General features: G+C 39.2%; 130 protein-coding genes and 2 riboswitches. Of the genes, 77 read left to right on the forward strand and 53 right to left on the reverse strand.

Going from position 1 to position 163,226, the window contains the following annotated elements:
• Window positions 1–14 precede the first annotated feature (14 nt).
• A complete protein-coding gene (locus tag L659_RS0112895) occupies window positions 15–1,346 on the reverse strand; it encodes an IS4 family transposase (RefSeq protein WP_024589925.1) in 1,332 nt (443 codons plus the stop codon).
• A 484-nt stretch (window positions 1,347–1,830) separates the two neighbouring features.
• On the opposite strand from L659_RS0112895, the gene L659_RS0112900 reads away from it, so the two are divergent.
• The 4 genes from L659_RS0112900 (at window position 1,831) to L659_RS0112920 (ending at window position 7,981) form a co-directional block, all read left to right on the forward strand.
• Window positions 1,831–2,871, forward strand: a complete 1,041-nt coding sequence (locus L659_RS0112900) for a Leu/Phe/Val dehydrogenase (RefSeq protein ID WP_024590806.1) — start codon at window positions 1,831–1,833, stop codon at window positions 2,869–2,871.
• A gap of 185 nt (window positions 2,872–3,056) precedes the next feature.
• On the forward strand, window positions 3,057–3,695 hold the full coding sequence (locus tag L659_RS0112905; protein WP_024590807.1) for a CatA-like O-acetyltransferase: 639 nt from the start codon (window positions 3,057–3,059) through the stop codon (window positions 3,693–3,695).
• A 176-nt stretch (window positions 3,696–3,871) separates the two neighbouring features.
• Window positions 3,872–4,696, forward strand: coding sequence for a M90 family metallopeptidase (locus tag L659_RS0112910; RefSeq protein WP_002961680.1), 825 nt, complete (start codon window positions 3,872–3,874; stop codon window positions 4,694–4,696).
• A gap of 105 nt (window positions 4,697–4,801) precedes the next feature.
• Complete coding sequence (locus L659_RS0112920; RefSeq protein WP_024590808.1) at window positions 4,802–7,981, forward strand: amidohydrolase family protein; 3,180 nt, start codon at window positions 4,802–4,804, stop codon at window positions 7,979–7,981.
• 198 nt (window positions 7,982–8,179) lie between these two features.
• Here L659_RS0112920 and L659_RS0112925 read toward each other — a convergent pair whose 3' ends face one another.
• Window positions 8,180–8,521, reverse strand: a complete 342-nt coding sequence (locus L659_RS0112925) for a hypothetical protein (RefSeq protein WP_002961684.1) — start codon at window positions 8,519–8,521, stop codon at window positions 8,180–8,182.
• A 150-nt stretch (window positions 8,522–8,671) separates the two neighbouring features.
• Here L659_RS0112925 and L659_RS0112930 point away from each other — a divergent pair, with 150 nt between their 5' ends.
• On the forward strand, window positions 8,672–9,424 hold the full coding sequence (locus L659_RS0112930; RefSeq protein WP_010555099.1) for a Nif3-like dinuclear metal center hexameric protein: 753 nt from the start codon (window positions 8,672–8,674) through the stop codon (window positions 9,422–9,424).
• An 80-nt stretch (window positions 9,425–9,504) separates the two neighbouring features.
• Here the strand turns inward: L659_RS0112930 and L659_RS0112935 are convergent, their stop codons facing one another.
• The 3 genes from L659_RS0112935 to L659_RS0112945 all read right to left on the reverse strand — a co-directional run bounded on the left by L659_RS0112935 (window position 9,505) and on the right by L659_RS0112945 (window position 14,015).
• Window positions 9,505–10,269, reverse strand: coding sequence for a YdcF family protein (locus tag L659_RS0112935; protein ID WP_024590809.1), 765 nt, complete (start codon window positions 10,267–10,269; stop codon window positions 9,505–9,507).
• Window positions 10,270–10,323: 54 nt separating this feature from the next.
• Complete coding sequence (locus tag L659_RS0112940; RefSeq protein WP_002961689.1) at window positions 10,324–11,211, reverse strand: LysR family transcriptional regulator; 888 nt, start codon at window positions 11,209–11,211, stop codon at window positions 10,324–10,326.
• 434 nt (window positions 11,212–11,645) lie between these two features.
• Complete coding sequence (locus tag L659_RS0112945) at window positions 11,646–14,015, reverse strand: EAL domain-containing protein (protein ID WP_024590810.1); 2,370 nt, start codon at window positions 14,013–14,015, stop codon at window positions 11,646–11,648.
• Between the two features lie 290 nt (window positions 14,016–14,305).
• Here L659_RS0112945 and pyrC point away from each other — a divergent pair, with 290 nt between their 5' ends.
• From pyrC to L659_RS0112990, 9 genes are all read left to right on the forward strand, one after another.
• The gene (gene pyrC, locus L659_RS0112950) at window positions 14,306–15,358 is read left to right on the forward strand and encodes a dihydroorotase (RefSeq protein WP_024590811.1); all 1,053 of its coding nucleotides are present in this window, start codon (window positions 14,306–14,308) and stop codon (window positions 15,356–15,358) included.
• 440 nt (window positions 15,359–15,798) lie between these two features.
• Window positions 15,799–16,002, forward strand: a complete 204-nt coding sequence (locus L659_RS0112955) for a cold-shock protein (RefSeq protein ID WP_002961702.1) — start codon at window positions 15,799–15,801, stop codon at window positions 16,000–16,002.
• 1,097 nt (window positions 16,003–17,099) lie between these two features.
• Window positions 17,100–17,870, forward strand: a complete 771-nt coding sequence (locus L659_RS0112960) for a DUF3450 domain-containing protein (protein WP_024590812.1) — start codon at window positions 17,100–17,102, stop codon at window positions 17,868–17,870.
• A gap of 6 nt (window positions 17,871–17,876) precedes the next feature.
• Window positions 17,877–19,241 (forward strand): MotA/TolQ/ExbB proton channel family protein, encoded by a 1,365-nt coding sequence (locus tag L659_RS0112965; protein ID WP_007583865.1) that lies wholly within the window; start codon window positions 17,877–17,879, stop codon window positions 19,239–19,241.
• A complete protein-coding gene (locus L659_RS0112970) occupies window positions 19,241–19,765 on the forward strand; it encodes a MotA/TolQ/ExbB proton channel family protein (protein ID WP_002961709.1) in 525 nt (174 codons plus the stop codon). The genes L659_RS0112965 and L659_RS0112970 overlap by 1 nt, the downstream gene beginning before the upstream one ends.
• Window positions 19,766–19,779: 14 nt before the next feature.
• Window positions 19,780–20,184, forward strand: coding sequence for an ExbD/TolR family protein (locus L659_RS0112975; protein WP_007583867.1), 405 nt, complete (start codon window positions 19,780–19,782; stop codon window positions 20,182–20,184).
• On the forward strand, window positions 20,184–20,801 hold the full coding sequence (locus L659_RS0112980; RefSeq protein ID WP_024590813.1) for an energy transducer TonB: 618 nt from the start codon (window positions 20,184–20,186) through the stop codon (window positions 20,799–20,801). The genes L659_RS0112975 and L659_RS0112980 overlap by 1 nt, the downstream gene beginning before the upstream one ends.
• A gap of 11 nt (window positions 20,802–20,812) precedes the next feature.
• Complete coding sequence (locus L659_RS0112985) at window positions 20,813–22,072, forward strand: tetratricopeptide repeat protein (protein WP_024590814.1); 1,260 nt, start codon at window positions 20,813–20,815, stop codon at window positions 22,070–22,072.
• A gap of 61 nt (window positions 22,073–22,133) precedes the next feature.
• Window positions 22,134–23,177, forward strand: coding sequence for a hypothetical protein (locus tag L659_RS0112990; protein ID WP_024590815.1), 1,044 nt, complete (start codon window positions 22,134–22,136; stop codon window positions 23,175–23,177).
• Window positions 23,178–23,193: 16 nt separating this feature from the next.
• Here the strand turns inward: L659_RS0112990 and L659_RS0112995 are convergent, their stop codons facing one another.
• Together L659_RS0112995 and L659_RS0113000 are read right to left on the reverse strand one after the other, a co-directional pair.
• Window positions 23,194–23,520: a TraR/DksA C4-type zinc finger protein gene (locus L659_RS0112995; protein ID WP_024590816.1), complete on the reverse strand. Its 327-nt coding sequence runs from the start codon at window positions 23,518–23,520 to the stop codon at window positions 23,194–23,196.
• 61 nt (window positions 23,521–23,581) lie between these two features.
• Window positions 23,582–24,562 (reverse strand): tRNA-dihydrouridine synthase, encoded by a 981-nt coding sequence (locus L659_RS0113000; protein ID WP_024590817.1) that lies wholly within the window; start codon window positions 24,560–24,562, stop codon window positions 23,582–23,584.
• Between the two features lie 225 nt (window positions 24,563–24,787).
• Here L659_RS0113000 and L659_RS0113005 point away from each other — a divergent pair, with 225 nt between their 5' ends.
• The 12 genes from L659_RS0113005 (at window position 24,788) to adk (ending at window position 37,283) form a co-directional block, all read left to right on the forward strand.
• A complete protein-coding gene (locus tag L659_RS0113005) occupies window positions 24,788–25,321 on the forward strand; it encodes an HvfA family oxazolone/thioamide-modified RiPP metallophore (protein WP_010553389.1) in 534 nt (177 codons plus the stop codon).
• Between the two features lie 67 nt (window positions 25,322–25,388).
• Window positions 25,389–26,246, forward strand: a complete 858-nt coding sequence (locus L659_RS0113010; protein ID WP_024590818.1) for an HvfB family MNIO-type RiPP peptide maturase — start codon at window positions 25,389–25,391, stop codon at window positions 26,244–26,246.
• Window positions 26,247–26,282: 36 nt separating this feature from the next.
• Window positions 26,283–27,035, forward strand: a complete 753-nt coding sequence (locus tag L659_RS0113015; protein WP_024590819.1) for an HvfC family RiPP maturation protein — start codon at window positions 26,283–26,285, stop codon at window positions 27,033–27,035.
• A 72-nt stretch (window positions 27,036–27,107) separates the two neighbouring features.
• Window positions 27,108–27,230, forward strand: a complete 123-nt coding sequence (locus tag L659_RS1000000124050) for a hypothetical protein (protein ID WP_002962301.1) — start codon at window positions 27,108–27,110, stop codon at window positions 27,228–27,230.
• 170 nt (window positions 27,231–27,400) lie between these two features.
• Window positions 27,401–27,946 carry an adenine phosphoribosyltransferase gene (apt, locus tag L659_RS0113025; protein WP_007584093.1) on the forward strand — a complete coding sequence of 182 codons (546 nt, stop codon included), beginning with the start codon at window positions 27,401–27,403 and terminating at the stop codon, window positions 27,944–27,946.
• Window positions 27,947–27,949: 3 nt separating this feature from the next.
• On the forward strand, window positions 27,950–30,475 hold the full coding sequence (dnaX, locus tag L659_RS0113030) for a DNA polymerase III subunit gamma/tau (RefSeq protein WP_024590820.1): 2,526 nt from the start codon (window positions 27,950–27,952) through the stop codon (window positions 30,473–30,475).
• Window positions 30,476–30,535: 60 nt separating this feature from the next.
• Window positions 30,536–30,862, forward strand: a complete 327-nt coding sequence (locus tag L659_RS0113035) for a YbaB/EbfC family nucleoid-associated protein (RefSeq protein WP_002962306.1) — start codon at window positions 30,536–30,538, stop codon at window positions 30,860–30,862.
• Window positions 30,863–30,869: 7 nt separating this feature from the next.
• Complete coding sequence (gene recR, locus L659_RS0113040) at window positions 30,870–31,478, forward strand: recombination mediator RecR (protein WP_008165968.1); 609 nt, start codon at window positions 30,870–30,872, stop codon at window positions 31,476–31,478.
• A 296-nt stretch (window positions 31,479–31,774) separates the two neighbouring features.
• Complete coding sequence (locus L659_RS0113045) at window positions 31,775–33,676, forward strand: MFS transporter (protein ID WP_024590821.1); 1,902 nt, start codon at window positions 31,775–31,777, stop codon at window positions 33,674–33,676.
• A 4-nt stretch (window positions 33,677–33,680) separates the two neighbouring features.
• The gene (locus tag L659_RS0113050) at window positions 33,681–34,418 is read left to right on the forward strand and encodes an RluA family pseudouridine synthase (RefSeq protein ID WP_024590822.1); all 738 of its coding nucleotides are present in this window, start codon (window positions 33,681–33,683) and stop codon (window positions 34,416–34,418) included.
• Between the two features lie 118 nt (window positions 34,419–34,536).
• Window positions 34,537–36,450 (forward strand): molecular chaperone HtpG, encoded by a 1,914-nt coding sequence (htpG, locus tag L659_RS0113055; protein WP_024590823.1) that lies wholly within the window; start codon window positions 34,537–34,539, stop codon window positions 36,448–36,450.
• A 188-nt stretch (window positions 36,451–36,638) separates the two neighbouring features.
• Window positions 36,639–37,283, forward strand: a complete 645-nt coding sequence (gene adk, locus L659_RS0113060) for an adenylate kinase (protein WP_010553395.1) — start codon at window positions 36,639–36,641, stop codon at window positions 37,281–37,283.
• Between the two features lie 88 nt (window positions 37,284–37,371).
• On the opposite strand, the gene tpx is transcribed toward adk, so the two are convergent.
• On the reverse strand, window positions 37,372–37,953 hold the full coding sequence (gene tpx, locus L659_RS0113065) for a thiol peroxidase (protein ID WP_024590824.1): 582 nt from the start codon (window positions 37,951–37,953) through the stop codon (window positions 37,372–37,374).
• 233 nt (window positions 37,954–38,186) lie between these two features.
• Here tpx and L659_RS0113070 point away from each other — a divergent pair, with 233 nt between their 5' ends.
• Together L659_RS0113070 and L659_RS0113075 are read left to right on the forward strand one after the other, a co-directional pair.
• The gene (locus L659_RS0113070) at window positions 38,187–39,191 is read left to right on the forward strand and encodes a response regulator (RefSeq protein ID WP_024590825.1); all 1,005 of its coding nucleotides are present in this window, start codon (window positions 38,187–38,189) and stop codon (window positions 39,189–39,191) included.
• A 3-nt stretch (window positions 39,192–39,194) separates the two neighbouring features.
• Window positions 39,195–40,166, forward strand: a complete 972-nt coding sequence (locus L659_RS0113075) for a sensor domain-containing diguanylate cyclase (RefSeq protein ID WP_024590826.1) — start codon at window positions 39,195–39,197, stop codon at window positions 40,164–40,166.
• 100 nt (window positions 40,167–40,266) lie between these two features.
• Here the strand turns inward: L659_RS0113075 and L659_RS0113080 are convergent, their stop codons facing one another.
• From L659_RS0113080 to L659_RS0113095, 4 genes are all read right to left on the reverse strand, one after another.
• Complete coding sequence (locus tag L659_RS0113080) at window positions 40,267–41,781, reverse strand: SpoVR family protein (protein WP_024590827.1); 1,515 nt, start codon at window positions 41,779–41,781, stop codon at window positions 40,267–40,269.
• Window positions 41,782–41,800: 19 nt separating this feature from the next.
• A complete protein-coding gene (locus tag L659_RS0113085) occupies window positions 41,801–43,084 on the reverse strand; it encodes a YeaH/YhbH family protein (protein WP_024590828.1) in 1,284 nt (427 codons plus the stop codon).
• A 31-nt stretch (window positions 43,085–43,115) separates the two neighbouring features.
• Window positions 43,116–45,038, reverse strand: a complete 1,923-nt coding sequence (locus L659_RS0113090) for a PrkA family serine protein kinase (protein WP_024590829.1) — start codon at window positions 45,036–45,038, stop codon at window positions 43,116–43,118.
• A 210-nt stretch (window positions 45,039–45,248) separates the two neighbouring features.
• On the reverse strand, window positions 45,249–45,830 hold the full coding sequence (locus L659_RS0113095) for a superoxide dismutase (RefSeq protein ID WP_002960323.1): 582 nt from the start codon (window positions 45,828–45,830) through the stop codon (window positions 45,249–45,251).
• A 266-nt stretch (window positions 45,831–46,096) separates the two neighbouring features.
• Between L659_RS0113095 and L659_RS0113100 the strand changes: the two genes are divergently transcribed.
• A complete protein-coding gene (locus L659_RS0113100) occupies window positions 46,097–46,435 on the forward strand; it encodes a Grx4 family monothiol glutaredoxin (protein ID WP_004335359.1) in 339 nt (112 codons plus the stop codon).
• Between the two features lie 90 nt (window positions 46,436–46,525).
• Here L659_RS0113100 and L659_RS0113105 read toward each other — a convergent pair whose 3' ends face one another.
• The 6 genes from L659_RS0113105 to L659_RS0113130 form a co-directional block, all read right to left on the reverse strand.
• The gene (locus L659_RS0113105; RefSeq protein ID WP_024590830.1) at window positions 46,526–47,839 is read right to left on the reverse strand and encodes a sensor histidine kinase; all 1,314 of its coding nucleotides are present in this window, start codon (window positions 47,837–47,839) and stop codon (window positions 46,526–46,528) included.
• Complete coding sequence (locus L659_RS0113110) at window positions 47,839–49,170, reverse strand: sigma-54-dependent transcriptional regulator (protein WP_024590831.1); 1,332 nt, start codon at window positions 49,168–49,170, stop codon at window positions 47,839–47,841. Before L659_RS0113110 ends, L659_RS0113105 begins: the two co-directional genes overlap by 1 nt.
• 71 nt (window positions 49,171–49,241) lie before the next feature.
• Window positions 49,242–50,450 carry an ABC transporter permease gene (locus L659_RS0113115; RefSeq protein ID WP_024590832.1) on the reverse strand — a complete coding sequence of 403 codons (1,209 nt, stop codon included), beginning with the start codon at window positions 50,448–50,450 and terminating at the stop codon, window positions 49,242–49,244.
• 11 nt (window positions 50,451–50,461) lie between these two features.
• The gene (locus tag L659_RS0113120; protein WP_024590833.1) at window positions 50,462–51,775 is read right to left on the reverse strand and encodes an ABC transporter permease; all 1,314 of its coding nucleotides are present in this window, start codon (window positions 51,773–51,775) and stop codon (window positions 50,462–50,464) included.
• 3 nt (window positions 51,776–51,778) lie between these two features.
• Window positions 51,779–52,489: an ABC transporter ATP-binding protein gene (locus L659_RS0113125; RefSeq protein WP_004335374.1), complete on the reverse strand. Its 711-nt coding sequence runs from the start codon at window positions 52,487–52,489 to the stop codon at window positions 51,779–51,781.
• Window positions 52,490–52,531: 42 nt separating this feature from the next.
• On the reverse strand, window positions 52,532–53,785 hold the full coding sequence (locus tag L659_RS0113130; RefSeq protein ID WP_024590834.1) for an efflux RND transporter periplasmic adaptor subunit: 1,254 nt from the start codon (window positions 53,783–53,785) through the stop codon (window positions 52,532–52,534).
• A gap of 698 nt (window positions 53,786–54,483) precedes the next feature.
• On the opposite strand from L659_RS0113130, the gene gltB reads away from it, so the two are divergent.
• From gltB to L659_RS0113150, 3 genes are all read left to right on the forward strand, one after another.
• Window positions 54,484–58,941 carry a glutamate synthase large subunit gene (gltB, locus tag L659_RS0113135; protein ID WP_024590835.1) on the forward strand — a complete coding sequence of 1,486 codons (4,458 nt, stop codon included), beginning with the start codon at window positions 54,484–54,486 and terminating at the stop codon, window positions 58,939–58,941.
• Window positions 58,942–58,950: 9 nt separating this feature from the next.
• A complete protein-coding gene (locus tag L659_RS0113140; RefSeq protein ID WP_007584567.1) occupies window positions 58,951–60,366 on the forward strand; it encodes an FAD-dependent oxidoreductase in 1,416 nt (471 codons plus the stop codon).
• Between the two features lie 923 nt (window positions 60,367–61,289).
• Complete coding sequence (locus tag L659_RS0113150) at window positions 61,290–62,312, forward strand: GGDEF domain-containing protein (protein WP_225913189.1); 1,023 nt, start codon at window positions 61,290–61,292, stop codon at window positions 62,310–62,312.
• Between the two features lie 371 nt (window positions 62,313–62,683).
• Here the strand turns inward: L659_RS0113150 and recN are convergent, their stop codons facing one another.
• From recN to nadK, 3 genes are all read right to left on the reverse strand, one after another.
• Complete coding sequence (gene recN, locus L659_RS0113160; RefSeq protein WP_007584560.1) at window positions 62,684–64,357, reverse strand: DNA repair protein RecN; 1,674 nt, start codon at window positions 64,355–64,357, stop codon at window positions 62,684–62,686.
• Window positions 64,358–64,432: 75 nt separating this feature from the next.
• Complete coding sequence (locus L659_RS0113165; protein ID WP_024590837.1) at window positions 64,433–64,990, reverse strand: hypothetical protein; 558 nt, start codon at window positions 64,988–64,990, stop codon at window positions 64,433–64,435.
• A gap of 77 nt (window positions 64,991–65,067) precedes the next feature.
• A complete protein-coding gene (nadK, locus tag L659_RS0113170) occupies window positions 65,068–65,952 on the reverse strand; it encodes an NAD(+) kinase (RefSeq protein WP_004335384.1) in 885 nt (294 codons plus the stop codon).
• Window positions 65,953–66,106: 154 nt separating this feature from the next.
• Here nadK and L659_RS0113175 point away from each other — a divergent pair, with 154 nt between their 5' ends.
• Together L659_RS0113175 and grpE are read left to right on the forward strand one after the other, a co-directional pair.
• On the forward strand, window positions 66,107–67,072 hold the full coding sequence (locus L659_RS0113175) for an HrcA family transcriptional regulator (protein WP_024590838.1): 966 nt from the start codon (window positions 66,107–66,109) through the stop codon (window positions 67,070–67,072).
• 58 nt (window positions 67,073–67,130) lie between these two features.
• Window positions 67,131–67,742: a nucleotide exchange factor GrpE gene (grpE, locus tag L659_RS0113180; protein WP_007375833.1), complete on the forward strand. Its 612-nt coding sequence runs from the start codon at window positions 67,131–67,133 to the stop codon at window positions 67,740–67,742.
• Window positions 67,743–67,776: 34 nt separating this feature from the next.
• Here the strand turns inward: grpE and L659_RS0113185 are convergent, their stop codons facing one another.
• A complete protein-coding gene (locus L659_RS0113185; RefSeq protein WP_024590839.1) occupies window positions 67,777–68,979 on the reverse strand; it encodes a Bcr/CflA family efflux MFS transporter in 1,203 nt (400 codons plus the stop codon).
• Window positions 68,980–69,176: 197 nt separating this feature from the next.
• On the opposite strand from L659_RS0113185, the gene L659_RS0113190 reads away from it, so the two are divergent.
• Window positions 69,177–69,974, forward strand: a complete 798-nt coding sequence (locus L659_RS0113190) for a M48 family metallopeptidase (protein ID WP_024590840.1) — start codon at window positions 69,177–69,179, stop codon at window positions 69,972–69,974.
• Window positions 69,975–70,208: 234 nt separating this feature from the next.
• Here L659_RS0113190 and L659_RS0113195 read toward each other — a convergent pair whose 3' ends face one another.
• From L659_RS0113195 to L659_RS0113205, 3 genes are all read right to left on the reverse strand, one after another.
• Window positions 70,209–71,225 (reverse strand): alpha/beta fold hydrolase, encoded by a 1,017-nt coding sequence (locus L659_RS0113195; protein WP_024590841.1) that lies wholly within the window; start codon window positions 71,223–71,225, stop codon window positions 70,209–70,211.
• Between the two features lie 161 nt (window positions 71,226–71,386).
• Window positions 71,387–72,175: a nucleoside-binding outer membrane protein gene (locus L659_RS0113200; RefSeq protein WP_024590842.1), complete on the reverse strand. Its 789-nt coding sequence runs from the start codon at window positions 72,173–72,175 to the stop codon at window positions 71,387–71,389.
• A gap of 133 nt (window positions 72,176–72,308) precedes the next feature.
• Window positions 72,309–73,622 carry a Na+/H+ antiporter NhaC family protein gene (locus L659_RS0113205; RefSeq protein WP_024590843.1) on the reverse strand — a complete coding sequence of 438 codons (1,314 nt, stop codon included), beginning with the start codon at window positions 73,620–73,622 and terminating at the stop codon, window positions 72,309–72,311.
• 372 nt (window positions 73,623–73,994) lie between these two features.
• On the opposite strand from L659_RS0113205, the gene dapB reads away from it, so the two are divergent.
• The 6 genes from dapB to ribB all read left to right on the forward strand — a co-directional run bounded on the left by dapB (window position 73,995) and on the right by ribB (window position 82,513).
• Window positions 73,995–74,798, forward strand: coding sequence for a 4-hydroxy-tetrahydrodipicolinate reductase (dapB, locus tag L659_RS0113210; protein WP_024590844.1), 804 nt, complete (start codon window positions 73,995–73,997; stop codon window positions 74,796–74,798).
• A gap of 362 nt (window positions 74,799–75,160) precedes the next feature.
• Window positions 75,161–76,306: a glutamine-hydrolyzing carbamoyl-phosphate synthase small subunit gene (gene carA / locus L659_RS0113215; RefSeq protein ID WP_024590845.1), complete on the forward strand. Its 1,146-nt coding sequence runs from the start codon at window positions 75,161–75,163 to the stop codon at window positions 76,304–76,306.
• Between the two features lie 16 nt (window positions 76,307–76,322).
• Window positions 76,323–79,541 (forward strand): carbamoyl-phosphate synthase large subunit, encoded by a 3,219-nt coding sequence (gene carB, locus L659_RS0113220; protein WP_010553418.1) that lies wholly within the window; start codon window positions 76,323–76,325, stop codon window positions 79,539–79,541.
• A gap of 48 nt (window positions 79,542–79,589) precedes the next feature.
• Entirely contained in the window at window positions 79,590–80,066 is a 477-nt protein-coding gene (greA, locus tag L659_RS0113225) for a transcription elongation factor GreA (protein WP_024590846.1), read from the forward strand.
• A gap of 241 nt (window positions 80,067–80,307) precedes the next feature.
• The gene (locus L659_RS0113230; RefSeq protein WP_024590847.1) at window positions 80,308–81,366 is read left to right on the forward strand and encodes a S66 family peptidase; all 1,059 of its coding nucleotides are present in this window, start codon (window positions 80,308–80,310) and stop codon (window positions 81,364–81,366) included.
• Window positions 81,367–81,446: 80 nt separating this feature from the next.
• Window positions 81,447–81,612: riboswitch (FMN riboswitch) on the forward strand.
• A gap of 247 nt (window positions 81,613–81,859) precedes the next feature.
• On the forward strand, window positions 81,860–82,513 hold the full coding sequence (gene ribB, locus L659_RS0113235; RefSeq protein WP_024590848.1) for a 3,4-dihydroxy-2-butanone-4-phosphate synthase: 654 nt from the start codon (window positions 81,860–81,862) through the stop codon (window positions 82,511–82,513).
• A 79-nt stretch (window positions 82,514–82,592) separates the two neighbouring features.
• Here ribB and L659_RS0113240 read toward each other — a convergent pair whose 3' ends face one another.
• Entirely contained in the window at window positions 82,593–83,249 is a 657-nt protein-coding gene (locus L659_RS0113240; RefSeq protein ID WP_024590849.1) for a nitroreductase family protein, read from the reverse strand.
• A 133-nt stretch (window positions 83,250–83,382) separates the two neighbouring features.
• Between L659_RS0113240 and L659_RS0113245 the strand changes: the two genes are divergently transcribed.
• From L659_RS0113245 to rhlP, 3 genes are read left to right on the forward strand one after another with little or no spacing between them, the layout of a single operon-like run.
• Complete coding sequence (locus L659_RS0113245) at window positions 83,383–84,318, forward strand: LysR family transcriptional regulator (protein ID WP_024590850.1); 936 nt, start codon at window positions 83,383–83,385, stop codon at window positions 84,316–84,318.
• Window positions 84,319–84,331: 13 nt separating this feature from the next.
• Window positions 84,332–84,676: a lactoylglutathione lyase gene (locus L659_RS0113250; RefSeq protein ID WP_024590851.1), complete on the forward strand. Its 345-nt coding sequence runs from the start codon at window positions 84,332–84,334 to the stop codon at window positions 84,674–84,676.
• A 48-nt stretch (window positions 84,677–84,724) separates the two neighbouring features.
• On the forward strand, window positions 84,725–85,519 hold the full coding sequence (gene rhlP / locus L659_RS0113255; protein ID WP_050581775.1) for a rhombotarget lipoprotein: 795 nt from the start codon (window positions 84,725–84,727) through the stop codon (window positions 85,517–85,519).
• Between the two features lie 70 nt (window positions 85,520–85,589).
• On the opposite strand, the gene L659_RS0113260 is transcribed toward rhlP, so the two are convergent.
• The 3 genes from L659_RS0113260 to L659_RS0113270 form a co-directional block, all read right to left on the reverse strand.
• Entirely contained in the window at window positions 85,590–86,480 is an 891-nt protein-coding gene (locus tag L659_RS0113260; protein WP_024590852.1) for a dienelactone hydrolase family protein, read from the reverse strand.
• A 232-nt stretch (window positions 86,481–86,712) separates the two neighbouring features.
• Window positions 86,713–89,862 carry an efflux RND transporter permease subunit gene (locus tag L659_RS0113265; protein ID WP_024590853.1) on the reverse strand — a complete coding sequence of 1,050 codons (3,150 nt, stop codon included), beginning with the start codon at window positions 89,860–89,862 and terminating at the stop codon, window positions 86,713–86,715.
• A gap of 2 nt (window positions 89,863–89,864) precedes the next feature.
• Entirely contained in the window at window positions 89,865–91,043 is a 1,179-nt protein-coding gene (locus tag L659_RS0113270; RefSeq protein ID WP_024590854.1) for an efflux RND transporter periplasmic adaptor subunit, read from the reverse strand.
• A 169-nt stretch (window positions 91,044–91,212) separates the two neighbouring features.
• Between L659_RS0113270 and L659_RS0113275 the strand changes: the two genes are divergently transcribed.
• Both L659_RS0113275 and L659_RS0113280 read left to right on the forward strand, forming a co-directional pair.
• On the forward strand, window positions 91,213–91,476 hold the full coding sequence (locus L659_RS0113275; protein WP_008134548.1) for a YkgJ family cysteine cluster protein: 264 nt from the start codon (window positions 91,213–91,215) through the stop codon (window positions 91,474–91,476).
• Between the two features lie 204 nt (window positions 91,477–91,680).
• The gene (locus tag L659_RS0113280) at window positions 91,681–92,151 is read left to right on the forward strand and encodes a hypothetical protein (RefSeq protein WP_024590855.1); all 471 of its coding nucleotides are present in this window, start codon (window positions 91,681–91,683) and stop codon (window positions 92,149–92,151) included.
• Window positions 92,152–92,259: 108 nt separating this feature from the next.
• On the opposite strand, the gene L659_RS0113285 is transcribed toward L659_RS0113280, so the two are convergent.
• Window positions 92,260–94,125, reverse strand: a complete 1,866-nt coding sequence (locus tag L659_RS0113285; protein WP_024590856.1) for a TonB-dependent receptor plug domain-containing protein — start codon at window positions 94,123–94,125, stop codon at window positions 92,260–92,262.
• Window positions 94,126–94,312: 187 nt separating this feature from the next.
• Between L659_RS0113285 and L659_RS0113290 the strand changes: the two genes are divergently transcribed.
• On the forward strand, window positions 94,313–94,801 hold the full coding sequence (locus L659_RS0113290) for a peptide-methionine (S)-S-oxide reductase (RefSeq protein ID WP_024590857.1): 489 nt from the start codon (window positions 94,313–94,315) through the stop codon (window positions 94,799–94,801).
• 586 nt (window positions 94,802–95,387) lie between these two features.
• On the opposite strand, the gene L659_RS0113295 is transcribed toward L659_RS0113290, so the two are convergent.
• The 4 genes from L659_RS0113295 to L659_RS0113310 form a co-directional block, all read right to left on the reverse strand.
• Window positions 95,388–95,939: a DUF4136 domain-containing protein gene (locus tag L659_RS0113295; RefSeq protein WP_007581899.1), complete on the reverse strand. Its 552-nt coding sequence runs from the start codon at window positions 95,937–95,939 to the stop codon at window positions 95,388–95,390.
• Window positions 95,940–96,047: 108 nt separating this feature from the next.
• Window positions 96,048–98,825 (reverse strand): hypothetical protein, encoded by a 2,778-nt coding sequence (locus L659_RS0113300; RefSeq protein ID WP_024590858.1) that lies wholly within the window; start codon window positions 98,823–98,825, stop codon window positions 96,048–96,050.
• Window positions 98,822–99,370: a condensin complex protein MksE gene (locus L659_RS0113305; RefSeq protein WP_024590859.1), complete on the reverse strand. Its 549-nt coding sequence runs from the start codon at window positions 99,368–99,370 to the stop codon at window positions 98,822–98,824. Before L659_RS0113305 ends, L659_RS0113300 begins: the two co-directional genes overlap by 4 nt.
• A 3-nt stretch (window positions 99,371–99,373) precedes the next feature.
• Window positions 99,374–100,645, reverse strand: coding sequence for a hypothetical protein (locus tag L659_RS0113310; protein WP_007581902.1), 1,272 nt, complete (start codon window positions 100,643–100,645; stop codon window positions 99,374–99,376).
• A 222-nt stretch (window positions 100,646–100,867) separates the two neighbouring features.
• Between L659_RS0113310 and nhaD the strand changes: the two genes are divergently transcribed.
• A complete protein-coding gene (gene nhaD / locus L659_RS0113315) occupies window positions 100,868–102,115 on the forward strand; it encodes a sodium:proton antiporter NhaD (protein WP_007375803.1) in 1,248 nt (415 codons plus the stop codon).
• A gap of 101 nt (window positions 102,116–102,216) precedes the next feature.
• Window positions 102,217–102,389, forward strand: a riboswitch (Lysine riboswitch).
• A 75-nt stretch (window positions 102,390–102,464) separates the two neighbouring features.
• Window positions 102,465–103,868: a lysine-sensitive aspartokinase 3 gene (gene lysC / locus L659_RS0113320; RefSeq protein WP_024590860.1), complete on the forward strand. Its 1,404-nt coding sequence runs from the start codon at window positions 102,465–102,467 to the stop codon at window positions 103,866–103,868.
• Window positions 103,869–103,953: 85 nt separating this feature from the next.
• Here the strand turns inward: lysC and L659_RS0113325 are convergent, their stop codons facing one another.
• Complete coding sequence (locus L659_RS0113325; protein ID WP_024590861.1) at window positions 103,954–104,712, reverse strand: 4'-phosphopantetheinyl transferase family protein; 759 nt, start codon at window positions 104,710–104,712, stop codon at window positions 103,954–103,956.
• A gap of 141 nt (window positions 104,713–104,853) precedes the next feature.
• Between L659_RS0113325 and L659_RS0113330 the strand changes: the two genes are divergently transcribed.
• Window positions 104,854–106,176 carry a sodium-dependent transporter gene (locus L659_RS0113330; RefSeq protein WP_024590862.1) on the forward strand — a complete coding sequence of 441 codons (1,323 nt, stop codon included), beginning with the start codon at window positions 104,854–104,856 and terminating at the stop codon, window positions 106,174–106,176.
• Between the two features lie 95 nt (window positions 106,177–106,271).
• On the opposite strand, the gene L659_RS0113335 is transcribed toward L659_RS0113330, so the two are convergent.
• Window positions 106,272–107,252, reverse strand: coding sequence for a 2-hydroxyacid dehydrogenase (locus tag L659_RS0113335; RefSeq protein ID WP_024590863.1), 981 nt, complete (start codon window positions 107,250–107,252; stop codon window positions 106,272–106,274).
• Window positions 107,253–107,350: 98 nt separating this feature from the next.
• Window positions 107,351–107,923 carry a glutathione peroxidase gene (locus tag L659_RS0113340; protein ID WP_024590864.1) on the reverse strand — a complete coding sequence of 191 codons (573 nt, stop codon included), beginning with the start codon at window positions 107,921–107,923 and terminating at the stop codon, window positions 107,351–107,353.
• A 121-nt stretch (window positions 107,924–108,044) separates the two neighbouring features.
• On the opposite strand from L659_RS0113340, the gene L659_RS0113345 reads away from it, so the two are divergent.
• On the forward strand, window positions 108,045–108,926 hold the full coding sequence (locus L659_RS0113345; RefSeq protein ID WP_024590865.1) for an NAD(P)-dependent oxidoreductase: 882 nt from the start codon (window positions 108,045–108,047) through the stop codon (window positions 108,924–108,926).
• A gap of 485 nt (window positions 108,927–109,411) precedes the next feature.
• Here the strand turns inward: L659_RS0113345 and sbcB are convergent, their stop codons facing one another.
• Window positions 109,412–110,857, reverse strand: coding sequence for an exodeoxyribonuclease I (sbcB, locus tag L659_RS0113350; RefSeq protein WP_002963201.1), 1,446 nt, complete (start codon window positions 110,855–110,857; stop codon window positions 109,412–109,414).
• Between the two features lie 245 nt (window positions 110,858–111,102).
• Window positions 111,103–114,312 (reverse strand): phosphoribosyltransferase-like protein, encoded by a 3,210-nt coding sequence (locus tag L659_RS0113355; RefSeq protein WP_024590866.1) that lies wholly within the window; start codon window positions 114,310–114,312, stop codon window positions 111,103–111,105.
• Between the two features lie 259 nt (window positions 114,313–114,571).
• Between L659_RS0113355 and L659_RS0113360 the strand changes: the two genes are divergently transcribed.
• Both L659_RS0113360 and L659_RS0113365 read left to right on the forward strand, forming a co-directional pair.
• Entirely contained in the window at window positions 114,572–114,979 is a 408-nt protein-coding gene (locus L659_RS0113360) for a hypothetical protein (RefSeq protein WP_024590867.1), read from the forward strand.
• A 293-nt stretch (window positions 114,980–115,272) separates the two neighbouring features.
• On the forward strand, window positions 115,273–116,523 hold the full coding sequence (locus L659_RS0113365) for a cation:proton antiporter (protein WP_024590868.1): 1,251 nt from the start codon (window positions 115,273–115,275) through the stop codon (window positions 116,521–116,523).
• 122 nt (window positions 116,524–116,645) lie between these two features.
• On the opposite strand, the gene L659_RS0113370 is transcribed toward L659_RS0113365, so the two are convergent.
• Window positions 116,646–117,176, reverse strand: coding sequence for a hypothetical protein (locus tag L659_RS0113370; protein ID WP_029769897.1), 531 nt, complete (start codon window positions 117,174–117,176; stop codon window positions 116,646–116,648).
• Window positions 117,177–117,555: 379 nt separating this feature from the next.
• Between L659_RS0113370 and L659_RS0113375 the strand changes: the two genes are divergently transcribed.
• From L659_RS0113375 to L659_RS0113385, 3 genes are all read left to right on the forward strand, one after another.
• The gene (locus tag L659_RS0113375; RefSeq protein ID WP_024590869.1) at window positions 117,556–117,963 is read left to right on the forward strand and encodes a hypothetical protein; all 408 of its coding nucleotides are present in this window, start codon (window positions 117,556–117,558) and stop codon (window positions 117,961–117,963) included.
• Between the two features lie 558 nt (window positions 117,964–118,521).
• Window positions 118,522–119,820, forward strand: a complete 1,299-nt coding sequence (locus L659_RS0113380) for a porin (protein ID WP_010553489.1) — start codon at window positions 118,522–118,524, stop codon at window positions 119,818–119,820.
• A 257-nt stretch (window positions 119,821–120,077) separates the two neighbouring features.
• On the forward strand, window positions 120,078–121,004 hold the full coding sequence (locus tag L659_RS0113385; protein ID WP_010553490.1) for a LysR substrate-binding domain-containing protein: 927 nt from the start codon (window positions 120,078–120,080) through the stop codon (window positions 121,002–121,004).
• A gap of 116 nt (window positions 121,005–121,120) precedes the next feature.
• Here L659_RS0113385 and L659_RS0113390 read toward each other — a convergent pair whose 3' ends face one another.
• The gene (locus L659_RS0113390; protein ID WP_196812472.1) at window positions 121,121–122,806 is read right to left on the reverse strand and encodes a BCCT family transporter; all 1,686 of its coding nucleotides are present in this window, start codon (window positions 122,804–122,806) and stop codon (window positions 121,121–121,123) included.
• Between the two features lie 371 nt (window positions 122,807–123,177).
• Between L659_RS0113390 and L659_RS0113395 the strand changes: the two genes are divergently transcribed.
• From L659_RS0113395 to L659_RS0113455, 12 genes are all read left to right on the forward strand, one after another.
• Window positions 123,178–124,368, forward strand: a complete 1,191-nt coding sequence (locus L659_RS0113395; RefSeq protein ID WP_010553492.1) for an aromatic ring-hydroxylating oxygenase subunit alpha — start codon at window positions 123,178–123,180, stop codon at window positions 124,366–124,368.
• Entirely contained in the window at window positions 124,368–125,792 is a 1,425-nt protein-coding gene (locus tag L659_RS0113400; protein ID WP_024590871.1) for an aldehyde dehydrogenase family protein, read from the forward strand. Before L659_RS0113395 ends, L659_RS0113400 begins: the two co-directional genes overlap by 1 nt.
• A gap of 99 nt (window positions 125,793–125,891) precedes the next feature.
• A complete protein-coding gene (locus L659_RS0113405) occupies window positions 125,892–127,304 on the forward strand; it encodes an FAD-dependent oxidoreductase (RefSeq protein ID WP_024590872.1) in 1,413 nt (470 codons plus the stop codon).
• 3 nt (window positions 127,305–127,307) lie between these two features.
• Window positions 127,308–128,630: an NAD(P)/FAD-dependent oxidoreductase gene (locus tag L659_RS0113410; RefSeq protein ID WP_010553495.1), complete on the forward strand. Its 1,323-nt coding sequence runs from the start codon at window positions 127,308–127,310 to the stop codon at window positions 128,628–128,630.
• Window positions 128,627–128,977, forward strand: coding sequence for an ethanolamine utilization protein EutQ (locus L659_RS0113415; RefSeq protein WP_024590873.1), 351 nt, complete (start codon window positions 128,627–128,629; stop codon window positions 128,975–128,977). The genes L659_RS0113410 and L659_RS0113415 overlap by 4 nt, the downstream gene beginning before the upstream one ends.
• 241 nt (window positions 128,978–129,218) lie before the next feature.
• The gene (locus L659_RS0113420; RefSeq protein ID WP_010553497.1) at window positions 129,219–129,629 is read left to right on the forward strand and encodes a hypothetical protein; all 411 of its coding nucleotides are present in this window, start codon (window positions 129,219–129,221) and stop codon (window positions 129,627–129,629) included.
• 555 nt (window positions 129,630–130,184) lie between these two features.
• Window positions 130,185–133,298: a pilus assembly protein gene (locus tag L659_RS0113425; protein ID WP_024590874.1), complete on the forward strand. Its 3,114-nt coding sequence runs from the start codon at window positions 130,185–130,187 to the stop codon at window positions 133,296–133,298.
• Between the two features lie 592 nt (window positions 133,299–133,890).
• The gene (locus tag L659_RS0113430) at window positions 133,891–135,384 is read left to right on the forward strand and encodes a hypothetical protein (RefSeq protein WP_024590875.1); all 1,494 of its coding nucleotides are present in this window, start codon (window positions 133,891–133,893) and stop codon (window positions 135,382–135,384) included.
• A 235-nt stretch (window positions 135,385–135,619) separates the two neighbouring features.
• Entirely contained in the window at window positions 135,620–135,958 is a 339-nt protein-coding gene (locus L659_RS0113440; protein WP_008137861.1) for a hypothetical protein, read from the forward strand.
• Window positions 135,951–137,291 (forward strand): SPFH domain-containing protein, encoded by a 1,341-nt coding sequence (locus L659_RS0113445; RefSeq protein WP_010553499.1) that lies wholly within the window; start codon window positions 135,951–135,953, stop codon window positions 137,289–137,291. Before L659_RS0113440 ends, L659_RS0113445 begins: the two co-directional genes overlap by 8 nt.
• Window positions 137,292–137,443: 152 nt before the next feature.
• The gene (locus tag L659_RS0113450; protein WP_024590876.1) at window positions 137,444–137,710 is read left to right on the forward strand and encodes a YrhK family protein; all 267 of its coding nucleotides are present in this window, start codon (window positions 137,444–137,446) and stop codon (window positions 137,708–137,710) included.
• Window positions 137,711–137,799: 89 nt separating this feature from the next.
• Window positions 137,800–138,315, forward strand: a complete 516-nt coding sequence (locus L659_RS0113455) for a M23 family metallopeptidase (RefSeq protein WP_024590877.1) — start codon at window positions 137,800–137,802, stop codon at window positions 138,313–138,315.
• 111 nt (window positions 138,316–138,426) lie between these two features.
• Here L659_RS0113455 and L659_RS0113460 read toward each other — a convergent pair whose 3' ends face one another.
• Together L659_RS0113460 and L659_RS0113465 are read right to left on the reverse strand one after the other, a co-directional pair.
• Window positions 138,427–139,596 (reverse strand): MFS transporter, encoded by a 1,170-nt coding sequence (locus L659_RS0113460; protein WP_024590878.1) that lies wholly within the window; start codon window positions 139,594–139,596, stop codon window positions 138,427–138,429.
• Window positions 139,597–140,161: 565 nt separating this feature from the next.
• Window positions 140,162–141,109 carry a sodium-dependent bicarbonate transport family permease gene (locus L659_RS0113465; RefSeq protein ID WP_024590879.1) on the reverse strand — a complete coding sequence of 316 codons (948 nt, stop codon included), beginning with the start codon at window positions 141,107–141,109 and terminating at the stop codon, window positions 140,162–140,164.
• Window positions 141,110–141,260: 151 nt separating this feature from the next.
• Between L659_RS0113465 and L659_RS0113470 the strand changes: the two genes are divergently transcribed.
• Entirely contained in the window at window positions 141,261–142,205 is a 945-nt protein-coding gene (locus tag L659_RS0113470) for a LysR family transcriptional regulator (protein ID WP_024590880.1), read from the forward strand.
• 19 nt (window positions 142,206–142,224) lie between these two features.
• Here the strand turns inward: L659_RS0113470 and L659_RS0113475 are convergent, their stop codons facing one another.
• From L659_RS0113475 to L659_RS0113485, 3 genes are all read right to left on the reverse strand, one after another.
• Window positions 142,225–143,226 carry a LacI family DNA-binding transcriptional regulator gene (locus tag L659_RS0113475; RefSeq protein ID WP_010553502.1) on the reverse strand — a complete coding sequence of 334 codons (1,002 nt, stop codon included), beginning with the start codon at window positions 143,224–143,226 and terminating at the stop codon, window positions 142,225–142,227.
• 75 nt (window positions 143,227–143,301) lie between these two features.
• A complete protein-coding gene (locus tag L659_RS0113480; protein WP_024590881.1) occupies window positions 143,302–144,828 on the reverse strand; it encodes an MFS transporter in 1,527 nt (508 codons plus the stop codon).
• A 32-nt stretch (window positions 144,829–144,860) separates the two neighbouring features.
• Entirely contained in the window at window positions 144,861–146,189 is a 1,329-nt protein-coding gene (locus L659_RS0113485; protein ID WP_024590882.1) for a GH1 family beta-glucosidase, read from the reverse strand.
• 180 nt (window positions 146,190–146,369) lie between these two features.
• On the opposite strand from L659_RS0113485, the gene L659_RS0113490 reads away from it, so the two are divergent.
• A complete protein-coding gene (locus L659_RS0113490) occupies window positions 146,370–148,946 on the forward strand; it encodes a glycoside hydrolase family 3 protein (protein WP_024590883.1) in 2,577 nt (858 codons plus the stop codon).
• 340 nt (window positions 148,947–149,286) lie between these two features.
• Here L659_RS0113490 and L659_RS0113495 read toward each other — a convergent pair whose 3' ends face one another.
• From L659_RS0113495 to L659_RS0113505, 3 genes are all read right to left on the reverse strand, one after another.
• A complete protein-coding gene (locus L659_RS0113495) occupies window positions 149,287–150,774 on the reverse strand; it encodes a tryptophan halogenase family protein (protein ID WP_024590884.1) in 1,488 nt (495 codons plus the stop codon).
• On the reverse strand, window positions 150,767–152,317 hold the full coding sequence (locus L659_RS0113500) for a tryptophan halogenase family protein (RefSeq protein WP_024590885.1): 1,551 nt from the start codon (window positions 152,315–152,317) through the stop codon (window positions 150,767–150,769). Before L659_RS0113500 ends, L659_RS0113495 begins: the two co-directional genes overlap by 8 nt.
• A gap of 102 nt (window positions 152,318–152,419) precedes the next feature.
• Window positions 152,420–155,386 (reverse strand): TonB-dependent receptor, encoded by a 2,967-nt coding sequence (locus tag L659_RS0113505; protein WP_024590886.1) that lies wholly within the window; start codon window positions 155,384–155,386, stop codon window positions 152,420–152,422.
• Window positions 155,387–156,064: 678 nt separating this feature from the next.
• On the opposite strand from L659_RS0113505, the gene L659_RS0113515 reads away from it, so the two are divergent.
• The 7 genes from L659_RS0113515 to L659_RS0113545 all read left to right on the forward strand — a co-directional run bounded on the left by L659_RS0113515 (window position 156,065) and on the right by L659_RS0113545 (window position 160,501).
• Complete coding sequence (locus tag L659_RS0113515) at window positions 156,065–156,736, forward strand: hypothetical protein (RefSeq protein ID WP_024590887.1); 672 nt, start codon at window positions 156,065–156,067, stop codon at window positions 156,734–156,736.
• Window positions 156,737–156,739: 3 nt separating this feature from the next.
• On the forward strand, window positions 156,740–157,414 hold the full coding sequence (locus L659_RS0113520) for a Crp/Fnr family transcriptional regulator (RefSeq protein WP_010553509.1): 675 nt from the start codon (window positions 156,740–156,742) through the stop codon (window positions 157,412–157,414).
• Between the two features lie 71 nt (window positions 157,415–157,485).
• The gene (locus L659_RS0113525) at window positions 157,486–157,893 is read left to right on the forward strand and encodes a hypothetical protein (protein WP_024590888.1); all 408 of its coding nucleotides are present in this window, start codon (window positions 157,486–157,488) and stop codon (window positions 157,891–157,893) included.
• A gap of 84 nt (window positions 157,894–157,977) precedes the next feature.
• On the forward strand, window positions 157,978–158,481 hold the full coding sequence (locus L659_RS0113530; protein WP_010553511.1) for an Mpo1 family 2-hydroxy fatty acid dioxygenase: 504 nt from the start codon (window positions 157,978–157,980) through the stop codon (window positions 158,479–158,481).
• A gap of 60 nt (window positions 158,482–158,541) precedes the next feature.
• The gene (locus L659_RS0113535; protein WP_024590889.1) at window positions 158,542–159,333 is read left to right on the forward strand and encodes an SDR family oxidoreductase; all 792 of its coding nucleotides are present in this window, start codon (window positions 158,542–158,544) and stop codon (window positions 159,331–159,333) included.
• 61 nt (window positions 159,334–159,394) lie between these two features.
• A complete protein-coding gene (locus L659_RS0113540) occupies window positions 159,395–159,988 on the forward strand; it encodes a DUF2238 domain-containing protein (protein ID WP_024590890.1) in 594 nt (197 codons plus the stop codon).
• Window positions 159,989–160,048: 60 nt separating this feature from the next.
• Window positions 160,049–160,501 carry a GNAT family N-acetyltransferase gene (locus tag L659_RS0113545; RefSeq protein WP_024590891.1) on the forward strand — a complete coding sequence of 151 codons (453 nt, stop codon included), beginning with the start codon at window positions 160,049–160,051 and terminating at the stop codon, window positions 160,499–160,501.
• A gap of 39 nt (window positions 160,502–160,540) precedes the next feature.
• Here the strand turns inward: L659_RS0113545 and L659_RS0113550 are convergent, their stop codons facing one another.
• From L659_RS0113550 to L659_RS1000000124120, 4 genes are all read right to left on the reverse strand, one after another.
• Window positions 160,541–160,903, reverse strand: coding sequence for a hypothetical protein (locus tag L659_RS0113550; RefSeq protein WP_024590892.1), 363 nt, complete (start codon window positions 160,901–160,903; stop codon window positions 160,541–160,543).
• Window positions 160,904–161,153: 250 nt separating this feature from the next.
• Window positions 161,154–161,702 (reverse strand): hypothetical protein, encoded by a 549-nt coding sequence (locus tag L659_RS0113555; protein WP_024590893.1) that lies wholly within the window; start codon window positions 161,700–161,702, stop codon window positions 161,154–161,156.
• Window positions 161,703–162,291: 589 nt separating this feature from the next.
• Window positions 162,292–162,471 (reverse strand): DUF6435 family protein, encoded by a 180-nt coding sequence (locus tag L659_RS0113560; RefSeq protein ID WP_024590894.1) that lies wholly within the window; start codon window positions 162,469–162,471, stop codon window positions 162,292–162,294.
• A gap of 153 nt (window positions 162,472–162,624) precedes the next feature.
• On the reverse strand, window positions 162,625–163,226 hold a 602-nt coding region (locus L659_RS1000000124120), incomplete at its 5' end, for a PQQ-dependent sugar dehydrogenase (protein ID WP_442960113.1).

Below are 163,226 nucleotides of genomic sequence, written 5' to 3' on the forward strand. Positions count from 1 at the left end.
TTAACACCACTCGTTTAAGAACGAGTGGTGTTTTTTCGTTTATACCTAACTGGATATTTTTGTGTCTTTGCGAGCACCGTTCGCGGATAAGCTTTTCGCTTTCTTTTCTCCGGTAATATTAGCCGTTTACCGTTTTCACGTAGTTCTTTTAGCTTTTTAGGGATTGTCCCGGGGCTTCGACCTGAGCACCATAAAAACTCGTCTTGTATTAGGTATAATGCGTTTATGAAACTGATGCGTAATGGCTCCACTTTATGGGCTTTAGCCATCTCTGCCATTTCAAGTCTCACGATATTGTATGACGTCAGAATACCCCAGAGCTCTTGATAAATACCTTCCTGTTTCAAGCTCCGTAGCGCTGGCTTATTAGATAATTGATATTGCTTGAGCTCACCATATCCTCGCTCTATTTCCCATCGTTGCCAATAAACATCGAGTAGCGCTTTCAGCGGGTACTTTTCTGGACAGGCGCATGAGGTGATGAATCCTTTTATTTCACCTTTAGGTGTCGGAATTTGAATAAGCCTTGCTTGCCATGTATCACCTAGGTAAGGGGCTGATTTTTTAGCTTGTGGCGAAATAGGCATTGTTATTAAGTGGTCGTAATCGCTAAATGATTCCGTTATTTCATAGCGCATTTTACTTTTGATGGGCGTAAGCCAATGATGATTTTCGCTAACACCTTGCCAGCTCGTGAATAGTTCAGCCGAAAAGAAACCTCTATCAAATAGAGTTAGTGAATGTTCAGGTGCTGAGCCAACAAGCTGTTGAGCATAATGAATTTCACTTTGAGTAATGGGGCCAAACGCTGCATCGGATATTAAATGCGTTCTTGTCGACATCAAGGTTACAGCAAGTACTGAGGGGAAGTTCGTTGTCGATTGAGCATAGCCAAAATGACGGTTACTCGGCGTATCTTGGGTTTTAAATTGTGTACCGTCAACGCTTAGCAGCTTTAAACCACACACGTCATCAAAAGTTTGCGACTGCTCCCACTGCGTTGCTGTATGTTTAAAAAGGTGTTTCATAGGCGCTGCGCCTAGCTTTTCTTTCCCTTTTATAATACTGCTGGTCGCCAATGGTGGAAGCTCTCCTTTAGCGTCAGGAAAAGCGAGCTCTAGTTTGTCACAGACTTCAGATATTGAGCGGTTTCTTAATAAACCAATTCCTAACACAAGCCAAGCGGCTTGTTCGGCGGGGAAGCGTCGTTTGCGTACAGAGGCTCTTCCTGTTTGGGTAACAGCTTCTTCAATCCACTCAAGGGGAATGTGCTTAGTGAACGAATCAATATCACGATCTTGGCAAAACTCAGTCGTAAGGTGTAATTCTTTAATAAATTCAGACATAAAAATAGGCCACAACTTCTGTTGTAGCCTATTATGAGCCCTTTGAAAGATCGTTCAATTAGCTTAAACGATCTGCATTAAGCCTAGTGCTCGCTTTTTTGTTTTTTTAAATAGAGTCATTACCAAGTTTACAGCTCTGACCAGTTTACGAAAAAGCTCACTTTTTACTGGAAACCTATAGGCAGCAGTACGTGGCGGGCAAGCAGCACTTGTATATTAAACTTTACACACAATAGTTGTGTTACGTTCACGTAAACGTAAGTTGGTGTGGTTGTTCTATTTATAGTTTTTAAAACTTACAAACAACGATTTTGTGAATTTTTTATCTATATAAAAGTTTTAATCCGGTTATTTAATTTAAGCTTGATGTTTTCATTGGTTTTATCTTCTGTGAGTATAGCGAACTCGAATATGAAGTGATAAAGTCTCGGCAATTTCCAGCGCGCATACCCTCTCACGGGTTAACTATTTCGGAGTATTTTAAGTGGCTGTGTTTAATCGAGTTGAATTTGATAACCATGAACAAGTGGTTTTTTGTTCTGATGAAGAGTCGGGTTTAAAAGCAATTATTGCTGTACATAATACCAACCTAGGTCCTGCAGTTGGCGGATGTAGAATGTGGGATTATGCGAACGACGAAGATGCTGTTTACGACGTGCTACGTTTATCAAAGGGCATGACTTATAAAAATGCAGTTGCGCGCTTACCATTTGGTGGTGGTAAATCTGTAATTATAGGTAATGCGAAAGAAATTAAATCTGAGCAATTATTTCGTGCATTTGGTCGCCAGTTAGAGCGATTAAATGGCAGCTATTACTCAGCAGAAGATGTAAACATCACATGTGCTGATGTAGCTATCATGAATAAAGAAACTAATTACGTACTGGGTCTTGAAGGTAAAAGTGGTAACCCATCGCCATTTACAGCATACGGTACGTTTTTAGGAATTAAAGCAGCGCTACAGCATCAACGTGGTCATCAAAATTTTGCAGGTGTGAAAGTGGCTGTTCAAGGTTTAGGTGCTGTTGCTTATGGTTTATGTAAGCATTTAGCTGATGCGGGCGCTGAGTTGTTTGTAACTGACATTAACCAAGCTGCAATTGATCGCGTAGTTAATGATTTTGGCGCGACTGCGGTTGGCATTGATGAAATTTACGACTTAGATGTTGATGTTTATGCACCGTGTGCATTAGGTGCGACTATTAACGATTTAACGATACCGCGTTTAAAAGCGACTATTATTGCAGGCTGTGCTAATAATCAGTTAGCAGAGTCTCGCCACGGTGAAGTTATTCGTGAAAAAGGCATTTTATATGCACCAGATTACGTAATTAACGCTGGTGGTATTATTAATGTTTATTACGAAACAGCGCCAGAAGGTTACAGTGCAGCAGCGTCTAATAAACATGTTGAAGGTATTTTTAATACGTTAACTGAAATCTTTGCCCGTAGCGAAAAAGAGCAAAAATCAACGCATTTAATTGCTGACGAATTAGCGCAAGAGATCATTAAAAACGGTCTATAAATTTAAGCTAAAATGCAATAAAGGTGTGCAATTGCACACCTTTTGTTTATCTGTAAGTTAAGGGGTGTTGATCTTTGCGGATTTAACCTTGAAAGATCAACAGACCCTAATGCAATTATTACTGAACAGCGGTACACTTTATTTTTAATTTTGTGCGGCAAATTATGACTCCCTCAACTTCTCTCATGCAGCCTATCGATTTAGATAATTGGCCTAGAAAGCAACACTTTGAATTATTTAAACACTTTTCTCAGCCTTATTTTAATGTGTGTGTACGTTTAGATATTCAAACACTTTACGACTATTGCAAAACCAATCAATTTTCTTTTTTTCAAGCGTATGTATATTGCACCTTAAAAGCGTGCCATGAGTACGATTCAATAATGCTACGTATAATAGATAATCAACCATGGTTACTTAATAGTGTTCGCGCAAGTGTGGTTGAGTTGTCTGAAAACGATACGTTTGTTTTTAGTTATTTTAACAGCACAGGCGAGTTTAAAGAGTTTGCAAATCATGCAAGTGACGTAAGTAAAAAAGCGAAATTACAGCCGTTATTTTCTGATGCATTTGCTCAAACAGAAGGGCAGGCAGATTTAATTCATATATCTGTTTTGCCGTGGCTGAATTTTAGTGCGTTTTCGCATGCATTTAGTGAAGGGCAGAGTTTAGGCATTCCTAAATTTGTATTTGGTCAGTTTGATAAACACACAGGCACAATGCCTTTAGCTATCGATGTACACCATTCATTAATGGATGGTTTGCACGTAGCGAAATTTATAAACACATTGCAGGGTACATTTGATACCTTTTGCAAAAATTAACTTTAAACACATCAGTAACGGCAGTGCAAAGCAGTAAACAATTTATAAGTAATCTATAAGTAATCTATAAGCAATGCGATGTGAGTTACTTTATATTCAAATACATAACCTTGTATGCTTGAAAAGCACGTGTGCTGGACATATTTATATACCATACCTTAGCTCAGGAAATCCCCATGATAAATGGACTGTTAATTGTTGTTTTAATTCTTTTTGTGGTGATTTTCTGGCGTTGGCCATCAATTCAAAACCGATTATGGCGCAGTAAATATAAAGACTTTGCTTTAAATTCGCAGCAAAAAGATATTTTACTGCGTTGCATGCCCATCTATAAAAAAATGACCGACGCCGACAGAGAAAAATTAGAGCGACATATTACGTGGTTTTTAAACGAAAAACGCTTTGTCGGTTGTGATGGCTTAAGGCTAACGTCTGCAATGAAGTTAATTGTTGCCGCCGATGCGTGTGTATTAGTACTTAATAAACCGTGGCCGTTATATAGAAATGTAAAAGAAATTTTATTATATCCAAGTGCTTATTATGCTCCGCAATCAACTCGCGATAGTGCAGGACTTGTGAGTTACCATAATACGGTAAGACTAGGCGAGTCATGGCCTGGCGGCACGCTCGTTTTAAGCTGGCATGATGTACTTGAGGGTAATCGTTTACCAAGCGATGGACATAACTTGGTATTTCATGAGTTTGCGCATCAACTCGATCAAGAAACAGGTAAAACAACGGGCACACCCATTTTAAAAAGCTCAGCAGATTACAAAGAGTGGGGCAGAGTATTTAGTCGCGCTTTCACCCAGTTAAAAAGCCATGTTGCCTATAGCATGCCGCATGTTATTCACAGCTATGGTGCGACTAACGAAGCTGAGTTTTTTGCTGTACTCACCGAAACCTTCCTCGAAAAACCCGCAGAGCTTCGCCGATACGATCCTGAAATTTACAGTATGCTAGTTAATTACTATCAATTTGACCCTATTGTTTGGCATTAAACCTACATAAACCGCGCTTTATCATATAACGCTGGCAAGTTGCGTTTGTTTTTGTTGCAATCATGTGAAATAGTTTTTACTGCAACAATAACAAGCGAGAAACGCATGAAAAAAATGCTTCATACAGTATTGGCGCTGTCGGTGTCATTAGCGATAGGGCAGGTAAATGCCGCTGAAAAAGACGAACAAAAATGGCAAGTAGATTCACCTAAGGGGCAATTTGTTGACGCTGCAATTAGCGTTGATCAGGGCACATGGATGAATATAGATATTAGCCCTGATGGTAAAACCGTGGTGTTTGACTTACTTGGCGATATTTATACTATGCCAATGAGTGGTGGTACAGCCACAAAGCTCACCTCTGATATTGCATGGCAAATGCAACCACGCTTTAGTCCTAACGGCAAAAGTATTGCGTTTACCTCCGATCAAGGTGGTGGCGATAACATTTGGATAATGGACTTAAATGGTGAAAATCAACACGCTGTTACCGATGAAACCTTTAGATTACTAAATAGTCCTGCATGGAGTCCTGATGGCGACTACTTAGTTGCGCGTAAACACTTTACAGCTAGCCGCTCATTGGGAGCAGGTGAAGTGTGGTTGTATCATAAAGCGGGTGGCAAGGGCGTGCAGCTTACAAAACGCGAGAACGATCAAAAAGATTTAGGTGAGCCAATGTTTTCACCAGATGGTCGTTATGTATACTTTTCGCATGATGCAACACCCGGTAAAACATTTCATTATTCAAAAGATTCTGTAGCGGGCATTTATAAAATTAAGCGCTACGACCGTGAAACGGGTGAAATTGAAACCATAATCGATACGATGGGCGGTGCTATTAGGCCTACACCATCACCAGATGGTAAAAAGCTTGCTTATATAAAGCGTGATGACTTTCAAACTAGCTTGTATTTATATGACTTAACTAGCGGTGAGCACACTAAGCTTTACGATAAGCTTGAGCGAGATATGCAAGAAACATGGGCTATTCATGGTGTATACCCAACTATTGCATGGACACCCGATAACGAAGAGTTAGTATTTTGGGCTGGTGGTACAATTCACAAGCTAGATGTTGCAGACAAATCTGTAAAAACCATTCCTTTTAAAGTGCAAACCACTAAAAAAATTCAAAAAGCAGTGCGCTTTACACAAAACTTAGATACTGATGAATTTGATGTAAAAATGCTGCGTAATGTGCAAGTAAGCCCCGATGGAGAAACGGCAATTTTTGAAGCGCTTGGGCATATTTATAAACGTGATTTAGAGTCGGGTAAAATTAAGCGTTTAACAAAGCAAACTGATCATTACGAATTATTTCCACAGTACTCTCGCGATGGTAAAAAAATAGTTTACACCACATGGGATGATAACAAACAAGGGTCTGTAAGAGTGGTTTCTGCGCGCAGTGGTCGTGGCGATACAATTACTAAAGAGCCCGGGAAATATGTAGAGCCTACGTTTAGTCCAGATGGGAAAACGGTTGTTTATCGAAAAGCCACGGGGGGCAGTATTTTAAACCCTAAATGGTCACTTAACCCTGGTATATATAGCGTAAGCGCAAAAGGCGGTAAAAGTGAGCTTATTTCAAAAAGTGGTTATCAACCACAATTTGGAGATGCAAACGATCGCGTTTTTATAATGAGTCCTTGGCCAAAACCAACGCTTAGCGTAGTAGAACTTGAAAGTAAAAAAGTTCGCAAACTATATGAGTCAGAGCATGCTACAGAATTTAGAGTATCACCAGATGGGCAATATCTGGCTTTTGCTGAGCGATTTAAAGTATTTGTAACACCGTTTGTTCAAAGTGGTAAAACAATTAATATTGGGCCTAAAGACAGTCAATTTCCAATAGAGCAGTTATCGGTACGTGCTGGTGAAAACATTAGTTGGAGTGCTAAGAGCAACAAACTTTACTGGACATTAGGGCCTGAGCTTTATCATGCAAGCCTTGAGGGGATGTTTGCCATTAACAAAGCCGAAGATGCCGACTTTAAAGTGAAAAGTGGCGATAATATCGGTTTCAGTAAAAAAATGGCAGAGCCTAAAGGTATGATTGCGCTCACTGGTGCAAAAATTATAACTATGGACGGCGAAAAGATTATTGAAAATGGTGTAATTATCACTGATGGCAAGCATATTAAAGCAATTGGTACAGCCAGCGATATAAGCATTCCTAAAGGTGCTGAGGTTATTGATGTAACAGGTAAAACTATTATGCCTGGTATTGTTGATGCTCATGCACATGGCTCGCAAGCAAGTGACGAAATTATACCTGAGCAAAACTGGAAAAACTTTGCAGGTTTAGCGCTAGGTGTTACTACAATTCACGATCCATCAAACGATACCTCTGAAATATTTACCGCAAGCGAAATGCAAAAGGCAGGCATGATTGTTGGCCCGCGTATTTTCTCAACCGGTACTATTTTATATGGCGCAAATATGCCAGGTTATACGTCGCATATTGACTCGTTAGACGATGCTAAATTTCATTTAGAGCGCCTTAAAAAAGTAGGGGCGTTTAGTGTTAAATCGTATAACCAGCCACGTCGTGAGCAGCGCCAACAAGTTATTGAAGCAGGCCGTGAACTTGAAATGATGGTAGTACCAGAAGGTGGCTCATTATTACAACATAACTTAAGTATGATTGTAGATGGACACACAGGTATTGAGCATTCAATCCCTGTAGAGAACATATACGACGATATAAAGCAGTTATGGTCGCAAAGTGATGTTGGCTATACACCAACACTTGTAGTGGCTTATGGTGGCATTTGGGGTGAGAACTACTGGTACGATAAAACTGATGTGTGGAATCACCCGCGTTTAAGTAAATTTGTGCCAAAAAATCAATTATTACCACGCTCTATGCGCCGCATTAAAGCGCCCGATCATCACTATAATCACTTTAATAACGCACGCGTTGCTGCTGAGCTACAAGACCTAGGTGTATTAGTTAACTTAGGTGCTCACGGTCAGCGTGAAGGCTTAGGTGCACACTGGGAGATGTGGATGTTTGCACAAGGCGGAATGACACCGCTTGAGGCTATACGTGCTTCAACACTCGATCCGGCTAAGTATTTAGGGCTTGATAAAAACGTAGGCTCGCTTGAAGTGGGCAAACTGGCAGATTTAATGGTTATAGATGGCGATCCGCTTAAAAATATTCGAGATTCGGATAAAGTAGATTACACCATGATCAATGGTCGATTATTCAATGCAGAGACAATGAGTGAAGTGGGTAAAAAAGAGCGCGAACCACTTTACTTCGAAAAGTTATAATTTATTTTGATCTTTTGAAAGCGGCTACATAGCCGCTTTTTTTAGTCTTACTCAACTTATAAGGCTCTATTTTTTTGATTAAATGGTGCAATTAAGGTTGGAAGACGATAATTAATATAATTTTTAGATATTTTTTAGCAAATCGCGCACATAAAAAAACCGCTTAACGCGGTTTCTTTTAAAAATCATAAATGTTGATTAAACAACACCGCGCGGTAAGCGACAGTCATGATCTTTACGAGCTAAAATTACAATCCAAAGTTCTTCCGCTGTGTAACCTTCTTCGTTTTCGGTAACAACAGTGAATGGCGCTTTTTTCTGTGCTTTAACAGGCGCAGCTGCTTTTGGTTTTTTCGTTTTAGTTGTTTTACCAGAGTTTAACTTTTTAGTAAGCTCTGCTACGTCAGCTAGGCGTAAATTTTTACCGCCATCAATGCTGTACCAACCAGGTTTAGTTGTGATTTCAGGTTTTTTACCATTGGCAGTTTCGTACGCTGCTTCAAAGGCAGATAACACTTCTGTTTTGTCTAGTTTGCTCATCAGAGACCCTATACGTTGTGAACACAGATAAAGAAGAGGTATTTATACCTATTTTAAAACAGTTTTTCAATTTTTTGCGATTTTCCTTCCATTTTAAGGCTATAAACGCCAAAATTTGCACAAAATTCAGTGCTAAGTAAGGTAAGTTATATGCAACGTAGAGAATTTAACCAACTCCTAAATGACATTTTAAAACCTCAATTAATTAAAGATTTTTGCCCAAATGGCTTACAGGTCGAAGGTAAAAACGAAATTAAAAAAATTGTGACGGGTGTAACCGCAAGTCAAGCTTTAATAGATGCTGCCATTGAGCAACAAGCAGATGCTATTTTAGTTCATCATGGATTTTTTTGGAAAGGGGAATCCCAACCAATAACGGGAATGAAAAAGCGTCGTATAGGTGCGTTATTAGCACACGATATTAATTTATTTGGCTATCACTTACCACTTGATATTCATCCAGCAGTTGGCAATAACGCGCAACTTGCAAAGTTATTGGATATTGAAATTGAAACAGGGCTAGAGCCAACTTCAAATAGCGTAGCAATGAAAGGGCGTTTAAAAACACCATTAAGTGGTGAGGATTTTGCAGATAAAATTGCAAAAGTGCTAAATCGAACCCCGCTCACAAGCTTAGTACGTTCAACAAAAATTGAAACCATTGCACTGTGCACCGGTGGTGGGCAAGGGTATATTGATTTAGCTGCAGAGCAAGGCATTGATGCTTATTTAACGGGTGAGGCATCGGAGCAAACAATTCATAGTTCTCGTGAGCAAAACATTGATTTTTTTGCCGCAGGGCATCATGCCACAGAGCGCTATGGTGTAAAAGCTCTGGGTGAGTTACTTGCTCAAGAGCATGGTTTTGATGTGACATTTATAGATATAGATAACCCAGTTTAACTAGGCTATCTATTAGTTAACCTGAACTCTACTTGAGATAGATTTATTATCTAGAGTTCAGGTTAGTTAGACGAAATGAGCTACAGTGCCTCTGGATCTATCCAGCGGCGCAAACTTATCCATGTGTTTCCTACTACTTCGTGACTGTATTGCGTAACCACAAGTAAGGCATGAGCATTGGGAATAAACTGTTTGCTCCATGGAAGTGCAGCAAAATTATGATAATCAGTGGCTGCGGTTATGACTTCAATACCTTGAGCATTAAATAAGTCTTTTGCGCGTGGCATGTGCAGTACAGATGTTACTAGTGCAACCTTAAAGTCGACTAATTTTGATGCCAGTAACTTAGCTTCTTCACCTGTATCCATTGCTTTTGGGTTTTGGAATATACGACTCTTATTAACACCTAAACTAATTGCCGTTTGATACATAAGCCCGCTATTAGTGGTATTTTGATAACCCCCGCCTGAAACTATAAGCTCTGCATTAGGGTAGTGCTTTGCTAGTTTTACACCTTCTACTAAGCGCGTTAGCGCACAATTACCTAATTGATTATTAGCACTGAGTGCAGGATTTGGGTTTATATCGCAACCTAGTACAACTATTTTGTCTATTTTTGGATGCTTTAGGGTATTAAATGCAAGCGACGCAGGTTCATTATTTTGGATAATTAAATTGGCGATAAAGGGTGTGCTCAATGCAAGTAATACAATTAAGCTTAAAGTAGATAAGAAGAGAGCTGATTTGCGGCCTTTAAATGCGAGTAGGAGCATCAGGCACGCAAATAAACCAAATAGAGGCAGTGGCATAAGTAAGCCACCAATCATTTTTTTAATAACAAACATAAGAGTTAAACGCTGTAGAGTTAATTACAGCGATATTACTCATTATATTGATGATTATCGACCGTTATTTAGCTTACACGTATTTAAAAAGTGACGATAAACAGGGTTATCTTTCATGTCTTTTTTCATCGCTAAATACATAGGACGAGTAAGGCCAAGAGCGCCCAAAGGAATTGATTTAATTAAGCCTTGGCTTTCATAAGGTGTAACTAGCCAATCAGGTAAAGCGGCAACGCCCATGCCGGCACTTACTAGTTGAAAAATAAGTAATCCTTGGTCAACCGTTTTTAACGTACCGTCGAAACGTGCATTTTGAATGAAATGCTTAAATATATCTTGGCGTTCACGCGGGATAGGGTATGAAATAATAGTTTCGTTTTTTAAATCAAGCGCTGTTACATACGCTTTTTTAGCAAGTTCATGATCCGGTGCCACAATAAGCTTCAATTTAAAATCAAATAAGTGCGCGTATTCTAATGTGTCGGGTTCACGTATGTCAGATGTTAAAACTAAATCGAGCTCATCGCTTAGTAAGTCAGGAATAGCGTCGTAACTAAAGCCGCGCTCGTAATCAATTTTTATATCAGGCCAAAAGTTATTAAATTCTTTAATAGTAGGCAATAACCAATGAAAACATGCATGGCATTCCACACTTAAACGCAGTTGAGAAATAGGCTGATTTAAGCTTTCTTTCAAACGGCATTTAGTCGCTTCCATTTTTGGTAATATTTCGTGAGCCAACTCAAGTAATAGCATTCCCTGAGGGGTAAAGCGGACTGGTTGAGTTTTACGCTCAAATAATTGGCAATCTAATTTATTCTCTAAATCTTTGATTTGATGAGATAAAGCAGACTGTGTCAAAAATAACTCTCGTGCCGTATTAACCAAAGATCCTGTTTCTTTTAGGGTTGCTATGGTTTTTAAATGTTTAATACCAATCATCTTTAAAAATTCTCATGGGAAAAGTGAGTTCAGCTCAGATTAACCACATACTACGCCTATATAAAAAACGTTTCAACGTCTAGATGGCTAAAAGCTTGCGATTTATTGTGGTTTATTGCAGTTTATTGCTATGAATCGCGAAAATATTAGAATTAGTAACGATAAAAGTCATTCAAAAACTGGTTTGATGAGTTTTAGATGAGTTTGCTTCATGTTGTATTTTAAGTATATCGATTGCGGTGTGCTTCACCTCAGTGTGAATTTTGACTATATAGATAACTGTGTGGGGTGGGGGGTTGTTGAATGGTTACTTTAGGTTGTGGTTTAAAAACTAAAGTCGTTTTGCGTTTTGCGTTTTGCTTTTTAGCTTTAGTTTAGGTCAATGAATGAGTATATACGTAATACCTAAGCCAGCGACCTACTCGCTGGCTTTTTTATAAGGGCTTATTAATAAGTAATATGGCTTCTTTGGCTGTGACCGGTTTTGACTTTAAAAAACCTTGGCCATAGTCGCACGCGGTGGATTGTAAAATGGCTAATTGTTCAAGTGTTTCTATCCCTTCAGCAACAACCTCAAGTTTTAATGATTGCGCAAGTGATAAAATGGCTTCAACAAGTGGATTGGTGGAATCTTGTAGGTGGTCAATAAAACTTTTATCTATTTTTAAAATATGAATAGGCAGTTGGTGCAAGTAGCCGAGTGCCGAGTAACCCGTTCCAAAATCGTCAAGGCACAATTTTACTTTTAAAGGTGAAAGACCTTCTATTATTTGAGTGGCGAGTTCTAGATTTTCTATTAAGCCTGATTCGGTAATTTCTAAACATAAAGAACCCAGAGGTAATTGGTATTTATTATAAATAGAATGTATTTGCGCTACAAAATCGAGGCTTGCAAAATGCCGTGACGATACATTAACCGTTACTTTCAAAAAGCGATGACCTTGCTGGTGCCAATTAGAAATCTGCTGAGCGGCTAAATCAAGTAAATGTAAATCAAGATTTATAATTTGCCCTGTAGTTTCAGCTATCGGTATAAAGTCATTAGGTGGTACAAATCCTTTTTTAGGATGATGCCAGCGCACAAGTGCTTCAAAACCAATAACCTCACTTGTGGTAATTGTAAAAATTGGCTGAAAATAGAGTTCAAATTCGTTGTGTTCTATACCGTGTTGCAAGTCGTTTTCGATATCCGCATGGGTTTTAAGTTTTTTACGCATCGTGTTATTAAAAAACTTAACTTGTCCACGCCCGGTGGATTTTGCTTCATACATAGCAGCATCAGCTTGTTGCAGTAATATATAAGCTTGATCGTTTATGTTGTCGGTATAGGCAATACCAATACTAGTAGAGGCTTGAAGTAAGTGGCTATCTACATTTAGAGGTTTTGCTAATGCGCTTTTAATTCTGTTTAAAGCTTCATTAACTTGGTTTTTATGTGTGATATTTTCCATGAAAATAGCAAATTCATCACCGCCTAAACGAGCAAATGTATCGGTGCTTCGTACTGTACTTTTAATTAAGCCGCATATTTTTATAAGAAAATGGTCTCCGACCTCATGCCCCAGCGAATCATTAATACTTTTAAAACGGTCAAAATCTAGATACAGCAGGGCATGGCTAGTACTTTTTTTAGCGCGCGTTAAACGTAAAATAGCATGCTTTATTCTCTCAATGAGTAATGAGCGGTTAGCAAGGCCGGTAAGCTCGTCATGCAATGCTTTATGCTCGAGCTCTTGTCGGGCTAGTTGTCTATCAATTGCCATACTTATTTGACGACTTACGTAAGTTAGAAGAGCGCTGTCGTGTTCGTTGTATTGCAGTGTTTTATCGTAGCTTTGTACAACAATAACACCGCTTATACGATCACTTGTTTTAAATGGAACACCCAACCAAGACTCTGATTGTCGACCTACCATTTTAAAATCACCGTTATCAATATGACTTTGAAAGGCATCTTTATTGAGTAATAAGGTTTGCTCTGTTTGCAGTAGGTAATATGAAGCAGTGTCTTTTAGCTGTTCTTTAGATATTTTTTGATGTGTTTTAGTGTTTATGCCTTCTTCGACTATATAAACAAGGTCAAGTATATCTACTTTTTTGTCATATAAAGCGATAAAAAAGTTATCAGCACGAAGTAAGTTATTGATAATTGAATGCAAGGCTTCAAAGAAGGTATCTAAGTCGTTAGCTTTGTAGGTTAGGTTAGCTATTTGTAATAAGCTATTTTCTAATTTTTGTGCGTTGTTAAGTTGCTCAACTGTTTTTTGTAAGTTATTTACCGTATTTACCTGGTTAATTTTAGCACTGAGTAAGTGGGCAACTGTTGTAAGAATTTCAAGGTGTGCGTTTGTAAAGTAGCCTTTAATAGGGTGCTCACAATCAATAACACCTAAAACTTGTTCTTTATATATAAGAGGGACGCATAGTTCTGATTGGGCAGGGCGCTCATCTGCGATATAACGGCTATCTTTTGTTACATCATCGATAACTACGGCTTTACCAGTAGTTGCAACAGCTCCAGTAATTCCTTCACTAAAACGTATTACTTTACGTTCGGCTTGATATTTGTCTCGGGCGTGAGCAATACCCATCGATGCAACTTGATTTAATGTATAAGCATTGTTATCGGCAAGGTAAATAACGCAATCAACAAATCCTAAACGGTTAACAACGTGCGTTGTAACATACTCAAATAGCTCGTCTAGTGTGTCTAGTTGCAATAAGCTTGATGAAAATTGATTAATTATACTCAGTTGATCAGTTTTTATCTCAAGTGCTCTTGAGGCATTATTTTTGTAAGACATAGGCAATTTATATTATTCTTTTTATTTTTAAATACGTAGCTAAGTTAACCTAATCTTGGATTTTGTACAAAATAAAGCGATGAGTGGTTTTAATTGGCTGTAAATTATTATGACGAATGACTTTAATTAATTGTAAGTAATAACAATAGCTAATCCCAATTGAATTGGAGTATTAAGCTTTAATTACACAACTCGGTAATGTCATCAACATATGCATTATTTTTAATAAAATCTTTACTCGAAAACATCATATGCCTATGATCGGATAAATTCAGCCTTGGAACAAAGTAATGACAAGCAATAATACAAACTCTGTAACAACCCTTACTATCACTCGCCCAGATGACTGGCATGTACATTTACGTGATGGCGACCAGCTAAAGGATACTGTACGAGACATTAGCAGATACATGGGTCGCGCTATTATTATGCCAAACCTTGTTCCGCCGGCAACATGTACTGATACCGCTCTTTCTTATCGAGAACGTATTATGGCAGCAGGCCCACAAGGTGCCTTTGAGCCATTAATGGTACTTTACCTTACTGATAAAACGACACCAGATGAAATAGAGAAAGCAAAAGCAACGGGCAAAATAGTAGCTGCAAAGCTTTATCCTGCTGGCGCTACAACCAATTCTGATTCGGGTGTTACATCAGTCAAAAATATTTACCCGGTTTTAAAAGCAATGCAAGAAGTAGGTATGTTGCTGTTAGTACACGGAGAAGTTACTGATTCATCAATTGATATTTTTGACCGTGAAAAAGTATTTTTAGAGACGATTTTAGGGGATGTGGTAAGTGACTTTCCTGAACTTAAAATTGTACTAGAGCATATTACAACTAAAGATGCAGTAGAGTTTGTAGTTAATGCACCTAGCAATGTAGCAGCAACAATTACAGCTCATCATTTACTTTATAATCGTAATCATATGTTAGCGGGTGGAATTCGCCCACATTATTACTGTTTGCCAATCCTCAAACGTAACATTCACCAGCAAGCATTAATGGCCGCAGCTATAAGTGGAAATAAAAAGTTTTTCTTAGGAACTGATTCTGCACCACATTATAAAGATAAAAAAGAAGCTGCTTGTGGTTGTGCTGGTGCATATACGGCCCATGCCGCTATTGAGTTATACGCTGAAGCATTCGAAGACGCAGGAGCTTTGGACATGCTTGAAGGATTTGCAAGCCACTTTGGTCCTGACTTTTATGAGTTGCCGCGTAATGCCGATACAATAACATTACAAAGAAAACCATGGGACGTACCTGCAAGTTATACCCTAGGCGACTCTGAAGTTGTGCCTATAAAAGCAGAAGATACTATTGATTGGTCTGTTAAATAGTTAATATTTTATATTTAAACCAAAAGCCGCTTAATTTTTAAAGCGGCTTTTTTGTTTGTATTTTTGATGTTATTGAAGCGTTGTTTGACAGTATTGCTGTTGTAGAGGGCTTTTATACGCGTTTATAGCAATATATATTACAATAATACTTTATAGTTTTTGCTTGGAAATTAGTCAGTTAAAGGCGATTTAAAACAAATTTATATTTTTAATAAATAATTCCCAATTAATAGAGCGAAAAAAAATATAATGTGTTAATCTTACCTTGCTTTGAGTTTTTATGTATTGAATTTACGGATATTGTGCTGCGTTTAAGGTTACCGGTTAGGTTATTACTTGTTCCTGTACTGTACCTCCATATTTTTGAGCATTGACTCAGGGAGGATATTGCCATAATAATATGGCTGAATTTTAATTATTGACTTACAGGAAAATTTAGTATGTCGGTTACTGGTAAAGTAAAGTTTTTCAACGAAGCTAAAGGCTTTGGTTTCATTGAACAAGAAAATGGTCCTGACGTGTTTGTACATTTCAGCGCAATCACTGGTTCTGGTTTTCGCACTCTTAGCGAAGGTCAAGCAGTGACATTCAGCATCAAACAAGGTCAAAAAGGCCCTGAAGCTGAGAACGTAGAAGCAGCATAATTTATTATGTGAACTCTAGTTCATCTTGGTGAAGCAGGTCTCTGTTTCACCATAATTCCTCTCTATGTACATAATTAATAAAATCCTTCTTTTTAAATCCTTGAACACAAATTTCATATATTCTTAAATCTTCTATTTTAATACAAACCCAAAATTCAATTATCTGAATAACTTATACAATCGAACCACTTTCTATCGCATTTAAAACATCCCTTACAATTTATCCAACTGATCCGATACTTATATACATAAAAATGATGCCAAATAACAATCTGTGTAAATTTTAGTGTAAGTCTTGCTAGTGCAATCAGGTTGAAGTTTTGTACTTTAACTATAAATGGGCAAGGGAACCTCTATAGGCCTCTGATAGCTTATTATGGAAGCGTTAGGCATCATTTATAGTCCATTATTATTAAAGTTGAGCAACTTTTTGTGATTAACTTTGTTACTAAATAAATTTAACTGTTAAATAGTATTAATGAGCACTCTAAAGCGGTAAATGTAACTCGTCTAATTATCGAAAGCTATTTGGCTATTTCAGGCCTTGCTAAAAGAAACTTATTATTACTATTTATGGGAAACGCGTTTTATAAATGGCTTTAGGTATTGCGTGCATAAAGCAAGGTGGGCGGTATTAGAGATTATCCAGTGTTGTTTTTTTGTGCGACAAATGGTTTGTTTTTTCAGATGAAGTGTTATTGGGGAGATAAAATGTGCTGAAATCGTTTAAAAAATAACTTTTGTTATATCTATCTATATTTTTTTTTGTTTTTTTTCAGTGCGAATTCAGCTTTGGCTAAATGTTGCAATAATGTTGTTTTATGTCAGTACAATGCGAATAAATACACCCCTCAAAAGGCTTTAATCGAAATATTAAGCAAAAGCTTGGTTGCAATAATGTTAACAGTTGTGTGCTAGTACTTTTGTTTAAGCATTAACTTAGCTATTTATTTGCAGAGATTAGTAAACATCAAGTTGACAGCGCTAATTGCATTTAGCATTATTGGAAGGTTGATATCTATTAAAAGATATCAGGGTTGTTCTCTTCGGAGGATAATTAAATTATAAAAGTAACATTACTTAATTGGTTGGGAACTATGTCTGTTAAAATCAGAAAGAGTCTTGTAGCAACTGCGTTGGTTGGCGCATTTGCATTTGCAAGCAGCAATGTGATTGCAGATCCTTTGAATGACGTGCAAAAAGCAGGTCAACAAATTCAAAAGGCTGCGGTTAAGTCTCAAACTAAAATTGACAATGTATATGGTCAAACTCAGGAGCTAATCGCTGAGTACCGTAGCGTTGTTGATGAGACTGAACTTATGAAAGTGTATAACGATCACGTGTCGCGCTTGGTTGATAGCCAAAACGCGTCTATTGAATCGTTTGATCGTCAAATCGCTACGATTGATAACACGAAACAAAACGTTGTGCCTTTGATGTATCGCATGATCGATACGCTTGAGCAATTCATCAAAGCGGACGTTCCATTTAATCTAGAGACGCGTTTAGGACGTGTTGAAAGACTACGTGAAATCATGGTTTCTGCGTCTGTAACGACGTCTGAAAAATTCCGTCAAGTACTTGAAGCTTACACTATTGAAACAGCATACAGCTCACTTGTATCTGCTTCACAAGGTACACTAGAAGTTGATGGCAAAAGTATTAACGTTGATATCGGTCAGTTAGGTCGTATTACTTACGTTGCTCAGTCTTTTGACTTGAAACATGCTTGGGTGTGGGATAACAACACTAAACAGTGGAAAGAATTAGGTGAAGAATACCTAAAACCTGTTAAAGAAGTTATTCGTATGGCGCGTAAGCAAGCGACATTAGAACTTGTTAAACTACCTATCTTTGGCGCGGAGTAATCAATAATGAAGAAACTATTTAAAGGTTTTGCTGTTGCCGCAGTACTAACTGTTTCTGCAGGTACCGCGTTAAATGCACATGCAAATACTGGAGCTCTAGATAAAATACTTGAGCAAGTAAAGCAAGAGCGTATCTCTGAAGGTAAAATCGATAAGAAACGTGAACAAGAGTTCTTATCAGATCGTGCTGACAAGCAATCTTTACTTAATAAAGCTAAAAGCCAACTTGCTTCTGAGAAGTCTCGTGGTGAAAGCTTAACTAAGCAATATGCACAAAATGAAAACACGTTAGCTGAAAAAGAAGCCGCCCTTCAAAGTGCTCAAGGTACTTTGGGTGAGATGTTTGGTGTTGTACGTCGTGCAGCTCAAGACGCTATCGGTTCTATCGAAGCATCACTAGTTAGTGCTGAGAAACCTGGCCGTGCAGAAATCTTACGTTCATTAGCTGCTGCTAAAGAACTTCCTACAGTTCGCGAACTTGAAGAACTTTGGATTTCACTTCAAACAGAAATGACTGAATCAGCTAAAGTTTCAACTTTTGAAACTGAAGTTGCTGGTCTTGACGGTAACCCGTCAATGAAGAAAGTAACGCGTATCGGTAACTTTAACTTAGTTACAGACGATGGTTACTTAATTTATTCACCAGAAACTAAGTCTATTCAGCCTCTAGGTAAACAGCCTGATAGCTATATTTTAGACGGTATCACTGATCTTGAAAATACATCACCAGATAACTACGCTGGTGTTTATATCGATCCGACTCGTGGTGCTATCTTACGTATCAACACTCAAAAAGCGACTCTTATGGAATACTTCCATCAAGGTGGCGTAGTTGGTTATATCATTACAGCTTTACTAGCTTTAGGTATGCTAATTACTCTAATTCGCTTTGTTGACCTTACACTTACTACTAGTAAGATTAAGAGCCAGCTTAAAAATGTTGCTACACCGAATACAAATAACCCACTGGGTCGTATTCTTAAAGTGTACCATGACAACAAGAACCAAGATGTTGAAAACCTTGAGCTTAAACTTGATGAAGCGATTCTACGTGAAACGCCGCGCATCGAAGCTGGTATCAACATAATTAAGATTCTTGCTGCAATCGCACCATTACTAGGTCTACTAGGTACAGTAATCGGTATGATCTTAACGTTCCAAACAATCACATTGTTCGGTACGGGTGATCCGAAGATCATGGCAGGTAACATCTCTCTAGCACTTGTAACTACAGCGCTAGGTCTAATTGCTGCATTACCACTAATTCTACTTCATGCTCTTGTAGCTGGTCGTAGTAAGTCGGTATTACACATCCTTGATGAGCAAAGCGCGGGTATCGTTGCTACTCACGCGGAGAAGGAGAAAGCCTAATGCTAGTCCTGATGGAGATATGGGAATCTATCAGGGATTTTGTTGGCACAGGCGGCCAGGTTTTATACGTGGTCGCGATAGCACTCTTTCTGATGTGGGTTTTAATGATTGAGCGCTATTGGTTTCTACTTGCAGAGTTTCCTCGCACAGCGAAAGAAATTGTAGCAAAGTGGGATGCCCGCCAAGACACTACGTCTTGGTACGCACACAGAATCCGTGAAGCATGGATTTCTGAAGCGTCTGAAAAATTAGATCAGCGTATGTTGTTGATTAAGACATTAGTAGCTGTTTGTCCTTTAATAGGCTTACTTGGTACTGTTACTGGTATGATCTCGGTTTTTGAAACCATGGCCAACCAGGGTACGGGTAATGCACGCTTAATGGCATCAGGTATTTCAATGGCAACAATCCCAACAATGGCTGGAATGGTTGCGGCACTATCTGGAGTATTTTTTAGCTCACGTCTTGAGACAAAAGCTAAAATGGTGAAAGCCAAACTTATTGATAGTATGCCTCATCACTAGAGAGAGAATTAAATATGGCACGTAAACAACGTTTTCGTGAAGAAGAAGAAGCAGCGGTTGATATGACGCCAATGCTTGACATCGTATTTATCATGCTTATTTTCTTTATCGTAACTACATCGTTCGTTAAAGAGGCTGGTATCGAGGTCAATAAACCAAAAGCTGCCCAAGCTACTAAGCAAAAAAATGCTAACATTTTTATTGCTATTCGTAGTAACGGCGAAATCTGGGTTGATAAACAACAAATTGATGTTGAACGTATTTCAGCAAAAATCGAAAGTTTATTAGCAGAACAACCTACTGAAGTTGTGATTATACAAGCTGATAAAGAAGCTAAACACGGCACAGTGGTTAAAGTTATGGACCAGATTAAAGCGACGGGTGACAACCTTAGAATTTCAATAGCTGGAGATCAGTAATGATTCGTTTTCTGTTTTCACTGATTGCAGGTGGGGCAGTTACTTTCGGCTTGTTCTACTTCATGGCCTTCCTCATCTCTGGTGGGGCTGACCGTAATACGGAACAAAAAGAGCAGATCATAGTCGAAATAATGACGAATCCGCCTGAATCTAAGGTGCAGGAGAGGAAGCGTGTACCGCCTCCTCCTCCACCACCGCCAAAGCAGCCGCCTAAACCGCAGCCGCCACAGCCGGAAAATAATAACCCTAATCCTGGTGCTATGTCATTTAATATGGGTAGTATCGATATAGGTAGTTCAGCTGGTGGATTAAGTGGTCCTGGTGCATTTGGACGAGATGGTGATGCGACACCTATCGTTCGTATAGAACCAAAATATCCAACGCAAGCAGCACGTGATGGCAAAGAAGGTTGGGTACAACTTTCATTCACAATTGATGAGTTAGGTGGAGTAACTGACGTTGAAGTAATTGACGCAGATCCAAAACGTATCTTTGACCGTGAAGCTAAACGCGCATTGCGTAAATGGAAGTACCGTCCTAAGATCATTGACGGAAAACCACAGAAACAACCAGGTTTACAAGTTCAATTAGACTTTAAACTTAACCAAGGCAACTAAGGAGGCGAGTAATGAGAAATTTTTCTAAAGTAACTGCTCTTGCGATTCTTATGTCTGTGACTGGTGCTACTTTAAGTGCATCTGTTTTAGCAGCGCCAGATTACGCAAAAATTGAAGAGCGTAAAAAAGCAAAAACTAAAATCATGGGCGAGCGTACTGGTAAAAAGGTAATTAAAGCATTTGACTTGTACAACGAAGAAAAAGTTGATGAAGCAATTGTTTTGCTTAGAGAGATTGATGCTTCGAATGACTTTGATAAAGCGACTGTAAATCGTTACTTAGGTAGCATGTACGCGCAGAAAGAAAAGTATGACGAAGCAATTAAATATTCTAAACAAGCAGTTGCCCCTGATGTTTTAAACTTTGCTGATCAAGAACAAACTCTAAAACTGTTAGGCGATTTATACGCCGGTACTGAAAAGTATCAAGAAGCCAAAAAAGCTTATGTAGCTTGGATGGACTTCACTGGCCAAGAAGACCCTACGGTTTATACGCGTATTGCCCAAGCTAATTTCCAGCTAGAGCAGTTTCGTGATGTTTTTGAACCAGCAGATAAGGCAATTAAACTTCAAAAAGAGCCAAATAAAGGCCCTTTCCAACTAAAACTAGCTGCATACTTTGAACTTAAAGATTATGCAAGTATGGTTAAAGTTGGCGAAGAAATTGTTCGTGTATGGCCTGATGATAAAAAAGCTTGGATTGGTTTAGGTAAATATTACCTACAAACTGAGGATTATTCTAAAGGTTTAGCAACGATGGAAGTTGCATACAATAATGGTTACTTTGAAAATGAAGTTGATTATAAAGTCTTATCTAACTTTTACTCTCTAAACGAGATCCCTTTTAGAGCAGCTGTAACGCTAGAAAAGGCCGTTAAGAGTGAAAAAGTAAAACGTACAAAGCAGAATATTAGCGCGATTGCTAGTAACTATCATCGCTCTAAAGATCTAGAAAAAGCTGCTAAGTACTATGAAGAAGCTGCTAAATTTGATGACGACGCTGAACTTTACCGTAAAGCTGGTTCATTACTTTTACAATCTGAGAAATTCAGTGCTGCTGTTGTTCGTTTGAACAAAGCATTAGAGCTTGGCTCTGACAAAAAAGGTACTATTTATTCAGATTTAGCTGAAGCGTATTACTATCAAGGTAAGTATAAGCAAGCATATGCTGCAATTACTAAAGCTATGGATGACCCTCGCACACGTAAGTTTGCAAAAGGTTGGTCTACATATATTAAAGATAAAGCCGCTCGCAACGGTGTTAAAATTTAATTTTAATTAGCTAAAGCAACTTATAAAAAGCCCCTCTGGGGCTTTTTTTATTGGAACTACTATGTATAAAAAGCTCTCTTTTTCATTACTACTGTGCTTATTTTTAGCTGCATGTTCAAAGCAGCCTCAACCTTATGAGTCATTTGAAGACGCACAAGTTGCTTTAAAAACTTTAAACATGGCACTTGTACAACCAGACGCTAAAAAAATCGATAGGATTACTAAAGAGCAATTGGTCTTTTCTGATGCGTATTTAGTTAAACGTCATACTATTTATCAGAACCTAATGGGTATGGAGCTTAATCTCAATCAAATTGCACAAGTAAACTACTTGGTTATTGCAGAGCGCTTTCCTGAGCGCTATTTTAATTGGCCGGCTCAAGTAGACGTATTAAAAAACATGCTTGCTTTTGAGGGTTCAAAAAGTACGCCGGATAATATTATTACTTGGCTTAAGTTAACCCAAGATACGCTAGACAGTGCTAAACAAAGCAATTTAAAGCTGAATAAAATTGAGCTCACACTACTACAAAGCTATGTATTGAGTGCGATAGGTAGTAATGACGTTCAACCAGCGCTTAAGAGTCATATAAGAGCTTTTAGCGATTATTTAGCTAGTTACAAGCCTAGAGGTAGTGTTGGTCTGAGAGGCCTGCCAAATGGGTCACAGTGGTATCAGAGCAAACTAAATTACTTTAGTGGCGAAGTACATTCACCGCTAGAGTGGGTTACTATTTTAAATGAAAATATAAAAGTATTAGATCGTGTTGCATTCGACAGTAAATTGTCTATTTCTCATAAAAAATCGTTTTTAGTGCAGTATCTATCGAATGAAAAATTAATTGAAGGGCTTAATTGGCAGGCTGATTATCAAGACTTACCTGCAATGGCGAGCAATATGAACATGTCTGATAAAGATAAAACATTGATGCTTGCAATGATGGAATCAGATATTGGCATTCATTACCATGCGTGGACTTTGCCACAGGCAAAGGTGAATCTTATGAAACGCTTAGAAATCACCCAAGAAGATGCTCAATATTTAGTTGAAGATATAATACTCTACCCAGGGCAATCATTTAGCTTTATACAACAAATTATATAATGATTTGAAAGTGCGCTTATTGTGCGCACTTTGTACACCGTTGGGTTGCGGGATCTAGTTCAAGTGATTTGGCTGGTATTTTTTCTTCACAGTCGCAGCAGTAGCCATATTGCCCAATTTCTATTTGGCTGACCGCTGCTTCTAATTTAGTCATGCGACTGATCAAAAACGCATACTCAGGACCTAGCTTCTCTGCTGCACAGTCTAACCATTCATTGTTTGCTGTATTATCTAAAATTTGTATTAAATGCTGATGTGTAGGGTAGGCTGATTTAGAAAGCATAGTTAATATATTTAATTTAATTTGTGCTATTTCATCGTTTAGTCTTTTTTGATGATGCATTATCAGTACAACCTTATTAAATTGGCTTCACGTTATACTGATATTATCTAGAGGCTTTAGGTTAGCCGTTATGATTTGAATCAAGTTGCGGTGCTTTGGCGTATTTATTTAATACGCTTGCCACATCTTCTTTACTTTTTAAACGCCTGATTTCATCAAATAAATCGATCGCTTGCGGGTATTGGCGTTTAAGGTAACCTAGCCATTGCTTTGTACGAGAAGCAAAATACTTTTCATCTTTTGCAGGGTCTTGATGAATAGCAGAGTGGATTAAGTGATAAATAATATGCTCCCATTGAAGGCTATCATATTGTTCATTATTTACATGAGCTTTAATTTTTTTTGCTAAATCAGGGTGCGAAAGGGCGCCACGACCAAGCATCAAATCAGTACATCCACTTCGTTTTTGGCAAAGCATTGCGTCCTCAACTTGCCAAATTTCACCATTGGCAACAACGGCAATATTTTTATCTTTTATTATTGGTGGAATTTTTTCCCAATAAGCTGGCGGGTTATAACCATCACGTTTGGTTCTGGCGTGTATAGCTACACTATTTGCGCCTGCGCTTACCACAGCATCAACAATTTCTTGGCTGTTACTGTCGTCATCAAAGCCTAAGCGAATTTTTGCACTTACTTCATGTTTATCATCTACAGCATCTCGGACTGCTTTAATAATCGTATACATGTGGTCAGGATCTTTAAGCAGTACAGCACCCCCTCGACTACGATTAACGGTTTTTGCTGGGCAACCAAAGTTAAGGTCGACCCCATGAGATCCTAAAGCAATTGCTCTTACTGCATTTTCGGCTAACGGATTTGCTTCTTGGCCGAGTAATTGAACACGCACAGGAGTACCTGCTCGCGTAAATCCATTATTATGTAGTTCAGGGCAAAATCGATGAAAAACTTTATCAGGTAAGCATGTTTCAACCACTCTTACAAACTCGGTAACGCACAAATCGAACCCACCAATGTCTGTGAGTAATTGGCGCATTTTAAAATCAACGACACCTTCCATAGGTGCTAAAACAAGTTTCATAAAGTGATTAATTTTGATAAAAAACTGGACGCATAGTTTACCTGTAAATCACACATTGATAAATCTGTAATTACCAACCATATTTAATGTAGAAACCGCAAAAGTAAATATTATGAAAATAAATGAAAGTTTTTATTCTTGTACAGGTCTACTTAAGCATACAAGCAATTTAAAATACATTTTTATTGCTGAGATTTACAATACTTGATTAAAGAGAGTCACAAAATGAATACAGTTAAAAAAAATACAATCGCGTTAACTTTAGGTGCAGTAGTTGTTGGCTCTGCAAGCTTTGTATCTGCAGATGTACAAGCCAACCCATTTGAGTTTCAACAATTAGTGACAGGTTACCAACTAGACGCTAAAGAAGGTAAGTGTGGTGAAGGTAAATGTGGCGGCGATGCAAAAGATGCAAAAGCTAAAACAGAAGGTAAGTGCGGCGAAGGTAAATGTGGCGGCGATGCTAAAGATGCAAAAGCTAAAACAGAAGGTAAGTGCGGCGAAGGTAAATGTGGCGGCGATGCAAAAGATGCAAAAGCTAAAACAGAAGGCAAGTGTGGCGAAGGTAAATGTGGCGGCGACGCAAAAGATGCAAAAGCTAAAACAGAAGGCAAGTGTGGTGAAGGTAAATGTGGCGGCGATGCAAAAGATGCAAAAGCTAAAACAGAAGGCAAATGTGGTGAAGGTAAATGCGGCGGCGATGCTAAAAAAACTAAAAAAGAAGGTAAGTGCGGCGAAGGTAAATGTGGCGGTCGTTAATATCTTATTCTAAATAAGTTATGCTAAAAGGGCCTTAAGGCCCTTTTTTGATAAGTTAGAGGTAGTTATGACACAAATCCAGAGTACAGATTTCGGGATGGTGGGCCTTGGCCTACGACGAGAAATGCTTGATGAACTGCTTGAACACGTACCTAATCAAGTAGATTTTTTGGAAGTTGCGCCAGAGAACTGGTTAAAATTAGGTGGACGCTTTAAAAAGCAATTTAGAACATTAACAGATGCAAATAATTTTGTGTGTCATGGATTATCACTGTCTATCGGTTCACCCGAACCACTGGATGTTGAATTTGTTAAATCTTTAAAAGTTTTTTTTGAAGAGCACAATATAAAAATTTTCAGTGAGCACTTAAGTTACTGTTCCGGTACAGGCCATATGTATGACTTAATGCCTATTCCGTTTACACAAGATGCAATAGCACATGTTGTCCCTCGTATTAAACAAGTACAAGACATACTTGAGCAGCAAATTGCGATAGAAAATGTTTCCTATTATGGCGCTCCTGGACAGCAATTATCAGAGCTGGAATTTACAAATACCATTTTAGAGCAAGCAGACTGCAAGCTTTTACTGGATGTGAATAACATTTATGTGAATTCGATTAATCATGGCTATAACGCACAAGAATTTTTAACAGGGTTACCCTCTAATCGTATCGCCTATGGGCACGTTGCAGGCCATTATAATGAGGCTGATGACTTAATAGTTGATACACATGGTGCTGATGTCATTGATCCTGTGTGGGAGCTACTGGATAAAGCATATGAAGTGCATGGCGTATTTCCAACCTTGCTTGAGCGCGATTTTAATATCCCTACCATGAATATTTTAACCAAAGAGTTAGATATAATTCATGAGCTACAAGCTAAACACATTACTTCAATGGTTTCAAAACAACGAGCTTAATATAAGCCTTTATAAATATTAAAAGAGTGCCTGGTTATGAGCTTTATTGAAATACAAAACGAATTTATGGCGCATATTCGCGAGCCTAAAAAAAATAAAAAGCCCAGCGGTATCGAAGACAGACGTATGTCCATTTATCGCGACCTATTTTTTAATAACATTGAAGGTTTTATATCATCAGGCTTTCCGGTATTAAAAACCTTATATACAGACAAGCAATGGCTGGTTCTTGTACGCCAGTTTTTTAGCGAATATGATTGTCATTCGCCGTACTTTTTAGATATAGCAGGGGAGTTTATTAATTATTTATCAAGTGATTATAAAATAAAAAGATACGATCCCGTGTTTATGCTAGAACTTGCACATTATGAATGGGTAGAGCTAGATGTATCGATTGCACACGAAGATGAGCAAGAGCAAAAATTACAAACAACAGCGCTTACTAGTTCTGCTTTGTATTTATCGAAAACGGCAAGAAATTTAAGTTATCAATTTCCGGTTCAAAATATTAGCAATCGCTTTAAACCAAAAGAGCCATCACCTCAGCCTAATTATTTTGTTGTATATAGAGATGAAGATGATGACGTTCAATTTCTGGCTACGAATGCGATGACTGCTTTGTTACTATCAATTATTGAGGCAAGTGATGGAGCGACATTTGACGACGTTTGCCAACAGGTATTCGCTCATGCACCACAGTTTAATGCAGATCAAATTGCTCAAGGCGCATTAGTTACCCTCAATGCAATGGTTGAACGCGGTGTAATTGTGACAAAAAATCAAGATTAAGGTCTTTATTGATGATTTTACATCGTCTATTATGGCAGCCTTATTTGTCGTGCTTAATAAAAGGTTGTACCAATGTCAGATGATAAAGACTTTAAAGATCCGTTCAACGCTACTTATTTTCTTGCTTTCTTAGCTGTATTTGCAGGGATTGGTTGTTTAAATGCAATATTAGGCTGGATCACTAGCTTAACTTAAAATGCATAGCGTTTATTAAGGCTGTTGCTTACTTCAGCCTTGAACCACTTTATTTTAATTACCCCCCCATAGTTAATACTTCTTTTATAGTAACGCCAAACTCGCAATTAAAGGTTAGTTAAGGTTATAATCACCTGCTTTGTAATATAAACAATTGAGCAGTTAAAATTATGACTCAAGTAACACCAGCAATTATCAAAAACAGCATAACTACAATTGCTGATTATCCAAAGCCGGGCATCATGTTTCGCGATGTAACCACTTTAATGGCAAATCCAGAAGCCTTTAAAGCAACTATTGACGCGTTTATCGCAGAATATAAAGATCAGGGTTTTACTAAAATAATTGGCACAGAATCACGTGGCTTTATTTTTGGTGCGCCACTGTCTTACGCATTAGGCATTCCGTTTATTCCAGTTCGTAAACCAGGTAAGTTACCACGCGAAGTTATTCGTCAAGATTACTTACTTGAGTACGGTGAAGACACGCTAGAGCTGCATGTTGATGCAATTGTACCTGGCGATAAAGTATTATTAGTTGATGACTTATTAGCAACTGGCGGCACAATTGAAGCCACAGCTAAATTAGTTCATAAACTAGGTGGCGAAGCCACAGATGCTGCATTTGTTGTATCACTACCAGAACTTGGTGGCGAGCAGCGCATCAAAAAAATGGGTATTAAAATCCTAAAATTGGTTGAATTCGAAGGCGAGTAATCGATGAGTTATCAGGTTCTAGCGAGAAAATGGCGTCCTCAAACCTTTCATGAATTGGTTGGGCAGTCTCATGTTAAGCAAGCGCTTGTAAATGCGCTTACACAAAATAGACTGCATCACGCTTATTTATTCACTGGAACCCGCGGTGTAGGTAAAACGACTATTGCGCGTATTTTTGCTAAAAGCTTAAATTGCGATGAAGGTATATCTGCAAATCCGTGTGGCCAATGTAGCAGCTGTTTAGATATAGAAGCAGGGCGCTACATTGACTTACTCGAAATAGATGCGGCTTCTCGAACAAAAGTAGAAGACACCCGCGAAATACTCGATAACGTTCAATATGCGCCAACACGTGGACGTTATAAAGTATACCTAATCGATGAAGTTCACATGCTTTCTAAGCACAGCTTTAATGCGCTTTTGAAAACGCTTGAAGAGCCACCAGAGCATGTGAAATTTTTATTGGCGACGACCGATCCTCAAAAACTACCAGTTACTATTTTATCTCGCTGTTTACAATTCAACCTAAATGCCTTGTCGCAAAGTGAGATTAAAACACAGCTTGAACACGTACTTACTCAAGAGCAGCTTAGCTTTGATACCGATGCACTTAGCATTATTTCAAAAGCCGCTGATGGCAGTATGCGTGATGCACTTAGCTTAACCGACCAAGCTATCGCACAAACAAATGGTGATATTAATAACCAAGCAGTACAAACTATGCTTGGTTTAATGGATACTCATTATAGCCAAAGCTTGCTTGCAGCATTACTTGCACAAGATGGCGCTGCGCTAATGGATGAGATTGCGCAGGTGGCAAGTCGTAATCCTAATTATGTGGCATTGCTTGATGATTTAATTGCACTTACGCATTTGACTCAACTAACCCAGTTAGTGCCAGAAGCGGCAGGGCTAGATGAAAAAAATGTAGATTATATTGCTCATGTTGCACAACATACGAGCCCACAACAAATTCAAATTTATTATCAGTTACTGTTAAATGGTAAAAAAGATTTACAATGGGCACCAGAGCCTCGCTTAGGTTTTGAAATGATAATGCTAAGATTATTAGCATTTAAGCCTACAGACGCTCAACAAACTGTACACACAGTAAACGAAGAGCCGGCCCCAAATAAACAAGGCCGTGCAAATGCACTGCGAGATATATTAAATAAAAATAAAACATCGCAAAACACTGTAGCTAGCCAAAGTAGTGTCCCTGTAAATAATACTAAGCCAGTTAGCAATACAGAGCAGCCTAAATCCCTTGAGATAGAGCCTTTACCAAATGTTGCCGCTCAGACATCGAATAATGATGTCGTACAAAGTAATAATGAGCCTGCCCAAGTTGCAGTAGAGCAACCGGTTCAACAAAGTGAAAACGCTTTAAAGCAACAGGCTTCAGCTAATGATCAACCACAAACCAATGTTGTTTCGGATGCTCAAGCCCAGCGCCAAAGTGAAGATGAAGCTTACATGCAACATAGTGATGCTGAGCAAACGTTAGCTTCGCAGTTTGATGATATAATGAGTAGCGCTGTAGATCAGGGTTTTAAACCTGCACCTACTGCAAACTCAGAGTCTTCACCAGAGCCCTTAACAAATCACAATGCAAGTACGCCAATAGCTGAACAAGAAGCGCAGGCGCAATCTGCCATTGCTCGTATTTTACGCGACAGAAACATATCGGGTGCGGGTAGGTTATCAGGCAAGAGTACAAGTACATCTGCAAATAATGTAGCAGTGCAGCCAAGCCAAGCGCCTGCTAAAAAGCCAGAACAGCATCCAAGAATGCCTAAAGCCCAAAGTGTTCATCAAGGTAGTGCAGATACAAGTTCAAGTGAGCTTAATAGCCCTTCAAGTACTGCGTCTGGCGATATCCCTCCTTGGGCAACTGATAGCGAAGGTGAGAGTGAAAAAAAGCATGAGCTCCCAGTAACAGGGAGCCAAACCCAGGCACATAATCACTCCAACATAAAGCCAGCTAGTAAGATTGATTTTAAAGCAAAGCACCAAACAATTACTGAAAATCTTGCGCCAGAATTACTTGAGCAAATAAACCCTCAAAAAGCGCCTGAAATAGTGCCAGAGGAAGTAAGTATTCCTGCCCCTGATGATTTTCAAAGTCCAATTAGTGAAATTAGATTTGCACATCAACAAGATGAATGGGCTTATTTAATTAAACGTATGGGACTGGGTGGTCGTATGCGCCAATTTGCATTGCATTCAATATTTACCAAGCAAGGCAACAGTTTACATATAGACGTTGATGAATCACAAAAGCATTTAGATACACCGATGCTTCGCCAAAGATTAGATGCCGCATTGTCGAGTATTTATGAGCATAACGTGTCGTTAAGTATTAATTTTGCTAAGGGAGTTATTGACTCTCCTTATCTTATTCAGCAAAAAATTGATGCAGGTCGTCATCAACAAGCAATCGATGTGATCACATCTGATGAAAACATAGTACAATTTCAGCAAGTATTTAGCGCCGAAATCGACGAAAACAGTATTCAGGCATTGTAATTACTTACAATCGCCCTTATGTTCATGTTAATTAATGTATTAAAAGAAAGAGAGAAAGTTATGTTTAAAGGTGGAATGGGCAACATGATGAAGCAAGCGCAGCAAATGCAAGATCGCATGCAAAAAGCCCAAGACGAAATCGCAACATTAGAAGTTGTTGGCGAAGCCGGTGCCGGTTTAGTTAAAGTAACCATGCTTGGTAACCACAATGTACGTCGTGTTCAGCTTGATGAAAGCCTTATGGAAGACGACAAAGACATGATTGAAGACTTACTTGCAGCAGCATGTAACGATGCTGTACGCCGTGTTGCTGAAGAAACACAAGAGCGCATGGGTAAAGTAACTGGCGGTATGCAATTACCACCAGGTATGAAAATGCCGTTTTAAGTAAATAATGCAACTTTCAGATAGTTTAAATCAGCTTATAGAAGCACTGCGCTGTCAACCGGGCATTGGTCCAAAATCAGCGCAACGTATTGCTTTTCACTTGCTTGAGCGCGACCGAAAGGGAGGCACTCAGCTGGGCAATGCATTGACTAAAGCAATGACAGCCATAGGGCATTGTCAGTCTTGTCGTACTTTTTGCGAACAAGCTCAGTGCGATATTTGTTTAAGTACAAAACGCCAAGACAGCGGCATATTATGTGTTGTTGAATCGCCTACTGATGTGCTTGCCATTGAGCAAACAGGTCAGTATTTAGGGCTATACTTTGTTTTAATGGGTCATTTATCGCCAATTGACGGTATCGGCCCTAAAGAAATTGGCTTAGACGTTTTAGAGCAAAAACTTGCTCAAGGCGGTATTAATGAGGTTATTTTAGCGACTAACCCTACCGTTGAAGGCGATACTACAGCTCATTATATTGCTCAGCTTTGTCATAAATATAAAGTAGGTGCTTCGCGTATTGCTCACGGTATTCCTGTGGGGGGCGAGCTTGATTTAGTAGATGGTAGAACGCTTATGCATGCTTTTAGCGGCAGGCGTTTAGTTACACAAGACTAACTCTAAGTCACTATTTGAAAAGATATTATAAAAGCCTACATGATTAAATTATGTAGGCTTTTTTGTTTTTAAGGTAAGCTTAGAAGCAATCTAATACCAATCCGCAATAATACTTAATCATTTTGCGGGGCTAAACGTGTAGCTACCTGCGTTAAAAAATTCTCATTTAGAACAACTAAATAGCGAATTTTTTGCCTAGCTATCAACACGTTTTTCCGCCCTCAAAATAGATCATTTAATTAAACAAATTGGTATAATATATTTTTGGGCTATGTCTCTAATTAGTAAGGAATACAATGAAAGATAATCACCCCTACCAAGGTACATTACTGGGTAGTAAGCGTTTTTTACCGCTTTTTATTACGCAGTTTTTCTCAGCGATAAACGATAACGTGTATAAGCAATCAGTGCTTATTTTATTGATATTCCAGGCTGCAACGCTTGCTGATGGCGCACTTTATTCAAATATTGCTGCTGGGTTATTTATCCTACCTTTCTTTTTATTTTCAGGGATGGCGGGGCAGCTAGCTGAAAAAACAGAAAAATCCAAACTAATCAGAATCGTAAAGCTATGTGAAATCCCTATTATGGTTGTAGGGGCTGTCTCTATTTTAACGCAGTATGTTTGGCTGATGTTAGCCACCGTGTTTTTAATGGGCGTACAAAGTACGTTTTTTGGTCCATTAAAATACTCTATTTTACCGCAGCACGTAGCCCCTAACGAATTAACAAAAGCGAATGGCTTGGTTGAATCAGGCACGTTTGTAGCAATATTAATTGGTACAATTTTTGGCACCTATTATATTACTCAATCAGTAGGGCCTACGCTTATAAGTATTGCCGTGTTAGTACTGGCTGTTATGGGTTATGTGAGCAGTCGCTTTATACCCATTAGTGAGGCAAACGAGCCTAACTTAAAATTTACCTATAATATATTTTCATCCACGAAAAACGTATTTTCAGCACTTAATTCGCAAACAGAATCGGTTGGTAAGTCAGTGCTTGGGATTAGTTGGTTTTGGTTAATTGGCGCAATTGTTTTAACGTCCCTACCAAATTATGTAAAACACACAATGGGCGGCGATGAATTGGTGGTAACCAGTGCGCTTGTTGTGTTTTCACTAAGTATTGCTATTGGTTCGTTATTATGTGAAAAGCTTTCTCGCTCTCGAATAGAATTAGGAATTGTGCCTTTTGGCGCTATTTTAATTACCTTGTTTTTATACTTACTGAGCCAAGAGCCAGCTATTAGCTCTTATTCACCTCAAAACCTTGAATTATTAACGCTTGAGCAGTTATTAAAAACAGGCGACATGGTGTGGCATTTTGTATGGATGGCGGGCATTGGTATTGGCTCTGGTTTTTACACTGTACCGCTGTATGCGCTTATTCAACAGCGTACTGAAGAGTCGAGTCGCTCACGAGTTATAGCGGCTAACAATGTATTAAATGCACTGTTTATGGTGGGCAGTGCTGTTTTAAGTATTGTAACGCTGTCTGTTTTTCAGTGGAGTATTTCAGAGTTGCTACTGTTACTTGCTGGGCTAAACTTGCTTATATCTGTTTATATTTATACCAAAGTACCAGAGTTCTTTTTACGATTTATTATATATATTTTAGCTATTTGTATGTACAGAGTGCGTACAAAAGGTGAAAGTAATATTCCAGATGAAGGCGCTGCCGTTATAGTGTGTAATCACGTGAGCTTTGTCGATTGGATGTTTATTTTAGCAGCATCACCAAGGCCTATCCGATTTATGGTATTTGCCCCTATTTATTATTCGCCAGCCCTACATTGGTTATTTAAAATGGCCAAAGCTATTCCCATTAACAGTGAAAAAACCAATCCAGAAGCGTTTAAAAAAGCGTTTGACGAAGTGGCTGCTGCGCTTAATAAAGGCGAACTTGTTGGTATTTTCCCTGAAGGAAAACTAACCAGTGACGGCTCTATCGATATTTTTCGCCGTGGAATCGAGCGCATTATTGAGCGCTCACCTGTGCCCGTTATTCCTGTGCATTTAGGGGGCTTGTGGGGAAGTATGTTTAGCCGAAAAGCTAAGTGGCAACTACCACGATTAAAATGGTCTTTGGTGTCGGTTGCAGTAGGTACCCCGATTGCCGCTGACAAAGTAGTAGCAGACGATTTACGTGAGCAAGTATTGGCTTTAAAAGCACTTCATTCAAAAGATATTGACTAATTTAATGATTAACTTAATGGCTAACTCAACATCGCAAACACCTTCAGAACCACAAAGGATTGTTGATGACTTTGTCGCGCCTAAGTGCGACGGGTTTATTGAAATATTATATCAAGATGATGATATTTTACTGATCAATAAACCCAGTGGGTTATTAAGTTTGTCTGGTAAGAATCCGCTTAACTGGGACTCAGTACATTACCGTTTAGTACATGGTCAAAAAGGGTTAACAGCCGCATTTGCTGAGGCTAAGTTACCGCATCGGTTAGATTTGGGTACATCGGGCATTATGATTGTTGGATTAAACGCCAAAGCATCAAAGCATCTTAATAAACAGTTTCAGGCGCGTACTATCCAAAAGCGTTATGTAGCCATATTAGAGGGTAGCTTAGCTGTTGATGAGGGGGAAATTACTGCGCCAATAGCAAAAGATAAACTGCTTTTTCCGCGAGTTAAAATTTGCCAAACGACGGGTAAAGTAGCGGTGAGTGAATACAGTGTGCTTGAGCGGCTTAAACAGCCGTGCAGAACCTTAGTGCAATTTACGCCCGTTACCGGACGTACTCATCAATTACGAATACATAGCCAGTTTATAGGGCACCCAATTTTAGGCTGTGATTTATATAAAAGTGCGCAAAGTGAGTACATGGCAGGACGCTTACAATTACATGCCAGCGATTTATATTTTGAACATCCAACAACAGGTGAAAAGATTCATATTAATTGTCCGCACCCATTTTAGATAAACGAGATATTCTATTTTTTCGTTTCACCTTTTTTTGATTTTTCCCTTGAAGTTCTAACACCTCACCCCATATTAAGTGCATAACGCAGACACTTTGCAAATTGGAGATATATAAATGACTGCAGCACAAAAAGAAACATTAGGCTTTCAAACAGAAGTAAAACAATTATTAAACTTAATGATTCATTCTCTTTATTCTAATAAAGAAATATTTTTACGCGAACTTGTGTCAAACGCATCAGATGCGGCAGACAAGTTACGCTTTTTAGCGCTATCTCAAGGCGACCTTTACCAAGGTGATGCCGATTTACGTGTACGTATTAGCGCAGATAAAGAAGCAAATACAATTACCATTTCTGATAATGGTATTGGTATGACACGCGATGAAGTAATTAGCTCGCTAGGTACTATTGCAAAGTCGGGTACTGCTGAGTTTTTCAAAAACTTAACGGGTGATCAAAGTAAAGATTCACAATTAATTGGTCAATTTGGTGTTGGTTTTTACTCAGCATTTATTGTTGCTGATTTAGTAACTGTTCGTACACGTAAAGCCGGTGAAACAACCGCTTACGAGTGGGAATCTCAAGGTGAAGGCGAATACACGCTTCAAGAAATTGAAAAAGAAGGCCGTGGTACCGACATTATTTTACATCTTCGTGATGAAGAAAAAGAATTTGCTGACGATTACCGCTTACGTGGCATTGTTACAAAATACTCAGACCATATTTCAACACCTGTACAAATGTTTAAAGCAGAAGTACCAGAGTCTGAAGGCGAAGACGGCGAAAAAATTCCAGCAGTACCAGGTGAGTGGGAAAGCATTAACCGTGCAACTGCATTGTGGACGCGTGATAAGTCAGAGCTTTCTGATGAAGAATACAAAGAGTTTTACAAGCACGTAAGCCACGACTGGGAAGATCCACTTAGCTGGGCACATAATAAGGTTGAGGGTAAAACTGAATACACGAGCCTTTTATACATCCCTAAAAAAGCACCTTTCGATTTATGGAACCGTGAACGTCAAAGTGGCTTAAAACTTTACGTACAACGTGTATTTGTAATGGATGATGCTGAGCAGTTCATGCCAAGCTACCTTCGCTTTGTAAAAGGGTTACTAGATTCAAACGATTTACCTCTAAACGTATCTCGCGAGATTCTACAAGACAACAAAGTAACGCAAGCTATTCGTAAAGGGTGTACATCGCGCATTATTAAAATGCTTGAGCGTATGGCTAAAAACAAAGCTGACGATTACCAAGTATTTTGGAATGAGTTTGGCCAAGTAATGAAAGAAGGCCCAGCTGAAGATGCGGCAAATAAAGAAGCCGTATGTAAGTTATTACGCTTTTCTTCTACTCATACTGATTCAGAAACGCAAGATGTGTCGCTTGAGCAATATGTTGAACGTATGAACGAAGGCCAAGACAAAATTTACTATGTAGTAGCTGATACATTCACTTCTGCGAAAAATTCTCCTCATTTAGAGATTTTCCGCAAAAAAGGGATTGAAGTATTGTTACTAAGTGACCGTGTTGACGAGTGGATGATGAGCCACTTAACTGAATTTGCTGATAAGCAACTACAGTCAATCACACGTGGTGATCTAGATCTAGGTAAGCTGGACGACGAAGAAACTAAAAAAGCACAAGAAGAGTCTGAAAAAGAGATGGCTGGCCTTGTTGAACGTATTAAAACAGCACTAGGTGATGACGTTAAAGAAGTGCGCTTTACGCACCGCCTAACAGATTCTCCAGCATGTGTTGTAAGTGACGACAACGACATGAGCTCACAAATGCAAAAGCTAATGGAATCTGTTGGTCAAACAGCACCAGAAGCAAAACCTGTGTTTGAGCTAAACCCAGAGCATCAACTTGTTAAGCATTTGAATGACGAACAAGATGAAGATAAATTTTCACAGTGGTCACATGTTTTATTAGACCAAGCATTACTTGCAGAGCGCGGTACACTTAAAGATCCAACTGGGTTTGTTACTCGCCTAAACAAACTAATGCTTGAACTAAGCAAGTAGTCAGTTAACTATTTAGTTAATAAAAGTATAAATTATATACTTTGAATAAAAGGGAACGTATGTTCCCTTTTTTAATGCGCTGTAAATACATCAACAACTCATCAATTAGTATAAGTTGCTTGAGTATCGGCGGCGCTTGTGGAAGAATTCAGGCTTTAAAATAAATATCCATACTAGGGGACAATAATATGCGCATTATTCTTTTGGGCGCGCCGGGTGCAGGTAAAGGTACTCAAGCTCAGTTTTTAATGGACAAATACGGTATTCCACAAATTTCTACTGGCGACATGTTACGTGCAGCAATTAAAGAGGGCACGCCATTAGGCTTAGAAGCAAAAAAAGTAATGGATGCTGGTCAACTAATTTCTGACGATATTATTATTGGTTTGGTAAAAGAGCGTATTACTAAAGCTGATTGTGAGAAAGGTTTTTTACTTGATGGCTTCCCACGCACAATTCCTCAAGCTGATGCGATGAAAGAAAATGGCGTAGTGGTTGATCACGTTATTGAATTTGACGTGGCTGACGAAGTGATTGTTGAACGTATGGGCGGACGTCGCGTTCATCCTGGTTCTGGTCGTGTTTACCATATTGTATATAATCCACCAAAAGTGGAAGGTAAAGACAACGAAACTGGGGAAGACTTAATTGTTCGCGCTGATGATACTGAAGAAACAGTACGTAAACGTTTAGGTATTTACCACGAGCAAACCATGCCATTAGTTGATTACTACCAAGCAGAAGCTGCTGCTGGTAATACTCAATACCACAAACTAGATGGTACACAAGCTGTTGAAGCTGTAAGTTCACAACTTGGTGAGCTTTTAGGTTAAATATAAAAGCATATTAAAAAACCGCCAATTGGCGGTTTTTTGTTTGAAGGCTGTTTAGCATTGCTTAATCATTGCTATTTAATCGGCTTTAAAGCGTTTTAAGTTTCTCAATTACGCTGCTGTATTCTGGTTCAGTTGAAAGGCTACTAACTAATTGTTTATAAATGACGTTATGGCTTTCATCTAAAATAAATACAGTTCGCGTTAATAAGCCCATATCTTTAATAATCAATCCGTATTTTTGGCCAAAATCGCGCCAAACAGAATCTGATAACGTAGTGATTTTATCGATATTTTCAGCTTTGCAAAAACGCTTTTGAGCAAATGGTAAATCAGCACTAATTGTTAGCATTGCAACACTTGGAAATTGCGAGGCTACTTTTTCATTAAAGTGCTTAGTTTGCAGGCTGCAAATACCTGTATCAAGACTTGGCACTACACTTATCAATACAGCTTGGCCTTTGTAATCCTCAAGCGTTACAGGGATGAAGTTGTCATCAACTACTTTGAAATTTGGCGCGCTATCTCCAACAGAGATCCCTTTGCCTAATAAAGTGACTGGTTTGCCTTGTGCAGATACTTTTCCTATGTCTAGCGTGTTTTCTGGGTAATCGGCTGCAATAGCCACAGAGCAAAATGCGCTCAAAGCAAAGGTAAGTGAACGTAACATAAGGTATTTCCTTTTAAATTAACGCAATGGGCGTCAGTGTATTATACTGCGCTATAGTAACCAAGAGATTATACCGCTCTGATGAAGTTGGGATTAGTTCTGCAATATAAAAATTGTAACTGTGCTAAACTTTGATTAACATGAAGTTACAAAATATATCTTCAATAATAAAAATAAAAACCATCATAAAATGATTTTAATGCTCATTACTGGTTTAGAAACAGAGAGATAATATGTCAACATCGGTACTAATATGTGATGACTCAAAATTAGCTAGGCGTCAGCTAGCTCGTTCATTACCTGAAGATTGGGATATTAAAGTTGAATTTGCACTCGACGGCGTTGATTGCATAAAGCAAATAAAGTTAATTGAACCAGAAATACTTTTTCTCGATTTAAACATGCCTGAAATGGATGGGTATGAAGTATTAATCGCTATGAAAGAACAGGGGCTAAATATACTCACTGTTGTTGTCTCTGGTGATATACAGCCAAGTGCACATCAAAGAGTGCTTGAACTGGGTGCTATCGATTTTATTCAAAAACCATGTTCCCCCGAAAAACTAGCCAGCATAATTGAACACCATGGAATTAAAGACAAAGCCATGCGTGAACGTCTCTCTCATTCGCTAGGAGAGCAAGTCGACCCTGATGTTCGGGATATATACCAAGAGCTAACTAACGTTGCTATGGGGCAGGCTGGGGATTTACTTGCACGTCTTCTTAATGTATTTGTAGAGCTACCAATTCCTAATGTGAATATTTTGGAAGTTAATGAACTCGATATGGCGCTGCAGTCTATAGATAATAACGCAGCTACATCGGGTGTGTGCCAGGGCTTTATTGGCGGTGGTATTTCGGGCGAGGCGCTATTACTTTTAAATGATTCAAGCTTTAAAGAAATAGCTTCTTTGATGAATTATGACGGCGAGTTAAACGATAAAGTTGAACTTGAGCTGCTTATGGATATTAGTAATATTTTGATAGGCGCTATTTTAACGGGTCTTTCAAAACAGCTCGATATGTCATTTAGCCAAGGGCACCCAATAGTACTTGGCCAACACAGAGATGTGTCTGAGCTGGTTAAATCAAACAAGTCACGTTGGCAACGCACCCTTGCTATAGAGATTAGTTACGGTATTGAAAACCATGATATAAATTGCGACCTCATGCTGTTATTTACTGAAGATTCACTTAAAACTTTGAAGTATAAAGTTGCTTACCTATTAGAAGATTAAGTTATGGCTGCAGATTTAGAAATGAATGAGATCCATTGGCTTATGGATATGTTTAATACCGTTGATGTAGGCCTTGTAGTACTTGATAGAGATTATAAGGTGTGTGTATGGAATGGTTTTATGGAAAACCATTCAGGGCTTCTACCAAGCGCAGTAAAAGATAAAGACCTATTTGATTTATTTCCAGCAATAGACGAAAAATGGTTTAGAAGTAAATCAGAATCGGTTTTTGTTTTAAAAAACCGCTCTTTTACGATTTGGGAGCAGCAGCCATACATTTTTAGGTTTAAAAATTATCGACCTATTACTGGTAAAGCTGATTACATGTATCAAAATGCGACATTTATCCCTCTTACAAATACGATGGGCGAAGTTAGCCATATTTGTATTATTTTGTATGATGTAACAGATGTCGCGGTAAATAAAAAAGAGCTTGAAGAGTTAAACAAAAAATTAGAACAAGTAAGTCAAACAGATAGCTTAACGCAGCTTGCAAACCGTGGACACTGGGAAGGTACGCTACGCCAAGAGTTTTTAAGAGTTAAGCGAAGTGGTGGCTGTAGCACATTATTAATGTTTGATATTGATCACTTTAAAAAAATAAATGATGAATATGGCCATAGCTGTGGTGATGAATCGCTTCGTCATTTATCTAACTTACTACGTACGACGCTGCGCGAAACTGATGTTGCAGGGCGTTATGGCGGTGAAGAGTTTGCAGTGACATTACTTGATACAGATAAAGAAGGCGCTTTTGTGTTTGCTGAGCGTTTAAGGGTGTTGATTGAAACTAACCCTGTGAAGTATAAACACTTTGAAATAACAATGACGGTAAGTATAGGGCTGGCTGGTAGGAGTAATGATTTTAAAAATCATGAGCGCTGGATAGAGGCTGCAGATAAAGCACTGTACCAATCTAAAAATACAGGGCGAAATAAAGTAATAGCCTACGAAGATATAAAAAATGACGCTTAAGCGTCATTTTTTATATCCAGAATTTAGGGTTAAATAATAGTGTATTTTTTTACGATCTGCTGAGCAAACCCAATCAGTATGAAAATTTTATTGCCCTTCATTATTCTGTTGTGTGTCTAGAGTCATCTATTGGGCATTGACCAATCATTGAAACCTCACCAGAATTTGACTCTTGCTCTAGTTTTACTTTAAAGCCCCATAATCTGTAAAGATGCTTAAGCACTTCTTTGTGCGAGTTTGCTAAAGGAATGTTGTTATGGGGTACATAGCGTAGGGTTAGTGAACGGTCACCTCTAATATCAACGTCATATACTTGAATGTTGGGCTCATGATTACTCAAGTTGTACTGCGCTGAGAGCGCTTCTCTTACTGCTTTATAGCCATTGTCGTTATGTATTGCGCCAATTTCTAAATGGGGGTTATTAGTATGGTCAATAATAGTAAATAATTTAAAATCACGAATTAACTTAGGCGATAAAAACTGGCTAATAAAACTCTCATCTTTAAAGTTTTCCATTGCAAAATGCAGTGTATCTAGCCAATTACTGCCTGCATATTCAGGGAACCAGCGTTTATCTTCTTCAGTTGGGTGCTCACATATTCTGCGAATATCAACCATCATATTAAAGCCTAAAGCATATGGGTTGATACCTGAATAATACTTACTGTTATAAGGTGGCTGATAAACTACGTTGGTATGGCTTTGTAAAAACTCTAACATGAAAGAGTCGGTGAGTTTTCCCTCATCATATAAGTGATTAAGGATGGTGTAATGCCAAAAAGTTGCCCAACCTTCGTTCATTACTTGAGTTTGCTTTTGTGGGTAAAAGTATTGCGAAATTTTACGAACAATACGTATAACTTCACGTTGCCAAGAGTCGAGTAATGGGGCATTTTTTTCAATAAAATACAAAATATTTTCTTGGGGTTCAGAAGGAAAATGGCGTACTTTCTTTTTGGTTTCTTGCTGTTGCTCAGGAATAGTTCGCCATAATTCGTTTACTTGCGATTGAAGGTAGTCTTCACGCTCTTGTTGGCGTTTTTGCTCTTCAAATAGCGATATTTGTTGTGGACGTTTGTAGCGATCCACTCCGTAATTCATTAAGGCATGACATGAGTCGAGTAGGGCTTCGACTTGTGTAATACCGTGCTTTTCTTCACAGCGGCTTATGTAGTTTTTAGCAAATACCAAGTAATCAATAATTGAGCCAGCATCGGTCCAGGTTTTAAATAAGTAATTACCTTTAAAAAATGAGTTATGTCCGTAACATGCATGTGCCATTACAAGCGCTTGCATAGGTAGGGTGTTTTCTTCCATTAAGTACGCAATACAAGGGTCCGAATTTATCACTATTTCGTAAGCGAGACCCATTTGTCCGCGCTTATAATTTTGCTCTGTTTGGATGAATTTCTTACCGTAAGACCAATGACTGTAGCCAATAGGCATACCAACGCTTGAATAAGCATCCATCATTTGCTCTGCGGTTATCACTTCAATTTGATTAGGGTATGTGTCTAACCTGTAGTGAGCTGCAACACGGGCAATTTCACCTTGATATTCATCTAATAAATCAAAGGTCCAATCTGGGCCATCACTCATTCGTTTATCATTCATAATGCTACCTCGCTTTAGGCTATGCAGAGTTTTGCTGTTGACGACCTTTTTTAAATAGCTCCCTGAAAATTGGGTAAATATCTTCAACGCTTTGAATATGCTGTATAGCGAAATTATTATGGCTGTGTGTTATGGATTCATATTCGCGCCATAGGCTTTGATGGGCACGAGTGGTTATTTCAATATAAGCAAAATAGCGTACTGCGCTTAAGAGCTTATTACGCAAAATTTCACCACACTGCGGGGTGTCGTCCGCCCAGTTATCGCCATCAGAGGCTTGTGCGGCGTATACATTCCACTCATTTGCGTGGTAACGCTCTTTTATTATTTCGTTCATTAATTTAAGAGCGCTTGAAACAATAGTGCCGCCAGTTTCTTGGGAATAAAAAAACTCTTGCTCGTCTACTTCTTTTGCTTGTGTGTGGTGGCGAATATAAACAACGTCTATGTCTTTATAGCTGCGCGTTAAAAATAGATAGAGCAAAATATAAAAACGCTTTGCCATGTCTTTTGTTGGCTGATCCATTGAGCCTGACACATCCATAATACAAAACATCACGGCTTTGCTGGTGGGGTGAGGGCGCTTTTCGTAATTACGAAAACGTAAATCGTAGTTATCAATAAACGGGACCGATTTAATTTGTAGTTTTAATGCTGCAATTTCTTTTTGTAATAAAGCAATTGCTGCTTTATCGTTATGTGGACCAGCAAGCAGCAGAGCAAGTTGTTCTTCGAACTCTTTTAAACGGCGTTTTTTACCTGCACTCATGGCAACACGCCGTGCAAGCGAGCCTTGTAATGAGCGGACAATATCAATATTACTTGGCATGCCATCGCTACAAAAACCTGCGCGGTGGGTTTTCATTTGCACTAACTTATCAAGCTGGTTCTCTTGTAAGTTAGGAAGTTCTAAATCTTCAAACAGTAAATCAAGGTATTCATCTTTTGATATCGAAAATACAAATTCATCTTGCCCTTCGCCCGAATCGCTGGCGTCACCTTCACCGGCCCCGCCGCTTTGTCCGCCTGTAGGGCGCTCAATTTTATCACCTGTAGAAAACTGATCGTTACCAGGGTGAATTTGTTCTCTATTCCCGCCTTGCCCTTGATGAAATGTAGGTTCGCTGATATCGCGTTGTGGAATAGAAATACTCTCACCAGAGCTTGAATCTGTAACGCTGCGCTTGTTAATCGCATCTGAAACCGCTTCTTTAATTTGCTTTTTATAGCGCCTAATAAAGCGCTGGCGATTAAGCGTACTTTTGTTTTTACCGTTTAAACGCCTATCTATAAAATGCGCCATATTGACCTCCTATATACTACGACTATGAAGGTTATTGCGATTTTCTAACCCGTAAATACCACTCAGAAAGCAAGCGAACTTGTTTTTGTGTATAGCCTTTTTCGACCATACGGTTCACAAAGTCTTCGTGCTTTTGCTGATCCTCTGCAGACGTTTTAGTATTAAACGAAATAACAGGGAGCAAATCTTCGGTATTAGAGAACATTTTTTTCTCAATCACCGTGCGTAGTTTTTCGTAGCTTGTCCATAGTGGGTTTTTACCGTTGTTATGCGCACGGGCACGCAATACAAAGTTCACTATTTCATTACGGAAATCTTTAGGGTTAGAAATACCTGCTGGCTTTTCTATTTTTTCAAGTTCGGCATTAAGTGCCTCGCGGTCAAATAGTTGTCCCGTATCAGGGTCGCGATATTCTTGGTCTTGTATCCAAAAGTCTGCATAAATAACATAACGGTCAAAAATGTTTTGTCCGTATTCTGAATACGATTCTAAATAGGCGGTTTGCAGTTCTTTACCTATAAACTCTACATATTGCGGAATTAAATAGCCTTTTAAAAAGCTTAAATAACGCTCTTCTATTTCGCTTGAAAATTGTTCGCGCTCTATTTGTTGCTCAAGTACATAAAATAAGTGCACCGGATTTGCAGCAACCTCAGTGGTATCAAAGTTAAACACGCGGGATAAAATTTTAAACGCAAAGCGAGTAGAGAGCCCCGTCATGCCTTCATCAACACCTGCGTAATCACGATACTCTTGATACGATTTTGCTTTAGGGTCGGTGTCTTTTAGAGTCTCGCCATCGTATACCCGCATTTTTGAATAGATACTTGAATTTTCTGGATCTTTTAAACGTGATAGCGTCGTAAATTGCGCCAATGTTTTAAGTGTACCTGGTGCGCATGGCGCGTTGTATAGCTCGCTGTGCTCAAGTAATTTGTCGTAAATTTTAATTTCTTCGGTTACACGTAAGCAATAAGGTACTTTTACAATATAAACACGGTCTAAAAATGCTTCGTTGTTTTTATTGTTTTTAAAAGTTTGCCACTCAGATTCATTAGAGTGAGCGAGGATCATGCCATTAAAAGGCAGGGCACTAATGCCTTCTGTGCCGTTGTAGTTACCTTCTTGGGTTGCGGTAAGTAAAGGGTGCAGCACTTTAATAGGCGCTTTAAACATTTCTACAAATTCCATCAGCCCTTGGTTAGCTAAACATAAAGAGCCCGAGTAGGCGTATGCATCAGGATCGTTTTGGGCAAAGTGCTCAAGCTGGCGAATATCGACCTTACCCACTAGCGCCGAAATATCTTGGTTGTTTTCATCTCCAGGTTCGGTTTTGGCAATGCCTATTTGGTTTAAAATAGAAGGGTAGCGTTTAACCACTCTAAACTGGCTAATATCACCATTGAACTCTTTTAAGCGTTTGCCAGCCCAAGGCGACATAATGGTTTTTAAGTAGCGCGGTTTAATACCGTATTCTTGCTTAAGTACGTCGGCGTCCTCTATTGGGTCAAATAATGCAAGAGGATGGTCGTTTACCGGAGAGCCTTTAATTGAATAAATAGGCACTTGTTGCATTAAATATTTTAGTTTTTCGGCAATGGATGATTTACCCCCACCAACAGGTCCAAGTAAATAGAGCACTTGTTTGCATTCTTCAAGCCCTTGGGCGGCGTGTTTTAAATAAGAGACTATTTGCTCAATGGCGTCTTCCATACCATAAAAATCAGCAAAGGCAGGGTAGCGCGCAACTACTCTATTAGAAAATAACCGGCTTAGTCGTGCATCCGTTGCGGTATCTACAATGTTTGGTTCGCCAATTGCCATGAGTAGGCGTTCTGGTGCGCTGGCGTAGGCAGACTTATCGGTTTTACAAATCTCAAGAAATTCAGCGATACTGTATTCTTCTTCCTGTGCCGCTTCGTATCGTGCTTGGTAATGCTCAAAAATCGTCATAATAACCTCCGAAACCCGCTGTAAAAAGGTGCTTACCTTTTAAAGTCTAGTCACGAATTTGTATTTTTGTGCAATAAAATTAAAAATTTAAGTGAAAAAAGATCATGTTACTAAAAGTGTTTTATTAAATGATGAGGCGCTTAGGTGTGATAAACAAGAAACAAAAAAAGACGCCTAAGCGTCTTTTTTACATTAGCGTTTAAAGGCTAATTAAGCGAAGTTAGCGTTCGCGAATTCCCAGTTAACAAGCGACCAAAAACCTTTAAGGTAATCTGGACGAACGTTACGGTAATCAATGTAGTAAGCGTGTTCCCATAAATCCACTGTAAGGATTGGAGTAACGCCATCATCAGTTAATGGTGTAGCAGCGTTAGATGTATTAACGATGTCTAGTGAACCATCAGCAAGCTTAACTAACCACGTCCAGCTTGAACCAAAGTTATTTACTGCTTTGTCATTTAATGCATCTTTAAACGCATCAAAAGAACCCCATTTGGCGTTGATTGCATCAGCAACTGCGCCAGTAGGCTCGCCGCCGCCGTTTGGAGATAAGCTGTTCCAGTAAAAAGTATGGTTCCAGATTTGTGCTGCGTTGTTAAATACGCCGCCTTCTGATGAACATACGATCTCTTCTAGAGATTTGTTTTCAAACTCAGTACCAGGGATTAAACCATTAAGCTTAACCACGTAAGTGTTGTGGTGTTTGCCATGGTGAAACTCTAGTGTTTCTTTTGAAATATGTGGCTCAAGTGCGTCGATTGCATATGGTAGTGACGGTAGTTCAAATGCCATTTTTTTATCTCCATCTTCTTTGGTTGATAGTCCATTTGGTAATACGTAATGCCTGTTGAAACAGAGCAGTTACCTATACCAAGCGGTAATATAGTGTTACTATAATTGTTGAGTATTTTACTCAAGTTTAAGCAAACAGCAATGCTATTGCGAAAGACTATTTCAATTGCGGCTTTATTTGCCCATATTAAGTTATATATTTGTGGTCACGATGAGTTATTTTCAAGACCTAAATATATTTAGCTATCGTTACTTTGAGGTTGTAGATGGAAACCATTGATAAAATTAAACAGCAAATTTCAGAAAACCCAATAATCCTTTTCATGAAAGGGTCACCAAAATTACCTAATTGTGGTTTTTCTTCACAAGCATCGCAAGCGTTAATGTCATGTGGTGAACCATTTGCATACGTTGATATTTTACTTAACCCAGACATTCGTGCTGAGCTTCCAGCATACGCAAATTGGCCAACATTCCCACAACTTTGGGTAGATGGCGAGTTAGTTGGTGGTTGTGACATTATTATCGAAATGTTTCAACGCGGTGAATTACAGCCGTTAATTACAGAAACTGCTGCTAAATATAAAGAAGCTGACGCAGAGTAATTTTATTACTCAACCTGCTATCAGGTTATTAAGCTCTTTAAACACAAAGCCACTTTTTAAGTGGCTTTGTTGTTTTTAATTTTTGTGAATTTACGAATAAGGAAGGCTCACTTGTACGTTTAAGCCGCCCTCTATTTTGTTATGTAAACTTATATGCCCCTGGTGCGCTTCTGCTATTTCTCTGCATAAGGCTAGCCCTAAACCACTCCCCGTACTTTTTGTAGAATAAAAGGGCACTAAAGCATTTGCCATTACTTGCTCGCTCATTCCTTTGCCGCAGTCGCTCACATTTATAACACAAGCTTGGGGTACAAATTCGACCTGAATATGTATTTCATTGGAGTTGGAGCCTGACTCGTGTGAATTTTTTAATAAGTTTATGAGCAGCTGCTCGAGTTGTGTTTGATCAGCTTGTAATTCATTGTGTGAATTTTTTATTTCGTAGCTAAATTGCCAGTGATTCTTTAAATTATTGAGTGTGTTTTGCCAGTTAATCCGTGTTTTTTGTGGCTGAGGTAATTTAGCAAACTTGCCATAGCCTTGTACAAATTCAGTTAAATGACTAATTCGCTCATCAATAGTTGCAAATACACGGGCAAGGCGGGGCTCATCAACTTTATTTGCGAGCAATTGTGCGCTATGTAACATGGACGACATAGGGCCGAGTGAATTATTCAATTCGTGGCTGATAATGCGTATTACCTTTTTCCACACGGCAACTTCTTGGCGACTAAGCTCACGGGTTAATTGTTTGAATATATATAAATGATGCTTTTGGTTATTGAGTAAAAACTCCCCGGTGGCTAAATGCCAAGTTTGCGAGTCTTGATTCTCTATTTCTATATTAAAGAGGCCATCAACACCGTGCTCTATAGCTGCTATTAATTGCAGAGGCGAATTTTCGAGTAATTTACTTAGCTGCATACCTTCAAGGCGGGTTGCGCTATTAAATAAACTACGGCTAATTAAATTACTAAATACCACCGTATTATTATCATTGACCAGTAATAACGCTTGCGGCGAGCTTTGCAATACTTTATCAAGCATTAACTCGCGCTGGTAAATCCATTGTTTTTCTTGGCGAAGCTGTTTAGCGGTTTGATTATAAAGTCGGCATAGTTTTCCAAGTTCATCATTACTTTTATATGCTAGTAAGCTGGAGAGCTCACCATCTTTAAAATTAAGCAATCCAGTTTCGAGCGATTGCATGCCAAGCTTTATTGGCTTGGTGAGAGCTCTTGAAAGCAAGGTGCTAAATGCAAGCGTTAGTAATATTAAAAACAGAGTGTAGTACATATCAAAACCACTAAGTGCGGCAATAATAAAAACAGGCAGCGCGCTACAAAGTGCGCAAATTAACACAACCTTTTGGCTTAGGGTAAAGTGGCTAATAATGTTTGGCATTAATAATCAATACCCATTTTTTGTAATCGACGATAAAGAGCTTGTCGGCTTAAACCAAATTCACGGGCCACTTTGGCTATAACACCTTGATGAGCGCGCATTGCGTGTTCTATTTCCTGTTTGGTCGGTTCTGCTTTTGCTTCTTGTTGAGCAGTAACCGATGACGAAAGTGCAAAGTCATCGACTGTAAGCGCACCTGTTGGTTTTAGTACCGCTACACGTTTACAAGCATTTTCTAGCTCTCGAACGTTACCTGGCCATTTATAATGTTGAAGTGCTTGCTCTGTGTTTATAGTCAGCTCTCGGTGAGGTAAGAAGTGGCTAATGAGTGCTAAAACATCATCTTGCCTTTCGCTAAGGGCAGGCACATTGAGTTCAATTACATTAAGGCGATAATATAAGTCTTCCCTAAATCGACCTTGTTCAATTGCTTGTAGTAAGTTTTCGTTAGTAGCCGATATTACTCGCACATTTACTTTTTGTGTTTGTGTTGAGCCTAAACGTTCAAACTCGCCGGTTTGTACTACGCGTAGTAATTTTATTTGTCCTGAAAGTGGTAAATTACCAATTTCATCTAAAAATAAAGTACCGCCATCAGCTGCTTCAAATCGACCAATACGTTGTTTAGTTATCCCCGTGTATGCGCCAGCTTCAGCGCCAAAAAGTTCGGCTTCTATAAGTTCTTGTGGTAGTGCGCCTGCGTTTACCTTAATAAAAGGTTGCGATACAAGTGGGGAGTTTTTTTGAATGATATGCGCAATGCACTCTTTACCACTTCCATTAGGGCCTGTAATTAATGCAGATATATCAGATTTAGCTACTTGTAGCGCCATAGTGACCAGTCGTTCCATAGCCGTGCTTTTAAATATTAGCCCGGCAAGGTCTGCGCTTTTAAATGTACCTTCACGCTCTTGTTGATGGCGATTATGTGTCGCCACTATTTTTTTAGCACTGCCTAGCTCTATTAAGTTACTGATACAAACTAGTAGTTTTGCATCATCCCAGGGTTTTGGTAAGTAATCGGCAGCACCTGCTTTTACAAGCTCAATAGCGGTAGCAAGTTCGGTCCAGGCTGTAATAAGTATAATAGGGAGGTGTGGGTTTATTTCTCGTAGTTCATAAAACAACGTTTTACCTTCTTCGCCAGAGGTTGTGTCGCTGGTAAAGTTCATGTCTTGAATTACAAGCTCAATTCGCTGATAGCGAACTATTTGCAGAGCATCAAACGGATTTGTTGCAGTGACTACCGAAAAGTCGTGGATTTCGAGCAATAACGAAAGTGCGTCGAGTACTGCTTGGTTATCATCAACAATGAGTATTTTATGAGTCATAGGTTATTTTTATAATTTTTTAATGGCTACACTGCCTTACTAAGCAGTGTAGCATAGTGATTTACATATTATTAAATAGTGCGAGTTGCGATACTGGGCGAAATATTAGCAGCGCGTTTAGCCGGCGCTAATACCGCAAGTAAGCTCATTAAAAATACGGCAATGGCGGTAACGGCTATATAACTTGGCGGTAGTGCAGCTACAGAAAAATACTGCATTAACATTTTCCCAAGCAGTATTGCAGTTACTACACCTAAGGCTAAACCTAGGCTACAAATTAATGCATTTTCTACTAAAAAGTAGCTAACAATAGCTGACTTTCTTGCGCCAAGTGCTCTGCGTGTACCAATTTGCTTAGTACGTTTGCTAATATTAAATAAGGTTAAGCCAAAAATACCGAGAGCGGTTATAAGCACTAAAATAGTGATTAATACTATGAGCATGCGCATCATGAGGCGATCTTGAGCGGTATACTCATTTTTTAATTCATCAAGTCCTTTAATGTTATTAATAACGCGTTTGCTGTAATTTTCGAGCATAGCATTTTCTATTTCTTTCATTACAGCTGCTCGCTGACCAGGCTCTGTACGAACGGCAACTTGTGCATAACTTGCTGCTTTAATATAAGGAATAAACGCAAGATTATCGGGTTTACTGTCTTTGAGCCACGGGCCTTTCATTTTTCCGATTACGCCAATAATTTTAAGTGGTAGGTCGCCAAAATAAACTATTTTCCCTAAACCATCTCCATCAGGGTAGAGCTCATCAAGTAAGGCTTTAGTGACTATAGTGACGTTGGTGCGCTTTTGTGTAATTTCGTTTGTAACGAGCACTTCATCTTCGGTAAAGTTTCGCCCTGCAATTAAGTTAACGCCGTAGGTATTAATTGCGTGGTCATCTATAAAAAAATAAGCGGTCCTGACACTTAGGCCTTCTTGTGGAGCAGGTTTTAAATTAAAGCTCGAAGCGCTGCCACTCCCTGATAGCGGAATACTACTGCTTAATGCGGCATCGACCACGCCTGGCATTTTTCTAAGCATGCTTTCATCAAGCTCAAACTGCTGACTTAAGTTAATATCAGTACCAAAGGTCATTACATTAAACTTAAATATATCTTGTTCAGGGTAGCCCGTTTCTTGGTTTAAATAGCTAATTCTGTCTTGAATGATAAATGCAGCATTACTGACTATTGCCGTTGTGATTGCAATTTGAATTAGCAGTAATACAGCCCCCACCTTTGAGCGGCATAAGGCGTTGAATATAGGTTTTATTTCTAACATTGTTAAATTCCTTATTGGCTCTTAAGATAAATGGCAGGGTTGGTTTTGCACACTAGCCAAGCTGGGTACAAACCAGCCAAAATGCAGGTTGTAATTGCAATCAATGGGGCGCTCAATAGCATAGTTAAATCCATTGTTGCTAAGTTTTCATAGTAGTCGTAGCTTTGCCCTACGCCCATTAAGCCAAGTTGTGCTAGTACAATCCCTAGCATGCCACCTATAAAGCCAAGCATGGCGACCTCAACTAAGTGCTGTAAAAATATTTGCCTTTTACTAGCACCTAATGCGCGCCTTACACCTACTTCTGGCGCTCTGCGTAAAAACTTAGCTAAAAGTAAACCTAAAATATTGGCTAAGCAGACACCTAAGAACATAAAGCTCAGGCCCACTAAAATTTTATTGTCTTCGGTGACGACGTTGTTGTATTGCATCCATTGGTTTACATCGCGAAGTTTATACTCAAGTTCTTTACGATTAAATCGACCACGTTTTTGTTGTTCTTGCATATAGGCTAATAAGTAATTTTGATAGGCTTGTTTTTGTTCAAGCGTATTTAGCTCTGCCCAAAACTGGATCCATACTTGCTCAGATTGCAGTTTATCTGCAAAGGTTGGTGTATTTTCGTGTTTCCATCCATTGCTATTGCCCCAACTTACGAGCTCTTTTGCCTTTATTAAGCTAAAGGGCATAAATAACTCTTCTACTTGATTAAATGCACCGTTATTTAAATCATAATATTTAATATTGAGAGGCCAATGGTTAATAACACCAACTACTTGATAGCTTGCATCATCTAAGTAAATCAGTTCTCCGACGGAGTTTTGTCCTGCAAATAGTTTATCGTTTATCTCTTGGGTAATAACAACCACAGGTGCGGCTGAGTCTTCTTGCTCTTTGCTCCAAGCCCCTCCGTATAGAAATGACAAATTAAACATGCTAAAAAAGTCAGGCGTTGTCATGCGAGCATTACCTATAAAAGGTTTTATTTTGTCGGAGTCCAGATAAACTGAAAAGCCGGTACGCATCATAGCCACTTTTTTCTCTGACGTGGGTGCGTTTAATAAGTTCTCAGCATCTTGATAGGTCAGTTGCAGTGGCATGTTATCTTCTGTCCACCACGTACTACCATCGTCCATTGTTTGTAATTGCACACTGTAAAGTTGGCTGCTTTTTTCTGGGATAGGATCGGCCGACATCATGTGATAAACACTAAGGCTGGTCATTGTTATGCCTATACCTATCGCAATGGCAAGTACCATTAAAAAGCTAACCAGTGGGGTGCGCTTGAAGCTGCGCCAACTTAAATCTAAATAATGAATAAACATTAGTTAAACCCCCGATGCTGTTTTTATAGTTTGCGCGCCCTGATAAAGTGTAAAGTCGGCAAGCTGCCCATCAACTACTTGAATATTACGCGGAGCACGGCGGGCTAATTCGCTATCATGCGTTACCATTACAATAGTGGCACCGTCGCGATTGATTTGTTCAAGTAACTCCATAACTTGGCGAGCCATTAAGCTGTCAAGGTTACCTGTTGGCTCATCGGCAAGTAAAAAACGAGGTTCACCAGCAAGCGCACGGGCTATTGCAACACGTTGTTGCTGGCCACCGGAGAGTTGTTGAGGTAAGTGTTTAGCGCGAGATGCTAAACCAACTTGTTCAAGGCATTGCTCAATTCGACGTTTTCGCTCATTTGCTTTAATCCCTCTGTAGCGAAGAGGAACTTCTATGTTTTCATATAAATTTAAATCGGGGATCAAATTAAAGCCTTGGAATATAAAGCCAATTTTTTGATTACGTAAATCAGCACGTTGGTTATCGTTTAGGCTGCCAACATTAACGCCATCCAACAGGTATTCACCTTCGTTAAAAGGCTCGAGCATACCTGCAATATTTAAAAAGGTTGTTTTTCCTGAGCCGCTAGGACCAGTAACAGCAATAAATTCGCCTTCGTTTACTTGCAGATTAAAATCTCGAAGCGCATGGGTTTGTACCATTTCTGTTTGGTATACTTTACTTACATTGTTCATTTGTAACATGGTTGTTCCTAATTATTTTTAGCGTTGGTTGAGAACGTCTGTTTAATTTAATAAAATCGTGTTGGCTTGCTTAAAGTCGCTGTAGCTTGAAATAATAATTTCATCGTTTTCTTTTAGTCCGCTTAAAAGCTCAACCGCATTAATGCTGGTGGCGCCTATTATAATAGGTATACGCTTTGCGATATTGCCATCGACTTTATAAGCTATAATTCCGCCTTGCTGCATAAATGCACCACGCTTTACTTGCATTACACCTTCTCGGTTGTCGAGTAAAATACGTGCAGTTAAGCGTTGGTTCTGACGAATGTTGTTAGTAACACCTTTAAACCGGACGCGTGCTGTTACTTCACGATTATTAACTTCTGGTGATATGGCGGATAAATTCCCCATCACTGTTTCATTGCCTAACTTAAGCTCTACTTCCATACCGAGCCCTAATTCGTTTGCGTAACTTTCAGGAACCTGGAGTTCGGCTTCAAAATTACTTAAGTCGACGAGAGTCATAAGAGGTTGGCTTTGCGTCACTGCGGCTTTTTGTTGCACTAATAGGTTACCCACGATCCCTGTAACGGTAGCTTTAATAGATAGGTTGCTTACTTTTCGGATTAAGTCATCAACAATAAGTTGTTGGCGGGTTACATCACTTTTAGCAGCTTGTAGTTCAAAAGCGAGCGTGTCTTTGGCAAGCAATACCTCTTGCTGCGCATGCTTATAGGAGAGCTTAGCTCGGGATAAATCATCAACTGCTTTTTCTAGATCAATTTGGCTAATTAAGTGCTTTTGTATTGATAACTGTGCGCGACGATTTTCGCGCTCAGCGGCGTTAAGCTCGACTTGTGCCATATCGAGTGTTTTATTTAAAGTGAGTGTTTGGCGTCTTGCTTGCAAATGTTGCCTTTGCTGTTCGCCTTCAAGTCTTTTAAGTACAGACTCCTGTTGCTTCAATTCATTAGTTAACTCAGGGCTTTGCAGCAGGGCAAGTGTGTCGCCTTGCTTTACTGTATCGCCGGCCTTTACTTTTAAATCTATAAATCCACGTTCTGGACTGTAGATTTTAGGAGCATTAGCAGCAACAATTTTACCACTGGCGGCAATGTCTCGAATGAGCGCTTTAACATGTACTTTTGCAATCTGTACTTTTGAGCGGCTAATAGAGCTTTTAGCGCTATGGCTCGTTAAAAAAATATAAGCAATTGCAGAGACCACAATGAAAACAATCGCAGTGATTATCGCGTATTTTTTATAGCTTATAGGTGCCTTTACTTGTACGTCTTGTGCGCTGGTATCTTTAATCATTTAATTTCCCCTAAATTGCTTTTATGTATTTTTCGCACAGCAGTAATAAAGCTGCTGTGCAAATAGCGGCAATAGGAGAGAGTAAAAATAAGCTTAGAGTAAACATAGTAATTCCAATTAGCGATTATATATAAAGCTATACGATTAATATGCCAATTATTATCCTATTGATATTTAAGTGATTTTGTTTTTTTGTTATTGAAATTTATGTCCGCGGACAGTTTATGTGTCCGCATCGGACATAGTTTTAAATAAAAATTCACTATTAACGTACAAAAAATGACATGAATTTTCATAACTATACTAATGAGCAGCAATAATCGGGGATGTTAAGCCATTAAAGTAATGAAATAGCATAAAACTATCTAAATGTTAACTGAATAGCCCCTCTAGCGCTGAATACTTATTCACTTTCGGTTGCCTTTACGTTTACGTAAGCTGGCACGCTGAAGGCTCGTGTTTTTTACAATATGTTAAACTTGACACCAGTGTCATGAAAAAATAGTGGTTAAAATAACGCTAAATGTTAAAAATAATGATAAAAAGAAATCTTGCTATGAAGTGAGAAATATTCAAGAATGTGAATATGTATTCAAAGTGCTATTGACTCTATTTACGATAGAGGCTAGTTTTGTCCGTCTGTTAGCAAATCGTCGAGCAGTTCATCCACGCTAACAGTGCAGCAAGGGGAGGGGTCTATGTTATACGACTCAAAGTTAGAAAAAGAAAATTGTGGCTTTGGCTTAATAGCCCAAGTTAATGGTCAAGCTAGTCATAGGCTTATTCGTACTGCTATTACGGGGCTTGATCGCATGCAGCACCGTGGCGGTATATCTGCCGATGGTAAAACAGGTGATGGCTGTGGTTTATTATTACAAAAACCAGATAGCTTTTTCCGTGCTATTGCTAGTGAACATAACTGGCACTTAGGCAAAAACTACGCAGTGGGTATGATATTTTTAAATTCAGACCCTGTTTTAGCGCAAGCTGCAAAACAAATACTTAGCGAAGAATTAGAAAAAGAAACGTTAAATATTTTAGGTTGGCGCGTTGTGCCAACCGACCCATCTATGTTGGGTCCTATTGCTGTACAGCAATTACCAGGTTTTGAACAAATTTTTGTTAGCGCGCCAGAAGGTTGGCGTTCTAAAGACTTAGAGCGTCGCTTATATGTAGCACGCCGCCGCGCTGAAAAGCGCATTGTTGATGACGAAGCTTTCTATATCGCAAGTTTATCTGGTTTGGTAACTATCTATAAAGGCTTAATGATGCCTGCAGATTTACCAAATTTTTACCTGGATTTAGCTGATATTCGTATGACGAGTGCGATTTGTGTTTTCCATCAGCGCTTTTCTACTAATACTCAGCCGCGTTGGCCTTTAGCTCAACCTTTCCGCTATTTAGCACACAATGGTGAAATTAATACTATTGAAGGTAACCGCCAGTGGGCACGCGCACGTTCATATAAGTTTGCGTCACCGCTTATTCCTGATTTACAAAGCGCAGCGCCGTTTGTAAACGAAACCGGTTCTGATTCATCAAGCCTAGATAATATGCTTGAGCTATTTTTAGCTGGTGGCATGGATTTATTCCGCGCTATGCGTATGCTCGTGCCACCTGCATGGCAGAAAAACCGTGCAATGGACGACGATTTACGTGCATTTTACGACTTTAACTCTATGCATATGGAACCATGGGATGGCCCGGCAGGTATTGTTATGTCGGATGGTCGTTTTGCGGCTTGTAACCTTGACCGTAATGGACTTCGCCCAGCGCGTTATGTAATTACACAAGATGGCTTTATTACGCTTGCATCAGAAGTGGGTATTTGGGATTACACTGCCGATGAAGTGGTTGAAAAAGGCCGTGTTGGTCCAGGTGAATTATTAGTTATTGATACTAAGCTTGGCAAAATTTGGCACTCAGATGAAATCGATCAAGATTTAAAGTCTCGCCATCCTTACAAGTCATGGCTTGAAGAGAACGTTAAACGTTTAGTACCATTTGAAGAGCTTACTGAGCAAGACGCCGGTAATCGCTCATTTGATGACGAAACGCTAGCTAAATATCAAAAAATGTTTGGTTATACCAACGAAGAGCTTGATAGTGTTATTCGTGTAATGGGTGAAAACGGCCAAGAAGCAACCGGCTCAATGGGTGATGACACGCCATTTGCTGTGCTTAGTGAAGGGCATCGTTCGCTTTATGATTACTTCCGCCAAAAATTTGCGCAAGTAACAAACCCACCTATCGATCCACTGCGTGAAAATCATGTAATGTCACTTGCGACATGTATTGGTAGTGAGCAAAACGTATTTAACGAAACAACAGGCCACGCTAAGCGCCTACAGTTTGATACGCCAATTTTAATGTACGCAGACATGCAGCAGCTATTAAATGCTGATGAAGCGCATTACAGCTACTGTAAAATTGATATTACCTACACAGTTGAAGAAGGTTTAGAAAATGCGGTAACGCGTATTTGTGACCAAGCACAAGAAAAAGCAGCCGCTGGTTGTATCATGCTTATTTTAACTGACCGTAACTTTGATGAAGCAAATTTGCCGATTCCAGCAGCTATGGCTGTAGGTGCGGTACAAAAACGATTAGTTGATAACAATCTTCGCTGTGAATCAAACATTATCATTGAAACCGGTAGCGTGCGTGATGCGCATCAGTTTGCTGTGTTATTAGGCTTTGGTGCTACGGCAATTTATCCATACCTTGCGTATGAATCGTTAGTTGCGATGAGCGACAGCAAAATTATTAATAAGTCGTATTGCGAAGTAACTCTTGCTTACCGTAAAGCCATTAACAAGGGCTTATACAAAATCATGTCTAAAATGGGCATAAGTACGGTTGCGTCATATCGCTGCTCAATGTTGTTTGAAGCGGTTGGTTTATCTGACGCTATTGTACAAATGTGCTTTAAAGGTGTGGCAAGTCGCATACAGGGCGCATGCTTTACCGACTTTGATGACGATCAGCAAAGCTTACACAAACTCGCTCTAAGTAAGCGTAAATTATTAAGCCACGGCGGCTTGTTTAAGTACGTACATGGCGGCGAGTATCATGCTTATAATCCTGATGTAATCCAAACCCTGCAAGAAGCAGTTCGTTCTGGTGAATATAGTGATTACAGTGAATATGCAAAACTTGTTAATACGCGTCCTATTGCCACTTTACGTGACATGCTTGCGCTTAAAATTCCAGAGCAAGGCATTAGCATCGATGATGTAGAGCCTGCAGAAAACCTATACAAGCGTTTCGATTCAGCAGCAATGAGTATTGGTGCATTATCGCCAGAAGCGCATGAGGCTCTAGCAATTGCAATGAACCGCTTAGGTGGTTGTTCAAACTCTGGTGAAGGCGGTGAAGATAAGCTGCGTTATGGTACCGAGAAAAACTCGCGTATTAAGCAAGTCGCTTCAGGTCGATTTGGCGTAACGCCGCATTACTTACGCAGTGCTGACGTTATTCAAATTAAAGTAGCGCAAGGTGCAAAACCAGGCGAAGGCGGACAATTACCGGGTGAAAAAGTAACCCCGTATATTGCTAAGCTTCGTTATTCTGTTCCAGGTGTTACATTAATTTCGCCACCACCACATCACGATATTTACTCAATTGAAGATTTAGCACAGCTAATTTTCGATTTGAAACAAGTAAACCCTAAAGCACTTATTTCTGTAAAACTGGTTTCAGAACCAGGCGTAGGAACCATTGCAACGGGTGTTGCTAAAGCGTATGCCGATTTAATTACTATTTCTGGCTACGACGGCGGTACAGGCGCAAGCCCACTTACTTCAGTTAAATATGCAGGTAGCCCATGGGAACTAGGACTTGCAGAAACGCAGCAAGCCCTTGTTGAAAATGGACTGCGTCATCGTATTCGCTTGCAAACAGATGGTGGCTTAAAAACGGGTTTAGATATAATTAAAGCGGCAATTTTAGGTGCAGAAAGTTTTGGCTTTGGTACCGGCCCAATGGTTGCGCTTGGTTGTAAATACTTACGAATTTGCCATTTAAATAACTGTGCGACCGGTGTTGCAACACAAGACGAAACACTTCGTCAAAAGCATTACCACGGCTTACCAGAAATGGCGATGAACTACTTTAAGTTTATAGCGCAAGAAGCACGTGAAATCATGGCAAGCTTGGGTGTTGTAAATTTAACTGATTTAATCGGTCGTTTAGATTTGCTTGAAGCAATTGAAGGCAAAACAGCAAAACAGAAGAAAATTGATTTATCGTCTGTTTTAGCTCAGCCAAATAACCCAACTGGCGAAACGCTTTATTGTAGCGCGCCAAATAGCTCGCATTACTTAGGTAAGTTAAACGAAAGTTTGCTTGCTAAAGCACAAGAGGCAATTGATGCTTCAAGCGGTATTTCACTAGTAAGTCGTATTTGTAATACGGACAGATCGGTAGGTGCAATGCTTTCTGGCTATATTGCCGATAAATATGGCAACCAAGGTATGGCGGCAGATCCTGTAGCAATTGAGCTACACGGTACTGCCGGTCAATCATTTGGTGTGTGGAATGCCGGTGGCCTTGAAATGACACTGGTTGGCGATGCAAACGATTACGTAGGTAAAGGCATGGCGGGCGGTAAGCTAGTTATTCGTCCACCACTTGGCTCTTCGTTCGAAAGTCACAAAGCCACAATTGCAGGCAACACATGTTTATACGGTGCAACAGGCGGCAAGCTGTTTGCTGCAGGTTGTGCAGGCGAGCGTTTTGCAGTACGTAACTCAGGTGTGCAAGCGGTTGTTGAAGGTGTAGGTGACAACTGTTGTGAATACATGACGGGCGGCGTTGTATGTGTACTGGGCAATGTAGGCGTTAACTTTGGCGCGGGTATGACAGGTGGTTTTGCTTATATTTTAGATGAGCGAAATGATTTTGAAAAACGCATTAATCCAGAGCTTGTCGAAATAGTAACGCTTGATGAATTAACATCGCATCAAGAGCATTTACGTGGATTGATAGCTGAGCACTTAGAGCTTACAGGTTCATGCAGAGCAGAAAGTATTTTGGCTAACTTTGAATTGTACTTACCTATGTTTAAATTAGTTAAGCCAATCTCAAGTGACGTAAAAAGTTTACTCGGGCATCGCGCTCGCAGTAGTGCCGAACTACGTGTTCAGGCGCAATAAGGGGGCAGTATGAGCGAAAATGTATATCAATTTATAGACGTGCAGCGTGTAGATCCACGCAAAAAACCAATCTCGTCACGTAAAAAATCTTTCGTAGAAATTTACGAACCCTTTTCAGAGAATCAGGTTAACTCACAAGCTGACCGTTGTTTAGATTGTGGTAACCCATACTGTGAGTGGAAATGTCCAGTACATAACTACATTCCACAATGGTTAAAGTTAATACGCACGGGCCGTATTATAGAGGCGGCTGAGCTTTCTCATCGTACAAATAGCTTACCAGAGGTTTGTGGGCGTGTTTGCCCACAAGACCGCTTGTGTGAAGGCTCGTGTACGCTCGATGAAGAGTTTGGTGCTGTTACAATTGGTAATATTGAAAAATACATTACTGATGAGGCATTTAAAATGGGCTGGAAGCCTGATATGTCTTATGTAACATGGACTGACAAAAAAGTAGCCATTATTGGTGCGGGCCCTGCAGGTTTAGGGTGTGCTGATATTTTGGTGCGCAACGGTGTTAAACCCGTGGTGTTTGATCGTCACCCAGAAATAGGTGGACTACTCACATTTGGTATTCCTTCTTTTAAACTTGAAAAATCAGTAATGCAAAAGCGCCGTGAAATTTTCACTGAAATGGGCGTAGAATTTAAGTTAAATGTTGAAGTAGGTGTTGATATTACACTTGATCAAATTTTAGCTGATTACGACGCTGTGTTTTTAGGGGTTGGTACGTATCAGAGTATGCGTGCAGGTCTTGAAAATGAAGATGCAGCGGGTGTTCACGATGCATTGCCGTTTTTGATTGGTAACACGAACCGTGTAATGGGCTACGACGAGACAAAACAACCGTGTATTGATATGGCTAATCAAAAAGTAGTTGTACTTGGCGGTGGTGATACAGCGATGGACTGTGTGCGTACGTCTATTCGACAAAATGCTGCAAAAGTAACGTGTGCTTATCGTCGTGATAAAGAAAATATGCCAGGCTCTAAACGTGAAGTTAAAAACGCGAAAGAAGAAGGCGTTATATTTACGTATAACGTTCAGCCTAAAGGCATTGTATTGAACGATAAAGGTAAAGTGACCGGCGTTAAAATGGTTAAAACTAAATTAGGCGAACCTGACGCAAAAGGCAGAAGCCGTGCTGAAGAAGTACCTGGTTCAGAACATGTTATTGAAGCTGATCAAGTTATTATGGCGTTTGGTTTCCAACCTCACAAAATGGATTGGTTAGAAAAATACGATGTAGAAATAAACAACTGGGGCGGTATTAACGCACCAGAACAAGGTGAGTTTACACATCAAACTACTAACCCTAAAATATTTGCTGGTGGCGACATTGTACGTGGTTCAGATTTAGTGGTAACTGCTATTTTTGAAGGACGTAACGCTGCAGAAGGTATTATGGATTACTTAAAAGTTTAATTTTTCGTGTTAAAATAACGATATTTAAAGCAAGCCAAGTGGCTTGCTTTTTTATTTGTTTTATCCAAATGTAATGTCAACGTAATTAGTGACAAATGGGGCTATATTTATACCACCTTTTGTATGGCTTTCTTGAACAACACCTTTTGTTAGTAACTTCATGTAGAAACCTTATATAGTAACTTTCAGAGAAACTGCTTTGTTATTATGGGTTGTTCTTTCTAAGCCAAATGCGATTTCTTTGGGTATCTACTAAGCGGCTTTCAGGGCTCGTTTCATATATATAAACGTTATCGACACTTCTTTCTTCTATGTCGTTTATATACTCTAATACCAATTCGCTTAATTAAGTAATCTATTTTGAAATAACAAAATTATGTCGATAATGAGGCTAAAGTTTCGTTACTTAGGTGTTCTCGGCAATTACCTCTACATTGCTTTGTATTCATGCAGTCGTATCTCGAAAGTTTTAACGCAGTTAGCGCCAAGTTCAATCCTTGAAATTGATTGAGTATTATCGCGGATTGGTATAATGCGTGTATTTTTTTTGTAACGGCACTTTTATTGATTAATGTGTTGTTTACTCGGTCCAGGCACAATTCATAGAATAGTTACTACCATCTTTAACTATGCAGGTTTAAATTATTTTTTGACTACCAGTCAGTTCGATTATTGCAGGAATAAAAGGGCGTACTTATATAATTTAGCAAATGGTATTAGTGCCAAGCAATTTAATATCGTAAAAATGTACTTACCTGAGATAAATGCAAGAGGCTAAAAATATGTGCACAATTGTCAGTGCTAATTACTAACCTTAATAGTTGATTTAAATATAAAGTAGGTTCATTATTGCACGCTGTTTACGGTTTGCTTACTTTATATCTATAAGTTTGCTTTTATACATTAATAAATAAATAGAAATTATGTACGAATATTCAAACAATTTAGAAAGGAAGCTCATTGTTCGGTTCTTTTCCTCAATAGGCTTTATAGCAACGTTTTCGATGGCTAGCTTAGCATTTATTAACAGCAGCTATTTATTAGCATTTACTTTGGTTGTTTCTTCGTTTGTTTACTTATCGGCGTTTAATATAGGCAGAGGTGTAGAGAAGTCTGCAACTGTAATTTTATATAACCTGTATGCACTGATGTTTTATCTGGTACTTACAGGAGGAGCACAAGGTACAGGGCCTATATGGATATTTATAGTGTCTCCTGTTACTTATTCAATTCGAGGGCTTAAACGAGGGACGTTTGATATTATTTTATTTTTATCGGCGATTGTTCTCGGTTTCTATTGCGCTGATACATTTAATATATATGACTACAATCCTGAGCAGTTTCCAGTCAGAATCATACTCGCTTTTATAATTGTTGCATCGCTGAGTGGTTATTACGAATTTTCAAGAGAAAAATACAGCAGTAAATTAATTGCTTTAAGCCAAAAAAATGAATTTTTAGCAACTATAGATCCACTCACTAATCTGCCAAACCGTCGTTTCACTATGAATAAGCTTATAGCTTTTAAAAATGAGCTTAAAAATAATAATATTCCATTTGTAATACTATTAGCTGATGTAGATAATTTTAAAAAAATTAATGATCAATTCGGCCATGATTTTGGCGATGAAGCTCTTATCCATTTAGCCAAAACATTTGAAAATAATATTCCGCAAAATGCGATTGCTTCACGTTGGGGCGGTGAGGAGTTTTTAATTGTGATTCCAAATGTAACCGTTGATGAGGGCGAGCTCGTTGCAGAAAAAATCCATAATGCCCTTAAAGCTTCAGCTGTAAGCTTATTTTCAGATAGTGTAAATATAACGCTAAGTATTGGCATCACAGCTGCAAACGCTGAGCGCTCAATTGACCTAGATATTAAGCATGCTGATGAACTACTTTATAAAGCAAAAGAGCAAGGTAAAAACAGAACGTGCTCTTTTTAAATGTTTATTTACTTTAATCCATTGAAAACGAATCAAGGGATGGCCTTATTTTAGCCTTTCTGCGTTTTAAGCTCATGTAGCATATTACAATACACGCAATCTGCATTGTAATTAAAACCCAATAACTAACACCTAAATCACTTAGTCCATTTATTTTTTCGCTAGTAAAGTAATAGGCCACAACGATTAGTTGAAAAACTAAAAAGCTATTTAAAAACTTAAATAAACGTTGTTTAAAACAAGTATGTTTATATTTACTAAATATAATTAAACAGGTGCTTAGTACTAATAACAACCAACTTAAAATTATACAAAAATCAACTAAAGTACTGTGCATTATTTAATCCTTGAAGACGTTATTTACTAACACATTAGGCGTGAGCCATTATTAGTTCTTTAGCATTTGCTTTAGCTGTTTTGCTTATGTTATCGCCGCCAAGTAAACGGGCTATTTCATTAATACGGCCATCTTTATTTAAAGGCAGCATATGAGTAAACGTTTCGCCTTGTGCTATTTCTTTAGCTACAAAAAATTGCTGATGTGCACTACTGGCAACTTGCGGTAAATGAGTAACACAAATTACTTGAGTTGATTTACCTAATTGGCGTAATAACTTACCTACAGCAGATGCCGTTGGGCCAGAAATACCTACATCAACTTCATCAAAAATAAGTGTTGGGGTTGTTACTTTTTGGGCAATAATTACCTGTATAGCAAGACTTATACGAGAAAGCTCACCACCTGATGCTACTTTAGCTAATGGCTGAAGTGGTTGCCCTGGATTAGTTGATACTAAAAACGAGACATTATCAAAGCCTAGGCTGTTTGGTGTACGATTACTCTCTTGAGTTAAGGCTATTTCAAAAACACCGTTTTCCATTGATAAATTAGCCATGCTTTCACTTATTAGTGTGTTAAGTGTATTAGCATACTCGCAGCGGCTTTTACTTAATTCATCAGCAGTTTGCTTGTAACTAAGTAACGCGCTTTCTATTTCTGACTCAAGCTGCTCCAGACGATTACTATTATTACTTATTGACTCAAGTTCTTGAGCAATCGATTGATGAAACTCAACTAACTGCTGTGGTTTTATATGATGCTTACGCGCTAAATCCATCGCTCCACTTAGCCTATTTTCTACTTCAACTAAGCGTGCCGGGTCTAAATCTGCTTGCTCAGTGTAATTGCGCACTTCGCGGCTTGCTTCTTCAACTTGTACAGCGGCTTCGCTAAGCATAGCAGCTACGCTTGCTAAACTTTCGTCATATTGAGCCAGTTCGGTAAATTGTTGAGCGCTGTGCTGTAGTAATGAGCAAGCGTTTTGCTCATCACTTTCATATAAGTGTTGTAACTCACGTTGGCACGATTCTAATATTGTTTGGCTATTGCTTAGTTTGTAATGCTCAGCCTCAATTAAATCAAACTCATTTTCTTGTAATGCAAATTCATCAAGCTCAGCAACTTGATACTCTAACAATTGTTTTTGCGCTGCTTGTTGCTGCTGTTGTTGTTCTAAGTGTTTAAATTCTTTTTGTAAGTTAGCAAACTGTTTATAGTTTTTATTTACTGAGTTTACTAAGTGGTGATGCCCTGCATAGGCATCTAAAAGCTGTAACTGATGCTCTGCTTTTAATAAATATTGGTGGGCATGTTGTCCATGAATAGATATTAAATATTGACCAAGTTCTTTTAATTGTGATGCGGTAACTGCACTACCATTAATATAGCTTTTACTACGGCCATTTTTACAAACAACACGACGTAATAAGCACTCGTTGTCAGAAGTGCTTAGCATATGTTGCTCTAAAAATGCTTGAGCGAGTGGTAGATCTGTTAAGTCAAATTGTGCACATACTTCTGCTTTATCAGAGCTTGGGCGAACTGCTGATGCTTCAGCGCGCTCACCTAAGCATAGCGATAGGGCATCAATAGCAATAGATTTACCAGCACCTGTCTCACCTGTGATCGCAGTCATACCGCTGCGCCATTCGGTGCTTAAATTACTTACGATTGCAAAATTTTTAACTTCTAAACCAATTAACATACTGTTTATCCATCCAGTCAATTAACTGTTAATTTATACAGTGTTTTGGTTTTTTGCAAATTAATTTTTTATTATTTACGCAACACTTACATCTTGAGTAAACTGTGTATCGGAAGTTTGGGAAGATGCATCAATTTGATCATCAACAATATCAGTAGGTTGTATACTCTCTTCGGTTTTAAGCAGAGCAATGAGGGGAGGTAATGTATTAATATAAAAACTCTTATTGTACAAAATTCCTTGCTGGGGCAACTCAGATACAAAGTACTGTATATTATCGATCAATGGTTGAATTATATTTGTTTGATTGGTTTTAATTAACTCGTTGGACAACGTATTAATTAGTAGGTCGGCGGTATCTTCAAGCTGTTGCAAGTTCTCGTCTGTATGTGATTGAACAACAAAAAAATTATTTACAATAGCTTGAATGCGAGGAACGTATTTTGGGCGAATTATTTTAGCATCAAGTAGATCATTAAGCTTTGCTTTAAGGCGCGTATTTACATGCGAAACACGTTCATTAAATAGCTTTTTTCTAGCTTCTATCGCTTTTTTACGGTTACTCTCAATTTTGAGGTAACTGTATAAAAGTGTAATTAATAGCAGTAAAGCAAAGAATACTACATAAGTCATTGCTACTCGTTCCTAAATTAGTTGATTATTATTTTAAGTCGCCATTTTGCTTTATAGTACTAAATTTGGCAATAAAATTAGTACAAACGACTACCCCAATTCAGTTTTGTACGTAAAACGTTGTAGTACGAGTAATTTTTTGGATGAATTAAGCGCAATTGTTTATCCGCTTTTTTAATTACTACCTCATCGCCGGGTAATACGGCAAGCACAACATGGCTGTCGCAACTTACCTGTAGGCTATCTGTATTTTCTAGGCTTAGCTTTAAGCGAACTTCATTATCGGCATCTACCACTAAAGGTCTGCTAGATAAGGTATGAGGAAACATAGGTACTAACGATATAGCATTTAGTTCTGGCGTTAATATTGGACCGCCACCTGAAAGTGAATACGCCGTAGAGCCTGTCGGGGTTGATACTATTAAACCATCGGAGCGCTGAGAAAACACAAAGTCATTATTTATGAAAGCTTCAAATTCAATCATGTGCGCTACTTTATCGGCATGAAGTACCGCTTCGTTAACGGCTGAGTTTGCACTTTTTAATTCGTTGTGGCGATATACTTCTACTTCTAATAAAAAGCGTTTTTCTTCAAGATACTCACCACTGAGTACTTGCTCTAAGCTCGCTTCAAACCCTTCGGGGTTTAAATCAGTTAAAAAACCAAGGTTGCCTCTATTTACACCAATTACAGCAATGTTAAAGCGCGCAAGTACGCGTGCTGCGCCAAGCATGTTACCGTCACCGCCTACAACAATGGCTAAATCGGCTTGTTCACCTAAGTCGACTAACTTAACAAGTTTGTCATGCGGAATATCGTCTAACTGACTCCCTGTGCGTTTTTCTACTATTACCTCAAAGCCAAGCGCAAGTAAAAAGGTATGTAAACGCTGAAGGGTAGCAGCGGCTCCCGGGTGATTAGGTTTGCCAATTAGGCCTATGGTGTTAAAAGGAGAGTCCATAATGTACGCACAAAGAGATTTAATAATAGTAGAGTAACTCAAAACAGAAGTGTTTGAAAATACAGATTATAGCAATACTATAAACCTTCAATTTTATTCGCAGTGAGTTAGCTGCACGACTTGAAAAAGAACTAAACGCCCCGATATCTCTTTCATGCAACAAGATGTAGATACCATGAAACTAAACCCACGAGATCAGCAAATTTTTTCAGCTGTTATGAACATGTACTGTAATGGTGAAGGCTTGCCTGTTCCATCAACAAAAATTGCCAAGCTCAAAGGCATGGCAGTGTGTTCGGCTACGGTTCGTAATGCTATGGCTCGCTTAGAAAAAGTGGGCTTATTGTATTCACCTCATACATCCGCAGGGCGAGTGCCGACAAATGAAGGGTTTGATTATTGGTTTGACGAATTTTTTGTGCTTGCTGATATTGCTAATTATTGGCAACCACAGCAGTCACAACTCGTTGAGCTAGCGCATGGTTTGAGCCAAAAATACCAAGTATGTTGTTGTGTTGGTTTACCTCAAGCCAGTTCACAGCAAGTGTTTAGAGTAGAAGTGCTTGATTTTGATTCTACCGACTGGCTTATTTTATTAATAGATAGGGCAGGGCAGAGTCACAATATTTGTATTGATAAACCTCATGATTCGTCAGACTCTGTTCGTTATCAATTTGCCACGTGGTTGAATACTGTATTTAGCCAACAAACCTTAATGGAAGGTTTGTACCGTATGCAAGCTATGGCAAATACAGCGCCTCGAAATTGTCATGATTCGCTTAATCAATGGACGCGACAACTAAGCCAAAAATTAGGCTCAGATAATAGTATTGTTGTTGGTGAAAATTACCTCTACAAACAAATCGATTGCGAACAAAGTTTAAATATTGGTGTTTCGTTTTTAAATTATGTAGAAGATAAGCTTGCTTTTAAAAATGGTGTATCGGTACTTAATAGCGAAAAATTACCTTTTACTGAGTGCGATGAATTAATTGTAATAAGCGTGCCGTACTTTAAAAATCAAGAATATCAAAGCCGTTTTTGTATAATTTGTCCTAAATCAGCGCAGATTGAAGAAATAATTCAAGAATTTAAATTAATTGAGGCATCTAACTCTTGAATCTTTTTATTCAATCCCCATAATTACCGCAGTTGTAAAGAATTGGAGCACGTATTTTATGTCTGAGCAGACACAAAACCCTGAGCAAGAAGTAGAATTAAACGAAGAAATTTCTAAAATGCAGGCTGATGTAGAAGCAGCAGTAGAAGCCGCTGATCAGCATGCAGAACAAGAACAAAGCCCTGAAGCAGAAATTGCGATGTTATATGCAGAGCTTGAAGCAGCAAAGCAAACAATTGCTGATCAAAAAGACGGCGTTGTTCGTGCCGCAGCAGATGTAGATAATATTCGTCGTCGTGCCGCACAAGATGTAGAAAAAGCGCATAAATTTGCACTAGAAAAATTTGCTAACGAATTGCTACCTGTAATTGATAACCTTGAACGTGCTATTGAATTTTCTGATAAAGAAAATGAGACACTAAAGCCGTTGCTTGAAGGTATCGATATGACGGTTAAGAGCTTTAATGACGCTGTTTCTAAATTTGGTGTTGAAATTGTAAACCCACAAGGTGAGCAGTTTAATCCAGATTTTCATCAAGCAATGTCAATTCAACCAAGTAACGATGTAACACCTAATACAGTACTTGCTGTTATGCAAAAAGGTTACACATTGAATGGTCGTTTATTACGCCCTGCAATGGTTATGGTTTCTAAAGCTGCTGACGCTTAATTAATTTAAGATTATTAGCTTTGATAAAAATGCCTCATATTGAGGCATTTTTTTTGTCTTTTTTATAGTGAATTAGCTGTACGAGCATAGTGAGTAATACAGCACTAAACATTAAACTTGAAAATGGCACTGCGCTTTTTGCGTGCATAATGGCGAGTAGCGGGCCAACTAATGCACCACTACCAAAACGAAGTGTGCCAATTACGGCCGTTGCTGTACCTGTGTTTCTTTCAAACTTCATTAATATTAGCGAATCAGCATTACTTGCAGTGACACCTAAACTCATCATTAATGGCGCAATAGCAGCCACAATATAATAAAGTGATAAGTGCAATAAGCTAAATGTTAACAGCGCAAGCCCCGATACAAACCCACATACAAGCCCAATATAGAGCATTTTTCGAGAGCCCAGCCTTGGTACAATTCGCGTATTTAAAAAGTTACCAAACATCAGCGCCATTACATTAAACGCAAATAACACACCAAATAATTGTTCTGATACTTCATATAAATCCAAATATATAAAAGGTACTGAGGTTAAAAAGCAAAAAAATCCAAACGATACAAACATAGAACTGAGTATATCCGCACGTGCGTCTTTATTACTGAGTACTGTTTTATAGCTATCAAAAAATAGAGCGAGCCCCTTTTTTTCGTTTTTGTGAATAGGAATATCGATTAGATACACTTGCACAAACGCCAATATAAAAAAGCTATACCCAGCAAGCACCAAGAATATGGTTGACCAAACAGAAAACCCTAAAATAAACGAACCAACAGAGGGGGCTACTAACGGTGCTACCATCATGATCATCGACACATACGACATTCCCTTAGCTGTATTTTGCTGATAAATATGGCGAATAATACCTGGTACGACTACGGTAGCTGCAGCTCCCGTAAATGCTTGCACTGCTCTAAGAGTCCAAAACGCATGGATTTCGGTTGTAAATGCGAGTGCAAGTGAGCTTGCGCCAAATAGGGTTAAGCCAATACGTGCGAGCTTACGGCGGCCAATTTGATCGGCAATAGGGCCAAAAAATAACATCCCCAATGAATAACCCGCTAAGTAAATACTCAACGATATTTGTACATTTGGCATATTAGTTTGTAAATCGCTTGCAATTACCAGCATGGCGGGCAAATACATATCAATAGCCAAAGGAGTAATCGCCACGATACTGGCTAATAAAGGCAATAAAATACGGGTATTAAAAGACGAGGCTGAGGCGTCCATGTGTAAACTCAACAATCACTAAAAACAAGGGCTATAGTGTAACAGGGCATTGTATTTGGATAAACTTAGTTTGCCTGCTAAGTTTATCGTCTTATCGCATCTTTTTAGTATAAAGGTATATAAAGCAAATATTTTAAATTGGTACTGTGTTTGCTATTCTACAAGCAATAAAAAATTGATTACTTAAGAGAATTATCATGAAAAAACTAGTACTTGTAGTATTAGCGACAGCCGTTTTAGCCGGTTGTAAAACGTCACCAACAGGACGCACTCAAATAGCGCTTTACTCAGATCAACAAATGAGTGAAATGGGCACTGCTAGTTTTGCAGATATGAAAAAAAACCAACCAATTAATAAAGATGCAAAAACAAATGCATATGTAAATTGCATTGCTGAAAAAGTAGTGGCTGTATTACCAAAAGAATACGCGTCACAAAATTGGGAAGTGGTTGTATTTGAAGATGAATCTGCTAACGCTTTTGCACTACCTGGAGGTTACATTGGGGTTCATACGGGCTTATTAAAAATAGCCACCAATCAAGACCAACTAGCAACAGTGCTAGGGCACGAAGTAGGGCACGTAATTGCTGATCATTCTAATGAGCGTGTTTCACAAAGCTCTATTTTAGATACCGGTATGCAACTTGGTAGTGCAGCACTTGAAATGGGTAACATTCAATACCGTAATGAAATTATGCAGGGTCTAGGCTTAGGCGCACAGTATGGTGTTGTTTTGCCATTTAGCCGTTCGCACGAGTCAGAAGCTGATGAAATTGGCTTAGATTTAATGGCTGAAGCAGGCTTTAATCCACAAGAATCAGTAACCCTTTGGCAAAATATGAGTGCAGCAGGTAGTGGTACAACACCTGAGTTTTTATCAACTCACCCAGCGCCAAGCAGTCGTATTAAAGACTTACAGGCACAAATGAGTAAAGCACTTAGTGAGCAAAGTACAGCTAAAGCACAGGGTAAAAACCCACAATGTAAGTTGTAATACCAACCTGCATAAATCTTTGATCAATTTAACGAATTAAATTTCACTATAACGTCGTTAAAAATTTTTTATTTAGAACAACTAGATACAAAAATTTTTGCCTAGTCCTAGCGTAATTTTCTTAACGTTAAATAGACCCCATATATAAGCAGATTGGTATAATTTAGTTTAATTACTAAATAAAAACCCCTGTGAGTAATTACTTACAGGGGTTTTTGTATTCAGTACTTACCTTTATTTAGTTGTAAGCGCTTTTTGTAATACATTTTTAAAGCGTTCAAAATCTTCAATGTGCGGCAGGTGCCCTAAGTTATCTAGTTCGAATAATTGTGCGTCAGGAATAAGTGTTGCAGCGTGTTTGCCTAATTTATCGTATCGACCAAGCTCGTAATCAACATCATCTTTTTTCCAGTTACGGCCTGGACCGGTTCTATCGCGTGTACCAATAATTAATTTAACCGGCACAGTTAAATCTTTAAATTCGGTTATTACAGGTTGAGTGAAAATCATATCGTATGTTTTTGCATTCACCCATGCCATTTGTTCTTTATCTGGGCCTTGTATTTGTCCTGTTATAAAGTCAGTTAAGGCTGAATATGTTGTATTCCACTTACCATCGTAGTAATTTTTTTGCTGATATTTTTTTACACCTTCAGGTGTTTTTGAAAGCTCGTTTTTATAGAAAAAATTAGTATCTTTGTAATCAACATACTGCAAGTAGTTTTCAAGCCCAATAGGGTTTAATAAAATTAGCTTTTTAGTGGCGTTTGGGTACATTAATGTAAAACGACTCGCTAGCATCCCGCCCATAGAGTGCCCAAGTACAATCGACTCTTTAATATTAAGAGAATCTATTAACGCGTGAGTATGATGAGCAAGCGTCGCAAACGAATACTGGTAATTAGTTGGCTTAGACGACTTGCCAAAACCAATTTGATCAGGGATTAATACGCCGTAACCTAAAGATTGCAGACACTGAGCGGTTGTAGTCCAGTAGTCAGCGTTAAAATTTTTGCCATGCATAAGTGTAACTGTAGGCATACCGGCTTTAGTAGGCTTTAAGTAAATATAAGCCATTTTTAATGATTGTTTTTGCGACTCAAGTGCAAAGTAATTTACCTTAAAGTCGTATTCGTAATTGCTTAATAGTGCATCATAAGAAAGGGCGGATGTATCTTGAGAAGTGCCAGCTAAGGCATTGTTTGTTAGTACTAATAATGTAGAGAAACAAATAACTTTAATCGACGACATTCAGTTACTCCTATTAAAGGCGAGCGCTTGGCTTAAAAAGAAGTACAACAATAACTAAGTATTTAAACCTGTTCAATTAAATGTTTTACGTGGACGAAAAAAAGCGAAGCTAAAATAGTGCTTCGCTTATTACTACTGAGTAAAGAGCTGATTGTTGAAGCTTAAAATGTCCACTCAATATGGATTTGTGGTACCGATTCAGTGACTTCAGTACCTAATTTGTTGTGCCAGTATTGTAATTCCATTCCCAGCAGTAGTGTGTTTTCTTTCATTTGAAGGGCGTGACCCATATCCCACACTAAAATAGGCTGTGCTAGTATCCAAGCTTGTACATCGTTACCAAATTCATCTTCACGCTCTGCGATGTATTCAGCGTGGCCTTTAAAGCTAAACTTTTGTGAGCCAATAGTGAAAGGATATTCAAAAGCTACATCAAGCATCCAGCTATTAGTTTCGATAGGTGCGCCGCCTTTTGCTACACCTTCACTATCGTCAATGTAGGCTGTGAACAGCGTTTGAAAAAAGTTAAACCCAGGTACATCCCAGCTTAATTTTACACCTGGTAGATACTTCATTACTTTTGCATCACCAGCAACGTTAATACCGCCCGTTAGGCCAACATCTAATAATGCGCCAGAGCCAATTTGCTTACCAGTGATGGCAGATAAGCTAACCGTTGAGTACCACTCACCATAAAAATCAGCATCTTGGTAACCGTCATCTATATCGTCTTTACTGTAATCAATAAAAAAGAAATTATCGCCGTAGTCATAGCCCGATGCATGTTGAAGCGAGTAAACAGTGGTGTCTGATTCTTGCTCAGTGAATGGATTTTTTTGGCTGCCATTATTTATATGTACTGCTGTACTGCTCCAATTGGCAGCGAAAGCTGACGATGATAAAGCTAGAGAAGTAAGGGTAATAAAAGGGAGTAATTTTTTAAATTTCATAACTGTTTAATAACTATAATTTTAGTGACACGCGGAAGCGGCAATTATAGCAGAAGAGATTGATTTGTTGATCGCTAATTTAACACATGTTGCAGCTTACTTAATAAACTGCAACATGTAATGACTCAATTTATTACGCTTTATTACGGCGCAAACAAATAATAGTAATCGCCGTAAATGCTAAAATAAAACAGTAATAAGAAGACGTTGATACTTCCCACGGGCTTATTTTAAAAGTAGCGCCCAGTAATAAGGCTTGTGCGCCATAAGGCAATGAACCCTGTGTTACACAAGCAAAAATATCTAGCAAACTAGCTGAACGTTTACCGCTTATTTCACCGTCATCTGCTAGTTTTTTAGCAATAGGGCCAGCAACAATAATTGATACGGTATTATTGGCAATACACATATTACTTGTCATAACCAATGCTGCAATACCTAATTGATCGGCCACTTTACGGTGCCATTTTGCGATGATTTTAGTTATGGCTTGAATTTTTTGGGCAATGAAATCAAGGCCACCGTTAATACGAATAAATTCAGATAAGCCACCAATAAACATTGATAGTAAAAATATTTCCTGCATATCGGTAAAGCCTTTGTAAATATCTTTTACAAAGCTTGCGCCTTCATAACTTCCTGTAAAGCCCATTAATGCAGCAAAAATAATACCGCTAAACAACACTACAAATACGTTCAAGCCAGCAACTGCTAACACTAAAATAAAGGCATAAGGAAGTACTAACCAAATATCGTAATCTTTGGTCTCAACTACTTGTGCTGCAGGTGTTAAGTAAAACAACAAGCCAATAGTTAGTATTGCAGCAGGTACTGCAATTTTAAGATTCTCTTTAAACTTGTCTTTCATTTCACAGCCCTGCGTTCGTGTGGCTGCAATAGTGGTGTCGGAAATAATTGATAGGTTATCGCCAAACATAGCGCCAGATACAATCGTACCTGCCATTAATGCTGGATCTATACCGGTTTTAATTGATACCGCATAAGCAATAGGCCCAATGGCACCGATTGTTCCCATTGACGTCCCCATAGCTGTTGATACAACCGCTGCAATTAAAAATAAGCCAGGGAGCAATAACGCAGGAGGAATAAGTGATAATCCAGCATTTACTACCGCATCTACACCACCAGTTGCACTGGCAACGGCAGAAAACGCACCTGCAAGTAAGTAAATTAAACACATGGTAATAATATTGTTGTGTCCGGCACCTTTAATAAAGGTCTCTACACACTCGTTTACTGTGCCTTTATTTAAAATAAACGCAAGCATAATGGCGGGTAATATAGCCACTGGAGCAGGAAGTTGATAAAAAGCGTAGTCAACCCCTTGCGATTGTAAATATAAACCAGAGCCCAAAAATAGTGCTACAAAGGTTAAAAGGGGTAGTAAAGAAAGTATTGCTTTGTTTTTGTTAAATGATGGCTGCATCATAATCCTCGAAACCAGTTAATTTACAACAGCCAAAAATTCCTCTTTTAGCTGAATTTAGCAAATCTACCTACTATGTTAATCATTAACAAAATTAGGAGAGTGCAGCGCCCGCAAGCCAAAGACCAAATCGACGCGAAAGAGAAGTTTAAATGTATAGATGGCTAAAGTAAACTGGTATTGTTATTATTATTAAATTAAAAGGTCACCTGACTATTGCATGACTTTTAGATAATATCTACAAAGTAACGCTATTTTCAGCGATTAATATTTGTCCAACTGCATAAAAATGCCCAAGCGCGTATTTGCAATGCTCCGGATATATACTCAGATTAGTAAAAAACGGATTCAAATTTAAATTAGGTAAAAACAATGACTACAAATCGAATAGGCGTTTTTGGTGCTAATGGCAGAATGGGCTTAGCTCTATTAGAAGCAGCGACAATTAAAGAGCAAACACAACTTACAGGTGCATACGTTCGTAGCAGTTCATCGTTATTAGGTATTAATGTAAATCAAGTAAATAGCGCAGCCGATAACAGTGTTAGCTTTAGCGAAGAAACCACAATAGATAATGTAGATGTTTTAATCGACTTTACGCTTCCCGCTGGTATGAAAAACCATTTAAAAACCGCTGTAGCACAAAAAATCCCTATGGTTATTGGTACAACGGGTTTAACAAGCGACGATATGGCACTTTTACACGATGCCGCTAAGCATATTCCTATTGTGTTTGCTAGAAACTACAGTGTTGGAGTCAATGTATTACTGAACCTTGTGCAAACCGCAGCGACCAAATTTGGTGACGATTTAGATATTGAAATATTTGAAACGCATCATCGTCATAAAATCGATGCGCCATCGGGCACAGCATTAGCCATTGGCGAATCAATTGCACAGGCTAAAGGCTGGGACCACGACGAGGTTGCCGTATACGACCGAAGCCAAGTGGAGACAGCTAAATCGCAAAATGAAATTGGCTATTCAGTGCTAAGAGGGGGCGATATAGTAGGTGAACACACCGCGTACTTCGCCACAATGGGCGAAAGACTCGAATTAACCCATAAAGCAAGTTCAAGAATGACATTCGCTCTAGGTGCTGTAAGGGCTGCAAGCTGGTTGAAAAATAAACCTGTAGGACTTTATGATATGCAAGATGTACTAGATCTGAAGTAGTTTAGTTACTTTTTTAACTGTTTGGGTCTAATTTTGCCTACAGTGACTTGTTTGTAACAATTTACTAAATAATATTAGACCTAAAAGCTAACTTAATGTAATATGCAGCCAATTTGCCAAAAATTACTAAATGCGTGTTTCCAATTATACCCAAGTGGCTAGTAAATCCGGGGTTTCAGTGGGAATAAAAATAGTTTTAGGCAAGAAAAAATGATTGAAGGTTGAATGCTTTACATCTGCATCATTTAAGACTGCGTAAAACAATTTAAGCTCACAAAAATCTGGTTTTGACGATCCCTCTGGGTATTGGCGGGGTGTTAAGCAATTGCTTACTCCCGTTTTTTACTGTTAGGAGGTTTAACTTGACTAAATCCGCTCTGTTAGTCCTAGAAGACGGCACAGTGTTTCGCGGTACTGCAATCGGCGCTGACGGCATGTCAGTCGGTGAAGTAGTATTCAATACGTCTATGACTGGTTATCAAGAAATTTTGACTGATCCATCATACGCGGAACAAATCGTAACTTTGACGTACCCACATATCGGTAATACGGGTACCAACAGCGAAGACGAAGAAGCGAATCAAATTTGGGCTAAAGGCCTAGTGATCCGTGATTTGCCACTGCTAGCAAGTAATTTTCGTAACGAGCAATCGTTAGATGATTACTTAAAAGAACGTAATATTTTAGGTATTGCGGACATCGACACCAGAAAGTTAACTCGAATTTTGCGTGATAAAGGCGCACAAAACGGGTGTATTATTGCTGGCGACGAGCTAGACGAAAATAAAGCGCTACAAGCCGCGCAAGCCGCGCAAGCCTTCCCAGGCTTAAAAGGTATGGATTTAGCAAAAGTTGTCTCAACCAAGGAAAATTTTGAGTGGCGCGAATCAAGCTGGACATTAGGCGAAGGATTTAAAACCCTTGATGCTGCTGATGAAAAGTTTCATGTTGTTGCCTACGACTTCGGTGTAAAGCGTAATATTTTACGTATGCTTGTAGACCGTGGCTGTAAACTTACAGTAGTACCAGCGCAAACCTCTGCCGCTGACGTACTGGCTTTAAACCCTGATGGTATCTTCCTATCTAATGGCCCTGGCGATCCTGAGCCATGTACTTACGCTATTGATGCAATTAAAACCTTTTTAGAAACCGACACACCAATTTTTGGTATCTGTTTAGGTCATCAGTTATTAGCCCTTGCCTCAGGTGCTAAAACAGAAAAAATGAAATTTGGCCACCACGGCGCTAACCACCCAGTTAAAGACCTAGACCGCGATGTAGTTATGATCACAGCTCAAAACCATGGTTTTGCAGCTCAAGAGTCAAGCCTGCCAAGTACGCTTCGTGCCACGCACAAATCGTTATTTGACGGAACGCTTCAAGGTATTCATCGTACAGATAAACCTGCGTTTAGCTTCCAGGGTCACCCTGAAGCAAGCCCTGGTCCGCACGATGCAGCCCCATTATTTGACCACTTCATCGATTTGATGCAAGCGCGTAAACACTAATTTAACTGGAGTAATAATGCCAAAACGTACCGACATAAAAAGCATTCTTATCTTAGGCGCAGGCCCAATTGTAATTGGTCAAGCTTGTGAATTTGACTACTCTGGTGCTCAAGCGTGTAAAGCACTTAGAGAAGAAGGCTACAGAGTTATATTAGTTAACTCAAACCCTGCAACTATCATGACCGACCCTGATATGGCCGATGCAACATACATCGAACCTATTCACTGGGAAGTGGTAGAAAAAATTATTGAAAAAGAAAAGCCAGATGCAGTACTGCCTACAATGGGTGGTCAAACGGCATTAAACTGTGCGCTTGAACTAGACAAGCACGGTGTATTGGCTAAACATGGCGTTGAACTAATTGGTGCAACGGCTGATGCAATCGACAAAGCAGAAAACCGTGAACGCTTTGACGTAGCAATGAAAAATATTGGTCTTGAATGTCCTCGTGCTGAGATTGCTCACTCTATGGATGAAGCCAAAGACATCATAACGCGCATTGGTTTACCATGTATTATCAGGCCTTCTTTTACTATGGGCGGCACCGGCGGCGGTGTGGCGTATAACTTAGAAGAGTTTGAAGAAATTTGTGAACGAGGCTTAGATTTATCGCCAACGAACGAATTACTAATTGATGAATCACTGATTGGTTGGAAAGAGTACGAAACAGAAGTTGTACGTGATAAAAACGACAACTGTATTATTGTTTGTACCATTGAAAACTTTGACCCTATGGGTGTTCACACTGGCGATTCAATCACCGTTGCACCAGCGCAAACGCTAACCGACAAAGAATACCAAATTATGCGTAACGCCTCTATGGCAGTATTACGTGAAATTGGTGTAGAAACTGGTGGTTCTAACGTGCAGTTTGGTATTAATCCTGAAGATGGCCGTATGGTTATCATTGAGATGAACCCACGTGTATCACGTTCATCTGCATTAGCATCAAAAGCAACGGGTTTCCCAATTGCTAAAATTGCAGCAAAACTAGCAGTAGGTTATACGCTTGACGAGCTTCAAAACGACATTACTGGTGGCAAAACTCCCGCGTCTTTTGAGCCTTCGATCGATTACGTTGTTACAAAAATTCCTCGCTTTAACTTTGAAAAATTTGCCGGTGCAAACGACCGTTTAACTACGCAAATGAAATCAGTTGGCGAAGTAATGGCAATTGGTCGTAACCAACAAGAGTCGTTGCAAAAAGCATTACGTGGTCTTGAAGTGGGTGCAACGGGATTTAATCCGATAGTTGCGCTTGATGACCCTAAAGCAAAAGAAAAAATCATTCGTGAACTACGCGAGCCAGGCGCTGAGCGTATTTGGTACATTGCCGATGCAATGCGCCATGGCATGAGTGTTGATGATGTTTACGAACTGACTAAAGTTAACCGCTGGTTCTTAGTACAAATAGAAGACATTTTAAAAGACGAAGCAAAAATAGCGAAAGTAGGCATGGCGGGTTTAAATGCTGACTTCCTACGTAAACTTAAACGTAAAGGCTTTGCAGATCCGCGTATAGCAGAAATTGCAGGTGTATCTGAAGCTGAAATTCGTAAAAAACGTCATTTATTAAACATCGTGCCAGTATACAAACGTGTTGATACGTGCGCTGCAGAATTTAGCTCAGACACTGCTTACATGTACTCAACTTACGATGAAGAGTGTGAAGCTAACCCAACAGATCGTGATAAAATCATGGTTATTGGTGGTGGTCCAAACCGTATCGGTCAAGGTATTGAGTTTGATTACTGTTGTGTACATGCCTCGCTTGCGCTTCGCGAAGACGGTTACGAAACTATTATGGTTAACTGTAACCCTGAAACGGTATCTACCGATTACGATACATCTGACAGGTTATACTTTGAACCAATTACGCTTGAAGACGTACTCGAAATCGTACGTGTTGAAAAGCCAAAAGGCGTTATCGTACAGTACGGTGGTCAAACACCACTTAAGCTAGCGCGTGAGCTTGAAGCCAATGGCGTACCAGTGATTGGTACTTCACCTGATGCGATTGACCGTGCAGAAGACCGCGAACGTTTCCAACAACTTGTTGAGCGTTTAAACTTACTTCAGCCAGAAAATGCAACAGTAACTTCAACCGAAGAAGCCTTACTTAAATCAGTTGAAATTGGCTTCCCGTTAGTAGTACGCCCGTCGTATGTACTAGGCGGTCGTGCGATGGAAATTGTATACGACGAAGATGATTTACGTCGCTACATGACCGAAGCTGTACAAGCATCAAACGAAGCACCTGTATTACTGGATCGTTTCTTAGATAACGCGATTGAAGTTGACGTTGACGCAATTTGTGACGGCGAGCAAGTAATTATCGGCGGTATTATGGAGCACATTGAGCAAGCGGGTGTTCACTCGGGTGACTCAGCCTGTTCATTACCAGCACATTCTTTATCACAAGAAGTGCAAGACGTAATGCGCAAGCAAGTAACCGACATGGCGCTTGAACTTGGTGTTGTTGGCTTGATGAATACACAGTTTGCAGTTAAAGAAGACAAAGTGTACTTAATTGAAGTTAACCCGCGTGCTGCACGTACTGTACCGTTTGTATCAAAAGCAACCGGTGTGGCGCTTGCAAAAGTAGCTGCACGTTGTATGGCTGGGCAGTCTTTAGCAAGCCAAGGTATTACTAAAGAAGTGATCCCTCCTTACTACAGCGTTAAAGAAGTTGTTTTACCATTTGCTAAGTTTCAGGGTGTGGATCCAATCCGTGGTCCTGAGATGCGTTCAACAGGTGAAGTGATGGGTGTTGGTGATACTTTCGCCGAAGCATTCGCAAAAGCACAATTAGGTGCAAGCAACACTTTACCACGCGGTGGTCGCGCGCTATTATCTGTTCGTAATAGCGATAAGCCACGTATTGTTGAATTAGCCAAAATCATGACCGACTTAGGTTTTGAACTTGACGCAACTGGTGGCACGGCACAAGCTCTTGAAGAAGCTGGCATTGAAGTACGACGTGTAAACAAAGTATATGAAGGCCGCCCGCATATTCTTGATTATATCAAGAATAAAGAGTACAGCTATATCGTTAATACCACCGAAGGTCGCCAAGCGATCGAAGATTCGAAGGTGTTACGTCGTGGTGCATTGCAAAATAAAACCAACTATACGACAACCTTGAACGCGGCATTCGCTAACTGTACTGCTAATAAAGCAGATGACCGCAGCAAAGTGACGTCAGTTCAAGAGCTACATCTGCGATTGAACTAAGGAAATGTGCCAAGGCCAACTAGGGCCTTGGTGTTAAGTGAGAAAAGTATGCAATCAATTCCGATGACAGTTCGTGGCGCAGATTTACTGCGTAAAGAGCTTAACGAATTAAAAACAGTTACCCGTCCTAAAATTATCGCCGACATTGCTGTTGCGCGTGAACACGGTGACTTAAAAGAAAACGCTGAATACCACGCTGCGCGTGAGCAACAGGGTTTTTGTGAAGGGCGTATTCAAGAAATTGAAGCTAAACTTTCAAATGTTCAAATTATCGACGTAACTAAAATGCCAAATACCGGTAGAGTTATTTTTGGCACTACGGTGACTATTGTAAATATAGAAACCGATGCTGAAGTAAAATACCGTATTGTGGGCGATGACGAAGCAAATATTAAAAACAACTTAATATCTGTTAACTCACCGATTGCACGTGGCTTAATTGGTAAACAAATGGACGACGCAGTGTCTATTCAAACGCCAAAAGGTATTGTTGAGTTCGAAATTATTGAAGTTGAGTATCTTTAACGCATAACTCACTTTAACGTTTTTAAATAAAAACCGATGTAATTACATCGGTTTTTTTATGTCTATAATTTAACCTTTAATGGTAGGCGCGTTTGTACAGTATTCATGTTCTATAAATATGGTCTATGTTGGTATAGTAGGTACTTATATCAATTTACTAAAAACATGAGCATTTAGCGCATCAAATAACTCGCTGATTTAATGTAATTGGTATTAACGTATTCTCTAAAAAGGAAAATATATGGCTAATATACTTTACCCAGCGCCTTTAAAAGTAGGATCAAAAATAGCAATTTGTTCACTTTCATCAGGCCTTAAAGAAAAGTACCATGCACGATTAGACATTGTTATTAATGGATTAAAACATCGAGGGTATGATGTTGTTGAAGGAGAGTTTTTACGTCAAAGCAAACCGCATGGACAGCTTAACGCTAAAGCGCACGCTCAGCAGTTAATGGGTTTTTTATTAGATGATGAGATAGATGCAATTATGCCTCCATTTGGTGGCGAGCTTGCAATGGAAATACTGCCCCTACTTGATTTTAATGCAATTAAAGAAGCAAAGCCTAAATGGTTAGTTGGGTTCTCTGATGTAAGCACCATTGCATGCGCACTCACGGCAAAATGCCAATGGGCAACACTACACAGCGCTAATCTTATGCAGTTACATCCTGACGAAAAAAGTCCTTATTGCCTGCAAATATTTGAAACACTAAGTTATGAAGCAGGTAGCAAATTTGAGCAAGCACCGTCATCGCATTATCAAAAAAATAGACCTGATTACGTACAAAACCCAAATGCATTGTTTGAACACACAGAAGTTACTCAGTGGCAGTGTTTAAATTACTTTGATGCACGCACTATTGAAATGTCGGGTCGTTTATTTGGTGGGTGCTTAGATACAGTCGGCTTATTACTCGACTCTCCATTTTTGGCACTACATGAATTTAAAAAACACAGTGCACCCGAAGGGCTTATTTTATACCTAGAAAACTCAGAGCTGACGCCAACAACCGTTGCACGGTTTTTACTTTCATTAAAATTAGCAGGTATATTTGACGATATAAACGGTATTATTATTGGTCGCAGCGTGATCACTCAAGGTCAAGATGCTTCTTTTGATTACCGCCACGCGCTTGATGTTGCACTAGGTGGGTGTTTATTTCCTGTGATTATTGATGCCGATATTGGTCATGCTCCACCTAACTTAAATTTAGTAAACGGCGCTACTTGTACAATCACCGCTGACATAAATGAAGGTAAAGTAGTCAAAGCCTCATTAAATACCGAGCTTTGTTAGAAGTTTATTCACTTACCTTTGATAAGTAATTAAGTTAAAGGGTATAATAAGCCCGCTTTTATAGCGCTTTAGTTATAAAAGTACATTCTCAGGGCGGGGCGAAATTCCCCACCGGCGGTATGTTTAATGTTATTTATAACTTAAACGAGCCCGCGAGCGCTTTATTTAACCTAGGTTCAGTAAAGGTCAGCAGATCTGGTGAGATGCCAGAGCCGACGGTTACAGTCCGGATGAAAGAGAATATGGCTTATTATACTAATACCAATTTTATTAAAGACACGATCATTGTATCGCGTTAAGTGAGCTATTTTTTTAGCGCTATAATAGGTTACTGATTTAATGCCGTTGGTATAACAGTGTGCGCTGCTTTTTGCTGCGTGCTTTTTGTTATTTTATTTAAGCTATTTTGGTAGTGATCGTTTTAAATTTAAAGCGATGTATTACTGATCCTTTCACAGTCCTGAATCTATTATTTTTTATTTGGAATATAATGATGATTCAGTCTCTACTTACTCAATTCGGCGAAAGCCATATCCGCGTACAAAGCGCAATTGCTGCACTACAGCAAGGGCAAGGCGTACTTGTTGTTGATGATGAAAACCGTGAAAATGAAGGCGACTTTGTATTTTCAGCTGAGCATTTAACGACTTCTCAAATGGCCGAAATGATCCGCGAAGGCAGCGGTATTGTTTGCTTATGCATGGGGGAGGAGCGCATTAAACAGCTCGACTTACCGCAAATGGTAACCAACAACACAAGTCAAAATAACACCGCTTATACAGTCACTATTGAAGCTAAGCATGGTGTTACAACAGGTGTGTCTGCTGCTGATAGAGTAACTACTATAAAAGCAGCGACAACCGATAACGCCAAACCAAGTGATTTATCGCGCCCAGGGCATGTATTTGGTTTAAAAGCACAAACGGGTGGAGTATTAGTTCGTCGTGGTCATACCGAAGCATCAGTTGATTTAATGCAACTTGCCGGCTTAAAACCATTTGGCGTAATTTGCGAACTTACAAATCCAGATGGTTCAATGGCGCGCTTACCTGAGGTGAGTGATTATGCTAATAAACATAATATGACCGTGGTTTCTATTGAAGATTTAGTGCAATACATTCAAGCTGCGCAGCTTCAAGTAAGTTAAACTGCTTTAAAGCAAAAAACCACTTATTTAAATAAGTGGTTTTTTAATATTGTTATCATTTAAGTTTATAACGTATTACTTATAAAACCTGAATAACTTGCTCTTTTGCCAAGCGAGATTTAGGTAATTTAGCATTATAGTCTTCTGCGCTATCGTGATAGCCAAGTACTAATGCTACGTCGCACACGTAACCATCAAGTTCTTTTTCAAAAACTTCGCCAATCAGCTCGGCATCTACGCCTTCCATTGGAGTAGAGTCAACACCTAAGCGTGCAGCTGCATGCATAGTGTTACCCAGTGCAATGTAAGTTTGTGCTTTAGTCCACTCTTCATTAACGCCTTGCTCATCAGTATTCATATCAACAAACGCGTAAGCACCAAAAGCTTGTTCGCGATTTTCTGCTTTAGTACGACCATTTTTAATATCTGCATCAATGATTTGTGCGTAATCATCGCGGGTATATTTAGGGTTGTGAGCAAATAATATTATATGCGAAGCTGTTTTAATGTGTGGCTGGTTAAACGCAAATTTATTAGCAAATGTACTATGCATACGCTCTTTAGCCTCATCAGATTCAATAACTATAAACTTCCAAGGCTGCGAGTTAATAGATGAAGGAGACAATCGCATAGCCTCATAAATAACGGCTAAATCGTCTTGCGATACGCGCTTAGTGGCGTCGTAACGTTTTGCAGTGTAGCGTTTTTCTAAGTCATTAATAATTGGGTGAGCCATTTTTAATCTCCAAAAGTTATAGGGTTTGCGATTAAAAGTACGTGTTAATTACTTTATGCGAAGATAATACAGCTTGCTTTGCATTAGATAAACAGCATAATTATTGAATCATTATCAAATATAAATAGATAATATGAACATAGAAGATTTAAAACTTATTTTAAAAGTCGCTGAGTTTAGAAGTATTACGCTAGCAGCTGCTAAGTTAGATATGCGTACAGCCACAGCAAGCGCCGCTATTAAACGCGTGGAGTCAGCGCTTGGTAGCGAGCTGTTTGTTCGTACCACACGTCATTTGAGGTTGTCGGCTGCTGGGGAGCGCTACATACCACAATGTGAACAGGCTTTAGCAGTGCTTGAGCTCGCAAAACAAAACCTTAAAGGTGAACACGACGAAATAGAAGGCGAATTGCGTGTTGCACTTTCATCTGACTTAGGGCGTAACTTGGTGATCCCATGGATTGATGAACTCATGGACACTTATCCAAAGCTAAGTTTAAGAACCCATATAAGTGATAGTAATATCGACTTTTATCGTGACTCAGTTGATATAGCACTTCGTTATGGCTCGCCTAATGATGCTAGCGTTTATGGTTTTAAAATTTGTAACGTACCGCGCTTATTATGTGCAACTCACGAATACCTCTTACAAAACGGGACTCCCGTGCATCCTGATGATTTAGCGTCGCATCAAGGTTTGTTTTATCAGTTGCAGGATATTATAAATAATACGTGGGAATTCACCGATGGTGAATCAAAATATAAAGTTAAAATGGATGGCAGGCGCGCCTCAAACGATGGCGATTTAGTCAGGCGCTGGTGCGTTGCGGGTAAGGGCTTAGCTGTAAAGTCGGCTCTTGATATGGCTGATGATTTACTCAATGACAGGGTGGTTACTGTAATGCCAAATTATCAACATGTTAATGGTGAACTTTGGCTTATTTGCCCAAGTAGGCAGTCAATAACCCCTGCGGTGCGTTTACTACGTGATGTATGCAGAGCAAAATCCCAAGCTATTTTGCAGCAGTTGGTCAATAAAGGAATTATTGATAAAAGCGTACTGAGCTAATTAAGGAAGAGTTATGCAAGTTGATGATATTAGAATTTTTATTCCCTGTAAAAATTATGAGCAATCTCAGCGCTTTTATAAAGCGCTTGGATTTAAGATTGAAGATGCCTCAAATGATTTATGCGTGTGTACTTTTGGCGAATGTACGTTATTTTTACAGCGTTATTATAATAAAACGTTTGCTGAAAACTTAATGCTGCAACTTTGTGTGTTAAATATAGATGAAGCATACGAACTCATTAGTAATTTAAACGGTTTTGATATCCGCTTTGAGGGTATAAAACAAGAACCTTGGGGTAGCGTTATTTACTTATGGGGACCATCGGGTGAGCTTTGGCACGTAACTGAATTAAATTAAAAATAAAAAGGAATAAATGTGAGATTTAATAAATATATAATCATTTTTATGGCGACCTTACTTGCTTCTTGTAGTTCGTTTGTGAGTAACAATACAGGTAAAAATACGCAATCTAGTAGCTTAATGGATTTCTTATATCCTGATCAACAAAGTCGCTCTACCTATAAACCTGAAATACCTGTTTTAAAACTCCCTGTTACTGTTGGAATTGCATTTGTACCGTCTAAAAACTGGCAGCCAGACGGGTTAGAGACCCAAAACCAAGTTGAGTTACTCGAAAAAGTAAAAAAGTCATTTCTACAATATGATTACATTGACCGCATTGAAGTTATACCAAGTACCTATTTAAAACGAGGTGAAGGTTTTGCAACACTCGAGCAAGTCGGGAGGCTTTACGATGTAGATGTAATGGCACTGGTTTCATATGATCAAGTTACGCAATCGTATGAAAATAATGCAGCCTTACTTTATTGGACAATAGTGGGTATGTACGTTATTCCAGGTAATGAAAATACAATTCAAACCTTTGTGGATACAGCTGTTTTTGATATTAAAAGTAGAAAAATGCTATTTAGAGCACCTGGTATAAGTAAGCTTGAAAAAAGAACAACAGCAATCGGTATTGATGAAACGTTATCTGAAAAGTCGGCAGAGGGCTTTAATCTAGCGGTTAGTGATATGAGTACTAATTTAGATGCAGAACTAGTAAGGTTTAAAACACGTGTTAAAGAAGAAAAAATTGCAAAAGTCGAAAATAAAGATGGCTCTAGTAGCGGTGGCTCTTTAAGTATTTATTTACTCGTTTTGTTGTCATTATTAGTTATGCGTACCAAAAAAGTTTAAAGTTGATAAAAAAACCAAGTATTTTTAATAATGCCACTAGCTTAGAACTGGTGGCATTATTTTTTATTCGCTAACTTAGCTTTCTATTAAAAAACTCAACGGTACGTTGCCATGCAAGCTCAGCATTGTCTTTATCATAGCGACCTGTCGAGTCGTTATGAAAGCCATGATTTGCCCCTTTATACATATGCATAGTGTATTCAACGTTATTAGCTTTTAAGTCTTGTTCGTACTGTGGCCAAGACGCGTTTACACGTTTATCTAGCTCGCCCAATTGAATCATTAATGGTGCTTTAATATTTTTACGTAAACTTTCACTGGCTGGAGTACCGTAAAAAGGCACTCCGGCGCTGATTAAGTTGCTATCTACTGCCGCTAAATAATTAACAATGTAGCCGCCAAAACAAAAACCGACAGCGCCTAACTTACCGTTACTGTTAGCATGCGATTTTAAAAAGTGTGCTGCGGCTACAAAATCGTTTTGAATTTTAGCGCGATCCATGGTTTTTTGCATAGCGCGTCCTTCATCATCATTACCAGGGTAGCCACCCAGTGGAAATAGCGCATCGGGTGCAAATGCAATAAAGCCTACCTTCGCTAAGCGTCTTGCTACATCCTTTACGTATGGGTTTAATCCACGGTTTTCGTGTACCACAAGTACAACAGGGAGCTTACCTTCTATGTTTTTAGGGGTTGCTAAGTAACCTTTGCCTTTACCGTGCCCGTCTGGCGAATCGAATTCTTCGTATGTTGCTTTAATATCATCGTCATTAAACGATACTTGTTCAGCAAGTGCATAGTTAGGTAATAATGCTGATGTAAGTACAGCCATCGAAAAGCCAAGAGCAGCAAGGCCACCGAGTTTTTTCATAAAAGTACGTCGGTCCATTAAACCGTGGGCGTATTCGTCATACCAATCAAAGGCTTCTTGAGGAATATGATCAGAGGGAGATGTATTCATGGCTGTTCCTTAATTTTATTATGTCTATTTATTATTTAAATACCATAACGTATTAGGGATAAAAAACGAGCAATATTTCTCTCAATTATTAGGACTGTTGCCAAAGCTATCCTGTGTGTTAAAAAATAAGTAATAGAAGTATTGTTAGCAAATAGGTGAATATCATTTTTAAGCTAAAAATAAAAAGCTCGGCATAATATGCCGAGCTTTTTTGGTTGGGATGTTACTTAATTTAGCTGTGAGTAGGCGCTGGTTGGGCATCTACTAGTGGTGGCTTGCCACGCATTTTACGTACTAATCGTTTAGCATCTTCTAGTGCAACATACTGGCACGGTATAAGTATCAGTGTAATTACTGTGGCAAATAACACACCAAAAGCAAGTGATACAGCCATCGGGATAACAATTTTAGCTTGTAAACTCGTTTCAAAAATAATTGGCATTACACCAATAAAGGTAGTGATTGAGGTGAGTAATATAGCTCTAAAGCGACGAGCACCGGCTTGCATTACAGCATCTTTAATCGCAACACCTTCAGCGCGTGCTTTGTTTACAAAATCAACCATAACGAGGGAATCATTTACGACCACACCCGCTACAGCAATAATGCCAAACATCGATAAGCTACTCATGGTCATACCTAAAATCATATGCCCAAACATCGCGCCCACTACACCAAACGGAATAACCGACATTATAATAAGTGGCTGCGAGTAAGAGCGAAGTGGAATGGCTAACAAGGCAAATATAATCATCATTGATATACCAAAGTCACGAAGCTGCTCTGAAGCGCTGTCCATCTCTTCTTGAATGCGCCCAGCTACATCACTTGTAACGCCAGGGTAGCTTTTAAGTAATGTTGGTAAGTATTCGTCACGAATTTCTTCTGCAATTGCAAATGGTTCGGCTTGGTCGGTATTTACCGCAGCCCATACATTTACAGTACGTTTAGAGTTTTCGCGGCGAATACGGTTTACACCGTCAACCAACTTAACTTCGGCTATTTCACTTAGCGGTACTTCAGCGCCAGTAGGTGTAATAATACGCACACTTGCTATGTCACTTATTGAGTTACGTTCGTCTTCTGGATAGCGAATCATGACTTTAATTTCTTCGCCTTCACGCAATATTCGCTGCGCTTCTAAGCCGTAGTAACTAAAGCTAACTTGCGATGCGACATCAGCAAGCGTTAAACCCATGCTGTAAGCGAGTGGTTTTAAATCAAGTTGCACTTCGTCGGTAGCGCTTTGCATTGAATCATTTACGTCGCCAACGCCTTCCATTGTTTGTAATTTGGCTTTTAATTTACCAGCCACTTCTTTTAGCTCGTCAGCATTTTTGCCTTCAAGTTTAAAGCTAACGTCGCCATCATCTCGACCGCCATTCATTATACTGTCTTGAATGGTCATGGTTTTAATGCCTGGTAAAGCGGGCATTTGCTCACGCCATAATGCACTTAGGGCAAAGGTGTCGATAGGGCGTAAATCAGGCTCTACCAAAATGGCCATAATATTTGCTTCAGTTCGTCCGCGCAGGCTTACCGATAAATCGCGGATCATCGGTTTACCGTATTGCTCTTGTAGTTGCTGATCGACCTTTAACAACACGCTTTCTATTTTACGTGCAGTTTCAAGCGTTGCTTGCTCAGATGAAGCAAGGTTCATCTCTATATCAATACGCGGAAAGTCGTGCGGTATTTTAGGGTTTGGTACAAACTTAACTAAACCACCTGCAAACATACCTGCGCTTACAATAAGCAAACACATAAAGCCAACAATTACGGTATAGCGGTAGTGAATACAGCGGCTAACAAAAGGAAGGTAGTAGTTATTCACAAAGCCTTTTAAACCACTATCAATTACCATACGTAAGCGATGTAATAGGTTTTTAGGATTTGGTTTACGCGGATTCATTGCTGCAATATGCGCAGGTAAAATTAGTTTTGATTCAATGAGTGAAAAAATCAAACATAAAATAATAACGCCACCAATTGCCTTAGAAAAAGCAGCGCCAGGGCCGGTTGCGAGTGTTTGTGGTAAAAATGCCGCAATAGTTGTTAGTACACCAAAGGTTGCTGGCATCGCAACACGTTTTACGCCGCGTACTACGTTATCAAGTGTGTGGCCGTATTTTTCTATTTCGGCACTGGCTGACTCGCCCACAACAATGGCGTCATCAACAACAATTCCGAGCACAAGTATAAAGGCAAAAAGAGAGGCTAGGTTAATTGTTACGTCTAAAAAGCCAATGGGCATAAACAAAAAGGCACCTAGAAAAGACACCGGTAAACCCATCATTACCCAAAATGCCAAGCGTAACGGTAAAAATAGTGCCAGCACTATCATTACTAACAAGCCCCCCCAAATCATGTTATCGACCATCATATCAAGTCGACCTTCAAGGTAGTAAGTTAAATCAACAATAGGAGATAGCTTAACGCCTGCAGGTAAAAGTGGCTCTTTAGCCGCCATGTAGCTTTTAAGAACTTTTGCGACATCGGTAATATCTTGATCTTTTGATGCATTTACTTCAAACGAGAGTGAGTTTTTACCATTATATTTAGAATATTGTAGGCCTTCTTCAAAGCCGTCGTTAATGGTTGCTACATCGCCTAAATAAATTTGTGCGCCATCAGCAAGGGTAATAAGGGGGAGTTTTTCAAACTCAAAGCCACGGTAGGCTTGTTTTTCAACACGCATCGAAATATAACCGTTTTCAGAGCGTATTTGCCCCGCCGACATATTGGCCGAAAAGTTTTGTACAGCGCCTGCAATATCTCTAAATGTTAAGCCATATTCGCGCAGTTTATCGGGGCTAACTTCTATACCAATTTCGTATTCTAAACCGCCGTTAAAATTAACAAGGTTAACGTGAGGCAGTGCTTGCAGTTCATCTTTTATATCGTTGCCAAGCTCTTTTAACTGGTAGTTACTCATGTCGCCATAAAGCGCGAGTATCATTACCTCTTGCTCAAACTTATCGCGGCGAACAACAGGGCGCTCCATTCCCGCAGGAAAGGTGTTTATTGAATCAACTTGTACTTTAATTTCATCAAGTACTTCTTGTGGATTGTATTGTTCTTCTATTTCAATCCACGCTTGTGAAAAACCACGGTTAGAGTAAGTAATTAGGCGTTTAATGCCTTCAATACCTTCGAGGTTTTCCTCAACTTTTATGGTTATGCCTTCTTCAACTTCTTGCGGGGCTGCACCTGGGTAAACCGCTTGTACGCTTATCCAGTTACTTTCAAACTGTGGGAACATTTGTTTGCGAATGGTCATTGCCATTAAAATACCGCCCACTAATATAAATATCATTAGTAGGTTGGCAGCAACGGGATTTCGGGCAAACCATGCTATTAACCCTGTTTCACGAGTGTTCATGATTATTCCTCTTTCAGCGCAAGTTGAGTTACATCAGTTTTATCAGGCGCAATATCTTCAACTTTTACCGCCATACCTTCAGTTGGATACTCAAGCGCTGAGGTAACAATTTGCTCGCCATTTTTTAGCCCTTGGCTGGCTATAATCATGCCGTTTTGTTCGCGTATAATATTGAGAGTTTTAAACGATAATGTTAAATCGTCATTTAAAATTACAATTTGATTATCTTTAACTAAATGGTGCGCAACAATAATTGCGTTATCAAGCGGGCGACCTTCAATGGTAGCGTTAATGTATGAACCAAAACGAAGGGGGCGTGTTTTATCGCCATAAGGTGTTGCAAGTTGTGCAACCAAGTAGCTCATACGGCTTGTTTGATCAACCACACCTTCGGTGCGAATTACTTTGGCTTGCCACATTGTTTGCTTACCCGCGTATTCTGCGTTAAATGTAACATTTGAGCCTACGCCGCCATTTTTTAAATATTGCAGTTCTTGGTCGGCAACTGGCAAACGTACCTCTGCAACTGAGGTTGCACTCAATGCACCAAAACTATTACCTGGGTTTACTACTGAACCTAAGCTAATTGTGCGCTCATTAATAATGGCATCATAAGGGGCTTTAATATAAGTACGCTCAAGATTGCGGCTAGCACGCTTAACACTTGCTTGAGCAGAGCGGTAACGCGCTAATTTTTCTGCAAGCTGTGGTTTTCGCAAATAAAGTTCTGATGCGATAGCGTCGCTTGAGTCTGACTTAATGCGCTCCCACTCAGCTTGAGCGACATGTGCTTGCGCGCGTTCTATTTCAAGTGCTGAGCTTGCTTGTGCTAAACCCGCTTGCGCTTCAATAAAGTCTGCTTCGTAATCATTTGCATCAATTCGTGCTAAAATATCGCCTTGCTTTACAAACGCGCCTTCTACAAATTGATCTGATACCGAAATAACTTGCCCGCTAACTTGTGCTATTAGCTCGGTACGATACTTTGGTTTAACAATGCCGTACGATTTAACATCGAGCGTTATAGAATCTAAAAGTACGCTTTGTGTTGCTACTAAAGGACGTAAATCTTGCTCTGGCTTTTCTTCGGGTGGTTTTTTCATTGCCATAAAGGCGAAAGCTAAAGCAATACCGCCTGCTAAAACAGCGATTGGGAGTATTATTTGTTTTGTAGTAGCCACAAGGCATTCCTTCATAATTGGTGGTGACAGAGCAATAATACGCAATAAAGTGTTTACAAGCTGTTTTAAGATGTAACAAAGCATTACATGTGTGTGTTACAACTCACTATGCGATTAATTAAGTTCCTAAAAAGAAATTAAAGTAAGTGTTTTTTATACCGAGGAAATTATGAAAACCGAATCGATGAATTGCAGGCTAGGCTGCGGCGCATGCTGTATTGCGCCAAGTATTAGTTCGCCTATTCCAGGTATGCCAAATGGTAAAAAAGCCGGAGAGCGTTGTATTCAGCTAGATGAACGTAATTTATGTAAGTTATTTGGTGATGAAAGTCGACCAAAAGTATGTAGTGATTTTAGCGCCACATTTGATGTGTGCGGGTCAACAAATGCACAGGCTTTAGCGCTTATTACAGAGCTTGAAGAGCTAACTTAATCCTCGTTTTTAATACACATCTATTTACAATATATTATTAATAAAAATCTTCATAAGGTTATTAAAAGCAGTCGTTAATTTATTTAATGGCGAAATATTAGACATATTTAACTTTGTTGCTAATATAGGAAATTGTAAGATACTTTTTATAAATCTCATTTATAGGTGATTTCGTTCAATCTTAATTTTTAAAAGGAAATAAAAATGAAAAATTTACTTACAGCATTTACATTAGGTGTGACTTTATTAGGTTGTTCAAACTTACCAATTAAAACCGATATTAAAGAAGACCACTTTAGACTCGAAAACTTTAAAAGAGAGCAGGGAGTAGATCTAGAATATGTCCACTTGATGTGCTTTAACAAAAAACCTACACAATGGGCTGAACCAAAGCAGTATATCAGTGGTGATCATGATTTATGGGTAAAGGCGAGTGTTTCAAACCCTGATGTTTTAAATAGTCAAAAAGAAGCTTTTGTTAATTTTAACGTTAATTTAGATTCTGATAAAAGCTACATGCTAAATAGAAAAAGGGAAGGGGATAAAATATCAATCTGGATACAAGAAGTTGAAACCGGTACGGTTGTTTCGCAGGTTCTTACAGATGAGCTTAGTCGCCCTTTACAAATTGATAATGAGCTAAGAAAAAGACAATGTCGTTCTGGTTCAATATAAGCTGAGTAATCAAAGCTCTTAATATTTAGTATGTCGTTTATTCTTTGCTAAATATTTATTCAAAGACCTGTTTTAAATAAACAGGTCTTTGAATGTGATAGCTCAATTCTACCAACTATACGTTGCGCTTAACGTATATTGCTCGCCTCGCCCTGGTGTACCAGGTATCTCTTCAAACGATTCACCCCATAAGTTATCTGCTGCTAAAGTAATAAATAAGTTTTTTAGCATTGGCGGCGTAATTTTTAACGTTAAATGAGTAAATAAAGCATCGTCGTCACTACCGCGCAGCGCATTTTCGTGCTGTTTGCGCCACTCGTTATCTATTCTAAACTGCAATATATCAGTAGGATTCCACACTGCGCCGAGTGTTAGGCGGTGATCAGGAAAGTTTAATGCGTAAAAACTAGCGTCAATATCTGCCGCACCGTAATTTTCTGATTTATGAAGGTAGGTGTAACTCGCTACAATTTCGGTTGTTTCAAAGTGTTTAGTTGCTAAGAACTCAACGCCCGTCGTATTTATATCTACAGGGTTTGCAAAGCGCGCAGAGCTTGAATCAAAATTAAACGTCCAATCGGTTAAGTTGTCATCTTTGCGATAAAAAATAGCCGAATTAAGTTGCCAAGTTTGCTCATCAACTAATAAACCCAGCTCTAGGCTTTTAGTCGTTTCGCGCTCAAGGGTGTAATTACTTCTAAATAACCCGCCTGAATCACTTCCGCCAATGGCGGTATAGCCTGCTACTTGGCTTGCCTCTGCGTACGATAAATAAAACGTGCGCTCAAAACCTTTGCTGTTTTGTGTATTAAGCGTTATATCACCAATAAGTGACAGTTCAGAGTCGTCTCTATTTGTATCGTCAAACGCAGCGCCTAAACGAAATGTAAGTTGTTTATTATCCTCAAGCGCCATTTTGTATTCAGGCAATACGCTTAATTTATAATACTTACGAGAGGTAAAGTTGTTTTCAAGCGTGGTAGATTCAATTGAGTCGTCAATAAACTGTGCTGAATAATTTACAGCAAATACATCGCTTTGAGCATGATGCCCCGATAGCGCTAACGACTTAACTTCACTTTTGTGAAACGCTTCAAAAGCGCTTGGATTTTCGCGAGAGTAAATATAATGATCGTCGTGTGTGCGGTAATAAGCCGACACTTCAAAGTTACTATCCTGCGCATAATTTTGCTTATGGTTTAGCATTAATAAGCGGGTTTCTAGCTCTTCTGTTTCGTTAACGCCAAATGGAGTGTACAAATTTGGCCAACCAAAAAACTTATCTTGTGAGCCAAAAAACAAATCTGTTTGAGAATCAGCGCCAGCTAATTGAACGCGACCCGATGCACGCGTAAAGTCGTGATCGCCGTTATCAATAGTGCCATCGCTTTGTGAGTGAGAAATCTCACCTTCAAAACCAAGCTTCCAATCCTTTGCGCCTTCAAGGGGCATACTTACAGCTGCATGTAAGCTTTGTAAGTTAAAATCGTTTGTGCCAGTACCTACCGATACACTGCCGCCCGTGCTAATTGGTTTCCAGCCAAACGATACAGTGCCTACAGAGCTATTAGCACCATTAAGTGCATTGTCTGCGCCTGTTAAAATATAAGGGCCGGTAAGCATTTGCGGTGCAATAGGAATTTCAGCAAAGTAATGACCAGACTGTGGGTCAAGTAAAGTAGCACTACCAACTCTAAAGCCGGTATTTTCAAAAATACCACCGCGTATAGTCACATCGGCTTGCGCTTCAGCCATATTACGTGATTGTAAATCAACACGTGGGTCATACTCTAAATTAGATACTGGAGAGTCAAATGTACCTACAGGTAATGTGTTTGCAGTGGGTGATGCCTCAACCGTTATTTTTTCGATTGCCGGTGATGCCTCAGTTTTATCAGTTACAGCTTCGCCGTAGGCAAAACTGCTCGCGCTGCATAGCAGTGCAGGGAGTATAAAGTGCGGTGACCATTTCATGTTGTGTGTCTCATTTTTTATATGCAATTACGGTAACAATTAAATTCAGAACACACTTTTAAGGCGTGATAAAATAATTCAATTAAACAACTGCGATTTTGGCGCGATTGTACATTAATTCATTAAAAACTGCATTTGATAATCATTTGCAAAGTTAATGCATCTAACAAATTTGGTCACATTTATTATGAATATAAAACAGCAAGATACTATTTACTTTGCAGGTGGCTGCCTGTGGGGTGTGCAAGAGTTTTTAAAGCACTTACCTGGTGTAATAAGTACTGAAGCAGGACGGGCTAATGGAACAAATGATAATACACAAGGCGAATACGACGGTTATGCTGAGTGTGTAAAAGTAATATTTAGTACAAAAGCGGTTAGCTTAAACGAGCTGTTTGGCTTCTTTTTTGAGATTATTGATCCGTATAGCGTTAACAAACAAGGGGATGACGTAGGCCCTAAATATCGCACTGCCATTTATAGCAAAAGCCAAGATCATTTAAAGGTCGCTAGCAATTATATAAGCCAGCGAAGTGATGCCGATAAAATTGTGGTAGGGGTCGAGCTGCTAACTAACTACGTGCCAAGCGATCCTGAGCATCAAGACCGTTTAACTAATCATCCTGATGATTACTGTCATATACCGCTTGAGTTACTGCATAAGTATAAATCGTAAATTTAACGCGGTGTTTTTGTAGACGTGCAGCTTGCTGACGTGACGAGCGCAGCTCGTAATTTAAGATGGAATATAGCGCTATAAAGTAATTAGAAGCTATCGCTTCTCGCGCAAGCAAGCTTAGCGCCTACAGGTAAAGTTTAATCCGGTGTTTGTTTTGTAGACGTGCAGCTTGCTGACGTGACGAGCGCAGCTCGTAATTTAAGGTTGAATATAGCGTTAGGTAAAGGTAAGTGATTAGAAGCTATCGCTTCTCGCGTAAGCAAGCTTAGCGCCTACGGGTAAAGTTTGACGCGGTGTTTTTTGTAGGCGTGCAGCTTGCTGACGTGACGAGCGCAGCTCGTAATTTAAGGTTGAATATAGCGTTAGGTAAAGGTAAGTGATTAGAAGCTATCGCTTCTCGCGCAAGCAAGCTTAGCGCCTACAGGTAAAGTTTAATCCGGTGTTTATTTTGTAGACGTGCAGCTTGCTGACGTGACGGGCGCAGCTCGTAATAACTTTATTTTAAAAGTTCCAAAAATACACACCCACAAAAAAGCTCACGTACTGTGAGCTCTTTTAAAACTTAATTATAGCTAATTTTAACTTACTGCTGCTTTTGCGGCGGGAAGTTACTTAAAATTTCGCTCACTGTTTTATTAATTGATGCTTCACGCTTTTCTGGCGATTGATTTTTCTTTAATCGACCTTCTTTTGCGCCGCGCCATACTAGCTGGTTTGATTCACGATCCACAATATCAATAATCAGTGTACCCACTTCGTATTCACGCGCAGTTGTATCGCGTTGAAAACCAGTACCCCAATAACCCCAATGCGGGCGGTAGTTTATATTGAAGTTGTCTACTTCAAGCTCTTTATCTACCGATGCATGATAGTTAACAAGTACATCAGCTTGCGCTGCATCAACTAAACTCATACCTAGTGTTTGGCTCAATTCTGCATTAACGGCAGTGCGAACACGCTTTTCCATTAGGCCATTAATTTGATAGTTATTTGTGTCTTTAGTTAGGCTGGCGTTTTCTACCCAAGCAAATGTTTTAAAATTACTAAAGTTAGCTGATTTATCGTAATCCCAATCTGGGGTTTGTGTACAGGCTGTAAGAAGTGCTAGCGCTGCAACAATAAGTATATTTTTCATTACGTTTGCTCCAATAAAATGCATTAATTTAAAATAACACACATAGTTTAAATGTGTATTATTTAAACGTCCTATATTTTAGTTTAGTTGGTTTGCCTTAACGGCCAATTAATTGTGTTCAACTTCAATCCAGTCTTTTTCGTCTACCCAGTTTTGTGCACCGTCTTTTACTGAACGAATAGGCACAATGTAGTCACAACTTATTTGTGGCTTAACTGAGGCAAATATAGGCACAAAACCAAAGCTTAGTGCGGTTTCTATAATTGCTTTTTGATTTTGTGGGTCAATGTCGGCCGCTTCATCTATATAAATAGGTATACGGTATAGGTTTTGTTCCTGGTCACTCAATAAGTAACGAATAAACAACATGCCACACAATAACTTAATAGTAATTCGTGTGCCGTTTGAGCCCGCCGAATCTATTTTTTCAAAGTGCTCTGTTTCACCTGCGCGGTTAATCACTTCAAATCGAATATCAAATAAATCGGTAAGTGTTAAGCCCGCTTTATCTGAGGCGAGTTTAATTAAGTGATCTTTCGCTTCGTTTACCGCGCTTTCGCTGTACGGTTCTTGGCTAAGTAAATCAAGCGTGTCACCTTGCTCAAACTGATGCGACGTGCTGATAATGGTATCTATACTATCAACCAGCATTTTGCGCGGTATGACGTTAATTTTAAACGCTTGCAGGTTTGAAATACGGTGCTGGCTTATGCCTTTATTAAAGCTGTTCATTTCGCGGCGAAGTCGGTCTAAATCTTCTCGTAAGCCTTTAATAGTTGCAGCCACTTCGGTGAGCGCAACGCGTGCTTGGCGTTCAACCGCATCGCGTTCGTTATCAATATTATGAAAGGCGCTTATTAGCTTTTGGTATTTAGTATATTCGTCGTTTTCGTTGTCGAATTTAGTAATACCCGCGTTATATACATGTAAATAGGTGTTGCGTACGTTTATGTCAAAATTACGCAGCTCTTGGCAGTCTTTATTAAAGTGATGAACAAGATCGCTTAAGTTATCAAAGTCGACCGTAATATCAATCATGTACGGGGTCACTTTGCCGCTGTATAAATCAAGCGTGTGGTCAATTCGCTCGCTTTTAACTTGGCGTAAGCGCTCAGTTTGGCGATTAATTTGCTCTTGTTTCGATTTAATTAACGAGCGGCGATCGGCAATTGAGCCACTATTTTTTTGAATATCTTGCAGGTAGTCGTCAACTTGTTCGCGCTCAGCTAATAATTGCTCTTTTAGCATGGCTTGCGCTTCAACCGACTGCTGCATTATATCAAACTGCTCTAAGCGCTTTAGCGCGCTCTCAGCGCTCATAAGCTCATCGTATAACGCGTCTTTTTCTTTTTGCTTGTCGGCAACGTTTGCAGCAACGTCGCGTTGTTGTTTAAATTCTTTAAGTGAATGCTCAAGTGCACTGAGCTGAGCGGTTAATTGCTCTTTGTTTTCGCCGCTTTGCATTTGCACAGGCGAGAGCTTTTTAAGCTTAATGCTCGCACCTGGCAGCGTTAATACGCCGCCTTTAACGTTTTCGCTAAGTAGCGATAAAAACTCACCAAACGCGTCTTCATCATCAATGGTTATATCGCCATTAGTGGTGGTTGCAAACGAGAGAATATCGGGGTTTAAAATGCGCGATATTTCCTCTACTTCTTTTAACGAGAGGTCTTCGCGCATGCGGGTAAACAAATTAAACTCAAGGTTTTTAAGTTGCAGCTTTAAGCTCTTAATTTGTTTTTGTGTTTCGCTAATGCGATAGTCAAGCGTATGTAGGCTTTGCCCTTGTGCGCTGGTTATAGAGTGTGAAAGCGACTCGTAATCTTGTTTTAATTGAGTCAGGCTGGTTTTAAGGGTGGCTTTATTTACCAGTTCAAACTCGCTTTTAAGCGCATCGTAATCTAAAAACCACTGCTCAATTTGAGTTTGTCGGCGCTCTATGTCGCGCGATTGTTGTACGTATAGGCTTTGCTTTTGCTCAAACTCGTGTTTTTCGTGCTCTATATCTTCAAGCGCTATACCCAGCTCATTAAGTTGCGACTCTTGATAGGTATCAAAATCAATCAGTGCTTGGTCAATTTTAGGTGCATACGCCGCTAATTTACCTTTAAGCACGGTTTGGTTTTCAAGCATTGATTCAAGCGCGGCTATTGGCTCTTGCATTGACTCAAGGGCTTTTAGTTCGCGTTTTGAGCGGTTTACTTTATCAAACGAGCGACGCCATACTTCATAAAAGTCGACCTTAGAGTTCGACATATGGCGTTCAAACACGCGTAGCATAAAGCGTTTTACGTCGCTTGCGCCTAATTTGTGTAAGTTAAGAATACGTCTAAATATTTCTTTATAAATAGAAGAGTCTTGCACATTATTTAGCGGGATCATTTTTAAGTTTATGTCGCCGTCAAAAGGCGTTGCGCCGCCAGTCAATAGCGCGTTTAGCTCTTGTGCTTTTAACTCAATAGGGTTGTAGTTAAGCGATTTTAAATGGTTGAACAGCTTGGTAAATTTAATAATAGTTTTACCTTGCGTGTACTGCTCTAAATCAAGCTTTCCTTGGTAACAAAAGTACTGATGCGCGTAACCGGCAATTTTACCAAGCCCTGCCACGCCAATAACTACCGAGCCATGAGGCAAGTTAGCTTCTAGTAAAATGTACGACTGATCGGATGAAAAATAAAACTTTCGGGTTTCATCTAAATCGTGTCCGTCCCATTCTGTTAAGCGTAAATCGTTAATAAGCGGGAACTGCAGGGCGTTAATAACCGAGCTTTTACCTGTGTTATTGGGCGCGCAAATAGAGCTGCTTTTATCAAGCGGGATCACACATTTTGCATAGCCTGCGGTGTTAAGTAGGGCGAGTTTACTTAGTCCGTATAGATTTTTCATTCCTCGTCCTCTGTAATGTAGGTTTCTTCGTTTACTTCCATGAGTGCATCTATGTAGCGGTGAATTGGCGCTTGTAGCATAAAGCCGCTTTCTACTTCACGGGCTAAACCTAAGCGTACCATGCGCAGGTATACGTCTTTGCGCAAATCAGATCCTGAAAATATCTCAAGCTGATCAAACAAATGTTTGTTAATTTGTACCAGCGTTTGCATAAGCTCTAAATCGTTTACGTCGTCAAACAATGCGCGCATTGGATCTTTACCCGTATTGGCGTAGTGCTCAATTAAAATGTAAATGGTGAGTGCGATAGCGCGAGATATTTTGCCCATATTGGGTGTGCTTTCGTCGCTACCAAAGTAATAAAAGCCACGGCTGTCGCGTTTTAAATCGTTACCTAGGGCGGTAAATAGGGCGGTGTAGTCTTCTATGTGTTGGTCAAGCTCTTGCCACATTACGTTGTCTTGCTCGCAAATGTGATAACCCGCTACTAATTTTTTATTTATGGCTTGTAGATGGGTTAGCTCGTCTAAGTTTATGTGTGTCATGGTTTATTTACCTGCCTTTGAATCTGGCTGAGGCTCTGAATTAAATGGATATAAAGAAAAGTGCTGACCGGCAATTTTTACGCGGGCTTTTTCATCGCTTTGAATTATTTTAATATCGCTGTCGCTGACTAATTTTTGATACAAAAATAGCATTTCGTCGGCATCGAGATTTGGGTAGCTTTCGTCTAAAAATTGCAGCAAGGGCTGCGGCTTTTTGCGTTTTTTATTAAAGCGCTTAGCAAAGCTGATTTTAACATCGTTGTAGTCAGGAATATTAGGCGTAACAAATGCAGGCACGTCTTGTTGATCGGGCAATTGGTACTCTTCGTGTTCAAATTCAACCAAGCTTGCCATGTAAGCCACAATATGGCGTTGCTGACCAAGCGAATATCGCTGCGCGTCGCTCACAAAATGTGGCTGTACAGCACTTAGCATGTTGTCTACGCCATTTTTGCGCACAAGCCCAAGTACTTTGGCTGCTTGGCGAGTAATTAAGTTATTACGGCGTAACTCTTCGCGTAGCGGCATAAGCATGTCGGCACTTTTACGTAAGCTTTCTCGACCCACTAAATGCATTTCGAGTATACGGGTACGTAATTGCTCCAGCATGCGTTTGTCGTTGTACGCTTTACCTGAGCGCTCAATGTGCAGTATTTGCTTACTTATTTGCTCTTCAATGAGGGTAAAACATGCATGAAATTCACCGCGAATATCAACCATTTCAAGCATTGGCTCTATGTATTCGTCAAACGCTTCTATTACCGCTTTATAACGCTTTTGCAGCGATTGCACCGCATTATTAGATTTAGCTTGTTCAACAATATTTAAAATAGCGTTTTCGTTGTGTGCGTATAGCTTCATTATTTTACGCACCCGATCATCCATAATGCGGCTGTAGCGGCGTAAATCGTCAAAGTCTTCTATTTCGCCAGCGTTATCTAGGCGGTTACCTAAACGTGCGAGGTCGTCGACTAATACGCTAATTTCTTGCGCTAAGCCTAAATGCTCTTCTTGCAGTAAAAACGTAGCAAAATCGGCAATGGCACGATTTATTTCAAGCTGAGAAGATTTAGCCAGTGGAATTAAAATATCTTGGTTTAACAAGCGATTTGTTTCTTTATAAATGCGTTCGTTTGACCACGTAGGCTGCTTTTGCTTAATCGCGTTTTGTACGTCTTTTAGGCTAAAGTCAGCCATTTTAAAACGTTTAAATAATAGCTCTAATACACCCCAATGTTCGGTTATGGTGTTTAGCAGCTTTTTAGCTGGGATCATAAGAGGTTACAACATCCTAGTATTTTATTATTGAGTTCTTTTAGAAGACTCATTATTACGTATTTTTAATTAACCTTGTCTGTATATAGTATTCGTTTTTAAGACCATTTAATAATAGTTTTTGCATAGAGGCAGTGCTAAAATTCGCGCCGAAAATAGGCACATGAAATGGAATGTTATTTGTGTGTTCTTTAAAACTATATCAAAGGTTGTTTAACTACCATGGTTTCCTCGATTATTCTAACCCTGATAGCGATTGCATTTTTACTGATCGTTATAGAAGATATAATCCATGTCAATAAAGCTAAAACCACGCTGTTTTTTGGTACGCTTTGCTGGATTCTTCTTTTTATATACCCTCTACACGGGCAAAGCCCCGATACGATTCAACACCTTTTAAATGAAAATATTTTAGAAATTGCCTCATTATGGCTGTTTTTAATGGCTGCAATGACCTTTGTAGCGTATTTAAATTCAAAGGGGTTTATAGAAAATATTGTGCATCGTGTTATGCCAAAAAGTATTAGCGAAAAAAAGCTCATGTTTTTGGTGGGTGGTTTTGCATTTTTGTTTTCGTCGATTTCAGACAACGTAACAGCTACGCTTATATCGCTTGCGGTTGTTATGTCGTTAAAACTTGAACCTAAAAAGCTCATTAAATACGCCACGCTTATTGTATTTGGTGTTAACTCAGGTGGGGTATCGCTAATAACAGGTGACGTAACCACACTAATGATATTTTTAGATGGCAAAGTAACCATTGCTCATTTATTACTACTTATAGCGCCAGCTCTTGCAAGCGTTATGCTGCTAGCTGCGTTACTGTCTATCGGTATGAAAGGGCGTGTTGAGTTTGCTGGTGCAGGTAAAACCCGCATTGAAAAAACCGACATTACCATCGCCGTTATATTTTTATCTACCGTAGTGAGCACACTTATGCTGAGTGTAGTTTACAGCGTACCGCCTTTATTAACCTTCTTGTTTGGCTTATCAGTGATGTTTTTAGTCGCGCAATTTTTAATGCGCAAAAAAGACATTAACAAAGACATAATCGATTTTGTTCGCGATATAGAATACGACACATTATTGTTTTTTGTAGGTGTACTTTTACTTGTAGGCGCACTTAAAGAAATTGGTATGTTGAGTAAATTTACCGACCTATACACGGTAATGGCACCTGAGTACGCAAACTACTTAATGGGCATATTATCAGCAGGGGTCGATAACGTACCGCTTACCGCTGCATTATTAAAAGCCGATATAGTAATGAGCCAACAACACTGGTTGTCGTTTACTTATGCAACGGGCGTGGGCGGTTCAATGCTTATCATTGGGTCTGCTGCGGGCATTATTGCCATGAGTAAAGTTAAAGCGCTTACCTTTATGAGTTACTTGCGTTTATCGCTGCATTTATTAATTTGTTACACGGTTGGATATGCGGGCTCGTATTACATGGGCAGTTTTATTTAACTCATAAATTATTAAATGCTTGACAGCTAGACGTCTAAACGATAACTTTCAAAGCCCCGCTACTTAGTGGGGTTTTGTTTTATTAGCCACTGGTTAATAAAGCATTCAGAAGAGGTGCGATACTTAGGTACTTAATGTTAGGCGACGAAAGCCGATGATCATTAAGGAGGGAAGTACTCGCCGAGGAAAATAATGGTACGTCGTCATTATTTTTCGGTTTATGGGGCTGAATCCTCAAAACTGTCACCAATATAGGTGGAGAGCTTCTGGCAGTGGACTTATCTTCAAGCATTCCTTTGCCAAGTTCTTCTTGTTTTATTGCGATTTGGATATCGCGAAAGGAGACTAAATGACTACCCAATCAGCGCCACAAACAGTGCCTCAAACAGAGTTAAGCGCAAAATCAGATTACATCGTTGCCAAATTTGGCGGAACCAGTGTTGCCAACTTTGAAGCGATGAGTCGCTGTAGCGAAATTATTGTTGCAGATAAAAGCGTACGTATTGTTGCCGTGAGCGCTAGTGCCGGCGTAACTAACCACTTAGTTGCACTGTGCAAACCAAGTATTACCTCAAGTGAGCGCCAAGAGCATATAAACGGCGTGCTTGCTATTCAACAAACTATTTTAGATGAGTTATCGCTAGATGCCGATTTAGCGGTTGGCTTTAACGAAACCCTAAAAGCATTTCAAACATTGGCTCAAGAGCCACTAACAACCGATCAGCAACACGACGAGCTACTTAGCTTTGGTGAGCGTTTATCGTCGTATTTGTTTGCTCAGGTACTGCGTTTACAAGGTTTAAACGCCGATCGCTTTGATGTGCGCAAGGTGCTTAAAACCGACAGCCAATTTGGTAAAGCAACGCCTAATGTTGCAGCCACAGCGCAAGCTGCTAAAGAACATTTAATCCCGTTATTAGACGCTCAAGTAATTGTGACTCAGGGCTTTATTGGCAGTGACGAATACGGCCAAACCACAACGCTTGGACGTGGTGGTTCTGACTATAGCGCTGCATTATTAGCTGAAGCAATTAACGCTAAAAGCGTGCATATTTGGACCGACGTAGTGGGTATTTTTAGCACCGACCCGCGTTTGTGCGCAAAAGCGACGCCAATTGCACGTTTAAGTTTTGACGAAGCCGCTGAAATGGCAACCTTTGGCGCAAAAGTATTGCACCCAGCAACTATTTTACCAGCGAGCCGTAGCCACATTAATGTATTTGTAGGCTCTAGCCGCGAGCCAGAGCGTGGCGGTACATGGATTGAGCGCGAAAAATCGCAGCAACCAGGTATACGCGCAGTAACGCAACGTAAAAACCAAATATTGCTTACGCTTAAAAGCCCAGAAATGCTCCTAGCAAGCGGCTTTTTAGCACGCGTATTTACACTATTAAGTGAATACAATATATCGGTAGATTTGGTAACCACATCAGAAATTAGCGTAGCTATAACCCTTGATAACGCGCAAAACGCCTCGCGTCCAGAGCTTGATCAAGAATGCCTAGATAAGCTTGCAGAGTTTTGCCATGTTTCGGTAGAAAACAACCTAACACTGGTGGCACTTATTGGCTCTGAGATTCAATTACGCCAACACGAAATGAACTTAATGAGTGTACTAAAAGACTTTAACATTCGATTAATTTGTCACGGTGCAAGTAAGCACAACTTGTGCTTTTTAGTAGAGCAAACTGAGTCAGATAACATAGTACAGTCTATTCATAGCCGTTTATTAGAAAATGATTTTGCTGCGTAAGTAATCGTTATTCAGGAAAATCACCTAGTAAAGTTACCTAGTAAAGTTACCTAGTAAAATTAACTAGTAAAGTCACTTAATAAAGTTACTTAACAAAGTCATTTAATAAAAAGCATCGCCAGTCGATGCTTTTTTTATGCACCACACTCACATCAAAACAAACATTGCTGTTACTACTATCAACTACAGTAACGTTATTACTGCTAGCACTCAGCTTTGCACTATGTAATTCGTCAAACACATTAGGGCTAAGTAATTTTGCAATAGGGCGGCTGGTGGCTTTAGCAAGTGACTCTTTTAATGTCCAAATTCTAAAAAACGTATCTGCTTGGGCTTCGGTATTAGTGGGCTTGGTGATAAGTGTAATTTCATCATTATGGTAAAAATGCTTAGCGAGCTTTTCAAACGGGCGCTTTAGGCTTACTTTTTCAATATCAAAACCAAACTCACTTTTATCAAGATTTAGCGCGACCCCAACTAAACCATGCGAGTGCGAAATACAGGTATTAATAACATCACCACTCACATGTATTTGCAGCTTTGAGCTTGCCTCGTCAAATTCGGTACTCATTTTATTAAGGGCTACGTGCGCATGTTGCGGCTGCGTTACTTTAATAAGGTGTTTTAACAATAACCGCGTAGCTAAATACTCTTGCTTAGCTGGCGGGCTTTTACGGCGGTTTATAATAGTTAATTCAAATGGGCTTAAGCAATCGGGCAAATTAAAGTCACTAAGCTCAAGTGTTTTAGCATTAAATAATAAAATACTGTTACTCGCTAAAGACAAGTTTGCCAATTGAGTTGAAGTAATACTCAAGGCATTTTTAAAATAGTGTTCAGTCATAAAAGCCCTAAAGCAAAAGAAGTCGCTGATATTGTGAGCGGTTAACGCCACTAACAAAGGCTGGGTACAATTTTATTACTCAGCTGGCATGAAATATGGTTTAATTCACAATAATCAAAATAATAACAGATTTGTAGATGTATGGCACAAGTGCGTGATGGGTTTCAAAGCCGACTTGGTTTTGTTTTAGCCGCTGCTGGCGCAGCAGTGGGTTTGGGTAATATTTGGGGTTTTCCTACGCAAGCGGCCAACCATGGTGGCGGTGCATTTTTACTGGTTTACTTTATTGTTATATTTTTACTTGCGCTTCCTGCGCTGTATACAGAACTTTATTTAGGTCACAAAGCACAAGCTAACCCTGTAAAAGCATTGGGCGATGCATGGCAAAACACTAGCCGTAAAGTAGGCGCAGCAGCAGGTTACATAGGCCTTGCGGGCGCAGTTGTTATGCTAAGTTTTTATTCAATAGTGGCAGGATGGATGCTTTCGTACGCTATTGAACCCATAACAACCTTTTTAGGTTTCACAGGCGCAAGCGAATTTTTACATAGCGACTCAGTGCTGCGTAATTTTGTATTTACGCCGCTTATGCTTATTTTAACAGCCAGTATTATTTTAAAAGGGGTTAAATCGGGAATCGAAACCTGGTCGCGCCGTTTAATGCCACTGTTACTTGTGCTGCTAGTTGGTTTAATTGCCTACATTGCAACACTCGATGGAGCAAGCGAAGGCTTTGCCGCGTATTTAATTCCTGATTTTAGCCAAATACTCGACCCTAATTTAATTATTGCTGCAATGGGGCAAGCGTTCTTTTCGCTCTCACTAGGTGTGGGTTGTATGATGATTTACGGCTCGTATTTACAGCCAGATGCTAATTTACCAAAGCTCACCGCAGGTGTTGCTTTACTCGATACCAGTGTCGCATTTTTAGCGGGCTTACTTATTATTCCTGCTATTTATGTGGCGCAGCACAACGGTGTAGAGGTATTTAGTGGCGGTAAACTGATTGGCGAAGGGCAACTTATTTTTGCTATTTTACCTGAGCTATTTAGCACCATGGGCGAAATTGGCTTATTAGTTGGTTTATTGTTTTTTGTATTAATGTCTATTGCATCGGTTACGTCAACAATATCGACGACTGAAATTCCGGTAGCGTTTTTAGTCGAAAACCACAACGTTAGCCGCACCAAAGCAACCTGGGCCGTTAGCGGCGTTGTACTTGTGTGTGCAAGCGCAATTATACTAAATTTTGATTGGTTATTTGGCTTAGTTATTATGCTATTTACTCAATACCAATTACCGCTTATGGGTTTATTTTACTTTATTACAGTAGGGTGGATGTGGCAGCGTGGTAATAAATTACATCAAGCAACAACAGGCGTACATTACTGGTTTGCTCAGTATATTCGTTTTGTTTGCCCAATATTAATGACCTTGGTATTTGCAAACGTTGCCTTTGGTTAATTTTATCTAAGCCCTAAAATAAATTAATAAAGCGAAGTGAGTTTAAAACGTACTTCGCTTTTTTTGTGCCTAAAATTTAGGTATAGCCAAGAACTTTATAAAACCTCATTAGTCAGAGGCCTACCTTCATTTACTTCAAGCGCGTTAAGTAGGGTTGTGTTTGCTATTTCGGTGAGTGCTTCTTGGGTAAAAAAGCCCTGATGGCCTGTTACTAAAACATTTTTAAAGCTCACTAAGCGCGAAAATATATCGTCTTGATTTATTTCGTCGCTGTGGTTTTTAAAAAACAGCTCCGACTCTTGCTCGTAAACGTCGAGCCCTAAGTACCCTAATTTTTTAGTTTTAAGTGCATTAATGCACGCTTTGCTGTTAAGCAGTGCCCCGCGAGAGGTGTTAATAAGCATAACGCCGGTTTTCATTTTGTTAAATGCCTCGTCATTTATTAAATGATGAGTTTGCTCCGTTAAAGGGCAATGCAAAGAAATCACATCGCTTTGGCTAAGTAAGGTGTCTATATCGGTAATTGTATAATTGCCAGGTTGTGCGTATGGGTCGCACACTAATACTTTAGCGCCAAAGCCATTTAAAATGTTGCACAGCGCAAGGCCAATTTTACCGCAACCTACAATACCCACGGTTTTATTGTGCAAGTTAAAGCCTAGTAATCCGTTTAAATCAAAATTGTCTTCGCGTACGCGGTTATACGCTTTATGGGTTTTACGGCTAAGCGTTAGCATAAGTGCAATACAATGCTCGGCTACGGCCTCAGGGCTGTAAGCAGGAACACGTAATACTTTAATTTTATGTGCTTTTGCTGCAGGTAAATCAACGTTATTAAATCCTGCACAACGCAGCAAAATAGTATTTATGCCTTGGCTTGCCAGTTGTTCAATAACCGTGGTGTTTACGGTGTCGTTAACAAATACACATATGGCATCAAACCCGTTTGCTAAAATAGCCGTTTGTTCGCTCAGGGCTTGCTCAAAATACGTTATTTTTATATCACGGTGATCGCGTGTACTTTGTTCAAAAAAAGGCAGTTCGTACTTTTGAGTACTAAAAAAAGCAATGTTCATGGTAATAGCCTCGACGCTTAAGGAGTATTATTTATTACTAATACAATAAACTACTTTATAAACCTGTGCTTTAGTAACGCGCATTTTATTGATTTAAATTAAGCCTTAAGCGGAGCCTTACTTGAGGTAAACAAAGGTATTTTTGACGATACTTTTTTACCACCTCTAGCAGCGCTTAACTTTGCGGCTTGCAGTAGGTTGCTTTCTATTACTTGTTTAAGTGTTTCGGGCTTAGTACGTGGTGCATAGCGTGCAACAAGTTGCCCTTGTGAGTTAATTAAAAACTTAGTGAAATTCCACTTAATTGCACGATTTTGCGAAATACCTCGCGTATGCGATTTTAAATAATTAAACAATGGATGTGTTTCTGGCCCATTTACCATTAGCTTACCAAATACCTCAAATGAGGTATTAAATTGATCTTGGTAAAAGTCTTTAATGGCTAAATTATCAAGTGGCTCATTTTGGCCAAACTGGTTACATGGAAACGCAAGCACAGTAAAACCATTGCTTTTGTATTGCTGATAGAGCTTTTCGAGTGCGTTTAATTGCACCGAAAAATTACACTTACTCGCTGTATTAACAATAAGGACGGTTTTGCCCTGTAACTGGCTAAGAGGAAAATTTTCGCTGTTAAAAAGTGGTGCATTAAATTGATAAATACTATCCATAGGTTACCTACTTACCTTTCCCGCTAAGGAAATTTTATAAAGACTTTCATTCGCTTTTTTATCGACCGGTTGACATAATCGAGGTCTAGTTTCTAAGTTATCAGTTTAATAGGTCATTTTTATGTCAATGAAAGTCGCATTTATAGGTTTAGGCGTAATGGGTTACCCAATGGCGGGGCATTTAGCAAAAGCAGGATACAGCGTATGCGTGTATAACCGTACTCAAGCTAAAGCACAAGCGTGGACTGCAGAACATTCAGGAAGCCTTGCACCCACCCCGCGCGAAGCTGCCAACAATGCCGACATCGTATTTATGTGTGTTGGTAACGATGACGATTTACGCTCAGTAGTGTATGGCGACGACGGCGTGTTAGCGGGTATGTTACCGCACACTGTTTTGGTTGATCACACCACAACCTCTGCCGAAGTAGCACGTGAAGTGGCTGCAAAAGCGGCTCTGCAAAATATCGACTTTATAGATGCGCCTGTATCGGGCGGACAAGCTGGCGCCGAAAACGGCGTATTAACGGTTATGGCGGGTGGTAGTGAAGCTGTATTTGCTAAAGTGCAGCCAGTTATGGCGGCGTTTAGTCGTTTTAGCCAATTGTTAGGCGGCGTTGGCTCGGGACAACTTTGTAAAATGGTTAATCAAATTTGTATTGCTGGTGTAGTGCAAGGTTTAGCCGAAGGCTTACATTTTGCCAAGCAAGCTGGGCTTGATGGTGAAAAAGTTATAGAAACCATTTCTAAAGGTGCAGCCGGTTCGTGGCAAATGGAAAACCGCTACAAAACAATGTGGGCAGGTGAATATGAGTTTGGCTTTGCCGTAGATTGGATGCGCAAAGATTTAGGTATTGCACTCGATGAAGCTAAAAACAACGGCGCTACTTTACCAATGACCGCAACGGTCGATCAATATTACGCCGATGTACAAGCACTCGGCGGTGGCAGATACGACACCTCAAGCTTACTAGCACGCATTGAAGCGCTGCATAAAAAGTAACGCTGTAGACGCGAAGCTTGCTTGCGTGACGGGCAAAGCCCGTAAAGTAATTTATTCACAAAGAGGTTATGAGGCGCTGCGCTTTTAGAGGAAGTAATAGATCTAAAAAAGATTGTTTTTTATGTCTTCTCATTTACTCCTCATTCGCTTCTCTTTGTGAAATAGATTTTTATTTAAGTAATTAAAAGCTGTGCTTTTCACGTGAGCAAGCTCAACGTTTACCCCAAAGTGTCGATATGAATTTTACTTGTAGACGCGAAGCTTGCTTGCGTGACGGGCTCACAAAGAGGTTTAGAGGCGCTGCGCTTTTAGAGGAAGTAATAGATCTAAAAAATTATTGTTTTTATGTCTTCTCATTTACTCCTCATTCGCTTCTCTTTGTGAAATAGATTTTGCTTTGTTTGAAGTGGTACAGATATTTATAAACAAAAACGCGACGCTTTATTGCTAAAGCGTCGCGTTTTTAATGCGTTATACAAACAAAATTACATGCTTTGTGCGTAGTTATACAGCGCCTTTAAAATTGTAAGATTTTTTTCGCTGTCGTCATGTTCATGCGCTAGGTTTTCAAGGGTGATCATAAAATCTTGCGCGTTAATCGATGGTTGATCTTCGCCGTGCATTAGCTTGTTTTGGCAATACTGGCGCCATTGATCAAGCTCTTGCTGGTTTAGCGTTTCAGGCCAGTTACGGGCGCGGTATCTAAACAACAACGTATTAAACTTTTTATCTTCAAAGTCTAACTTCAACCCAGCCAATTCATCTGGTTTTGCATCACGAATAATCGCAAATTTAGCTTTATCAGCATGGCTTGTAAACCCATCGTAAAGTAAGTAGTCAACGTTAGTTGTTGCGCTGTAATCACCTTGCTCGTTAAACACTTCCGTTACTTTATCGCGAAGGTCGGTATTGGCTTTTAAAATAGCTAAGTTAGCTAAGCACTGCTCGCGATCAATCCCAAGGCGGGCGGCATTTTCAGGTAATAACGTTTTAGCTGGGGCTAAAATAGGGCACTTGTTTAAATGCACTAGTTTTAAGCCAACAGGTAAATCGTCCTCGGCTAAATCTACACGTTTGGTGTATAAACGTTTGCGTAACTCTTCTACGTTTAAATCAATGAGTACTTGCGGATTTTGGGTTAAATCAAAACAAATAACCGCGTTTTTATTAACCGGATGAAAGCTCATTGGTGCAACCCAGCTTGTACAGCCTTGTGTTGCAGGTATGCGCGATGTGGTATGCACCAGCGGCGTCATGTTAAATACATCAACCAATTCAGCAAGGGCTTTTTTATTACGCAGCCCAAAAAAGAAGTTATATAGCTTTGGCTGTTTTTCTTTTATTAGTTTAGCCAATGCAATAGTGGCGGTTACATCGCTTAGTGCGTCATGCGCAGCGGCGTGTTCAATACCATTGGCTACCGTTAAATGCTCTAGCTTAAAGCTTGGGCTTCCGTCTTCTTTTAACGGCCATTCAATGCCTTCAGGGCGCAGCGCATAACAAGCACGTACTAAATCAATAATATCCCAGCGACTATTATTATTTTTATATTCGCGCTCGTATGGGTCGTAAAAATTACGGTAAAAGCTATAACGGCTTACTTCGTCATCAAACCGAATGCTGTTGTAACCGGCAACACAGGTGTTTGGCACACTAAACTCAGCATGAATTTTTGCTATAAACTCAGCTTCAACTAAGCCTTTTTTCATCGCCACTTGTGGCGTAATACCCGTAATTAAACATGCCTCAGGGTGAGGTAAGTAATCCGCTTGCGGCTTACAATATTCAATAAGCGGCTCGCCAATTATATTTAAATCAAGATCGGTACGAATACCCGCAAATTGGCTCGGCTTATCCTTTTGAGGGCTCGCCCCCCAAGTCTCGTAGTCGTGCCAATAGATTGTTGCTTGATTTTGCTCTTGATATGCCATGCTGAAAACCCTGAGTAGTTAACTTAAAATCGCCTAAATGCGCGCCAAGTTACTAAAATAATGAATTATTTAGATTATGGCATATGGGCGAGGGAGTTTATAGGTTTGGGAGATAAATGATGTGTTATTGGAGGCTGATTAACTGTAAAGTCAATTTTTTAACTTTACAGTTAATCAGAGCAATTTATCAATACAATTGCTCGTTTATTTATTGCAGAATTATTTCTATGTTTATTAACTGGAAACTAATGTTTTACTCTTTCAAATAATGGTTTCCACTGATTGTTACCTCTTCCTGATGAATGCAAAACGGGTAAAGAGTTGTTAGGGCAGTTTCTAGAAAATACAACTAATAAGCCTTGTTCTTCATATCCTAAAGGTCGTTGTTTATCTATTTCGCTGCCTAATCTCATGCAAAGCTCTTTGGCTTGGAGCATCTCTTCATTATTTTCCCAAATTGTATTATGTTCATTAAAAGCATAGTGTGTGTTAGAGATTGTTTCACATACGATTAGGTCAGAATTTTCATCTAGATCTGTTAATACTTTACGTACTTTATCTTCCCCTTTGGTTGTTGCACATACAACACCAAGGAGAATAGTAGTATTAGCGTCATGCAACACTGAGCCATTCCTTTGATAAAAACTTTTGATATTTTCAGATAAGCTTGTTCCACTACCTATAAAATCATCAACAATTAATATTGTTGATATTTCCTCTGGAACGGCTAATTTTTTTTGTAAAATATGATCAATTTCAGTAATGTCTTTAACACATGTAGAGCTAATTAAATTCTCTTCTGCATAACAGGCTGCGAATTGAGAGCCACTTTTACCAGCACCATCTACGTAAGTAATCCATATATCTTTTCTGCGCTGGGACTTACTTTTTTGGACTACGACGTCTAGCTTCCTACGGACTTTATTGTGTAGATCTTTCAATGAACTTCTTATTTCAGATTCTTTATAGAACCTGGTATGTTTAAGTAACTTAAATAAGAGCCTTTGATGTATGTGACTAGGCACTTGTGAAAGCCAGTCTCTAATTATGTGATTAGAGAATTTAATTCCTCTGTAATCAGGCCATAAATCTAATAGACTATGAATTTCTTCATCCTGAATATAAGCATCATCTTCTTCTATTTGTCTTCTTTCTGCTAATTCGTCACCTAATTTATCAGCGATTAAGCTATTAAATCCATGGTTAACAAGCCATCGCTCAAAAAGAGGTATTATTATTTTATATTCACTATTTAATTCTTCCATAATTCCGCGACGGCAAAAATCGCTTAAAATGGGTAAAATCTCCGCTTCTTGGATTTGTCCAGAATACACTTGGCTCTTAATATGCTCTACATTAGCATCTAAGTTTAATCTTTTCGCTCTTGCGTATCCTACCAGTACCCTACATCGTTTAATTGTAATGATCTCAATTTCATCTAAATCACTAGAAATACCATCTCGCCAGAAGTGTTGAAAAGCATTCACATCTAACTCAGGAATAAGTTTTAGAATCGCTGTTTCCACTTCCGCGTCAGATATTTCAGAGTCTTTAGAGATCACCGCATTATCAAATACTTTTGAGCATATTTGTTTTGTAAAATATGGATGACCATTAGAATAGTAATAAATTCTTCTAATGGCATTGTCTAGCCAAGTAATACTTTCTCCAATATTAGCTTTAATTAGAGCTTCATAATCTTGCCATTCAGTTTCTTGATTAAATTTATCAATTGGCTCTCGTGTAAACTTATTTAGTTTTTCACCTTGTGATGACATAACAAATGACATCCTTTCTGCGCCAATGAGGCAAAAACAAATATTTCTTTTCCTACTTATTGCACGTAAATTTAAGAAAAATGTTTCAGCTATCTCACTGTATCGATATAAATCTTGGTTAATTTCATCAAATTCATCGATAATTATTAAAAACCGCTTTTTAGGGGCAAATCTTTCTAACTGGGTAACTAATCTAGATATAGGGGCTAAAGATCCATTCATTTCTTTCGCTTCCCATTTCGCCTCAATGGGTAAATGTTGAGATAAGAACTCCTCAATTTCATGACCTAAAGCATTTACAGTTTCGACTGCAGATGGGTATTTAAAATCCCCGCATTCAATATTTAGAACAAAACAATCATTATGTGATTTTATAATTTCTTCTTCATATGCCTTAGCTAATGAGCTTTTACCAACTCGGCGTTGACCTGTTATATAACTAGATTGCATTTTACCTGCAGCAATTAGTGAAAATAGGCGAGCAATTTTATCTTTTCTACCGTAAAAATCATTACCCATAGCAATATCTAAATTATATGGACTGATGTCTCTGATCGTTTGCCAATCAATATTAGACGATTGAGAACCTACTCTTACAGTCAATGTATACATTTCTTCTGATGACTGACCAATCACATTCCAAGTGATTAATATTTCGAAAAATATTTCCTTTTGAGGTTCAGTTAATAAAAAAGAAAGTGGAATAACAAAATCTCCCATGGAAACACTTCCAAGATCTATCTCTTCATTTATTAATTCTGCATTAGTGCAGCTTATATGGGCAATGACTCTATCTGCCATTCCAGGTCCAACATTGTGGACTGGAATTACGAGCCTTATTTCCTCATTTACTTTGTGAAGTGGGTATTTTTTATCTAATGTGAATTCATTTCCTTTTCTACTATTAATTTCACATTTAAATTGCTCATAAGCTTTTTCAGCTTCACTTTGTATAATTTCATCAATTGAACATAAAAAAGGTCTAAAATAATTTATTGTAATAATTGTAGGATACAAATCACAATATTGAATTTCATCTGAAATCAGATCTCTTAAGTCTTTCAAACGCCGTGTGAAATTGTTGTTATTAGTTTTTGAGAACTCCAGAACTTGAGTTAATACCGCTTCTACTGATGCTCTAATTCTAGAGTAATCATAAGAAGCGAAATAAGATTTTACAGTGTTATCACCAAGAGCTTTTAATATTAATTGCTTTTCAGCGGATATGGTTTCTATTTTCGCATGAACATTTAATAAGCATTTTAGTTTTTCACAGCAGAAATCATGGACTTCATATAATTTATCCAACTTGAGATAGGTCTGATCTTGTCTATTTATGTCAAAACGTTTGTAAAAATCGGATAATTTTGGTTCTATCAAAGATATAATTTTAGCGTCTGCATTATTCCCACTCGTTTGTTTTGGAAAAAAATGTGGGACAGCTGTTAACCTTAAAATTAAAATAGATATATGTCTTAAACTAGCACTTGCACCATTGTCTGAAATCTCTTGAATTGTTTCAACTAATGTCAGAGATGTGTCTAAATTAACTGCGGAGTATTCTTGCAGTATAGATCTGACGCCTAGTCTTGCTAGTTTTAAACTATCATCAGTTGACGTTGCGGTTATGCTATTTATTATTCTTTCTACAGCTAGTGTAGCCTCAAAGTCATTCAATTTAATATCCCTTTTAAATGTCACTCAGTTCTTTTTATTTAATACAACTACAATCGATGACCATATATTATTTCTTATTTAGATTCAATTGTTTACTAAATTTAGTATAGATACGGACTTTTATTTATTGTTAGACTAAAGTCTATAGGTTAGATTTATTCACTTATTAGGTTTGTTTTAATCGTTTGTCGGTTTTGTGTTAATTCTCTAAAGTTCAGTTGTCGGCAACAAGCACGGCTTAACCAACAGGACTACGACCATGAAACTTACTCTTATCAAAACTATCGCTCTTAGCTCACTACTTACATGTTCAGCTGCTGCAATGGCTGAGCAAAGTGATTACAAATTAATGGTTATTGAAACTGCAACAGCGCCACAGCCACTTGAGCAATCATTTAATAGCTGCGCACTGAATGTTAAGTCAAAAAATTACGCTGAGGCTGAAGCAATTTGTACTAAAGCAATCGCACTTTTAAAAGACGCAGATGGCCCTAAATTTAAAGTACGCCAACTTACATCGTTTGCATTAAGCAACCGTGGTGTTGCACGTTTAAAAGCGAATAACGACACTGCAGGCCTTGCTGATTTATACGAAGCAAACCAAATGTCTACAAGTACAATGGTATCGCACAATTTAACTCGCGCTAAAGAAGATCTTTCTTTATAAGTATTTTATAAATGCTTTTATAAAGTGCTTACCAAAATCATGTTATAAAATAGCGAGAGTAAAAAAACCCATGTTAGGTTAATTCCTAACATGGTTTTTTTTGTTTTATTTAACGCGTAAGTTAATACCTTAAATACGTTAATAGAGTAGGGTGTGTATTTATAATTAATATTTTGGGTATGCTTGTTTAGGCTACGCGAATATAATGCGAGATAACCGTATAAAAAATAATAACCCTTCTGCTTTGCTTATTTTGAGTAAGGCATCATTAAATAAATATTGAGATTTAAACCATGGCACCAGGAACCAGCCTAAGCGTACTTGAAATAAGTGCGATATTTTTATCAATTACCGCGTTACTCACCTATGTAAACCATCGCTTTATTGGCTTGCCAACAACCATTGGCGTTATGGTTATTTCGATGCTTTTATCTATCGGCGCTATATTTTTGGGCTTTTTAGGGTTTGATGATCTTATAGATTACGAAGTGAGCTTGCTCGATCAGTTAGATTTTACTGAAGTTTTGCTCGATGGCATGCTCTCTATGCTGCTTTTTGCTGGGGCGCTACATGTAAATGTTAGCGATTTAAGGCGCTATAAATTGCCAATAGGTATTTTGGCCTGTGTTGGTACGTTGCTATCAACGGTTATTATTGCTGGTGCGCTTTATTTAGTACTTCCTTTGCTTGGTTTTGATTTAGCGTTTATTTGGTGTTTACTATTTGGCGCATTAATTTCGCCAACTGATCCTATTGCGGTAATGGGAATTTTACAATCTGCGGGTGCGCCTAAAAGTATTGAAACCGTGATTGCGGGTGAATCGTTGTTTAACGATGGTATCGGCGTGGTTATTTTTGTGCTTTTATTGGGTGTTTTATCAAGTGGTGATATTCCTACAACCTATTATGTAGCGCACACGCTGGCGGTTGAAGCCGGTGGCGGTATTGTTTTTGGTTTGGTATTAGGTGGTATTTTATATTACTTACTCAAAAGTATTGATAGTTACCAAGAAGAAGTACTACTTACTTTAGCGGGTGTTATTGGTGGTTATGCACTTGCAAGCCATTGGCATTTGTCGGGCCCACTTGCAATGGTAATGATGGGGCTAATGGTGGGCAATCATGGTCGTAGTATGGCTATGAGCGACAAAACACGCCATTACGTTGATTTATTTTGGGAGCTGATTGACGAAATTTTAAATGCCATTTTATTTGTACTCATAGGGCTTGAAGTCGTCATGATTGCATTTTCGAGTAATTTATTTATTGCTGGTGGCTTAACAATTTTAATCGCGTTACTCGCACGTTTAATTGTTGTGGGTATAACAACCACTACATTTAATAAGCAATTAGAGTTGCCATCTGGCGCGTGGAAAGTTTTAACCTGGGGTGGCTTGCGTGGTGGTATTTCGGTTGCACTGGTATTGCAATTACCTGATGGGAACGAGCGCGATATTTTGTTGGCTCTTACTTATGCGGTTGTGGTGTTTTCTATTTTAATTCAGGGTTTGAGTATTGGTAAAGTAGCCAAAACTATCCGTTAAATATAAATTGGTTAGATCAAACCTGTTAAATGTAATTTTTTAAAAAGCGTGTGAAATAGCTGTATCTCACACGCTTTTTATTTTTCTTATAAAACAAAAGGGAGTTAAAACGTAAAACTGAGCTACACACCGCTGTAAATATGTTCTTGTGCTTCCCAGTAGTCGCCATCTATTTGGCGTGCTCGAGTAAATACTTCTATTTTAAATGGCTTAAAGTGATAACCCGCACCTATACCTGCGTAACCGTCTATGTCGTTGTTCGATTTTTCTATTTGGTAGGTGTTATCGCCCCTATCGTTTTTAAAGGCGAGTTCGAACAGATCTAAGCCAAGCTCGGCGTATATAAAAAAGTCATTGAAATAACCAAGCTTCATGCCATTGTCCCACGTTATAAATTCTTCTTGCTCGCCTTGTTTATTATCGATTACTGCCGCGCCAATTGCGCTTGTAAAAACAACACCAAAGTTACTGTAATTTTGCTTAACCATCATTTCTACACCTGTAGATGTAATGCTGCTATCGCCATTGAATTCTGACTTTATAAACATACCGGTGTTAGGCATGTTGTTACCGAGCAAAAGCCTTGCGTTAGCATTTTGGCTAAATGATAAAAGCGTGCTTAATAAAACAAAAAGAGGAAGTATGTGTTTCAAAAAAGTTAACCCATTAATGATGAAAAGTTACCAGAGCCGTAATTATAAATACATAACTTAGTATTGCATGTAATTAAATGTATAAATTTGTTTGATTGTTACTCAGCTATGCAAAAGCAAGGTGCTTAAAATAAAACCGATTAAATAAAAGCATAAATAATTATATGCATTTTAAAATGCAAAGTAGCGATTTTAGGCACGTAAGATAGTGCGTAAGTTATTTAAATATATAGAAAAAGTTTAAACGTATTAGACTAAGGTCTATAGGTTAATTTTTCTCACTTATTAGGTTTGTTTTAATCGTTTGTCGGGGTTGTGGTAATTCACTAAAGTTCAGTTGTCGGCAACAAGCACGGCTTAACTAATCAGGAATATGACCATGAAACTTACACTTATCAAAACTATCGCTCTTAGCTCACTATTAACATGTTCAGCTGCTGCAATGGCTGATCAAAGTGATTACAAATTAATGGTTATTGAAACTGCAACAGCGCCACAGCCACTTGAGCAATCATTTAATAGCTGCGCACTGAATGTTAAGTCAAAAAATTATGCGCAAGCGGAAGAAATTTGTACTAAAGCAATCGCACTTTTAAAAGACGCAGATGGCCCTAAATTTAAAGTACGCCAACTTACGTCATTCGCATTAAGCAACCGTGGTGTTGCACGTTTAAAAGCGCATAACGACACAGCTGCACTTGCTGATTTATACGAGGCATCAAAATTGTCTAACAGCTCAATGGTATCGCACAACTTAACTCGCGCTAAAGAAGAGTTATCGTTATAAAAAACCTTTATAACGCGTTTTATAAAGTACTTACTAAAGCATGATATAAAATAGCGAGAGTAAAAAAGCCGATGTTGGGTTAAACCCCAACATCGGCTTTTTCGTGTTTATAGCATTGATAAAATGCATTACATACATCATCACAATATAAAAGTAACACTCCTCATATAACGCCCAGCATCCCTTGTGTTTTAAATCTGTGCACTTATAGCCTCGCTTAGAATTAATTGATGATTAATTCTCATGGTGACCTATCAAAAAAGTAGTTTGTTTGTTGCTGAAATGTTAAGCAGAATTTGAGAGCTAATTTTAATAAATAATAAATGTGGTTAATAATTATTAGTCATATTTAATATACCGAAAAACATCTGTTTTTATTAGCATTATTGCTTTTACGCGGTTGGTTTTAACGTGTGATTAGGCTTACTTTTTAATGGAATTATTGTTTTTTTTGTAATTGTATTATTGCCTGTTTACGTGAATACAAAGCTAAAAGTAATAAAAAAACGAGTAATGCTACACATAATAAAACATCAACACGGCACACAAGGACACACAATGAGAGCTTTTAAACTATCGGCTTTAGCCGTTGCTATGGGGGTTGTTACCTGTAGTGCTAATGCAAGCGATGATCTAGACACAGTTAAACAGCAATTAAGCGAATTACAGCAACAGGTTGAAAATTTACAGCTTAAGCTTGCAAACGCCAATAAAAATGAAATAAATGCCATAAAACGCAATACTGAAAAACTATCAAATAGTGGCGAGGCGCAAGATGTTGTAGCTGAGCAAAAAGCAGGAGGAATAAAAGTAGGTGGGGCTGTTCGTACTAACTACAGTTATACGTCGTACGAGGATGGCAGTAAAAACAGAGGTGGGGATTTTGATTTTGATATTTTTAGGATAAATTTTACAGGCGATGTAGGCGGTGTAAAACTAAATGCCGAGATCCGTTTTTTTGATTATATGACCGCAGTTAAATATGCTTATGCAGCATATGATTTTGCTGACATTTGGCAAGTACAAGCCGGTATTACAAAGGTACCATTTGGTAATTGGCCTTATAATTCGCACAGCTATTTTTTTAGTACTAATTACTACATTGGGCTCGAGGATGACCACGATTTAGGGGTGATATTTAAACGTAAAATAGCAGATAATTGGCAGCTTGATTTAGGCTTTTTTAAAAATGATGAGCTAGGTGGCATAGATGGCTATGTTGATAACCGTAGTGATCGTTATTCATATGATGTAGTGGGTTTTAGGGGCGCACAGGAGGGGACATACGCAGAGCTTGATAATCCACTTGCTGAATATAATACATTTTCCGCGCGTTATGGCTATCATATTGAACACGATAAAGGGAAGACTGAGGTTGGCTTTTCTGCTTTAAGTGGTGGATTACATGATGGTGTAGACAGAGCGGGTGATTATTATGCGTGGGCAGTGCATGTGAATAGTAATTTAGGGCCGTGGAATTTACAGTTTCAACATGGCGAATACAATTACGATATAGAAAACGCAAACACCATGGCTGTAGGTGCGTACTCGTTTTATGACAGTATTGCTGCTGAGGCGACTACAACCAATGCAAATATTGCTTACAACTTACCTGTAAAATGGGGGCCTGTAACCGCTTTGCAGTTTTATAATGATTACGGAGTAATTTACGATAAATCTGATAGCAGTGCAGATACTTGGATGAACGTAACAGGGTTTTCAGTTGCTGCCGGTGGATTGTTCACCTATTTTGACTTAGTACACGCTAAAAACCAGCCGTTTGTTGGTGGCTCAATTGCTGGTGACAGCGATGAAACTGAGCGCCGTTTTAATATTAATATTGGTTATTATTTTTAAAAAAGAAGAGCATAAGCTTTGCTTGAAATAAGTTTATGCTCTTATATTACTTTTTATAATCGGTTACAGTGAATTAGTCTATTTGAGATGATAGGTTGCTGGCAATCGACTTGGTAGAAAAACTCAAGCGAACAATGAGTTGACCACAACAATTACCTGCAAATTACTCACCTTAATTTATACCTTATAAACGTGTATGTATTCTCAAATTGGTTGGTCAGTCGTTTCTATTGAGTAGAGACAAAGTAGGAAGCTATATGAAAATTAATCCGTTACCGCCGTTAAATAGTTTAGTGGCATTTGAAGCGTCTGCACGACATTCAAGCTTCACTATTGCTGCAAAAGAGTTAAATGTGACGCAAGGGGCAATTAGCCGTCAAATTCGACAATTAGAAGAGTACTTAGGTAAGGCTATTTTTATTAGAGCAAGCCGAAGTATTCATTTAACACCAACGGGGCTTCAATATTATCAGGCAATCAGCCGCTCTTTAGTTGATATTGCAGATATAACTGGGCAAGTTAAAAAATGGCAAGGTGATAAAAAAATAACTGTAGCAACAACAAATGCCATGGCTTCGTTATGGTTGTTACCTAAAGTCGCCGAGTTTCAAAATTTACACGATGATATTGATTTGCGTATTTTAGCCTCCGATAACGAGGTTGATTTAAACCGCTTGGAGTGTGATCTCGCTTTATTTTACTGCAGAACCCAACCTGCCAATATGAATATAACAACGTTGTTTTGCGAAGAAGTTTTTCCGGTGTGTAGCCCTTCTTATTTAGAAAAAATAGGCAGTCCAACTAAACCGGAAGATATTTTTACTAAAACAATTTTACACCTAGATGAAACACAAATGGGCTGGGTTAACTGGGAAGAGTGGTTTGCGGGTGTTGGGCTTGAGCAACTTGAGCCAAGAAACCGTATAAATATTAATAACTACCCAATGCTTTTACAAGCTTCAATTAACGGTCAAGGCATTGCATTAGCGTGGGGGTCACTAGTTGATGAATACTTACAAAGTGGAGTATTGATCCGGCCAACAGAACATGTACTTACTACAGGTTCTAAGTTTTCTATGATAGAACCTAATAATCGTGGTCGTATGCCAACAAGCGTTAAGCACTTTAGAGAATGGTTGTTACAACAAATTCCAGATGAGGTAGGTGAACGAGGACTCGTTTAATTACCCTCTGTTGTAAGGTTAGAATTTGGCGTTTAGATTCTGATATTTAATAGTATGAATGCGCTGCCTTAGAAGCAAACCTAAGAGCAGCGCGTATTTTTTGATCATTTAGCAGATTAGTTGATTGTATTAGTATGCTTTATTGGTTCATCGAGTTGATCTTTACCAGGGCGAACATGTTGTGGAAGCATTGCCCAAGGTTTTGGCTCGCGTCGAATGCTATAAAATAGCGTTACACCCATCATTAAAATAAAAATCGAGATAGGAAAACCAATAATAATGGAGGCAAATTTAATTGCTTGTAATCCACCTGCATAAATTAATACCCATGAAATTACTGCAATTGCAACTCCCCATAAGACACGTATAGATTTAGGTGGTTCTGTATCGCCTGCGGCATCAAGTATGCACAGGACTAACGTTCCTGAATCTGCAGAGGTGATAAAGTAAGTTGCGAGCAATATACACGCTAGAATACTGAGTATCGTCCCTAATAAACCTTCATCTAAGTTATTAAATAATGTAAACAGTGCGCGCGTGCTATCTTCTTTTGTGGCCTTAAGGACTGTTCCACCTATAAATACATCTTGCTTAATTACTTGCTCTGAATTGCTTACTTGAGCTGCAACGTTATTTTGTTCAAAGGCGTTTCGCTCGTCTTGCTCTATTTTTAATGCACTGCCACCAAATACAGATAACCAAAGAAATGCAATGGCTGTCGGTGCTATCAGTGCACCGCCTATAAGTTCACGAATTGTGCGACCTTTAGATATACGGGCAATAAACATGCCTACAAATGGCGCCCAGGTCATCCACCATGGCCAGTAAAAGCTAGTCCACGAACTTTGCCAATTGGTGTCTTTTTGTGTGTCGGTCCATAATCCCATTTGCACAATATTTTGAAGATAGTTACCAGTGCTTTCGAAAAAAATATTAAAGATGTATCGAGTAGGTCCAATCGCTAAAACAATTAATACTAATAATAGAGAAAGCAGCATATTCCACTGCGATAATAAACGAATACCTCGGCCAACCCCTGAAAGCACTGAGCCAACAGCGATGGTACATAAAGTAACAATTAAAATAGTTTGTGTTGTTAGGCTTATATCAATACCAAAAGTTTGTTGTAATCCGGAGTTTATTTGTATAACACCGAGGCTTAAAGTTTGGGCTATACCAAAGGCAGTTACAGCAACGGTAATAATATCGGCAATATGACCAATTGGGCCGTAAATACGTTCCCCTACGATAGGATATAAAATAGATCTAAAAGTGAATGGTAGGCCTTTACGATAAGAAAAGTAAGAAAGGGCTAGTGCGACAATAACAAAAAGTGACCATGGATGAAGACCCCAATGATAAAAAGTTAGCTGCATTGACATTGAGGCTGATTCGTCGGTTAACCCTTCGGTAAATGGATTATCTGCGTAATGCCACATAGGCTCTGCGACTGACCAAAAAACTAAACCTATTCCCATCCCGCCTGAAAACAACATTGAAATCCAAGCCCAAAAACTAAATTCGGGCTTGTCGTTATCGTTTTCGCTTAATCTAATATGGCCATAACGACTAACCATAAGATAAATCAAAAAGGCGACCACGAGCGAAACTAAGCCAATAGAAAACCACTTCATATTATAAAGTAAGAAAGTAGCGAGAGTTTCAAAGTAGTGACCTGCTTTATTAGCGAGTATCACAATAAATAAAATGAAGGCGATTAAAATTACTTTGGAAGCAATGGTAACCGTGGGGTTGAGTCCCTTAAAAATTCCGGACTTAGCTCTTATTGTGGAGTGTGTCATGTGTTGTCCTGTGAGTGTGTGTTTTTATTGCTTTTTGTTAAATAGTGTTTGAAAACTAGAAAATTTACCACCTCATTACAAATTATAAATTCTCATCAATCCATGAGTTTTAGTTATACATGAGATTTAGTGCTATTACTCTAAAGCCTTTTCAGGTGTTAAGTTCAACAATTATGCATGATAAAAACTCATCGATAGGTAGCGCAAAAATCGTTTGTTTAGTGCGCTGTTGTTAATCAAAATCAAGTCAGTTGATAACAAAATGTAGTTATGACCTGAGAGTTTAATTTAAATAAAAACGCTTAATTTGTTTTTCTTAAATTAAAAGTTAGGACTTATCTTTCATCACACACACCGTTTGGAGAAATAGCATGAGCAATGTAAAACAAAAAATAATCCCTATTCAGCAGATTGATCGTGTACTTAATCCTATTCATGAGGCCACAGGGATGCCTAATGAGGCTTATACCAATCCAGAGTATTTTAAATTTGAACGCGATCAGGTTTTTGGCAGCACATGGGTCTGTGTTGGTTTCGCTTCTGATTTGACAAAAAATGGTTACGTAAAGCCAATTAACTTTATGGATTTACCACTTTTACTAATGAAAAACCGCCAAGGCGATGTGCAGGTTTTTCATAATGTATGTAGTCACCGAGGCATGAAGCTGATTCATGAAGAGGGTGAAGTACAAGGCATGATCCGCTGCCCTTATCATTCTTGGACATACGATCTGGACGGTAACTTAAAGGGGACTCCTCATATTGGTGGTATTGCAAAGCATAAAGACGAGCGCTTTAAGTGTGAAAATCATGGGTTAAAAGCACTGCGCTCAGCCATTTGGATGGATATGGTTTTTGTTAACTTGTCGGGCGATGCTGCAAGTTTTGAAGAGCACATTGCACCGCTTGAAAAACGTTGGGAACAATTTATTGGTAATGACGGTTTAGATTTATTGCGTCGCGTAAATATGAGCGGACACATTGAAATAGAAGTAAATAGTAACTGGAAACTAACAATAGAAAACTTTTGTGAAGCCTACCACTTACCTTGGATACACCCCGCTTTAAATAGTTACTCTAAGTTAGAAGATCATTATAACATTATGTTTAATGAGCATTTCTCTGGTCAGGGTAGCTTAGCGTATAACCTTTCTGATACCGCCGGTACACACTTACCTAAATTCCCTAACTGGCCTGAGGACAAGTTACGTCAAGCCGAATATATTGCGCTATTTCCTAATGTTTTAATTGGCATTCAAGCCGACCATGCATTTGCGATGATGATTGACCCGGTAAATACCGATAAAACAGTTGAGCGATTACGCATTTTTTATGTGGGTGACGAGGCAATGAAAGATGAATATGCGGCATGTAGAACGTCGACCGTTGAGTCTTGGCGCGTGGTATTTAGCGAAGACATTATTGCGGTTGAAGGCATGCAGCAAGGACGTTACTCTCCTGGATTTGGTGGTGGTGCTTTTTCTCCGGAAATGGACAAGCCAACTCACTTTTTTCAAACATGGTTAGCAAAACAAGTTAAATCGGCGACGGAGCAAGAGTGATGGCACATTACCTTAATTATATAGGCGGTCAATGGCTTAATGCTGATACCCATATAGATGTAATTAATCCTGCATCTGGGCAGTTATACGCAACAATTGCCAGTGCGACGATTAACGATGCAGATAAAGCGATGGCAGCGGCTAGACAATGCGTTAATAGCGGCGAGTTAAACGATATACGCCCTGCGATGCGCACACACTGGATGCTCAATGCGGCGCAAGCAATAAGAGATATTGCTGATGAAGGGGCGCTCGAGCTATGTCGCGAAAATGGTAAATCTTTGCAAGATGCTAAAGACGAATTTTTAGAATCGGCTCGCTATTTTGAATACTACGCAGGTATGGCGGATAAACTCGAAGGTACCTCTATTCCGCTTGGTAAAGACTACATTGATTTTACTCAATATGTGCCTATGGGTGTATCGGTTCAAATAGTGCCTTGGAATTTTCCAGTGTCTATTTGTGCACGCTCTTTAGCCCCGGCGCTTGCTGCAGGTAATGCCGTAGTTATTAAATCCCCTGAAATATCACCAGTAGGCATGGTGTATTTAATTAGGGCACTTGAAAACTGTGGTTTTCCTAAGGGATCAATAAACTTACTTTGCGGAAAAGGCTCAGTTATAGGTAACCATTTAGTTGAACACGCTGAAGTAAATCAAATTGTTTTTACGGGTTCAGTGCCTACAGGGCAGCATATTCTTAAAGCATCTGCTGCGAGAGCAACACCTTCAGTAATGGAATTAGGCGGTAAATCTGCCGCTATTGTTTTACATGATGCTGACTTACAAAACGTTGTAAGTAGTGTACGCAGCGGGATATTTTTTAATGCTGGACAAGTTTGCTCTGCTATGTCGCGTTTATTAGTACATAAAAGCCGTTATACAGAAGTGAAAGACGCAGTGGTAAAAATGGCTGAAAGCTTATTGATTGGCTCTGGCGAAGAGCAGGCTGATTTAACGCCTGTTGTCTCAAAAGCGCAGCAAATCAGTGTTATGGCAATGATCGAGCAAGCTAAAAAAGAAGGCGCAAAAATCATCACCGGTGGCTATATACCTGATATGCCTGGCTACTTTGTAGCACCAACCATAATTGAAGCAACGCCAGAAATGACAATAGCGCAAGAAGAAGTATTTGGCCCTGTACTTGTTGTTATGCCGTTTGATACAGACACTGAAGCTGTTGCTATTGCTAATGGAACCGACTTTGGTTTAGTTGCGGGTGTGTTTGGTGAGGGCTTAAACCATGTATTTAATGTTGCTCAGCAACTTAGAGGTGGCCAAGTGTTTGTTAATGAATGGTTTGCCGGTGGTATTGAAACCCCTTTTGGTGGTGTGGGCTTGTCTGGCTTTGGGCGAGAAAAAGGCCAAGAAGCAATTTATAGCTATGTTCAAACCCGCAATATTGCGATTCGTTTGCATCATTAAAACAATATTTCGGCTTGTTACTCGCATTCACTTCTTATTTTTTTATTCAATAAAGTGAATGCAACAGGTGTTTTAAATAAAGTCAGTAGGATGAGAGATATGAAAAAATGGCTCTGTATTATTTGTGGTCTTATTTACGATGAGGCTCAAGGCTGGCCAGCTGATGGCATTTTACCAGGCACTCGTTGGGAAGATGTACCAGAAGATTGGGTCTGCCCAGATTGTTTAGTAGGTAAAGCTGATTTTGAAATGATGGAGATCACACAAGACGACGTTCAAGTAGCGAGTCATGTGGAGCTAATCGAGCAGGCTCAACCTATTGCAGCACAAGACCTAAAATCAGACATTACTTTAAAACCGATTGTTATTATTGGCAGTGGGCATAGTGGTTATCAAGTAGCGGCAGCACTTCGTAAGCAATCTTCAACGGTCCCTATTACTGTTATTACTGCTGATAACGGCGCGCTTTATAGTAAACCGGCACTATCTAATTCATTTGCATTAGGTAAAAGTTGTGACGATTTACAAAATGAAAGTGCGTTAGAGTGGGAGCAAAGGCTTAATATTCGTGTCTACCCTCATACTCGAGTAGAAAAGATTGATAGGAATAAGCAGACCCTAAATACTAATATTGGCAGCTATGAATATAGCAAGTTAGTACTAGCCACTGGTGCTTCTGCTATTAAAATCCCGATTGCTGGCGATTGTAGTAATGTATTAAGTATTAATGATTTAACAGACTATCGCTGTTTTAAAAATGAGCTTACAGGAAAAAAACGCATCGCTATTCTAGGTGATGGTTTAATTGGCTGTGAATTTGCCAACGATTTGAGTGCAAGTGGTTATGACGTGAGTGTAATTGGTTTAGGTAAATGGCCAATTGAGCGCTTAATTCCACAAATATTAGGAGAGCGTTTAAAGAAATCATTGACCGATATTGGGGTTTCTTGGTTTTTAGAAGACAGTATTTCTCATATTGACGCTGAGCCTGATGGAAGTTCTCAATTACATTTACAAAGTGGAAAAGTAATTGAAGCTGATTTAGTTATATCGGCCGTTGGCTTAAAAGCAAATACAGCATTAGCAGAGCAAGCTGGCCTTGAAGTTGGCCGAGGTATAAAGGTTAACGACTATGGTCAAACAAGTGATGAAACTATTTTTTCATTGGGTGATTGCGCCGAGACAAGTCAAGGCTGGCAGCCATTTATAGCGCCAATTAATCAGCTTGTGCCTTCATTGGTTTCTTGTTTATTAGGCGACTTGACCAAAGCTATTTTTACATGTTCACCAGTGATAGTGAAAACTCCAATCATGCCTTTATCTATTTATCCTGCGGCAGTAGGGGCACTTGGTGAGTGGCAAATAGAGCAGATTGATGATGGTTTAACTGCTCGGTTTTATTCTGTTGATGGTTTATTACTAGGTTTTGCCCTTTTGGGTAAACAAGCTCAGATAAATAGAAGCCACTTACTTGAGCAGCTTAATACAAAACAGCTTACTGTAGCGGAGTAATAAATGATTCATTTACCAAACGATGATGCTACATGTGGTTGGTATCATGCAATAACTAAAACACCAGAAAAACCTAGACTAACAGGTGAACAAACTGCCGATTACGTTGTACTAGGTGGCGGGTTCGCTGGACTTGCAATGGCTAGGCGACTAGCTTTGCATGCGCCTAATGCACGTATTATATTGATTGATGCGCAGCGTATTGGGCAAGGAGCATCGGGTCGAAACTCAGGCTTTGTAATTGATCTACCGCATAAATTTTCATTAGAGCATCCAGATCCTGCGCATAAGCAAAAGCTACTTAAGCTTAATCGCTCAGCGATAGATCAGCTTTCGAGTTTAGTATCGCAATATAAGATTGATTGCCAATGGTCTGCAGCTGGTAAATATCAAGGTGCAGTCGGTGAGCGTGGTGAAGCTTACTTAGATCATTTTGAACACTTGATGAAAGATTTAGGTGAGCCTTACCAACATATAAATGGAGATGATCTTTCTAAAGTATTGGGTACAAACTATTACAGTCGCGCTATTTATACACCTGGTGGTTATTTAGTTCAGCCTGCGGCTTTAGCATGCGGGTTAGGAGATAACCTTCCTGATAATGTTGAGGTATTAGAAAACTCGCCAATAAATAACTTATCTAAAGAGCATGGGAAGTGGCTACTGCACTCTAAGCATGGTGTAGTTAAAACACCTAAGTTACTACTTGGTACTAGTATATTTACGCGAGAGTTTGGCTTTTTAAAAAATCGATTATTACCTGTCATGACTTTTGCTAGTTGGACCAGGCCTTTAAACGATGATGAAATGAAAGCGTATACCGGGTTGTTAGATTGGGGCTTAACACCTGCAGATCATGCTGGCACAACGATAAGAATGACAGCCGATCGCCGCATATTAATTCGTAATACTTACAAGCATGTCGATAAATACGGTGCTAGTTCCACTGTAAATGAAAATGTGCGTAAACAGATTCAGGATGATCACCGTAAAGTGTTTTTAGCACGTTATCCTCAGTTAATTGACGTTCCTTTTACCCATTCGTGGGGAGGTACTTATGCAATTTCTCGTAATTTTACCAACTTTTTTGGCGAATTAGATGATGGCGTATATGCCAGTGCATGTGATAACGGTGTAGGCATTGCGTGGGGGACAGTATCAGGAACATTATTAGCAGATTTAGTGATGGGCGAACAATCAGAATCCCTCGACGATATTCAACACGTTACAGGTATGCCCAGCCTTAATCCTCCAGAGCCGTTTTTAGGTATTGGTGTTAAAAGCCGAATTAGTTTAGCTAAATGGTTAAGCCGGAGCGAAATATGAAACAAGTTAAATTAGTAGATAGTAAAAATCTAGATTTTAATATTAGAGGGGAGACCCTTGGTATGGCTTATGTGGCACGAGCTTTAAGCACAGAAATATCACCTCACATTGGAGTGGGTTTTGCTAAGTGGGAAGGGGCGAAAGTTGCTTGGACCGTTTTATACGATGAAGTTATTTTTGTAATTGAAGGGTGCTTTGAGCTAACTGCAAATGGAGAAACGCATTTGGTTCATCCGGGTCAAATGTTATGGATACCTGAGAATACAGAATTGGTATACGGCGGGCATGCGTTATTTGGCTATGTGGTACACCCAGGTAATTGGAAAGAAATACATGGAATAGTTTGATTTTTAAATCTACACATAGTTCCTGAGCCCTTAGTGCAACCAAACTAAGGGCTTTTTTAATATATTAGAGGAACTCAATTTTTGTAATTTAGGTAAATTTAAAACCAAATATTAGACTAAAGTCTATAGGTTAGATTTATTCACTTATTAGGTTTGTTTTTATCGTTTGTGGTAATTGAGCTAACACTCTAAAGTTTAGTTGTCGGCAACAAGTACGACTTAACTAATTAGGAATATAATCATGAAATTTACACTTTTAAAAACCATCGCTCTTGGCTCATTATTAACTTGCTCAGCTGCTGCAATGGCTAATCAAGGTGATTATAAATTAATGGTTATTGAAGACTCTGTAACTGCAGCACCTGCATTTGAAAAATCGTTTAATAGCTGTGCTTTAACTGTTGAATCAAAAAACTACGAAGAAGCAGAAGCTATTTGTACACAAGCAATTGCATTGCTTAAGCAAAGCCATGGTCCGCGTTTAAAAGTACGCGAACTTACATCGTTTGCATTAAGTAACCGTGGTGTAGCGCGTATTAAGGCTCAAAAAGACACTGCGGGTATTTCTGATTTATATGAAGCGGTTCAAATTTCTAAAAACTCACTTGTAACGCATAACTTAACTCGCGCTAAAAAAGAGTTATCTTTATAAGAATGCTTGCATAAAGCGCTTATAATTTAGCGAGAGTATAAAAGCCCATATTAGGTAGCACCTAATATGGGCTTTTTTGTATGTTTTAATAACCGTAGTTACCTATAAACAGACTTCTTTTGATAAAACAGTTTTACTGAATAATAGTGTTTTTAAAGGTGATTTTTAGAGCCTTACGTTATTAATTTATATTGGTAAGTACTTGTTACCTAAAACATAGATCTATAAATATAGAAACATAGGTAAAAATATTATTTTTTGACGTGACTAAACTGTGCAGTAAAACGGGATTGTTTTATTTAAGTTGTTGTTTTTAATTAATAATAAAGCCTAATGTCTTTGACTTTAGTCTGTTTTTATTTAAAATCGAAGTAATATATATTTTATAGCATTGACGACACGTGGATGCTAATCACTGTTTTGTGATAAATAGCTAGATATTATCTTGGTTTTAATTTTTAGTCCCACCTCCATATTACTAATAATTAAACACGGAATAGAGTAGTTATTAACTTGCGCAATAAAAATAAAAAGCGCAAATAAAGGGATTTAAAAATGCAATTCAAACTAAAAAAAATAGCTGCCTTGTTATTCGGAGTAGGTATAAGCCTTTCTGTATTTGCCGAAGATATAGAACTATACGTAAACCATAATGTTGAAACCGACGAAAACCCTCGCGTGCTTATTATATTTGATACTTCAGGAAGTATGGGAACATACATTGATTATCCAAATGAGACACGTTTAACTGCTGCAAAAGGCGCTATGAAGCAATTAGTAACTGATAACGCGACTATTGATTTTGGGTTAATGCGTTTCAATTATTACTCTGGTGGGTATGTTATGGCTGGTTTAGGGACTGAGCACTCCTCTGTAAAAACTCAACTACAAAATTTGCCAGCGAATGGCCATACGCCCGTTACAGAAACTTTATGGGAAGCTTACTTATACTTAACAGGCCAAAAAGTACATTATGGGTATAGCTCAACTATTTATAACCGCGATTACAAGCGTGACTTAAGTGCTGAAACTGCCACTGATTATAGCCAAAGTAGTTCTTCTTATATCTCTCCTTTTAAACAAGTAATAGGTGCCGATGAGCGCTGTGATAACTCTATTAATTTGATTTTAATGACAGATGGCGACCCCGTAAGTGATAACGAAAGCGATAGTTCTATAAAGGGTTTATACAAATCTACTTTTGGCTCAAACCCAGCTAAAACAAGTGGCAGTTATTTAGCCGCTTTAGCTCAGATAATACATGGTACAAGAGATGTAGAGGTGGATTTGTACGACACTACGCCGGAGGTTGCCGATACCGGACGCGTTTTTACTATCGGTTTTGGTAGTGGTATGAGTACAAATGGTAAAAAGTTATTAGAAAAAACCGCTTTATTGGGAGGAGGCGAGTACTTACATGCAGATACATCGACTGAACTTTCTGAAGCGCTTAATAATACAATATCGAAAATACGCGAAGTTAACGATAGTTTTTCATCCCCTACGGTAGCTAGTAATAATGTTGACCAAACACGTAGCCGAGAGTCAATTTACTTTGCGATGTTTTACCCAGAAACTGGCGCACGTTGGAGTGGGAATTTAAAAAAGCTTAAAGTGTCTGGTGCAAATATAGTCGATTCAACTGATAAAATAGCCCTTGATGAAAATGGGTTAATTGATGAGAAAGCGCGAACATTTTGGTTGCCAACTAATAATCCTGCAGATGGGAATTTAGTAGCTCAGGGTGGCGTAAATTTACTTTTATCAACTTTAGACCCCGATAGCCGTAAAATTTATATAGATAAAACGGGCAGTATTATTGATTTTACTTTTGATAAAGTACAAACCATTTTAAATTTAGCGACAAGTACAGTTACCGATCTTGCCCCTGATTTGATTCCTAATATTGGGTTAACTTTAGAGGAAGATGATATTAGCTGGGCACGAGGGGTTGATGTTGATAATGAAGATGGAGATGACTCATCAGTAGATCAGCGAATCAATATTTTTGGCGACCCTTTGCATTCAAAACCGGTATCTATAGATTACGGCGATGGAAGTATTCATATACTTGTTGGTACCAATGCCGGCTTTTTACATATGTTCGAAGACAAAGGCGATACTGTTGAAGAAAGGTGGGCTTTTACACCTGCTGCCTTATTAAAAAACATTCCGGCTTTGCGAAGTAATCTTGCAAATACAAAAGTGTATGGCATGGATGGCCCTATAAGTGTGTTCTTTAATAATAAAAGTTTAAACACTGATGGTTTAAATGATGGCGTTGTTAAAGCAAGTGAGGGCGATGAAGTTTGGGCATTTACAGGCATGCGCCGAGGCGGTAAAAATTACTACGGCCTGGATATAAGTGACCCAAAAAAACCTAAAAAATTATGGAATAAGCCAATTGTTGGTGGCTCTGAAGAATTTAAATATTTAGCACAAACATGGTCTAAACCTCAAATTGCTTACATTAAAGCGTTTGGTGAGGATCCATTGCTGATATTTGGCGCAGGCTACGATACAAACAAAGATAATGCGATTAGAACAACAGATGAAACCGGGCTAGGTATTTACATTGTTAATGCTAAAACTGGCGAAAAGGTATGGGCGCTCACTCCAGATGAACATGGTTTTACCGGAGAGCACAGTATTGCAGCGGATGTAACTACGCTTGACTCAGATTACGACGGGTATATTGACCGAATTTATGCAACCGATACTGGCGGTAATATTTGGCGTGTAGATATTCCTAGTGACGATGAAAGTGAGATTACTCACTTTAAACTTGCTGAACTTGGCAGTACATTAGCGTCACAAGACAGACGTTTCTTTTATAAACCGTTAGTTGCTAGAACGCTGTTTAGTAAAGTTACTAAGACCAATTATGGTGGTGAAATGATCACGACTCGTTTAGACACCCCGTACGACGCAATTGTGATAGGCAGCGGAAATCGCTCAAACCCACTTGCTACTAATGAGCAAGATCAGCTGTATATGATCCGTGATGAAAACACCTTAACAAAAATATTTACTGAATTTCCAGCCCCAATAGTGCCAGATGATTTAATGAAAATGAATGAAGACCCATTTGGTAACGCACTTGATGACGTTGATAAATTTGTTAATCTTGAAGTTAAGTTAGCCGAATTTAAAGGGTGGCGATACGAATTAGGGACGGGCGAAAAGTCCCTTGCTGCAGCAACAGTCGTTGGTGGGGTTGCTTACTTTACTTCCTTTACGCCTGCATCTTCATCATCAACTCAAAACCAATGTTCGTTAACGGGTGGCGGTGGTTCGCTTTATGCCTTTCATTTGCATTACGGAACGAAGGTTTATGACGATGTGAAATTTGCAACAAGTAATGATGTACCAGATACACCGAAACTATTTTTTGGGGAAGGCCCGTCGTGTGCAGATAATGATGCGGATGGTAAGTGCGATTGGGATGATGAAACGGATGTAACGCAAGTTAGTCAGTTTTATTTAATAGGCCCTGGGGTTAAAGGTTCTGATAAGCCGATAAAAGCTATTGAAATACTTGGACCAAATTTAAATGTTGAAGGTGGAAAAGTTAAGCTAGTAAATGGCGCTCAACCAATTGGTTTTGGCTTTAAAACCCAACAAACATATATTTATAAACGCGAAGAAAACGATAGTCAGGCACATTAAAAACACGATGTTATAGACATAAGCCACCTTAATTAGGTGGCTTTTTAATTTTAAGAACGAATCAAAAATGCTGATGGTTTGCTTATATAATTGGTTTAGAGTTTTCGAAGCGCTCTAAACCAACCCATGTATGATACACATTCGTTTACAAAATACTGCCTATCACTCAAGCCCTTTATTTTAGGTACCTGTAGTCCATATTAGTCAACAATAGCTGGTCTTAGTTATATTTAATTAACAAATGTAAGAGCTAAATTTAACATGGCGTGTCACTATATAGGTACAGGGCATGTTAACTTGTTGCCATCCCCCCATAAAAATTCAATAAATTTCTGTTGTTTAAATTTATACCAAGCTGCATAAATCTTTGAGTAATTAACGAATTAAATTGCACTATAACGTCGTTAAAAATTTTTATTTAGAACAACTAGATACAAAAATTTTTGCCTAGCTCTAGCGTAACTTTCTTAACGTTAAATAGATCCCATATATAAGCAGATTGGTATTACTTATTTTGTATTAAAGTAACTTATATAATTTATAACAATATGATTTTTAATAATAATTAAAGTGCAAAAAAGGAAGTATTTGTATGTTTTTTAAAAAAAGTCAGTTAGCTATTTCATTAGCGTTTACGCTAGGCCTTGTTGGATGTGGCGGCGGTGGCGATGATAAAGTGGTCGTTGTAGAGCCAGTTGTAGCCAAGCCTGACCCTATAAAAGTAGACCCCGTAGAAGTTAACACTATCTCTCTTACTGGAAAGGTCATTGATGGTTATGTATCTGGTGCAATAGTATGGCTAGATATTGATGGCGATGGTACTTTTGATGAGCAAACAGAACCTTCTGTAGTCTCTGAAGAATCGGGTAATTATAGTTTTAATTTTACAGAAGAGCAGGCGCTGTGTGTGCCGTATTCAACTATGTATGTTGATGTACCGGTTGGCGCAATTGACGAGGATTTAGGAGAGGTAACACAAGCGTATCAAATGTCATTTCCACCCTCAATTGAGGCTTTGACTGATGAAGATATTCGAAATATATCCCCTTTAACAACCGTTATTTGGGAACAGTTGAGCCTTCAATTACAAAAAAGTGGTAACAATAATTTAAGTTGTGATGCACTTAAAGAAAATACTGAGCTACTTGCAAACCTTCAAAGCGAAATAACAAATGTTATGCAAAACTTGGTTGCGCATTATAATTTGTCGACAGAGCAAATTTACTCAGATTTTATCGCTACTAACGACAGCGACGCTTACGACAGAGCACAAGCAATTGTTAAGGGACTAAAAGCGGCCTATAAATTCAAGCAAGAGCTAGATGCTCAGTATCCTGATGCAGAAGAAGTAAGAGCAGTGATTTACCAGGACACAGCAAAAGATGCAGAGTATGGATTTGAAAATGCATGGTACCGCGATAAAGTTATTTTTGCAGGCGCTGAACTTATTTATGAGCAAGTAAAGCTTCAAAATACAGACGAACTCGACAAAATTGACGTTATTTTGTCTCGATTGGATTCAACAGATACGCCTTGGGGTGAAGAATCGTTAAATGGAAAATTAACAGTTAGAGACGATATTTACATTAACGCCGATCGTACTTACCGATGCTCTAGCATTGAGAACGTTAGTTTTGAGCAAAGCAATGTGCTTTATGGCGTTGATAATACAAGCCCATCGGTTAACTTCCCAACAGCAGATGAATGCGTTAGTGCTAATTTAGATACACCGTTCGAGCGAGGTTTTAGCATTAGCTATACTGAGTCGGGATCGTTTTACCAAACTGACTTTGCCTTTAGAGAGGAAAATGCCGACTTTCAAACATTATCTAATTGGGTAAATGTTAAAGACAAAGCTGCTGATTTAGAAACTCAAGATTTAGTTACTGTACTCGCTGCTATGCCTTATAAGTTTGATGACGAAACATCTATTGATGCTAGCTTTTGGCGTAAATATAAAACCACAGACAACGTACGTATTATTAAAACGATTGAAGGGAAATGGTTTAGAGATACTCGCCAAGAAGATGGAACAATGCTGCATGAGTGCGGTGAAAATGGTATTGATTGGGTGCAATGCGAATAATGTAAAAAGCACTTTAATAAATATTAGTTTAATGCCAGTCAGTAAATAACTGACTGGCATTTTTTTGTTTGAAAAGCTTACTTTTACGTGCGGTTTTTACTGTATACCTGATGAACACTATTTTTAATCTGTTTTTTACTTGGGTTTGCTGTAAAATTACTGGGTTAACATTTGTTAAGTAATACTTACAATTGTTATTGCTCATTAAGTATTTAAACTAATTTAAGTAGAGCTTATGATTTTTTATATTATAGGGTTAAGTTTACTTGTTATTATTTTATGCGTTGCGCTTTATGTAATTTACAGCAACGTACATAAAAGTCGGGTAAGAAAATCCAAAGAATACAACGTACTGTTTGATAAAGACACGATAGTGGATGATTTAATCACTCAACTAACAGAAAAAAATCAAACACAAGAAAACCAAGATAAAACAGCTAAAGGTAAAGAAGAAATCCTTGCAACATTTGTTGAGTTACATCGCTCTGGTAGCTTTTGCGCACATTTGAGTGAACAGGAAATTATTTACTTTGTTAAAAAGAAATTAAACATGGAGAGTAATAAAAATGGATAGCGAAAAAGCAGTCCCAGCAGTTAAAAGTGACTCATTTATGAGTCGATTTGGTCGTCGTAATGTAATTGTTGTTTCATCAATTGTTGTTGTATTAGCCGTAATTGCAACGCTTACATCGCAAGTTGTTTCGTGGAATGAAGCAGATGAGCGTTTAGTACATCAATCGGCTTTTACAGGTAACTTAACCGTAATAAATCAAGCCGGCCCTTACTTAAAAGCGTTTGGTACTACATCGGCTTATAAAAAAGTAATTTCGATTAACTTTACGGGCGATGCCGGTGCAACAGCAAGCGCAATTGTACCGCTAATACCAATTCGATTTTTAGATACTACAACGGGTGGCGCACGAGGTGTTTCTCGTTTTAGATTACCAGGCAATGTACCAGCAGCTGAATCGGGTGCTTTACGTGGTTTACTTAAAATACACGAAGAGTTTGGTTCACAAGAAACATTAATATCTAATTTATTAATGCGTGCAACCACTGAAAATGTAAAAGCGTCGGCGCGTATGATGTCGGTAGAGCAGCATTACTCTGGTGGTAATGGTCAATTAAGCCAAGATTTTGCTGATCAATTAACAAACGGTATTTTTGTTACTGAACAAATTATTAGTACGGGTGAGCGCGATAAATCTGACGATTTAGGTAATTTAAGTAAACAGCAGCGCGTCACTATTAATATTAAAATGGATGATGAGGGTAATACACTGCGTAACGCACCTATTTTAGGCGCTTACGGTATTACAGTAGTTGATGCCAGCATTATTGATATTGACTACGAAAGCAAAGTAAATGCTCGTCTTGAAGCCCAAAAGCAAGCTGCTGCTGATGAAGCGCTAGCGCGTCAAAACCTTAAAAAAGCTGAGCAACAAGCACGTACTGAAGTGGCTTTAGGTGAACAAGCAATTGCTAAGCAACGTGCTGAATCTGAAAAGCTTAAAATTAAAGAGCAAATTGATGCTGAACGAATTAAGGCAAATGCTATTATTTCTGCGCAGCAACGAGTGGCTGTAAAAGCGGAGCTTGCAAAAGAGCAAGAAGAGATTTTAAAGCAACAACGCTTAGAAGCATTAGGTATGGACGTTTTAGCTGAGGCTCGTTTAAGAGCTAAGTCTGCTGCACTTGATCCTAAGTATGTATTTGATGAAACGCTAAAAGCAGAAGTTAAAATTCAAACTGCTTTATTTACAAGCTTAGGTAATAGCCGTTTAGTGCCTGAAATTGTAATAGGCGCAGGCCAAGGCGAGCAAAGTAATGGCTCTGAATTTATGCGTTTATTAGCCGCTGACGCTGCATTAAGTCTTAAAAAGCGTTTAGAAAAAGATAAAAAATAAACGATTAGTTAAGTATTGCACAAACAATAAAAACGTTGGCTGATTCGCATCGGCCAGCGTTTTTTATTGCGTAAATTTTGTTATTGTATGGTGCGGTTTAGCTTGTGAAAACAAGCTTTTTAAATTATGAAATAAAAGAGTGAGCAGTACTTATGGACTCCAGTAATCAGTTTATTTTAGATTTAGGGCAAGAGCATATTACTATTCAGCGTCGATATGAAGCGCTGGGAGCGTTTAACGATTTTTTAATTGCAGTGTGGTTTTTAATTGGCAGTTTTTTCTTTTTAAATGATGCATTAGTGCAAAGTGGCACATGGTTGTTTATAGCGGGCAGTGCTCAATTACTTATAAAACCTGTTTTGAAATTGATCAGCTTAGTGCATGTTAGTCGGGTATTTCATTCAAATAAAACTCCATAAATAAAACCATAAATACGACTCATGATGAGTTCAGTTATTATGGCTAATAATTTACCAGTATAAGTTATTTAAATATCAAGGATTGAAAAGTGAAAGTACTTAAGTGGATTGCAATTGGAATAGCTACTTTATTAATTATAGGCTTACTAATTCCCGAAAAAATAATGATTCCGGTACAAGGTGCCACAAGTAAAGATTGGAACCATAATACGTTTTGGTACGAGCCTTGGGGTAGGTCGGGTGTGCACAAAGGAATTGATATTTTTGGCACAAAAAATACCCCCGTAGTTGCCTCAACAAGCGGTGTTGTTATATTTGCAGGTGAGTTAACTCGCGGTGGTAAAGTGGTTGCGGTGCTTGGGCCTAAATGGCGCGTGCATTACTTTGCACATTTAAATGACTACTCTGTAAGTACAGGTGATGTAGTAAGCATAAACAGTCAAATTGGATTACTGGGCGATACCGGAAATGCAGCAGGAAAACAGCCTCATGTGCATTATTCTATTTTATCGTTAGTGCCCATGCCGTGGCTTTTTACAACGCAAAACCAAGGGTGGAAAAAGATGTTTTTTTTGAGCCCACATAAAAAACTCACTGCTAAATAATTACTTCATTATTTATAAATGACCTTTGTGTAAATAATAGCTTTAGCTGTTAAAGCAAGGTATTTAACAGCTAGAATTAGTTAATAAGTAAGCGTGTATTTAAGCTAGAGGTTAGCCTGCAACAGGTGTTTTACCTGCGCGAATATTTTTAATGCTTTTAATAAACATATAAATACAGGTAGTGATTAAACAGCCTGCTAAATAAAACACAATACCGTTGGGTGCATCAGATAAATTTGCGGCGAGCATAGGGCCAAATACCGAACCAATACTGTAACTCAAAAGCATTACCTCAGTTGCCGATACTATTTTTGCCATTGGCAATGAGTCGCACGCAAGTGTTATAGCAATCGGGTAAAGTGCAAAGCTGCACGCGCCTAGTATTAAGTAGCTCACTATTAATCCTGCTAAAGTGTTTGCTTGTAATATACCCACAGCACCGGCTGCGCCTACTAAACAAAACATACCCATCAATAAGCTTTTTTCAAGCCGAATAGATAAGTAACTTACAAGCGGCTGCACGACCATGCCGCCTAAAATAATAACCGCCATAAGTGTCCCTGTGTACTGAGCTTGATCAGTCTGCGCTGAAATATAAACCGGCATTAAGCCGTAAATAGGGCCCAGTAATAAGCCTGATGCCAAGCATCCGAGCATTGCAGGGTGGCTTAGTGTTTTTATTTCTTTTAGTGGTAGTTTTTCAAGATGCTGTTTTTCGGGCTGACCTTTGGTTATTAATAAAGGCGCTAAAATAGCTAAAAATAATAGCGAGGCTACAAATAAATAAGGCGTTGAACCTTCGGTGCCAAGCGGCCCTATAGCAAGCTGGCCTACGGCGCTGCCCCCATAAAGTGAGGTCATGTATAAGCCCAAACGTTTAGCACGCGACTTTGCTGTGTTGGTCATTAATAACCAAGACTCAACAACTACAAACACACCGGCAACAGCAATGCCCGCTACAAACCGAGCAATTAACCAGTTAACGGTATTTGGCAGTGCAAGTTGTGCAAGCACACTTACTATTAATAAACTTAAAAATAATATAAATGCGAAGCGATGACCAATTTTTACCACAATGCGCTCTATTGTGGTTGCACCAATAAGTAAGCCAAAGTAAAAAATGCTCGCAAGCCAAGGCGCTAGATTTTCATCAAGTTTAAATGCGGGTAACGACAGCGGAATAAGGCTCATTAAAAAGCCGGATGCGATAGCAAAAAATGACAGCCCGATAACGGGTGCTAAAGGGTTATTAGAGGTGCTTGTGGCGGCTAATTCGGCCATTTGTGTTTATCGACTCTTGAAGGTAAATAACCACTGTTTTAAAGTTTGAGAGGTTACTTTAATAAAAAAATTTGCGCGAATTTAGAGCCAAATTAAAAATAAGTAAAGTGATATTTTATTAAACAATATAAATAAACTTTAAAACGATCGTTTTGGTAAATTATCGGATCTATTATGCTTTTTATTGTAGTGTTTTTATGTAGATATTGTTTTATATTTGTGAGCATTTATTAGGGCGTGTTGATCTTTGTGGATTGAAATTTGTTCAATCTAGGGGCGATTTAATCGCGGCGCGAGGTTTGTAACCTAGCGGGCTAAGTAAAAACCGAGCAACAAAGAGTTAATCGTCCCTAGAAAGAACCCAAAGGGCAGCGCATGTTTGGCATTTATGCTGCGTTATCGCCTATTTATGGGGAATAACCACACTACATAGGCTCTGCCTTGCTTAAATACCAGACAGTCTGCTGCAAAATCAATCACGAAAGGTCAACACGCCCTAATGTTAAACCCTATGTAGAATAGGGTTTAACAGGTTTTTAAAGTGATAAAATTAGCACTTATTTGTTTATTGCATTACTAGTGCAAGGTGGTGATATAAACCAATACCAACAATCACATTAAACGGAAAAGTTACACCGAGAGAGCTCAGCATAGCAAGACCAATATCGGCTTTAGGTATTGCCGCTTTTATTGCAGCGGGCGCGGCTATGTAAGAGGCGCTGGCCACTAAACTGCCCAATATAACTACCGAGCCTAATTCTAAATTTAAAAGTGTGCCTACTGCTGTGCCAATCGTGCCTAGAAATAGCGGGGTGACAATAGCAAATACCGCTAGTTTCCAATGTTTCCAAGGGATAGGACGAAGAGTTTGCGCGGCGACTAAACCCATTTCTAGTAAAAATAATGCCAGTACAACTTTAAAGCTACTTGTTAAAAGGCTCGTTACTTGGCTACCTTGCACCGTGCCGTACATCATACCGATAACCACGCCGCCAACGAGTAAAATCACACTTTTGTTCGTGAGAGTTTCGTGCCAAAGCGCCTTTAACGACAGCTCATTGTTTTGGCTGTTTTCTTTATCAAGCTTTCGGTAAAGCAATAAACCAACAATGATTGCAGGAAGTTCTAGCATTACTAAATACAAGGTGACTTCTGCGCCTACTACCAACTTAGCTGACTCGGCATAGGCGAGTGCAACAGCAAATGTACCTGCACTCACTGAGCCGTAATGTGCGGCAATACTGGCGCTATTAGCAACAGAGAGTTTAATCACGTATTTTAAAATAGGGTAAAGCATGAGGGGTATAAGTGCGCCAAGTAGCATTACCGATCCCATTTCGGGCAGTAGTTGCCAGCTTAAGTTCCCATGGAGCACCATACCGCCTTTTAAGCCGATGGTTAACATGAGCAATAAGCTTAATGTGTCGTAGGTGGCTTTTGGAATGGCAAGATCAGAGCGCAAAATACCCGCGACTAATCCTAAAATAAAAAACATAACAACAATATCTGGCACTGGCTTTCCTTACTAGGTGGTAAATTAAGTGGCGCTATTGTAGATAAAACTTTGTATAGTAAATAATAAAATAAATACGCGTTACATATAGGTATTTATCTATGGATCGTTTGCTATGTAGCTATTATTAGATAAAGATTATGAGGTTGGTATGGATTTACGACATATATCGTTTAGGTTGCTAGAAGTATTTATGAGCGTGGTTAAAACGGGTTCAATAAGCGAAACCGCAAGGCGCTTACACCTAACGCAGCCAACGGTATCGCTACAAATAAAGCGGCTGCAAGAAGCAGTAGGCGAGCCATTACTCCTTATACAACAGCAAAAGTTACACGTGACCGATGCAGGGCTTGAGCTATTTAAAACATGCCAACAGGTATTTGGGCATTTTGACGATTACCAAGATTTTTTAACCGAGCTTAATGGCGGAGCACGCGGCCGTTGTAAAATTGCCATGGTTAATACCGCGCAATATATTTTACCAAAACTGCTTGGCCCTTATAGTAATTTACATCCCCATGTTGAGCTTCCGCTTGAGATTGGTAACAGGGCAGAGGTGCTTGATAGGTTTGAGCGAGGGGAGGACGATATTTATGTATTTAGCCACCCGCCGTCGCTTGAACACGCACAAGCTGCGCGCTTTTTGCATAATCCACTGGAATTTATAGTGCCGCTAAATCATCCGTTAGCTCACGTAAAAGCCGTTAAATTAACTGATTTAATGCAGTATCGCTTTTTACTACGAGAAAATGGCTCAGCAACACGTATGTTATTTGAAAGCGAGTTGCAAAGCCGAGGCTTAGTGCTGAGCGATAGCGTACAAATGGCGAGTAATGAAGCAATACGTGTCGCGGTTGCATCGGGGATGGGCATTGCGGTTTTATCACGCCATGTACTTGCAACAGACGATACAAGTTTTAAAATTTTAAACGTAACCGATACTCATTTAGCGAGTCATTGGTATTTTGTAATGCGAACAGATAGGCACATATCGCATGCTGCACGTAACTTTTTAAAGTTTGCGCAGCAGCACGTAGAGCAATATTTAGGTACGCAGTGGGTGCGTAATGAGTTACATAACTTAGATTTAAACTAGGTTTAAATTAGGTTTAAAGTTAATTAATGTCGGGTGTTGAGTCTCTTAAAATAAGCTTTGGCTGAAACACGTGCTTTACTGTTATGCCGCTTTTTTTGTAAATGTCTTTAAGCACTAAGTTAGCCGCAGCTCGGCCCATTTCGGGAACTGGGTTATCTATTGTAGTCAGTGTTGGGTAGAGATAATTGGTAAAAATTACGTTATCGAACCCAATAATGGCTAAATCTTTTGGCAGGTTAAAACCGTGTTCGCGGGCGTATTTCATAGCACCCGATGCCATTTCGTCATTGGCGCATACAAGCGCGGTTATTTGCGCTTTATTTTGAATAAAATGCCTTAAGCCGTCGCTTCCGCCGGTTTCTTTAAAGTCGCCTATGTAAAATAGCTTTTCGTCAAAGGTTAGGTTGTACTCTGCTAGGGCTTGTTTGTGACCTTTTAAACGATTTGACGCGTCTTCTTTAAACTGCGGGCCTGCTATGTACGCAATGTTTTTATGACCTTTGTTGATCATGGCTTTAGTGGCTAAGTAGCCGCCCATTACGTTGTCGAGGCTAATGCAGTTTTCTTCAATTTCTTTAACGTAGCGGCTCATTAGGTAAATAGGGGTTTTACCTTTACTTAACTCAATTAGGTACTCGTTTGATACCGCTTCTACGTGGGCAATAATAGCGTCGCAATTACGGCCTATTAAAAACTCAAAGCCGCTTTTTTCTTTTTTCTCGTCACTGTGCCCAGGCGTAATAATAACGTGTTTACCCGCAATACGAAGATGCTCTTCAATGGCTGACATCATTTGACCAAAAAACGGACCATCCAACTCAGAAACTAAAATACCGACGCTGTTTGTAGTGCTAGACGCCAAAGAGCGTGCAATAGAACTTGGCTGATAGCCTAGCTCTTTCATTGCTTCTAATACCTTTTTTTTAGTTTTTTTGCTTACGTAATCGTTGTCGTTAAGTACCCTTGAAACAGTTGATAAAGACACACCTGCCATTTCTGATACTTGATAAATTGTCGCCATTGATGTCCTAGCTTATATGTGTTTTTACTCGCGCTTTATAAAAATATAAAGCGCGAAGGGTCATTAAAAGTTAATTTACACATTACTGCGTCTAATTGCTAAGTCTTCTGTTATTTTTTGCGTCATCGCTGAGGTTAGTGGATAAATAAGCATCAATGCGGCGCCTAAAAAAGCAAATGCGGCAGGTATCCAGCTCATAAGTAACTGCATACCAGGTAGGGCTTGCGTAATTGTTAGCTCATCCATACCGTTATAGCCGTAGCCTGCAAGTACCACTAATACTAATGCACCTGCAAAACCACCACCGGTTTTTTGTACAAATGTACCTGCAGAATAAATAAGGCCTGTAGCGCGGCGTTTGTTTTTCCACTCTGAATAATCGGCTGAATCACCAAGCATACTAAAAAATAATGTTGGCATCATCGCGGCAAAAAATTCAGCAGCGCAACCAAAGGTAAATACAGCAATAAGGTTATCACTAGGTACCCAGTAAAATGCAGTAGTGAGTATGCCGCTTAGCATTAATGATGCTATAAATAGGTTTCGTTTACCCATAATTTCGGCCAGTTTACCTGTGGCAAGTGCGCCTAATATAGATACAACCAATAAGGCTATAAAGTATTGCCCAGCCATGAGTTCATTGGCTACGTGGTACTTAAAGTAGTACGCAATTACACCGTATTTTATGCCATTAAACATCATGGTTAAAAAACCAATGCCAAGTAATACCAACCAAGGTTTGTTGGTCAGAAGATCAACCATGTCGCGCTGTGATCCCGTTAAGCTTTGCTTATCTTTATTGAGCAATTTTTTAATAACGAATGTCATTGCAGCCATAACAAGGGCAAAAAATATGCCGCTGTATAAATCGCGGTAATAAAAAAACAGGGTAGTAGCAAGCAAAGGTAGGATTATAAATGGCAGGTTTTTGGTTAAATCAAACAACTCTGATTTTAAATTGCCTTCATTTGAGGCGTGCGGTGTTACACGCTCTTTGGTGGTCGCAAACGTTATAATCATTAAAATAATAAGTAAGCTGGCAAATAGGTACATAGTAAGCTGATAGCCTTTGGCATCGTCGCCGCCACCAAAAAAAGCTACTAGCTCAGGTAAAAAACCCATAACCAATAAGCCACCAGTAAACGCACCTGCAAACCTAAAACCAGAGAGCTTTGTGCGCTCTGTATCGTCTGGTGTCATTACGCCCATAAGTGCCGAGTAGGGCACGTTACTTACGGTGTAAGCAAGCGTTAAACCTATATAAGTTACGTAGGCATAAATAAGTTTGTTGGTGGTGCTAAAGTCGGGTGTAGTAAAACACAACACCATAAACAAGCCCAAAAACGGTGCCGAGTAGAGTATCCACGGGCGAAATTTACCAAAGCGCGACTGCGTTCTGTCGGCAATCATACCCATAATAATGTCGGTTACGCCATCAGATAGCCTTACCACCAAAAACAACATGGCAGCGGCGGCTCCCGATATGCCAAATGTATCGGTGTAAAACACCGCTAAATAAGCAAGCGCGCCGCGCCATACTAAGTTAGCGCCGGCATCGCCCATGGCGTAACCGACTTTTTCGTATAAAGGGAGTTTGTTCACAGTGTGTGTTCTTATTGTTATAAGCCGATAAATTATCGGCTTGTTATTAGTTTACTGTACGCTTTACCGCTGGCTTTAACAGTTCGTTTTTGTGTGTTGTAGTCTACGTGTACTATTCCAAAACGTTTTAAATATCCTTCAGCCCATTCAAAGTTATCCATTAGGCTCCACGCAAAGTAACCATCTACTTTAACGCCTTGCTCTGCTGCGTTATGCAGGGCATTTAAATGTTCGTGGTAATATTCAATACGGTCGATATCTTTTACTTCACCGTCTTTAAATTCGTCAGCCATGGCTGCACCGTTTTCGGTAATATAAATAGGTGGTAGGGTGTATTTTTCGTTTAACGATACAAGTAATTCTGTAAGCGCTTTAGGGTAAATTTCCCAGCCAATATCGGTCATTGGCGCTTTATGTGGCAGCTCATGGTAAAAGTCGGTTTCGCTTGCTTGATAATGCATGCGGGTATAAAAGTTAACCCCTAGGTAATCTAGCGGTTGAGCAATTATTTCCATATCGCCATCTAAAATATCAGGGCGGTGGGCTTTAGGTAATTGCTTAATAATATCAGGGTATTTACCTTGCATTACAGGCTGCATGTACCATTGGTTTATATAGTCATCAGCAAATGCAGTGGCTTTTAAATCATCTTCACTTTGGGTAACGGAGTAACAAGGCGTAAAGTTAAGTACAATACCGTTTAGCGTATTTGGGCTATTTTTAGCAAGTACTTGCATAGCTAAACCGTGACCTAGTAATAAGTGGTGCGCGGCTTTACGACCAAATTCACGACCTACAATGCCAGGCGCATGTACGCCAATTTCGTAACCTAAGTAAGAGCTACAAAACGGTTCGTTTAAGGTGGCGTAAGAGTGCACACGTCCCCCAAATGCTTTGGTAATTAAATCTGCGTAATGGGCAAATTCGTAAGCGGTGTTACGGTTTAGCCAGCCACCTTCGTCTTCAATGTGTTGTGGTAAATCCCAGTGGTATAGCGTTACAAAAGCTTTAATGTTACGGCGTTTTAATTCATCTAAAATGTCGGTATAAAACTTAACGCCTGTCGGGTTTAAGTGACCGCTTTTAGTCATTACGCGTGGCCACGAAATAGAAAGTCTGTAAGCGTCTACACCTAATGATTCAATTAAGTTTATATCGTCTTTCCAGCGAGTGTAGTGCTCGCAGGCTACATCGCCATTTGAATTATCGACTATTTTGCCTTCTTTACTGCAAAAGGTATCCCAAATACATGGCAAGCGATCAGCTGCGCCGCCTTCAATTTGAAATGAGGCCGTAGCTACACCATAAGTAAAATTTTTGGCTAAAAGTGGTGAGCCACTAGGTAAAGATAATTGTTTCATTAAGAGAAAACCTCTGCTTCTTTGTAGTAAATTTTGCTTTTATTTATAGTTTATAAATTGCATTGATGGAAGCGCTTCCATATTTAGGTTAGTGGCTATTGTTAAGCAGGTCAATAGTTAAATTTAAATAACAAATAGGCGTTTCACAAAAACACACTGACACAACACAGGGCTATAAAAATGAAAAAAATCTTAAACATTAACAGGTTACGCATGCTCCCTATCTTAATAGGAGGATTATGCGTTTTAAGTGCGTGTAATAAACAAGAGGTTACCGCTAATAATAGCCAAGGCGCCTTAGCCAAAAAGGCTGAGCATGAGCAAGGTGATTTATCACTTTGGCCAACGCTTAAAAGTAAGGTAGTGAAAACGCCTGAAATTGAAAATACGATTGCACAGTATTTAAAAACAATGACGCTTGAGCAAAAAGTAGCGCAGATGATCCAACCTGAAATTCGCGATATAACTGCTGCAGACATGCGCAAATATGGTTTTGGTTCGTATTTAAATGGCGGTGGCTCGTTCCCGAATGCTAATAAGCATGCAACGCCTGCAGATTGGATAACGCTTGCTGAAAGCATGTATCAGGCATCAGTTGATGACTCAATTGATGGCAGTAAAATTCCGACCATGTGGGGCACCGATGCAGTACATGGCCATAATAATGTGATTGGGGCGACGTTATTCCCTCACAATATTGGTTTAGGTGCTGCTAATAACCCCGCATTAATTGAGCGAATTGCAGCAGCTACTGCAATAGAAGTAATGGCAACAGGGATAGATTGGGTATTTGCACCGACTGTTGCGGTTGTGCGCGATGACCGATGGGGCAGAACGTACGAAGGCTACTCAGAAGACCCTGCAATTGTACGTGAGTATTCAGCCGCAATTGTAAACGGATTGCAAGGCAGAGCCGATGAGGACTTTTTAAGTGATAAACGCGTAATTAGTACCGTTAAGCACTTTTTAGGCGATGGCGGGACAGTAGATGGTGACGATCAAGGCGATAATATTGATAGCGAAGAGGTGTTATATAACATTCATGCGCAAGGTTATATAGGTGGCTTAACAGCAGGTAGTCAGTCGGTTATGGCATCGTTTAATAGCTGGAATGGTAAAAAAAATCACGGCAATAAATACTTACTTACCGATGTGTTAAAAACAAAAATGGGTTTTGATGGCTTTGTTGTAGGAGATTGGAACGGGCACGGACAAGTTGCCGGCTGTACAAATGAAAGCTGCCCGCAAGCTGTTAATGCCGGGCTTGATATTTTTATGGTACCAACGGGTGCTTGGAAACCACTTTATGAAAATACAATTAAACAAGTAAAAGCGGGCACAATAACAATGGCGAGAATAGATGACGCCGTGGCACGTATTTTACGCGTTAAATTACGTGCGGGTTTATTTGATAAACCAAGCCCCGCAAATCGAAAATATTCAGGTAAATTAGAACTAATAGGTGCGCCAGCACATCGCGATATTGCCCGCCAAGCCGTACAAGAGTCGTTAGTACTGCTTAAAAACAACAATCATTTATTACCGCTTAACCCATCAAGCAACATACTTATAGCAGGCGATGCGGCCGATAACATAGGCAAGCAATCGGGCGGTTGGAGTCTTACGTGGCAGGGAACTAATAATCAAAATGCAGATTTTCCCGGAGCAACGTCTATTTATGCGGGCTTGAAAGCGCAAATAGAGGCTGCTGGCGGTAACGCTATTTTAAGCCCAGCGGGTGAGTTTAATACCAAACCCGATGTAGCCATTGTTGTATTTGGTGAAGAACCATACGCAGAGGGGCATGGTGATAAAGACAACCTTGAGTTTGAACGTAACAATAAACGCTCTCTTAAAATATTAAAAACATTAAAGCAGCAAGGTATTGCGGTGGTATCGGTGTTTATATCGGGCAGACCAATGTGGGTTAACAGCGAGCTAAACGCGTCAGATGCATTTGTAGCAGCATGGCTTCCTGGCACTGAAGGGCAAGGCATTGCTGATGTTTTATTATCGGATGAAAATGGGCAAGTACAGTATGACTTTAAAGGTAAGTTGTCGTTCTCGTGGCCTAAATCGCCACTACAAACCGCAGTAAATAAGGGTGATGCTGATTACTCACCACTATTACCCTACGGCTTTGGCTTAACGTATAAAGACGAAAGTACGCTTGGCAATAATCTAAATGAAGACTCAGGTGTTGATATTAGTAACCTTGCGCCGCTATCTATATTTAATGGCAGCTTTAAAACACCGTGGCGTTTGTTTTTAAACTCAAACAGCGAGCAGCACCAAGTAGCAAGTAACAGTGTAAAGCTCGGCGGCATTACTTATCGCACTGAAGACAAAGCGATTCAAGAAGATGCGATGCAATTTAATTTTGATGGTACTGCAGCCAGCTACATTGAAATCAATAGTAACTTTACCGAAGACAAAGTGGCCTACATTGAAGCAAATTCAGCCCTTAGCTTTAGCTATAAAGTAAACCAAATACCTAGCTCACAGACATACCTTGCAATGAAATGCGAACAAGGTTGTGGTGGCGAGCTTGATATTACCAATGAGCTTAAAAATGCTGATTTAAATACATGGCAAACCATGAGTATAGATTTAACGTGTTTTGCTAAAAAGGGCGTTGATTTTGCCAGAGTAACCAGCCCTTTTATTATTAAAACAGCAGGAGAACTTAGCGTTTCAGTTGCAGATATTAGCTTTGAACCACAAAGCGCTAAAACAGCAAAAATAAAGTGTGAGTAGTAGAGTGTTGATAAGTTAAGTTTATTGTGTGTTGTCTCAAAGCCCTAAGGGCGTGTTGATCTTTGTGGATTGAAATTTGTTCAATCTAGGGGCAATTTAATCGCGGCGCGAGGTTTGTAACCTAGTGGGCTAAGTAAAAACCGAGCAACAAAGAGTAAATTGCCTCTAGGCAGAACCCTACGGGCAGCGCATGTTTGGCATTTATGCTACGTTATCGCCTATTTATGGGGAATAACCACACTACATAGGCTTTGCCTTGCCTAAAAACCAAATATGCTGCTGCAAATTCAACCACCAAAGAACAACACGCCCTAGTAAGGGCTTTTTTTATAAAAAATATTTATGCTTGGCAATACTGCTTTAAAAACTCATGGTGAGGCGGTAATTGGCTGACGCGTTGCTCTATTTGTTGCTTAATACCGTGTAAAAAACGGGTGAGTTCTTCGCCGCTCATCATGCTGGCTATTAAGTGATGTTGATTAGGCTCAATGCCTTGACCAAGCATAACTTGGACCCACGAGTCGACTCTAAAAATGTCGCCATCGTCTAAAAATACACGGCCGGTTTGTTTAAACAAATCAATTTTATGCTGAAGTGTTTTTGGCACTTCCATGGCGCTACAGTGTTGCCAAAACTCGCTGTCATCGCGATTAGTTACTTTGTAGTGCAGCACAATAAAGTCGCGAATATTTTCAATTTCGCTTTTAAGCTGTTTGTTGTATTCGTCAATTGCGTGATTGGTAATGCCATTAAACGGAAATAAACGCATAAAGCGAATAATACCCGACATAATTAAGTGAATGCTGGTGGACTCAAGTGGCTCTACAAAACCGCTGGCAAGGCCAAGTGCTAGGCAGTTTTTGTTCCAGCCTTTTAAGCGGCGCCCTGTTTTAAATTTAATAATACGGGGCTCTGTAAGCGGCTCGCCCTCAATGTTATTTAATAATAGCGCTTTGGCTTGTTCGTCATCCATATATTGGCTGCAATAAACTAATCCGTTGCCTACACGGTTTTGCAGCGGTATACGCCATTGCCAGCCGCTTTTATGGGCAATAGAGCGGGTAAGTGGCAATACGGTCTCGCTGGTTGATTTTGTTTGCACCGCAATGGCGCTGTTACACGGTAGTAAATGCGACCAGTCTTCGTAGCCAGTATGCAATGCTTGCTCTATTAATAAGCCTCTAAAGCCGGTGCAATCAATAAAAAAGTCGCCGTTAATGTGCTCGCCATTATTTAAAGTAAGTGATTCTATATGGCCCGTTTTAGGGTTTTTTATTACTTTTTGTATTTTACCTTCAATGCGCTTTACGCCTAATGGCTCTGAAAATTCACGTAAAAACTGCGCGTAACGTGTGGCATCCATATGGTAAGCATAGTTAATGGGGTTTTGCTGATTAAACGCAAATTTACCGCTTTTAGCAGCTTGCAGCTCGTAGCAGTAATCGCCAAATGGGTTGTTTATTCCAAGTGCTTTACCTTGCAACCAAAAGTGATGAAATTCACCCGCCCAACATTCTTTGCCCGTTGCGCCAAATGAGTGAATATAATGCGTGTTTTCATCGCCCCAGTTTTCAAAGCTAATACCTAATTTAAAACTGGCTTGAGTGGCTTTCATAAATGCTTGCTCATTTATACCCAGCAATTTATGAAATGTACGAATAGGCGGAATTGTTGCTTCGCCAACACCTACAGTGCCAATATCGTCAGATTCAACAAGGGTTATGTTTATATTGTTACCAACTAGTTTAGCAAGTGCCGCTGCGGCCATCCAACCTGCAGTGCCGCCTCCAGCAATTACTACGTTTTTAACAGCGTTTGTTTTAGTCATTATTTGGCTGCCCATTATTTGATAAAAGGTGATTTAAAAGCGCGCGATTACTTGGCAGTCCATTTAAACACTGCGCTATTTTTTCGCGATTTTGCTGATAATAGTAATCCCCAGCACGTGGGTCGTTAAATGTATTTTGTGCAGATGCTGTTTGTGTATTAAAGCCCATGCCATATAAAACGTATTGATAACTGCTTGATGAAAACACTTCTTCGTTTTCAATAAAATCAAAGCGGCTAGGGGGCTGAAATTGCCAAAGTTTAAGTAAGTTTTGCAGGCGCTCGGGTGCGGTATTTAAATTACTAATATCTTGCCAATAAGGAGTGTCGTCGCGCTCGCTTAACACATAATGAAGTTTTAAAAACTCAATAACGCGCTGCCAACGAGTGCTAAAACGGTCATTAAAACGCGTTTCAAGCTGGCTCATGTGGGTGCGGTTTTGCGGTAGTTGCTCGCTTATCATGCTAATTGAAAGCTCAACCATAGCAAGAGCTGACGCTTCAAGTGGCTCTAAAAAGCCAGCTGACATACCCACAGCAACACAGTTTTTAATCCAAAATTGTTGCCTGTAACCAGGGCTGAATTTTAATACGCGGTAGTTAAGTTGCTCAGCTTGTTGCTCACTGGTTCTTTTGGCTATGTAGCTTTTTAGTGTATTTGTTGCGCTTTCATCACTTTGATATTTACTACTAAATACATAACCTGTACCACGGCGCGTTGGCAGGGCTATATCCCAAATCCAACCGTTACTTTGCGCTGTAGATAACGTAGCAGAGGCAACTGGTTGATTGATGTGTGCATTAGGTATTTGCGCCGCAACAGCGCTGTTATTAAATAAAATATGATCTTGCGCTATAAACTCACTATTAAAATGCTCACCAATTAAACGAGCACGAGAGCCTGAGCAATCTATAAATAAATCACCTGTTATATCGCCATTATTATTTGTTTTTAATGAAGCAATATAGCCATGTTCGTCGTTAATAACCTCGGTTACATCGTCAATAATATGTGTAACGTTTAGGTTTTTAACGCAGTGATTTTTTAAAAGTTCAGCAAATTTACCCGCATCTAAATGATAGCCATAGTTGGTGACCGCTGCATATTCGGGTGTGTGTAATTGTTTTGGTGCAAGTGCTGCTTGGCATACAAAGCTTTGCATATTAACAACGTCGGCAAACTTTTGGTTAGGTGCAATGCGTTGCCAACTGGCGTGTAAATTAGTGTGCTCGTAGCCTTGTGGATTCATAAAAGGGTGGTAGTAGTTTTCTCCCTCGCTGAGGTTGCGCCAATTTATAAATTTAGAACCTTGCTTAAATGACGCGTCGCACTGGGTTATAAAATCACTTTCTTTAATGCCAATGCGCTGTAGCGTGTTACGCATTGACGGCCATGTGCCTTCGCCCACACCCAATATTGGCACATTTTCCGACTCCACTAACGTTACACTTAGGTGTGGGTGTTCGGCAGCTAATAAGCCTGCGCTTAGCCAGCCGGCAGTGCCACCACCTAAAACGACTATTTTTGTTATTGGTTTGGTCATGAGTTAACACCCTAAAGTTGATAACAATTAAACTAGCATTAATACTGTTTTAAATACAAAAAAGCCGCTAGTAAAAACTAACGGCTTTACTTTGTATTACCTTTAGAAGTTGTAACGCATACCAATATTGTAACGTGCACCTAGCTGTTGTAGGTTCCACAATTGTACTGACGTACGGCCATGTTCGCGGCTGTTTTGTTCAGTAATGTTAAGGCCTTCAACAAAAAACGATAGTTGTTCGCTGTAGTTGTACGCAACATTAAAGTCGATTTGATAATATTCTTCAGTAAAGCCAGGCTCGTTTACGTATCGAGCTGCGCTATTTAAAAACTTATCACGCCAGTTGTAAGCAATACGTGCTTGAAAATCATCGTTTTCGTACATTGCAATAAAGTTGGCTGTATCGCTTAAACCCACTAGTGCAAATTGTGTAGTAGTAGGGTCAGCGTTTACATCAAAGTCTATGTCGCCATTAACTGTGGTGTAGTTTGCTTGCACACCAAAACCGCTTTCACCAAAAAAGTGCTGAAAGGCAATTTCAAAACCATCAATAGTGGCATTTTTATTGTTGGTAGGTACTTGCGCTGTAAATTCTAGTAATGGGTCGTCGCTGTTAGCAATTACATCGTAAGCGGCTTCAAACTCTTCGTAGGTCATAGAGTCAAAATCAACGCCATTTTCTGTTGCGGCAACCATTTGAAATAAGTTTGAATCGGTTAGGGCAAGTCCGCGAGATTCTAGCTCAGCAATGGCAGCTTGAGCACGAGGACCCGCTGTTGCATCGCGTAATCCGTAGTAGTTTTGCGTCATGGGGGTTAAACCAATAAAGTTTTCGATGTCTTTAGTGTAATAACCTACCGACACATAACTTGTTTCTGCAAAGTACCACTCAGCCGATACATCAATATTATCTGATTCAAGCGGCACTAAACCAGGGTTACCTGTTGACGCTGTAGCTGGTGAAGAACCCGCTAAAAGAGTAGGGGCGCCCGGTACACCAACAGTCGCTGCTGAACTTAAGTTGTCGTAAGTTGGGCGAGCAATTGTTGTGCTATAAGAAAAACGCGCTTTTACGTTTTCGATTACTTCTATGTCAAAGTCAAAGCTTGGTAAAAAGTGATCGTAGCTAGATTTAAGCGTGAAATCTTCTTTAGCTGAGCCAAAACGAACGTTAAAGTCGTTATTACCTTCCCACGCTACTGCGTTAGGTAAGTCGATATTAGCCGTTGAGGTAATGTCGGTAGACTCTTGGCGCGCGCCAATTACAATGTTGTATGGCATATCGCCAATGTAACCGTTGTAAGTAAATTGCACAAACGCTGCGGTAATGTCTTCTTCAATGGTGCGGTTTGTTGCAAATGCGCCATCGGCTGCAAAGTTAAAGCCGTATTCATCACCTGCCCAGTAACCAATTTGCGATGCACTACCGGTATAACCTTGGTTGAACGAGCCTGATGTATCATAGTCGTCAAACTCAGCTAAAAAGTTTGTTGGGTTTAGGTAGCCATCAGGTAGTTCGCCTGGGTTTTCTATACCCCAGTTACCCATTGTATTACGTGTAAGTGATTGCAGTGAATGGCTTTCCATAGAGCGAGACTCTATACCAAAGTCAATTGCGCCGTTTTCAATTTCGTATTTACCATGGATTCTAAACTCTGTAATTTCAGACTCTTGGCGAGCAAAGTTAGAATCTAAAATAGACGTACCCACATCAGAGGCATCTAACGTGTTATTACAATTTAGGTTGTCTCGGCGGCAATCATCAAAATCGATACTCATTGATGGAAGCTCGCGGCTAAAATCAACTTCTTGTGCGTTAACTACGTTTGCGCCCAAGCCTGCGTTTACCCAGCTGCCGTAAGGAGCATCTGGTTTGCTAGTGGCTTTTGAATTGTGCGCATCAAACATAAAGCTTAATTCTGAGTTGAAATAGTACTCAACGTTTAAACCAATAGAGTCGTTTTGGTTAACTTGGTTTAGCTCTTGAAACGCTAAACCTAAATCGCGTGTTTGCTGATCGCGACGTTCTTCTCGGTAATAAATAGGAGTTTTTACCGTGTTGTCGTCAAATGTTAGCGCGCTTTTGTAGTTATCCATCCAAATTGATTGCTCAGCACGGGCTTCGAATAAATCTTGCTTAGAATATGTGTAATCAAGCGTGGCTGTTAAATCGTCAATAGGGCTGTATTGCAGCGTTAATTGCGCGTTTGTACGAGTACGTTCTCTGTCGGCAATGGTGTAGCGTAAATCTGATGGCATTGAATAAAGCTGGCCAACGGCGGGTGCATTAGTTAAAACAATATCGTCTGCTGCTTGTGGGATTATGCCGTCAAAAGCTGATGTATTCCATTGATTTACAAACGCACCTGTTGATGAGCTATCGCGTTGTTGCATGCTTGCAGTTAACGAGGCACCAAATTTAGCTTCACTGTCGGTCCAGCTAATTAAGCCCGAAAGCTCAGGTGTTATGTCATCACCAACGCGGTTTGTTGAGTCGTGTAATGCTTTTACGCCAATGCTTGAAACAAAGCCTGGGTTGTCGAGTGGGCGAGCGGTATTAATATTAATTGTTGCGCCAATACCACCTGATGCAATGCTTGCTTTACCCGTTTTATATACTTCAACCGATTTAACGCTATCAGACGCTAAGTTTGCAAAATCAAATGCACGAGAGCTGGGTGTACCACCGCCTGCAGGCAAAGATGCCGCCGGCATTGTACGCCCGTTTAGGGTTACCATATTGTAGTCGGGACCAAAACCACGAACCGTTACTTTAGAGCCTTCACCATTTGAGCGATCAATCGACACACCCGTAATACGCTGTAGCGACTCGGCTAAGTTGGTATCTGGGAATTTACCAATATCTTCAGCTGATATTGCATCTACAACACCGGCGGCGTCGCGTTTTAAACGAGTCGATTCTTTAATACTGCTTTTAAAACCAGTAACTTGGATTACTTCAACGTCTGTATTTGCTTCTTGTGCATATACAGGTAAAGAGATTGATGCGCCTAAAATCAGAGATAGGCTGGTCGCTATCTTTGTTTTTCTTACAATATGGTTGGACATTCGGTTTCCCTCGCACTTTTATCATTATTATTAACAGCTGTATGGGGCTGTTATTGTGTAATTATAAACATTGTCAAATGTATGGAAGCGCTTCCAGAAAGGTGCATTTAACTGAGTTTTGTGGAAGCGCTTCCAGAAATGCTAGTTTAAATTTTAAATAGGGTCAACTATTGTTTTAATAAAATGAGACTAAATTGTTTTTAAAATGTATGTTTTTTAGATTTGATTTTATTTAAATTATAAATTACAGGTGGTTATAAAAAACCGTTTTGAATAGTTGTGTAACAACATTTTATTATAAGAAAACCGATTATTGATTCATTTAGTTATTTAAACACTTTTATAAGGTGTTTAAATCAGCTTTTAATACAAGCTAAAATTAATAAATCGGCCGCTGGTCACTCAACTAAAAAATAGGTACGTTTGCTAACTTAGCGAAAATGCCGATGTAGTGATTATGTACAACGCTATTGATGCAAACGCATCAAGCGGCGGTTCTATCTCATTTTATGAATCGGTCATTAAAAAATCAGCAGTTGTTTAAAAAATCGTTAATTAAATCACTAAAAAGTAACGTAGTTTTTGCAGAAGATGGTTTAAAAATAAACTTATAAAGTATTGCGCATAAGAGTGTTGCGGGTCGCTAGTTTTATCGCTATTTTAAAGGCTCTCTCATAGATGGATTTTATTATGCGCATTAAATTTTTAGCGAGCTTTTATTCTTTCTTCTTATTTGCACTGTTTGGTTGTGACGACCAAAGTATGGCAATGCAAGATAGCCCTCAGCTAAATAGTAATGCAAGTAACTTACCCTCTGATCTCAAAGTAAACACATCTCCAGCAGCTCAAACAAACGAACCCGCTTTAGTGGTCGGTATGCTAGCAACACATTGTAAAAGTAATGAAGCAGCCTACATTAACGCAAAAATGCATAAAGTTGTGCGTAACCCAGATGAAAGTACAGCCTACAAGTTAGAGCCTACCGATAAAGTGCTTTCTATTTGTGTTGCAAAAGATGACTCATCGCTTAGTTATCGATTTGGTAGAGTTAATGACATAGGGCTTGAAAAAGAAGCAACACCGGATGCACCATTTGGTAGTTACTACAGGCAAGTAGGGCGTATTGGCGAGAGTATTTTATTTTTTAGTAACGGCGAATATCATTATTATATTATTAACTCAGGCGGTATGGGCAGCGGTGTAACCGTTAATGTTTATAAAAACGATACATTAATAACTGAGCTGTTTTCGGGTAATGATCCTTACGATGATTTTGTTATAGCAACCGATTTAAATTTCCCTAAAAAATTGGTTATCGAAAAACAGCCATTTAATAAGCAAATGCAGTAAATAATGACTCCACAGCAGCAAAACGTAATAGAGCAAGGGCATTGGTTTAAAAACCGTAGCGCTTATTTAAAAAGCTTTTTATTAACGCAGGGCAAAACGCTCTCGCTAAAAGCTCAGCAATCATTATTTTTGCGAGGTGATAAGCACGATGGAATTTATGCCGTACTTAGCGGCGTGGTGCGTATTAGTGGCGTAAGTAACGAAGGCAAAGAAGCCGTATTGAGCTTTATTGATTCATCACTTTGGTTTGGCGAAGTTACCTTGTTTGATGGTGGCCTGCGTACTCATGACGTATATGCACAAACTGATGTTGTGCTTTTTTACGTGCCCCAACGCGAGCTTGAACAGCTATTAAACGAACAGCCACAATATTGGCAAGAGTTTGGTTTATTGTTGGCACAAAAGTTACGCCTAATGTTTACCTCAATGGAAGATCACGCATTACTAAGCGCTGAGCAAAAAGTATGCAATCGACTTTTAATGCTCAGCGAGCATACAGAGCACTTAACACCACTTGTTTTATCTCAGCAGCAACTTGCTGATATGACCTACCTAACGCGCCAAACTATTAATCAAATACTGCAACAGCTTGTTAGCTTACAAGCTATTAGTTTGGGGTATCAACGCATAACTGTTTTAGATAAACAAAAGTTACAGGCCCGTGCTACACAAGCTTAAATAGAGGATGCTTTATTTAGTTGGAACCAAAATTGCTACAGATAATGTAACGCAACAATGGATTTGAGCTAATGACTACAATAACCTTTAAAAATCAATATAGTAACTATAACTCTCCTGCATTAAATAAAGCGGCAGGACTAAGCGAAGTTGCGGCAACTAATACCCTCCCTAACGAAAAAACAAATGATGTTAAAGGCATTACCTCAGCTCCTAAAGAACCAACGTTTTTAGAAAGTGCTCAAGAAGCGCTGGTTTATCAGCGCTTAGGTGTAAACAAAAACAAAATAGACGAACTAAAAGCGACAATAGAAGAGCTCATTAAAGAACAGCAAAGTGAAGGCGCAGACCCTAGCGTAATTGCTGATAAAATAGAGGAACTTCAAAAAATGCTTGAGCAAGAGTATCAAAAAGGGCGCGAGCGAACGGATATGAAAGGTGAGCATGAGCCGGGTAAAATAATTTCTGCATTTGTTTAATTTACAAAATGTCGGATACTTGACATTGTTGTTGTGTCTACTTTTGCTAAAGTAAGTTTTATATATAAAAATAAAGGCAAAACAATGAAAACACTTCAACAGCAACTTGGTAAATATGGTTTGTATCATCGTTCTAAGCGTAATGTACTAACGCACTTTATTGGTATTCCGCTCATTGTATTTGCAGCGTTGTGTTTACTAGCGCGCATTCAAATACCCCTTGGTAGTGTAGTAATTGATGGTGCACAACTTTTTGTATTAGCGTCGGTTGTTTATTATTTTATGCTGAGCTTTTCGCTTGGCTTCATTATGGCCGTGATATTCACTTTACTCCTTGTTGGTGCTCAGCCTATTGCGGCAATGGCGTTTTGGCCTTGGTTGAGTATTGGCGTAGGTGTGTTTGTATTTGGCTGGGTATTACAGTTTATTGGGCACTATTACGAAGGTAAAAAACCGGCGTTTGTAGATGACCTAATTGGTTTAATTATTGGCCCTTTGTACGTAACTGTTGAACTACTATTTTTAATGGGTTTTTACAAAACATTAGAAGATGAAGTAAACGCAATAGCAGGTCCTACAAAGGCGTAAAATACTTTACTAAGTACCTTTATAAAACCTAATAAATAACAATAAAAGGGCAGATAACGCATGCAATATAATAATAAAACCGTGTGGATCACCGGGGCATCGTCAGGTATTGGTAAAGAGCTTGCTATACAATTTGCCGAGCTTGGAGCGCGCGTTATTTTATCGGCGCGCAATGTAGATAAACTAAACGATTTAAAAGCAACGCTTAAAGGCGAAGGGCACTTAGTTGTGCCGCTGGACTTAGCCCAGCCAGAGCATGTACTGAGTACAGTAACAGCAAAAATGAGCGAGCTTCCTGCAATAGATATTTTAATTAATAACGGCGGCGTATCGCAGCGCAGTTTATTTTTAGAAAACGACTTTAACGTGTACCGCCAATTAATGGAGGTTAATTACTTTGGCTTAATTGCACTTACTAAAGCTGTGTTGCCTACTATGGTGGCAAAGCGCAGTGGCTCAATTGTGTCTATTAGTAGTGTGGCGGGTAAAGTAGGTTCAAAATTTAGAACAGGTTATTCGGGTTCAAAATATGCGGTGGTTGGTTTTATGGATTGCCTACGTGCAGAAGTAGCACAACATAATATTCATTGTTTAACAATTTGCCCTGGCTCTATTAAAACAGCAATTGCGCATAACTCACTAAACGAGCAAGGCATAGCGCAAAATAAACCAGAAGAGTCGATAGAAAATGGCATGGATGTAAGCGTAGCGGCTTCAAAAATGATTCGTGCCATTAGCGATAAAAAAGACGAAGTGATTATTGGCAAAGGTTTAAGTGGTTGGGCGCCTACAATTAAGCGCTTTTTCCCTACTTTGTTTAATCGCATTACCGCAAAAACAAACTATAGGTAGCGTCGTTTATTTCAAAGGCGTAAAATGCCGGAAATTTGATCAATTTAGAAAAGGATTCTAAATGAAGTATTTATGGCTGAGCCTGTTTTTTATTGTATTAATTTGGTCTGGTATTAACCCAAAAGATCAATTTACATGGCTGCTTGAAGTTATCCCCGCAATTATTGGTTTAGTGCTGCTAGCAAGTACCTATAGCCACTTTAAACTTACTCCTATTTTATATACATTTATTTTAGCGCATTGCATTGTGTTGATGATTGGCGGGCATTACACCTACGCCGAAGTCCCTTTTTTCGATAATCTATTTGGTAGCGAGCGTAATAACTACGACAAAGTAGGGCACTTTTTTCAAGGCTTTGTACCTGCACTACTAGCACGCGAAATTTTACTGCGCAAAAAAGTAGTAAATGGTCGAGGCTGGTTAATCACCTTTGTTATTTCGGTATGTTTAGCATTTAGCGCGTTTTACGAATTAATAGAGTGGTGGGTTGCAGTGTTAAGCGGCGAAAACGCAGAAGCATTTTTAGGCACGCAAGGTTACGTGTGGGATACCCAATCAGATATGGGACTGGCGTTATTTGGGGCTATTTGCTCGCTATTAGTACTTTCAAAAGTACACGACAAACAGCTAAAAAACGTTAAATATTATTTATAGGCTATAGGAACGTTCTATAGAAATGTTTATAAAAACGTTGGTAAAAAAGACTATTAACTTATGAGCGCAAACATTAGTAACTACTCAATAAGCACAGACAAAAGCAAACTTAACTTTAACGTTATTTATAACTTTATTGCTAATAGCTATTGGGCCAAAGGCATTCCTAAAAGCGTGATGCAATCAGCTATTGATAACTCAATGTGCTTTGGTGTTTACAGCGCTCATAACGAACAAGTTGGCTTTGCTAGGGTAGTGACCGATAAAGCAACCTTTGCCTATTTAGCCGATGTATTTATTACCCCAGATTTGCAAGGTAATGGTCTGAGTAAGTTACTTATTAAAACGATAGTAGAGCACCCTGAGCTACAAGGGCTCAGGCGCTTTTTATTAGCGACTTCTGATGCGCATGGCCTTTATGCGCAATACGGGTTTAAACCAATAGATAACCCCGCACTACTAATGCAAATAAGTCCTGAGGATGTGTATGGTAAAAATAATCGTGAGGTATAATAAACGGGGGGGAAGAACAAATTCCGTCTAATGTTCTTGTTAGGTATTACTTACGCCAAACCTCATTTTTACTAACTTAACGGTCTCATATAGCAGAACAAGTGACATTGTATAAACTGGCAAGATAGCAACTTGCATTAAACTAGATCCACAATCTCCATTACCATAACGCAACATTTCTAATCCAGAAGGAATACATGCAATCACCAGTATTGTTATGGGAAGATATAACCGCTTAACTTTTTGCAAATACCTAGTTAACGTTGCAAGAATACCAATGATTAGAGAAATAGAAAGTAAGTTAATTGAGTCATTCCAATTTTGCTCATAACCAACACCATTAAAACACGCATACGATTGTGATGAAAAAATTAAAACTAGTAGCGTGATTCCAAACTTCATGTAATACCTAATGAAACTGTAGAATAACTCCAACAGCCAAATTGAATAAAAAACCAGTTCCTGTAATTAACTCTAAGCGTTTTAAAGCATTAGGTAATGCACTTGGAACCCATAAAAGAGGCTGCTTTTCTTAAAAAAGAGTAATTCTACAGCCTCAACGCCGCAAATAAACGGCAAAAAATAGTTAGCTAAAATTTGTGAGGAACGAACAAAGCCAACTGTTTTTTGTCCGCACTTTTAATTTGTTTTGTTAGAAAGCCTGCATCCCATACTCAAGGCTTTTATTTCTGAGTTGAAAAGATACAACACGACTGTGTTCGTCGTAACTTACGATTTGATTCATAGTCTTACTTTTAAAATAGTCACCAATCTCACTAGCTGAAATATCTCTAGAAAATAAGACAGTGTGACTAACTAAGCTTTCCTTACATACTGGTATATAAGAGTTACTCCTGCACCTATCATCTAAAGTTGGCATTAAGACAGAAACCGAGTAAAAATTATTAGCTTGTTTGTCAGCATCTAAATAGACTCTTGTGCTTACAGTAGCAACCATACAACCAGAACCAATATAGTATTTATGAGAACGGCCGGAAATAGAACTATGTCCAATCCTAAGGCTTTCTCCACTATCTGTCGAAATTGGAAAAGACTGGTAATACTCGTGAGCACATTGTTCCCGTTTAGAGTTAGATATTTCTGATGAAGGTAAATACCCCCAATCCCAAACAATGTCAGGCTCTTTCTTTCCACAACCAAATAAAAACAACAAAGTTAAAAGGTAACTCAAATTCTTCATAGGCTTTCTAACAGCTTTATCGAGGACACTTCCCTCTTTTTATGAGCAAAGTATGTCCTCTTAATTATTTTTAATATTAATAACAAATCCTGTAACACATTGCGAGTATTAAACTTTGAGTCGGGCTGTTCTTTTAATAATATGCAGAAAAGAGGAAAACGTCCTCATTTTTAGACTTAGGGGGAAACGCCAGCGCGGTACATAAATGCAGCAATTAAATATTTAAAATGAAAACCAAACCCGATTGTAAATCATTTAACAGCCACTAAAAAACGGTGGCGATAATGCAAGTAACCGCTTTAAGCACACTTGTTTGTGTAAGCATATTATAAAAGGTGGTTTACGGATGGTGGAAGCTGTAAAGCGAGGTCATGAATTATTTACTAAACGCGTCTTCCTACTTTAAAGACAGGGCAGACACGATGTTTATACCAATCGACTTAAATATTTAGCCTTTCTAGCGTGCTAAATAAAGCGTTAACGGCGTTATAAATTTCTCATGTAGAACAACTACATGTCGAAATTTATGCCTTGTTATCGCTTTATTTATCCGTCGCTATAAATGTCTAATAACTTAACACGATTGGTATTATTTGGCTTTTTTAGCCTCTAAAGTTTCTATTTCACTCCAGATTTTTTCGGCTTCTGCACTTAACATGGCGAAGCTTTTAATGTCGCCTTTTCTTTGTGCCTGCATGCCTTGCTCTAGCTTTACGTCGTATTCTTTACGCAGTTTTTTTATTGGGTCAGGATTTAAAAATGAAAACATTAGTATTCTCTTAATTTATTAAATTATATGTAATTAGTGTACGCATTAATGGGCTTAATAGTTCTTTGTTTGGTGAAAATGTTTACTTTGCGCTTTAAAAGCGCAAAGTAAACACGGTGTAATTATTAACGTACTGTGTGCTAGTTCTAGTGTTTACGTTTCTGGCTCTAGGCGTTTAATACCTTGCCCATCAATACCTAAATAAATAAAACCATCACTGCCTTGGGCTAAGCTGCGTACTCTGCCTATTCCATCGAGTATTTTATATTGCTTAACAACCTTACCTTTTGAGAGCTCCAGTGCGCTAATGAATGCAAATTTCATTGATGCTAATAATAGCTTACCTTTAAGCTTTGGGTATTTATCACTCGTTACATACAACATATCGGAAGGGGCAATTGAAGGGGTCCAATGTAATACGGGCGATTGCATGCCGTCTTTTTCTTTAAGGTCTGTAAACTTGGTACCGCTGTAGTTAACGCCATAACTTACTAAAGGCCATCCGTAGTTAGCGCCTTTTTTTATAATATTAAGTTCATCGCCGCCGCGTGGTCCGTGCTCGTGAGACCATAAAATATTGTTTTGATTATCAAACCACATGCCTTGTGGATTACGGTGCCCATAAGACCATGCCGCATGTTTTGCATCTTTTTGTTTAACAAACGGATTGTCGCTTGGGATACTACCATCTTCGTGTAAGCGATAAATTTTACCGCCGTCCCGCGTGAGATCTTGCGGGTTTATGTCGCGCGAGC

It is taken from the genome of Pseudoalteromonas sp. S8-8 (assembly GCF_000497875.1).
GTDB classification, from domain to species: Bacteria; Pseudomonadota; Gammaproteobacteria; order Enterobacterales; family Alteromonadaceae; genus Pseudoalteromonas; species Pseudoalteromonas arctica.

Excerpts from the sequence above, each read along its gene's own strand:
- L659_RS0113340 (WP_024590864.1), bottom strand. The coding sequence starts at position 107,923 with ATGGATAGTATTTATCAATTTAATGCACCACTTTTTAACAGCGAAAAT.
- L659_RS0113515 (WP_024590887.1), top strand. The coding sequence starts at position 156,065 with ATGGATTTTATTATGCGCATTAAATTTTTAGCGAGCTTTTATTCTTTC.
- L659_RS0112955 (WP_002961702.1), top strand. The coding sequence starts at position 15,799 with ATGTCGGTTACTGGTAAAGTAAAGTTTTTCAACGAAGCTAAAGGCTTT.
- L659_RS0113500 (WP_024590885.1), bottom strand. The coding sequence starts at position 152,317 with ATGACCAAACCAATAACAAAAATAGTCGTTTTAGGTGGTGGCACTGCC.
- lysC (WP_024590860.1), top strand. The coding sequence starts at position 102,465 with ATGACTACCCAATCAGCGCCACAAACAGTGCCTCAAACAGAGTTAAGC.
- L659_RS0112920 (WP_024590808.1), top strand. The coding sequence starts at position 4,802 with ATGAAAAAAATGCTTCATACAGTATTGGCGCTGTCGGTGTCATTAGCG.
- carB (WP_010553418.1), top strand. The coding sequence starts at position 76,323 with ATGCCAAAACGTACCGACATAAAAAGCATTCTTATCTTAGGCGCAGGC.
- L659_RS0113385 (WP_010553490.1), top strand. The coding sequence starts at position 120,078 with ATGAAAATTAATCCGTTACCGCCGTTAAATAGTTTAGTGGCATTTGAA.
- L659_RS0113505 (WP_024590886.1), bottom strand. The coding sequence starts at position 155,386 with ATGTCCAACCATATTGTAAGAAAAACAAAGATAGCGACCAGCCTATCT.
- greA (WP_024590846.1), top strand. The coding sequence starts at position 79,590 with ATGCAATCAATTCCGATGACAGTTCGTGGCGCAGATTTACTGCGTAAA.
- L659_RS0113460 (WP_024590878.1), bottom strand. The coding sequence starts at position 139,596 with ATGGCCGAATTAGCCGCCACAAGCACCTCTAATAACCCTTTAGCACCC.
- L659_RS0113115 (WP_024590832.1), bottom strand. The coding sequence starts at position 50,450 with ATGTTAGAAATAAAACCTATATTCAACGCCTTATGCCGCTCAAAGGTG.
- L659_RS0112910 (WP_002961680.1), top strand. The coding sequence starts at position 3,872 with ATGATAAATGGACTGTTAATTGTTGTTTTAATTCTTTTTGTGGTGATT.
- L659_RS0113120 (WP_024590833.1), bottom strand. The coding sequence starts at position 51,775 with ATGTTTATTCATTATTTAGATTTAAGTTGGCGCAGCTTCAAGCGCACC.
- L659_RS0113050 (WP_024590822.1), top strand. The coding sequence starts at position 33,681 with ATGATTAACTTAATGGCTAACTCAACATCGCAAACACCTTCAGAACCA.
- L659_RS0113555 (WP_024590893.1), bottom strand. The coding sequence starts at position 161,702 with ATGAAGAATTTGAGTTACCTTTTAACTTTGTTGTTTTTATTTGGTTGT.
- recR (WP_008165968.1), top strand. The coding sequence starts at position 30,870 with ATGCAACTTTCAGATAGTTTAAATCAGCTTATAGAAGCACTGCGCTGT.
- L659_RS0113095 (WP_002960323.1), bottom strand. The coding sequence starts at position 45,830 with ATGGCATTTGAACTACCGTCACTACCATATGCAATCGACGCACTTGAG.
- L659_RS0113325 (WP_024590861.1), bottom strand. The coding sequence starts at position 104,712 with ATGACTGAACACTATTTTAAAAATGCCTTGAGTATTACTTCAACTCAA.
- L659_RS0113400 (WP_024590871.1), top strand. The coding sequence starts at position 124,368 with ATGGCACATTACCTTAATTATATAGGCGGTCAATGGCTTAATGCTGAT.
- L659_RS0112895 (WP_024589925.1), bottom strand. The coding sequence starts at position 1,346 with ATGTCTGAATTTATTAAAGAATTACACCTTACGACTGAGTTTTGCCAA.
- L659_RS0113530 (WP_010553511.1), top strand. The coding sequence starts at position 157,978 with ATGAAAACACTTCAACAGCAACTTGGTAAATATGGTTTGTATCATCGT.
- L659_RS0113540 (WP_024590890.1), top strand. The coding sequence starts at position 159,395 with ATGAAGTATTTATGGCTGAGCCTGTTTTTTATTGTATTAATTTGGTCT.
- L659_RS0113045 (WP_024590821.1), top strand. The coding sequence starts at position 31,775 with ATGAAAGATAATCACCCCTACCAAGGTACATTACTGGGTAGTAAGCGT.
- L659_RS0113380 (WP_010553489.1), top strand. The coding sequence starts at position 118,522 with ATGAGAGCTTTTAAACTATCGGCTTTAGCCGTTGCTATGGGGGTTGTT.
- L659_RS0113390 (WP_196812472.1), bottom strand. The coding sequence starts at position 122,806 with ATGACACACTCCACAATAAGAGCTAAGTCCGGAATTTTTAAGGGACTC.
- L659_RS0113275 (WP_008134548.1), top strand. The coding sequence starts at position 91,213 with ATGAAAACCGAATCGATGAATTGCAGGCTAGGCTGCGGCGCATGCTGT.
- L659_RS0113185 (WP_024590839.1), bottom strand. The coding sequence starts at position 68,979 with ATGGACGCCTCAGCCTCGTCTTTTAATACCCGTATTTTATTGCCTTTA.
- L659_RS0113015 (WP_024590819.1), top strand. The coding sequence starts at position 26,283 with ATGAGCTTTATTGAAATACAAAACGAATTTATGGCGCATATTCGCGAG.
- L659_RS0113300 (WP_024590858.1), bottom strand. The coding sequence starts at position 98,825 with ATGAAAAATCTATACGGACTAAGTAAACTCGCCCTACTTAACACCGCA.
- L659_RS1000000124050 (WP_002962301.1), top strand. The coding sequence starts at position 27,108 with ATGTCAGATGATAAAGACTTTAAAGATCCGTTCAACGCTACTTATTTT.
- L659_RS0113265 (WP_024590853.1), bottom strand. The coding sequence starts at position 89,862 with ATGAACACTCGTGAAACAGGGTTAATAGCATGGTTTGCCCGAAATCCC.
- L659_RS0113100 (WP_004335359.1), top strand. The coding sequence starts at position 46,097 with ATGGAAACCATTGATAAAATTAAACAGCAAATTTCAGAAAACCCAATA.
- L659_RS0113295 (WP_007581899.1), bottom strand. The coding sequence starts at position 95,939 with ATGAAAAATATACTTATTGTTGCAGCGCTAGCACTTCTTACAGCCTGT.
- L659_RS0113130 (WP_024590834.1), bottom strand. The coding sequence starts at position 53,785 with ATGATTAAAGATACCAGCGCACAAGACGTACAAGTAAAGGCACCTATA.
- ribB (WP_024590848.1), top strand. The coding sequence starts at position 81,860 with ATGATTCAGTCTCTACTTACTCAATTCGGCGAAAGCCATATCCGCGTA.
- L659_RS0113010 (WP_024590818.1), top strand. The coding sequence starts at position 25,389 with ATGACACAAATCCAGAGTACAGATTTCGGGATGGTGGGCCTTGGCCTA.
- nhaD (WP_007375803.1), top strand. The coding sequence starts at position 100,868 with ATGGTTTCCTCGATTATTCTAACCCTGATAGCGATTGCATTTTTACTG.
- L659_RS0113280 (WP_024590855.1), top strand. The coding sequence starts at position 91,681 with ATGAAAAATTTACTTACAGCATTTACATTAGGTGTGACTTTATTAGGT.
- dnaX (WP_024590820.1), top strand. The coding sequence starts at position 27,950 with ATGAGTTATCAGGTTCTAGCGAGAAAATGGCGTCCTCAAACCTTTCAT.
- L659_RS0113425 (WP_024590874.1), top strand. The coding sequence starts at position 130,185 with ATGCAATTCAAACTAAAAAAAATAGCTGCCTTGTTATTCGGAGTAGGT.
- L659_RS0113430 (WP_024590875.1), top strand. The coding sequence starts at position 133,891 with ATGTTTTTTAAAAAAAGTCAGTTAGCTATTTCATTAGCGTTTACGCTA.
- L659_RS0113245 (WP_024590850.1), top strand. The coding sequence starts at position 83,383 with ATGAACATAGAAGATTTAAAACTTATTTTAAAAGTCGCTGAGTTTAGA.
- L659_RS0113005 (WP_010553389.1), top strand. The coding sequence starts at position 24,788 with ATGAATACAGTTAAAAAAAATACAATCGCGTTAACTTTAGGTGCAGTA.
- L659_RS0113105 (WP_024590830.1), bottom strand. The coding sequence starts at position 47,839 with ATGCCAAACATTATTAGCCACTTTACCCTAAGCCAAAAGGTTGTGTTA.
- L659_RS0113485 (WP_024590882.1), bottom strand. The coding sequence starts at position 146,189 with ATGAAACAATTATCTTTACCTAGTGGCTCACCACTTTTAGCCAAAAAT.
- L659_RS0113305 (WP_024590859.1), bottom strand. The coding sequence starts at position 99,370 with ATGACACACATAAACTTAGACGAGCTAACCCATCTACAAGCCATAAAT.
- L659_RS0112960 (WP_024590812.1), top strand. The coding sequence starts at position 17,100 with ATGTCTGTTAAAATCAGAAAGAGTCTTGTAGCAACTGCGTTGGTTGGC.
- L659_RS0113415 (WP_024590873.1), top strand. The coding sequence starts at position 128,627 with ATGAAACAAGTTAAATTAGTAGATAGTAAAAATCTAGATTTTAATATT.
- L659_RS0113230 (WP_024590847.1), top strand. The coding sequence starts at position 80,308 with ATGGCTAATATACTTTACCCAGCGCCTTTAAAAGTAGGATCAAAAATA.
- L659_RS0113535 (WP_024590889.1), top strand. The coding sequence starts at position 158,542 with ATGCAATATAATAATAAAACCGTGTGGATCACCGGGGCATCGTCAGGT.
- L659_RS0112925 (WP_002961684.1), bottom strand. The coding sequence starts at position 8,521 with ATGAGCAAACTAGACAAAACAGAAGTGTTATCTGCCTTTGAAGCAGCG.
- L659_RS0113450 (WP_024590876.1), top strand. The coding sequence starts at position 137,444 with ATGGACTCCAGTAATCAGTTTATTTTAGATTTAGGGCAAGAGCATATT.
- L659_RS0113195 (WP_024590841.1), bottom strand. The coding sequence starts at position 71,225 with ATGTCGTCGATTAAAGTTATTTGTTTCTCTACATTATTAGTACTAACA.
- L659_RS0113150 (WP_225913189.1), top strand. The coding sequence starts at position 61,290 with ATGTACGAATATTCAAACAATTTAGAAAGGAAGCTCATTGTTCGGTTC.
- dapB (WP_024590844.1), top strand. The coding sequence starts at position 73,995 with ATGACTACAAATCGAATAGGCGTTTTTGGTGCTAATGGCAGAATGGGC.
- L659_RS0113420 (WP_010553497.1), top strand. The coding sequence starts at position 129,219 with ATGAAATTTACACTTTTAAAAACCATCGCTCTTGGCTCATTATTAACT.
- htpG (WP_024590823.1), top strand. The coding sequence starts at position 34,537 with ATGACTGCAGCACAAAAAGAAACATTAGGCTTTCAAACAGAAGTAAAA.
- L659_RS0113260 (WP_024590852.1), bottom strand. The coding sequence starts at position 86,480 with ATGAATACATCTCCCTCTGATCATATTCCTCAAGAAGCCTTTGATTGG.
- L659_RS0113520 (WP_010553509.1), top strand. The coding sequence starts at position 156,740 with ATGACTCCACAGCAGCAAAACGTAATAGAGCAAGGGCATTGGTTTAAA.
- L659_RS0113075 (WP_024590826.1), top strand. The coding sequence starts at position 39,195 with ATGGCTGCAGATTTAGAAATGAATGAGATCCATTGGCTTATGGATATG.
- L659_RS0113190 (WP_024590840.1), top strand. The coding sequence starts at position 69,177 with ATGAAAAAACTAGTACTTGTAGTATTAGCGACAGCCGTTTTAGCCGGT.
- L659_RS0113285 (WP_024590856.1), bottom strand. The coding sequence starts at position 94,125 with ATGAAATGGTCACCGCACTTTATACTCCCTGCACTGCTATGCAGCGCG.
- L659_RS0112905 (WP_024590807.1), top strand. The coding sequence starts at position 3,057 with ATGCAGCCTATCGATTTAGATAATTGGCCTAGAAAGCAACACTTTGAA.
- tpx (WP_024590824.1), bottom strand. The coding sequence starts at position 37,953 with ATGTTACGTTCACTTACCTTTGCTTTGAGCGCATTTTGCTCTGTGGCT.
- L659_RS0112985 (WP_024590814.1), top strand. The coding sequence starts at position 20,813 with ATGAGAAATTTTTCTAAAGTAACTGCTCTTGCGATTCTTATGTCTGTG.
- L659_RS0113090 (WP_024590829.1), bottom strand. The coding sequence starts at position 45,038 with ATGACGATTTTTGAGCATTACCAAGCACGATACGAAGCGGCACAGGAA.
- L659_RS0113110 (WP_024590831.1), bottom strand. The coding sequence starts at position 49,170 with ATGACTCATAAAATACTCATTGTTGATGATAACCAAGCAGTACTCGAC.
- L659_RS0113345 (WP_024590865.1), top strand. The coding sequence starts at position 108,045 with ATGTCAATGAAAGTCGCATTTATAGGTTTAGGCGTAATGGGTTACCCA.
- L659_RS0112930 (WP_010555099.1), top strand. The coding sequence starts at position 8,672 with ATGCAACGTAGAGAATTTAACCAACTCCTAAATGACATTTTAAAACCT.
- L659_RS0113550 (WP_024590892.1), bottom strand. The coding sequence starts at position 160,903 with ATGAAGTTTGGAATCACGCTACTAGTTTTAATTTTTTCATCACAATCG.
- L659_RS0112980 (WP_024590813.1), top strand. The coding sequence starts at position 20,184 with ATGATTCGTTTTCTGTTTTCACTGATTGCAGGTGGGGCAGTTACTTTC.
- sbcB (WP_002963201.1), bottom strand. The coding sequence starts at position 110,857 with ATGGCATATCAAGAGCAAAATCAAGCAACAATCTATTGGCACGACTAC.
- L659_RS0113085 (WP_024590828.1), bottom strand. The coding sequence starts at position 43,084 with ATGGCGCATTTTATAGATAGGCGTTTAAACGGTAAAAACAAAAGTACG.
- gltB (WP_024590835.1), top strand. The coding sequence starts at position 54,484 with ATGTTATACGACTCAAAGTTAGAAAAAGAAAATTGTGGCTTTGGCTTA.
- L659_RS0113335 (WP_024590863.1), bottom strand. The coding sequence starts at position 107,252 with ATGAACATTGCTTTTTTTAGTACTCAAAAGTACGAACTGCCTTTTTTT.
- L659_RS0113440 (WP_008137861.1), top strand. The coding sequence starts at position 135,620 with ATGATTTTTTATATTATAGGGTTAAGTTTACTTGTTATTATTTTATGC.
- L659_RS0112945 (WP_024590810.1), bottom strand. The coding sequence starts at position 14,015 with ATGTCTTACAAAAATAATGCCTCAAGAGCACTTGAGATAAAAACTGAT.
- L659_RS0113080 (WP_024590827.1), bottom strand. The coding sequence starts at position 41,781 with ATGAATGATAAACGAATGAGTGATGGCCCAGATTGGACCTTTGATTTA.
- L659_RS0112995 (WP_024590816.1), bottom strand. The coding sequence starts at position 23,520 with ATGCATCATCAAAAAAGACTAAACGATGAAATAGCACAAATTAAATTA.
- L659_RS0113490 (WP_024590883.1), top strand. The coding sequence starts at position 146,370 with ATGAAAAAAATCTTAAACATTAACAGGTTACGCATGCTCCCTATCTTA.
- L659_RS0112965 (WP_007583865.1), top strand. The coding sequence starts at position 17,877 with ATGAAGAAACTATTTAAAGGTTTTGCTGTTGCCGCAGTACTAACTGTT.
- L659_RS0112940 (WP_002961689.1), bottom strand. The coding sequence starts at position 11,211 with ATGATTGGTATTAAACATTTAAAAACCATAGCAACCCTAAAAGAAACA.
- L659_RS0113405 (WP_024590872.1), top strand. The coding sequence starts at position 125,892 with ATGAAAAAATGGCTCTGTATTATTTGTGGTCTTATTTACGATGAGGCT.
- L659_RS0113410 (WP_010553495.1), top strand. The coding sequence starts at position 127,308 with ATGATTCATTTACCAAACGATGATGCTACATGTGGTTGGTATCATGCA.
- L659_RS0113000 (WP_024590817.1), bottom strand. The coding sequence starts at position 24,562 with ATGAAACTTGTTTTAGCACCTATGGAAGGTGTCGTTGATTTTAAAATG.
- L659_RS0112975 (WP_007583867.1), top strand. The coding sequence starts at position 19,780 with ATGGCACGTAAACAACGTTTTCGTGAAGAAGAAGAAGCAGCGGTTGAT.
- nadK (WP_004335384.1), bottom strand. The coding sequence starts at position 65,952 with ATGGACTCTCCTTTTAACACCATAGGCCTAATTGGCAAACCTAATCAC.
- rhlP (WP_050581775.1), top strand. The coding sequence starts at position 84,725 with ATGGCGACCTTACTTGCTTCTTGTAGTTCGTTTGTGAGTAACAATACA.
- apt (WP_007584093.1), top strand. The coding sequence starts at position 27,401 with ATGACTCAAGTAACACCAGCAATTATCAAAAACAGCATAACTACAATT.
- L659_RS0113375 (WP_024590869.1), top strand. The coding sequence starts at position 117,556 with ATGAAACTTACACTTATCAAAACTATCGCTCTTAGCTCACTATTAACA.
- L659_RS0113470 (WP_024590880.1), top strand. The coding sequence starts at position 141,261 with ATGGATTTACGACATATATCGTTTAGGTTGCTAGAAGTATTTATGAGC.
- L659_RS0113445 (WP_010553499.1), top strand. The coding sequence starts at position 135,951 with ATGGATAGCGAAAAAGCAGTCCCAGCAGTTAAAAGTGACTCATTTATG.
- L659_RS0113330 (WP_024590862.1), top strand. The coding sequence starts at position 104,854 with ATGGCACAAGTGCGTGATGGGTTTCAAAGCCGACTTGGTTTTGTTTTA.
- pyrC (WP_024590811.1), top strand. The coding sequence starts at position 14,306 with ATGACAAGCAATAATACAAACTCTGTAACAACCCTTACTATCACTCGC.
- L659_RS0112990 (WP_024590815.1), top strand. The coding sequence starts at position 22,134 with ATGTATAAAAAGCTCTCTTTTTCATTACTACTGTGCTTATTTTTAGCT.
- L659_RS0113560 (WP_024590894.1), bottom strand. The coding sequence starts at position 162,471 with ATGTTTTCATTTTTAAATCCTGACCCAATAAAAAAACTGCGTAAAGAA.
- L659_RS0113125 (WP_004335374.1), bottom strand. The coding sequence starts at position 52,489 with ATGTTACAAATGAACAATGTAAGTAAAGTATACCAAACAGAAATGGTA.
- L659_RS0112935 (WP_024590809.1), bottom strand. The coding sequence starts at position 10,269 with ATGTTTGTTATTAAAAAAATGATTGGTGGCTTACTTATGCCACTGCCT.
- L659_RS0113545 (WP_024590891.1), top strand. The coding sequence starts at position 160,049 with ATGAGCGCAAACATTAGTAACTACTCAATAAGCACAGACAAAAGCAAA.
- L659_RS0113475 (WP_010553502.1), bottom strand. The coding sequence starts at position 143,226 with ATGGCGACAATTTATCAAGTATCAGAAATGGCAGGTGTGTCTTTATCA.
- grpE (WP_007375833.1), top strand. The coding sequence starts at position 67,131 with ATGTCTGAGCAGACACAAAACCCTGAGCAAGAAGTAGAATTAAACGAA.
- L659_RS0113200 (WP_024590842.1), bottom strand. The coding sequence starts at position 72,175 with ATGAAATTTAAAAAATTACTCCCTTTTATTACCCTTACTTCTCTAGCT.
- L659_RS0112970 (WP_002961709.1), top strand. The coding sequence starts at position 19,241 with ATGCTAGTCCTGATGGAGATATGGGAATCTATCAGGGATTTTGTTGGC.
- L659_RS0113035 (WP_002962306.1), top strand. The coding sequence starts at position 30,536 with ATGTTTAAAGGTGGAATGGGCAACATGATGAAGCAAGCGCAGCAAATG.
- L659_RS0113360 (WP_024590867.1), top strand. The coding sequence starts at position 114,572 with ATGAAACTTACTCTTATCAAAACTATCGCTCTTAGCTCACTACTTACA.
- L659_RS0113205 (WP_024590843.1), bottom strand. The coding sequence starts at position 73,622 with ATGCAGCCATCATTTAACAAAAACAAAGCAATACTTTCTTTACTACCC.
- adk (WP_010553395.1), top strand. The coding sequence starts at position 36,639 with ATGCGCATTATTCTTTTGGGCGCGCCGGGTGCAGGTAAAGGTACTCAA.
- L659_RS0113240 (WP_024590849.1), bottom strand. The coding sequence starts at position 83,249 with ATGGCTCACCCAATTATTAATGACTTAGAAAAACGCTACACTGCAAAA.
- L659_RS0113395 (WP_010553492.1), top strand. The coding sequence starts at position 123,178 with ATGAGCAATGTAAAACAAAAAATAATCCCTATTCAGCAGATTGATCGT.
- L659_RS0113310 (WP_007581902.1), bottom strand. The coding sequence starts at position 100,645 with ATGATCCCAGCTAAAAAGCTGCTAAACACCATAACCGAACATTGGGGT.
- recN (WP_007584560.1), bottom strand. The coding sequence starts at position 64,357 with ATGTTAATTGGTTTAGAAGTTAAAAATTTTGCAATCGTAAGTAATTTA.
- L659_RS0113165 (WP_024590837.1), bottom strand. The coding sequence starts at position 64,990 with ATGACTTATGTAGTATTCTTTGCTTTACTGCTATTAATTACACTTTTA.
- L659_RS0113070 (WP_024590825.1), top strand. The coding sequence starts at position 38,187 with ATGTCAACATCGGTACTAATATGTGATGACTCAAAATTAGCTAGGCGT.
- L659_RS0113365 (WP_024590868.1), top strand. The coding sequence starts at position 115,273 with ATGGCACCAGGAACCAGCCTAAGCGTACTTGAAATAAGTGCGATATTT.
- L659_RS0113250 (WP_024590851.1), top strand. The coding sequence starts at position 84,332 with ATGCAAGTTGATGATATTAGAATTTTTATTCCCTGTAAAAATTATGAG.
- L659_RS0113140 (WP_007584567.1), top strand. The coding sequence starts at position 58,951 with ATGAGCGAAAATGTATATCAATTTATAGACGTGCAGCGTGTAGATCCA.
- L659_RS0113495 (WP_024590884.1), bottom strand. The coding sequence starts at position 150,774 with ATGACTAAAACAAACGCTGTTAAAAACGTAGTAATTGCTGGAGGCGGC.
- L659_RS0113290 (WP_024590857.1), top strand. The coding sequence starts at position 94,313 with ATGAATATAAAACAGCAAGATACTATTTACTTTGCAGGTGGCTGCCTG.
- L659_RS0113175 (WP_024590838.1), top strand. The coding sequence starts at position 66,107 with ATGCAACAAGATGTAGATACCATGAAACTAAACCCACGAGATCAGCAA.
- L659_RS0113525 (WP_024590888.1), top strand. The coding sequence starts at position 157,486 with ATGACTACAATAACCTTTAAAAATCAATATAGTAACTATAACTCTCCT.